The organism is Lysobacter fragariae, assembly GCF_054779775.1.
On the sequence record NZ_BAAGXP010000001.1, the window covers coordinates 398828 to 568240 of the forward strand.

At 66.4% G+C, this 169413-nt stretch carries 156 protein-coding genes, 2 tRNA genes, 1 rRNA gene, 1 other RNA gene and 1 pseudogene (1 of these 161 running past the window's edge); 66 read left to right on the forward strand and 95 right to left on the reverse strand.

What is annotated here, in order from left to right:
• The 4 genes from ribD to glyA form a co-directional block, all read right to left on the reverse strand.
• Positions 1 to 68, reverse strand: partial view of a bifunctional diaminohydroxyphosphoribosylaminopyrimidine deaminase/5-amino-6-(5-phosphoribosylamino)uracil reductase RibD gene (ribD, locus tag ACYVD7_RS01780; RefSeq protein WP_460758742.1) — the 5' portion only. It extends 997 nt beyond the left edge of the window; 68 of the gene's 1065 nt are visible here — the first part of the coding sequence; it begins with the start codon at positions 66 to 68; its stop codon lies off the left edge, out of view.
• Between the two features lie 28 nt (positions 69 to 96).
• The gene (locus tag ACYVD7_RS01785; protein WP_460758477.1) at positions 97 to 546 is read right to left on the reverse strand and encodes a hypothetical protein; all 450 of its coding nucleotides are present in this window, start codon (positions 544 to 546) and stop codon (positions 97 to 99) included.
• Positions 543 to 1064, reverse strand: coding sequence for a transcriptional regulator NrdR (gene nrdR / locus ACYVD7_RS01790; protein ID WP_460758480.1), 522 nt, complete (start codon positions 1062 to 1064; stop codon positions 543 to 545). The genes ACYVD7_RS01785 and nrdR overlap by 4 nt, the downstream gene beginning before the upstream one ends.
• A 216-nt stretch (positions 1065 to 1280) precedes the next feature.
• Positions 1281 to 2531, reverse strand: a complete 1251-nt coding sequence (gene glyA, locus ACYVD7_RS01795) for a serine hydroxymethyltransferase (protein WP_460758482.1) — start codon at positions 2529 to 2531, stop codon at positions 1281 to 1283.
• Between the two features lie 322 nt (positions 2532 to 2853).
• On the opposite strand from glyA, the gene ettA reads away from it, so the two are divergent.
• The 4 genes from ettA (at position 2854) to ACYVD7_RS01815 (ending at position 6316) form a co-directional block, all read left to right on the forward strand.
• Positions 2854 to 4521 (forward strand): energy-dependent translational throttle protein EttA, encoded by a 1668-nt coding sequence (ettA, locus tag ACYVD7_RS01800; protein ID WP_460758483.1) that lies wholly within the window; start codon positions 2854 to 2856, stop codon positions 4519 to 4521.
• A 3-nt stretch (positions 4522 to 4524) separates the two neighbouring features.
• Complete coding sequence (locus tag ACYVD7_RS01805) at positions 4525 to 5001, forward strand: cupin domain-containing protein (RefSeq protein WP_460758486.1); 477 nt, start codon at positions 4525 to 4527, stop codon at positions 4999 to 5001.
• A 32-nt stretch (positions 5002 to 5033) separates the two neighbouring features.
• Positions 5034 to 5861: an orotidine-5'-phosphate decarboxylase gene (gene pyrF / locus ACYVD7_RS01810; RefSeq protein ID WP_460758488.1), complete on the forward strand. Its 828-nt coding sequence runs from the start codon at positions 5034 to 5036 to the stop codon at positions 5859 to 5861.
• A 128-nt stretch (positions 5862 to 5989) separates the two neighbouring features.
• Complete coding sequence (locus tag ACYVD7_RS01815; protein ID WP_460758490.1) at positions 5990 to 6316, forward strand: hypothetical protein; 327 nt, start codon at positions 5990 to 5992, stop codon at positions 6314 to 6316.
• A gap of 58 nt (positions 6317 to 6374) precedes the next feature.
• Here the strand turns inward: ACYVD7_RS01815 and ACYVD7_RS01820 are convergent, their stop codons facing one another.
• From ACYVD7_RS01820 to gspE, 13 genes are all read right to left on the reverse strand, one after another.
• Positions 6375 to 7238: a glycosyltransferase family 2 protein gene (locus tag ACYVD7_RS01820; protein ID WP_460758491.1), complete on the reverse strand. Its 864-nt coding sequence runs from the start codon at positions 7236 to 7238 to the stop codon at positions 6375 to 6377.
• A 90-nt stretch (positions 7239 to 7328) separates the two neighbouring features.
• The gene (locus ACYVD7_RS01825; protein ID WP_460758492.1) at positions 7329 to 8162 is read right to left on the reverse strand and encodes a glycosyltransferase family 2 protein; all 834 of its coding nucleotides are present in this window, start codon (positions 8160 to 8162) and stop codon (positions 7329 to 7331) included.
• Between the two features lie 5 nt (positions 8163 to 8167).
• Complete coding sequence (gene gspD, locus ACYVD7_RS01830; protein WP_460758495.1) at positions 8168 to 10489, reverse strand: type II secretion system secretin GspD; 2322 nt, start codon at positions 10487 to 10489, stop codon at positions 8168 to 8170.
• 9 nt (positions 10490 to 10498) lie between these two features.
• Positions 10499 to 11284: a type II secretion system protein XpsN gene (locus ACYVD7_RS01835; RefSeq protein ID WP_460758497.1), complete on the reverse strand. Its 786-nt coding sequence runs from the start codon at positions 11282 to 11284 to the stop codon at positions 10499 to 10501.
• Positions 11274 to 11960, reverse strand: a complete 687-nt coding sequence (gene gspM / locus ACYVD7_RS01840; RefSeq protein ID WP_460758498.1) for a type II secretion system protein GspM — start codon at positions 11958 to 11960, stop codon at positions 11274 to 11276. Before gspM ends, ACYVD7_RS01835 begins: the two co-directional genes overlap by 11 nt.
• Positions 11905 to 12918, reverse strand: coding sequence for a PilN domain-containing protein (locus ACYVD7_RS01845; RefSeq protein WP_460758499.1), 1014 nt, complete (start codon positions 12916 to 12918; stop codon positions 11905 to 11907). The genes gspM and ACYVD7_RS01845 overlap by 56 nt, the downstream gene beginning before the upstream one ends.
• Before the next feature lie 203 nt (positions 12919 to 13121).
• A complete protein-coding gene (locus ACYVD7_RS01850; RefSeq protein ID WP_460758501.1) occupies positions 13122 to 14006 on the reverse strand; it encodes a type II secretion system minor pseudopilin in 885 nt (294 codons plus the stop codon).
• Complete coding sequence (locus ACYVD7_RS01855) at positions 14003 to 14701, reverse strand: prepilin-type N-terminal cleavage/methylation domain-containing protein (protein ID WP_460758744.1); 699 nt, start codon at positions 14699 to 14701, stop codon at positions 14003 to 14005. Before ACYVD7_RS01855 ends, ACYVD7_RS01850 begins: the two co-directional genes overlap by 4 nt.
• A 41-nt stretch (positions 14702 to 14742) precedes the next feature.
• Positions 14743 to 15261 (reverse strand): type II secretion system protein XpsI, encoded by a 519-nt coding sequence (xpsI, locus tag ACYVD7_RS01860; RefSeq protein ID WP_460758502.1) that lies wholly within the window; start codon positions 15259 to 15261, stop codon positions 14743 to 14745.
• Positions 15261 to 15716, reverse strand: a complete 456-nt coding sequence (xpsH, locus tag ACYVD7_RS01865) for a type II secretion system protein XpsH (protein WP_460758504.1) — start codon at positions 15714 to 15716, stop codon at positions 15261 to 15263. Before xpsH ends, xpsI begins: the two co-directional genes overlap by 1 nt.
• 87 nt (positions 15717 to 15803) lie before the next feature.
• Positions 15804 to 16238 (reverse strand): type II secretion system major pseudopilin GspG, encoded by a 435-nt coding sequence (gene gspG, locus ACYVD7_RS01870; RefSeq protein WP_460758505.1) that lies wholly within the window; start codon positions 16236 to 16238, stop codon positions 15804 to 15806.
• 2 nt (positions 16239 to 16240) lie between these two features.
• A complete protein-coding gene (xpsF, locus tag ACYVD7_RS01875) occupies positions 16241 to 17458 on the reverse strand; it encodes a type II secretion system protein XpsF (protein WP_460758508.1) in 1218 nt (405 codons plus the stop codon).
• A 4-nt stretch (positions 17459 to 17462) separates the two neighbouring features.
• Positions 17463 to 19181 (reverse strand): type II secretion system ATPase GspE, encoded by a 1719-nt coding sequence (gspE, locus tag ACYVD7_RS01880; protein ID WP_460758510.1) that lies wholly within the window; start codon positions 19179 to 19181, stop codon positions 17463 to 17465.
• A gap of 141 nt (positions 19182 to 19322) precedes the next feature.
• Between gspE and ACYVD7_RS01885 the strand changes: the two genes are divergently transcribed.
• From ACYVD7_RS01885 to ACYVD7_RS01895, 3 genes and pseudogenes are all read left to right on the forward strand, one after another.
• Complete coding sequence (locus tag ACYVD7_RS01885; protein ID WP_460758511.1) at positions 19323 to 19982, forward strand: helix-turn-helix transcriptional regulator; 660 nt, start codon at positions 19323 to 19325, stop codon at positions 19980 to 19982.
• Between the two features lie 108 nt (positions 19983 to 20090).
• Positions 20091 to 22796, forward strand: a pseudogene (locus ACYVD7_RS01890) (HYR domain-containing protein); the annotation flags it as partial.
• 187 nt (positions 22797 to 22983) lie between these two features.
• A complete protein-coding gene (locus ACYVD7_RS01895) occupies positions 22984 to 23763 on the forward strand; it encodes a PxKF domain-containing protein (protein ID WP_460758745.1) in 780 nt (259 codons plus the stop codon).
• Between the two features lie 75 nt (positions 23764 to 23838).
• Here ACYVD7_RS01895 and purL read toward each other — a convergent pair whose 3' ends face one another.
• From purL to xerD, 3 genes are all read right to left on the reverse strand, one after another.
• Entirely contained in the window at positions 23839 to 27846 is a 4008-nt protein-coding gene (gene purL, locus ACYVD7_RS01900) for a phosphoribosylformylglycinamidine synthase (RefSeq protein ID WP_460758514.1), read from the reverse strand.
• A 292-nt stretch (positions 27847 to 28138) separates the two neighbouring features.
• A complete protein-coding gene (locus ACYVD7_RS01905) occupies positions 28139 to 29005 on the reverse strand; it encodes a DsbC family protein (protein ID WP_460758516.1) in 867 nt (288 codons plus the stop codon).
• Positions 29006 to 29214: 209 nt separating this feature from the next.
• The gene (gene xerD / locus ACYVD7_RS01910; RefSeq protein WP_460758517.1) at positions 29215 to 30168 is read right to left on the reverse strand and encodes a site-specific tyrosine recombinase XerD; all 954 of its coding nucleotides are present in this window, start codon (positions 30166 to 30168) and stop codon (positions 29215 to 29217) included.
• Between the two features lie 24 nt (positions 30169 to 30192).
• Here xerD and ACYVD7_RS01915 point away from each other — a divergent pair, with 24 nt between their 5' ends.
• The gene (locus tag ACYVD7_RS01915) at positions 30193 to 30699 is read left to right on the forward strand and encodes an RDD family protein (protein ID WP_460758519.1); all 507 of its coding nucleotides are present in this window, start codon (positions 30193 to 30195) and stop codon (positions 30697 to 30699) included.
• A gap of 368 nt (positions 30700 to 31067) precedes the next feature.
• On the opposite strand, the gene lptG is transcribed toward ACYVD7_RS01915, so the two are convergent.
• Together lptG and lptF are read right to left on the reverse strand one after the other, a co-directional pair.
• The gene (lptG, locus tag ACYVD7_RS01920) at positions 31068 to 32219 is read right to left on the reverse strand and encodes an LPS export ABC transporter permease LptG (protein WP_460758521.1); all 1152 of its coding nucleotides are present in this window, start codon (positions 32217 to 32219) and stop codon (positions 31068 to 31070) included.
• On the reverse strand, positions 32182 to 33264 hold the full coding sequence (gene lptF, locus ACYVD7_RS01925; protein WP_460758522.1) for an LPS export ABC transporter permease LptF: 1083 nt from the start codon (positions 33262 to 33264) through the stop codon (positions 32182 to 32184). The genes lptG and lptF overlap by 38 nt, the downstream gene beginning before the upstream one ends.
• A 217-nt stretch (positions 33265 to 33481) precedes the next feature.
• On the opposite strand from lptF, the gene ACYVD7_RS01930 reads away from it, so the two are divergent.
• The 4 genes from ACYVD7_RS01930 to ACYVD7_RS01945 all read left to right on the forward strand — a co-directional run bounded on the left by ACYVD7_RS01930 (position 33482) and on the right by ACYVD7_RS01945 (position 38619).
• On the forward strand, positions 33482 to 34960 hold the full coding sequence (locus tag ACYVD7_RS01930; protein WP_460758524.1) for a leucyl aminopeptidase: 1479 nt from the start codon (positions 33482 to 33484) through the stop codon (positions 34958 to 34960).
• Between the two features lie 70 nt (positions 34961 to 35030).
• On the forward strand, positions 35031 to 35456 hold the full coding sequence (locus ACYVD7_RS01935) for a DNA polymerase III subunit chi (protein ID WP_460758747.1): 426 nt from the start codon (positions 35031 to 35033) through the stop codon (positions 35454 to 35456).
• Between the two features lie 7 nt (positions 35457 to 35463).
• A complete protein-coding gene (locus ACYVD7_RS01940; protein WP_460758525.1) occupies positions 35464 to 35745 on the forward strand; it encodes a TMEM165/GDT1 family protein in 282 nt (93 codons plus the stop codon).
• Positions 35746 to 35829: 84 nt separating this feature from the next.
• Positions 35830 to 38619 carry a valine--tRNA ligase gene (locus tag ACYVD7_RS01945; protein WP_460758527.1) on the forward strand — a complete coding sequence of 930 codons (2790 nt, stop codon included), beginning with the start codon at positions 35830 to 35832 and terminating at the stop codon, positions 38617 to 38619.
• A gap of 169 nt (positions 38620 to 38788) precedes the next feature.
• Here ACYVD7_RS01945 and rimI read toward each other — a convergent pair whose 3' ends face one another.
• Genes rimI through pssA form a run of 3 tightly spaced genes read right to left on the reverse strand, consistent with a single transcriptional unit; the run spans position 38789 to position 40412 of the window.
• On the reverse strand, positions 38789 to 39226 hold the full coding sequence (rimI, locus tag ACYVD7_RS01950) for a ribosomal protein S18-alanine N-acetyltransferase (protein WP_460758748.1): 438 nt from the start codon (positions 39224 to 39226) through the stop codon (positions 38789 to 38791).
• 44 nt (positions 39227 to 39270) lie between these two features.
• A complete protein-coding gene (locus tag ACYVD7_RS01955) occupies positions 39271 to 39645 on the reverse strand; it encodes a hypothetical protein (protein ID WP_460758528.1) in 375 nt (124 codons plus the stop codon).
• The gene (gene pssA, locus ACYVD7_RS01960) at positions 39642 to 40412 is read right to left on the reverse strand and encodes a CDP-diacylglycerol--serine O-phosphatidyltransferase (RefSeq protein WP_460758530.1); all 771 of its coding nucleotides are present in this window, start codon (positions 40410 to 40412) and stop codon (positions 39642 to 39644) included. Before pssA ends, ACYVD7_RS01955 begins: the two co-directional genes overlap by 4 nt.
• Positions 40413 to 40491: 79 nt before the next feature.
• On the opposite strand from pssA, the gene ACYVD7_RS01965 reads away from it, so the two are divergent.
• The 4 genes from ACYVD7_RS01965 to ACYVD7_RS01980 all read left to right on the forward strand — a co-directional run bounded on the left by ACYVD7_RS01965 (position 40492) and on the right by ACYVD7_RS01980 (position 43614).
• Complete coding sequence (locus tag ACYVD7_RS01965; protein WP_460758531.1) at positions 40492 to 40932, forward strand: DUF4124 domain-containing protein; 441 nt, start codon at positions 40492 to 40494, stop codon at positions 40930 to 40932.
• Between the two features lie 4 nt (positions 40933 to 40936).
• Complete coding sequence (locus ACYVD7_RS01970; RefSeq protein WP_460758533.1) at positions 40937 to 41239, forward strand: DUF4124 domain-containing protein; 303 nt, start codon at positions 40937 to 40939, stop codon at positions 41237 to 41239.
• A gap of 201 nt (positions 41240 to 41440) precedes the next feature.
• Positions 41441 to 43186, forward strand: a complete 1746-nt coding sequence (locus tag ACYVD7_RS01975) for a proline--tRNA ligase (protein WP_460758750.1) — start codon at positions 41441 to 41443, stop codon at positions 43184 to 43186.
• A 44-nt stretch (positions 43187 to 43230) separates the two neighbouring features.
• A complete protein-coding gene (locus ACYVD7_RS01980; RefSeq protein ID WP_460758534.1) occupies positions 43231 to 43614 on the forward strand; it encodes an H-NS histone family protein in 384 nt (127 codons plus the stop codon).
• Between the two features lie 123 nt (positions 43615 to 43737).
• On the opposite strand, the gene ACYVD7_RS01985 is transcribed toward ACYVD7_RS01980, so the two are convergent.
• A complete protein-coding gene (locus tag ACYVD7_RS01985; RefSeq protein ID WP_460758536.1) occupies positions 43738 to 45039 on the reverse strand; it encodes a threonine/serine exporter family protein in 1302 nt (433 codons plus the stop codon).
• Between the two features lie 207 nt (positions 45040 to 45246).
• Here ACYVD7_RS01985 and ACYVD7_RS01990 point away from each other — a divergent pair, with 207 nt between their 5' ends.
• From ACYVD7_RS01990 to ACYVD7_RS02005, 4 genes are read left to right on the forward strand one after another with little or no spacing between them, the layout of a single operon-like run.
• Positions 45247 to 46356: an ABC transporter permease gene (locus tag ACYVD7_RS01990; RefSeq protein WP_460758538.1), complete on the forward strand. Its 1110-nt coding sequence runs from the start codon at positions 45247 to 45249 to the stop codon at positions 46354 to 46356.
• A 10-nt stretch (positions 46357 to 46366) separates the two neighbouring features.
• On the forward strand, positions 46367 to 47158 hold the full coding sequence (locus ACYVD7_RS01995; protein WP_460758540.1) for an ABC transporter ATP-binding protein: 792 nt from the start codon (positions 46367 to 46369) through the stop codon (positions 47156 to 47158).
• Position 47159: 1 nt separating this feature from the next.
• On the forward strand, positions 47160 to 48086 hold the full coding sequence (locus ACYVD7_RS02000) for an MlaD family protein (protein WP_460758542.1): 927 nt from the start codon (positions 47160 to 47162) through the stop codon (positions 48084 to 48086).
• Between the two features lie 26 nt (positions 48087 to 48112).
• Entirely contained in the window at positions 48113 to 48802 is a 690-nt protein-coding gene (locus tag ACYVD7_RS02005) for an ABC-type transport auxiliary lipoprotein family protein (protein ID WP_460758751.1), read from the forward strand.
• 183 nt (positions 48803 to 48985) lie between these two features.
• Here ACYVD7_RS02005 and ACYVD7_RS02010 read toward each other — a convergent pair whose 3' ends face one another.
• Positions 48986 to 49576 carry an alpha-ketoglutarate-dependent dioxygenase AlkB family protein gene (locus tag ACYVD7_RS02010; protein ID WP_460758544.1) on the reverse strand — a complete coding sequence of 197 codons (591 nt, stop codon included), beginning with the start codon at positions 49574 to 49576 and terminating at the stop codon, positions 48986 to 48988.
• 115 nt (positions 49577 to 49691) lie between these two features.
• Here ACYVD7_RS02010 and ACYVD7_RS02015 point away from each other — a divergent pair, with 115 nt between their 5' ends.
• From ACYVD7_RS02015 to ACYVD7_RS02030, 4 genes are all read left to right on the forward strand, one after another.
• Entirely contained in the window at positions 49692 to 51350 is a 1659-nt protein-coding gene (locus ACYVD7_RS02015; RefSeq protein WP_460758546.1) for an electron transfer flavoprotein-ubiquinone oxidoreductase, read from the forward strand.
• 83 nt (positions 51351 to 51433) lie between these two features.
• Complete coding sequence (locus tag ACYVD7_RS02020) at positions 51434 to 52315, forward strand: WcbI family polysaccharide biosynthesis putative acetyltransferase (RefSeq protein WP_460758547.1); 882 nt, start codon at positions 51434 to 51436, stop codon at positions 52313 to 52315.
• Positions 52312 to 53370, forward strand: a complete 1059-nt coding sequence (locus tag ACYVD7_RS02025; protein ID WP_460758548.1) for a GSCFA domain-containing protein — start codon at positions 52312 to 52314, stop codon at positions 53368 to 53370. The genes ACYVD7_RS02020 and ACYVD7_RS02025 overlap by 4 nt, the downstream gene beginning before the upstream one ends.
• Before the next feature lie 372 nt (positions 53371 to 53742).
• Positions 53743 to 54753 (forward strand): hypothetical protein, encoded by a 1011-nt coding sequence (locus ACYVD7_RS02030; RefSeq protein WP_460758550.1) that lies wholly within the window; start codon positions 53743 to 53745, stop codon positions 54751 to 54753.
• 109 nt (positions 54754 to 54862) lie between these two features.
• On the opposite strand, the gene cysN is transcribed toward ACYVD7_RS02030, so the two are convergent.
• The 5 genes from cysN to ACYVD7_RS02055 form a co-directional block, all read right to left on the reverse strand.
• Complete coding sequence (cysN, locus tag ACYVD7_RS02035) at positions 54863 to 56764, reverse strand: sulfate adenylyltransferase subunit CysN (RefSeq protein WP_460758551.1); 1902 nt, start codon at positions 56762 to 56764, stop codon at positions 54863 to 54865.
• Positions 56764 to 57675, reverse strand: a complete 912-nt coding sequence (cysD, locus tag ACYVD7_RS02040; RefSeq protein ID WP_460758552.1) for a sulfate adenylyltransferase subunit CysD — start codon at positions 57673 to 57675, stop codon at positions 56764 to 56766. The genes cysN and cysD overlap by 1 nt, the downstream gene beginning before the upstream one ends.
• 155 nt (positions 57676 to 57830) lie before the next feature.
• The gene (locus ACYVD7_RS02045; protein WP_460758554.1) at positions 57831 to 58460 is read right to left on the reverse strand and encodes a CoA transferase subunit B; all 630 of its coding nucleotides are present in this window, start codon (positions 58458 to 58460) and stop codon (positions 57831 to 57833) included.
• A gap of 18 nt (positions 58461 to 58478) precedes the next feature.
• On the reverse strand, positions 58479 to 59228 hold the full coding sequence (locus ACYVD7_RS02050) for a CoA transferase subunit A (RefSeq protein ID WP_460758556.1): 750 nt from the start codon (positions 59226 to 59228) through the stop codon (positions 58479 to 58481).
• A gap of 121 nt (positions 59229 to 59349) precedes the next feature.
• Entirely contained in the window at positions 59350 to 60762 is a 1413-nt protein-coding gene (locus ACYVD7_RS02055; protein ID WP_460758558.1) for a mannose-1-phosphate guanylyltransferase/mannose-6-phosphate isomerase, read from the reverse strand.
• A gap of 143 nt (positions 60763 to 60905) precedes the next feature.
• Between ACYVD7_RS02055 and ACYVD7_RS02060 the strand changes: the two genes are divergently transcribed.
• From ACYVD7_RS02060 to ACYVD7_RS02070, 3 genes are all read left to right on the forward strand, one after another.
• Complete coding sequence (locus tag ACYVD7_RS02060; RefSeq protein WP_460758559.1) at positions 60906 to 61736, forward strand: D-hexose-6-phosphate mutarotase; 831 nt, start codon at positions 60906 to 60908, stop codon at positions 61734 to 61736.
• Between the two features lie 69 nt (positions 61737 to 61805).
• Positions 61806 to 62552: an electron transfer flavoprotein subunit beta/FixA family protein gene (locus ACYVD7_RS02065; RefSeq protein WP_460758561.1), complete on the forward strand. Its 747-nt coding sequence runs from the start codon at positions 61806 to 61808 to the stop codon at positions 62550 to 62552.
• Positions 62552 to 63490: an electron transfer flavoprotein subunit alpha/FixB family protein gene (locus tag ACYVD7_RS02070; protein ID WP_460758563.1), complete on the forward strand. Its 939-nt coding sequence runs from the start codon at positions 62552 to 62554 to the stop codon at positions 63488 to 63490. The genes ACYVD7_RS02065 and ACYVD7_RS02070 overlap by 1 nt, the downstream gene beginning before the upstream one ends.
• Positions 63491 to 63562: 72 nt before the next feature.
• Here ACYVD7_RS02070 and ACYVD7_RS02075 read toward each other — a convergent pair whose 3' ends face one another.
• Positions 63563 to 65959: a reprolysin-like metallopeptidase gene (locus ACYVD7_RS02075; protein ID WP_460758565.1), complete on the reverse strand. Its 2397-nt coding sequence runs from the start codon at positions 65957 to 65959 to the stop codon at positions 63563 to 63565.
• 274 nt (positions 65960 to 66233) lie between these two features.
• On the opposite strand from ACYVD7_RS02075, the gene ACYVD7_RS02080 reads away from it, so the two are divergent.
• From ACYVD7_RS02080 to rffA, 4 genes are all read left to right on the forward strand, one after another.
• The gene (locus ACYVD7_RS02080; protein ID WP_460758566.1) at positions 66234 to 67211 is read left to right on the forward strand and encodes a glycosyltransferase family 2 protein; all 978 of its coding nucleotides are present in this window, start codon (positions 66234 to 66236) and stop codon (positions 67209 to 67211) included.
• Positions 67208 to 68008 carry an LbetaH domain-containing protein gene (locus ACYVD7_RS02085; protein WP_460758568.1) on the forward strand — a complete coding sequence of 267 codons (801 nt, stop codon included), beginning with the start codon at positions 67208 to 67210 and terminating at the stop codon, positions 68006 to 68008. Before ACYVD7_RS02080 ends, ACYVD7_RS02085 begins: the two co-directional genes overlap by 4 nt.
• Before the next feature lie 32 nt (positions 68009 to 68040).
• Complete coding sequence (locus ACYVD7_RS02090) at positions 68041 to 68409, forward strand: EamA family transporter (protein WP_460758569.1); 369 nt, start codon at positions 68041 to 68043, stop codon at positions 68407 to 68409.
• Positions 68410 to 68533: 124 nt separating this feature from the next.
• Positions 68534 to 69670, forward strand: coding sequence for a dTDP-4-amino-4,6-dideoxygalactose transaminase (gene rffA / locus ACYVD7_RS02095; protein WP_460758571.1), 1137 nt, complete (start codon positions 68534 to 68536; stop codon positions 69668 to 69670).
• Between the two features lie 93 nt (positions 69671 to 69763).
• Here rffA and ACYVD7_RS02100 read toward each other — a convergent pair whose 3' ends face one another.
• Positions 69764 to 71515 carry a hypothetical protein gene (locus tag ACYVD7_RS02100; RefSeq protein ID WP_460758572.1) on the reverse strand — a complete coding sequence of 584 codons (1752 nt, stop codon included), beginning with the start codon at positions 71513 to 71515 and terminating at the stop codon, positions 69764 to 69766.
• Positions 71516 to 71822: 307 nt separating this feature from the next.
• Here ACYVD7_RS02100 and ACYVD7_RS02105 point away from each other — a divergent pair, with 307 nt between their 5' ends.
• The 3 genes from ACYVD7_RS02105 (at position 71823) to ACYVD7_RS02115 (ending at position 74269) form a co-directional block, all read left to right on the forward strand.
• A complete protein-coding gene (locus ACYVD7_RS02105) occupies positions 71823 to 72311 on the forward strand; it encodes a hypothetical protein (protein ID WP_460758573.1) in 489 nt (162 codons plus the stop codon).
• Positions 72312 to 72412: 101 nt separating this feature from the next.
• Positions 72413 to 73195 carry an ABC transporter permease gene (locus ACYVD7_RS02110; protein WP_460758575.1) on the forward strand — a complete coding sequence of 261 codons (783 nt, stop codon included), beginning with the start codon at positions 72413 to 72415 and terminating at the stop codon, positions 73193 to 73195.
• Positions 73196 to 73198: 3 nt separating this feature from the next.
• Positions 73199 to 74269 carry an ABC transporter ATP-binding protein gene (locus tag ACYVD7_RS02115; RefSeq protein WP_460758576.1) on the forward strand — a complete coding sequence of 357 codons (1071 nt, stop codon included), beginning with the start codon at positions 73199 to 73201 and terminating at the stop codon, positions 74267 to 74269.
• A 73-nt stretch (positions 74270 to 74342) separates the two neighbouring features.
• Here the strand turns inward: ACYVD7_RS02115 and ACYVD7_RS02120 are convergent, their stop codons facing one another.
• The 10 genes from ACYVD7_RS02120 to ACYVD7_RS02165 form a co-directional block, all read right to left on the reverse strand.
• Positions 74343 to 75272, reverse strand: coding sequence for an NAD-dependent epimerase/dehydratase family protein (locus ACYVD7_RS02120; RefSeq protein ID WP_460758578.1), 930 nt, complete (start codon positions 75270 to 75272; stop codon positions 74343 to 74345).
• Positions 75256 to 76290, reverse strand: coding sequence for a GDP-mannose 4,6-dehydratase (gene gmd / locus ACYVD7_RS02125; RefSeq protein WP_460758579.1), 1035 nt, complete (start codon positions 76288 to 76290; stop codon positions 75256 to 75258). The genes ACYVD7_RS02120 and gmd overlap by 17 nt, the downstream gene beginning before the upstream one ends.
• A 132-nt stretch (positions 76291 to 76422) precedes the next feature.
• A complete protein-coding gene (locus ACYVD7_RS02130; protein ID WP_460758580.1) occupies positions 76423 to 76848 on the reverse strand; it encodes a hypothetical protein in 426 nt (141 codons plus the stop codon).
• Positions 76849 to 77085: 237 nt separating this feature from the next.
• Positions 77086 to 77667 (reverse strand): hypothetical protein, encoded by a 582-nt coding sequence (locus ACYVD7_RS02135; RefSeq protein WP_460758582.1) that lies wholly within the window; start codon positions 77665 to 77667, stop codon positions 77086 to 77088.
• A gap of 199 nt (positions 77668 to 77866) precedes the next feature.
• Positions 77867 to 82720, reverse strand: coding sequence for a glycosyltransferase (locus ACYVD7_RS02140; protein ID WP_460758584.1), 4854 nt, complete (start codon positions 82718 to 82720; stop codon positions 77867 to 77869).
• 72 nt (positions 82721 to 82792) lie between these two features.
• The gene (locus ACYVD7_RS02145) at positions 82793 to 83782 is read right to left on the reverse strand and encodes a sulfotransferase family protein (RefSeq protein ID WP_460758585.1); all 990 of its coding nucleotides are present in this window, start codon (positions 83780 to 83782) and stop codon (positions 82793 to 82795) included.
• Entirely contained in the window at positions 83779 to 84948 is a 1170-nt protein-coding gene (locus ACYVD7_RS02150) for a cystathionine gamma-synthase (RefSeq protein ID WP_460758587.1), read from the reverse strand. The genes ACYVD7_RS02145 and ACYVD7_RS02150 overlap by 4 nt, the downstream gene beginning before the upstream one ends.
• Positions 84949 to 85023: 75 nt before the next feature.
• Positions 85024 to 86400 (reverse strand): pyridoxal-phosphate dependent enzyme, encoded by a 1377-nt coding sequence (locus ACYVD7_RS02155; protein ID WP_460758588.1) that lies wholly within the window; start codon positions 86398 to 86400, stop codon positions 85024 to 85026.
• A gap of 290 nt (positions 86401 to 86690) precedes the next feature.
• Entirely contained in the window at positions 86691 to 86909 is a 219-nt protein-coding gene (locus ACYVD7_RS02160) for a YdcH family protein (RefSeq protein ID WP_460758590.1), read from the reverse strand.
• A gap of 342 nt (positions 86910 to 87251) precedes the next feature.
• The gene (locus ACYVD7_RS02165) at positions 87252 to 88436 is read right to left on the reverse strand and encodes a DUF4398 domain-containing protein (protein WP_460758591.1); all 1185 of its coding nucleotides are present in this window, start codon (positions 88434 to 88436) and stop codon (positions 87252 to 87254) included.
• 148 nt (positions 88437 to 88584) lie between these two features.
• On the opposite strand from ACYVD7_RS02165, the gene ACYVD7_RS02170 reads away from it, so the two are divergent.
• Positions 88585 to 89703: a PilT/PilU family type 4a pilus ATPase gene (locus ACYVD7_RS02170; protein ID WP_460758593.1), complete on the forward strand. Its 1119-nt coding sequence runs from the start codon at positions 88585 to 88587 to the stop codon at positions 89701 to 89703.
• A gap of 173 nt (positions 89704 to 89876) precedes the next feature.
• Here ACYVD7_RS02170 and maiA read toward each other — a convergent pair whose 3' ends face one another.
• From maiA to rplM, 5 genes are all read right to left on the reverse strand, one after another.
• A complete protein-coding gene (maiA, locus tag ACYVD7_RS02175) occupies positions 89877 to 90536 on the reverse strand; it encodes a maleylacetoacetate isomerase (protein WP_460758753.1) in 660 nt (219 codons plus the stop codon).
• A 232-nt stretch (positions 90537 to 90768) separates the two neighbouring features.
• Entirely contained in the window at positions 90769 to 91749 is a 981-nt protein-coding gene (locus ACYVD7_RS02180) for a fumarylacetoacetate hydrolase family protein (RefSeq protein WP_460758594.1), read from the reverse strand.
• A gap of 331 nt (positions 91750 to 92080) precedes the next feature.
• A tRNA-Gln gene (locus ACYVD7_RS02185) sits at positions 92081 to 92155 on the reverse strand.
• A gap of 45 nt (positions 92156 to 92200) precedes the next feature.
• Positions 92201 to 92593: a 30S ribosomal protein S9 gene (gene rpsI, locus ACYVD7_RS02190; RefSeq protein ID WP_460758595.1), complete on the reverse strand. Its 393-nt coding sequence runs from the start codon at positions 92591 to 92593 to the stop codon at positions 92201 to 92203.
• A 12-nt stretch (positions 92594 to 92605) separates the two neighbouring features.
• A complete protein-coding gene (gene rplM, locus ACYVD7_RS02195) occupies positions 92606 to 93034 on the reverse strand; it encodes a 50S ribosomal protein L13 (protein WP_460758597.1) in 429 nt (142 codons plus the stop codon).
• A gap of 162 nt (positions 93035 to 93196) precedes the next feature.
• Here rplM and ACYVD7_RS02200 point away from each other — a divergent pair, with 162 nt between their 5' ends.
• Together ACYVD7_RS02200 and coq7 are read left to right on the forward strand one after the other, a co-directional pair.
• On the forward strand, positions 93197 to 94396 hold the full coding sequence (locus tag ACYVD7_RS02200) for a (Fe-S)-binding protein (RefSeq protein WP_460758599.1): 1200 nt from the start codon (positions 93197 to 93199) through the stop codon (positions 94394 to 94396).
• Between the two features lie 161 nt (positions 94397 to 94557).
• Positions 94558 to 95199 (forward strand): 2-polyprenyl-3-methyl-6-methoxy-1,4-benzoquinone monooxygenase, encoded by a 642-nt coding sequence (gene coq7, locus ACYVD7_RS02205; RefSeq protein WP_460758600.1) that lies wholly within the window; start codon positions 94558 to 94560, stop codon positions 95197 to 95199.
• A 168-nt stretch (positions 95200 to 95367) separates the two neighbouring features.
• Here coq7 and speD read toward each other — a convergent pair whose 3' ends face one another.
• Positions 95368 to 96159: an adenosylmethionine decarboxylase gene (gene speD, locus ACYVD7_RS02210; protein ID WP_460758602.1), complete on the reverse strand. Its 792-nt coding sequence runs from the start codon at positions 96157 to 96159 to the stop codon at positions 95368 to 95370.
• Between the two features lie 300 nt (positions 96160 to 96459).
• On the opposite strand from speD, the gene crp reads away from it, so the two are divergent.
• The 3 genes from crp to ACYVD7_RS02225 are packed head-to-tail and all read left to right on the forward strand — an operon-like array spanning position 96460 to position 97972.
• Complete coding sequence (crp, locus tag ACYVD7_RS02215; protein ID WP_460758754.1) at positions 96460 to 97092, forward strand: cAMP-activated global transcriptional regulator CRP; 633 nt, start codon at positions 96460 to 96462, stop codon at positions 97090 to 97092.
• 16 nt (positions 97093 to 97108) lie between these two features.
• Positions 97109 to 97570 (forward strand): GNAT family N-acetyltransferase, encoded by a 462-nt coding sequence (locus ACYVD7_RS02220; RefSeq protein WP_460758603.1) that lies wholly within the window; start codon positions 97109 to 97111, stop codon positions 97568 to 97570.
• A gap of 30 nt (positions 97571 to 97600) precedes the next feature.
• The gene (locus ACYVD7_RS02225) at positions 97601 to 97972 is read left to right on the forward strand and encodes a zf-TFIIB domain-containing protein (protein ID WP_460758605.1); all 372 of its coding nucleotides are present in this window, start codon (positions 97601 to 97603) and stop codon (positions 97970 to 97972) included.
• 154 nt (positions 97973 to 98126) lie between these two features.
• Here ACYVD7_RS02225 and ACYVD7_RS02230 read toward each other — a convergent pair whose 3' ends face one another.
• The 5 genes from ACYVD7_RS02230 to ACYVD7_RS02250 form a co-directional block, all read right to left on the reverse strand.
• On the reverse strand, positions 98127 to 98855 hold the full coding sequence (locus ACYVD7_RS02230) for a haloacid dehalogenase-like hydrolase (RefSeq protein ID WP_460758606.1): 729 nt from the start codon (positions 98853 to 98855) through the stop codon (positions 98127 to 98129).
• 170 nt (positions 98856 to 99025) lie between these two features.
• Positions 99026 to 99814, reverse strand: a complete 789-nt coding sequence (trpC, locus tag ACYVD7_RS02235) for an indole-3-glycerol phosphate synthase TrpC (protein WP_460758608.1) — start codon at positions 99812 to 99814, stop codon at positions 99026 to 99028.
• Between the two features lie 120 nt (positions 99815 to 99934).
• Entirely contained in the window at positions 99935 to 100276 is a 342-nt protein-coding gene (locus tag ACYVD7_RS02240) for an antibiotic biosynthesis monooxygenase family protein (protein ID WP_460758610.1), read from the reverse strand.
• A 189-nt stretch (positions 100277 to 100465) separates the two neighbouring features.
• A complete protein-coding gene (gene trpD, locus ACYVD7_RS02245; protein WP_460758611.1) occupies positions 100466 to 101500 on the reverse strand; it encodes an anthranilate phosphoribosyltransferase in 1035 nt (344 codons plus the stop codon).
• Positions 101501 to 101593: 93 nt separating this feature from the next.
• A complete protein-coding gene (locus ACYVD7_RS02250; protein ID WP_460758613.1) occupies positions 101594 to 102172 on the reverse strand; it encodes an anthranilate synthase component II in 579 nt (192 codons plus the stop codon).
• Positions 102173 to 102298: 126 nt separating this feature from the next.
• Here ACYVD7_RS02250 and ACYVD7_RS02255 point away from each other — a divergent pair, with 126 nt between their 5' ends.
• Positions 102299 to 103117, forward strand: a complete 819-nt coding sequence (locus ACYVD7_RS02255; protein WP_460758614.1) for an SDR family oxidoreductase — start codon at positions 102299 to 102301, stop codon at positions 103115 to 103117.
• A 130-nt stretch (positions 103118 to 103247) separates the two neighbouring features.
• Here the strand turns inward: ACYVD7_RS02255 and ACYVD7_RS02260 are convergent, their stop codons facing one another.
• The 4 genes from ACYVD7_RS02260 to ACYVD7_RS02275 form a co-directional block, all read right to left on the reverse strand.
• Positions 103248 to 103949: a hypothetical protein gene (locus tag ACYVD7_RS02260; RefSeq protein ID WP_460758616.1), complete on the reverse strand. Its 702-nt coding sequence runs from the start codon at positions 103947 to 103949 to the stop codon at positions 103248 to 103250.
• 334 nt (positions 103950 to 104283) lie between these two features.
• Entirely contained in the window at positions 104284 to 105762 is a 1479-nt protein-coding gene (trpE, locus tag ACYVD7_RS02265) for an anthranilate synthase component I (protein ID WP_460758618.1), read from the reverse strand.
• A 362-nt stretch (positions 105763 to 106124) separates the two neighbouring features.
• Positions 106125 to 106796 carry a ribulose-phosphate 3-epimerase gene (gene rpe / locus ACYVD7_RS02270; protein ID WP_460758620.1) on the reverse strand — a complete coding sequence of 224 codons (672 nt, stop codon included), beginning with the start codon at positions 106794 to 106796 and terminating at the stop codon, positions 106125 to 106127.
• A 176-nt stretch (positions 106797 to 106972) separates the two neighbouring features.
• A complete protein-coding gene (locus ACYVD7_RS02275; protein ID WP_460758621.1) occupies positions 106973 to 107305 on the reverse strand; it encodes a J domain-containing protein in 333 nt (110 codons plus the stop codon).
• A 152-nt stretch (positions 107306 to 107457) separates the two neighbouring features.
• Between ACYVD7_RS02275 and ACYVD7_RS02280 the strand changes: the two genes are divergently transcribed.
• From ACYVD7_RS02280 to ACYVD7_RS02295, 4 genes are all read left to right on the forward strand, one after another.
• Entirely contained in the window at positions 107458 to 108390 is a 933-nt protein-coding gene (locus ACYVD7_RS02280) for a phosphoribosylaminoimidazolesuccinocarboxamide synthase (RefSeq protein ID WP_460758623.1), read from the forward strand.
• Between the two features lie 76 nt (positions 108391 to 108466).
• Positions 108467 to 108685 carry a hypothetical protein gene (locus tag ACYVD7_RS02285; RefSeq protein WP_460758625.1) on the forward strand — a complete coding sequence of 73 codons (219 nt, stop codon included), beginning with the start codon at positions 108467 to 108469 and terminating at the stop codon, positions 108683 to 108685.
• Positions 108686 to 108745: 60 nt separating this feature from the next.
• The gene (locus ACYVD7_RS02290) at positions 108746 to 109243 is read left to right on the forward strand and encodes an Mpo1 family 2-hydroxy fatty acid dioxygenase (protein WP_460758626.1); all 498 of its coding nucleotides are present in this window, start codon (positions 108746 to 108748) and stop codon (positions 109241 to 109243) included.
• A gap of 152 nt (positions 109244 to 109395) precedes the next feature.
• Entirely contained in the window at positions 109396 to 110283 is an 888-nt protein-coding gene (locus ACYVD7_RS02295) for a DMT family transporter (protein ID WP_460758628.1), read from the forward strand.
• A gap of 319 nt (positions 110284 to 110602) precedes the next feature.
• Here ACYVD7_RS02295 and ACYVD7_RS02300 read toward each other — a convergent pair whose 3' ends face one another.
• From ACYVD7_RS02300 to ACYVD7_RS02325, 6 genes are all read right to left on the reverse strand, one after another.
• A complete protein-coding gene (locus tag ACYVD7_RS02300) occupies positions 110603 to 111484 on the reverse strand; it encodes a hypothetical protein (protein WP_460758630.1) in 882 nt (293 codons plus the stop codon).
• Between the two features lie 678 nt (positions 111485 to 112162).
• Entirely contained in the window at positions 112163 to 112858 is a 696-nt protein-coding gene (locus ACYVD7_RS02305) for a HEAT repeat domain-containing protein (RefSeq protein WP_460758756.1), read from the reverse strand.
• A gap of 52 nt (positions 112859 to 112910) precedes the next feature.
• Positions 112911 to 113789: an NAD-dependent epimerase/dehydratase family protein gene (locus ACYVD7_RS02310; protein WP_460758631.1), complete on the reverse strand. Its 879-nt coding sequence runs from the start codon at positions 113787 to 113789 to the stop codon at positions 112911 to 112913.
• Complete coding sequence (gene nhaA / locus ACYVD7_RS02315; RefSeq protein WP_460758633.1) at positions 113786 to 115024, reverse strand: Na+/H+ antiporter NhaA; 1239 nt, start codon at positions 115022 to 115024, stop codon at positions 113786 to 113788. The genes ACYVD7_RS02310 and nhaA overlap by 4 nt, the downstream gene beginning before the upstream one ends.
• A gap of 7 nt (positions 115025 to 115031) precedes the next feature.
• Positions 115032 to 116066 carry a sodium:calcium antiporter gene (locus ACYVD7_RS02320; protein ID WP_460758634.1) on the reverse strand — a complete coding sequence of 345 codons (1035 nt, stop codon included), beginning with the start codon at positions 116064 to 116066 and terminating at the stop codon, positions 115032 to 115034.
• A 342-nt stretch (positions 116067 to 116408) separates the two neighbouring features.
• A complete protein-coding gene (locus ACYVD7_RS02325; RefSeq protein ID WP_460758636.1) occupies positions 116409 to 117083 on the reverse strand; it encodes a hypothetical protein in 675 nt (224 codons plus the stop codon).
• Between the two features lie 88 nt (positions 117084 to 117171).
• On the opposite strand from ACYVD7_RS02325, the gene ACYVD7_RS02330 reads away from it, so the two are divergent.
• Entirely contained in the window at positions 117172 to 117768 is a 597-nt protein-coding gene (locus ACYVD7_RS02330; protein WP_460758637.1) for a hypothetical protein, read from the forward strand.
• 125 nt (positions 117769 to 117893) lie between these two features.
• Here ACYVD7_RS02330 and hmgA read toward each other — a convergent pair whose 3' ends face one another.
• Together hmgA and hppD are read right to left on the reverse strand one after the other, a co-directional pair.
• A complete protein-coding gene (gene hmgA, locus ACYVD7_RS02335) occupies positions 117894 to 119201 on the reverse strand; it encodes a homogentisate 1,2-dioxygenase (protein ID WP_460758639.1) in 1308 nt (435 codons plus the stop codon).
• A gap of 124 nt (positions 119202 to 119325) precedes the next feature.
• Entirely contained in the window at positions 119326 to 120435 is a 1110-nt protein-coding gene (gene hppD, locus ACYVD7_RS02340) for a 4-hydroxyphenylpyruvate dioxygenase (RefSeq protein WP_460758640.1), read from the reverse strand.
• Between the two features lie 78 nt (positions 120436 to 120513).
• Here hppD and ACYVD7_RS02345 point away from each other — a divergent pair, with 78 nt between their 5' ends.
• Positions 120514 to 121059: a MarR family winged helix-turn-helix transcriptional regulator gene (locus tag ACYVD7_RS02345; protein WP_460758642.1), complete on the forward strand. Its 546-nt coding sequence runs from the start codon at positions 120514 to 120516 to the stop codon at positions 121057 to 121059.
• A gap of 114 nt (positions 121060 to 121173) precedes the next feature.
• Here the strand turns inward: ACYVD7_RS02345 and ACYVD7_RS02350 are convergent, their stop codons facing one another.
• Both ACYVD7_RS02350 and ACYVD7_RS02355 read right to left on the reverse strand, forming a co-directional pair.
• Positions 121174 to 122706: a peptide MFS transporter gene (locus ACYVD7_RS02350; RefSeq protein WP_460758644.1), complete on the reverse strand. Its 1533-nt coding sequence runs from the start codon at positions 122704 to 122706 to the stop codon at positions 121174 to 121176.
• A gap of 455 nt (positions 122707 to 123161) precedes the next feature.
• Entirely contained in the window at positions 123162 to 124043 is an 882-nt protein-coding gene (locus tag ACYVD7_RS02355; protein WP_460758645.1) for a tryptophan 2,3-dioxygenase, read from the reverse strand.
• Positions 124044 to 124215: 172 nt separating this feature from the next.
• On the opposite strand from ACYVD7_RS02355, the gene ACYVD7_RS02360 reads away from it, so the two are divergent.
• From ACYVD7_RS02360 to ACYVD7_RS02380, 5 genes are all read left to right on the forward strand, one after another.
• Positions 124216 to 127491, forward strand: coding sequence for a lamin tail domain-containing protein (locus ACYVD7_RS02360; RefSeq protein ID WP_460758647.1), 3276 nt, complete (start codon positions 124216 to 124218; stop codon positions 127489 to 127491).
• Between the two features lie 198 nt (positions 127492 to 127689).
• Complete coding sequence (gene pdhA, locus ACYVD7_RS02365; RefSeq protein WP_460758648.1) at positions 127690 to 128760, forward strand: pyruvate dehydrogenase (acetyl-transferring) E1 component subunit alpha; 1071 nt, start codon at positions 127690 to 127692, stop codon at positions 128758 to 128760.
• Positions 128761 to 128804: 44 nt separating this feature from the next.
• Positions 128805 to 129791 carry an alpha-ketoacid dehydrogenase subunit beta gene (locus tag ACYVD7_RS02370; protein ID WP_460758757.1) on the forward strand — a complete coding sequence of 329 codons (987 nt, stop codon included), beginning with the start codon at positions 128805 to 128807 and terminating at the stop codon, positions 129789 to 129791.
• A 100-nt stretch (positions 129792 to 129891) separates the two neighbouring features.
• The gene (locus tag ACYVD7_RS02375) at positions 129892 to 131244 is read left to right on the forward strand and encodes a dihydrolipoamide acetyltransferase family protein (RefSeq protein WP_460758650.1); all 1353 of its coding nucleotides are present in this window, start codon (positions 129892 to 129894) and stop codon (positions 131242 to 131244) included.
• Positions 131245 to 131401: 157 nt separating this feature from the next.
• Complete coding sequence (locus tag ACYVD7_RS02380; RefSeq protein WP_460758651.1) at positions 131402 to 131788, forward strand: VOC family protein; 387 nt, start codon at positions 131402 to 131404, stop codon at positions 131786 to 131788.
• A gap of 21 nt (positions 131789 to 131809) precedes the next feature.
• On the opposite strand, the gene ACYVD7_RS02385 is transcribed toward ACYVD7_RS02380, so the two are convergent.
• Together ACYVD7_RS02385 and ACYVD7_RS02390 are read right to left on the reverse strand one after the other, a co-directional pair.
• Entirely contained in the window at positions 131810 to 132910 is a 1101-nt protein-coding gene (locus tag ACYVD7_RS02385) for a GGDEF domain-containing protein (RefSeq protein WP_460758653.1), read from the reverse strand.
• A 288-nt stretch (positions 132911 to 133198) separates the two neighbouring features.
• Positions 133199 to 134524 (reverse strand): tryptophan--tRNA ligase, encoded by a 1326-nt coding sequence (locus ACYVD7_RS02390; RefSeq protein ID WP_460758654.1) that lies wholly within the window; start codon positions 134522 to 134524, stop codon positions 133199 to 133201.
• Between the two features lie 143 nt (positions 134525 to 134667).
• Between ACYVD7_RS02390 and ACYVD7_RS02395 the strand changes: the two genes are divergently transcribed.
• Complete coding sequence (locus ACYVD7_RS02395; protein WP_460758656.1) at positions 134668 to 135480, forward strand: hypothetical protein; 813 nt, start codon at positions 134668 to 134670, stop codon at positions 135478 to 135480.
• A 221-nt stretch (positions 135481 to 135701) separates the two neighbouring features.
• On the opposite strand, the gene ACYVD7_RS02400 is transcribed toward ACYVD7_RS02395, so the two are convergent.
• The 7 genes from ACYVD7_RS02400 to birA form a co-directional block, all read right to left on the reverse strand.
• On the reverse strand, positions 135702 to 135902 hold the full coding sequence (locus tag ACYVD7_RS02400; RefSeq protein ID WP_460758658.1) for a CsbD family protein: 201 nt from the start codon (positions 135900 to 135902) through the stop codon (positions 135702 to 135704).
• A gap of 421 nt (positions 135903 to 136323) precedes the next feature.
• On the reverse strand, positions 136324 to 136458 hold the full coding sequence (locus ACYVD7_RS02405) for an entericidin A/B family lipoprotein (protein WP_460758659.1): 135 nt from the start codon (positions 136456 to 136458) through the stop codon (positions 136324 to 136326).
• 106 nt (positions 136459 to 136564) lie between these two features.
• Positions 136565 to 137488, reverse strand: a complete 924-nt coding sequence (gene rocF, locus ACYVD7_RS02410; protein ID WP_460758661.1) for an arginase — start codon at positions 137486 to 137488, stop codon at positions 136565 to 136567.
• A 34-nt stretch (positions 137489 to 137522) separates the two neighbouring features.
• Positions 137523 to 137595: transfer RNA gene (locus tag ACYVD7_RS02415), tRNA-Thr, on the reverse strand.
• 245 nt (positions 137596 to 137840) lie between these two features.
• Entirely contained in the window at positions 137841 to 138611 is a 771-nt protein-coding gene (locus tag ACYVD7_RS02420) for a hypothetical protein (protein WP_460758662.1), read from the reverse strand.
• A gap of 19 nt (positions 138612 to 138630) precedes the next feature.
• Positions 138631 to 139368 carry a type III pantothenate kinase gene (locus ACYVD7_RS02425; protein WP_460758664.1) on the reverse strand — a complete coding sequence of 246 codons (738 nt, stop codon included), beginning with the start codon at positions 139366 to 139368 and terminating at the stop codon, positions 138631 to 138633.
• Entirely contained in the window at positions 139365 to 140369 is a 1005-nt protein-coding gene (gene birA, locus ACYVD7_RS02430; protein ID WP_460758665.1) for a bifunctional biotin--[acetyl-CoA-carboxylase] ligase/biotin operon repressor BirA, read from the reverse strand. The genes ACYVD7_RS02425 and birA overlap by 4 nt, the downstream gene beginning before the upstream one ends.
• Before the next feature lie 153 nt (positions 140370 to 140522).
• Here birA and ACYVD7_RS02435 point away from each other — a divergent pair, with 153 nt between their 5' ends.
• The gene (locus ACYVD7_RS02435) at positions 140523 to 140798 is read left to right on the forward strand and encodes a hypothetical protein (RefSeq protein ID WP_460758667.1); all 276 of its coding nucleotides are present in this window, start codon (positions 140523 to 140525) and stop codon (positions 140796 to 140798) included.
• A 26-nt stretch (positions 140799 to 140824) separates the two neighbouring features.
• A complete protein-coding gene (locus ACYVD7_RS02440; RefSeq protein WP_460758668.1) occupies positions 140825 to 141571 on the forward strand; it encodes a M90 family metallopeptidase in 747 nt (248 codons plus the stop codon).
• Between the two features lie 108 nt (positions 141572 to 141679).
• Here the strand turns inward: ACYVD7_RS02440 and ACYVD7_RS02445 are convergent, their stop codons facing one another.
• The 5 genes from ACYVD7_RS02445 to dusA form a co-directional block, all read right to left on the reverse strand.
• A complete protein-coding gene (locus ACYVD7_RS02445) occupies positions 141680 to 143080 on the reverse strand; it encodes an ATP-binding protein (protein WP_460758670.1) in 1401 nt (466 codons plus the stop codon).
• Between the two features lie 168 nt (positions 143081 to 143248).
• Positions 143249 to 143932, reverse strand: coding sequence for a response regulator transcription factor (locus tag ACYVD7_RS02450; RefSeq protein ID WP_460758671.1), 684 nt, complete (start codon positions 143930 to 143932; stop codon positions 143249 to 143251).
• Between the two features lie 160 nt (positions 143933 to 144092).
• Complete coding sequence (locus tag ACYVD7_RS02455; protein WP_460758673.1) at positions 144093 to 144506, reverse strand: hypothetical protein; 414 nt, start codon at positions 144504 to 144506, stop codon at positions 144093 to 144095.
• Positions 144507 to 144691: 185 nt separating this feature from the next.
• Entirely contained in the window at positions 144692 to 145606 is a 915-nt protein-coding gene (locus tag ACYVD7_RS02460) for an arginine deiminase-related protein (protein ID WP_460758674.1), read from the reverse strand.
• 17 nt (positions 145607 to 145623) lie between these two features.
• Positions 145624 to 146649 (reverse strand): tRNA dihydrouridine(20/20a) synthase DusA, encoded by a 1026-nt coding sequence (gene dusA, locus ACYVD7_RS02465; RefSeq protein ID WP_460758676.1) that lies wholly within the window; start codon positions 146647 to 146649, stop codon positions 145624 to 145626.
• A 140-nt stretch (positions 146650 to 146789) separates the two neighbouring features.
• Here dusA and ACYVD7_RS02470 point away from each other — a divergent pair, with 140 nt between their 5' ends.
• Positions 146790 to 150488: a galactose oxidase-like domain-containing protein gene (locus ACYVD7_RS02470; RefSeq protein ID WP_460758677.1), complete on the forward strand. Its 3699-nt coding sequence runs from the start codon at positions 146790 to 146792 to the stop codon at positions 150486 to 150488.
• A gap of 30 nt (positions 150489 to 150518) precedes the next feature.
• Here ACYVD7_RS02470 and ACYVD7_RS02475 read toward each other — a convergent pair whose 3' ends face one another.
• The 8 genes from ACYVD7_RS02475 to ACYVD7_RS02510 form a co-directional block, all read right to left on the reverse strand.
• Complete coding sequence (locus tag ACYVD7_RS02475; RefSeq protein WP_460758679.1) at positions 150519 to 151022, reverse strand: GNAT family N-acetyltransferase; 504 nt, start codon at positions 151020 to 151022, stop codon at positions 150519 to 150521.
• A 50-nt stretch (positions 151023 to 151072) separates the two neighbouring features.
• On the reverse strand, positions 151073 to 151510 hold the full coding sequence (locus tag ACYVD7_RS02480; protein ID WP_460758680.1) for a GFA family protein: 438 nt from the start codon (positions 151508 to 151510) through the stop codon (positions 151073 to 151075).
• A 63-nt stretch (positions 151511 to 151573) separates the two neighbouring features.
• A complete protein-coding gene (locus ACYVD7_RS02485; protein WP_460758682.1) occupies positions 151574 to 152314 on the reverse strand; it encodes a hypothetical protein in 741 nt (246 codons plus the stop codon).
• A gap of 214 nt (positions 152315 to 152528) precedes the next feature.
• Complete coding sequence (locus ACYVD7_RS02490; RefSeq protein WP_460758684.1) at positions 152529 to 152969, reverse strand: hypothetical protein; 441 nt, start codon at positions 152967 to 152969, stop codon at positions 152529 to 152531.
• A gap of 218 nt (positions 152970 to 153187) precedes the next feature.
• Complete coding sequence (locus ACYVD7_RS02495) at positions 153188 to 153709, reverse strand: hypothetical protein (protein WP_460758685.1); 522 nt, start codon at positions 153707 to 153709, stop codon at positions 153188 to 153190.
• Between the two features lie 101 nt (positions 153710 to 153810).
• Positions 153811 to 154554, reverse strand: coding sequence for an HAD family hydrolase (locus ACYVD7_RS02500; protein WP_460758687.1), 744 nt, complete (start codon positions 154552 to 154554; stop codon positions 153811 to 153813).
• Positions 154555 to 154738: 184 nt separating this feature from the next.
• Entirely contained in the window at positions 154739 to 155155 is a 417-nt protein-coding gene (locus tag ACYVD7_RS02505) for an EF-hand domain-containing protein (RefSeq protein ID WP_460758688.1), read from the reverse strand.
• Between the two features lie 310 nt (positions 155156 to 155465).
• A complete protein-coding gene (locus ACYVD7_RS02510) occupies positions 155466 to 155654 on the reverse strand; it encodes a CPXCG motif-containing cysteine-rich protein (protein ID WP_460758690.1) in 189 nt (62 codons plus the stop codon).
• Positions 155655 to 155865: 211 nt separating this feature from the next.
• Between ACYVD7_RS02510 and ACYVD7_RS02515 the strand changes: the two genes are divergently transcribed.
• Complete coding sequence (locus tag ACYVD7_RS02515; protein WP_460758691.1) at positions 155866 to 156369, forward strand: hypothetical protein; 504 nt, start codon at positions 155866 to 155868, stop codon at positions 156367 to 156369.
• 126 nt (positions 156370 to 156495) lie between these two features.
• Here the strand turns inward: ACYVD7_RS02515 and ACYVD7_RS02520 are convergent, their stop codons facing one another.
• On the reverse strand, positions 156496 to 157281 hold the full coding sequence (locus ACYVD7_RS02520; RefSeq protein ID WP_460758759.1) for a lytic transglycosylase domain-containing protein: 786 nt from the start codon (positions 157279 to 157281) through the stop codon (positions 156496 to 156498).
• Positions 157282 to 157445: 164 nt separating this feature from the next.
• On the opposite strand from ACYVD7_RS02520, the gene ACYVD7_RS02525 reads away from it, so the two are divergent.
• Positions 157446 to 157895 (forward strand): nuclear transport factor 2 family protein, encoded by a 450-nt coding sequence (locus ACYVD7_RS02525; protein ID WP_460758693.1) that lies wholly within the window; start codon positions 157446 to 157448, stop codon positions 157893 to 157895.
• 113 nt (positions 157896 to 158008) lie between these two features.
• On the opposite strand, the gene ACYVD7_RS02530 is transcribed toward ACYVD7_RS02525, so the two are convergent.
• Together ACYVD7_RS02530 and ACYVD7_RS02535 are read right to left on the reverse strand one after the other, a co-directional pair.
• Positions 158009 to 159331, reverse strand: a complete 1323-nt coding sequence (locus ACYVD7_RS02530; RefSeq protein ID WP_460758694.1) for an aminopeptidase P N-terminal domain-containing protein — start codon at positions 159329 to 159331, stop codon at positions 158009 to 158011.
• A 212-nt stretch (positions 159332 to 159543) separates the two neighbouring features.
• Complete coding sequence (locus tag ACYVD7_RS02535) at positions 159544 to 160092, reverse strand: UPF0149 family protein (RefSeq protein ID WP_460758696.1); 549 nt, start codon at positions 160090 to 160092, stop codon at positions 159544 to 159546.
• A gap of 148 nt (positions 160093 to 160240) precedes the next feature.
• Here ACYVD7_RS02535 and ACYVD7_RS02540 point away from each other — a divergent pair, with 148 nt between their 5' ends.
• From ACYVD7_RS02540 to ACYVD7_RS02575, 8 genes are all read left to right on the forward strand, one after another.
• Positions 160241 to 164797: an EAL domain-containing protein gene (locus ACYVD7_RS02540; protein ID WP_460758697.1), complete on the forward strand. Its 4557-nt coding sequence runs from the start codon at positions 160241 to 160243 to the stop codon at positions 164795 to 164797.
• A gap of 137 nt (positions 164798 to 164934) precedes the next feature.
• Positions 164935 to 165156 carry a TIGR02449 family protein gene (locus tag ACYVD7_RS02545; protein WP_460758699.1) on the forward strand — a complete coding sequence of 74 codons (222 nt, stop codon included), beginning with the start codon at positions 164935 to 164937 and terminating at the stop codon, positions 165154 to 165156.
• The gene (locus tag ACYVD7_RS02550) at positions 165153 to 165458 is read left to right on the forward strand and encodes a cell division protein ZapA (protein WP_460758700.1); all 306 of its coding nucleotides are present in this window, start codon (positions 165153 to 165155) and stop codon (positions 165456 to 165458) included. Before ACYVD7_RS02545 ends, ACYVD7_RS02550 begins: the two co-directional genes overlap by 4 nt.
• A 241-nt stretch (positions 165459 to 165699) precedes the next feature.
• A non-coding RNA gene (gene ssrS, locus ACYVD7_RS02555) (6S RNA) lies at positions 165700 to 165885 on the forward strand.
• Positions 165886 to 166188: 303 nt separating this feature from the next.
• Positions 166189 to 166797: a 5-formyltetrahydrofolate cyclo-ligase gene (locus ACYVD7_RS02560; protein WP_460758702.1), complete on the forward strand. Its 609-nt coding sequence runs from the start codon at positions 166189 to 166191 to the stop codon at positions 166795 to 166797.
• Positions 166794 to 167261 carry an EVE domain-containing protein gene (locus tag ACYVD7_RS02565; protein WP_460758704.1) on the forward strand — a complete coding sequence of 156 codons (468 nt, stop codon included), beginning with the start codon at positions 166794 to 166796 and terminating at the stop codon, positions 167259 to 167261. The genes ACYVD7_RS02560 and ACYVD7_RS02565 overlap by 4 nt, the downstream gene beginning before the upstream one ends.
• A gap of 61 nt (positions 167262 to 167322) precedes the next feature.
• Entirely contained in the window at positions 167323 to 167970 is a 648-nt protein-coding gene (rpiA, locus tag ACYVD7_RS02570) for a ribose-5-phosphate isomerase RpiA (protein WP_460758706.1), read from the forward strand.
• 24 nt (positions 167971 to 167994) lie between these two features.
• Positions 167995 to 168723, forward strand: coding sequence for a 2OG-Fe dioxygenase family protein (locus tag ACYVD7_RS02575; protein WP_460758707.1), 729 nt, complete (start codon positions 167995 to 167997; stop codon positions 168721 to 168723).
• A 410-nt stretch (positions 168724 to 169133) separates the two neighbouring features.
• Here ACYVD7_RS02575 and rrf read toward each other — a convergent pair.
• Positions 169134 to 169246 (reverse strand): 5S ribosomal RNA (gene rrf / locus ACYVD7_RS02580).
• Positions 169247 to 169413 lie beyond the last annotated feature (167 nt).

A 169413-nucleotide genomic window follows, 5' to 3' on the forward strand; every position in this document is an offset into this window, starting at 1 on the left:
CCGACCATCGGATTGGGTCGCGTGGTGTACGCGCCGCGTTCGGCCAGGCGCAGCGCGCGCGCCATCATCAGGTGGTCGGTAGCGGTGAACGCAGTCTCACTCACGCACGTACCTCCCGCGTTCCTCGCCGCTTTCCCACGGCCACGCCGGGATCAGTTCCTGGCCATCGACACGCAACTGCATGCGCTTGAACTCCATCTGCTGGTAATCCGGTGGAGCGCGGAAGACATCAGGCACGAGCACGACGTTGTCCTTCTCGCGACTCCATTTGCCTTCCGAGATCAGGTCGAGCGCGCCATAGCTGAAATACCACTGGAACCGTCCGTCTTCGCGCAGCAGAAGCTCGGAGCCGGTTTCCATGATCCCTTCGAGGTAGTAGTGGCCGACCAGGGCAGTATCGACGGCCGGTGCGGCCGCGGTCTCGGCCGCAGGTGGCGTCGTGGCTGGCGCCGTGGCTGGCTTGGCGTGGCTGCCCGCCTGCAGCGGCGCGGCCACCAGCATCGCCAGCACCGATCCGACCACCAGCCGGCGCGCGAACCCGCTCATCGCTTGCGCCGCTTCTCGGCCTGGGCGACGTCCTCGTCGAGCAGCGGCAGCTGGCCTTCGGACGAACTGTCGTGCTCGAGGCGGTCGAGCACTTCGCGGAAGTCGGCGACGTCCTCGAAGGCGCGGTACACCGAGGCGAAACGCACGTAGGCGACATGGTCGAGCTTGCGCAGCTCCGTCATCACGAACTCGCCGACGCGGCGCGAATCCAGTTCGCGCTCCGCAGTCATGCGCAGGTGGTGGACCACGGCGCGCACGGCGGTTTCGATCTGCTCCTCCGAGACGGTGCGCTTCTGCAGCGCGCGGTCGAAACCGGAACGCAGCTTGCGGGCGTCGAAGGCCTCGCGGCGGCCGTCGCTCTTGATGATCATCGGCAGCTTCAGCTCGATCGTTTCGAGGGTGCTGAAGCGTTCGCCGCAGGCTTCGCAGACGCGGCGACGGCGGATGGTGGCGCCGTCATCGGAAACGCGCGAATCGATGACGCGGGTGTCGACATGCTGGCAGAAGGGACAATGCATCGCGGCGCCGGTCTGGGATCCTGGGGACGATTGTAGGGCGGGTCTCGACCCGCCGTCGCTAAGTCCGAGGTGATGAGGGCTTTGCGAGTCTGAGCGGCGGGTCGAGGCCCGCCCTACTGCCTCCTACAGAGCCCTGCCCCGCAGCGCGTGGTGCTCGGCCCCACGAAAGCCGGGGCCTGAAAGCAGACTCCCCGCTTTCGCGGGGAGTCGTGTGGTTCAACCGTAGACCGGGAACTGCCGGCACTGCTTCGTCACGTTCTCGCGCACCCCGGCGATGACGTTGTCATCGTTCGGGTTGTCGAGGACGTCGCAGATCCACTCGGCCAGCGCGACGCAATCGGGTTCCTTGTAGCCGCGCGTGGTGACGGCAGGGGTGCCGATGCGCAGGCCGGAGGTGACAAACGGCTTCTGCGGATCGTTCGGCACGGCGTTCTTGTTCACCGTGATGTGGGCCTTGCCGAGGGCTTCCTCGGCGGCCTTGCCGGTGATGCCCTTGCCGATCATGTCGACCAGCATCAGGTGGTTTTCGGTGCCGCCGGAGACGATCTTGTAGCCGCGCGCAATGATCGTCTTCGCCATCGCCTGCGCGTTCTTCACGACCTGCTGCTGGTAGGCGGTGAATTCCGGCTCCAGCGCTTCCTTGAAGGCGACGGCCTTGGCCGCGATCACGTGCATCAGCGGACCGCCCTGGATGCCGGGGAACACGATCGACTGCAGCTTCTTCTCGATCTCGGCATCGGCCTTGGCGACGATGATGCCGCCGCGCGGGCCGCGCAGGGTCTTGTGCGTGGTCGAGGTGACGACGTGCGCGTGCGGGACCGGGTTCGGGTACACGCCGGCGGCGATCAGGCCAGCAACGTGGGCCATGTCGACGAACAGGTAGGCGCCAACCTTGTCGGCGATGGCGCGGAAGCGCGCCCAGTCGATGACCTGCGAATACGCGGAGAAGCCGGCAACGACCATCTTCGGCTTGTGTTCGACGGCCAGGCGCTCGACTTCGTCGTAATCGATCAGGCCCTGGTCGTTGACGCCGTACTGGATGGCGTTGAGCAGCTTGCCGGAGATGTTGACCTTGGCGCCGTGGGTCAGGTGGCCACCGTGGGCCAGCGACATGCCCAGGATCGTGTCACCCGGATTCAGCAGCGCGAAGTACACCGCCTGGTTGGCCTGCGAGCCCGAATGCGGCTGCACGTTGGCGTAGTCGGCGCCGAAGAGCTGCTTCACGCGGTCGATCGCCAGCTGCTCGGCGATGTCGACGTATTCGCAGCCACCGTAGTAGCGCTTGCCCGGATAGCCTTCGGCGTATTTGTTGGTGAGCTTGCTGCCCTGCGCTTCCATCACGCGCGGGCTGGCGTAGTTCTCCGACGCGATCAGCTCGACGTGGTCTTCCTGGCGGCGGTTCTCGTTGGCGATGGCCTGGGCGAGTTCGGGGTCAAATCCTTCGATACGGGCGTCACGCGGAAACATCGGGGCTCCGGGAGGTGGGGGGACGGGGAGGAACGGCAAGTTTAGCTTGCGCAGGGCGGGCCTTGGCCTGCCAGGACGGATCGCCATAAGGCCCAGGTTGGCGCCTTGGTCCCACCGGAACGTTGGCTGCGCGTCTCGATGGCGGGCCAAGGCCCGCCACGCCGTGATCGAGAGGTTCCGGGGGCGGAAGGTGGCCCGGACCGCTATAATTCGCGGCTATCCCGATTCCCTTCGGCCCTGCCCCGCGCAGGTCGCCGGTGCCTGCCCCTGCGGCGCTCCGCCTTTGACCAGGCGCGGCGCGGCGTTCGACCTGGAAGCCCCAATGTCCTCGCAATACATCTACACCATGAACGGCGTCAGCAAGGTCGTGCCGCCGAAGCGCCAGATCATCAAGGACATCTCGCTGTCCTTCTTCCCGGGCGCGAAGATCGGCCTGCTCGGCCTCAACGGCGCCGGCAAGTCGACGGTGCTGAAGATCATGGCCGGCGTCGACACCGACTTCGTCGGCGAAGCCCGTCCGCAGAAGGGCATCAAGGTCGGTTACCTGGCGCAGGAACCGCAGCTCGACCCGACCCACACCGTGCGCCAGGCCGTGGAAGTGGGCCTGGGCGAGATCATCAACGCGCAGGCCGCGCTCGATGCCGTCTACGCTGCGTACGCCGAGGACGGCGCCGACTTCGACAAGCTCGCCGCCGAACAGCAGCGCCTGGAAGCCATCCTCGCCGCCGGCGACGCGCACACGCTGGAAAACCAGCTGGAAGTCGCCGCCGACGCGCTGCGCCTGCCGCCGTGGGAAGCCATCGTCGGCAACCTGTCGGGCGGCGAGAAGCGTCGCGTCGCGCTGTGCCAGCTGCTGCTGCAGAAGCCCGACATGCTGCTGCTCGACGAACCGACCAACCACCTGGACGCCGAGTCGGTCGAGTGGCTGGAACAGTTCCTCGCCCGCTACACCGGCACCGTGGTGGCCGTCACCCACGACCGCTACTTCCTCGACAACGCCGCCGAGTGGATCCTGGAACTCGACCGCGGCCGCGGCATTCCGTGGAAGGGCAATTACACCGATTGGCTGGTGCAGAAGGGCGATCGCCTGAAGCAGGAAGAGAACCAGGAAAAATCGCGCCAGAAGGCGATCCAGAAGGAACTCGAATGGGCCCGCAGCAATGCCAAGGGCGGCCGCAGCAAGGGCAAGGCGCGTCTGGCGCGCATCGAGGAACTGCAGGCGGTCGATTACCAGAAGCGCCAGGAAACCAACGAGATCTTCATTCCGCCGGGCGAGCGCCTGGGCAACAAGGTCATCGAGTTCAAGAACGTCAGCAAGAAGTTCGGTGACCGCCTGCTGATCGACGACCTCAGCTTCTCCGTGCCGGCTGGCGCGATCGTCGGCATCATCGGCCCCAACGGCGCCGGCAAGTCGACGCTGTTCAAGATGATCATCGGCAAGGAAAAGCCGGACTCCGGCACCATCGAAACCGGCCAGACCGTAAAGCTGGCCTACGTCGACCAGAGCCGCGACGCGCTGACCGGCAACCACAACGTGTTCCAGGAAGTTTCCGGCGGCCTCGACATCCTCAACATCAACGGCATCGAGATCCAGTCGCGCGCCTACATCGGCCGCTTCAACTTCAAGGGCCAGGATCAGCAGAAGATGGTCGGCACGCTGTCCGGTGGTGAGCGCGGCCGCCTGCACATGGCCAAGACCCTGCTGCAGGGCGGCAACGTGCTGCTGCTCGACGAACCGTCCAACGACCTCGACATCGAAACGCTGCGCGCGCTCGAAGACGCGCTGCTCGAGTTCCCGGGCAACACCTTCGTGATCTCGCATGATCGCTGGTTCCTGGACCGCATCGCCACGCACATCCTTGCCTTCGAAGGCGACTCGCACGTGGAGTTCTTCCAGGGCAACTACCGCGAGTACGAGGAAGACAAGAAGCGCCGCATGGGCGAGGAAGGCGCGAAGCCGCATCGCCTGCGTTTCAAGGCGCTGAAGTAAGGCATGAGCGACGCTGACAAGCCCGTCGCGCTGTTCGCCGGATCGGTGGCGCCGCGTATCGGCTCGAGCTATCCCGAGCCGTTCGCGTCGCGGGTCGGCGCGCGTGCCAAGCGCGTACTCGGCGATGCGTTCGGGCTGACCGCGTTCGGCGTCAACCTGAGCCGCCTGCCGCCGGGCACCTGCTCCGCCCTGCGCCACTCGCACTCGCACGAGGATGAGTTCGTCTACATCCTCGAAGGCACGCCGACGCTGGTGACCGATGCCGGCGAAACGCTGCTGCAGCCGGGTATGTGTGCCGGCTTCGCCGCCGGCACTGGCGATGCGCACCACCTGGTCAATCGCGGCGCGACCGATGTCGTCTATCTGGAAATCGGCAGCCGTCACGCTGGCGAAGAAGTGCAGTATCCGGATGACGACATGGCCGGGCGCACCGTCGATGGGCGCTGGCGCTTTTTCCACCTGGACGGGCAGCCGTACTGACGGCATCCGTGCGTTCTGAACGAGGATCGACGATGAGCTTCATGCAGTCACTGCGCACGCGCTGGGAACAGGCCAACTCGCTGGTGTGCGTGGGGCTCGATCCGGAACCTGCAAAGTTCCCGGCGCGGTTCGCGAACAATCCGGACGCGGTGTTCAACTTCTGCCGTGCGATCGTCGATGCTACGGCTGATTTCGCCTGCAGCTTCAAGCCGCAGATCGCGCATTTCGCGGCGCTGGGCGCGGAAGACGCGCTGGCGCGACTGATCGCGCACATCCATGCCGCGCATCCAGGCATCCCGGTGATCCTCGACAGCAAGCGCGGCGACATCGGCAGCACGGCGCAGCATTACGCCGCCGAAGCCTTCGACCGTTACGCCGCCGACGCGGTGACGGCCAATCCTTACCTGGGCCGCGACTCCGTGCAGCCGTTCCTCGATCGCGCCGATCGCGGTGTGGTGATCCTGTGCCGCACTTCGAATCCCGGTGCAGGCGACCTGCAGGATCTCGTCGTCCATGCCGACGGCGGCGTGGGCCGACCGCTGTACCAGCACGTCGCCGAGAAGATCGCGCGTGAGTGGAACGGCAATGGCAATTGCGCGCTCGTTGTCGGCGCCACGTGGCCGGCGCAACTGCGCGAGGTCCGCGCGATCGTCGGTGACGTGCCCTTCCTCGTGCCCGGCGTCGGCGCGCAGGGCGGCGATGTCGAGGCCGTCGTGACCAACGCGAAGACGGCCGATGGCACCGGACTGATCGTGAGTTCGTCGCGCGCGATCCTGTATGCGTCGCAGGGCGAGGATTTCGCCGAAGCCGCCGCGCAGGCCGCGAAGGCGCTGCGCGACGAGATCAATCGTTACCGCTGACCGGCGGGTTCGACGTGCGGGCTCGCGAGCACGCATGGTCGCCGCGGCCTTGCCTGCCCCGAAGCCATCGCGGATCATCCCGGGACCCCGCCTCGCGGGGCCCTCAAGGAACCACAAAGGAACTGTCAATGAAGCAAGGAACGTATTTGGCCCTGGTGGCCACGGCCATCGCTGCACTGTCCTGCAGCCCGGCATATGCGGCCGACGGCGCCATCTGTTACAGCCCCATCTTCAGCGAGACCGGCAGCTCCACCATTCCCAGTACAACCACCTACCCGCAACTGCTCAATGCGCACAAGTTCAACTGTGGCTGGGCGACGACATACACGATCAAGGAACTCTCGCAGCTGGGCTGGATCATCAGCTCCATCCAGCCCACCGTCTATTCGAGCAGCATCAACTCGGATGGGTCGTCAGTCACGCGCACCCGCTACATGCTGGTGATCCAGAAATAGAGCCGCTCTCTCGCAGCCGGCGCAGCCGGCTGCGAATTCTGCAGGCGCCGGCAAACTTTCAGGACCGCATCAGCGCGCGCATGGTGGCGATCGGAAAGCGCAGCCACACCAGAGCGAACACGGCAGCGCAAGTGAGAGCGCCTCGCTGTGGCGCTTCGAACTTGCGGAAATAGCGCCAGAGGCCGCGGTGCTTGTGCCATTCGACAAACACCGGCCGCGAACGCGACGAAACCCCGCGCACATGCAATACGCGCACGTCGTTGGCAACCGCGACACTCGCGCCGGCATCGCGCGCGCGCCGGCACAGATCCAGGTCTTCGGCGTGCAGGCGGTATTTCTCGTCGAATCCGCCCAGCACCCGGAAGAGCACGCGCGGTAGCAGCATCAACGCACCGGATACCGCGTCCACCTGCTGCACGTCCACCGCATCGTCGGGATCGACTCCCAACTGCCCCGCCGCCGACGAACCACGCAGGAATGCCTGCAGCATCGCCGCGAAATCCGGGTCGCGCCGGCGCGCGGCGGAGTCGCGGAGGCCATCGTCATCGACCAGGTCCGCGCCCAGCAGGATGGCGCCGCCGGCCGCGAGCGCGTGCTCGCGCAGACGCGCGAGCGTGTCGACTTCGACCAGGCAGTCGGGATTGACGAACGCAAGCCAGCGCAGGCCTGCGTCGTCGGGCAGTGCGGCTTCGCCCTGGTTGCAGGCAACGGAAAACCCCGGATTGTCTGGATTGGCAATGAAGCGCAGGCGCGGTTCGGCCAGCGCATGGCGCTGGATGATCTCCAGCGTGCCGTCGTCGGAATCGTTGTCGACCACGCGGATCGCGGCGATGCCGTCGGCCGCGCGCAGGCGCGCCAGGCAGTCGTCGATGGTCTCGGCGCTGCGGTGGGTGACGACGATGGCGGCGATGTCGGGTCTCATCGCACCAAGCTCCCCGCGTGCGCCATGCACATGGGCACGATACGGGCGCGGAAGGCGCGCGCCGCGTGAAGCCTTGGCTCCATCTTCCGATCAGGCAAACAGGTCACCCTGCGCCTCCGGCGGTCCGATGGTCTGCAGCAGGTGGGCCAACTGCTCGCGCTGGGCGCGCAGCGGATCCTCCATCAGGAAGTTGGCGACGCGCGCATGCCAGCCCGGCCAGCGCGCGGCGATGGCGTCGAGGTCGCCATCGAAGGGCACACCTTCGCTGCGGCGCGCGACGAACGCGGTATCGCAGAGCACGTTGCGCCAGCCCAGGCCTGAGAAGCGCAGCGACAGGTCGATCAACGCGGCGTACCAGGATCCATAGCTCGCCGTGTCCAGGCCACCCGCGCGTTGCCGGGCGACACCACGCAACAACACGGCATGGGTCACCGCGGAAGGGAGCTCCGGCGGAGTGCCGGGCATCGCCGCCGCGGCGCGCGACAGCCGCGCGGCGTCGTCAGGCTCGGGATTGATGTCACCCACGCGCGGCCAGGAGGCGATTTCCCCCACGTTGCACCACGGCGTCGCCGAGGCGATCGCACCATCGGCAGCGAAGCAGGCTCGCAACCGGTTGATCCAGCCGGGCAACGGTGCGGCATCGCAGGCAAGCACGGCGACGTCGGCGCTGCCGCAGGCCGTGAGGACTTCATCGAGATGGGCGACTTCGCCCACGCTGCGCTGGCGGCGCGTGTAGTGCGCCTGCAGCGGTGTCTGCGCGAGCCAGCGTTCGATGATGGCGTGGCCGCGTGGACCCACCTGGGCGTCGTCGGCCAACCAGACGCGGGTGCCCGCGGGCGTGCCGGCATCCAGTGCGGCGAGGCAGGCGTCGAGCGCTTCGTCGTCGACGCCTACCGGGATCACCACGATGGGCAGGTCAGGCATGCCCGTTATTTGCGGGTGTCGCGCGGCTTTTGCTGCAGTGGATCCATCGCGCGGAAGCGGCGACCGTACTCGTCGGTGAGGTCGCGCGCATCCTGCGCGTCGCGGATGACGGTCGGCGTGAGCAGGATCACTACTTCGCTGCGGTCGTTCTTGGTGCTCTTGGTGCCGAACAGGCCCCCGATGATCGGAAGTCGGCTAAGGCCAGGCAGGCCGGAGGTTCCCTTCGAGGTCCCATCGCTGATCAGGCCCGCGAGCATGACCGTGTCGCCGCTCTGCACGGCGGCCTCGGTCTTGAGCTTGCGCGTGTTGACCGGGGGATTGCATGGCGAGGTGTTGGTGGCGTTGGCATTCGTGCAGCGCGCCGGCAGCGCGCCGGGCGAACTCACTTCCTGCACGATGTCCAGGAACACCATGCCGTCCTTGCCCACGCGAGGACGCACCTTGAGGATCACGCCGGTATCCAGGTACTGGACCTGACCGTACGAGCTGCCGTTGCCGGCGCCCGGCGTGACCGTCACCGATTCGATCGGGATGCGCGTACCCACGTTCAAGGTGGCTTCGGCGTTGTTGCGCACCATCACCGATGGCGTCTGCAGCAGCTTGAGGTCGGTGATCGTATCCAGCGCGGTAATCACCGCCGCCGCGTTCCTGCCGAGGAAGGTCCAGGACAGCCCGCCGCCGTTCACGCTGCCCGCGATGTCGCCCCAGATGGAACGGCCCTGCGCGCTTGGCAAGCCGGCACCAACCCAGCCATCCACGCCTGCAGTCGGCTGCGCCACGGTCCGGTTCACTGCCTGCTCGAAGTACCAGTTGACGCCGTACTTGAGTTCGCCATTGAGCTGCACCTCGGCGATCTGCGCCTCGATATGCACCTGCAGCGGCATCACGTCGAGCTTGTCGATCACGTCGCGGATCGACTTCCATGCGGAAGGCGCACTGCGCACCAGCAGCGAATTGGTTTCCTCGACCGCCGATACCCCGACCTTGTCGCCGTTGACTTCCAGCGTCACCGCACCATTGCCACCGCTGCGGTTGCCCAAGGCCATTTCGCCGCCCGTGCTTCCGGATGAGCCCGCTCCGGTGTCACCGCTACCGCCCTTCATGTCGGCAGTGCTGCCAGAACCGTCGCCGCTCTCCTTGATCTCCACTGAATCCAGCCCCGGCATCAGCGACGGCGCGCCGCTGCTGCCGCTGGAACCGCCACGACTGCCGCCAAACACTTCCGACAGGCGATCGGCCAGGTCCTTCGCCTTGATGTACTTGAGTTCATACGAATACAGCTGGACGTCACCGCCGGCGCTGTCGATACGCTCGAGCCATTCCTGGATGTCGTCCAGGTAGGCTTCCTGCGGGGTGATCACCAGCACGGCGTTGGCGCCTTCCAGCGGCATGAAACGGAACATGCCCGCGACCGGCGACTTGCTCGCTTCGCCGAAGACCTTCTCAAGATCCGCGACGACCTTGTTCGCCTTGCCCGAGGTGAGCGGGAACACGCCCACCGACATGCCCGACAGCCAGTCGACGTCGAAGATCTCGATCGTGCGCAGGTAGTTCTCCAGCTCCGCGCGGGTGCCGGCGATGTTGATCACGTTGCGGGCGTTGTCGACGCTCACCACGGCATTGGGCCGTGCGTACGGCTTGAGGATCTTCTCCATCTCGGTCGCCGAGATGTAGCGCAGCGGCACGGTGCGGGCTTCGTAGCCGCGCGCCAGCGACGGCGCGCCGGTGCGCGGTGCGACCGCACCACTGGCCAGTGCCTGGTCGGCGGGCACGATGTTGTAGCGGCCGCCGGTGTAGAGAAGTCGGGCGTTGTTCCAGCCCAGCACCATCTCCAGCAGGTTGAGCGCTTCGGCCGGACTCACCGGCTTGGGCGTGCCCAGCGTCACCGTGCCCTGCACGCCCGGCGCGATCACGTAGTTCTGGCCGAGCATGTCGCCCAGGATCGCCTTGACCACGGCGTGCAGCGATTCGCCTTCGAAGTTGAAGGTCGCGCCGCCGCCGGTGGCTGGCAACGCCGGCGGTGCGGCCGAGGCGGCTTCGCGGTTGATCACGCGACCGGTGCCGCGACGGATCTGTGGGCGTGGGCCGGTTTCTTCCGGCGGTAGCGCTTCCTTGTTGACGCCGCCGCTGCCGCTGTCGATGACTGTTTCCGATACAGAAGACGTCCCCGCCTGCGTCTGCAGCGCGGCGGGATTGGCGTCACGGCGTACCTGCGGTACCGGCGCGGTGGCACATGCGGCGAGCGCGATGGTCACGCCCACCGCGATGACGCGCTGGACGAGGGGCCGTTGGCCGGGCAAGTACGAAGGGTTGTGCTCGAAATTCATGCGTTGAACCTACTTGACCGGTTTTTTCTGTTGCTGCTGTTCCAGCAGGGCTTCCTGCCGCAATTGCGCGCGGCGGGCCTCGATGCGCTTGCGGATGGCATCCATCTGCGCTTGTTCATTTACGGGCGGTGACGACTTCTGCGCCTGCGGCGGCTGCGCCGGCGGCGGAACGCCCGGCTGCGGCGGCACCTGGTTTGCATCCGCGACAGCGGGCGCCTGCGGCATGGTCGCTTCCATCGGCGCATTGGCCGTCGGCGCTGGCATCGCGGCGACCGTCGGTGCTTCGCCGCCGACGCCGTTGAACACCCGCAGCTCCAGCCGGCGTTCGCCTTCGGGCCCAATGAACACGGCAGAGCGCGGATCCACGCTCTGCAGCTGCCAGCCCGGCAGTGCGTCGTTGGCTTCGCCCAACTTCATCCGCAACGGCGCGGTGCTGTTGTCGGGCGCCTGGATAATCGCCATCTTGAAGGCCGGCGTGATCATCACGCTGGTCAGGATGTAGTCGAAGGTCTTCGCCTGCTGCTCACTGCCTTCGGGCTGCAACGAGAACGGATGCGGGCGGCGGTCGTCGGCAAATAGCGGGCGCGAGGCGATTTCAGCGTACTGGCCCATGACCTGCAGTCGTTCGGGCGCGGGCTTGGGCAGGCTGGGGATGGTCTTGAGCAGGCCGGTGTCGTCGGGCAGCTTGTCGATGCTGCGTCCCATCCCGACCAACGCCATCAGCAGCGCCAGGACGGACCACGCCGCGACGCCGCCGAGCAACCAGGTGCGTGGACTGGCACTGTCAAAGCGCATCGAAGTCCTCCACCCGGCGTGGCGCAGCGCGCGACGCGCTGGCCGAGGTCGCCGACGGCTGCAGGTAGCCGTAGAGGTCGAAGCTGATGTCCAGCCCGCCCTGCGCGCCGGAATCGCCCGGATTGAAGAACACGCGCTGGCCGAGCACGTTGAGGTTGCCCACGAACAGCCGCGGCGTACCGCCTTCCAACGCGTGCAGCACGCTGGCCAGTTCCGGGGTGCCGCAGCGCAGGCGAACCTGCACGGTCACCTTCGCATAAGCGTCGCGGGTGTTTTCCTGCAGCGGCGAACGGTTGCTGATCTCGCAACTGCGCTTGCCGGGGCTGGCCTGCGCGACGACGGTTTCCAGGCGCTGCACCAGCGAAGCGGTGGCGAGCTCGGCGCTGCGTTCGGGCAGGAAACCCGGCACGCGCGCGAGCTCCTGGCGGGCATGTTCCAGCTGCCGTTGCACCTGCGGCGACTGCTTGAGCTGCATGCGCAGGCGCAGTTCGCGCTCGCGCAGGGTCTGGATGCGCTCGTTGGTTTCCTGCATCGGCACCGTCCACCACGGGTGGACCAGGACGGCATAGGCCAGCGCCAGCGCCGCCACCAGCAGGCCCAGCGCCAGCCAGCGATCGCGTTTACTCACCGGCTGCTGCACGCGGCGTCTCCTTGTCGGGTGCGACCGGGCCGACATCGGCGGTCAGGGTGAAGCGGTCCTTGTGCGTGGTCGGATCGGTCTGCAACGCGCCGGCCAACGCGGGGGAACGCCACATCTTGGACCCGTCCAGGCGGCCGATCAGGGCCGGTGCTTCGTTGCTCAGGCCGATCAGGGTCAGGCGGTTTTCCTCGATCGCCAGCTTTTCCAGGAAAGTGCCGTCGGGAAGCCGCCGGCTGAGTTCGTCCATGATTTCCACCGCGGTCGGGTAGTCGGCGCGACGCTTCTGCAGGAATTTCTGTCCGTTGATCAGCGCGACAAGTTCCTGTTGCTGCACGGCGGCGCGTCGGGCGGGTTCGGACTGCTTCTTGATCTGTGCCTCGAACACCTCCGCAGCGTATTCGCGGTTGAGCAACAGCTGGTACAGCAGCAGTGCGGAACCGATGACGAAGACCGTGCCCAGGCCGAGGTTCCACAGCAGCCACGGATCGCGCGACTGTCGGCGTTGCGCGGGCGGCAGCAGGTTGATCTGCAGCGGCACGCCATCGGCGGCGGCGACATCGATGCCGGCAAGCAGGGGCGCCAGCGGGCCCAGCGCGGCCGTCTGCGGGTCCAGCGCAGCGCGCGGCACGGCGACCAGCTCGGCGTCGATCGGACCATCGCCCTCGCGCCGACCGACCACGCGTGCATCGTAGGCGACGGCGTCGGCGGTGAAGGGCGTCTGGCGTTCGATCTCGAAACCCACTACGTCGCGCAGGCGATCGGCGGCGGCGGCCGGCAACTGCAGGCGACGGCGCAGCGCGCTGCCCGCGGGCAGCAGCAGCCAGCGCGGAAGGTCGGAACCGCGGGTGCCCAGGAGGGGCGACAGCGGATCGCTGTCCGGCTCCAGGTCCGTGAGTACCGGGATGTTGCCCAAGTCCTGGAGCTCCTCGCCGCGCTGCAGGCGCAGGCGCAGGGATTCGCCTTCGACCTGGATGAGCAGGCGCCCACGATCCATTCCGAGCAACTGGCGAACGCGCGGCGGCATCCAGGCCGCGAGCGAACGCCCCCACCAGGAAAGAAAGCCGCCCGTTCCGGTCCGGAGCGTGGATCCGCTCAACCGTGCACTGAAGCGACCCAGACGGTCCTGCAACCGTCCGCCAGCAGGTGAACTTGTCGTGGCGATGCTCCTTCCTCCCAAAAGAACAGACGGCAGGCGGGTTAGTAACCCGCCTCCCAGCGCAACGGTGTGTAGGCCGATCCCGGCCCCGACGCTCCCGCGCGCACTACCACCCGCAGGACCGCCTCACGGCGATCGGCGAGCCGCGCTCGGCTCTCAATACTATACGTGCCGCTATTGCCGCCCACGAGCGAGCCCAGGTCCGGCAACGAGGGCGCGGGGGTTCCCGATGCCGGATTCCACTGCTGGCGCTGGCGGACCACGTCCTGGCCGTTCATGCCCATCGCATCGAGGACCTGAGCGGAAGCGAACGCGGGGTCCGGCCGGGCGCGACCACTGAACACGGTCAGGTGCGGCTCCAGCTTGGCGTACAGCGCGGGCGTGAAGCCCAGCACCTGCTCGAGTTCGGCGACGCTCTCGAACTCCGCGTCCTTGGCCCCGTAGGGCAGCCCGGCGCTCGCATAGTCGGCGTCCTCTGCGCCACCGACCGGCTGGCTCAGGTCGTCCGGGTCGCGCCAGTCCATGATCGCGGCAGCCAGCTGCTGCGCCTGCTGGTCTTCGACCTCGAAACGCTTCAACAGCTGCGTCAACAGGTTCATGTCGGCCTGGTTGAGGTCGACCTTGCCGTTCTCGTCGACGATCTTCACCGTCACCCGGGCGTCAGCGTAGCGCCAGCGGTGCGTGCGCCCATCCGGCAGCCAGACGCGGCGGGTGTCCTGATCGGCGACGCGGGTCATCGCATATTCGATGCCGGCGCGCGCGGCGTTTTCCGCGACCAGTCCACGCACCAGCACACGGCCCTGCAGGTACTCGGTGTGTGCGATCAGCGCGAAGGCACCCACCAGCGCGGCCAGCAGCGCGATCAACCACATCACCAGCAACAATGCGGCGCCGCGCGAGCGTTGGTGGGCACTGTGCGGACTCATCGCGCCACCGGAAGAGCGACGGTCGGCTGTGCCATCGGCAGTGCGACCACCATCGGCGGCCACTCGAAGCCGTTGGCATCGGTCAGGCTGACCTCGACCAGCATGGGCAGTCCGTCAGCGTTCTCCCAGCGATCCATCCAGTCGTCCAGGCCGCCATCGGGGGAAATGGTGCGATAGCGGAAATGCACGGACTTGAGGCCGTCGACGAGCACTTCCGGCGGCCGCGGCTGTGGTTCCTCGATGGTCTGGCCGGCAAGCACCATGTTCAGCGCGAGGGTGATGCGCACGCCGTCGCCGTCGTCTTCGACGGCCAGTTCGTGCAGGTAAGGGCCGCCGCGGCCGAGATAGTCGGGCAGGTCCGCGACGAACTTCACGCGATCGGGCTCACCTTCGAACCGCTGGGCAATGCCGCTGGTGGTGTCGTACTTGTAGGGAATCGGACGCGATGCGGAGAGGCGTCGACGCAGGAAGCCTTCGACCACGCGAAGGCGGTCGCTGTGCGCGGCCATTGCCTCGCCACGGCGGGTAACTTTCGTTGCCGCGCCGATGGTGGCGAAGGCAAGCGCCAGTCCAGCCGCGAGCAGCACGGTGGCGATCAGCACCTCGATCAGGGTGAAGCCACGCACGGCGCCGCGACCTCCGGCAGGGCGTCCGGCACCGACGGCAGCAGGCGAGTGCACGTCGCGTCCCTTCATGGCGCGGCCCCGCAGGCTCGATGCATTGGCGGCGCAGTTGCTCATGGCCCGATCCCGGCATCGGCCGGCACCAGCCGCAGCGTACGCAGCTGCAAGCGCCGGCGCGGCCCGCCGTCGCCCCACTCGATGTTCACCGCGACTTCCATCAGCTGCGGTGCGGCCAGGTCGGCCAGGCCGTTGCGGGGTTGCGTGGGATCGGTCCACGGCCGGACGACCAATTGCCAACGGTACGTTCCGCCTTCGAAATCGCCAGAATCCGAACCTGCCTTGAGCGCCTGCCCAACGCCCACGCCAGCCAAAAGCGATTGCGCGTGCAATGCAGCGCGGCCCGCATCCGCGGAGTTGCGCACCTGCCTGGCGGCACCCGATAGCGTGCCCAGCAGCAGCGTGAGGGCCGCGGCGAGCAGCGCGAAGGCGACGATGACCTCCAGCAATGTGTAACCACCCTGGGCGCGTCGGGTGCGCGACGACAGTCGCGGATCGTTCGCCGCGCCGGTGCACGCGCGCGGCGTCGGGAGTTGCGTGCGCCCACGCCTGCGCGCACGGCCCGTGCGGGACATCATCGCTGCACCTCGCCGCGGCGCAGCTTCACCTCGCCGGTGAGCCAGGCGACATCCACGTTCACGGCCGACTGCTTCGCGCTCAGCTGCACGCGACCACCGGTGGAAGCGCCATCGGGGAAGAACATGATCGCGCCCTCGCCACGGCGCGGCTGCACTTCGCGCGCGCCGATGAAGACAATGTGCAGTTGCTGCGGTATCTCGCCGTGGCGGCTGTTCGGCGCGGTCCAGGTGTGCGCCCGCGGATCGATGGTGAAGCGCTGCGGTTGCCCGGTCGCGATCGCCTGCGTCCGGGTGTAACGCAGCTGTGCAACCAGTCGCTTGGATTCGCCGCGCAGCTTCATGCCGGCAAAACCGCCGGTCACGACGCTGGCTGCGAGCGCCGACGCGACTGCGATCAACGCAATCACGACCAGCATCTCGAGCAACGAAAATCCTGCGTGCCTGCGCTTCATGGCCATTGGCTCCACCGTGGGCACCGGTCCGTGCGCCGCGCGTCAACGCGACTTCGCACGGACCTGGCGACGAGCGGTGGCTACGGACTATTCGTACCGGATGTCCGAATCGACGCTGCTACCGCCGGACTTGCCGTCCGCGCCATAGCTGACCAGGTCGAAGTCGGCATTCTCGCCAGGCGTGCGGTACTCGTACGCATGGCCCCACGGGTCCTTCAGGTCAACCGGGCGGGCATACGGGCCAAGCCAGCCATTGGCGTCGCCGGGCTGGGTAACGAGTTCCTCCAGCGATGCCGGCAGGCGTCCGGTATCGGTCTGGAACTGCTGGACCTTCTCGGCAAGCGTCTGCACGGTGCTTTCGGCGAGGTGGTGCTTGGCCTTGTCGCTGCCACCGAGGATGCGGCTCGCCGCGAACGCGACGATGCCGCCGATCAGTACCACCACGATGATGATCTCGATCAGGCTGAAACCGGATTGCGCCGAACGCTTCGGCACGGGCTGGAAGGAACGCTGCGCTTTCATGGTCAACCTATGGCATTGGTGAGGTCGTAAATCGGGGACAGCACGGCAATGATCACCATGCCAACGATGCCGGCCAGCAGCAGCGTTATCACCGGCACCAGCGCGGCGAGCATGCGATCCATGGCCTGCGCGGTCTCGGTGTCGAACGTATCGGCGGTCTTCAGCAGCATGGTGTCGAGGGCACCGGACTCCTCGCCCACCGAAATCATCTGCAGCGCCAGCCGCGGGAACCGCTTGCCCCGCGCCAGTGCGGTGGACAGCGCCACGCCGTTCTTCACTTCAGCCGCAGCAGTTTCGACATCGGCGGCCAGCACCCGGTTCCCCAGGACGTTGCGGCCGATGCCGAGTGCGGTCAGCAGCGGCACGCCGTTGCGTACCAGGGTGCCCAGGGTGCGGGTCAGGCGGGCAGTCTCGATCCGGGCGATCAGGCTGCCGGCGAACCGGCGCTCCAGCAACCACGCGTCGAGCTTCTCCCTGAACACGGGGTCGCGGCGCTTGCGGTCGAACCACCACAGTAGCAGCGCGGGTACGGCGAGCAGCACGATCCACCAGTCGCGCACCAGCGTGCCGACGCCCAGGATCACGCGGGTGAGCAACGGCAGCTCCGCGTCCAGGCTCTCGTACATCTGCGCGAACTGCGGGACCACGTAGCCGAGCAGGAACAGCAGGCTGGCGCCCACCATCAGCAGCAGGATCGCGGGGTAGATGAGCGCGTTGACGACGCGTCCCTGCAGCGCGCGCGAGCGCTCCAGGTAGTCGGCCAGCCGCGACAGCGTCTCGTGCATGCTGCCGCCGGCCTCGCCCGCGCGCACCATGTTCACGTAGAGGCGCGAGAACATACCGTGCTGCCGCTCCAGCGCGGTCGACAACGCACTGCCGCCACGCACCGCATCACGGATGTCGGAAATGGTGCGCCTGGCGGACTCGTCTTCCGGCAACTCCAGCAGGATCCCGAGCGCGCGATCCAGCGGCTGGCCGGCACCGAGCAGCGTCGCCAGTTGCTGGGTGAACTGCACCAGCCGCTCGCCGGCGAAGGGCCTTGGCTTGAACAGGTTCTTCCATAGCGACGCGCCGCGCGCCTCGCTCGCCAGTTTCGCCTCGACCGGCAGGTGACCCTGTTCCTGCAGGCGCGCGATCACCTCGGCGTTGCTGGCGGCTTCCATCTGGCCGTCGAGCAGTTCGCCGCGCGCATTCAGGGCCTGGTAGTGGAACAGCGCCATGTAATCAGGCGTCCTCGGTCACGCGCAGCACTTCCTCGATCGTGGTCTCACCCGCCAGCGCCTTGGCAATGCCGTCCTCGTACATGGTGCGCATGCCGGCCTGACGCGCGATCTGTTCGATCTCGCCCATGCCGGCATGGCGCATCACGGCGCGGCGCAGCTCGTCGTTCATGACCAGGAATTCCATGATCGTGGTGCGACCGAGATAACCGGTCGGCGCGAGCGCGGAGCCTCGTGGGCGATAGAGGAAAATCTCGCCCTGCGGCTGGTACTTGCGCAGGCCGAACTTTTCGATTTCCTCGGGCGAAGCCGGATAACGCTCGGCATGCGTCAATTCGAGGCGGCGCACCAGACGCTGCGCGAGGATGCCGTTGATCGTGGACGTGAGCAGGTAGTCCTCCACGCCCATGTCCAGCAGTCGGGTGATGCCGCCGGCCGCGTTGTTGGTATGCAGCGTCGACAGCACCAGGTGGCCGGTAAGCGCGGACTGGATCGCGATGCGCGCGGTTTCCAGGTCGCGCATTTCGCCGATCATGATGATGTCCGGGTCCTGGCGGACGATGGACCTGAGCGCATGGGCGAAGTCGAGGCCGATCTGCGGCTTGGCCTGGATCTGGTTGATGCCTTCGATCTGGTACTCGACCGGGTCTTCGACGGTGATGATCTTGACGTCGGGCGTGTTGAGCTTGCTCAGCGCGGTGTACAGCGTCGTCGTCTTGCCCGAACCGGTCGGGCCGGTGACCAGCAGGATGCCGTGCGGTTGTTCCAGCACGTGCTGGAACTGCGGCAGGAAGTTGTCGGTGAAGCCGAGTTTCTTGAAATCGAAGACGACGGTCTCGCGATCGAGCAGTCGCATCACCACCGATTCGCCGTGCGACGTCGGCATCGTCGATACACGCAGGTCGAGCTCCTTGCCCTGCACGCGCAGCATGATGCGACCGTCCTGCGGCAGCCGGCGCTCGGCAATGTTGAGCTTGGCCATGATCTTGACGCGCGAGATCACCGCGGCGGTCAGGTTGGCCGGCGGGCTTTCGCCATCGATCAGCACGCCGTCGATGCGGTAGCGCACCTTCAGGCGGCTTTCGAACGGTTCGATGTGGATGTCGGACGCGCGCATTTCGACCGCGCGCTGGATGATCAGGTTGACCAGCCGGATGACCGGCGCTTCGGACGCCAGGTCGCGCAGGTGCTCGACATCCTCGAACTCGCCACTGCCCTCGCCTTCCGCCGTCTCGACGATCGCGCCCATCGCACTGCGGCCCTGGCCGTGCCAGCGCTCGATCAGGTCATCGATCTCCGAACGCAGCGCCACCAGCGGGCGGACCTCGCGCTGGGTGGCCAGGCGCAGGGCATCGAGGGTGTAGGCATCGTGCGGATCGGCCATCAGCACGTCGACGCTGCGCTCGGTCTCGGCCAGCGGGCAGGCGTGGAACTGCTTCATGAACCGGACGGTGAGGCTGACGCCTTCCGGCGGGAGTTCAGGGGCGTCCTTGACGCTCACCAGCGGCAGCTCGAGTACCGACGCGACGGTCTCGGCATGGTCGCGTTCGGACACCAGGCCCAGCCGTGTCAGCAGCGACAGCAGGTTGCCGCCGGCTTCTTCCTGCAGGCGCCGGGCGCGACCGAGGTCGGCCTCCTTCAGGCGGCCTTTTTCCAGCAGCGCGGCGACGATGCGCTCGTCGGTGCCCGGGTCGATGTTCGTGTCGTTGGCGACTGCGTTCACGTTCGTCCAGGCCTCTCCGGCCCCTCTGAGAACGCCGACTTTAACAGTTGACGAGGTTGCGACGGGTTACGGCCCACGCGCGGTCGTCATTGTGCCGTGGGACGCGGTATGGTCCGGTCAGGGTCGCTTTGGGGGAGAGCGATGGACGAGGGGACCGTACTTCGCCGTGTCGAGCGCCGCGTGCGCCGCGAACGGCATCCGGACCAGCTGCGCTGGATTGCGCAGGCACGCAGCCTCGCCGCTGCGCTGGATCTGTTGCGGCAACCGGTCGTCTTGCTGCTACCAGGCGAACCGATCCGGGTATGGCATGCCAACACGGCCGCTCGTAACCGCTTCAGCAGCGATCCCGAGTTGCAGATGCGGGACGGCGTGCTGATCGCAACGCCCGCATGCGCGCACGCGCTGGCACAGGCGATCCACCATGCAGCGCGACTCGGCCCCGGTCATCCCCAGCAACTGGTCCTGCCTTCGCGCTCCGGGCCGGCGGCCGCAACCGTGCAGCTCCTGGAGTTTGGCGCCAGCGCCGACCTGCCGGTATCCATGATGGTGATGTTGGAACTACGCGAATCGGCATCACCGCAGCGCGGCGTCCAATGCCTGTGCGACGAATTCCAGCTGACCCGAAAGGAAGCCGAAGTCGCGCTCGGCCTGTACTCGATGGGCTCGATCGAAGCGCTGGCGCGATGCACCGGCAAGTCCGTCCACACCATTCGCACCCAGCTCAAGGCAGCCATGCAGAAGACAAGCACGCATACCCAGGCGGGCCTGGTCGCCCTGATCGCCAACCGGCTGACCCCTTGACCACGACCGTTCGCCGCCACATACCCCAAATGGGTGATGACGGCCACGCAGCCCCCGCCTAGCGTCCGCGACAGGGGGCACCTAAGCGCCCCCTCACAGGGGGAACACATGAAACGCCTTTGGACGCCCAGGCCCGGCGTGAGCCTGCGCATTTCCGTCGCCGTCGTACTGGCTCTGCTCGCTACTCCGGCACTGGCCGCCACTTGCCCGGAAGTGAAGTTCGGCGGCCCCGCGTCCCTGACCATTCCCGACTTCACCGCCGTCAGCGGCGGTTGGACGCCGACGACGGCCACCATCAACGGCCAACCCTCGTCGCCGAAGACGAACCAGGGCGGTGTTTATCAGTGGACGCAGATCAGCGGGCCTGCAGGCACGCTCACCAATGCCGCCACGCCGCAGGTGCAGTTCACGGCGCCAGACGTGGGTGCCGCTGGCGCCACCGTGATGCTGCGACTGACCGTCACCGGTTGCGGTGGCAGCGCGAGCGACACCTACACCGTCAACGTCACCGATGCGCATGACATCGTGGTGAACGCAGCACCGCATGCTGTTGCGAGTGCGACTCCCGCCGCGCCCAACGAAGGCGCGACGGTGACCCTCAACGGCAGCGCCTCGTCCGATCCGAATGGCGATCCTCTCAGCTACAGCTGGCTCCAGATCGGTGGGCCGACGGTGACGCTGGCGACGCCGAACCAGGCGACCACCACATTCACCGCACCCAACGTCACAGCGACGACAACACTCACCTTCCGGCTGACAGTGTCGGATGGCGCGCTCTCGAATTCGAACACCACCTTCGTCAGCGTGGTCTGGACGAATGACCCTCCCGTCGCGGCACTGAGCTGTCCGCTCGAAGTGGACGAAGGCCAGGAACTGACCCTGGATGGCAGTGCCTCCAGCGACAACGACGACGGCATCGCTTCCTACCAGTGGAAACAGCTGGTCGGTTTGCCTGCAGTCACCGGGATCGAAAGCTGGAACACGGCGACGAAGACCTTCCATGCACCGCAATTGGGCTTCCAGCAGTCCGGGATCGTGCCGTTCAAGCTGACGGTGACCGATAACAGCGGCGCCAAGAGCTCGGCGGACTGCTCGATCTTCATCCACGACATCACCCACCCGGTTATCACCGTTCCGACCGACATCGTCGCGGAAGCGACTTCGGCCAGCGGCGCCAACGTCGGTGCAGCCCAGGGATATGTGGTGTCCGCCTTCGACGCCGTCGACGGCAATCTGCCGGTGGTCAACCTCACCAGCTACTTCATCTGCGAACCGCCGCTGGGTGCGTTGTTCGCACTCGACGCCGCGACACCGGTGCTGTGCAGCGCACTCGACTCGGCCGGCAACGAAGCGACCGCGGGCTTCTCGGTCAATGTGGTCGATACCACCGCGCCCACCATCAACGTCCCCTTGTCGTTCGCCGTGGAAGCCACGGGGCCCGATGGCGCCACCGCCGACTACGTGGCGAAATCGACGGATGCGGTCGATGGCGAACACGACGCGGTGTGTGCTCCCACCTCCGGCTCCGTGTTCCCCATCAACGCGCCCGGCCCGGTCACCACCGTCACCTGCAACGCGACCGACGCGCACGCCAACGTGGCCGATGCCAAAACCTTCGAGGTTGCGGTGCATGACACCACGCCGCCGGTCTTCGACCCGGCAACGCTCGCGGACGTGACCGAGGAGGCCACCTCGCCTGCCGGCGCCACGGTCAACTTCGCGCTGCCTTCGGCCAGCGATCTCGTCGACCTCGGCAACGTCGTCGTCACCTGTACGCCGGCGTCGCCGCACGTGTTCCCGCTGGGGAAAACCAGCGTCAGTTGCGATGCGGTCGACACGCGCGGCAACGGCAGCACAGGGGCTTTCAACGTCAACGTGCTCGATCGCACGCCACCGACGCTGCATCTGCCCGCCGACATCGTCGCCGAAGCAACCAGTGCCAACGGCGCGGCAGTCACGTTCGACGCGTCGGCCACCGACCTCGTCGATGCGGACGTGGATTTCAGCTGCTCGGCGGACTCTGGCGATACCTTCGTGCTGGGCCAGACGACGGTGAACTGCTCCGGCACCGACGCCGCGGGTAACACTGCCACTGGCAGCTTCACGGTCACGGTGCAGGACACCACCGCGCCTACGCTGCAACTGCCGCCCGACATCACGAAGGAGGCCACGGGACCGGCCGGCGCGACAGCGAGCTTCACCGTCACGGCTACCGATCTCGTTGATACGGACGTGGCCGTGAGTTGCTTGCCCAATTCCGGCAGCACCTTCGCCCTGGGCACCACGACGGTGAACTGCACCGGCACGGACGACGCCGGCAACATCGCCAATGGCAGTTTCACGGTCACGGTGGAGGACACCACCGCGCCTACGCTGCAACTGCCGCCCGACATCACGAAGGAGGCCACGGGACCGGCCGGCGCGACAGCGAGCTTCACCGTCACGGCTACCGATCTCGTTGATACGGACGTGGCCGTGAGTTGCTTGCCCAATTCCGGCAGCACCTTCGCCCTGGGCACCACGACGGTGAACTGCACCGGCACGGACGACGCCGGCAACATCGCCAATGGCAGTTTCACGGTCACGGTGGAGGACACCACCGCGCCCACGCTGCAACTGCCACCCGATATCACGAAGGAGGCCACGGGACCGGCCGGCGCGACAGCAAGCTTCACCGTCACGGCTACCGATCTCGTTGATACGGACGTGGCCGTGAGTTGCTTGCCCAATTCCGGCAGCACCTTCGCCCTGGGCACCACGACGGTGAACTGCACCGGCACGGATGACGCCGGCAACAGCGCCAGCGGCAGCTTCACGGTCACGGTGCAGGACACCACCGCGCCTACGCTGCAACTGCCGCCCGACATCACGAAGGAGGCCACGGGACCGGCCGGCGCGACAGCGAGCTTCACCGTCACGGCTACCGATCTCGTTGATACGGACGTGACCGTGAGTTGCTTGCCCAATNACGACCGCACCGACCCTGCATCTGCCTTCGAACATCACCGCCGAAGCGACCGGACCTGGCGGCGCCGCAGTGACATTCAGCGCCTGGGCGTCCGACATCGTCGACACGAGCGTGACCCTGAACTGCTCGCCGAATTCCGGCAGCACCTTCGCGCTGGGCACCACGACGGTGAACTGCACCGGCACGGATGACGCTGGCAACATCGCCAGCGGCAGCTTCACGATCAAGGTGCAGGACACCACCGCGCCGGTGATTTCTGCCCACGGCAATGTCAGTGCAACGGCGACAGGCAACTCCACTGCCTCGGTCAACTACGACCTGCCTACCGCCAGCGATCTGGTCGACGGCACGGTGCCTGTGAACTGCACGCCGCCGCCGGGCACGTTCAATGTCGGTAGCACGACGGTGACCTGCACTGCGCAGGACAGCCACGGCAACCAGGCGTCGCGCACGTTCTCGGTCGTGGTGGGCTATGCGTTCACCGGCTTCTTCCAGCCCGTGGACAATTCGCCGACGCTCAATTCCGTCAAGGCTGGCAGTGCGATACCGGTGAAGTTCAGCCTGGGCGGCAACCAGGGCATGGGCATCTTCCTGTCCAATCCGGCGTCGGGCGTCATCGCCTGTGGCACGACGGAAGGCGATGCGATCGAGGAGACCTACACCGCCGGCAACAGCAGCCTGCAATTCGACCCGGGCAGCAACCAGTACATCTACGTGTGGAAGACCGAGAAGTCGTGGGTGGGCCAATGCCGGATCCTGCAGGTCAAACTGAAGGATGGCACCACCAGGACGGCTCTGTTCAAGTTCAAATAAGCGGCTCGGAAGTCGTCCAAAAAAGAAGCCTGGCCGCAAGGCCAGGCTTCTTCGTTTTGCGATGGCGTGCCCCGATCAGCCGACCCACGCCCGCGCGTTGCGGAACATCCGCTGCCACGGCGAATCGCCGGTCGCCTGCGCGCCGGCATCCCACTCACGTGGCGCCCAGCTGAAGTTGGCGTTGCGCAGCGTGCGCTCCGGATGCGGCATCAGGATCGTCACGCGACCGTCGTCGCTGCTCAGCCCGGCGATCGAATGTGCCGAACCGTTCGGGTTGGCCGGGTAGCCGGTGGCGTGGCTGCCGTCGCCATTGACGTAGCGCAGCGCGACCGCGACGCGCGAGGCATCGCCGGTGGCGTCGAACGACGCGCGGCCTTCGCCATGCGCCACCGCAACCGGAATGCGCGATCCCGCCATGCCCTGCAGGAACAGCGACGGCGACTGCGCCACTTCCAGCAACGCGACGCGACCTTCGTACTGCTCGCTGGCGTTGCGCAGGAACTGCGGGAAGTGTTCCGCACCCGGGATCAGGTCCTTGAGCTGCGACAGCATCTGGCAGCCGTTGCACACGCCCAGCGCGAAAGTGTCATTGCGATTGAAGAACGCGGTGAACGCCTCGCGCAGCGCGGAACGCTCCAGCACCGACGTCGCCCAGCCGCGACCGGCACCGAGCACGTCGCCGTAGCTGAAGCCACCACAGGCAACGAAGCCGGCGAAGTCGTCCAGCTTGAAGCGGCCGTTGATCAGGTCGCTCATGTGCACGTCATACGCCGCGAAACCGGCGCGATCGAACGCGTAGGCGGTCTCGATCTGGCTGTTGACGCCCTGCTCGCGCAGGATCGCGACCTTCGGACGCGAGGCGAGGTTGACCGCCGGCGCACTTGGCGCCGGCGATTTGATGAATGGCGCGGCGACGTCTTCGTTGGCGTCGAACGTGAGCTTCGGCTTGAGGCCTGGCGCGCTGAAGTCGCGCGCGGCATCACGCTCCTGGTCGGCCGACTCGGGGTTGTCGCGCAGCTTCTGCATGGCGTGCGTGACCGACCACCAGGCGTCGAACAGTTCTTCCCAGCGCCACTGCGCCAGCGTTTCGCCGTCCTGGCGCACGCGGATCGTCGCGGCAGTAGTCGGCCTGGCGATGCGCTGGGCGCAGTCGATCAGGCCGTGGCGGGCGACGAGGTCGGCGAACTCGGCACGGTCTTCCGTCGCGATCTGCACGACGGCACCCAGTTCCTCGTTGAACAGCGTGCGCAGCGGATCGCTGCCGCGGTCGTCGCCCCAACCGTCGAGGTCGATGTCGAGTCCCACGTGCGAGGCGAACGCCATTTCCGCCAGCGTGGCGAACGCGCCGCCGTCGCTGCGGTCGTGATAGGCGCGTAGCAGGCCATGCGTGCGTGCATCGCGGATGAGTTCGAAGAAGGCGCGCAGGCGCTGCGGATCGTCGAGATCCGGCACCGCCGGATCGTCGCGATCCTGCGAGCGGCCAGCGAACGCGGGCAGGTCGCCGGCGGCGCGCTTTTCGGCCGCATCGGGGAAGCACTGCGCCAGGATCGAGCCTCCCATGCGTTGCTTGCCGGCACCCAGGCCGATCAGCCACAGCTCGGAATCCTCATCGCGCGACAGCAGCGGCGTGAGTTGCTCGCGCACGTCGGTCACCGGGGCGAACGCACTGACGATCAGCGAGACCGGCGAGACGGATTTATGCCCTTGCCCATCGTTGTGCCACTGGGCCTGCATCGACAGCGAGTCCTTGCCGACGGGGATGCTGAGGTCGAGCTCCGGGCACAATTCCATGCCGACGGCCTTGACCGCGTCGAACAGCAACGCGTCCTCGCCGGGGTGGCCAGCGGCGGCCATCCAGTTGGCGGACAACTTGATGCGGTCGAGCGACTCCACCGGTGCAGCGACGAGGTTCGTGATCGCTTCGCCCACGGCCATGCGCGCGGCGGCGGCGGCATCGAGCAGCGCGAGCGGAGTGCGCTCACCAATCGCCATCGCCTCGCCGACAAAACCATCGAAGCCCGCGAGCGTGATCGCGCAGTCGGCCACCGGCATCTGCCACGGGCCGACCAGCTGGTCGCGCGCGGTCAGGCCACCGACGGTGCGATCACCAATCGTGACCAGGAACTGCTTGGACGCCACGGTCGGATGCGCGAGCACGCGCAGCGCGGCGTCGCGCAGGTCCAGTCCGTTCCAGTCGAGCGCCGGCCACGGTGCGGCAGGCGGCTGCTTCGTGTCGCGGTGCATCTTCGGCGGCTTGCCGAAGAGCACGTCCATCGGGAAATCGATCGGCCAGTCGCGGCCGGCTTCGCGCGCGTTCTCGACCGTGGCGCCATAGCCAACGACGAGATGCTCGTCCGCGGTGGCATAGCCGACCACGGCAAACGGACAGCGCTCGCGCTCGCACAGTGCGGCGAATTCCGCGATGCGGCCCGCGGGCAGGCCCAGCACGTAGCGTTCCTGCGATTCGTTGCACCACAGTTGCATCGGCGACAGCGACGGATCGTCCTTGGGCACCTTGTCCAGGTCGATCACGCCGCCGACGCTGGAGTCGTGCAGCAATTCGGGGATCGCGTTGGACAGGCCCCCGGCGCCGACGTCGTGTGCGCTGACGATCGGGTTGTCGTCGCCCATCGCGACGCAGCGATCCAGCACTTCCTGCGCGCGACGCTCCATTTCCGGGTTGTCGCGCTGCACGCTGGCGAAGTCGAGGTCTTCAGCACTTTCGCCCGAAGCCACCGAGCTCGCTGCGCCACCGCCCAGGCCGATCAGCATCGCCGGTCCGCCGAGCACGACCACCGCATCGCCCGGGCGCAGCGAGTGCTTCTGCACCTGGCTGCGATCCATCGCGCCGAGGCCGCCGGCGAGCATGATCGGCTTGTCGTAGGCGCGGGTGAGCGCGCCATTGGAACCGTTGCCTTCCGAAAGCTCGAAGCTGCGGAAGTAGCCGGTGAGATTGGGACGCCCGAATTCGTTGTTGAACGCGGCGCCGCCGAGCGGACCGTCGAGCATGATTTCCAGCGCCGGCGCCATGCGCGGATTCAGCGCGCGATCGGTTTCCCATGGCTGCGGCAGCGTCGGGATGCGCAGGTGCGACACGGAGAAACCGGACAGGCCGGCCTTCGGGCGACCGCCGCGACCGGTGGCGCCTTCGTCGCGGATCTCGCCGCCATTGCCGGTGCTGGCACCGGGGAACGGTGCGATGGCGGTGGGATGGTTGTGCGTCTCGACCTTGATGCAGAACGCGGACGGCAGCTCGGCTTCGCTCGCGTACTGCTGCGTCGTGGGCTGCGGACGGAAACGTCGCGCCGGGTAGCCTTCGACCACTGCGGCGTTGTCGCTGTAGGCCGACAACGTGTACTGAGGCGTGGTCGCGTGGGTGTTCTTGATCATCTTGAACAGCGACAGCGGCTGTTCGCGTCCTTCGATCGTCCACGACGCGTTGAAGATCTTGTGGCGGCAGTGCTCCGAGTTGGCCTGCGCGAACATCATCAGTTCGACGTCGGACGGCTTGCGGCCCAGCTCGGTGTAGCGCTCGCGCAGGTAGGCGATCTCGTCGTCGGCCAATGCCAGGCCGAGGCGCTTGTTGGCCTGGTCCAGGTCGGCCAGCGCGATGCGTTCGAGTTCGCCACGCGCCGGCGTGGTGAACAGCGCGGCGGCATCGTCGCGCGCGGCGAGCAGCGACTGCGTCATCGGATCGTGCAGCAGCTTGGCCAGCGCACCTTGCGTCGGGGCGTCGGCCGGCCAGCCGGCCAGGTCGTAGCGCAGACCGCGTTCGACGCGCTTGATGGGTTGCCCCGCGCCCTGCAGCAGTTCGGTGGCCTTGCTGGCCCACGGCGACAGCGTGCCCAGTCGCGGGGTGACGAAGCGCGAAACCGCGCCCGCGGCCTGTGGCGCCTGCGCGGCGGCACCCTGGAGGATGCGGCCGAGGATGGCAGCGTCGGGTGCGGCACTGGTCTGGGGGACGACCCAATAGGTCCACCACACGCCGAGCAGGCGGATGTCGGGATGGACGGCTTGGAGACGGGCTTGCAGGCGTTCGCGGCGGAACGAAGACAGGGCGGAAGCGCCCTCGAGGACGATCATGTCCGGGGAACCGTGGTGTACGGGCCGGCTATTGTAGCGGGAGCGGCGATTCCGGGGCGAAGCGTCGTGGGGCGGCGTAGGGCGGGGCTCGACCCGCCGCGAACGGCCGAAGTCCACCGCCCCCATGCTTGAGCGCCAGGCAAGCAGCCGGGCTCCTGACCCGATGCAGCAATGCTGGTGCCCGGTGGTCGCCGGCCCCGGGAGTGACGGGCGAGACCCGCCCACGCAACGCGGGTCCAAAACGCAGAACGGGGGCCGAAGCCCCCGTTCCATCACTGCACCACAACCTGCATCAGCCGCCGGTGGACGCGACCGGATCGGTGGCGCCGGCCGGCTCGGCCTTGCCGCCGCCGGCCAGGCGGTCGAGCGCCTCGCGCAGGCGCTTGGGTTCGAGGTAGCCGCCCAGGGTGCTGCCGTCCTCGGCAATGATCATCGGCGTGCCGGTCAGGCCGGCGCGCTGGCCGACGTCGTACTGCATCGACACCGTGTTCTTGCAGTCGCGCGGCTGGATGCCCTTGTCGTTCTTGGCGTCGGTCAGGGCCTTCTTGCGGTCTGGCGCGCACCACACTGAGATCATCTTCTTGTGATCCTCGCTGCCCAGGCCCATGCGCGGGAAGGCGAGGTACTGCACTTCGATGCCCTGCTTGTTGTACTCGGCAATGTCGCTGTGCAGCTTGCGGCAATAGCCGCATTCCACGTCGGTGAAGACCGCGACGGTGTACTTCGGGTTTGCCGGCGCGAAGACGATGCGTTCGCTCACCGGGATGGTCTTGAGCAGCTCCTTGCGGATCGTGTCCATCGACGCTTCGCTCAGGTTCTTCTTTTCCTTCGTGTCGAAGAGCGCGCCGCCGCTACCGGGGACGAACAGGTAGCGCCCGTCGTCGCTGACATAGATGACCTGGCCCTGGACGATGGCTTCGCGGAAGCCCGTGAGCGGCGCGGCGCCGACGTGCTCGACGACGACGCGCGGGTTCAGCGAGCGCACGGCCTCGATCGCGCGGCCGTCAGGAGTGTTGGCAGCGGCCTTCGGAGCCGCGGTGTTGACGACAGGTGCGCCCTTGGCGGTTGCCGCCTGGGCACCCGGGGCGGTGCCGCCCGGTGCCTGGGCGCAGGCGGAGAGGCTGATCGCGCCCAGCAGGGCGAAGAAAGTGCGCTTCATGAGAGTCCTAGCGAGGGTGACCGGTGTTGGAGCGCCGGGATGCGGAAAGGTTCTTGAGATTGTCGCATGGGCACGACGGACGGACGTGCCATTGGTACGGAAGGCGCGACCGCACAGGCCCCCACGCGGTGACGCAGGTCGCACTCGGCACGCTTGTATGGGCGCCGGGGGGACACGCGACCCGGCCTCGACGAGGCGCGGGTCGTCGTTCATCCGCGCGGATGATGACGTGCGTGCAGTTGCTTGAGCTGTTCGCGCGCGACCAGCGTGTAGATCTGCGTCGTCGACAACGAGCTGTGGCCGAGCAGCATCTGCAGGGCGCGCAGGTCCGCGCCGTGGTTCAACAGGTGGGTAGCAAAACTGTGGCGCAGGCCGTGCGGACTGATCTTCACCGGGTCGATGCCGGCGATCGCGGCGTAGCGCTTCACCAGCTGCCAGAACTGCTGGCGCGAGGGCGGCTCGCCGCTGGCCTCCAGGAAAAGCGTCGGCAACGCGCGCTTGCCCGCCAACTGCGGCCGGGCGGTGGCCAGGTAGCTTTCCAGCCAGTGCTGGGCCTCCTGGCCAAGCGGCACCAGGCGCTCCTTGCTGCCCTTGCCGGTAACGCGCAGCACGCCCTGGCGCAGGTTGACGGCGGTGGCCGGCAGGTTGACCAGCTCGCTGACGCGCAGTCCGCATGCGTACATCAGCTCCAGCATCGCGCGATCCCGCAAGCCGTGCGCCGTCGAAGTATCGGGCGCCGCCAGCAACGCCTCGATCTGGCTTTCGCCGAGCGCCTTGGGCAAGGATTGCGGCAGCTTGGGCGGATCCAGCAGCGCCGTCGGATCGTCCACGCGCGCGCCCGAACGTACCTGATGGGCGAAGAACGCCCGCAACGCCGACAGCAGGCGCGCATTGCTGCGCGGCGAGTAGCCATTGCGGCTGCGCCAGGCGAGGTAATCGAACAGCGTGGCCCGTTCCGCGTGGGCCAGTCCGCCGGCCCGGCCTTCGCCCCAGCGCGCGCAGACTTCGAGGTCGCGGCGGTAGCTGTCGAGGGTCTGCCGCGCCAATCCGCTTTCCGCCCAGATCGCGTCGAGGAAGGTGTTGATTGCAGTCGCATCGGCATCGGGCAACGGCGGCAACGCCATCGCCTGCATGCGCCGTTGCGCGGGTGAGTGCGGGCTCATGGCCCAAGCTTATATGCTGGCAGGATGACTTCATCCCAGACGCCTTCGACCGCTGCAACTTCGAGTGCAGCGACACCCACGAAACCCGCCGCACTGACCGGCTGGCGCCTGCTCGCGCTGTTCTACGACCTGTGGCCGGTAGTCGCGTTGTGGATGGTGGTGTCGGCCGCATTCACCCTGGGCTACACCTTCCTGGGTCACCACGACCCGCACCAGAACATCCCCCCGTTCTCACCGCTGGCATGGCTGTTGTGGTTGTGCTGCTGGGTAGTCGCTGGCCTCTACGCGACGGTCAGCTGGCGCCGCGGCGGCCAGACGCTGGGCATGCGCCCGTGGCGGCTGCGCGTGATGACGCGCGAAGGCGGCGCACCTTCGTGGTCGCAGTTGTGGAAACGCTACGCGATGGGATCGCTGTCGCTGCTGGTCGCGGGCATGGGGTTCTGGTGGGCGTGGATCGACCGTGAACGCCTGGCGTGGCATGACCGGGCCAGCGGCACGCATTTGATTCGTCTGCCCAAGCAGCAGCGGTAAAGCATCCGGGCGCGCTGCATCGCGTCGCATCCAGCTGCGCTAGCCGACGAGGCCCGCGACCCACGCTCCGGGTCAGCGAAGCCATGCTCGAGCCTCGGGACACCACCGTGCTTTTCGCTTGAGGGGCCTCGTAGCGTTGTCGAAAAATCCCGGGGCGATCGCGGACCCGGAGCAAGCTCCGGGCGCGCAGCTCGGGGTGCCCTTCTCTTTAGTTACTTTGACCGAAGGGAATCCAGTCGGACTCTTGAGCAAACAAGAGAAAGTGACCCGCCAAGGGCGGAAGCTGTTGCTGTGGCTCCGCTTCAGAAGCGCATGACCACAGTCGTGAATGGCACCCACAGCTCACGCCTTCGCGACGACCGACCGCCCTACCCCGACCTGCGCTTGAACAGGAAATACGACACCGCCAGCATCACCACCGTCGGCAGGAAATACGCCAACCGGTAGTCGAAGTGATACACCTGCGCCAACCGCACGCTCTGCTGCTGCAGCAGCCAGAAGCCGAGCGAGAAAACGATGCCGATGAAGATGCGCTTGCCCAGCCCGCCACTGCGCAGGCTGCCGAACGCGAACGGGATCGCCGCCAGGCACAGCGCCAGCACGTTGAGCGGATAGAACCAGCGCTCCCAATAGAACACCTCGAACTCCGAAGCATCCAGGTCGTTGCGCTTGCGGTAATCGATCGCACTGCGAAGATCGCTGCTGGCGAGGTAGCGCGGGCTGTCGCTGCCGGCATTCAGGGCCACCGCATCCAGCTTGGAGGCCCACCGCTCTTCGGGCACCTTCACCTGCGTCGCCGACTTGGCCTGGAAACTGGTGCGGGTCACATCGCGCAGCAGCCAGCCACCCGGGCGGTGCTCGGCGATCTTCACCAATGCCAGCGACTTCAGCCGCCCGTCCTCGGCGAATTCATACATGCGCACGTCGCGCAGCTCGAGCCAGCGGTCGGTGCCGTTGTCGCGCTCCTGGCCGCCGTTGGCATTGATGATGACGTCGCCTTCGCGCGCCCACAGGCCCGAGTACTGGGCGACGATCATGTCCTTGGACTTGGACGACGCCTTCAGCGCATTGGCGCGGCGCTCGCCCGTGGGACCGGCGGTTTCGCCGCTCACCACCATCAGCAGGGTCAGCACCGCCAGCGACCCCGCCACGGCGATGCTCAGGCGCCGGCGCGACAGGCCCACCGCCCGCAGCGCGGTCAATTCGGACGAAGCCGCCAGCTGGCCCAGCGACATCAGCGAGCCCACCACCGCCGCATACGGGAACAACTGGTACGCGCGGCGCGGAATGGTCAGCACCAGGTAGAACAGTGCCTGCGCGACCCCGTAATTGCCCTTGCCGACGTCGCCGAACTCGCCGACGAAGCTCAGCGTCAGGTCCAGGCCCAGCAGCACGCACCAGGTCAGCAATACCGTGCCGAAGACGACGCGGCCGACATACAGGTCATGGATCTTGGGAAAGGGTCTCATCGCTACTCCGGCCTCACGCGCGCGCCAGTCGGGCCCGGCGCATGCGGCCATCGGTGAAATACAGCCATAGACCGATCGCCAGCAGCGGCAACAGCAGCCACCACAGGCCCAGCGCCGCGGCGATCTTGCCGTCCTGCAGCCACTTGGTACCCATCAGCATCAGGTCCATGCCGATCATGTAGCCGAGGAAACCGATCACCGCCTGCCCCAGCCGGCCCTGTCGCGGCATGCTGCGCGCCAGCGGGATCGCCATCAGCGCGAAGGCGAGCGTCAGCAGCGGCGGTGCCAGGCGACGGTGCAGCTGCGCGTTGGCTTCGATGCGCGGATCGGCCAACAGGCGGGCGGTGGACAGCATTTCCGGCTGGTTGGGGTCGTACTTGGCCTCGCCGACCGGCATGGCGACGTCGTTGCGCTTGTAACTGAGCAGGCGGTAGTTCAGGCCGGCGTCGCGCGGGCCTTCGACCTCGAAACCGTCGTTGAGGGTCAGGTAGCGATCGCCCTTCTCATCGACGGTGACCTCGCCGTTATTGGACGTGGTCACGTCGACGCGGTCGTCCTTCTGTCGATACACGAACACGCGATTGAACTTGCTGCCATCGGGCGACATGCTGCCGACAAACACCACGCCACCGCCGGGAAGTTCGGTGAACGCGCCCGGCTCCAGTCCCGCCACGATCAGGTTGCGGCTGGACTTGTTGATCATTTCCTTGGACAGCCGCTCCGCCCACGGCCCCAGCCAGAGCGAGCACGCGGCGACCACCGCCACCATCGGCACCACCAGCATCAGCAGCGGCCGCAGCATCCGCCGCGGACCGACGCCGATCGAGGCGATCACCGGCATCTCCGAGTCCCGGTACATCCGGCCGGCGCCCAGCATCAGGCCCAGCATCAGCGCCAGCGGCAGGATCAGCGGCAGCCAGTTGAGCGTCACCAGGCCCAGCTGCGGGAGCAGCATCCCGACCGGTACCCGGCCATTGGCCATGTCGCGGAGGACGTCGGTGAACACCCCGCCGAACGCCACGATCATCAGCACGACGCTGGCGGCGAAGGTGGACTGGGCAAATTCGCCGAACAGGTAGCGATCGAGCTTGGGCATCAGGGGGCTTTGCTAGACTTGGGGTTTGGTCCGACCGGTCGTGCGCCCATCACGGGCGCGGCACAGCCGGCGGGATTGTACGTGTTCCGCCGTAAGGGGTTCCGTCGTGCGGGTTCCAGCGGGGAATGTTCCCAGCGGCGGAACCCTGGTACGTAAATCCCGCTACGCGTGACTTCCGACCGGACTTCATCCCCCACTGCTCCTGAGAATCTGTTCGATGTCCCTCGAATTCGACCTGAACCACGCTGCCCCGGCGACCGTCGCCACCGATTGCGTGGTCGTTGGCGCCTATGCCGACAAGACCCTGACCGCCTCCGGCCAGGCCCTGGACGATGCCAGCGGCGGCCGCCTGCGCACCCTGCTCGAGCGCGGCGACATCAGCGGCAAGACCGGCAAGACCGCGCTGCTCCACGACCTGCCGGGCGTCACAGCGCCGCGCGTACTGGTGGTGGGTCTGGGCGAAGCGGCCAAGTTCGCCGTGCCGCAGTACATCAAGGCGATCGGCGATGCCGCCCGCGCGCTGAAGACCGGTCCGGTCACCAACGCACTGCTGACGCTGAGCGAAGTCGACACCAAGGGCCGCGACCAGGCGTGGAACATCCGCCAGGCCGTGATCAACGCTGATCACGCCTGCTACCGCTACACCGCCACCCTCGGTGCCAAGAACAAGGCGCGCGAGGAAACCGGCCTGAAGCACTTGTCGATCCACGGCCAGGACACCGTTGCGCTCGGCCACGGCAAGGCGATTGCCGCCGGTGTCGCTTTCACCCGCGAACTGGGCAACCTGCCGCCGAACATCTGCAACCCGGCCTACCTCGCGCAGCAGGCGCAGGAATTCGCCGCGAAGTTCGACAAGGCGTCCTGCGAAGTGCTCGACCGTGCGCAGATGCAGGAACTGGGGATGGGCTCGCTGCTCGCCGTCGCGCGCGGCTCGGCCAACCCGCCCAAGCTCATCGTGATGAAGTGGAGCAATGGCGGCGATGCCAAGCCCTACGTGATGGTCGGCAAGGGCATCACCTTCGATACCGGCGGCATCAACCTGAAGACCCAGGGCGGCATCGAGGAAATGAAGTACGACATGTGCGGCGCTGCCAGCGTGATGGGCGCGTTCGTGTCGACGGTCGGCATGCAGTTGCCGATCAACCTCGTCGTCATCGTGCCGGCGGTGGAAAACATGCCCGACGCCGATGCCTACCGTCCGTCCGACGTGATCACCTCGATGTCGGGCAAAACCATTGAAGTCGGCAACACCGACGCCGAAGGCCGCCTGATCCTGTGCGACGCACTCACCTACGCACAGCGCTTCGAGCCGCAGGCGCTGCTCGACGTCGCCACCCTGACAGGCGCCTGCGTGGTCGCGCTGGGCAAGTACGCGACCGGCCTGATGAGCAAGCACGACGACCTGGCCAGCGAACTGGCCGAGGCCGGCGAAAATGTCTTCGACCGCGCCTGGCGCCTGCCGCTGTGGGACGAATACCAGTCGCTGCTGGAATCCACCTTCGCCGACGTCTACAACATCGGCGGCCGCTGGGCCGGTGCGATCACCGCGGGCTGCTTCCTGGCGCGCTTCACTGAAGGCCAGCGCTGGGCGCACCTCGACATCGCCGGCGTGTCCAACGACGAAGGCAAGCGCGGCATGGCAACCGGTCGTCCGGTGGGCATGCTGAGCCAGTGGTTGCTGGATCGCGTGGCGTGACGTCTTTCGACTTGCGCGTCGCGATCCGCACGGCGGTTCGTGAAATCGAAACGCACTTGCGTTGACCGCGATGCCCCGCGCCGACTTCTACCTGATCGCCAAGGACCGGTTCAAGACGGAACCATTGCGCCTGGTGTGCGAGCTCGCCCGCAAGGCGCATGACGCCGGCCTATGGACGCTTGTGCTCGCGCGCGACGCCGCGCAGGCGGAGCGGCTGGACGATCTGCTGTGGGACATGGGCGATGACGTCTACATCCCGCACCAGATCGCCGGCGCGGACATGGACGAGGAAGAAGCCGCCGTGCTGATCGCCGCGCCCGACGCCGACGCGCCGATGCGACCGCTGGTGATCAACCTGCGCGACGCCGCGGTGGAAGGCGCGTTCGACCGCGTGCTGGAAGTGGTTCCTGCCGATCCATCGGCGCGCGAACCGCTGCGCGCGCGCTGGAAGCAGTACCAGGCACGCGGCCTGGACGTCACCAAGCACGACATGTGAGTTGCCGATGAAAGCGCTGATCATGATCTTCGTCACCGTGTTCCTCGCCGAGATCGGCGACAAGACCCAGTTGGCAACGATGCTGTTCTCCGCCGAGGGCCGCGTCTCGCCGATGCAGGTGTTCCTGGCGTCGGCCGCGGCACTGGTACTGGCCTGTGCGATCGGCGTGGTCGCCGGACAGGCGCTGGCGAAGTTCATCAGCCCGACGACGTTGAAGATCGTGGCGGGCGTCGGCTTCCTCCTGATTGGTGCCTGGACGCTGTATGGCGGGTTGAAGCCCGCGCCGTAGGGCGGGCCTTGGCCCGCCGCTCCAGGCATCAGACGAAACACTCGGCGGGTTGAAACCCGCCCTACACAGGCATTCCCTCCTCCCATGACCACCCTCTCCTCCAGCTACGACCCCACCCAGTTCGAAACCCGCCTGTACCAGCAGTGGGAAAGTAGTGGCGCGTTCGCGCCGACCGGACAGGGCGAGCCCTACACCATCCTGCTGCCGCCGCCAAACGTCACCGGCACGCTGCACATGGGCCACGCGTTCCAGCACACGCTGATGGACTCGCTGATCCGCTACAAGCGCATGAGCGGTTTTGACGTGTTGTGGCAGATGGGCACCGACCATGCGGGCATCGCCACGGAGATGGTGGTGTCGCGCAACCTCGCGATCGAAGGCAAGGGCGAGACGCGCGATTCGCTCGGCCGCGACGGCTTCATCGCGAAAGTGTGGGAATGGAAGCAGCAGTCCGGCGACACCATCGAACGGCAGATGCGCCGCCTCGGCACCTCCGGCGACTGGACCCGCAGCACCTTCACCATGGACCCGATGGCCGCGGACGCTGTCATCGAGGCGTTCGTGAAGCTGCACGAACAAGGTCTGATCTATCGCGGCCAACGCCTGGTCAACTGGGATCCGGTGCTGAAGACCGCGATCTCGGACCTGGAAGTCGTCAACGAGGAAGAAGACGGCCACCTGTGGTCGATCAGCTATCCGCTGACCGACGGCAGCGGCACGCTCACCGTCGCCACCACGCGCCCGGAAACCATGCTCGGCGACACCGCGGTGATGGTGCATCCCGACGACGAGCGTTATGCGCACCTGATCGGCAAAACCGTCACGCTGCCGCTGACCGGCCGCGAGATTCCGGTCATCGCCGATGCCTACGTGGATCGCGAATTCGGCACCGGCGTGGTCAAGGTGACGCCCGCGCACGACTTCAACGACTACGCCGTCGGCCAGCGCCACAAGCTGCCGATGATCAACATCTTCACGCCCGAGGCGATGACCAACGACAACGTGCCGGAGAAGTATCGCGGCCTGGATCGTTACGTCGCGCGCAAGGCCGTGCTCGCCGATCTGGAAGCCGCGGAACTGCTGGTCGAGACCAAGCCGCACAAGCTTCAGGTGCCGCGCGGCGATCGCACCAACCAGGTGATCGAGCCGTACCTGACCGACCAGTGGTTCGTGCAGATGGATGGCTTCGCCAAGCGCGGCCTCGAACTGGTGGAAGGCGCCGATGGAAAGCCCGGCGACATCCAGTTCGTGCCGCCGAACTGGATCAGCACCTACCGACACTGGATGGAAAACATCCAGGACTGGTGCATCAGCCGCCAGCTGTGGTGGGGGCATCGCATTCCGGCGTGGTACGACGAAGCGGGCAACTTCTACGTCGGCCGCAGCGAAGCCGAAGTCCGCGCGAAGCATTCGCTCGACGCCGATGTCGCCCTGCGCCAGGACAACGACGTGCTGGAGACCTGGTTCTCCTCCGCTCTGTGGCCGTTCAGCACGATGGGCTGGCCGAACGAAGCGCTGATGTCCGAGCGTGGCTACGATCGCTATGTGCCGTCGTCGGTGCTTGTCACCGGCTTCGACATCATCTTCTTCTGGGTCGCGCGCATGATCTTCATGACCGACCACTTCACCGGTCGCGTGCCATTCAAGGACGTGTACATCACCGGCCTGGTGCGCGACGCGCATGGACAGAAGATGTCCAAGTCGAAGGGCAATGTCCTCGACCCGATCGACATCATCGATGGCATTTCGCTCGACGACCTCGTCGCCAAGCGCACCGGCGGCTTGATGCAGCCGAAGATGGCCGAGAAGATCGAGAAGGCGACGCGCAAGGAATTCCCGGAAGGCATCCCGGCATTCGGCGCCGACGCGCTGCGCTTCACCATCAGCGCGCTGGCCGGCCACGGCCGCGACATCAAGTTCGACCTCGGTCGCGCCGAAGGCTACAAAAACTTCTGCAACAAGCTGTGGAACGCGACGCGCTTCGTGCTGATGAACACCGACGGCGCCAGCTTCACCGGCGCGCCGCAGCCAAAGACCGATGCCGAACGCTGGATCCTGTCGCAGCTGGCGAAAACCGCCGCCGAAGCCGAGCAGCATTTCGCGTCCTATCGCTTCGACCTGCTGGCGCAGGCGCTGTACGAATTCGCCTGGAACAACTTCTGCGACTGGTTCGTGGAATTCGCCAAGCCGGCGCTCAACGGTGACGACGCAGATGCGGCCAACAGCACGCGCCACACCCTGCTGTACGTGCTGGAACGCCTGTTGTCGCTGCTGCACCCGCTGATTCCGTTCGTGACCGAGGAGCTGTGGCAGGCGGTCGCGCCGAAGCTGGGCATTGCGGAGCAGACGATCATGCTGCGTCCGTATCCGCAGGCGGGCGATTTCGCAGGCGCTGACTACACGACCGCCGAGGCCGACGTGGAATGGCTGAAGGCGATGGTTTCCGCACTGCGTCGCGTGCGCAGCGAGCTCAACGTCGCACCGTCCAGGCTGGTGCCGCTGCTGCTGGCCGAAGGCACCGATGCCGATCGCATTCGCGCCCAGCGCTTCGATTCGCAGCTGCGCTTCCTCACGCGACTGGAGCGCATCGACTTCATCGCCGACGCCAAGGATGCGCCTGCATCGGCACCGGCCGTGGTGGGTGAACTGCACCTGCTGGTGCCGCTGGAAGGCCTCGTCGACCTGTCGGCCGAGCGCACGCGCCTGGACAAGGAAATCGGCCGCGTCGCCGGCGAGAAGGAAAAGAGCGAGACCAAGCTCGCCAAGTTCACCGACAAGGTGCCGGCGGCGGTGGTGGAACAGGAACGTCAGCGTCTGGTCGACTGGACCACGCAGCTTGAAGGCCTGACCGCCCAGCGGGCTAAGCTGGGCTGAGCCGCCGGAAGTTGGTAGGGCGGGTCTCGACCCGCCGCCAGCGAGCCGAGACATCGCGAAGGCGGTTTCGACCCGTCATTGCAAACTGGGACGCTACGAAGGCGGGTCAAGACCCGCCCTACGAGGCTATCAGCCGCCCGCGCGGCTTCCACGATTCCGCGGCCTGGAGTCAGTCGAGGGCGGGCAACAACTCCATCGCCATCACCAGCGCGTCCTCGCGCCCGTCCTTCGCAGGGTAATAGCGCGGGCGACGTCCGATCTCGTTGAAGCCCTCGTCGTGGTACAGGGCGATGGCGTGCACGTTGGACGGCCGCACCTCCAGGAACACCCGCGCCGCGCCGCGACCGCGCGCGATCTGCATCAGCGCATGCAGCAGGCGGCGTCCGTAACCATGTCCCTGCATCTCCGGGGCGACGCACACGTTGAGCACGTGCGCCTCGCCTGCCGCGATCGACATGAGGAAGTAACCGATGATGCGGCCCTCGTCGTGCAGCACCCACGCCGGGTAGTCCGCGCGCAGGCAGTCGCGGAAGATGCCCACCGTCCACGGGAATTCATACGCACGCACCTCGATCAGGTGCACGGCGACCAGGTCGTCCTCGCGCATGGCCCGGAGCGACGCCGGTGATGTGGCTTCGATCGTGCGCGCGTTCACGAGCGCGCCACCTTGCGCAGGGCGCGCAATACGGGCCAGAGCGCCCGGCGCGCGCGCGGGTTGCCGCGCAACGTCGCCAGGTCGGGCAAGGCGGCACGCAATCCCTCGTCTTCCGGCTCCCGCTTCGCGGCATGTGCGAGCGCGCGCAGGAGTGCGTTTTCCAGTGCAATTGGAGTCGCCTGACGCTGCGGCGTCGAAGGCCGCGCCGTAGGAGCCCGTGTGCGCACATCAAGCCCGGCCTGCTCGGCTGGCGTCCCGTCCCGCGAAGGCGCAGCCACCACATCCGCGGCCGACCCCAGCACCATCACGTCGTGCCCGAGCTCGCGCAGCCACGCCTGCTGCTGCCCGCTCCACGGCGAAACACCGCTCACGCGGCCGACTCCGCGGGTAGCCGCCGCAACTTGCGCCAGAGCCAGTAGCCCGGACCGGAGAGCGCGTACAAGGTGGTGATCGCGAGCAGCACCGTCGGCGGATCAACGGCGATGGCTACCAGCACCGCAAGCACCACCACGATCGCCAGGAACGGCACGCGGTCGGTATGCGGACCACCGCCCTTGAAGCTGAAGTAGCGCATCCTGCTCACCATCAGCAAGGCCGCGACGACGGTCACGGCGAGCGCGACATAGCGCAGGTCCTCGCCGTCGAAACCGTTGTCGTTGCAGGTCCACACGAAGGCCGACACCAGCCCCGCCGCCGCCGGGCTGGCCAGCCCGATGAACCAGCGCTTGTCGACCACGCCCACCTGCGAGTTGAACCGTGCCAACCGCAGCGCCGCGCACGCGGCATACAGGAACGCCACGATCCAGCCGAGCTTGCCCGGCACCACGCCGTCCAGCCGCGTGGACGACAGCGCCCAGTGGTACATCACCAGCGACGGCGCCAGGCCGAAGCTGATCAGGTCGGCCAGCGAGTCGTACTGCATGCCGAACTCGCTCTGGGTATTGGTCAGCCGCGCGACCCGGCCATCGACGCCATCGAGGATCGCGGCAACGAAAATCGCGATGCAGGCGTTCTCGAAATGCCCCTGGGTCGCCGCGATGATCGCGTAGTAACCGGCGAACAGGCCGCCGGTCGTGAACAGGTTTGGCAGCAGGTAAATGCCGCGATTGCGCGGCCGCGGGGTAGGCAATGGGTCCATGTGGGCAGTTTAGCGCTTGCCTGCGGCGGGCACGGGTGCTGCAATCGGGGTCTGCCCGCTGCATGACCGGAGTTCCGACGTGACCAGCCGCATCCCCGCTACACCCGCACGAACCGCTCGAGCTGCCCACAGCAGCCGGATCGGCCCGACCCTGCTCCTGGGCCTGTGCACCCTCGCCTTCGCGTGCCCCGCCTTCGCCGGCAAGGTCTACCAGTGGAAGGACGCCAACGGCGTCTCCCACTATTCCGACTCCGCGCCGCCTGAGCAGGGCTACAAGAACCGGCAGATGAAAGACGGACCGGCAGCCCCGGTTGCCGATGCCAAACCCGCCGAGAACGCCGCCTGCACCAAGGCCCGCGGCAACAAGGCGAACCTCGACAGCGGCGTGGCTGTCGGCATCGATGCCAACAACGATGGCAAGGCCGACCGCGAACTCACCAAGGACGAACGCGCCCAGCAGGTCGCCTGGGCCGACGCCATGATCAAGACCTCCTGCACCCCGGCTGCCGCCAAGCCCTGAGCGCATGCGCCTGTTCTGGGCCATCGTCGCCGGCGGACTAATCGCCGGCCTTGTCGCGTGGTGGACCTCGCGCGACACGCCCGAGCAGGCCGCCGCCAAGCGCGAACGTGCCGAGAAAGCGGCCGCCGCGCAGGCCGAGGCCGCCCGACCCAAGCTCTATCGCTGGCGCGATGCCCAGGGCCGCCTGCAGGTGAGTACGGAGCCGCCCAAGGGCCACAAGTACGAAACCATCGACATGGCGCCGAAGGACGGCATCGAGGTCCACGGCGAGCGTTCGACCGAGCTTCCGGACAATCCACCGCAGTAGTTCCGCGTTGCCAGTCGGCGGTCAGCGCCTGTCGGATTGAGAACCCCCGCTCATGATGTCCCCACTCATCCTGAGCGCAGGTCCGCAGGCCCGAAGTCGAAGGACGAGGCGCCAAGGCCGGAATGCCCGCAACTACGCAGCCGGCCAACCCGCGCAGCGCATGGCAAAATGCCGGCCTCTCTACGCGTGAAGCCCCCACTGATGCGCCTGTCGCGGTTCCACCTCCACACCAGCAAGGAAACCCCCGCCGAAGCCGAAATCATCAGCCACAAGCTGATGCTCAAGGCCGGCATGATCCGCAAGCTCGCCGCTGGCCTGTACACGTGGAGTCCGCTGGGCCTGCGTGTGCTGCGCAAGGTTGAGAAGGCGGTGCGCGAGGAGATGGACGCCGCCGGCGCGATCGAACTGCTGATGCCGACGATCCAGCCGCAGGAACTGTGGGAGGAAACCGGTCGCTGGGAGAAGTTCGGCGGCCAGCTGCTCAAGATCAAGGACCGCAAGGAAGCCGGTTACTGCTACGGCCCCACCGCCGAGGAAGTCATCACCGACTTCGCCCGCAGCGAGCTGTCCAGCTACAAGCAGCTGCCGGTCAACTTCTACAACATCCAGACCAAGTTCCGCGACGAGATCCGCCCGCGCTTCGGCGTGATGCGCGCGCGCGAATTCCTGATGAAGGATGCGTACTCGTTCCACCTCACGCAGGACGACCTCGCCCGTGAGTACCGGAACATGTACGACGCCTACAGCCGCATCTTCCAGCGCCTGGGGCTGAAGTTCCGCGCGGTGTTCGCCGATACCGGCGCGATCGGCGGCAGTGCCTCGCACGAATTCCACGTGCTGGCCGATTCGGGTGAGGACGCTATCGCCTTCTCGAGCGGTTCGGACTACGCCGCGAACGTCGAACTGGCCGAAGCCGTATCGCCGGGCGCACGCCCCGCCGCAACCGAGGCGATGCGCAGGATCGACACGCCCATGCAGAAGACCTGCGAGGACGTCGCCGCGCTGATGGGCATCGCGTTGCAGCGCACGGTGAAGTCGGTGGCGCTGATGGGCGTCGACGGCGAAAACGCACCGCAGTTCGTGCTCGCGCTGGTCCGCGGCGATCACGTCGTCAACGAGATCAAGCTGGCCAAGCTTGCCGGCATGGGCGACTACCGCCTGGCAACCGAAGGCGAGATCGACGCGCACCTGGGCAGCGAACCGGGTTTCCTGGGACCGGTGCTCAGCGGCGGCGCCACGAGCGCCGCCGGGGCATCGAAGCAGCCGATCCGCGTCATCGCCGACCGCAGCGTCGCCGCGATGGCCGACTTCGTCGTCGGTGCCAACGAGAAGGGTTACCACCTCGCCGGCGTGAACTGGGGTCGCGACCTGCCCGAAGCGCATGAAGTCGCCGACATCCGCAACGTGGTCGAAGGCGACGCCTCGCCCGACGGCCACGGCACGCTGGGCATCGCGCGCGGCATCGAGGTCGGCCACGTGTTCCAGCTCGGCCGCAAGTACGCCGAAGCGATGGAGTGCACCGTACTGGACGAAACCGGCAAGGCCGCAATCCCGCTGATGGGCTGCTACGGCATCGGCGTGTCGCGCATTGTCGCCGCCGCGATCGAACAGAACTTCGACGCCAACGGCATCGTCTGGCCGGACGCGATGGCGCCGTGGCAGGTCGCCGTGTGCATGATCAATCCGAAGAATGACGCGACCGTCACCGAGGCCGCGGAAGCGCTGTACCGCGAACTCAACGCCGCCGGCATCGACACCGTGCTCGACGACCGCGGCCTGCGTCCGGGCGCGATGTTCGCCGACATCGAGCTGATCGGCATCCCGCATCGCGTGGTGGTATCCGAACGCGGCATCGCCGCCGGTTCGTTCGAATACCGCCACCGCCGCGCGAGCGAAGCCGAGAACCTGGACCACGCGGCGTTGCTGGCGCGGCTGGGCGCGGCATAATCGGGCCAGACACAATCCGCATTCCACCGTAACCCGGAGGTTTCATGTCGATCGACATCAACGGCCTGTCCGCGAAGGAACTGGACGCGCTGATCAACCAGGCGAAGAAGCGCAAGACGACGCTGATCAAGCGCAAGCCGATCGCCGCCGTCCGCAGCAAGCTGACCGCACTGGCGAAGGCCGAGGGCTACACGATCGCCGAGCTGTTCGGTGGCGCAACCGCAACCAGGCCTGCAGCGTCGAAACCGACCGCTGCTGCGTCGAAAGCGCGCAAGACGACCAAGGGTTACAAGCTGGGCAAGGTGGCGCCGAAGTATCGCAACCCGGCGAATACGGCCGAAACCTGGGCCGGGCGCGGCAAGCCGCCACGCTGGCTCTCGGTCTACCTGGACCAGGGACGCAAGCTGGATGATTTCCTGATCGGATAACCGTCGCACGCAACACAAAACGCCGGCCTTCGCGCCGGCGTTTTCATTTGCGGACAGGCCCTGATCTCGTCCAACCGCCAGGCCTGCAAACCCCGTGCCCGCGACCCTGTCGGCCAGCCCGGGTCAGAGGTTCCGCCCCGCCGGCAACAACAGGTTGCCAAACAGCAACCCTGCCAGCAGCGCCAGCAGGATGTTCACCACCGCAAGCAGTGCGTCCTGCCCGGCGATCATGTCCTGCTGCTGGATCATGTTCATCAGTCCGCGCAGCGTGGTGCTGCCGGGCACCAGCATGATGATGCCGGGCACGCGGACGATGGCGCCCGGGCGATTCCACCACCGTGCATAGGCATTGCCCGCCGCGGTCATCACCAGCGCGGCCAGGAAGATGCCGGCCAGGCTGCCGAAGGCTTCGCCGGCAAAGCGTGAGATCAGGTAACCCGATGCCGCGGCCACCATCACCCGCAGGTAGTCGCGGCGGCTGGCGCGGAACAGCACGGCGAAGGCGAAAGCCGCGGCGACCAGCGCGATGCCTTCCACCCAGCCCGGTTGCGGCCGCAGCGCGCGCACCTGCGGTTGCAGACCGATCAGGTCGGCAACGTACAGCGCAATCGCCGTACCCACGGTGAGCTTGAGCACCGTCGTCAATGCACCGGCGAACCGCGCCGTGCCGGAAACCAGATGCTGGCTGGTGAGCTCGTTCACCGCGTTGGTCAACGCAAGGCCCGGCAGCAGCACGATCAGCGAGGCGATGATCACGGTGTTCTGGTTGAGCGGCGTGGCGATGGCGACCAGCACGGTGGTGGTCGCGGCGAAGGTCGCGGCGACGGCTTCCAGCGCCTCCTTCAACCGCGGACGCATCGCGCTCAGTTCCACCAGCGCGCCGATCAGCAGGCCGTTGACACCGGCCACGGCGATGTCGAGCCACGGCAGTCGCAGCAGGCCGGCGATGGCCAGCGCGGCGAGCCCGAATGCCAGCACCTGCATCCGCCGCGAGCGCGAACTGTGCGGACGATCGAGTGCGCCCATGGCGTCATGGGCCTGCTCCAGATCCAGCCGGCCCGCCATCACGTCCTCGGCGATGCGGTCGGTCTCGGCCAGGCGATGCAGATCATTCTCACCGGGCGGCAGACGCACGACCCGGGTGATATCGCTGCCCTCCGGCCGCTGCGGATCGCTGAAGGTCAGGACCATCCCGGTCGGGTTGGACATCGGCTCACAGGCCACGTGCAGGCGCCGCGACACCGCGGTGATCGCGCCCTCCAAGCGCTGCGCGGTGGTGCCGTAGCTGTGGAGGCGACTGGCCAGCTCGACCAGGAAATCGACGCGGTCAACGAAGCTGGCGTCGCGCGATCCGACAGGGGTTTCTGCGGGGCGCGCTTCAGCATTGCGCGATTCAACAGGACGTGGCTCGACAGGTGCTTGCATGCCGCAAGGATCGCATGGCCGGACGCTCCGCGTGGTGTCGCCAGCGTGGCATCGCCCAATGTGGACTAGCCAGCATGAAGCCCGCTCCGCCGGCCGTCAGGTCCCCGGCGTGTTTCGCGTATCCCCAATTGCCCGGCGCGTGGCCGCCATCAGCACGTGCGGACCCGCTGGACCAACCGCCCACCCGCGCCTGTATCCTCCACCGCAATGGCCCCCGCTTCCCGACCCGACCTCACCGCCGAAGGCAGTCCGACGCGCCTGCGCCTGAGCGGGCAATGGACGCTGGAACACGCCGGCGGCATCAGCGAGGCCCTGGGTCGCGCGCCACGCGAGTTCGACGGCATCGACGCAACCGGCGTGCAGCGGCTGGATTCGCTCGGCGTGCTGCAGCTGCTGCGCTTCGCGCGGCGGCGCGATTTCGACTTCGACCTGATCGATTTCCACGACGACCACCGCAACCTGGTGAGCGCGATCGAGGACGTCGCCGACGACCGGCCGAAAAAGAAAAAGGAATACGGCATCGCCGCGGCACTGGCCCGCCTCGGCTTCGCGGTGCACGACAACTTCAGCGAGATCCGCGCGCTCGTCAGCTTCTTCGGCGAGACGCTGATCAAGCTGGTGCGCACGGTGAAGGAGCCCAGCCGGTTCCGCCCGACCGCCACCGTGCACCACATGGAACAGGTCGGCCTGGACGCGGTGCCGCTGGTGGCGCTGCTGTGCTTCCTGGTGGGCGCAGTGGTGGCGTTCCTGGGCGCCAACATCCTGCGCGACTTCGGTGCGGTCATCTACGTGGTGGAACTGGTGAGCATCGCGTTCCTGCGCGAGTTCGGCGTGCTGCTGACGGCGATCATCCTCGCCGGCCGCACCGCCAGCGCGTTCACCGCGCAGATCGGCGCGATGAAGGCCCGCGAGGAAGTTGACGCGATCCGCACGCTTGGCATGGATCCGATCGACCTGCTGGTGATCCCGCGCGTGCTGGCGCTGCTGGTAATGCTGCCGCTGCTGACCTTCGTCGCGATGATCTTCGGCCTGCTCGGCGGCCTCACCGTCGGCGCCTACGGCCTGGACATCCCGCCGATGCAGTACCTCTCGCGCATGCACGAGACGATGCAGCTCAAGCATTTCGTCGTCGGCATGGTGAAGGCGCCGTTCTTCGCGCTGATCATTTCGCTGATCGGGTGCCTGGAAGGACTGCAGGTCGAAGGCACCGCGGAGTCCGTCGGCGAACGCACTACGTCCAGCGTCGTGCAGACGATCTCGCTGGTGATCATCCTGGACGCGATGGCGGCGATCTGGTTCATGAAGATGGGCTACTGACATGGCCGCCGTGCAGCCGCTCCCCCACGACGAACCCATCATCCGCATCCGCGGCGTGTCCAACCGCTTCGACGAACAGGTCGTGCACGACGGCCTGGACCTGGACGTGCGGCGTGGCGAGATCATCGGCGTGGTCGGCGGTTCGGGTACCGGCAAATCGGTACTGATGCGATCGATCCTCGGGCTGCGCCGGCCCGATGCGGGTGCGATCGAAGTCCTCGGCGTTGACGCGCGCAGTGAGGACCCCGCCGATCGCCGCGCCATCGAACGCAACACCGGCGTGCTGTTCCAGGACGGCGCGTTGTTTTCCTCGCTCACCGTCGGCGAGAACGTGCAGGTGCCACTGAAGGAGTACCACCGCGACCTGCCCGATTCGCTGCTGTACGAATTGGCGCTGCTGAAGGTGAAGCTGGCCGGCCTGCCCGCCGATGCGATCAACAAGCTGCCGTCGCAACTATCCGGCGGCATGCGCAAGCGCGCGGGACTCGCGCGCGCGCTTGCGCTGGATCCGCCGCTGCTGTTCCTCGACGAACCCACCGCCGGGCTCGATCCGATCGGCGCCGCCGCGTTCGATCGCCTGATCCGCACGCTGCAGCAGGCGTTGGGCCTCACCGTATTCCTGATCACGCACGACCTCGACACGCTTTACGCGATCTGCGACCGCATTGCCGTGCTGGCCGACCGCAAGGTCGTGGCCTGCGCGCCGATCGAGCAGATCGAGACGTTTGACCATCCATGGGTCCAGGAATATTTCCACGGCCCCCGTGCGCGCGCGGCGCAGAAAACCCGCGAAGGGAACTGACATGGAAACCAAGGCCAATTACGTCCTGATCGGCGCCTTCACCCTGGTGGTGACGCTGTTCCTGTTGCTGTTCGCACTGTGGGCGGCGAAGTATTCGTCCGAGAAAGACTGGAGCCACTACGCGGTGATCTTCGATGAGCCGGTCACCGGCCTCACCGAGGGCAGCCCGGTGCTCTACAACGGCATCTCGGTCGGCACGATCGAGTCGCTTCGCCTCGCTCCCGACGACCCGCGCCGCGTGCTCGCCAACATCCGCATCCAGGCGCGCACGCCGGTCAAGAGCGATACGCGCGCCAAGATCTCCACCCCCAGCCTGACCGCGCCGCCGATCATCCAGCTCACCGGCGGCAGCCCGGGTGCACCGAGCCTGTCGGACGTGGACAAGCGCGAAGTGCCGGTGATCAAGACCGAGGCCTCCGCGTTGCAGAACATCGCCGACACCGCGAACAAGCTGGTGAGCCGACTGGACGTGCTGCTGAGCGATGAAAACGTCAAGCGCATCTCCGATTCGCTGGCCAACATCGACGCCGCTACCAGCGCGATCGGCGGCCAACGCGACGACCTGCGCCTGATGATCGTCAACGCCCGCAAATCCAGCGAGCAGCTGGAGAAGACGCTGGTGACCACCGACAAGGCGGTACAGGGGCTGGATCGCGAACTCGTGCAGAAGCTACCCGCGCTGGTGAACAAGCTCGACGGCACGCTCGCGCAGCTCGACTCGGCCGCAGGCGGCGTCAACGGCCTGGTCAGCGACAACCGCGCGGCGATCAACAACTTCGCCAATGACGGACTGGGCCAGCTTGGACCGACGCTGGGCGAACTGCGCGCATTGGTGCGCGACCTGCGCCACATCAGCGACCGCCTCGAAGGTGGGCCCGCGCAATACCTGCTGGGTCGCGACGCGCCCAAGGAGTTCGAGCCGAAATGAGCCGCCAGGACATCGACACGATGCACATGCGTACGAAGGGAGTTGCCGCAGTGGAATCGACCATCGCCGTGGGTTTTTCGCGCATTCGCCGGATCGCACCGCTCGGTGCCGTGTTGTGCCTGGCGATGCTGGGCGGGTGCGCTTCGCTGCTCGGTGGTGGCAACGATTCGCCGGTGACCGTCTATGCGCCCGTCGCCCGGGCGCCGGTTGCGTCCGAATGGCCGACCGTGCGCTGGCAACTGGCGCTTGGTCGTGCGCAAGGCGCGCGCACTGTCGACAGCCTGCGCATCAACGTGCGCCCGACGCCGAACGAGCTGCAGGTCTACAAGGGCGCACAGTGGTCCAAGCCGCCAGGCGAGATGCTCGAGGACACGCTGCTGCGCACGCTGGAGGATTCGGGCCACATCACCGCAGTCGCGCGCCAGGGCAGCGGCATCGGCTCGGACTACCGGTTGCTGATGGACGTGCGCCGCTTCGAATCCGACTACGCCGGCGGCGCCGTGCCTGCAGCCACGATCGAGGTGTCGGTCAAGCTGCTGCACGTGAAGAGCCAGCAGCTGGCGGGTTCGCGCACGTTCCTGCGCACGCGCGGCGCGGCGTCGACTGCGGTGCCTGATGTGGTCGAAGCCTTCAACCTGGTGCTGACCGACATGACGGGCGACCTGGCAGGGTGGACGCTGGCAACCGGTGAGCAGTACGAACACGCGCGGCGTTGATGGGCGTGTCGTTGACGGGATGCTGATCGCCATCGCGTCCCGCCTGTCTTCCTGATCGGAACGCGGCGTACCCGGCCAGGGGTTGTTGCTTGCCACTTGCCGTCGTCCCGAAGGCCGCAAGGGGCCTGCTTTTTCAGATGCGCAACAGCTGGCCCCTCGCTGCGCCCGGGATGACGATGTCGCTCACTGCCCCCGGATCCGCCGGAACGTCAGGTTGATCCGCTCGCCCACCGGGCGGGCCGTTCGCGGTAACGCATGCCGGTAGTTGGCCTGCGTCGCACCGCGCATCAGCAGCAGGCTACCCGGCGGCAGTTCGATCTCGAGTCGCCGCGCCAGCTCCGTGCGATGGCGCAGCAGGAAGCGCCGCGTAGCCCCCAGGCTGATCGAGGCGATCACCGGCGCCGGCCCCAGTTCGGGCTCGTTGTCGCTGTGCCAGCCCATGCTGTCCCGGCCGTCGCGATAGCGATTGGCCAGCACGCTGTTGAAGTCGATCCCCAGCTCCCCGCGCAATCTTTCGCGCAGAACCGCCAGCGCGTCCGGCCACGGGTGGGGCTCGAACAGCGTGCCCGAGTACCGGTAGCGGGCGTCGGCATCGCCGATCCAGCAGCTCAGGCGCGGCGAATCCACCTCCCGGCCGAACATCCGGATGCGGTGGATCTCCCACGCGATGCCCGCCCGGAGCGCCGCGAACAGCGCCTGCGCCTGCGCGCCGTCCAGCCAATGCGGGTCGAATGCCAGGTCGGCCCCTTCCAGCGGCAGCGCGCGCAATGTCATGCGGCGACGCTAGCACCCGCCCATGGCGCACGGCCATTTGCTCCGCCCGCCCCAAGCCGCGAAAATCGCGGGATTGCCCCACCCGTCCACGCCACGCAGCACCGCGGAGCCCCCGATGACCGACGCACCCCAGACCCATGAGCCGATCGAGCGCGATGTCATGGAGTACGACGTCGTCACCGTCGGCGCCGGTCCCTCGGGACTCGCCTTCGCGATCCGGCTCAAGCAGCTCAACCCGGAGATCTCGGTCTGCGTGATCGAGAAGGCGTCCACGATCGGCGCACACATCCTGTCCGGCGCGGTGATCGAGACCGGTCCGCTGGACGCGCTGCTGCCCAACTGGCGCGACAACCCGCCGCCGATCTGCGTGCCGGCGACCGAGGACGAATTCTGGCTGCTGTCGAAGACCGGCGGCCGCAAGCTGCCGGTACCGCCGGGCATGCACAACCACGGCAACGTGATCGTCAGTCTCGGCGCGATGTGCGCATGGCTGGCGCCGCAGGCCGAAGCACTGGGCGTGGAGATCTACCCCGGCTTCGCCGCCGCCGAGACCCTGCATGACGCGGACGGCAAGGTCACCGGTGTGCGCATCGGCGACATGGGCATCGCGAAGGACGGTTCGCACAAGCCGGGCTTCACGGCCGGCATCGATATTCGCGCCAAGGTCACCGTGCTGGCCGAAGGCGCGCGCGGCCACCTGACCAAGCGCCTGATCCAGCAGTTCAAGCTCGACGCCGACAGCGATCCGCAGGGCTATTCGATCGGCATCAAGGAACTGTGGCAGGTGCCGGAGGACCGCGTGCAGCCTGGCAAGATCGTGCACAGCTTCGGCTGGCCGGCAGACAGCAAAACGTACGGCGGCAGCTTCCTGTACCACCTGGACAAGGGCCGCATCGCGCTGGGCTACGTCAGTGGCCTCGATTACCACGATCCCGAATACAAGCCGTGGGAGGCCTTCCAACAGTGGAAGAACCACCCGATGGTGAAGCCGCTGCTCGACGGCGGCAACATCGTGTCCGCCGGCGCGCGCGCGATCGTCACCGGCGGCTGGCAATCGCTGCCGAAGGTGGAAATGCCCGGCGCCCTGCTGATCGGCGACACCGCCGGCCTGCTCAACGTGCCCAAGATCAAGGGCACGCACCAGGCGATCCGCTCGGGCATGCTCGCGGCCGAACATCTGGTCGCCTCACAGCTGGCGCCGGAGGGTTTCGACGCCAAGCTGCGCGCATCCGACGCGATGACGGAACTGAAGAAAGTCCGCAACATCAAGCCCGGCTTCAAGCGTGGCTTGTGGTTCGGCATGCTGAATGCGGCGTGGGAGACCATTACCGGCGGCCGCTCGCCGTGGACGCTGAAGAACAAGGCGGACTGGTCGTCGCTGGACAAGGTCGGCACCCACGAACAGCCCAAGCGCGCGGCTGTTGAACACAATTACCTCGACCGCACCCTCGCCCCGCGCGATCGCCTCGCCGGCGTGTACTACGCCGCAACCGAGCACGACGAAGACCAGCCGGTGCACCTGAAGGTCGCCGACACTTCGATCTGCATCACCCGTTGCGCGCAGGAGTACGACAATCCGTGCACGCGGTTCTGCCCGGCCGGCGTGTACGAGATCGTCGAGGAAGCACGCACGGATGGCGGCATCGACAAGCGCCTGCAGATCAATGCCGCCAACTGCGTGCACTGCAAGACCTGCGACATCAAGGATCCGTACCAGATCATCAACTGGGTCACGCCGGAAGGCGGCGCCGGGCCGAATTACCAGAACCTCTGATAGGTTGACCTCGATGGTGGCCATGGCACCGCCACTTGCAGGACCCATGCACCACGCCACAGTCGACCACCGCAAGGACTTCCGTGCATCACCAACAACACACGCAACAAGCGACACGCGTCGAGTCGTGGCTCCTCGTCTTCAATTGCCAGGTTTTCGGCTTGGCGAATTCGCTGAACCTGCTGAGCGACGAAATTCTCGTCGAATACTACGACCCGAGCAGCTTCAGGGAGACGTCCGGCGAGATCCTCTCCCGTTGGAGCAGCTTTGACCGGGTCCTGGTTGCACCCCAACTGGCGTCGCTCTTGCCCGACGAACTTCCGGACAGGGACAAGATCTGGACGATCCCGGTGATCGACTTCAACGCGTACCACCCCGACATCCTCTACCTGAGGCAGGGAAGCAGCACGTTCAAGGGGCCGATGGGCGACTACCATTCGGCCATCGCATACGCTTCCTTCCGCCGCGGCCTGTCCATAAGCGATACCGCAGCCCTGTTCAACGAAAATACCTACGAACAGTTGGGCTACTTCCAGTACTGGGATTACGAACGCATGCGCCTGCTGAAGAAATTCAAGCAGGCAGGCCTGGATCTCCAGTCCCAGTTCGTGAACTGGAGCCGCGACGGCGCCTTCATGTATTCCATGAACCACGTCGATGTGCGCTGCCTGCACGACGTGGCCAAGGAGATCCTTCGCGTGGCGGGCAAGCGTGCGATCTATTCCGATGTCCTGCCGCACGACAACCTGCTGAACGGCCCGGTGTATCCGATCTATCCTGAAATCGGCCAGCGCCTTGGAGTCACCGGGAGCTACCACTTCAAGCTTGGCGGCCAGTACCGGTTCATCCAGCTTGGCGAATTCCTTGCGAAGTGTTTCGACCTCTACTCCCGCAACCCCGACCTGGTGCCAGTGCCGTTTTCGCGGTTCGAACGGGCGATGGACCACATAGGAAATTCCCCATGAACAATCCCTACAAGCACTTGAACGACCACCAGTTCTGGCGCCGGGCCGTCGCGGGGGTGGAACGGTTCCGCTTCGACCCGGTGGTCCAGACGCGTTTCCGGATCGGTGCTTCCCAGTCGGTCGCCACGGCGGGCAGCTGCTTCGCGCAACACATCTCCAACCGGCTGTCGCGCATCGGCTTCAACTACCTGGTCACCGAGCGTGGCGACCACCTCGACGCGAGTTCTCGCAAGGAATTGAACTACGGGGTTTTCTCCGCCCGCTACGGCAACATCTATACGTCGCGCCAGTTACTGCAGCTGCTACAGGAATGCCAGGGCGAGCGCGCACCCGCCGAAGGCGCCTGGCTGCGGGACGACGGCCGCTACGTGGATGCACTACGCCCCCAGATCACTCCCGCCGGGTATGCCTCCGAGGAGGAGGTGAAGGCCGCGCGCGCCGAACACCTGGCAGCGGTGAGGGAAATGTTCGCGACCTGCGACATCTTCGTCTTCACGCTGGGCCTGACCGAAGCCTGGCGAAGCCGGATCGACGGAACCGTGTATCCGCTCGCCCCCGGGGTGGCCGGTGGAAGTTTCGACCCGGAACGACACGAATTCATCAACCTCGACGTCAATGACGTGCTTCAGGACATGCGGCAGTTCATGGCGGGGTTCAAGAAGATCAATCCGCGTTCGCGGATGATCCTGACGGTCTCGCCGGTTCCCCTGATCGCCACCTACGAGGACAGGCACGTACTGGTAGCCACCACCTACAGCAAATCGGTGTTGCGCGTTGTCGCGGAAACGCTGTACCGGAACAACCCGGCGTGGGTGGAGTACTTCCCTTCCTACGAGATCATCACGGGCAACTACAACAACTCCGCCTACTACGAAGCCGACTATCGCGGCATCAACTCGATTGGCGTAGACCATGCGATGCGCTGCTTCCTCGAGCACTACACCAACCAGGGGCAGAAGCCTGCCCTGGCTCCAAAAGCCACTGCCGTGGTCGCGCCTGCGCCCGATGCCGAAGTGGTGTGCGATGAAGAAGCCATCGACCAGGTGAAGGTATAGGCGCCAAGGGCACCCTCCGCGAATCCCGGACGCGAACACGCGACCCCGGCACTAATCAAGGGCTCGCAACTTCGCTAGCAGGGCCTGGATCAGCGCGCTGGCCTGACTGGTTGTCTTCCGGGGCCACATCGACCTGCCGGCACCTTCGCTGGTGCCGGGGGAAACCCCCATTGACCAGGGACCCACGAAGCCTAGGATGGACCTGCCCCGATCGGAGGCGGGCATACCCGTTTGGGGCAAACCGAAATACTGCTGTCTCTTTCGCAGGAAGCGAGTGGTCTCTGCACGGAGGCATTCCTGTTATTGATACCTCCTGTTGTGCCGTGACTGCCACGCAACCCGCATCATGTTTCTCAATATTGGGGAATTGACATGACTAGCTGGATTGCAAGACTGGCACTGATTTCGATCCTCGTCGTGGGCCTTTCGCTTGTCGCGAAGGCCGCTCCTCCCGGACACACCACAACCGGCCTGGCGCCGGAGGCGATGCGCTCGGAACTCGTCTACGACATCGTCAAGCGATGGGCCCTGGAAGGTGCCAAGCGCAAGGACGTTTCTCCCAGGGCATGGGCCACGCTCATGACGCCCCTCCTGCAACGAGCGAGCATCGCCAACCTGGAGAGAGCAGCCAGCGCGGTCACCTTCGGGAGCATGAATGCTGCCCTGCTGGGCAACAACGCAATGCCCAACAAGCTCCTGGGGGACGTCGACGCGGACCTGGTGTTCACGCCGGTCACGACATGCAGGCTCGTCGATACGCGCATCGTTGGAGGCCCGATCGCAAAGGGTGGCATCCGCTCATTCGTCGCGTTTACGCCCACTGACTTCCAGTCCCAGGGCGGTGCGGCCAGTAACTGCGGACTGCCAGCCGACGTAGCGGCCGTGACAGTCAAGATCACTACTGCGCTTCCGCCTACCTATGGTTACTTGACCGCGTATCCCTCCAACGAGGGCAGGCCGCTCGCGTCTTCACTGAACTACTTCGGCGACGCCCACACATCGAATGAGGCGGTCCTCCGCCTGTGCCGTCCGGGTTGCGCGAAGCAGTTCACGCTCTACACCACGCAGATGTCCGATGTGGTCGTCGACGTCGATGGGTATTTCCGCGAACCGGCCGCCACCCCGCTCGACTGCACCGTCGCCACGCAGACCGGAAACCTGGACCTGCTCGCCGGATTGCAGACGCGTTCGGTGAGTTGCCCCGCTGGCTACACCGCCACCGGCGGTGGCTGCGGTGGGCCGCTCGGGATCGGTGTATCGAACTCCCAGCCCCTGGTTGTCGGTGGCAAGCCAACGGGCTGGACGTGTGACCTGGTGGGATCCCTGCTGAGCGTCATCAGCTACCAGGTCAACGCTACCTGCTGTCGGACCCCGGGGCACTAATGCGCAGGCAAGAATCCACTGTGCGTTGGCGTTGGCGGTAACTGAAACGAAAGAACCCGGGCCAAGGCCCGGGTTCTTTCTGCTTCGATCTACAGGCGACCCGGCCGACTCACGCCAGCAGTTTCTTCACGACACGCTCCGCCAATGCGTCCGCCGTTTCGGCGACCGTGTCGAGCACGATTTCCGCCTGCTCGGGCGCTTCGTACGCCGAATCGATGCCGGTGAAGTTGGGAATCTGGCCCGCGCGCGCCTTCGCATAGAGGCCCTTCACGTCGCGGCGCTCCGCCACTTCGAGCGGCGTATCGACAAACACCTCCACGAACTCGCCCGGCTCAAACAATTCGCGCGCCATCCGCCGTTCGGCACGGAACGGCGAGATGAAGCTCACCAGCACGATCAGACCAGCATCGACCATCAGCCTGGCGACCTCGGCGACGCGACGGATGTTCTCCACGCGATCCTCGTCGGTGAAGCCCAGGTCCTTGTTCAGGCCGTGGCGCACGTTGTCGCCGTCGAGGATGTAGCAGTGGTGCCCCATCGCGTGCAGGCGCTTCTCCACCATGTTCGCCACCGTCGACTTGCCCGACCCGGACAGGCCGGTGAACCAAGCGCAGCGCGGCACCTGCGCCTTGCTGCGCGCGCGGGCGGCCTTGTCGACGTCGACGTGCTGCCAGTGGATGTTGCCCGCACGACGCAACGCGAAGTCGATCGTGCCCGCCCCCACGGTGGCGTTGCTCTGCCGGTCGATGAGGATGAACCCGCCCAGTTCGCGGTTGTCCGCGTAGGCCTCGAACGGGATCGCATGGTCGAGGTAGAGGTTGCAGTAGCCGACCTCGTTGAGCTCCAGGTGCTTGGCGGCCAACTGGTCCTGGTTGTTGACGTCGACCTTGTGCTTGATCTCGGTCACGTTGGCGCTGACTGTGTGCGCGCCGATCTTCAGCCAGTACGGCCGGCCCGGCAGCAGCGGCTGTTCGCCCATCCACAGCACGTGCGCGGCGAACTGGTCGGCCACCTGCGGCGGCTGCTGCGCCGAAGCGATCACGTCGCCGCGACTGATGTCGAGCTCATCCGCGAGCGTGACGGTGACCGCTTGCCCGGCCACCGCGACTGCGACATCGCCGCTCGCGCCGATCACGCGCGCGATCGTCGAACGTCGTCCCGACGGCAGCGCGACGATCTCGTCGCCCGGCTTCACGTTGCCCGCAGCGAGCGTGCCCGAAAAACCACGGAAATCCGCATTGGGGCGGTTGACCCACTGCACCGGCAGGCGCAACCCGAGGTCGCGGCCGTGCTGGCCGATGTCGACCGTTTCCAGATGTTCCAGCACGGTCGGGCCGCTGTACCACGGCGTGCGCGTGGATCGCTCGAGCAGGTTGTCGCCATTCAACGCGGACAACGGAATCGCGGTGACGTTGGCGATGCCAAGCTGCGCGGCCAGGTCGCGATAGGCGGCAACGATGGCGTCGAACACGGACTGGTCGTAGTCCACCAGGTCGAGTTTGTTCACCGCCAACAACACGTGGCGGATGCCCAGCAACGAAATGATGTAGCTGTGGCGGCGCGTCTGCGTCAGCAGGCCCTTGCGCGCGTCCACCAGCACCACCGCAACGTCCGCGGTGGACGCACCGGTGGCCATGTTGCGCGTGTATTGCTCGTGGCCGGGGCAATCGGCAACGATGAACTTGCGCTTGTCGGTGCTGAAGAAGCGGTAGGCGACGTCGATGGTGATGCCCTGCTCGCGCTCGGCCGAGAGGCCATCGAGGAGCAATGCGTAGTCGATGTTGTCGCCTTGCGTGCCGTGGCGGCGGCTGTCCTTGTCCAGCGCAGCCAGCTGGTCCTCGAACAGGCCCTTGCTTTCGTACAGCAGCCGGCCGATCAGCGTGCTCTTGCCGTCATCGACGCTGCCGCAGGTGATGAAGCGCAGCAGGCCCTTGGTCTCGTGCTGGTGCAGGTAGGCGGCAACGGCGGCGGCGGCATCGCTCTTGTCGGCGTGCTGGTTTGCGGCATCCATCAGAAATAGCCCTCCTGCTTCTTCTTCTCCATCGACGCCGAAGGGTCGTGATCGATCACCCGGCCCTGGCGTTCCGACGAAGTGGCGACAAGCATCTCCGCGATGATCTTCTCCAGCGTGTCGGCATCCGACTCGATCGCGCCGGTCAGCGGATAGCAGCCAAGCGTGCGGAAGCGCACCTGCTTCGTCATCGGCATTTCGCCTTCGCGCAACGGCAGGCGATCGTCATCCACCATGATCAGTGCGCCGTCGCGCTCGACGACCTGGCGCTCGGCCGCGAAGTACAGCGACGGCACCGGTATCTTCTCGCGGTAGATGTACAACCAGACGTCGAGCTCGGTCCAGTTGGAGATCGGGAACACGCGCACCGACTCGCCCTTGCGGATGCGGGTGTTGTAGAGGTTCCACAACTCCGGGCGCTGGTTCTTCGGATCCCAGCGGTGCTGTTCGCTGCGGAAGGAAAAGATGCGCTCCTTGGCGCGCGACTTTTCCTCGTCGCGTCGCGCGCCGCCGATGGCAGCGTCGAATCCGTACTGGTCCAGGGCCTGCTTCAGCCCTTGGGTCTTCATGACGTCGGTGTGCACAGTCGCGCCGTGGCTGATCGGGCCAATGCCCTGCGCCAGGCCTTCAGGATTGATGTGCACGCGCAGGTCGACGCCGGTCTGGGCCGCACGCAGATCGCGGAAGGCGATCATCTCGCGGAACTTCCAGCCGGTATCCACATGCAGCAACGGAATCGGCGGCCGGCCCGGCGCGAACGCCTTGCCCAGCAGGTGCAACAGCACCGAGCTGTCCTTACCGACCGAATACATCATCACCGGGTTGCGGAACTCGGCCGCGACCTCACGCAGGATGTGGATGCTCTCCGCTTCGAGGCGGTCGAGGTGCGAAAGCCGCGTGCTGTCGATCATTACCGGGGGATGTCTTCTTGCGGCCGGTGATTATAGGGCAAGGCCTGCCGGCAGCCATGGCGCCGGCCGGAATCGACATGACCCCCGCGCATGAGGATATCGCCAGTCATCCGTGGGGTCTTGCGGCGCGCATATCCGGTCGCCGCAGGCCCCGGTCAGGCGGCGAACGCCACGCCTGTCCGCTCGCGCAGCTCGGTCTCGGTCACGTCCGGGGCCATTTCCACCAGTTTCAGCCCCTGCGGCGTCACGTCCATCACTGCCAGTTCGGTGATGATGCGGTTGACTACGCCGACGCCGGTCAGCGGCAACGTGCACTCGGCGAGGATCTTGTGCTCGCCGTTCTTCGCCGAATGCTCCATCAGCACCACCACGCGCTTCACGCCGGCGACCAGATCCATCGCCCCACCCATGCCCTTGACCATCTTGCCCGGCACCATCCAGTTGGCGAGGTCGCCCTTGTCGGTCACCTGCATCGCACCGAGGATCGCCAGGTCGATGTGGCCGCCACGGATCATCGCGAAGGAATCGTGGCTGCCGAAATAACTCGCGCCGTCACGCGCGGTAACGGTCTGCTTGCCGGCATTGATGAGGTCGGCGTCGACCTCGGCTTCGGTCGGGAACGGACCGATGCCGAGCAGGCCGTTTTCGCTCTGCAGCCACACGTCCATTCCGTCCGGAATGAAGTTGGCGACAAGCGTCGGCAGACCGATGCCGAGGTTGACGTAGGCGCCGTCGGTGAGTTCCTGCGCGGCGCGTTGCGCCATCTGGTCGCGGGTCCAGGCCATGAGCTTTTTCCTTGAGAATTACGCGGCGCGCACGGTGCGCTGTTCGATGCGCTTTTCCGGCGCCGGGTTGTGGACGATGCGGTCCACGTAGATGCCAGGCAGGTGCACGTGATCGGGATCGATGGCGCCGACTTCGACGACCTCTTCAACCTCCGCCACGCACACTTTGCCGGCCATCGCACAGGCCGGATTGAAATTGCGCGCGGTCTTGCGGAACACGAGGTTACCCGCCTTGTCGGCCTTCCACGCCTTCACCAACGCCACGTCGGCCTTGAGCGCGGTTTCCATCACGTACCAGTGGCCGTCGTCGAACTGGCGCGTTTCCTTGCCGTCCGCGACGATGGTGCCGTAGCCGGTGCGCGTGTAGAACGCCGGGATGCCCGCACCGCCGGCGCGCAGGCGCTCGGCGAGCGTGCCCTGCGGATTGAATTCAAGTTCGAGTTCGCCGGACAGGTACTGGCGTTCGAATTCCTTGTTCTCGCCGACGTACGACGAAATCATCTTCCGGATCTGCCGCGTCGACAGCAGCAGGCCGAGGCCGAAGCCATCGACACCGGCATTGTTGGAAATCGCGGTCAGGCCCTTCACGCCCGAATCGCGGAGCGCTTCGATCAGCGCCTCGGGAATGCCGCACAGGCCGAAGCCACCCACGGCCAGTGTCTGCCCATCGGCCACGAGGCCCTTGAGCGCCTCGTTGGCGCTTGGGAATACTTTGTTGGACGCCGCCTTGTTGGAAGCAGTGGCGGCGCCAGCAGTGGCCTCGGCCATGGGGGAACTCCGGGTTCGGGACGGCGAAGTTTACCGCGACCGACCTTGGCGACACACCGTACTTCCGGGCATGGTCGCCACTCGAACCGCCGCGACAGTCACCCGTTGATGCGCGGACAGCTCAGGAACGGCCATACACGTCCTCCAGCCTGACGATGTCGTCCTCACCCAGGTAGCCGCCCGACTGCACTTCGATCAACTCCACCGGCGCGTCGCTGCGATTGCGCAGGCGATGCACGCTACCCAGCGGGATGTAGGTGCTTTCGTTCTCGCGCAGTTCGAACACCTTGTCATCGCAGGTGACCTCCGCGACGCCCGACACGACGATCCAGTGTTCCGCGCGCCGGTGGTGCTTCTGCAGGCTCAGTGCCGCGCCCGGCTTCACCACGATGCGCTTGACCTGGAAGCGCTCGCCCATGTCGACCGAGTCGTAGTTGCCCCAGGGGCGGTAGACCTTGCGATGGAACAGGTGCTCCTGGCGTCCATCGGCCTTCAGGCGGTCAACCACCAGCTTCACGTCCTGCACGCGGTCCTTCCGTGCGACGAGCGTGGCATCGGGCGTGTCGATGATGACCAGGTCCTCGACGCCGATCGTGGCGATCATGCGTCGGTCGGACGCACGCACCAGGCTGCCCTTGGTGTCCACCGAGATCACGTCGCCTTCGTGGCGGTTGCCGTCGTCATCGCGGTCGGCCACCGACCACAACGACGACCACGAGCCGATGTCGCTCCATCCGCAACTGACCGGCACCATGGCGGCGCGATCAGTCTTTTCCATCACGGCGTAGTCGATGGAATCGCTGGGGCTGGCCGCGAAGGCTTCGGCATCGACGCGGATGAAATCCAGGTCCGCCTTCGCGTGCGCGTAGGCGCTGCGTGCGGCACTGGCGATGCCTGGCGCGTGGCGCTCGAGTTCCTGCAGGTAGCGTCCGGCCTGGAACAGGAACATGCCCGAGTTCCAGGCGTAGGTGCCCTCGTCCACATAACGCTGCGCGACTTCGAGGTCGGGCTTTTCGACGAAACGCTCGACGCGGAACCCGGCCGCGTCCAGCGCCTCGCCGCGCAGGATGTAGCCGTAGCCGGTCTCGGCGTAGTCGGGGGTGATGCCGAACGTAACCAGCCATTCGCGCTGGGCCAGCTGGAAAGCGTGGATCACGGCGTCGCGGAAGGCGGCTTCGTTCTCGATCAGGTGGTCGGCCGGCATCACCAGCATCGTCGCGTCCGGGTCGGACGCGGTGACATGCAGCGCCGCCAGCGCGATCGCGGGCGCGGTGTTGCGCGCCATCGGTTCCAGCAGGATGCCGCCGTTGCCGACACTGATCTCCTGCAGCTGTTCACCGACCATGAAACGGTGGTCGTCGCTGCACACGGTCACCGGCAACTGCGCGTCGGGCAGGCGGCTCGCGCGGAGCACGGTTTCCTGGAACAGGGAACGATCGCCGATCAGTGACAGGAACTGCTTGGGCTGGTTCTGCCGGGAAAGCGGCCACAGCCGCGTGCCGCTGCCGCCACTGAGAATGATCGGATGAAGCATTTCGACTCCGCGCTAGGATTGCGGAGAAAAGGGTACCGGATCGGGCCGTTGCCCGCCTGCCCGACGCGCCAGGCCACAGGATTCGCCACGTCCGCATGAGCATGCAAACCCCTTCCGAACACGCATCCGAGCACGCGAACGACATGGCGCATCTGCAGCTTGGCGATGATGCCGCCACTGTCTGCCCGCACGGCGCGCAAGTGCTGTCCTGGCGGTGCGCCGGGCGGGATCGCCTCTATCTGAGCCCGCGGGCCACTTTCGCCGCGGGCCAGGCCATTCGCGGCGGCGTACCGGTGATCTTCCCGCAGTTTGCCGCCCATGGTCCTGGCCTGCGCCATGGATTCGCCCGGCTGCGCGAATGGGAGCGGCAACCCGGCCACGACACAGGCCACGTCCGCTTCCTGCTGCGCGAAGACCCCGACAGCCTGCGCGCCTGGCCCCATCCATTCGAGGCCGCGCTGACCGTGACGCTGCAAGATCGCCGCCTGCGCATGGCGTTGCGGATCACCAACACCGGCAACACTGGATTCACATTCACGGCCGCCCTGCATACATACCTGCGGACGGCGGCGAATCCGAGCCTGCGCGGCCTGGAAGGCAGGACATACGCCGATTCGACCGCGGGTGGCGCGACAGCCCGCCAGGACGAGGCGCCATTGCGGTTCACGCGCGAAATCGACCGGATCTATCCGGACGTGTTCTCCCCGGATGTACACCCGCTCCTGCTCGAAGACGACGCAAACCTGCCCCTGCGCATCGAACAACGGGGTTTCCGCGACGTCGTGGTGTGGAATCCGGGCGCGGACCTCGCCGCCCGGCTCGCCGACCTGGGAGCTGGCGAACACGCCAATTTCGTGTGCGTCGAGGCCGCCTGCGTCGCCCACCCCTTGCAGCTGCCCGCCGGCGCCAGCTGGGAAGGAAGCCAGGTCCTGACCGCCCTGGACACGGCAACGCGGGGCGCCCTGCTCGGCTAGAATTGCGGGTTCACGGCCCGCGTCGGCCGCGTTTCCCCAACGTGTCACCCCCACAGGAACTCCCGCACGATGAAGATCCTCGTCGGCTACAAGCGCGTGGTGGACTTCAATGTCCGCATCCAGGTCAAGCCGGATGGTTCCGGCGTGGTCACCGATGGCGTCAAGCTGTCGGCCAATCCCTTCGACGAAATCGCGCTGGAAGAGGCCCTGCGCCTGCGCGACAAGGGCATCGCGACGGAAGTCGTGGTCGCCACGATCGCCCCCGCCGACGCCCAGGCGCACCTGCGCAACGGCCTGGCCATGGGCGCCAACCGCGCGATCCACGTGGTCAGCGACCAGCCCATCCAGCCGCTGACCGCGGCCCGTACCCTGCTCAAGCTGATCGAGAAGGAACAGCCGGACCTGGTCATCCTGGGCAAGCAGGCGATCGACGACGACGCCAACCAGACCGGCCAGATGCTGGCCACGCTGTGGGGCCGTCCGCAGGCGACCTTCGCTTCCAAGCTTGACGTCGCGGACGGCAAGGCCACGGTCATCCGCGAAGTCGACGCCGGCCTGGAAACGCTGGAAGTGGACCTGCCTGCCGTCGTCACCACCGACCTGCGCCTGAACGAGCCGCGCTTCATCAAGCTGCCGGACATCATGAAGGCCAAGAGCAAGCCGATGGAGACGATCAACTTCGCCGATCTCGGCGTCGATGCCGGCGACACGCTCAAGACCACGCACTACGCCGCGCCGGCCAAGCGCAGCAAGGGCGTGATGGTGAAGGACGCGGCCGAACTGGTTGCCGCACTCAAGGCCAAGGGGTTGCTGTAATGAGCAAGGTTCTTATCGTCGCCGAACACCTGGACGGCAAGCTCAATGCGGCTACCGCCAAGTGCGTATCCGCCGCGCAGGCGCTGAAGCCCGATTCCATCGACGTTGTCGTGCTCGCCACCGATCCGGCCGACGTGGCCGCGCAGGCCGCACGGATCGCCGGCGTGTCGAAGGTGCTGACCGTCGCCAACGCCGCCAACGCCAACGCGATCGCGCAGGTGCTGGCACCGCAGGTCGCACAGGTCGCGAAGGGCTACACGCACGTGTTCGGACCGTCCACGACCTTCGGCAAGGACCTGATGCCGTGCGTCGCCGCGCTGCTGGGCGTCGCGCAGGTGTCCGACGTGATGGCGGTGGAAGCCAGCCACACGTTCAAGCGTCCGATCTACGCCGGCAACGCCATCATCACGGTGGAAGCGCCGACCGATCACGCCGTCGTCGCCACCGTGCGCACCGCGTCGTGGCCGGAAGCCGCGGGCGGTGGCAATGCCGCGATCGAGGCGGTCAGTGTCGAAGCCGCCCTGCCCTCGCACACGCGTTTCGTCGCGCTGGCTGCCGGCAAGTCCGATCGCCCTGACCTGCAAAGCGCGAAGCGCGTCGTCTCCGGCGGCCGCGGCGTAGGCTCGGCCGAGAACTTCAAGATCATCTTCGCCCTCGCCGACAAGCTCGGTGCCGGCGTGGGCGCCTCGCGCGCAGCGGTCGATGCGGGCTACGTCCCCAACGAGATGCAGGTCGGACAGACCGGCAAGATCATCGCGCCGGAGCTGTACATCGCGGTCGGCATCAGCGGCGCGATCCAGCACCTCACCGGCATCAAGGACGCCGGCACGATCGTCGCGATCAACAAGGACGGCGATGCGCCGATCTTCGAGATCGCCGATATCGGGCTGGTCGGCGATCTGTTCTCGCTGCTGCCGGAGCTGCAGGCGGCGCTGTAAATTGCATTGGCCTGAAAGCAAAGACGGCGCGGGATCAACCGCGCCGTCAGTACCCTGCAGGACGGGGCCTGCCTACGGCATGTCCATGACCTGCCAGCCCGCCTGCGGGATCTGCGCCACGTCGGCGACAGTGAAGGTGGTGCCCGCGCTGAGGAACAGCCGGATCGCGGTGGACCCGGGCATCCGCCACGCTAGGTCGCCCTTGCCGTTGTGGTCGAAATCGCCCTTGCCGACGAGCACGCTGCCGGCGGTGGAAGCCGTCGTGTTGAAGCTGATACGCGTCGTGCCGTTCATGTACCAGACGACCAGCCGGTTGAGGCTGGCGTTGAACAGGAGCACGTCCGATTTGCCATCGCCGTTGACGTCCTGCGCGCCCGGGAGCACGTAGCCCGCCTGGTAGGCCAGGCCGATGTAGGACGTGGTGAAGCTGGTCCCCGCGCTGAGGCTCATGTACACCTGGTTCTGCGCATTCGACCAGAGGATGTCCTGGCGCTTGTCGCCGTTGAAATCGCCGACACCGACGAAATTCAACGACGCGTCGATGGTGTGCGTGTTGTAAGCCACACGCGTGGTGCCGGACATGTACCAGACGATCACCCGACCCGTCGCTTTTTCCCGCAGCAGGATGTCCCCGGTACCGTTGCCGTTGATGTCGCCGGCGCCGAGCAGTTCGTACCCCGCCGGCACGCCATTGGCCAGCTGCGCCACGGTGAACTGGGTGCCGTTGCTCGTCCCGATGAACAGGTTGCCGAGGGTGTCGGCCAGCAGCAGGTCGCCCTTCTTGTCCGCATTGAAGTCCGCGGTGTCGGCGACGCTGTAGCCACCGCTGACCACGCTGGACGACGTCGCCACCTGGCTCGCGCCGTTCATGAACCACGTCGCGACGCGCCCGAGGCTGTGGCTGAAGAAGAACAGGTCGGAGTAGCCGTTGCCGTTGACATCGATCTGCTTGAGCAGCTTGCGTGTCGTTTGTGTGTCCACCGCGGCACGGAACGTGGCAATGATCGGCGACGTGTCGGTGATGCTGCGCGCGTTGTCCACCTGGTCGGTGATGCCGCAGGCATAACCGCCGCAACTGGTGATCCGCGGATTGGAGAACACGCGGTACAGCGTCTGGCCGCTGTCGCCGTAGGACATGACGGTGTAGAAGTTGCCGGCCCCGACCGTGGTCTTCTGTCCGAACGAGTACGTGTAACGGCCGTAGTCGGAGGCGTCGAGGACGCCGTCGGTACCCTTGGCCGTCTCGATGTCGTGCGCCGAACCCAGGTTGTGGCCGAATTCGTGCGCCAGGGTTTCGTCGCGGCAGTAGTACCCCCCGTCGTTGTAGAGGGTGCCGCTGGAGTCGCTGACCACCGACATCGCGCCGTCCGCGTCGTCGACGGTGATCGGCTGGCGACCCGCACCCAGGAGCCACGCGATGCCGCACCCACCGTTTTCCGGGTTGTTGTACACGCGCACCAGCGACACCAGGTCGGCACCGTACTGGTCGCGTGCCGCGATCAGCGGTTGCAGGGAGGCCGGCTGGCCGACCGGCGTGCAGCTCAGCCCGCCGCCGGTCTCCGTGCATTGGACGCCGCTCAGGTCATAGAGGGCGTCGTCGTTGAGGGTTGTGTCCGGGTAGTTGACCTGCATCGTGCGCACCAGGCGCACGCGCGTGGGAATCAGGCTGTTGGCGTATGCCTGGTTGGCGACGTCGACCATGAAGGTCAGGCGGGTATTCGCCTGCGACTGCCCACCCAGGCGCGTGGCGAAGGTGCTGGTGTAGCCGATCAGCGCGTCGATGGTGGTGGTGACGGCCGTGGCGCCCTGGGTCGTTGCCGACGCGGTGACCGGACCTGCGGCAGCGACGTCGTCGCCTCGCGTTGCCCGCAAGCCCTTGGGCAGCACCCGGTAGTCGGTGCCGCGCGGTCGCGTTCCCGTATTGTCGAGCGTGGCGAGCACTGCATTGTCCGTCTCGATCAGCCAGGCCCGGCCCGACGCGATGTTCAGGCGCAGCGGCGCGTGGCCTTCCCACGGAATGGTGCCGAAAACGGCTTTTTCGCCGAAGGTGATGATGGCTTCGATGCCTGCGCGCGCGCCCGACGGGCGTCCGATCCAGGTCCAGTTGCCATCCGGGTGTTCGACATGCCGCGCATAGCGCAGCCGGATGGGTTGGCCGTCCGGACCGGTGACCACCAGCTCCCGGCCAGCCGCCATCGCGTTCAGCGCATGCTGTTCGCTCAAATCCACCGGATGCAAGGTGTAGGCACCGGCGTGGAGCGTCTTTCGATGGCTGTCATAGGCCAGCAGGTCACCCCGGTCGGGAAGCGCGGCAAATCCGCGCTGCGCCCGCGTGCTGACCCGGGTCGCATCCGTCGTGGTCGAGGCGCCGGTTGCCTGCGCTGCCGCGGCGGCTGGCTGATGGGATGCCCGTTCCGAGCATCCGGCGAGGAGGCCGGCTGCGACGAGCGCCAGATATTGGATTCGCATGTTGTATTCCCGATTCACTACCGGGTGTTTTCCCGGCGGGCGACGACCCCTCATCGCCAGCCATCAATACCATATCCTCCGAGACGTATCCCGGCCCGACCGGGCAGTTCTTCGCCTGCACCGGCGCGTCTGTCGGAATGCGCGGCAAGCCAGCGCATTGCCATCCCCCGACGATGCATTCACATCGCGCCAGCGGCGCTTGTGGCACCCCCGCCCCGGCACGCGGCAGCGGCGGCTCTTGCTACCATGACGCCCCCCGCCCGACCTCGACTACATGGCCCGCGAACTTTCTCCTCCAGCCATCTCCGTCGTCTCCCCCGTGTACGGATGTCGGGGCTGCCTGGAAGAGCTGGTCGACCGGGTCCAGGCCGCGCTCCGCCCGATCACCGACGCCTTCGAGATCATCCTGGTGGACGACGCCAGCCCCGATGGCGCCTGGGAGCGCATCCGCGAGCTGTCCACGCAGCATCCGGCCGTCCGCGGCCTGAGGCTGTCGCGCAATTTCGGCCAGCACTACGCGATTGCGGCGGGCATCGAGAACGCCCGCGGTGATTGGGTGGTCGTCATGGATTGCGACCTGCAGGATGTTCCCGAGGAAATCCCCAAGCTGCTCGCCGCGCGGCAGGGCGACACCGAAGTGGTGTTCGCGCAGCGGGTCGATCGCCAGGACGGGCTGCTCAAGCGCCTGGGTTCGTGGGCGTTCTTCAAGTTGCTGTCGTGGATGACGGGCGTGCCGCAGGACCACACCACGGCGAATTTCGGCGTGTATTCACGCAAGGTGATCGACGCGGTCAACGCCATGCCCGAGCGCGAGCGCTGCTTCCCGTTGATGGTCAAGTGGACGGGCTTTCCATTCCGCACCGTGCCGGTCGACCACGCCAACCGCGTCGAAGGCAAGAGCACCTATAGCTTCAAGCGCCTGCGCCGACTCGCCACCGGGATCATCCTGTCGTATTCGGACAAGCCCCTGCGGCTCGTCGTCCGGGTCGGCCTGGTCTTCGCCATCGTCGCCTTCGCGATGGCCGCGCTCAGCGTGTTCCGTTACCTTCGCGGCGACATCGCGGTCGCTGGCTTCACCAGCATCGTCGCGTCGATCTGGCTCGTGGGCGGGATGGGCATCTTCTGCATCGGCGTGCTCGGCCTGTACCTGGGCCGCCTGTACGTGGACGCGAAGGCCCGCCCCTATTACCTCATCAACCAGCGCGCGGGAACGGCGGCAACGCCGTCGACGTCCGCGGGGGACACGCATTGAGCCAATACCCCAACATCCTTGCCGAGCACGTCCACGTCGGCAAAGGCGCGATCATCCATCCGCAGGCGCGCATCTCGGGGCCGGATGGCGGGCCGGCCAGGCGCATCGTCATCGGCGACCACAGCTACATCGGCGAAGGTGTGCAGGTCCGCTGCCCGGACTTCGCGCTCGGCGACTTCGGCAAGATCCACCACCAGACGAGCGTGCACGGCTACCTGCCCTGCCACATCGGGCACAACGCCTGGATCGGCCAGTTCTGCATCATCGATTCGATTGGCGGAACCACCATCGGCGACAACTGCGGCATCGGCGCGCACTCGCAGATATGGAGCCACATCAAGTTCGGCGACACGCTGGAGGGCTGCCGGTTCCTCTCCGAGAAACCCATGCAGATCGGCAAGGACGTCTGGTTCGTCGGCCATTGCATCGTGTCGCCCATCGTCGCCGAGGACCGCTCCATGGCCATGGTGGGCAGCGTCGTCACCAAGGACATGAAGTACAACACGATCTACGCCGGCAGCCCGGCGGCGGAGATTTCCTCGAAGATCGGCCCGCAGTTCACCGCTCCGACGGTGGCAGAAAAAATCGGGAAGATGCACGAGTACCTGCACGCCGTGGGCAATCCGGGCTCCATCCGGATCGTCGCCGATCGTTCCGAAGCACGCGATGACGGTCGCAGCTATTTCATCGTTTCCTCTCGCACCTACACCAAGCGCGGCTCCGACGAGGAGATCGCGTTCATGAAGTACCTGCTGCCCGCCCGCGCGAAGTTCACTCCCGAACCGGCCGCGCCGTGACCGACCAGAGCCCAAAGGACAACCACCCCCCGATGCTTGGCTATCTCTTCATCGCCATGACCGTGCTGCTGACGGTCTACGGCCAGCTGGTGCTCAAGTGGCAGGTGTCGCTCGGCGGCCCCCTGCCGGAAACCACGCCGGGCAAGCTGGTCTTCCTGTGGCACGCATTGCTCAATCCGTGGATCATCAGCGGGCTGGGGGCTGCGTTCGCCGCGTCGCTGTTCTGGATGCTCGCGCTGAAGAAGCTTCCGCTCAGCACCGCCTACCCCTTCACCGCCACCAGTTTCCTGCTGGTCCTGGTGTTTGCGGGGATGTTCCTGGGCGAAGCGATCACGACGGGCAAGGTGGTGGGGACGCTCCTGATCGTCTCGGGCATCGCCGTCATGGCCTTCCTTACCTGAGCGGAAGCGCCGCGCAGGCGCCACGGCAGTCCCGTGGCCATTGCGCCGACGACCTTGCCCCATACCGACCGTCGCGAGGATCGATGGACGTCCCCCATTCGCATGCAATCCTGGAGTGCACACGATGATTCCTTTCAACCGTCCGTACATGACGGGTCGGGAGCTGTGGCTGATCGCACAGGCCCACGCAAACGGCCATCTGTCCGGTGACGGCGTCTTCACCCGGCGTTGCCACGCCTGGCTGGAGTCGAACACCGGGGCCAGCAAGGCCCTGCTGACCCATAGCTGCACCGCGGCGCTGGAAATGAGCGCGCTGCTGCTGGACCTGGAACCCGGCGACGAGGTCATCATGCCCTCGTACACATTCGTCTCCACCGCCAATGCCTTCGTGCTGCGCGGCGCGGTGCCGGTGTTCGTCGATGTCCGCGAGGACACGCTCAATATCGACGAGCGCCTCATCGAAGCCGCGATCACGCCGAAGACGAAGGCGATCTGCGTCGTCCACTACGCCGGTGTTGGCTGCGAGATGGACGCGATCATGGATATCGCGCGCCGGCATGGCCTGAAGGTCGTCGAGGATGCCGCCCAGGCCATCATGTCCACCTACCGCGATCGCCCGCTGGGCACGATCGGCGACCTGGGTGCGCTGAGCTTCCACGAAACCAAGAACATCATCTCGGGCGAAGGCGGCGCGCTGCTGTGCCGCGAAGAAACCTTCGCCGAGCGCGCCGAGATCATCCGCGAGAAGGGCACCAATCGGAGCAAGTTCTTCCGCGGACAAGTCGACAAGTACACGTGGGTGGATGCGGGTTCCTCGTTCCTTCCCGGCGAAATCACCGCGGCCTTCCTCGCCGCGCAGATGGATGCCGCCACGGAGATCACGCAGCGCCGCCTGGCGATCTGGGACCGTTACCACGACTGGGCCGCATCCCACGAAAGAAGCGGCGTCCTGCGCCGCCCGGTCGTGCCTGCGCACTGCCGCCACAACGCACACATGTATTACCTGCTGCTGCCGAGCCTGGACGCGCGGACGACGTTCATCGGCGAACTCAAATCGCGCGGCGTCCAGACCGTGTTCCACTACATTCCGCTGCATTCCTCGCCCGCGGGCCTGCGTTGCAGCCGTGCGCACGGATCCTTGCCCGTGACCTCGGACATCAGCGACCGCCTGGTCCGCATGCCGCTGTGGCTGGGGCTGGAGGAGCAGATGGACACGGTGCTCGAAGCCGCCGACCAGGCGTTGGCCGCAACGACAGCCTGAACGGCGGGCGGCATGTGCTGCGCACCCGGTCCGGGTGCGCAGTAACGATGCGACATCGACATGCGCGACTTCGCGCGCCGACGCCGCGCCGGGTTATCGGACCTGGACGTCGAAGGACGTGACGCGCTTGCCCGCACAGATCACGTCGAACTGCAGAGGCCGACCAGCTGCCGCCGCCGCGACCTGGCGATCGTCGTGCAGGTAGGTGATGCGCCCCCCACGTCGCTTGATGTCCAGCCGCTGGCCCTCGAACTCGATGTCAAATCGCGGCGTTTCCGGCGCCACCATCAGCCAGAACGCCGAATGCCCGTCGGGCTGGGGGTAGAACGGACGTCCGGGCAGGATCCGCACCGGATCGCGCCGGAGGATGGCGACGTCGCAGCTTCCCCGGGGTGCCGCCGGCTTCGGCACCGCCGCCGCGCTTGCCTGCGGCAACGACAAGGCGACCAGATCATTGGCCCGGCGGAAGCGCGCCGAATAGATGTTCAGGCCGTGCGTGCGCAGCAGGGCGAACGTACGCTCGCGGGCATCCGCGGGCGCCGTGCAGATCGCAAGCAGGATGTTGGGGCACGACGGAGTCGGGTCGATTCCCGGGTGTCCACCGACCTCGGCCATCACCTTCGCGGCGTTCCGGGTGTAGTCGCGCACGAATTTCGCCCTGTGCCAGCCATCGGCCGTCAACGGCAGCTGCAGCACCAGCACGGCCGTCGCCAGCACCACCGACAACATTCGCGGCCATGCCTTCGGTTCCGCATCCAGGCGCGCCGACGGCGCCAGGAACATCAGCACCAGGGCGATCACGTTCAGCTGATATACCGCGGTGTAACGCGGTTGGTGGATGTAATCGATCCCGTGCTCGGTCACGCGCGACAGGACGATGCCGGCAATGCACGCGTAGAAGAACAGCATGCTGGCGACGGCCAGCACGAGCACCTTGTCGCGCGGCCGGTCGGCGCCGAACAGCGCGCGCCACCAGAAACACGCATGGAGTGCGACCAGGACCAGCGCGATCAGCACCTGCACCGCAACCATCGACGTCGGGAACCAGGCTTCAAGGTGCTCGCGATGCACCAACGAATCCGAAAGCGGCGCCACCAGCAACTTCCAGGCACCCGGGCTACGCAGCACATCGAGCAACTGGGAAACACTGGCGCCGGTCGCATCGGCGGCCGCGTTCGCCATCCTGTGGATGAACCAGCGGCCCGCGAACAATCCCACGCCGCCCGCCAGCACCAGCATCAGGGCGCTGCGTGGCCGCCGGACCCCGTCGCGCACCAGCAACGCCACGATCGCGGCGGCCAGCGTCGGGAACGCCAGCTCGTCCAGCACCGAGGCCATGGCAAACGTCGCGAGCGTCATCAGCACCAGGAATCGACGCTCACCGAACTGCTGCGCCGCGAGGATCCAGTAGCCCACGACCGCCAGCAACGAAATCCAGATCAGGCTGACCAGGGACCAGGTGTAGATGTTGGTCGCGTTGAGGGATAGCCCGACCGCGAAGATCACCGCCGCGCCGAGCCACGCGCGCTGCCGCTGCGACCCGTCCCCGCTCCCGGCGACCAGGCTGAAGGCCAGGATCGTGCAGGTGATCACGCCCAGTACGACGCCGATCAGCGCCTCCACGCGGAAGTCGAGGTCGGCCATGCCCATATGGGCCAGCAGCACAAGCCGGTGCAGCGGTTGGGAATGGTCGCTGGGCCCGCGCTGGGCGAAGAAGTCCGCCAGGTGCAGCTGGCCGCCCACCGCCTTGCGAACGAACGTATCGATGAAGTACCACGCATCGTCGGACGGCAGCGGGATCGCGGTGTGCGCCGTGAACATCAGGGCGTTGAGGGCAGCCAGCACGCAGAGTGCGGCGAACAAAGACCGGGGCAATCCTGTAGGTGAAGGCATTCCTGTCGACCGTGTGTGCTTGGAAGGTGGTTCGTCCCGCCCGGTGGCGCTGGCCGCGGGATCGCGACCGGACATGTCGGAGGGGACGGGGGAAGGCGTGCGTTGGAACACGCACTGGACCGGGAACAGGCGGGTACCCGGCAGGCCACCGGCGAACTACGCGAGCATCCGGGCCCTGCCTACCTGACCGTTTGAACAGATGTTACGATGCCGGCCCCGCGTGGTCCTGCTACTAATTTAATACTGGAAGATTGATTTCGTGAAGAACGCCGCTCTCCTAGTCCTCGCCTCCACCCTGGCCTTTGCCGGCTGCTCGCAGGAAGCGCCCGCACCGCAGGCGACGCCTCAGCAGGAAGCAACCCAGGCAGCCCCGGCTCCCGCACCCGTGCCGGAACCCGCCGCACCTGCAGCACCGCAGCCGCCGAAGCCGACTACGCCAGAACGCATGGCTGAAATCGAGGCCATGGGCCAGACCGGCATCTGGGCCACCATGACCGAAGTGTGCAAGAAGGAAGTGAAGCAGGGCCTTCGCACCACGCTGATGTGGAACGTCAAGGCCACCGGCGCCGAGCGCGTGATCCTGTACGTCGTCGACCCCAACGGCAGCGAGCGTAATTTCGCGCGCGGCCAGAGCGTCGGCGAACGGGAAACCGGCCCGTGGCTGCGTCCCGGCCTGACGTTCCGGATCCGCAACTATGACACCAAGGCTGACCTTGGCACCTTGGTCATCGGCGAGAAGTCCTGCTGATGCGCCTCACCTGCCACGCGAACCCGCGAGGCAGGTGACACTTTTCCCGGGGCGCGCGACGCGTCCCGGAGATGACTTCCCCCATTCGAATCCAGCACGCCATGCTGTCCTCCGCGGTTGCAGACTGGAAAAGCGCCCTCTCGATGTGGCGCCTGTGGATTGCGCTGGGTCACGAGGACATCGTCGATCGCTATCGCCGCTCGTTGCTGGGCGCGGCGTGGATCGTCCTTTCATTCACCTTGTTCGTCGTGGTGAAGATTTCGGTCTTCGGGCAGATGGCCAACGTACCGCCGGCAGAGTTCGGGCTGTTCGTCACCATCGGCTTCGGCGTGTGGTCGTTCATCAGCGCAGCGCTGCTGGATGGCTGCGCCGCCTTCATCCATTCGCGCCATTGGATCCTCGGGGCATCGACGCCGTACCCGGTCTTCATCCTGCAGGCGCTGTTCCGGAACCTCCTTATCTTCGCGGCAATGCTGGCGGTAGTGCTGGCCGCCGTCGTGTGGAAGGGGAATCCGTGGACGCTCGCGGCGCTTTCGGTGATCCCGGCGTTGCTGGTCTATGTCGTGACCACGCTGTGGCTGTCGGCCATCCTCGCGCCGCTGTGCGCGCGCTTCCGCGACGCGCACCACGCAATCCAGACCGGCATGCGCCTGATGTTCTTCGTGACCCCGATCCTGTGGATGCCCGCTGCCAGCCCTCAGCTGGAGATGATCGCCGCGCTCAATCCGGTGACCCACTTCATCGAGATCATGCGCGCGCCGCTGCTGTACGGACAGGTGCCACTGGAGAGCTGGCGCATGGTGGCGCTGATCAACCTGGCGGGACTACCTGCGGGCCTGCTGGTCTATGCCCGTACCCGATCGAACATCGTGTTCTGGGTCTAGTCGATGTTCCTGCGCGCGAACCAGGTCAGCCTGTACTTCCCGATCCACGGTGGTGGCGACAGCGTCTCTGCGCCCGCGCAAGGCCCGCGCGGCAGCCACCTGGGCGGAGTACAGCAGGTGTACAAGGGCCGCCTGTGCGTACGCGCCTTGGACGAAGTCAGTTTCGAGCTGAAGCAGGGCGACCGGCTCGCCGTGATCGGCCACAACGGCTCGGGCAAGTCGACACTGCTGCGCACGCTCGCCGGCATCTACCACCCGCAGTCCGGCAGTGTCGAGCGGGACCGACCGGCTTCGGGCATCTTCAACATGTCGATTGGCTTCCGCCAGGAAGCCAGCGGCTACCGCAACATCGTGCTCAAGGGCCTGATGGCGGGTCGCACACACAGCGAGATCAAGGCTGCCATTCCGCTGATCGAGGAGTTCACCGAGCTGGGCTCCTACCTGTCCATGCCGCTGAGCACCTACTCGCAGGGAATGGCACTGCGGCTGGCGTTCGCGATCACCACGACGTTCATCCACGACATCCTGATCATGGACGAGTGGATCGGCGCGGGCGATGCCTACTTCCAGGAGAAGGTGGTTGGCCGCATGAACAGCCTCATCGAGCGATCGCACATCTGCGTGATCGCCTCGCACAGCAATTCGCTGCTGCGCCGGATCACCGATCGTTGCCTGTGGCTGGAGGACGGCCGGGTAAAGGCGTTCGGCAACACGCCTGAACTGCTGGACGCGTACGAGCGCGAGATCAGCGCGCTTCGCATCGACCAGCAGAAGGAAATGGCCGCGGCACGCCAGCCGATCCCCGAGGACCATCGCGCCCTGTGGTTTCCGGAGGAAGCCAGCGAAGCCACCAGCGCCCCCAGGGCCGTGGACATTGCCTGGGACGTCGGCGATTTCGGCATTGGCCGGGTCAAGTTGACGGTGCGAAACCCGCGCAAGGACCAAGGCGAGAAGCTGGTATTCGCCGGAGGTCCCGTCGGCAATCGCAGGACCGGCGCATGGGTGGTGCCGGGGATGGAATTCCGCCTGCGCGATGAGCTGGACGACTTGCTGCTGGCGACGCTGGTGGCGTGAGCCGCAAAGTCGTCAACATGCCTGCCAGCCCTAGCGTGGCAGCCACCGGTTCGTACTCAGGCAACGTCGGAAATCAAGCCGAAACCGCCGCACCTTCGTGCGCTGAATACATCCACTCCAGCGTTGTGCGCAGGGGAATCGACGGCGCCTGTCCGGTCGCTGCCGACAGGCGTTCGCTGCTGCCGGCGAGGCGGATGACCTCGTTGGCGCGTACCAGCGCGGGATTGACCCGCACCTCGATCCGGTAACCGGCAATCTGGGCCATGGCCTCCAGCACCTCCTCCAGCGAATGCGGATTGCCAGAACAGATGTTGAAGACCTGGCCGGCTGGCGCAGTGGTCGCAAGCGCGGCGTAAGCCCGCGCGACGTCGCGAACGTCGCTGAAATCGCGCCAGACACGAATGTTGCCGAGCTCGATTTCGCGTTCGCCACGACGGAAGTGCTGCACGATCTTCGGAATCAGGAACTGCGCCGCCTGCCCGACACCGGTGTAGTTGAACGGCCGGGTCAGGATGATGGGCAACCGGTCCATCCATAGCCGCGCCATGTGCTCCATCGCCAGCTTACTGACGGCGTAGTCGTTGGCGGGCGCCGCCAGTGTGTCCTCGGTGATGGGTTCAACCGTGGCGTTGCCGTAAATGTTGGCGCTGCTGGCCAGTACCACCGCGCGTGGGCGATGCTCCGCCTGCACGAGGGCTTCGAGGAGATTTCGCGTTCCCATCACGTTCACGCGGTACAGCGCTTCGACATCACCATGAGCGACGAAGGCGATCGCCGCGAGGTGGATGACGACATCAGCCCGGGCCTGCGCCACCGCGGCTCGAAGTGCATCCCGGTCCAGCAGGTCGGCGCAGATGACGTCGTTCGTTGCCGCCGCGGAATGGGACAGCCCAATGACGCGATATCCAGCGGCCTCCATCTCCCGGGCGACATAACGCCCGGTGAAACCGTCGTGCCCCGTGATCAGGACCCTGGGGCGTGACTGCTCAGAAGGAGAAGCCATTCTCGTTCCGGCGGAGGTCGGCCTCGATCATCATCCTGCACAGCTGCTCAAGCGTCGTGGTGGCTTCCCAGCCCAGCTTCTCCTTCGCCTTGGCCGGATCGCCAATCAGCAATTCCACCTCAGCGGGGCGATAGAACTTCGGATTGATGCGGACCAGCACGCGTCCGGTGCGATCGCAGACACCGACTTCGTCGACGCCCGTACCACGCCATTCCAGCTGCGTGTCGATCGCCTTGAACGTCATGTCGACGAAATCGCGTACGGTCTCAGTGCGATTGGTGGCGAGCACGTAAGTATCCGGCTCGTCCGCCTGGAGCATCCGCCACATCCCTTCGACGTACTCCTTGGCGTAACCCCAATCGCGCTTGGCGTCCAGGTTGCCGAGCTCGATCACGTCCTGCTTGCCCAGCTTGATGCACGCGACGGCGTCGGTGATCTTGCGGGTTACGAATTCGCGGCCTCGCAGCGGCGACTCGTGGTTGAACAGGATGCCGCTGCTGCCGAAGATATCGTAGGACTCGCGGTAGTTGACCGTGATCCAGTGCGCGAACAGCTTCGCGACTCCGTAAGGGCTGCGTGGATGGAATGGCGTCGTTTCGATCTGCGGCACGGCTTGCACCTTGCCGAACATCTCCGACGTCGATGCCTGGTAGAAGCGGATCTTGGGGTCGACGATGCGGATCGCCTCGAGCAGCGTCAGCGCACCGACGCCCGTGATCTGTGCCGTCGTCACCGGCTGGTCGAACGAGACGCCGACAAAGCTCTGGGCAGCGAGGTTGTACACCTCGCTGGCACCGGCGTTCGCGAGCAGGCGGATGCTGGCACCGAGGTCGGTCAGATCGTGCTCGACCAGCTCGAGATTCGGATGGTTGCGGATTCCGAGTTCCTCGATGCGCCAGAAGTTGACCGAACTGGTGCGCCGATAGGTACCGAACACGCGGTAACCCTTTTCAAGCAGCAATTGAGCCAGGTATGCACCGTCCTGCCCAGAAATCCCCGTCACTACCGCTGTCTTCATCTACGATCCTTGAGCCTGGAATGCGACACGATGCCGCCTGCCTCGCCACGGGCCATCCCCGAGCGCCAATGTTACTACGCAATAAAAACGCCGGCATCGCTGCCGGCGTCGTGGCATCGCGTTTTCACGGCGTTACCAGGTATCGGGTACGGTCCGTTGCCGTTCGATCAGTCCGAGCTTGAAGCTCGCCGGCACGTTGCAGATGATGTTGATCGTGCTCCAGTTGACCGTGGACGTCATGGTCGGGAAGAACACGTAGCCGCTCGCGCCCGCCGCAAGCGTCAGGCTGACAGTGGCACCCTGGTCGATGTTGTTGACGCCATGGTGAAAGGAGCCCACCTGCGCGGTACAGGTGACGGTACCGCCCGTGGCGCCTGCAGCCCAGGCCATCTGCAGCACGGTGTTGACGTTGCCGTCCAGCCGGTTCCATTCCGGCAGCACGCAGGTCAGGTACTGGTTTGTCGAACCGTTGTTCCAGAGGTAGGTGTGGTTGTAGTAGAAGCTCGCCGCACCCGTCGAGTTGGTCGCGCGGCACGCGGCGGTTCCGTTGGTTGGCATGCTGACCGATGCCGCCTGCGCTTCACCGCTGCCCCCCAACGCGGCCGCGGCAAGGGCGATAGCAAGAACACTGGACCCGTTCAGTAATTTCATCGCTTTGATCCTTCAGATTGATGACGACGCCCGATGCCGGGCTTCCCCTCCTCCCGCAGTTGTTCGAGCGGAAGCAGTTCACGGGATTTAACGGGGAACGTCTGGCCCACCGGACAACAAGGCGGGCAGACCCCGCCATCACGGCTATCTCCTGGGCCGCGCCGCGTAGAGTTGTAGCTCATAGCCGCCATCGGGCTGTCGCACGTAGCCCGTGCTGTACGAAGGCAGCGCTGCGCCCAGTTCGAGCATCACACGCGTGGACCAGTCCGAACTGTCCGCGCCAAGTGGAAACGTCGCACGAATGAGGCACATGTTCGCCCGGCAACTGACGTTCTGCGACTTGGGGACGTCGAGCGCCTGCAGCACCTCATCGCTGCCGAACGCGGCGATGACTTGCTGCGGCGTGCTGTCGCTAGCCGGTGCTGGCGCCTGTGCGGCAAACGATCGTTGCAGTTCGCGCTGACGCGCCTGGCCAAGTGCTTCGGACTGCGCGGATCCGTTGAATGCCGAGCTGGCATCCTGTTCAGGCGACGGGCGCGATGGCGGCGTATTGACCTGTGCCATGCCCGGCATGGCAGGCGCAAGTAGCTCTGCGCGACCCGACGCCATCCTGGTCTCGAGAGCTTCGACCCGTTCGGCGAGTCTGCGCATGGCTTCGCGATCGGCGCCCGCGCTGTTCGACCGATGAAGCAGGACGCCAATGCCCAACACGCTGGCCAACGCCATCAGCCGGAAAATCCAGTCAAGCGGGGAACCACTCATAGTTCGCTAACACCAGGAATGCGGAGGGACACCAGCGATCAACGCAAACTCGCTACCTTGCAGGCCAGATTGTTCCCCGTCGCGATTCAGCGCACTCGTGATGGCGGATGACTGGACTGCCGATCCACCCCGAGCGTGTGTTCAACCCGCTCGGTGGCTGCGTTCAGGCCAGGCGAAGCATCTCGATGATCTCGCGCGCTCGCCGGCGGGCGCTCGCCTTCGACGTGATCTCGGCCGCGTACTTCAATCCCGCCGCCGACATTCTCAGCCACAGTTCGTCCTGGGACAGGATGTCGAGGACATGCGCGGCAAAGTCCTCAGCCGAGTCCGCCACCAGCACCTGGATGTCGTGTTCAAGCTGCATGCCCTCCGCACCAACGGCGGTAGTGACCACCGGCACGCCATTGGCGAGACTGACGGCGACCTTGCCCTTCGCGCCAGCGCCGAACCGGAGCGGCGCGATCGTTGCGCGGCGCCTTGCGAGGAACCCATCCAGGTCATCGATGAAACCCACGACCTCCACGTTCGGATGCGACGACAGCGCCTTGACCTGGTCCGTCATGCTGCTGCCGGCGATATACAACGTGTGGCGCGGATCACGTGCCATCACCAGCGGCCAGATCTCCTCCACGAACCAGGTGATGCCGTCGGCGTTGGGTGCGTGGCGATAGCCGCCAACGAAGCAGATGCCATCGCGGCCGGCCACGGGCGGGCAGTGTTCGATCGGATCGTGCACGAGCGGGAACAGCACGCACGGCGCACCCGGTACATCCCGGCGCAGCAGTTCCAGCTCCGCTTCCGAGTGCACCATGTTGACGTCGGCGCGACGGATCACGTCGGTCTCGCGGCGCTTGGTGTCCAGCGCTGCGTCGAGCGCCGCCTGGCTTCCAGAAAGCTCCGCTTCACGCATCTCGCGCAGGTAGTGCAGATCACAATTACTGAAAATGATCCGCGCCGAGGGATAGCGCTGGCGCAAGCGCTCGATGTGCGCTTCGCCGACACGGAACCGCACCAGCAGGATGACGTCGAACTCATCCGCGCACTGCGACAGGAAGCCATCGATCGAGGAATAGCTCGGATGGTAGATGGTCTCGATGCCGACCCGCTGCAGATCACGCGTGCTGGCGCCCATGTGGGCGAAGTTGTCTTCGGGAATGAACGTGATCTTGTAACCGTTGTCGCGGAAGGCGCTCATCATCTCCACCGCAACCAGCGAGCCGGCGTCTTCCTTCGGCGTCGGCGTTACCAGGTCGATGAAGAGCATGCGCCGGGCGACCTGGCGTTCCTTCTCCAGTTCCGGGTGGTCGGCATTGTCACGGTGTTGCTGCAGCACCTCGTGCCAGCGTTCGTGCAGCTTGCGCAGGTTCTCCACCTGGTAGGCCTTCGCACCTTGGCCGGTGTCGGTACCGGAGCTGATGCCCTCGAAGTGAAGCAGCTGCGAGAGCGGCTGCACCACCGTGCGCAGGCCACGAGCACGGATCCGGAACGCCAGGTCGACATCCTCGGCATAGGCAGGCACGAACAATTCGTCGAAGCCGTCCAATTCCCGCCACAGTTCCAGCGGCAGGGCGATCGATGCGCCGGAAACGTAGTCGGTATCGCGCATGTAGCAGAACTCGGGTCGACGCGGGTCCTGCAGGCGACCGAAATTCCACGCCGATCCGTCCTTCCAGACAATCCCACCGCACTCCTGAAGGCGTCCGTCGGGGAACACCAGCTTGGAGCCGGACATGCCGATGCCCGGATTGTCTTCCAGCGTCCCGATCATCTCGTCGAGCCAGCCCGGCAGCACCTGGGTGTCGTTGTTCAACATCACCACGTAACGGCCGCGCGCCAGCGCCGCGGTTGCGTTGCAGTTGCGGACGAAGCCCAGGTTGGTCCCGTGGCGGACATGGCGGACACCCTGGATCGGCGTTGCCAATGCCAGCGCGGTCGCATCGGTCGATGCGTCGTCGCCCACCAGGATCTCGAAGCGGTAGCGCGTCTCGTGCGCAACCAGCGCATCGATGCACGCAAGCGTGAACGGCAGCTGGTTGTAGACCGGAATGACGATGGAAACGTCGGGCTGCGCGTCGGCGTCGATGCGCTGCGACGCCTGTTGCGCGATGGCAGCCACCCAGCTGCGCGCCTCGTCCTCGGTGCAGGCGATCTTCGACGCTGCACGGACGTTGCCGGATTCGACCGGCAGTCGATAACGGTCGATCCGGAGCACCACGTCGTCGGCGGCCAACGATCCGAATTCGGCGGCGAGGAAACCGCGCAGGCTCGCATGGTCGCGCTGCTGGAACATCGGCTCCGACGCGGCTGCGTTGCCCAGGTCGGCGTCCGCCACGGCGGCATCCGCGACCACGGGCGACAGAGTGCTCGCCGCATCCATGCCCAGCGTGCGCGGCGACGACACTTCCGAACCCATCATGCGCCGCCCCAGTCGTCCCAGGCCGCGCAACGGCGCGGTCACCTTCCAGCTGCGGCTCGCCAGCATGGACTGGATTTCACGGCTCAGCCCTTCGCGTTCGGCCGCAGCGCGCGCGAGGGCGTCATTGAGTTCGCCCACCCGCCCCTGCAGTTGTGCGAGCTGCTGCCCCATGGTCTCGATGGTCGCCTGCTGCCTGTGTCCCTGCGCCTGCAGCTCCTGGCAATTGGCCTCGGTGCGATGAAGCTGCTCGACGGTGCCCGCGTGCAACCTGGCGAGTTCGCCGTGCGATTCGATCTCGGCGCGCAGGCGCTCCTGGTAGTCGGCCTCCACCCGGTGCAACTGATCCTCGATGCGCTGGTGCATGCGGATCAGGTCGTCCCGCTCGGACGTCAATGTTTCGCGCTGGTTCATCAATTCCCCTTGGACCACTTCCAGCCCGGCGCATTTCTGTTCCATGTGCCGGTAACTTGATTCCGTCTGGCGAAGCTGTTCCTCGGTGCTGCGCTGGGCGCGCAACACCTGGTCCCGCTCCACCTCCAACTCCGCGAAGCTCCGCTCGAGCTTCCGGTAACTCGTTTCGGTCTGCCGAAGCCGTTCCTCGGTACCCTGCTGCGCCCGCAGCGCCGCGTCGCGCTCGGATGCCAATGCGTCGCGCTGCCTCGTCAGTTCGCCACGTGCCGCCTGCAGCGCGGTGAAGTCCTGCTCCAGGTGCCCGTAACTCGCTTCGGTCTGGCGCAGCTGTTCTTCGGTAGCCTGGTGTGCCTTCAGCGCCGCGTCACGCTCGGATGCCAGTTCATCGCGCTGGCTCGCCAACTCGCCCTGCGCTGCTTCCAGCGCCGCGAGGTTCCGCTCGAGTTGCTGGTAGCTGGCCTCGGTCTGGCGAAGCTGCTCTTCGGTGACCTGCTGCATCCGAAGCGCCGCGTCACGCTCGGATGCCAGTTCATCGCGCTGGCTCGCCAACTTGCCCTGCGCTGCTTCCAGCGCCGCGAGGTTCCGCTCGAGTTGCTGGTAACTAGCCTCGGTCTGGCGAAGTTGGTCTTCGGTGGCCTGCTGCACCTGGATCGCGGCATCGCGCTGCGACGCCAGGGCGTCGCGCTGGCCGGCCAGCTCGCTTTGCGCCGCCTCCAGTTCCGCAACGCCGAGGTCCAGTTGCTGGTAGCTCGCTTCGGTCTGGCGCAGCTGTTCTTCGGTGCCCTGTTGCGCCTGCAGCGCGGCATCGCGCTCCAGCACCAGTGCATCGCGCTGGCCCGCCAGTTCGCCCTGCGCCGTTTCCAGCTCGGTGAACCTGCGTTCCAGCTGGTGATAGCTTTCCTCGGTGCTGTGCAGCTCTTGTTCCGTGCGCTGGTGGATGTCGGACAACGCATCGCGCTCCGCAATCGCCAGGTCGCGTTGGCTGGCCAGCTGCCCATGCAGTGTTGTCAACTCCGACCATCGCTGTTCCAGCGTCTGGTAGCTGGCTTGCGCGTCGCGCAGCTGCTCTTCGGTGTCTTGATGGATGCGCAAGGCCCGGTCGCGCTCGGATAGAGCGGTATCGCGCTGTTCCTTCAATGCCGCCAGGGATTGCTCCGCCTGTGCGCGCGACTGGGCGTTATGTTCCAGCGCTTCGCGCAAGCGCTCGTGCTCCTGCTCCCGCAGCTGGTAGGTCGCCTGCGTCTGCTGCAGCTGTTCGCCGGTCTGCCGGTGGAGGTCCAGCAGGTGGTCGCGCTCGGAAAGGGCGGTGTCGCGTTCGGACGCCGCCTGGCCCAGCGCGGCCTGCGCGTCGTCCAGCGACCGCTTCAGGTCGCGGATCTGCCGCGTTCGGTCCACGAGCAATGGCGCGAGCACGTCGCGGGCGCGCTCGAGTTCCGCGCGGACTTTCGCCAGCTGGGAATCCGGTGGATGGCCACCCGCCGCGGTGCGTTCGAACCAGTTCCAGACCCGCGTCGCCCACCCGGCGATGTCATCGGGCAACTGCGGCACTGCAAATTTCCGCTGCGGCGGGCTCAGGAACGCCTCGACATCGGCGTCCACCTGCGGATCGTTGCGCGGCCAGGCAACGCCCTGCTCGTGCGCAATGCGGTCGGTGCAGGACCGCCAGTCCGCGACGAGCTGGCTGTAGGTGACCACGCTCGCGCCAGCCTCGCGGGAGGCCGCGGCTTCCAGTCCGTAACCGACATAGAGCAGAACGGCGCTGGCCGCGTTCGTCATGTCGCGGCGGAGCAGCGAGTCCGCCACTTCCGCGTAGGGACGCATGATCACGACCGGGCACGGCAGGATGTCGAGCGAACGCAGGGCGTCCAGCCAGAAATCGAGGAGCAGCGTGCAACGCGGATCCTTCAGCACGAACAGATCCGAATTTCCGTACTCGGACTTCAGGATCCTGCGCGCCTCCTGCTTGAACCGTGCAGGAAACGTGTTCGCCGGCGGTAACTGGAACGCTGCGAACGGATCGTCCCAGGCGACGCCGAAGTGATCGAGGATGCGTTCGTTGAGGCCAACGACGACTTCAGGCTCCCAGTAACCGCTTTCGTTGCCGCGATTGGCCGGCATCACGTGTTCGGGCAGGTCCGCGCCGCGCAGAGACAGGATCCTCGCCAGTGCGGACGTGCCGGAGCGATGCATCCCCAGGACGAGCAGTGCCCTGCGCTTGCGCGCCGTTGCCTTTCCCGCCCGCATCTGCCGTGCCGCCACGTGTCAGACGAGCGAACGGTCGCGGCAATAGTCCATGAAGCGCTGTTTCAGCACTTCAACGGCCGCCGGATCGGGCTGCGCCGTACCGGGACGCGCCATCACCGTGCGGTAGGTAGCCTCCGCACGCCTGAACGTTTGGTTCTCACGCAGGAGCAACAGGTTCTTCTGGCGGTTGTCGTCGACTTCGGAGGAATTGAGCTTCCTGCGCAGTGGCAACAGGCAGTCGGTGGTGAACTCCTCTCCGAGGAAATCGCACACTTCCGCGAACAGCTTCTCCGGTTCGTCAGCAATGCGCTCGAACACAAGTCGGAAGACTCGGCGCGACCCCAACCCCCGCTCCGCATGCCAGGCATTCTCGGTATGGGCGATCCAGGTTTCCAGGCCCGCCTCGAGCGCCTGCGGCTCGGCACCGACGCGATCGAAGCCCTCGAGCGACGTCGCAACCTCATCGGGCCGGCGGATGTTGTGGATGAACAGCGCGTCCGGGAACAACGCGTTGAGCGCCCAGATGAAATAGGTATTCAGTGGCGTGCCATCAATCCAGCGGCGCTTCGGGTCCGATCCGCTGCGGCGGATCTGCAGCGGGTTCTCCAGCTGCTTGCCCTTCAATGTCCACCCGGGCTGTCGCGACTTCTCTCCGTAGAAATTGAGGCAACGCTGCGCGAACACATCATTGACGATGGCGTGGATCGACTCGGCGACGCGCGCCATGAACGGATCGAGCGGATGCTCCACGTTCGACAAGTGCGAGAACCGGCCGCGCTCTGAACCCTTCACGTGGGACAGGTAGGCGCCCACCGCCATGCTGGAGATCCATCCGGTCTCCGGCATCGGCTGGATGTTCGGATGCTGGCCGAGCACCCAGGTGGTGATCGACGTACCGGACCGCGGCGCGCCGATGATGAAGATGGGCCGGGGTCGATCGCCCACGACCAGCGCGCCCTGCAGTTCGAGGCCAGGCGCCACCGGTGCCACGCTGCCAATGGTGGTCATCGCAGCGCCTCCGCCAGTTCCGCCTGCAGGTCATCCACGTTCTCGACGCCCACGCTCAGGCGCACCAGGTTGTCCGCGATGCCCAGCTGCTGGCGACGCTCCGGCGGGATCGACGCGTGGGTCATGATCGCCGGATGGTTGACCAGGCTCTCCACGCCGCCCAGCGACTCGGCGATGGTGAACAGGTGGCAGCGTTCCATCATCCGGCGCGCGGCATCGAGGCCACCCTTCACGTAGATGCTGACCATGCCGCCGAAACCGTCCATCTGCCGTTTCGCCAGTTCGTGCTGCGGATGCGACTTCAGGCCCGGATAGATCACCTTCTCGATCGCGGGGTGGTGCTCGAGCCATTCCGCCAGCGCCTGCGCATTCTCGCAGTGCGCCTTCATCCGCAGGTGCAGGGTCTTCAGGCCACGCAGGGCGAGGAAGCTGTCGAACGGTCCCTGCACGCCGCCGATGGCGTTCTGCAGGAAGGTCATCTGTTCGGCGATCCGCGCGTCGTCGCCGACGACGATCATGCCGCCGACCATGTCCGAATGGCCGTTGAGGTACTTGGTCGCCGAGTGCATGACCAGGTGCGCGCCCTGCTCCAATGGCCGCTGCAGGATCGGCGAGCTGAAGGTGTTGTCGACCGCGACGATCAGGCCGTGCTTGCGCGCAACCTCCGCGATCGCGGCGATGTCGACCAGCTTGAGCAGCGGGTTGGTCGGTGTCTCGATCCAGACCAGTTTCGTGTTCGGGCGGATCGCGGCCTCGAAGGCGGCGATGTCGCTCAGGTCGACCCAGCTGAAATCCAGACCGGCCGAACGGCGACGCACGCGCTCGAACAGGCGGTAGGTGCCGCCGTACACGTCATCCATCGCGATGACGTGGCTACCGCTGTCCAGCATTTCCAGCACGGTCGACGTTGCCGCCAGCCCGGAGGCGAATGCGTAGCCGTTCGTGCCGCCTTCCAGCGATGCGACGCAGCGCTCGTAGGCGAAGCGGGTCGGGTTGTGGCTGCGCGAATACTCGAAACCCTGGTGGTCGCCGGGGCTGGACTGCGCGTAGGTGGAGGTCGCATAGATCGGCGGCATCACGGCGCCGGTGCTCGGGTCGGGCGATTGCCCGCCGTGGATCGCCAACGTGCCCAGGCCAGCTTTGCGATCCGTGTTCTTGTCAGTCATTTTCACTTCCACCTGGCGTCCGCGCAGCGGCGAATTCTAGCATTCCGGCTGCGCTTCAGCTTGTTTTTCAATGGGTTACTGCACGCGGCGGCGCAGGTAGTTCAGCAGGTCAATACGCGTAATCAGGCCAAGGAACTTCTCGCCGTCCATCACGATCGCCACGTGCCCGCGGTCGAACACCGGCAGCAGGGCCTCGATCGGCGACCGCACGTCCAGCTTGTCCAGCTTGCTGACCATCGCCGTCGACACGGGGTCGCGGAAGCGTGATTCGTCGCCGTAGACGTGCAGCAGCACATCGCTTTCGTCGACGATGCCGACGATGTTGTCGCCGTCCATCACCGGCAGCTGGCTCACGTCGTAGAGCTTCATGCGCTGCCATGCGGTGATGAGCAGGTCGGTGGGGGCCACGACAATCGTGTCGCGCCGGGAGAACGGACGCAGGATCAGGTCGCGCAGGTCGCCCGTGCTTTCGCGCTCGAGGAAGCCGTTGTCCAGCATCCAGTAGTCGTTGTACATCTTGGAGATGTACTTATTGCCGGTGTCGGGCACCAGCACGACCACTTTCTTCGGCGTGGCCTGTTCGCGACAGTACTTCAGCGCGGCGGCAAGCAGCGTGCCGGTGGAAGAACCACCGAGAATCCCCTCTTTTTCCAGCAGTTCGCGCGCGGTGAGGAAGCTTTCCTTGTCGCTGATCGCGTAGGCCTTCCTCACGCGGGTGAAATCGGAAATCGGCGGGAGGAAATCCTCGCCGATGCCCTCCACCATCCAGCTCGCCGACTTGTCGCTGAGCGTGCCGCGGTTGATGTATTCCTCGAGGATCGAACCCACCGGATCGGCGAGGACCAGCTCGGTGTGCGGCGACCGCGAAGCGAAGCAGCGCGACAGGCCGGTCATGGTGCCTGAGCTGCCACAGCCGAACACGATCGCGTCGATGCCGCCGACTTCCGCCATCTGATCGAGGATTTCCGGGCCGGTACCGAATTCGTGCGCGGCCGGGTTGTCGGGATTGCCGAACTGGTTGATGAAGTACGCGCCCGGGGTTTCGCGAGCGATGCGCTCGGCCATGTCCTGGTAGTAATCCGGATGGCCCTTGGCCACGTCAGAACGGGTCAGCACGACCTGCGCGCCCATGGCCTTGAGATTGAAGATCTTCTCGCGACTCATCTTGTCGGGCACGACGAGGAGCAGCTTGTAGCCCTTCTGCTGCGCCACCAGCGCCAGGCCGATGCCGGTGTTGCCGGCCGTGCCTTCGACCAGGGTGTCGCCCGGCTTGATCTTTCCGGCCTTCTCGGCGGCCTCGATCATCGACATGCCGATGCGGTCCTTGATCGAGCCGCCGGGGTTCTGCGATTCCAGCTTGAAATAGAGATCGCACACGCCGGCATCGAGGCGCTGGGCTTTGACGATCGGCGTGTTGCCGATCAGTTCGAGTACGGAGGCATGGATGGGCATGGGAATCCTGGAACCGCGACCACGCGGCAAGCCCCGGATTCTAGCGGCGCTCCGCATCGGAGCCCAGCTGTCGGGTGGGCGATCGGGCAGGTGGCTTACATCGGCCAGGCGCGATGACGGCAGACCCAGCGCGGGCGGCGGCGATCCCGACGAGGAAGGCGCCGCCGCCCGCGATGAAAAGACTATGGGTTGATTGGATGGGGGGAGCGGAGGGCTCCACCCTGGTCGGCCGGTCCTGCTGGGGCCGGCCGACCCGGAGGTCAGGTTGTCGGGCCAGGTGTCGGTTGGCGTCAGTGATGTTGCGAGTCGTACAACCTGATGAGGCGGTCCTTCGCAGCAAGCTTCTCGCGTTTCATCTGGCCGAGGGTGACGTCATCGATGGGAAGCACGCCCAACTCGGCGTCCATCACCTTCTTGTCCAGGTCGCGATGGCGCTGATACAGCTGCTTGAACTCCGGATTGGAGCGGATCATCGCGTCGACTTCCTGCTGCGGTTGTTCTTCGAACATGAGTGCCTCCATCAGCGATTGCGTTCAACGATTGCGGAGCACGACCCCCGGAAACAAAAACGCCCCGGCCGTGAGACCGAGGCGTTGTGACGGGGTTGGATTCGGAACCAGGTAATGCCGCGGGCCCGCGTTGCGCAGGCCCGCCGCGACCGAGCTTGCGGCGGCGGCTTCCTGCGAAACAGGCGTTTGGGTCATGGGCCGGTTCTCGACCGGGCGGTGTTGGGACCGCCTGGATAATCGACGCTACTCCTGAAATCCGGGTCCGGCAACCCCGTGCGGACAAGTGGTAACCCGGTCACAACCGGGTCGCCAGTCCACATCCAACCATTTGATTTAAATACGTTATTTTGACGACAAGGCAATCTCGACCCGGGCCTTGGACTTGGCGGCCGAGCCCACCGCGCCGCGGATCTGCTGCTTCCTGGCGCCAGCGGCCACCAGGGCGTCACGGACGGCCTCCACGCGCTGCTGGGCCAGCTCGGCCTTGGCGGCCACACCCTCGATGCGGACGGCCTGCTGGGTGCTTGCCGCCTGCAGGTAAGTCGCCAGGGTGCGGATGCTGGCCGCGCCACGATCGTTCAGGCTGGCCTTGCCCGAGGCGAAGGCATCGGCGCTGAGGGTGAACACTTCGCCGCGGCTGTCCCAGCGCGACGGCGGGAGCTTGCCGCCGGCCATCAGTTCGGCCTCTTCGTGGGCGAGCTTGGCTTCGCGTTCGCGGGCCGCCTTGAGCTTGGCCGCCTGGACATCGGTGACGCCGGCCAGGGCGGCCTCGACATCCTGCACGGCGGCGTCGCTCTGCGCGGCCTGTTCGCGCAGGCGCTGGGTTTCCTCGGCCTGGATCTGGGCCTGCACGCGCAGGCGCTCGGCTTCGGCGCGGGCGGCCTCGGCATCGCGGCGGCTGGCTTCGACCAGCAGGTCGCTGCGTTCGCGATCGAGCTGGTCGACGTCGCGGCGGCTGGATTCGGTCCGCGTCGCCAGCTCGGCGACTTCGACCCGGCGCTGCGCCAGGTACAGGGCGGCGTCGCGCTTGCGGCCGCGCGCCTTTGCCAGCGCGTCCACGGCCTGCTGCGCCTGCAGCCGCTCGAAGGCGCCGTGCGAGGCAAGTTGTGGGTCACCGGCCAACGCTTGCAGGCGAACGGCCAGGTCGGCCGACGGCGGCGCATCGGATTCGAGGGCGCTCGCGCGACCGCTCTCACCCTGGATCTGCAGGCGGCGCTGGAGCTCGGCGATCTCGCTGCGTCGCTGCCCCAGCTCCGCGCGGGTCTGCGCGGCGCGACTGCGCGCGTAGGCCAGGTCGGCATCGGCGGACGCATTCAGCGCAAGCGCCAGTGCGTCCTTGTATTTGTGCCGGGCGACGGCGTCCTGGGCCTGGGCGAGTTCACCGCGGGCGCTGGCCAGTTCCTGCGCGGCGTACTGGTCGCCGTCGGCGCTATCAGCGCGACTGACCGCCTGCTGTGCCGCGGTCAGTTCCGCGGTCGGGGGCTGGGCGGCCAGGACAGGCACGGACGAAGCGAGAACCAGTGCCATCGACAGGTTTCGGAATTGTGCGAAGCTTGGACGCATTGGGGGATGCCTGGACGATGGGGATGGGTGTAACGTCGTCGCGGTCATTGTCGGAAGCTCGCGGCGGCCTTGCAATGGCATGTCGCTTTGAAAAATCAAAGGGGATGCTCGCATGGACATCGGCTACTTTCTGAAGCTGATGACGGAGAAGAACGCGTCGGACATGTTCCTGACGACGGGCGCTCCGGTGTACATCAAGGTCGAGGGCAAACTCTACCCGCTCGGCAACACCGGCCTGCCTGCGGGCATGGTCAAGAAGATCGCCTACTCGCTCATGGACGAGGGGCAAGTTCCCATCTTCGAGCGTGACCTGGAACTGAACATGGCGCTGGCGCTGGCTGAAGCCGGCCGTTTCCGCGTCAACGTGTTCAAGCAGCGCGGCGAAGTCGGCATGGTGATCCGCGCCATCCGCAGCGTGATCCCGTCGATCGAGGAACTGCAGCTGCCGCAGGTGCTGAAGGACATCATCATGGCCCCGCGCGGCCTGGTGTTGATCGTCGGCTCCACCGGTTCGGGCAAGTCGACCACGCTCGCGGCGATGATCGACCACCGCAACACGAATACCTCGGGCCACATCCTCACCATCGAGGACCCGATCGAATACCTGCACAAGCACAAGAAGTCGATCGTCAACCAGCGCGAGGTCGGCCTGGACACCCACGCCTTCCACAACGCGCTGAAGAACGCGATGCGCGAAGCGCCGGACGTGATCCTGATCGGCGAAATCCTCGACGCCACCACGATGGAAGCGGCGATCGCCTTCGCCGAAACCGGCCACCTGTGCCTGGCGACGCTGCACTCCAACAACGCCGACCAGACGCTGGAGCGCATCCTCAACTTCTTCCACGAGTCGGCGCACAAGAACGTGCTGATGAACCTCGCGCTGAACCTGCGCGCGGTGATCTCGCAGCGCCTGGTCGTCGGCAAGGACGGCCGCCGCCTGCCGGCGACCGAAGTACTGATCAACACGCCGATGATCCGCGACCTCATGCGTCGCGGCCAGGTGCACGAGATCAAGCCGGCGATGGAAGGCTCGCTGCAGGAAGGCATGGAAAGTTTCGACCAGTGCCTGTTCCGCCTGTACAAGGAAGGCCGCATCGAGCGCGAGGAAGCGCTGAAGGCAGCCGACTCGCGCGACGGCCTGGACCTCAAGTTCCGCCTGTCCGAAGGCGGAACCGGCGAGCACGATCCTTACGCGGACGTGTTCGCGTCCAACGCGGCGCAGGGTTGACACAGGGCGCGGTTCGCCGCGCATCCTCAGCTGGCTGACGACATCCCCGCCCAGGCGGGGATGTTTGTTTGTGCCGGTTGCACCCGCCGCGGTCGCCGGCGCTTGAGCGTCCGCTGTCTGCGGCGCGGCGCTACGAACTCCGGGTCACGACATCGGTAAAGCAGGACTGGGCGTTACTCCGGTCTATCCGGCTGCCGCTCCGGTCGCGCCAGGTCGAACGCCGGCAATTCCAGGCATGCCTTCTCGATGCGCTCGATCGTCGGGTATTGCGCGATGTCCACGCCGAACCGGCGCGCGTTGTAGACCTGCGGCACCAGGCAGCAATCGGCGATGCTCGGGGCTTCGCCTTCGCAGAACTGGCCGGTGGAAAGGTGGTCGGTGAGCATGGCTTCGATGGCGTTGAAGCCTTCGCTGATCCAGTGCCGCACCCAGGCTTCGCGTTCGGGCTGCGGCACGTTCCATTCGTGCTCGAAGTACTGCAGGACGCGTAGGTTGTTGAGCGGGTGGACGTCGCACGCGATTGCCTGCGCCAGCGCACGCGCACGCTGGCGCGAGCGCGCGGTCGCCGGCAACAACGGCGGCTCGGGCCAGGTTTCGTCGAGGTATTCCAGGATCGCCAGCGACTGCCGCAGCTGCCGTCCACCGTGCTGCAGCACCGGCACCAGCCCCTGCGGGTTGGCCTTGCGGTACGCGTCGCTGTGCTGCTCCCCGCCGTCGCGCAGCAGGTGCACCGGCACGATCTCGTACGGCAGCCCTTTCAGGTTCAGCCCGATGCGTACGCGATACGCGGCGCTGGAACGCCAGTAGGAATACAGCCGCAATTGATCGCTCATGCGCGCGCGCCCGGTGTCCTGCATGTCCTGTCTTGCCGGCATCGCCGGCGTCCCCGTCACTACCGGGGCACCTTAGCATCGCCCCGCGGGCAGGAGCATGCTGCGGCGCCGGAAGGAGGCATTGGCCCGCCGTGCGGCGCGCGCGAGCCGACGTCGTATGTACTCCAGCGAGCACCCTGCCCGCTGGAATGCAGGAAGCGACGGCGAGATGCCGCCGTACCTTCGCGTCGCGTTACGCTTTCTCGATCCGCTGCTCGATGGCGCCGAAGATGTCGCTGCCGTCGCGCGCCTTCATCTCGATGCGCACGGTGTCGCCGAACGACATGAACGGCGTGATCGGCTTGCCGGTTTCCAGCGTTTCCACGGTGCGGCGTTCGGCGAAGCACGATGCACCCAGGCTGGTGTCCTTATTGGCCACCGTGCCCGAACCGACGATCGTTCCGGCCGACAGGGGCCGCGTCTTCGCCGCATGCGCGACCAGCTGGGCGAAGTTGAACTGCATGTCGACGCCCGCTTCGGGTGCGCCGAACCATTCGCCGTTGATGTGCGTCAGCAGCGGCAGGTGGACCTTGCTGTCGTTCCAGGCCTCGCCGAGCTCATCGGGCGTGACGAATACCGGACTCAGCGCCGAACGCGGCTTGGACTGCAGGAAACCGAAGCCCTTGCCCAGTTCCGCGGGGATCAGGTTGCGCAGCGAGACATCGTTGACCAGGCCGACGAGCTGGATGTGCGCCGCCGCCGCATCGGGCGTCACCGCCATCGGCACGTCGTCGGTGACGATCACGACTTCGGCTTCGAGGTCGATGCCGTAGTCCTCGCTGACCACGCGCACCGGATCGCGCGGGCCGTAGAAGCCGGCGCTCACTGCCTGGTACATCAGCGGATCGACGTAGAAACTTTCCGGCACCTCCGCGCCACGCGCACGGCGCACGCGTTCGACGTGCGGGAGGTAGGCGCTGCCGTCCACGAATTCATAGGCGCGCGGCAGCGGCGCGGCGAGGGCCTGCAGGTCGAGGTCGAACGCGCCGGCGGCCTTGCCTTCGTTCAACGCATCGGACAACGCGTTCAGCCGCGGCGCGGTGTTGGACCAGTCTTCCAGCGCGCGCTGCAGGGTGTCGGCGATGCCGGTGGCTTTCACGGCGCGCTTCAGGTCGCGGGAGACAACGATCAGCGTGCCGTCGCGGCCGCCTTCCTTGAGGGAACCAAGCTTCATCTGGAACTCCGGGGATCAACCACTGGTGTAATTGGTTGCAATTGTAACGAATTGGAGCGCGGTGCAGGTAAGTGTGGGCGCGAAGGGACGAACAGGAAACAGGGACGACGGCGATATCCGCGCGGTGCGAGAGCTCGTCGACTCGCTTGGTGTCGTGATGGTGACGCTCGCCATCGCGAAACGGCGGACGTCAGGACAACACGTCTGCCCGGCTCCTCGCGACGCTCGGGGCGACGCCCCCAACGGTCAACGTATCAATGCTGCGTGCCACCCACGCCCCGAATGGCGAGCAACAAAAAACCCGCCTTTCGGCGGGTTTCTTGTTTGGATCTGGCAGCCCCGGATGGATTCGAACCACCGAATGCCTGAGTCAGAGTCAGGTGCCTTACCGCTTGGCGACGGGGCTGTGGAAAACTTTCGAAGATCTGGTGTGAATCTACAGCCTCGAATATTAGCGCTTCGAGAACTGGGTGGCACGACGTGCCTTGTGCAGACCGACCTTCTTACGCTCGACTTCGCGGGCGTCGCGGGTCATGAAGCCAGCCTTGCGCAGCTCGTTCTTCAGGGTTTCGTCGTATTCGACCAGGGCACGCGAGATGCCCAGGCGGATCGCACCGGCCTGGCCGGTGATGCCGCCGCCGGCAACGGTGACGACGACGTCGAACTTGTCGGTCGACTTGGTCAGTTCGAGCGGCTGGCGCACGATCATGCGCGCCGTCTCGCGACCGAAGAACTCATCGATCGGACGCTGGTTGATGGTGATCTTGCCATCGCCCTTGCGCAGGAACACGCGGGCGGTGGAGGACTTGCGACGGCCGGTGCCGTAATTCTGCTGGAGTGCCATGTTCTGGATGCCTTAGAAGTCGAGCGGCTGCGGCTGCTGGGCGGCGTGCGGATGTTCGGTGCCCTTGTAGACCTTGAGCTTGCGGTACATCGCGCGGCCCAGCGGGTTCTTCGGCAGCATGCCCTTCACGGCGATCTCGATGACGCGCTCCGGGTGGCGCTCAAGCGCCTGGCCCAGGGTTTCGGACTTCAGGTTGCCGATGTAGCCGGTGAACCGGTAGTACATCTTGTCCTGCAGCTTGTTACCGGTCACGGCGATCTTCTCGGCGTTGATCACGACCAGGTAATCGCCGGTGTCGACGTGCGGGGTGTAGACGGGCTTGTGCTTGCCACGCAGACGGCGGGCGAGCTCGGAAGCGAGGCGGCCGAGGGTCTTGCCTTCGGCGTTGATCACGTACCAGTCGCGCTGGACGGTCTCATTCTTTGCGGTGAAAGTCTTCATGACTGCTCTGTTCAGGGGTACATGGTCGGGCTGGTTTCACGCGCGGGATCCAGAAGGATCGACCGGCGGAAACGTCGCCTCGCGTTTGGGGATGGAGCAAAAGAGGCGGAATGATAGCGGGCAGGCCGGGGCTGCGCAACCCGCCCAGCGCTCAGGAAGTCGGTGAAGGCCGGATTGTTACATTCAGCCGCGATGACCGCCCTTTCCCGCCTCCCTTCCACCGACCCGCTGGTGGCCCTGGCCGACCGCTGCGTCCAATGCGGACTGTGCCTGCCGGCCTGCCCGACCTACGGCCTCGGGCGGTTGGAACCCGAATCCCCGCGCGGCCGGATCGCCCTCGCCCGCGCCTTTGCGCTGGGGACGGTCGAACCCACCCCGGCCGGCGACGCGCACCTGGACCACTGCCTGGGCTGCGGCAATTGCGAAGCCGTCTGCCCCGCCGGCGTCCAGTACGGCGAACTGCTGGTCCAGGCGCGCCAGCGACAACGCCAGCGGCGCACACCCGGATGGCGGCAGCGCTTGGCCGAAGGGCTGATGGCGCGTCCGCGGCTGCTCGCCGTGGCCCTGTGGCTGTACCGGCCGGGCTACCCCGTGCTGCCTCGCGCGCTCCGCCTGCTTCCCCGCCCGCCGGGACGCGCGGCTCGGTCGCCGCGACAGAGCACAGAAACCATCTCCCTCGATACTGGCCCCCGCCGCTCCCGAAGCGTCGCGCTGTTTACCGGCTGCATCGCCCGCGCGTACGAGGCGCCGTTGCGCGATGCCTTTATCCGTCTCGGCGCTGCGATCGGCGTCGGCGTGAACACCCCGGTGGGCCAGGGCTGCTGCGGAACGGCCCATGCGCACGGTGGCGACACCGCAACACGCGATCGCATGGCCGGAACCAATCGCAGGGCCTTCGCCGACGCCGACACGGTGCTCACGCTCGCCAGCGGTTGCCACGAGGCCGTCGCCCAGGCGCTCGCCGGCAGCAACCGGACCCTGGACGCCATCGAGTGGCTGTCGACCCACGTCGACGCCCTGCACTTTCGCGAGTCAGGCGAGCGTGTTGCCCTGCACCTGCCCTGCACCCAGCGCAACATGGTGAAGTCCGTCGCGGCAGTGCGCGCGTTGCTGGCTCGGGTGCCGGGCCTGGTGGTGGTCGAACTGACCGCCGGCCACGGCTGCTGCGGTGCCGCCGGCACGCAGATGCTTACCAACCCGACGCGCGCGGCCGAATTCCGCGCACCGCTGCTGGCGCAACTGGAACGAAGCGGCGCCACGCGACTGCTCAGCGCCAACATCGGCTGCCGGCTGCACTTCGCCAACGCGACAGCGCTGCCGGTGCAGCATCCGCTGGAATTCCTCGCCGGCCAGCTCGCCTGAAGCCGCAACGGCCGACCGGGTCAGCGCCTGCCGAGCAGGTCACGTCAGTCCTTTTTCTGGTGCCCGCCGACTAAGGAAGAGTTGAAGAGGCGCATGTCGATACGTGACCGAACGATGACTCGGCATCGCATGCCCGCAGCACTCGTCCTAAACTGGACCGCATGACGCCCCGCGCCCTCACTCCGATCGACCGCCTGCTGGTCGACGTCCAGAACGCGCTCGACACGGTGTTCGGCGCCCCGCCGGCACAGCGCGCCAATCCATCGCTGGCCCAGGCCGACGTTGTGCTGGAAGACAGCGAACGCCGCCACGCCGCCGGCCTGATGCGCATCAACCATGTCGGCGAGGTCTGCGCGCAGGCGCTCTACGTCGGCCAGGCCGCCGTCGCCCGCGACGAAGCCACGCGCGCGCATCTGCTCGAAGCCGCACAGGAAGAAACCGACCACCTCGCGTGGTGCGCGCAACGCCTCGACGAACTCGACAGCCGTCCCAGCCTGCTCAACCCGCTGTGGTACGCCGGCAGCTACGCGATCGGCGCGCTCGCCGGCCTCCGCGGCGATGGCTGGAACCTGGGCTTCGTGGTCGAAACCGAGCGCCAGGTCGAAGCCCACCTCGACGAACACCTGCAGACCCTGCCCGTCGCCGACGCCCGCAGCCGCGCGATCCTGGAAACGATGAAGGCCGACGAAGCGCGTCACGCTGACAACGCGCAGGCGCAAGGCGCGCGCACGCTGCCGCAGCCGGTGCCGACGTTGATGGCGCTGGCGTCGAAGCTGATGAAGACAGTCGCCTACCGCGTGTAGGGCGGGTCTTGACCCGCCGTTCGCACCGACCAGGAGCGGCGGGGACCCATCATCCGCACCGACCGGAAGCGGCGCCACCAAGGAGTGGCGGGGCAAGACCAGCCTACGCGACCAACGCAAACAAAAAAGCCGGCAAATGCCGGCCTTTTTCGCGAAACGCAGACCCGGTCAATCGACCAGGTTGCGCCCGTGGTACAGCTCCTCGATTTCCCGCTTCAGGCGCGCTTCGATCTTCATGCGTTCCTTGAACGACAGGTTCTTGGCTTTCTCCTCGAACAGGTAGGTGTCGAGGTCGAATTCCTTCAGGTGCATCTTCGTGTGGAAGATGTTTTCCTGGTAGACGTTCACGTCGAGCATCTCGTAGCGCGACTTGATGTTCTTGGCCAGGTAGTCCTGGATCGAGTTGATCTTGTGGTCGATGAAGTGCTTCTTGCCCTTGATGTCGCGGGTGAAGCCACGGACGCGGTAATCCATCACCACGATGTCGGATTCCAGGCTCTCGATCAGATAGTTCAGGGCCTTCAGCGGCGAGATCACGCCGCAGGTCGCCACGTCGATGTCGGCGCGGAAGGTCGCGATGCCGTTGTCCGGATGGGTTTCCGGATAGGTGTGCACGGTGATGTGCGACTTGTCCATGTGCGCGACCACGGCTTCCGAGATCACGCCCTTGGCGTCGGCCTTGTCGATCACCGGCTGCTCGGAGATCAGGATCGTCACCGAGGCGCCCTGCGGGTCGTAGTCCTGGCGCGCGATGTTGAGGATGTTGGCGCCGATGATGTCCGCCACGTCCGTCAGGATCTGGGTCAGGCGGTCGGCGTTGTATGCCTCGTCGATGTACTCGATGTAGCGCTTGCGCTCCTCTTCCGACGCCGCGAAGCACACGTCGTAGATGTTGAACGAGAGCGCCTTGGTGAGGTTGTTGAAGCCTTGGAGCTTCAGGCGCGGCAGCGGCTTGACCAATGTAGTGTCCAGGTCGGGCGGCAGGGGGCCGCGCTTGCAAGGGCGCGATTATGCGGCAATCGGTTTGGCGGGGCCAACGCGTGCTCCCTGGCCCGAGCCCCCTGAGCCGAAAAATCCGGAGCTGGCGCACGGTTTGTGCCTGTCTGCCGGGGCGGCCTGACCTCCAGCGGCAATTTCCGGCACTATTTGCCCCTGTCGCGCCTTGGGCCTAAGCTCGGGGCTGACGGCTTGCCCTATTCCCTGATGACTTCCCCCCTGGTTGACCCCGTGATCGCACTGCGCAAAACCAACAGCCCGTTGATGCCCGACAGCGCGACGATCGATCGCTTCCTCGCGCATTGCCACCGCCGCCGCTACCCGTCGCGTACCGACGTGTTCCGTCCTGGCGACCCGGCCAACACCATCTACTACCTCATCTCCGGCTCGGTCAGCGTCATCACCGAGGAAGACGACGGCCGTGAGCTGGTGCTGGGCTACCTGGGCCCGGGCGAATTCATCGGCGAGCTGGGCCTGTTCGTCGAAAGCGACCACCGCGAAGTCGTCCTGCGCACCCGCACCCCGTGCGAACTGGCCGAAATCGGCCACGAGCGCTTCTACGACCTGCTGCTGACCCGCCTGGCCACCGACGCCCCGAAGCTGCTGTACCAGATCGGCGCGCAGATCTCCCGCCGCCTGCTGGACACCAGCCGCAAGGCCGGTCGCCTGGCCTTCCTCGACGTCACCGACCGTATCGTCCGCGCCCTGCACGATCTGGCCAAGGAACCCGAGGCCATGAGCCACCCGCAAGGCACGCAGATCCGCGTGTCGCGCCAGGAGCTTTCGCGCCTGGTGGGCTGCTCGCGCGAGATGGCCGGCCGCGTGCTGAAGAAGCTGCAGGCCGACAACAAGCTGCACGCGCGCGGCAAGACCGTCGTCCTCTACGGCACCCGCTGACCGGCCCGCCGCACCGATGCACGCATTGGGCGGCTCCGCCGACGCAACGCTGACGATCCGTCCTGCCCAGATCGGCGACGCAGCCGATGTCGCCGTCCTGCTCTCGGAGCTGGGCTATCCGTGCACGCGCGAAGAGGCCGCCGAACGCATCTCTCGCGTGTTGCACGAACCGCGCCTGTACCTGTTGCTGGCCGAATCGGCCGCCGACGTATGCGGCCTGGTTGCGCTCGACATCCGCTACTCCATCACCCGCGACGCCGACCAGGCCCGCATCACCGCGCTTGTCGTCGCACCCGAGGCGAACCGCCAGGGCGTCGGCCGGCGCCTGCTGCGCGAGGCTGAAGCCATCGCCCGCCAGGCCCGCGCGGTGCGGATGGAACTGACCACCAACGTGCGCCGCGAAGGCGCCCACGCCTTCTACCAGTCGTGTGGCTACGCCGAAGGTTCGCGCCACTTCATCAAGCTGCTCGGCGACTGAGCCGCGCACCGCCCCTGGAACCGATCGACCATGCAATGCCCGAAATGCCATAGCGCGATGGAGCGCGTCACCCACCTCGCCTTCCATGCGCAGCGCTGCACGTCCTGCCAGGGACTCTGGTTCGAAGCGCTTGATCACGAGCTGCTCAAGGACGCCGCGGACGAAATCGACACAGGCGATGCCGCCGTCGGCGCGCACCACAACCGCATCGACCGGATCAACTGCCCGGCCTGCGGCAACCTGCCGCTGATCCGCATGGTCGATCCGCAGCAGCCGCACATCTGGTTCGAGAGCTGCACCAACTGCCACGGCCGCTTCCTCGATGCGGGCGAGTTCCGCGATTACGCCGAGCACACGCTGGCGGAATATTTCGCCGACATGAGCGTGCCGGCGCGGGATTGAAGGCGCCGTCTTCAGGGAACGTAGGGCGGGTCTTGACCCGCCGATTCCTCGTACGGTGATGGCTGCTTTCGGCCTTCTCGTTTAACCCGCCGACTTCGACAGCAAACTTCGACGCGACTAACGACGCTGCCGGGATGGCAGGCTAAAGCCCGCCCTACGGCGTGTCGCCACCACGCTTGCCGCATCCCCAATTGAGGATCGGCGTAGCGGCGGGCAACTCGCGGCGGAATGTCTCGATGCTGCGACGCTGCGGATTTACCACCACCGGTTTGCGCGCAGCCTTGAGTAGCGGCAGGTCGGCGGTGCTGTCCGAATACGCCACGAGAACTTCGTCGACGAAGCCGGCCTCGCGCAGCATCGTCATCTTCATCGCATAGTGGCAATGCCGGCGCGCCGTGAGGCCGCCCAGGCGCGGCCCGAGTTCGGTGCCGACGACCGGCACGCCCTCGTGCGCGACAAAAGACAGGATCGCCTTGGCCAGTTCCGGCGGTGCGCCGGTTGCGATCACGACGCGATCGCCGGCTTCACGGTGGCTGTGCAGCACATCGATGCCGATCGGCAGCAGCCGCCGTCGGATCTGTTCGGCGTGCGTGGAAACATAGCGGTCGACAATCGCGTCGAGGTCGCGCGGACGATGCAGGCCCAGCGTACCGATCCAGACAAAGATGCCGACGCCACGCCGGCGCGTGGGCAGGTGCGCGATCATCGGCCCCGCCACCGGTGCCACCAGCAGCGCCAGCAGGCGCCGCCACCATGCCCGGCGGATCAGCCAGGCAATCAGGTGCGACCCGGAATCGCCGTCATACAACGTGTGGTCGAAGTCGAACACCACGAGCGGGGCGCCGGCCTGGGCTCTCGGATATTGGCGGCCCTTGATGCTCATGGATTCCGGTTCCCGTTGTTATCGTTGCGGTTCGCTGCGACGCGGCCGGCGCGACTTAGCGCGCGCAGCAGCGGCCTGCCATGATGAATCCGCGGGCACGTCGCGACAACAGCCCCTGTACGGGATTTCGAATCACCACTGCGGGTACTGCAGACCCCTCGCCACCTCGATCAGGCAAACAGGCGCCGCAATGCCGCGCCCGGATCGGGCTCGCGCATGAAGCTCTCGCCGACGAGGAAAGCATCCACGCCCGCACCCCGCATCTTCGTGACGTCGTCGCGCGTGGCGATGCCGCTTTCGGTGACGAGGATGCGATCGCGCGGCACCGCGTCCTTGAGCTCCAGCGTGGTGTCGAGCGAGACGTTGAACGTGCGCAGGTTGCGGTTGTTGACGCCGATGAGCTCGCAATCGGTCTGCAGCGCGCGTTCGAGTTCGTCGATGTCGTGGACTTCGACCAGTACGTCCATGCCCAGCTGGCCGGCCAGGTTGGCCAGCTCGATCATGCGATCGTCTTCCAACGCGGCGACGATCAGCAGGATGCAGTCGGCGCCGATCATGCGGGCCTCGTACACCTGGTACGGATCGACGATGAAATCCTTGCGGATCACCGGCAGCGAACAGGCGTTGCGCGCCTCGCCCAGGTACAGGTTGCTGCCCTGGAAGAAATCCACGTCGGTCAGCACTGACAGGCAGGCCGCGCCGCCCGCCTCGTAACTGCGCGCGATGTCCGCCGGGCGGAAATCAGGACGGATCACGCCCTTGGATGGGCTGGCCTTCTTCACTTCGGCGATCACGGCCGCGTCGCCAGCGGTGATCTTCTCGCGGATCGCGCGCACGAAGCCGCGCGGCGTCGACTGCCCCTGGGCGCGATCGCGCAGTTCCTGCAGCGATCGCACGCGGCTGCGTTGTTCGATTTCCTCCGCCTTGCGGGCGAGGATGGTGTTGAGGATGTCGCTCATGGCGTGAATTCTAGTCCTGGTGATGCTGGGGTTGCGTGGGGCGCGCAGACGCTGATGAGGAGCTTCGCGGTTTCCATCTCCGGCCGCCCGCGCGGCATTCCTCTACCCCGTTGCCCACCGCTAGCGGTGGGCGGGCTTTCCATAAGCGCGGGTGACCTTGGCCACCCGCAACTCGAAGTATTCGTACCAGTGCTTGCGACCGTGGGCGCGGGTGGCGGCGTGCTCGGCCTGGTGCTTCCACGCGCCGATCGCCGCTTCGCTCTCCCAATACGACACCGTGATGCCGAACCCGTCCGCGCCGCGCGTCGACTCGACACCCAGGAACCCCGGCTGCGTCGCAGCAAGTTCCACCATGCGTTGGGCGGCCGCCTCGTATCCGGCCTCGTCTTCGCCGTTGCGCTGCGAGGAGAAAATCACCGCGAAGTAAGGCGGCTCGGGCAATTTCGCGAACGCTGTGTCCATTGGTGTCCAGTGTCATTCGTGCGGTTGTTGTACTTCCCTCCCTTTCGCCGCAGGCGAAGGGGAGGGTTGGGAGGGGTGCTTTTGTTCTTGTCGCCTCGAATGCAAGAACAACAACAAGTGCACTCGCGCTACAGCGCTCGCCACCCCTCCCCGGCCCTCCCCTTCGCTACGCGAAAGGGAGGGAGAAACTCATGCGCCTGCCAGTTGCTGCGTAGCCGCCACGAACTGCTCCAGCTTGGCCCGCGCCGCTCCGGATGCGATCGCCTCGCGCGCACGTACGATGCCATCGGCGATCGAATCGGCGACGCCTGCGACATACAGCGCCGCACCGGCATTGAGTACGACGATCTCCAGCGCCTGCCCGGGCTTGTTGTCCAGCGCACCCAGCAGCATCGCCTTCGATTCGGTGGCATCGGCAACGCGCAGGTTGCGCGAGGCCGCCATGGAGATCCCGAAATCCTCCGGATGCACTTCGTATTCGTGCACCACGCCATCGCGCAGTTCGCCGACCAGCGTGCCGGCGCCGAGCGAAATCTCATCCATGCCGTCGCGCCCCCAGACCACCAGCGCGCGCTGCGCACCCAGCTCCTGCAACACGCGCACCTGGATGCCCACGAGGTCCGGATGGAACACGCCCATCAGGATGTTCGGCGCGCCGGCTGGATTGGTCAGCGGCCCCAGGATGTTGAAGATCGTGCGCACGCCCATCTCGCGGCGCACCGGCGCGACAGCCTTCATCGCGGGGTGGTGCACGGGCGCGAACATGAAGGCGATGCCGCAACGCTCGATGCATTGCGCGACCTGCGTCGGCTGCAGCTCGATGTTCGCGCCCAGCGCTTCAAGCACGTCGGCGCTGCCGGACTTCGACGAAACGCTGCGGTTGCCATGCTTGGCAACCTTCGCGCCGGCCGCTGCCACGACGAACATCGACGCGGTGGAGATGTTGAACGTGTGCGCGCCATCGCCGCCGGTGCCGACGATGTCGACCAGGTTGTCGCGATCGGCCACCTGCACGGGCAGCGCGAACTCACGCAACACCGTTGCCGCGCCGGCGATCTCGCCGACGGTTTCCTTCTTCACCCGCAGGCCGGAGAGGATCGCCGAGGTCATGGTCGGCGAGACTTCGCCGCGCATGATCTGTCGCATCAGATCGACCATTTCGTCATGGAAGATCTCGCGGTGATCGATGGTGCGCTGCAGGGCTTCTTGTGGGGTGATGGGCATTCCGGATTCCGTAGGGCGGGTCTCGACCCGCCGCCTGGCGTTGAGGGATTCCGAATGGCGGGTCAAGACCCGCCCTACGACTTATCGATCGAGTTATCGATCGAGGAAGTTTTTCAGCAACGCATGACCGTGTTCGGTCAGGATCGATTCGGGATGGAACTGCACGCCTTCGACCGGATATTCGCGGTGGCGCAGGCCCATGATCTCGTCGAACGATCCGTCCTCATTGTCCGTCCATGCGGTGATGTCCAGGCAGTCGGGCAGCGTTTCGCGGCGGACCACCAGCGAGTGGTAGCGCGTGGCCTCGTAGCTGTCGGGCAGTCCGGCGAAGACGCCGCGTCCTTCGTGGCGGATGCGCGAGGTCTTGCCGTGCATGATGGTCTTGGCGCGGATGACTTCGCCGCCGTAAACCTGCCCCAGCGCCTGGTGGCCCAGGCATACGCCGAACACCGGCGTATGCGGACCCAGTTCGCGGATCACGTCCAGCGAAACGCCGGCCTGGTCGGGTGTGCCGGGGCCGGGGGAAATCATGATGCGTTCCGGCGCCAGGGCGCGGATCTCTTCGACGGTCAGCGCGTCATTGCGCACAACCTTCACCTCGGCACCCAGCGTCTGCAGGTACTGCACGAGGTTGAAGGTGAAGCTGTCGTAGTTGTCGATCATCAACAACATGGGACTCCTTGCTCCATTTCCGCTCGGGGGCGCGGATGGGGCCGGCAGGATATCGTATGCGCCTGCCCTGCGCTGGCGCATGGTCTTATGAACATTTCGCCGGCCACTTGCTGACGGAGCCGCGCCATGTCCCAGACGATTTCTTTCTCCGATTCCCACGTCTTCGTGGCCGGCGGCACCAGTGGCATCAACCTGGGCGTGGCCGAGGCCTTCGCCCGCGCCGGCGCCCGGGTGAGCGTGCTCTCGCGCTCGCAGGACAAGGTGGATGCCGCGGTGGCACGGCTGCGCGCGCTGGGTTCGGAGGCGGCGGGTTTCGCGGCCGACGTACGCGATTACCCGGCGGTGGAAGCCGCCCTGCGCGCTGCATCCGAGGCCGGTGGCGGGATCGACGTGCTGGTGTCCGGGGCGGCGGGCAATTTCCCCGCGCCCGCATTGGGCATGTCGGCCAATGCCTTCCGCACCGTGGTCGACATCGACCTGCTGGGCACGTTCAACGTGCTGCGCGCGGCATTCGAATTCCTGCGCAAGCCCGGCGCCAGCGTGATCAACATCTCCGCACCGCAGGCCTTCCAGCCGATGGAACTGCAGATGCACGTGTGCGCGGCGAAGGCCGGCGTCGACATGATCACCCGCGTCGGTGCCATGGAGTGGGGACCGGCCGGCGTGCGGGTGAATTCGGTAGTGCCGGGGCCGATCGCGGATACCGAAGGCATGAAACGCCTCGCGCCGACGCCACAACTGGAGCAACTGGTCAGCGATAGCGTCCCGCTGCGGCGCTTCGGGCAGGCCAGCGAAGTCGCCGATGCCTGCCTGTGGCTGGCTTCACCGATGGCGGCGTATGTGACCGGCGCGGTGATTCCGGTCGACGGTGGCTGGTCACTGGGTGGCACCGCGGTGAGCGGGGACGCGTTGAATCGGGCGTTCAGCGCAATGGCGAAGGGGTGACTGTGTCGCTCCGGTGTTGGTAGTGCCGCCGGCACCGCCATTCCCGCGGCGGAGCCACAGCGTACCGAGGCGGCAACTGCGGCCGAGCGGCCGCCCTGCAGGCGCGGCCGCGGCGCACTGACCCGCGGACTCAACCCGCGCTGCTGCCGCGACGCAACGGCACCGGCGCCGTGGCGATGCGACCCTTCAGGTCGACCATGTCGCCGGGCGACACCACCAGGTACTGGATCAGTTGTTCGGCCAGGTCGATCAGGTGCTGGGCGGTGACCTTGTCGATCGCGGCTTCATCGTCGAAATGGCGGCCGAACGCACCATCGGAGGCCATCAGCTGGGCGATGTCCTGCAGCGGCCGGGACAGGTCGACGTCGTGCGACAGCGCGTCCAGCTGGCGGGGCAACGGTTGTTCGCGCTTGTCCGCCGGCAGCAGCCGCGCGGCGAGGCCTTCCAGCAGGTGCCGAACGGTCAGCGCGGCAGGGCCCCATTCGGCGTGGTTGTAGAGCTTCAGCGCGGAGTCGTAACTGCGCGCCAGCGGGCCGGACAGCACCTGCAGGTGCTCGATCCCGGCCATCGGCTTGCGGCCACCGGGCTGGGGATGGGTGTAGAGCGATCCGGGACGGCTGCCGCCGAACTCGTCCACCAGCTGCACCAGCAGTGCCTCGAACTCGCAGCGGGTGCAGGTCATTTCCGTGGCGACGATCTGGCGCCCGTGCTCCTGCCAGGGCCGCGCCTCGAACATCGATTTCTCATTGCAGTGCGGGCAGATCAGTTCGACTGATCGTGCGAATCCGTTCGCGAAGCGAGCTTTGATGCTGCTGTCCGGAATCAGATGCATGGCGCACTCCCTCGAGATCACGCGACTGGCATCGGTCGGTACTGCTGGCCGCAGTGAACCGCGCCTTCTGTGAATAAAACGTTGAGGGAGGACGACAACGGCCGCAACGGGGGGTTTCACCCAGTCGATCCGGCCCGTTCAGATAGAAGCTAGAACGGAATTTGCGGCAATAGACGGCAAATGATGGCCGCGAGTGGCTTCCATCAGCCACCGATTATCGCTTCGCTAGCCACCTAGCGCTTGATGCTCGCCGTCAACGGCTTGCCGTCAGCCGAATATTTCCTTGCCGGTAACGGCTTTCCGGTTGCTGATGACCATTTCCCCGACAAACGCCCTACAGCCCCCGCGCCGCCTCGGCCACCGCGCGGAACAGCGCGCGGCCCTTGTTCATCGTCTCCTCCCACTCTTTCTGCGGATCGGAGTCGTAGACGATGCCGGCGCCGGCCTGCACGTGCAGCTGGCCATCCTGGATGACGGCGGTGCGGATCGCGATGGCGGTATCGGCATCGCCGTGCCAGCCGATGTAGCCGACGGCGCCGGAATAGACGTTGCGGCGGATCGGTTCCAGCTCGCGGATCACTTCCAGCGCACGCACCTTGGGCGCGCCGCTGACCGTGCCGGCGGGGAAGGTCGCGCGCAGCACGTCGGCGTAGCTCATGCCGTCCTTCAGCTTGCCGGTGACTTCGCTGACGATGTGCATGACGTGGCTGTAGCGTTCGATCACGAACTGCTCGCCCACTTCCACCGTGCCAGGCCGTGCGACACGACCAACGTCGTTGCGACCCAGGTCGATCAGCATCAGGTGCTCGGCGCGTTCCTTCGGATCGGCGAGCAGTTCGGCTTCCAGCGCCAGGTCCTCCTCGACGGTGGCGCCGCGCGGGCGCGTGCCGGCGATCGGGCGCACGGTGATCTCGTCGCCCTGCTGGCGGACAAGAATCTCCGGCGACGAACCCACCACCTGCGTTCCGCCGACATCGAGGAAATACATGTACGGCGAAGGATTCAGTGCACGCAACGCCCGGTACACATCCACCGGCCGCGCGCGGTACGGCACGCTCAGGCGCTGGCTCAGCACGACCTGGAAGATGTCGCCGGCGCGGATCAGTTCCTTCGACTTCTCCACCGCGTTGATGAAGCCTTCGCGGGTGAAGCCGGAAACGAAATCGCCTTCCTCCAGGCCATTGGGATCACGTGTTTCCGGGTAACCCGGGCCACCCTGGCGCAGGCGATGGGTGAGTTCGTCCAGGCGTCGTTGCGCGCGCGCATACGCACGCGGCTCGCGCGGGTCGGCGTGGACGATCAGGTACAGGCGACCCTTGAGGTTGTCGAACACCGCCAGCTCTTCGCTGAGCATGAGCAGGATGTCGGGCGTGCCCAGTTCGTCGGGCTTGTCGCCACCAGCCAGGCGCGGCTCGATGTACTGCACGCATTCGAAACCGAACCAGCCGACCAGTCCGCCGGTGAAACCGGGCAGGCCTTCGATCTTGGGCACGCTGTGCGCGGCGCGCAGGCGTTCGACTTCGGCGAAGGGATCGGCGACCTCGCGGCTGGCGACCAGTTCGCCGTCCTCGGTCTCGAACAGCGTGTGGCCGGCGAAGGCATACACGCGTCGCGCCGGCAGGCCGATGATCGAGTAGCGACCGAAGCGTTCACCGCCTTCGACCGATTCGAACAAGTAGGTGTGCGGGCCGTCGGCGAGTTTCAGGTATACCGACAGCGGCGTGTCCAGGTCGGAGAAGACCTCGCGGACAACGGGAATGCGCGTGTGGCCGGCGTCGGCGAGCTGGCGGAACTGGTCGGCGTCGAGCTGCATGGCGGAAAGCGCTGGAGACGGCGGGGCAGTATGCCATCGCCCGCGCCGGGTTCCGGCCACGACGCGCTCCGGCAGCTCATGGCGATTCGTCACACGGATGTCATCGCGCGCCCGGAGTATGAGAGTCCATTCTCAAGGATGACGGGCGGAGGCGGGATTGCCTCCAATTTTCCAGGAAGCCGGTGTCGCGCAAGCGGCATCGGCTTTCTTTTTGGTCGCCGCGCATCGCCCTGCAAGGCGACTGCACTGAAGTAATACAGCCCGCACGTTGTCATGGGGCGGGTCTCGACCCGCCTGCAATGAGTCCGCACCTTGGGTGGCGGGTCAAGACCCGCCCTACGGGAAACAGCTCAACGCACGCCTCAACGCACGCCGGCCACCGCCGCCTTCATCCGACGGATCACATCCGCATAGTCCGGCGCATTGAAGATCGCCGAACCCGCAACGAAAGTGTCCGCACCCGCGGCAGCGATTTCCGCGATGTTGTCGGCCTTCACGCCGCCGTCGATTTCAAGGCGGATCGACTTGCCGCTGCGGTCGATCATTTCGCGCACGCGACGCAGCTTGGTCAGCGCGGACGGAATGAAGGACTGGCCGCCGAAGCCGGGATTCACCGACATCAGCAGCACCAGGTCCAGCTCATCGAGCACGTAGTCCAGCACTTCCACTGGCGTCGCCGGATTGAGCACCAGGCCCGCCTGGCAACCGAGCGATTTGATCAGCTGCACCGTGCGATGCACGTGCGCGCTGGCTTCGGGGTGGAAGCTGATCAGCGTGGCGCCCGCCTTCGCGAAATCGGGAACGATGCGATCCACCGGCTCCACCATCAGGTGCACGTCGATCGGCGCGGTCACGCCATGCTTGCGCAAGGCTTCGCACACCATCGGCCCGATGGTCAGGTTGGGGACGTAGTGGTTGTCCATCACGTCGAAGTGCACCCAGTCGGCGCCGGCCTGGAGGACGTTGTCGACTTCCTCGCCGAGCTTGGCGAAGTTGGCGGAAAGGATGGACGGGGCGATGACGGTGGATTGCATGGCAGGGCTCAATGAAGGCGAAGGGTGTACTTCTTCCTGGAGGCGCAGGGAGGGCTTGCTGTTTGCATCCGTCCAGGCGCTCGTTGTTTTGCTGCTTTCGGCCGCCGGTGCGGCTTCAACAGTTCCGTTGCGCTGTGTCGCCGGCCGATCCCTCGCCAAGCTCGCGAAGGCGATTCCTACTTCCGCCGCAACTGCCGGATCCGGTCGTAGGCTGAATTGATCTCGCGCGACTTGGCCTCGGCCTGGCGACGCAGCTCCACCGCCGCGCCGGCCATCCGGTCGGGGTGGTACTGCGAGATCAGCCTGCGGTAGGCCTGGTCGATGTCGGCGTCGCTGGCCTCGTCGGTCAGGCCGAACACGGCATAGGGGTTGTCGCGGCGCAGCGTGAACCAGTCCGAATCGAAGGCGTGGCCGACCAGCAGGCCGATCAACGCGCCCAGCAGCGGATTGGCGCGGAGCAGTTCTGCGCCGGCAATGAACCCCAGCAATTTGCCGTACCAGCGCTTCATCGGAAGGGGGCCATCGGTGCGGGAGACGGGTCGCGTGGCGAAGGAGCGCAGTTTACCTGCAAGGCCCGCCCGACCGGCGTACACTGCCCGGCCCTGTCGCGCCCGCGCGCGCGGTGCTGGCGACGGGGCCGAGTCCATCCGAGGGCCACACGTTGTCCACGACGCTGCTTCAATCCGATCTCCCCGGCCTGCACCTGCGCCATCGCGGCAAGGTCCGCGACGTCTTCGACCTGCCGACCGAGCGCCTGCCCAGCGGCGCGCCATCCTCGTCCGACGGCTACTTGCTGATGGTCGCCAGCGACCGTCTGAGCGCGTTCGACGTGGTGCTGCCCGACCCGTTCCCGGGCAAGGGCGAGATGCTGTGCCAGATCAGCAACTTCTGGTTCGGCGAGACCGAACACATCATCCGCAATCACCTCACCGGGATAGACGTGGCCGACGTGCTGCCAGCCGGCGTGGATCCTGCGGTGTACACGAAGCGTTCGGTCGTGACGAAGAGGCTCAAGCCCGTACCGGTCGAATGCATCGCCCGCGGTTACGTGATCGGCAGCGGCTGGAAGGATTACCAGCGCACCGGCCGCATCAGCGGCATCGCCCTGCCCTCCGGCCTGCGCCAGGCCGAACAGCTGGCCGAACCGATCTTCACCCCGTCGACCAAGGCCGCCGTGGGCGACCACGATGAGAACATCGACTTCGACACCGTGGTGAAGACCGTCGGCGCCGATCTCGCCGAACAGGTGCGCGACGCGACGCTGCGCCTGTACACCTTTGCCCGCGACTACGCGGCGCAGCGCGGCATCCTGCTGGCCGATACCAAGTTTGAGTTCGGCACCGACTCCGACGGCCGCCTGCATGTGATGGACGAGATGCTGACGCCGGATTCGTCGCGCTACTGGCCGGCGGACGAGTACCAGGTCGGCACCAGCCCGCCGAGCTACGACAAGCAGATCGTCCGCGATTACCTGGAGACGCTGGATTGGGACAAGTCCCCGCCCGGTCCGCGCCTGCCGCCGGAAGTGATCGAACGCACCCGCGCCCGTTACGCCGAGGCGCTGCAGAAGCTCGCGGGAATCAGCATCGACTGATGTGTTGCCATGGTCCCGGCGCTGCGCCGGGACCCGTGGTGCGAAGCAGCCCCTCATCACCGGGAGCATGCCGGGAATGTATGAACTGATTGCCGCGGGAGCCGGACTGGGCCTGGGCGCGTGGTTCGTGCTGGCGGCCGACGCGACCTATCGCGCCCGGATCGGCGTCGCCGCGTTGCTCATCCTCGCGATCACGCTGCGGTTCGCGTTCGGCCAACTGCTCGCAGCCAGCCTGCTGTTCGCTGCCATCGCACTGGGCGTTGCCTTTTTCCGCCGCTTCCATGGCGATCGCTGATGCGCCGCGCCCGTCGGGCATACTCTCCCGCATTGACGCATGCCCTTGCCGGAGATCCGCATGAGCGCTTCCGAACCCGCTTCCCATTCCCCCGAACGCCCCATCGACCGCTGGTTCGCCAGCTACTCCAGCGATCATCGCAACCCGACCAACCAGCTGATCCACGTGGTCTGCGTGCCCGCGATCCTGTGGAGCGTGGTCGCCCTGCTTTGGTGCCTGCCTTCGCCGGGCACCTGGTTCCGCCAGGGCCTGTGGGCGGCGCTGTCGATGTTTGCGGCCTGGATGTTCTATTACCGCGCTTCGCGCCCGCTCGGGTTGGGCATGCTGGCGCAGTTCGTGCTGATGGCCTTCCTCACCCGCTGGCTGCACGACCGGCTCGGCACTACGCAACTGTTCCAGCTCGCGATAGCGGTATTCGTGGTCGCGTGGATCGGGCAGTTCGTAGGGCACAAGATCGAAGGCCGCAAGCCGAGTTTCCTCACCGACCTCACCTACCTGCTGATCGGTCCAGCGTGGGTGGTGGCGAAGCTGTACCGGAAGATGGGCTGGCAGTACTGAGTGCAATCAGCCGCCGTTGACGCGCTGCGCGAGGCCCGAAGCCAGCGCATCCCACCTGCATCTTTTCGTCATCCGCATTCAAGCGATCACCGCACAGCGGGCCAGGCGTGAATGACGGCCGACATGAAGCATCACCACGAGCAACACAGCCCATGCCCGCACGCGACCTCGCCCTCGTCCTGCTGATCTGCGTCGCCTGGGCCGGCAACTTCCTCACCTCCGCGACGGCGCTGCGCGAGATCCCGCCCTTCCTGTTCACCGCGCTGCGTTTCGGGTTTCTTGCGCTGCCGCTGGTGTTCTTCATCAAGCGTCCGCCGGCCGGGCAATGGCCTCGGCTGCTTGCGGTGTGCCTGTGCGTGGGCGTGCTGCATTTCGGCCTGAGCTTCACCGCGCTCAAGCTTGCCGGCGACCTGTCGTCGCCCGCTATCGTGATGCAGAGCTACGTGCCGATGACGACGCTGCTGGCGTGGTGGGTGCTGGGCGAACGCTTCGCCTGGCGCACCGGACTGGCGATCGCGGTGAGCTTCGCCGGCGTGCTGGTGCTGGGCTTCGATCCGCTGGTACTGGACCGGCCGATGTCGCTGCTGCTGATGCTGGTGTCGGCGCTGTTCCTGGCCATCGGCACGGTGCTGATGAAGGGGCTGCGCGGGCTGGACGTGTTCAGCCAGCAAGGCTGGATGGCGCTGATCAGCGTGCTGCCGCTGTTCGCGATCAGCGCGTGGCTGGAACCCGGCGGAATCGCGAACCTGCCGTACGTCAGCGCCGTCGCATGGTTCGGCGCGATCTACGCGGCGTTCGTCGCGTCACTGCTTGGCCACGGCCTGTTCTACGTCCTGGTGCAGCGCCACCCGGTCGCGCAGGTCACCCCGTGGCTTCTGCTGGTGCCGGTGCTGGCGATTGCGTTGGGTATTGCCTTCTGGGGCGACCGACCGGGTCCACGCCTGTGGATTGGCGGCGCGATGGTGCTGGGCGGCGTGCTGATCATCGCCCTGCGTGCGATCGCGAAGGCCCGTACGCCGGCTGCTGCGGAGACGCTATAGGGCGGGCCTTGGCCCGCCGCATGGGTCGCCCGGATGGCGGGTCAAGACCCGCCCTACGTCCCCAGTTTGTCGAATGCCGGGTGGTGGGCCGAGACCCGCATTCGCCTCCACGTCGCCGTCGTCATCCCCGCGCGACTCGAACATCCGCGCTTCGGCATGAACCCGCGCGGCGCGTAATGGAACACGCTGCGCCGGCGTGGGATCGAACACCAGGTCGATGCGCGTGCGCACCATCGTGAATGGGCCATTCGCCACCGTAAGCTCGAAGGCCGCATGCCAAGTTGTTCCGCTGATCGGCCCGGAGGGCGATCTCCAAGCTTTACCTCGGGCTCGGCTGGGAGCACTGAAGCCCCCCCGGCGACGAGGTTCGCGCGATTCCGTCATCGCCCTGCGATTCCAACAAGCGCAATCGCTCCCTGAGCAAGTCGATGAACTGCCCGGGCTGGTCCAGCCCTAGCGCCAACTTGGACGCGGATCGTCCAAACACCGTCTGCACCGGGACATTCAGTTCCAGACCCACGTTTGGCGCGCCGAATCCAACGAGTTTGACCGGGTACTGGTGGGCATCAACGATGCTGGCGCTGGATACGCGCTCGATCTCTTTGAGCTGTATGACGAAACTGTGCATCACGCCGTAGCGCACGTGCACCGCCTCGTCGAGCACAGAGATGGGGCGCAGCTTGGTCGCTCGCCACTCGGCGAACAGCCAGAAGGCCGCATACATGGACAGGAAGAAGATCACCCAGCGCCAGAAATCACTGACGATGAAACCCAGGAAGAAGTGCGCGATCGGCAGCTCGATCAGCATCAGGAAGATGAAAATCTTCTGCATCTGCGCGTTGTCGCCCTGCGCTGCGTAGGAGAAGTTGACTCCCTCCCACTGGCCCGGGCGCGAGCGCTTCAGGCCATACAACCAGACCCGAACCTCGGTCATCAGTAGAGAACGCACCACACCTTCGGGGAGCCATCGTAGCTCCCCGGAAATGCGACGCTCACTCTCCTCCGCCGTTTCGCGGAACACCCAGCGGAATATCCACGCGACGACAGCCAGTTCAAAAAGCAGGAACCCTCCCATGGCTCCCCACTTGACCGTCTTCAGTACCCGGCTGACCAATGCATCCGGTGCGAAATAGGCCAAGGCGAACGTCGCCACGGACAGCCCAAGCAGGGCAAACCGCAATGTGGTCTTGCGCTTAGGCATGAGGCTCGGCGGGCTGCAGGTGTGCCGGCAAGGTTCGCGCCAGGGCGAGGGTCCTGTCCATATCCCCACGGTCGATCTGGAGGAGCTTGCGGATCGCCGTGCTACGGGTGCGCATGCAACGATGTTCCCGGGCTGTTTCACGAAGCAGGTCGATCATTTCGGCATTGTGGAACTTGCCGGCAACTTCGATGAACTTGACGCGAAGGTTGTCGATCGAGTCGACGAACCCTGTAATCAGCTCCCGCTTGACATCAAAGACATACTGCGGAATCAGAGGATTGTCCTTCCGATGCACCAATAGGTTCAGGGACACCGAAAAGGACTGGGGCGGCAGCTGGATGTGGATGTCCTTGCTGGGCCTGAAGAACATCACCTTGCTGCAGTCGAGCGTCGTCCTTTCCAGGAAAGTGAGGCCAACCTGCTCGCCGGGATATCCGGTTGTTGACTGCGCATCGTATTCGTAGATGACGGTTTCGTATCCTGGGCCGTGGTAACCCACGGTCAGGAACGGAAAGTTGTGGTCGTGCGCCAGCTGGTAGGACAGCAGAGCGGCTTCGTCCTCGCCGGCACGGCCGCTGGTGCGCACCGGGGCCCAGAAGTTGGCGCGCAACTTGAAGATTCCATCTTCGGTTTGGCCCAGCAGCGCGCTTTGCATGCTGTAGAACCCGTGACCAGAGCCTAGGACTTCCGCGCGCAGGTAGTCGTTGACGAAGTCGACGAGGAAGGTTCGATTATTGCTGAGCATCGCCAGCGCGTCGGCTGCTGCGACGATACTTTCGTCCGATTCCGGATCGACGTGGCGCGCGGCATGGTCCAGGAACTCTGACGGCCCCATGACGTCGGTGGTGCGGGGATAGAGACTGATCGCCATGGTTGGTTCACCGCCCGGTTGGCGGCGGCCCTGATGTGAGGATGCGGATCGTTGAGAAACGGCTCGAATGCCGCCAGCGCCAGCTCGGGTGCCAGTTCATTGAGGACCTGCAGCGCTTTCCAGCGGACGTGGTGGCTCTTGGCGCCCAAGAACCTTTCGACCGTCGACGCCACCTTGGCATCACCAAGGTTTCCGAGGGCATCCAGGGCCGTCATCAGCTGGTCATCGACCTGGTTGGCGCTGGAGATATTCCACGCCCTCAGGGTGGACCGATCGAATGACCACGTGAAGTCGCGCTTGACCGGCGACATGGCCTTCATCACCAGGCAGTCAGGCAGCGCCGAATGGAAGTCGTAAACGTCGGTGGCACCGTTGATGACCAGCGTCTGCCCCGGCTGGAGCATGCCGCTTCCAGTAGCCACGAGTTGCTTCGCAGGATCCAGTACGTCCAACCTGACGTCCTGCGGCATCGCAAAGCGATCGAACGCCACGCCTTCATCCATCGTCGCCACGACCGCGTCCTTGGCGATGGAACTGAGCGAGTGCGCAGATCCGCTACGCTTCGTCGTCCCCGCGCGACTCGAACATCCGCGCCGTCGGCATGAACCCGCGCGGCGCGTAACCGAAATCACGCTGCGCCGGCGCTGGATCGAACACCAGGTCTGTGCGCATGCGTACCACCGCCGCTTCGCCCAGGCCGGTGCCGCGACCGCTAAGCCGCGCCATCATCAGCGCCAGATTGAATAGCGGCGAAGGCAGTTCCACCAGCGTCGGTGGCGAAGGCTCCAGCACTGACAGCACGCGCCGCACCATGTCGCGATAGGCAATCGTCTCGCCGCCTGGCAATGCATAGGTCCGGCCATGCGTGGCTATGCTGTCGATCGCGGCGAATGCTGCCGCAGCCAGGTCGTCCACGTGCACCGGCTGGCGCAGGCCATTCGCGCCACGCGGGAGCGGGAAGCGTCCCCACTCCTGCGCCAGCTGCGCGATGCGCGTCAGCGTGGCGTCCCGCCCGGCACCGTAGACGAGTGTGGGTCGCAGCATCGTCACCGCGGCAGCGCGTGCGGCGGCGCTGGCGAACACGCCCTGCTCGCCTTCGCGCAGGCGCTGGGCAACGTCGCGTTCGTGCGGATCGGCGGAACCGCGCTTGACCTCGATGCTGGTGGAACCGAACGCCACCACGCGCTCGCATTCCAGCGACGACAGCGCATACCACTTCGCGAATTCATCCAGCGGCCCGCAGCTGAGGATCACATCGACCTGCTGCGGCAACGCCGGCATGTCGCCGAATTCGCCACGCAACCACGTCAGCCCCGAACGGTCGGTCCGCTCCTGCCGCGACAGCGCGGTGACGCGCCAGCCATCGCGCACCAGCCGTCCCAGCAAGGGACGTCCGATCTGACCGCTGCCGCCGAAGACCAGCGCGTGCTTCATGCCCGGTCGTCTGCCTGCCGCGCCGGCAACACGACGCGCAACCACGCGTAGCCGATCACCGCCGCGATCACCGAGGCGGCGAAGATGCCCAGCACCGATTCCTCGTAGCGCAGACGGTCGTGGTAGGCCAGCGACCCGATGAACAGACTCATCGTGAAACCAATGCCGCACAGCGCACCGAGCCCGAGCATCGCGCGCACGTCCATGCCCGCGGGGAAGCGCGCCCAGCCCAGCGCGCGCATCGCGAACGCCGCACCGAGAATGCCGATCGGCTTGCCGACCACCAAGCCGATCGCGATGCCCAGTGGCAGCGTCGCCAGCGCGTCTTCCATGCGCAGGCCGCCCAGCACCAGTCCCGCGTTGGCGAAGGCGAATACGGGCAGGATCAGGTACGCCACCCATGGATGCAGCGCGTGCTCCAGGGTTTCCAGCGGCGAGTGTTCGATCTCGTCTGGCACCGTGTTGTGTTTGTCGACGTGTGGAACGAGCAGACCCGTGGCCACGCCGGCGAGCGTCGCGTGCACCCCGGACTTGAGCACGCACACCCACAGCACCACACCGAGCATGAGGTACGGCCACAGCGCAGTGACCTTGAAGCGGTTGAGCGCCAACATCACCGCCAGCACCGCTACCGCCAGCCCCAACGCGATGAAATTCATGCCGTGCGAATAGAAGATGGCGATGATCAGGATCGCGATCAGGTCGTCGACGACCGCGATGGTGGAGAGCAGCAGCTTCATCCCCACCGGCACGCGGGAGCCGAGCAGCGCCAGCACGCCGAGCGCGAAGGCGATGTCGGTTGCCGTCGGCACCGCCCAGCCGCGCATCGCCGCGCCGTCGCCGTGGTTGAAACCCGTGAACAGCAGCGCCGGCACCACGACGCCCGCCATCGCGCACACCAGCGGCAGGATCAGCTGTTCGCGTCCGGCCAATTGCCCGCTGAGCGTCTCGCGCTTGATCTCCAGCGCGACCAGCAGGAAGAAGATCGCCATCAGGCCGTCGTTGATCCACAGCAGCAATGGCTTGACGAGCTTGAAGTCGCCCGCACCCACGGTCAGCGGCAGGTCGCGCAGGGCTTCGTAGCTGGCCAGCAACGGCGAGTTGGCGGCGATCAACGCCAGCACCGCCGCGCCGATCAGCATCACGCCGCCAGCCGCTTCCAGGCGGAAGAACTCGACCAGCGAGTGCAGCGCGCGCGGCAAGCGCCGCTTCGACGACAGCCGTGTTCCTGTCATGCGCTACTTACCGACCCATCATCATCAGTTCGAACGCCACCCAGGCGCCGAAGGCCAGCAGCAGGAAGCCGCCTTCGCGCTTGCCCACGCTCAGGTCGCCGCGCAGCATCGGGTACAGCATGCCGGCGAAGGCGATCGACGCGAGCAGTTCATAGCCGAGCGGCAGCGCGAATGGACCGGTCAGCGGCGGCAGGCTCATCGTCGTCATCGGCAGCGCGAGCGAACCCATCGCCGCCATGCCACCGACGATCACCAGGACGTTGAACACGCTGGCACCGATGACGTGACCCACCACCATGTCGCCCTGCCCGCGTCGTGCCGCGGCGATCGCGGCGGCGGCTTCCGGCAACGCGGTACCGATGGCGACCGGCAGCAGGCCGGTCAGCATGGGCGACAGGCCCAGGCCTTCGCCAATGCGTTGCGCACCGGCGCCGGAGAGATCCAGGCCGAACAGCGATGCGCCTTCACCACCGACCAGCAGCAGCGATCCGATCCACAGGAAAGCCGTGCCGAGAACGAAGCGCGACACGTTCAGACCCATGCCGGTTCGTGTGTTCGCGTAGTCGGCGATCTGCGCGAGCAACTCGGGCGATTCGGACTTGCTGCGCGCCAGGGCATACGCCACGACGGCGACGAAGGCGAGCAGCAGGCCAATGCCTTCGCCGCGCGAGAGCGTGCCATCGGCGCCCAGCACCAGCACCGCGATGGTGCCCAGCACCAGCACGAGCAGGAAGCTGCTGAGCGAACGCCAGCGCACCACCACCGGCGCGACGAATGCCGCTGCGCCCAGGGTCAGGCCGAAGTTGGCTACGTTGCTGCCGACCGCATTGCCGAGGGCGAGGTCCGCCTGCCCATGCAGGATCGCCTGCGCGTTGACGAACAGCTCCGGGATGGAGGTTGCGACGGACACCAGCACCAGTCCCGCCATGAAGGGCGGGACGCCCAGCCGCGTGGCCAGCCCCGACGCACCCTTGACGATCGAATCTCCGCCCAGCGCAAGCAGCACCAGGCCCAGCACGAACAAGCCGATTGCCAGCGACATCCGCGTCCCCTCTTGGTCAGGTCCGGGCGATCTTAACCGCTCCGGCATCGTTGCCAGCGCCAGGTGACTTCCGGGTGCTGGGAACGGGTCCTTCGATTTCGCTTCGCTACGCCCAGGACGAGCGGGGATATGCCCTGCATCGCTCGTCCTGAAAAAAGAATAAGGCCCGTCCACCCACCGCTCGTCCTGAGTAGCTAGCTAAGGAATGGCCCCTCCTCCGCACCGCTCGTCCTGAGCGTAGCGAAGCGAAGTCGCAGGACGTTCCAATGACCGAATCCAACGCTGCATTGGGCGCTTCCCCCTCGCGGGAACGACGAGCAAAGCAGGACTACCTGACCTTCGCTAACCGCAACCTTCCACGTAATCCACCTGCGGCGGCACACCCACGTGCCAGGCGGTGACCTTGCCCTCCGGCCCCACCTCGAACACCACCACGCTGCCGCTGGCGTCCCGGTGTCGCAGCGTCTTGCCGCCTTCGACGTACTTGTGCGGGTATTCGGCACTGCCGGGATACAGCTTGCGAATTTCTTCGATGGCCATGCCGACGGCACCGCCGCCGGGTGCCTGCTGGCCTTCGGCGTCGACATCGAGCCGGGCGAAGCGTGCGTTCTCGATCATGAAGGCGATGCGGGTGTCGGCCTTGGGCTGCGGGTACAGGTAGTAGCAGCCCGCGGGGTCGCCCGGCCCACCGACCATGGGCTCGCCCCACGCCGCGCGCACGTCATCGGCCGAGCCGCCGAAGCGTGCGGAACCGAAGCCGGCATAGCCCGGCGTACCGTGTTCCGGCGTACCACCTTGCGAACGAGGCGCATCGGCCACGGAAGTCGCTGGCGCGGTGGCGGGTGGCACGTCCTGGTCCGCATCATCGACTGGCGCAGCCGGCGCCTCCGTCGGCGCGTCCACTGCCGCCTGCTCGCGATCGCGACAACCCGCGACAGCGAACAGGACTGTCATCGCGAGCAGCCACGGCGCGTGCATCGCGAAATGGGATCGACGGGATTGCGGTGTCTTGCGCATCGTCAGTCTCCTTGTCGGCGTTGCCGGCTGTCGTGTCACGGCAGTTTCATCGGCCGCGCCTAGCCTACGCGCCCAGGGGGACACCGTCATGGCATTGAACAAGACCGAACGCGGCCGCGTCGCGCTGTTGGCACATTCCAACACGCGCCTGAGCCTGGCCGAGCGCCGCGCGCTGATCCTGTGCGACGGTCGCCGCACGCGCGAGGACATCGTCGCGCTGCTGGGCCCGAACGCGCTGTCGGCGCTGGAATACCTGTTGCATGAGGGCTATCTGGACCTGGACGCCGGGTCGAAGCCAGCACCGCGCCTCGCCACCGCAAACGGTGTGGCCATCGCACTGGATGCCGCGCACGTGGCGAAGACAACCACCGTGGAAGTCTCGCCAACACCGCGCCCGGCGTCACGGCGTTCGCTTGCCGCCAGCCGGATGTATCTGTTGGACATGCTGCAATTGCAACGCGATCCGGAGTCGGCGTCGCTGCGCGCGGAAATCCAGACCAGTCCCAGCGACGACGAAACCGTCTATCGCCTGCTGCGAGGACTGCGCCATCTGCAGGCGGTGGTCAGCGTGGGCTATGCGCAGCGCGTAGGTGAGCGCCTGGCCGAGTTGCTGCCGGAGGCGTACCTGCCGCGACTCGACCAGACCCGAACGCAGTGGTTGGAGCCGTCGGCGGAAGTCGCCTGATCGCAGCTGGTGAAACCACTCGTCCGTCGTTTCGCGCGCCAACCGGAACGCTGGCGCGGGCGAATGACACGGAACCCGCCGCGGCACAGACTTGCCGCGGTTGATCGCAGGACCGCAGCGTCGCCTTACGGCGCGACGAAATTCTTCTTCAGCCCCGCCCAGCACGCCTGGTAATCGCGCTGGCGATGAGCGGCCTCGATGGCCTGCTGCGTCGGGCGGATCACCGCACGCGTCTCGAACATGAAGGCCATCGTGTCCTTGATGACGTCCGGCTTCGACAGGTCGGCGGCGCTCGCCTTCTCGAACGTCGCCGCATCCGGTCCGTGCCCGGTCATCGAGTTGTGCAGCGAGCAGCCGCCCGGCGCGAAGCCCTCCGCCTTCGCATCGTAGGCACCGTGCACCAGCCCCATGAACTCGCTGGCGATGTTGCGGTGGAACCACGGCGGCCGGAACGTGTCCTGCGCCACCAGCCAGCGCGGCGGGAAGATCACGAAATCCATGTTGCTGGTTCCGGGCGTGTCGCTGGGCGAATGCAGCACCAGGAAGATCGACGGATCCGGGTGGTCGAAGCTGATCGAACCGATGGTGTTGAAGCGGCGCAGGTCGTACTTGTACGGCGCGTAGTTGCCGTGCCAGCCGACCACGTCGAGCGGCGAATGTCCGATCGGCGCGCGCCACAGGTGGCCCTGGAACTTCGCGATCAGTTCGAACGCACCTTCGTCTTCTTCGTATGCCGCATTGGGCGTGAGGAAGTCGCGCGGATTCGCCAGCCCGTTCGAGCCGATCGGACCCAGGTCCGGCAACTGCAGAAGCGCACCGAAGTTCTCGCAGACGTAGCCGCGTGCTTCACCGTCCGGCAGCTCGACGCGGAAGCGAACGCCGCGCGGGATCACCGCGATCTCCTGCGGCTCGACGTCCAGCACGCCCAACTCGGTCGCGATGTGCAGGCGGCCCTGCTGCGGCACGATCAGCAGCTCGCCGTCGGCGTCGTAGAAGAAGCGGCCCTGCATCGACTTGTTCGCCGCATACAGATGGATGCCGACGCCGTGCTGGCCGGCCGGCGAACCGTTGCCAGCCATCGTGAACAGGCCGTCGACGAAATCCACCGGCGCGGCACCACCGCTGGAAGCCGGCATCGGCAGCGGACTCCAGCGCAGCTGGTCCGGCGTAACCGGGGCATTGCCGAAGTCATTGTGGAAATACGAATGCAGGTACGGCACGAACGCGCCGTGCATCGCCGCCGGGCGGATGCGATACAGCCAGCTGCGGCGGTTGTGCGAACGCGGCGCGGTGAACGCGGTGCCACTGAGTTGTTCGGCATACAGGCCGTGCGCGACGCGCTGCGGCGAGTTGCGTCCCTCAGGCAGGGTACCGGCGACCGCTTCGGTCGCGAATTCGTTGCCGAAACCGGATTGATAGCCGTTCGATTTCATCGCCTGTCCGTAAGGCGGGTTTCAACCCGCCGGCTGTGGGTTCAACTCATCGCGAAGCGTAGGGCGGGTCTTGACCCGCCATCACCATCCGTCATGCATCCGGCGGACGAAACCCGTCCGACAATCAAAGCACGCCGCGCCGCATCTGGTCGCGCTCGATGCTCTCGAACAGCGCCTGGAAGTTGCCTTCGCCAAAGCCTTCGTTGCCCTTGCGCTGGATGATCTCGAAGAAGATCGGTCCGATCGCGTTCTGGGTGAAGATCTGCAGCAGTTTGCGCTGGTGCGTTTCCGGATCGGCGTCGATCAGGATCTTGTTCTTCGCCAGGCGCGGCACGTCTTCGCCGTGGTTCGGTACGCGCTGGTCGATCACGTCGAAATAGGTGTCGGGCGTGTCGAGGAAGGCGACGCCCTGCGCACGCATCGCTTCCACCGTCGAATAGATGTCATCGGTGAAGCAGGCGATGTGCTGGATGCCCTCGCCCTTGTAGGCATCGAGGTACTCGTTGATCTGCGACTTGGGATCGCTGGATTCATTGAGCGGGATGCGCACGATGCCGTCCGGCGCGGTCATCGCCTTCGAGACGAGGCCGGTCTTGGCGCCCTTGATGTCGAAGTAGCGGATCTCGCGGAAATTGAACAGGCGCTCGTAGTAATCCGACCACTTCGCCATGTTGCCGAAGTAGAGGTTGTGCGTGAGGTGGTCGATGAAGGTCAGGCCAAACCCCTTCGGGTTCTGGTCGGCGCCTTCGATGGCGACGTAGTCGGCGTCGTACATCGTGCCCTTGTCGCCGTAGCGGTCGACCAGGTACAGCATGCAATCGCCGATGCCCTTCACCACCGGCGCATCGACGGCCTTGGTGTCGGCCTTGTCGGTGATCGCTTCGCCGCCGTTGCCCACCACGGTGTCGAACACCAGCGATGCCGGCTTCTCGAAGCGGATCGCGAAGCCGCAGGCGCTCGGGCCGTGCTTGGCGGCGAAGTCCGCGGCGAAGCTGTCCGGGTCCTCGTTCACCAGGAAATTGACGCCGCCCTGGCGATACACCGTGATCGGGCGCGACCTGTGGCGCAGCACCGCGGTGAAACCCATGTTGCGGAAGTAGGCGTGCAGCAACTCACCCTGGCCTTTCGGCGCGGCGAATTCGACGAATTCGAAACCGTTGATTCCGAGCGGATTCTCGAACGTGGTGACCTGCATGCCGAGGTTCGGGGCGGTCGCGTTGGGCTGGGCGCTCATGGGCGGTACTCCTGTTAACGTGGCGCGCAAGGGATGGCCCGGAGTTCACGGGCTCGCGCATCGACACTATAGTTTCATATGAAACCAACAACAAGCCAGAATCCGACCACCGGTCAGCCCGGCGCCACGCCCGGCCAGGGCGACCATGCCCGTCGAGAGCACGCCCACTGGGAGCTGGACAACTTCCTGCCCTACCGGCTGAGCGTCCTGTCCAATCGTGTCAGCCAGACCATTGCCGGCGCGTATGCGCGGCGGTTTGGCCTGGGCGTGACCGAATGGCGCGTGATCGCTGTCCTGGGGCGCTATCCGGGTCTGTCGGCCAACGCGGTGGCCGCGCGCACGGCGATGGACAAGGTCGCGGTCAGCCGGACCGTCGCGCGACTGCTCGAGCGCGGCCTGCTGCAACGCGAAATCCATGACGACGACCGCCGCCGCTCCGTGCTGGCGCTCAGCGGCGACGGCTACGGCATCTATGACGAAGTCGTACCGGTCGCGCTGGAATACGAACAGCGCCTGCTCGCCCCACTGGACGCCGACGAACGCGTGCAGCTGGACGCGCTGCTGCGCAAGCTCAACGAAGGTGTGGCGTTGCTGGAGCCGGACGCGCCGCTTCCGTCGGACTGATTTCGGCAATCCGGCACCCGGCATCCCGGGAGGCCATCCAGAAAAGAAAAACGGCGGCCATCGGCCGCCGTTTTCTTGGGACAGGCGTTCGCGCAATGCGCGAACGCCAGTGCATCACTTCACGCCATGCATCAGGCGGTTGACCAGCGGTGCGACCAGGAACAGCAGCACGCCCGCGACGATCAGGATCCAGAATCCCTTGGTGTACGCATCGAGCGCACTCATCGTGGTCATGCCGCCTTCGCCGCTGGCTTCGCCGGCGAAGATACCCGCCAGGTTGTTGCCGATCGCGATGGACAGGAACCACGCACCCATCGCAAAGCCGGTCAGCTTGGGCGGTGCGAGCTTGGTGGTCATCGACAGGCCGATCGGCGACAGGCACAGCTCGCCCACCGACTGGATGACGTAGACCATGAACAGCGTCCAGAACGGGATCTTGCCGTCCGCCGAGATCAGGTGGGTGAGCGCGTACATCAGCAGCAGGAAGGCCAGGCCGTTGAAGATCAGGCCCAGGCTGAACTTGCGCGGGATGGTGGGGTTGGCGTGGCCCATGCGGATCCAGATCCACGCGATGATCGGCGCGAGCGCGATGATCGCCACCGAGTTCACCGACTGGAACCACGAGACCGGGAAGTTGGCCTCGCCGGCCAGCGCACTGAACAGCCCGTGCATGCCGATGTCGCGGTCGATGATCTTCTCGGCGAGGAAGTTGAACGAACTGCCCGCCTGCTCGAAGTAGCACCAGAAGAACACGTTGAACGCGAGGATGATCAGCATCGCGATCACCTTGTCGCGGGCGACGTGGCCTTCGCGGACGCCTTCGGCGAACAGCATGATCGCCGGGCCGACCAGCAGCGCCATCAGGATGACCTGCAGCACCTTGGCGTTGATCGTCAGCAGGAAGTAGAACGCGGGGATGCCCACGAACACGCCCAGGACGAGCACGACCAGCAGGTTGCGGAAGCCGGTCTGGTGGTCCTGCGGCATGCCGATGCCCTTGAGCTGGCTGCGGCCGAACCAGAACCAGATCAGGCTGAGGATCATGCCGATGCCGGCGGAGAAGAACACCACCTTGTAGGCCGGCATGTCGTTGATGCCGAAGACCTTCTTCGCCAGGTACTGGGTGATCAGCGGGGCCAGCAGCGCGCCCAGGTTGATGCCCATGTAGAAGATGGTGAAGCCGGAGTCGCGACGCTCATCGCCCTGCGTATACAGCTTGCCGACCAGGGTGGAGATGATCGGCTTGAACAGGCCGTTGCCGACGATGATCGTGGCCAAGCCCAGCTTGAACAGCGTCTCGCTGGGCAGCGTGAGCATGAACAGGCCGACGGCCATGATCGTGGCGCCCATAAGGATCGAGCGCTGGTGGCCGATCAGCTTGTCGGCGACATAGCCGCCGAAGATCGCACCGGCGTACACCAGGGCGAGGTAGGCGCCGTAAAGCTCGCTGGCGGGCTTTTCACCGGTGCCCTGGCCGCCATGGAACTGGGCCACGATGTACAACACCATCGCCCAGCGGATGCCGTAGAACGCGAAGCGCTCCCAGAACTCGGCCATGAAGAGCATCCACAGTGGACGCGGATGGCCCAACACCTGCTTGAATTCCGGAATCGCTCCCGGGTTGGTCGTGCTTTCGGCACCGCTCATGCGGCTTCCCCCGTCTGTTTTGTTCATAAATGCATCCCACGCGGCGCGCGGGACGGGCGAGGATCACCGACGGCAGCGGGGCACGTCAAACCGTTTTTCCCTGCTGCACCGCAGCAAATCCCTGTTCATGGGCGCTGATTCGAAGGCGTGCGCGCGCAGTCGCGCTTCTGCGGCCACGACGCGACAGCGCAATGCACGGCAGGCGCCAACGAAACCCGGCGCCGCCATACGGTGGCGTCGGCCAGGGAAGGTAGCTTTTGCTCGTCATTCCCGCGAAGTCGGAAGCGCCTTTCAACGGCGCAGCCGGTCAAGCGCTTCACAACAGCCGAAGGCTGGTATTCCAGAGCCTTTGCTTTCAATGGCTTGAAGTCGCTGGATCCCCGCCTTCGCGGGGATGACGGCAATTTATTCAGACCTTCCCTAGCAAGGCCCCCGCCCGCGGCGAGGGCATGCGATCACGTCGCCGGCGGCCCGTAGGACACGCCGGGCCCGATCGAGGTGCGCACCTCAAACAGTTCCGGGAAGAACGTCAGCTCCAGCGCCTGCTTGAGGAAGCCAACGCCCGACGACCCACCGGTGCCACGCTTGAAGCCGATGATGCGCAGCACCGTGCGCATGTGACGGAAGCGCCACAGCTGGAAGTGCGTTTCCAGGTCCACCAGGTCCTCGCACAGCGAGTACTCGCGCCAGTAGCGGTTGGTGTCCTCGTAGATGCGTTCGAACACCGGCACCAGCGCAGGATTGGACACGTGCGGGGCCGACCAGTCGCGTTCGCGCTGCACGGCCGGAATGTCGTGGCCCCAGCGCGCGAGATACAGCAGGAATTCGTCGTAAAGGCCCGGCGCTTCGAGCACGTCCTTGAGCGTCGCCTGCCCCGCCGCGTCGTGTGCGAACACCTTGAGCATCGCCGCATTCTTGTTGCCCAGCAGGAATTCGATGGTGCGGTACTGCAGCGACTGGAAACCCGACGACGGTCCGAGCACGTCGCGGAACTCCATGTATTCCGACGGCGTCAGCGTCTCGAGCACCGACCACATCTCGGTCAGCTGTCGCAGCACCTGCTTGCAGCGCGCCAGCACCTTGCGCGCCTGCCAGACCTGGTCGTCGCGCAGGTAGGCGATGGCCGCGCGCAACTCGTGGATCATCAGCTTCATCCACACCTCGGCCACCTGGTGCTGGACGATGAAGAGCATCTCGTCGTGGTGCGGCGGGTCCGACAACGGTTGCTGCGCGCTGAGCAACCGGTCCAGGCGCAGGTAACCGCCGTAGGTCGTGCGGCCGGCCAGGTCGGTGTGGATGCCGGTTTCAAGCTCGCGCTGGTTCTTTTCGACGCTCATTTCTCAAGCCTTTCTGCAGGCGCAAAGGGTACCCCATCGCGGCGAGCGGCTCCGCGCTGTCACGCCAACGAAATGCAAGTGTGGTCCTGTTGCGGGTACATTCGCCCCCGAACGGGGGAACCACAACGCGCCTGGCCGACCATGCCGGGCGTTTCAATTTTTTGGGGGATTCATGAGGAATCTGAGGAGCCGCCTGTTTCTGGCGGTAATGGCGGGCTTTGCATCGATGCACGCGGCGCAGGCGCAGGTAGTGATCAGCCAGGTGTACGGCGGAGGCGGCGCGACGTCGGGTTCGGCGTCGTACCGCAACGACTATGTCGAGCTCTACAACCGTGGCACCACGCCGGTCGCACTCGCGGGCCTCTCGCTGCAGTACGCCAGCGCGACGGGCACCGGCAGCTTCGGCAGCGTCACCGCGTTGCCGGCCGTGAACCTGCAGCCGGGCCAGTATTTCCTGGTGCAGATGAGCGGCGGCACGATCGGCGCCGCGCTGCCGGCACCCGACGCTACGGGCACCATCGCCATGTCGGCTTCCGCCGGCAAGGTCGTGCTGGCACGCACGACGACGTCGCTGGGCTGCAACGGCAGCAGCACGCCGTGTTCGGCTGCGCAGCTGGGCCTGATCGTCGACCTGGTCGGCTATGGCACCGCGAACTTCTTCGAAGGCTCCGGCGCTGCGCCGGGCCTGAGCAACACGTCGTCGGCGCTGCGCCAGGGCAACGGTGCGACCGACACCGACAACAACGCCGCCGACTTCCAGGCCGGCGCCCCGACGCCGCGCAACAGCGGCTCGATCGTGCTGCCGCCTGAACCGGTGCCCGCGCTCACCATCGCGCAGATCCAGGGCAACGGCCTGCGTTCGCCGCACGTCGGTGAAAAGGTCGTGACCGAAGGCATCGTCACCGCGCAGCGCTTCAACAACGGCTTCTTCCTGCAGGCGCAGAACGAGGACGGCGAGGCGACCACGTCCGACGCGGTGTTCGTCTTCACCGGGACGAATGCGATCCCCGCCAGCGCCGCCATCGGCAACCGCGTCCGCGTCACCGGCAAGGTCGAGGAATTCACTCCCGCCACCGCGCTCAACCAGCTCAGCGTCACCGAGCTGACCTCGCCGACGATCGAGCTGCTCGCCACCGGCGCGACGTTGCCAGCGGCGATCGAACTCACCGCCACCGATCTGAACACTACTGCCACCCCAGGCACGCTCGAACGCTATGAAGCCATGCGCGTCAGCGTGGCCAATTCGATCGTCGTCGGCGCCTCGCAGGGCCGCATCGACGAACCCACCGCTACCGCGAGCAGCGACGGCGTCTTCCACGTCACCCTGCCGACCACTCCCACGCCGTTCCGCGAACCCGGCATCGGCGCACTCGACGTCACCCCGATCCCGGCGGGCGTCAATCCGCCGCGCTTCGACACCAACCCCGAGCGCCTGATGGTCCGCAGCCGCGGCCAGGTGGGCGCACTGCCGATGTCGGTGGACAACGGCGCGCAGGTCGCAGGTCTCGTCGGCGTGCTCGACTACACCAGTGCCAACTGGGCGCTGCTGCCCGACGCCGCCACGCCACCAACTGCAACGGGCGGCCGTCCGCCGGAAGCGGTGCACGATGCCGCGTACGAAGCGGTCACCGTCGGCGGCTTCAACCTGCTGCGCTTCTTCGACGACGTCGCCGATGGCAATGGTGCGCCGACGCTGCAGCCGACCGCGCTGCAGCAGCGCCTGGCCAAGACCGGTGGCGCGATCTGCGACTACCTGAAGACGCCGGACATCCTGGGCGTGGTTGAAGTCGAGAACCTGCGCGTGCTCGGCATGCTGGCCGATCGCATCAACAGCACCTGCGCCAGTGCACCTGGCTACGTGCCGTACCTGGTGCAGGGCAACGACATCGGCGGCATCAACGTCGGCTTCCTGGTCAGCACACGCCCGGTGAGTGCCGGGGACAACGGCGCCGGCATCGCCCGCGTCGAAGTGCTCGAAGTCACCCAGCATGGCAAGGACACGCCGCTGCAGAACCCGGACGGCAGCACCAGCCTGCTCAACGACCGCCCGCCGCTGCTGCTGCGCGCGATCGTGCACCAGGACAACGGCGCGTCCTATCCGATCACCGTGATCGCCAACCACCTGCGCTCGCTCAACGGCAACGACTCCACCGCCGCCGGCTCGTTCGGCTGGAGCAGTGAAGGCGCGCGCGTGCGCGGCAAGCGCGGCGCGCAGGCGCTGTACCTGGCCAACCTGGTCGAACAGGAACAGCAGGCGCACCCGGGCGAGAAGCTCGTGCTGCTCGGCGACTTCAACGCGTTCGAGTTCAATGACGGCTACACCGACGTGATGGGCATCGTGCGCGGTGACGAAGCCGGCCCGGACCAGGTGCTGAATTACGTCGACAGCCCGGTTACCACACCGCTGGTCGATGGCTCGCAGCTGATCGCCGATCCCGCCCAGCGCTACTCGTACGTGTTCGACGGCAACGCGCAGACGCTGGACCACGTGCTGGTGAACCAGTCGGTGCTCGGCGACGCACTGTCGGTCGATGTCGACCACGCGCGCATCAACGCGGATTTCGGCGTCGACAACTTCGGCGACAACAGCATCCCGGTGCGCGTGTCCGACCACGATCCGGTGCGCGTCACCATAGCCGTGCCGTCGTTCCGCAGTGCCGACCTGTCGCTCACGGCGTCGGCGACGTCGGGCAGCGTCCATGTCGGCGACACCGTGCATGCGTCGGTCGACGTGGCCAGCACCGGACCTAACGCCGCGCAGTTCGCTGCGGTCGCGTTCGTGTTCGACGCGCAGGTGAACCCGTCGATCACCGCACCGGCCGACTGGTCGTGCGCCGCACCCGTGGTCGTCACCGTAACCACGACCGTCACCTGCACCACGACGAGCCTGGCCGCGAATGCCACGGCGCACTTCGACGTCGCGGCGGTCGCGCCGGATTCCGTCGGTGGCGGCGTGCTGCGCCTGGCGGCGGCAGTGAGCTCGATGACCGCGGACCGTCGCAACGGCGACAGCGATGCGGCGCTGTCGTTCGACGTCGCAGCCGATGCCGACCTCGCGGTGGGCATCAGCGGCCCGACCAAGAAGCTGCACTACAACCGCACCGAGACGTTCCGCGTGACCCTGGACAATGCAGGTCCCGATGCGGCGTGGCAGCCGGTGGTGGTACTGCACGGCGATGCGCCGGCCGGCAACGTCGCCATCGCGGCGCCGGCGGGCTGGACCTGCGACGTCGGCGACGCCTCGGGTGATTTCGAGGCCCGCTGCAACCTGGACGGCGCGTTCGCGGCCAATGCGCGCCAGCGCTTCGACTTCGACGTGCGCATCCCGGCGCGTTCGAACGCCACGCAGTTCCTGACCCTGACCGCGACGGCCACCGCCGCCACGCCCGAGTCGGCCAGTGCGGACAACCAGGCGCAGTACCGCAACCGCATCGTCGGCGTGCCTTGATCGGCGCGAGCTGATCAAGGCGCCCGAATGCGTCAAGTGCCAGACAGCCCGGCATCGATGCCGGGCCTGCAACAGGAGAAAGCGCGGCCTCGGCCGCGCTTTTTTCTTGCACCCCCGCGTATTGCCGCAATGCGCAACGCCGCCCCAACGCGCGACGGTTATGATCGGGCGGTTGACTGAAGATAGGACCGTCCGGGCATGACGATCGCGGCTAAGTACGAAATCGAATACCTGCAATACCTCGGCACCGACGGCAAGCCCGTCGCCGAACTCCCCCAGGCCTTCCGCGACCCGAAGGCGCTGCTGCCGCTGTTCAAGCAGATGCTATTCGTGCGCGTGTTCGACACCAAGGCGATCGCGCTGCAACGCACCGGCAAGCTGGGCACGTATGCGAGCTGCCTGGGCCACGAGGCCACGCACGTCGGCATCGGCGCGTCGATGAAGCCGGAAGACGTCTTCGCCCCCAGCTACCGCGAATACGGCGCGCAGTTCATGCGCGGCGTGCAACCGCGCGAAGTGCTGCTGTACTGGGGCGGCGACGAGCGCGGCAACGACTTCGCTGGTCCGAAGCACGATTACCCCTGGTGCGTGCCGATCTCCACGCAGTGCCTGATGGCGGCCGGTGCGGCGCTGTCGTTCAAGCTGCGCAAGCAGGACCGCATCGCGGTCGCGTGCTGCGGCGATGGCGGTTCGTCCAAGACCGACTTCTACGCCGCACTCAACTCCGCCGGCGCGTACACCTCGCCGCTGGTGCTGTGCGTGATCAACAACGGCTGGGCGATCTCCGTGCCGCGCTCGGCGCAGACCGGCGCCACGACGCTGGCGCAGAAGGGCCTGGCCGGCGGCCTGCATTGCCTGCAGGTCGACGGCAACGACATCATCGCGGTGATGGAAGGCATGCGCCGCGCCACATTGCGTGCGCGCAACGGCGAAGGCGGCAGCGTGATCGAGTTCCTCACCTATCGCCTGCACGACCACACCACCGCCGACGACGCCCGCCGCTACCGTGGCGAGGAAGAAGTGAAGGCCGCCTGGACCCGCGACCCGATTCCGCGCCTGCGTGCCTATCTCACCGCGCAGGGTGTCTGGAACGAAGCCGAAGAAGCCGCCTGGGCCGCCGAATGCGCGGCGAAGGTCGACGTCGAGATCAACGCCTACCTGGAAACGCCGGTGCAGCCGGTGGAAGCGATGTTCGACTACCTCTACGCCGACATGCCGCCAGACGTGGCCGCGCACCGCGCCGCCGCACTGGCGCTGGAGGGGCGCTGATGAACGCCGAGCAGTCCGCATCGAAGATCGAAGGCGCCGCCACCATGAACACGCCCACAGCCATCACCCTCATCGAAGCGATTACCCAGGCGCTCGCGTACGAGATGCGCCATGACGACGCGGTCGTCGTGCTCGGCGAGGACGTCGGCGTCAATGGCGGCGTGTTCCGCGCCACCGCCGGCCTACAGCAGACTTTCGGCAGCGAGCGCGTGCTCGACACGCCGCTGGACGAAACCACCATCGCCGGCTTGACCGTCGGCATGGCGTCGCAGGGCATGAAGCCCGTAGCCGAAGCGCAGTTCGACGGCTTCATGTACCCGATGGTCGACTTCATCGTCTGCCACGCCGCACGCATGCGCTATCGCACGCGCGGCCGCCTGCACTGCCCGATGGTGCTGCGCGTGCCGTGGGGCGGTGGCATCCGCGCACCGGAGCATCATTCGGAAGCGAACGAAGCCATCTTCACCAACGTTCCCGGCCTGCGCGTGGTGATGCCGTCCTCGCCCGCGCGCGCCTACGGCCTGCTGCTCGCCGCGATGCGCGATCCGGATCCGGTGATCTTCTTCGAACCCAAGCGCATCTACCGCCAGTACAAGGAAGTCGTGCCCGACGACGGCGAAGCGCTGCCGCTCGACGTCTGCTACGTGCTGCGCGACGGCACCGACGTGACCCTGGTGACCTGGGGCGCGCAGGTGAAGGAAACGCTGGAAGCCGCGGAGAAACTCGCGGGCGACGGCATCAGCGCCGAAGTCATCGACGTGGCGACGCTGCGTCCGCTCGACTTCGCCACCATCGCCGAATCGGTCAGCCGTACCGGCCGTTGCGTGATCGTGCATGAAGCGCCCAAGACGGCGGGCTTCGGCGCCGAGATCGCAGCGCGACTGGCCGAGGAATCAATGTACGACCTGGTCGCCCCGGTCGAGCGCGTCACCGGCTACGACACGCACATCCCGCTGTTCCGCCTGGAAATGAAGTACATGCCGAGCGTGGACCGGATCGTCGCTGCCGCCAAACGCGCGATGTCGGTGTAGGGCGGGTTTCAACCCGCCACCATCGCGCCACCTGCATCCGTCTTCGCAACCAATCCAGCTCACGCATGGCGGGTCGAGACCCGCCCTACGGAAACCAGACATGACCAACAAGACGTTCCACCTCCCCGACCTCGGCGAAGGCCTGCCTGATGCGACCATCGTCGAGTGGTACGTGAAGGTCGGCGACACGATCCGCCTGGACGACAACCTGGTGTCGATGGAAACCGCCAAGGCCGTCGTCGATGTGCCCTCGCCTGTGTCGGGCAAGGTGATCCGCCTCGCCGGCGGTGCGGGCGACGTGGTCGTCACCGGCAAGATGCTCGCCGAGTTCGAAGTCGACCCGTCGATGCCGCAGCGCGCGGAAGGCCAGGACACCGGCCACCACCATGGCGGCGGCCACGCCGAGCCCGCCAAGGCCGCACCGGAACCGGAAACGAAGACCGAAACGTTGCGCGAAGACAGCGGCACCGTGGTCGGTGCGATGCAGAGTTCCGACGCGGTGCGCACCGAGGCCGCCGTGGCCGTCGGTGGCGTCAAGGCGATGCCGGCGGTACGCGCGCAGGCGCGCAAGCTTGGCGTCGACATCGCGCGCGTGCGCCCCACTGGCGCCGATGGCGTGGTCACGATGGACGACGTGAAGCGCGCCGCCGCCGATGGCAGCGCCAAGCCCGGCGCGGCGCCGGCGACTCCCGCCGCGCAGATGCGTGCGCATTTCGAAGCCGCGCGCCCGGCAACCCCGGCACCGGAGGCCCAGCGCAGCACGCTGTCGCAGTCGGGCAAGCCGATGCGCACGCAGCCGCCGGGTGTCGCCGCCACTGGCCAGCCCGAGCAGCTCAAGGGCGTACGCCGCAACATGGCGCGCGTCATGGCCGACGCGCACAGCAAGGTCGTGCCGACCACGCTGGTCGATGACGCCGACCTGCACGCCTGGCTCGGCAAGCAGGACATCACCGCACGCCTTGTCCGCGCGATCGTGACTGCGTGCAAGACGGTGCCGGCGCTCAACGCCTGGTTCGATGGCGACAGCCTGACCCGCACGCTGCACCCGCACGTCGACATCGGCATCGCCGTAGACACCGACGATGGCCTGTTCGTGCCGGCGCTGCGCAATGCGGACATGCTCGACGGCAGTGGCGTCCGCACCGCGATCCAGCGGCTGCGCGCGCAGGTGGAGGACCGCACGATTCCTTCGAGCGAGCTCAGCGGCTATACGATTTCGCTGTCCAACTTCGGCATGTTCGCCGGCCGCTACGCGACGCCGGTCGTGGTGCCGCCGTGCGTGGCGATCGTCGGTGCGGGCAAGCTGTCGCACGACGTGGTGGCGGTCATCGGCGGCGTCGAGGTGCACCGTCGCATGCCGATCTCGCTGACCTTCGACCATCGCGCCTGCACGGGCGGCGAAGCGGCGCGGTTCCTGAAGGCGCTGCTGGACGACATGGCGCTGCCGCAGTGACCATGCTGCGCATGGCCACCCCAAAGTTTGCTGCGCAAACTTCGGGCCCCGCTATGCACTTCCATACCCCGATTCGCGCCATGGCGCGAATCGCCCCCTAACTAAGGGGGCTCTATTGCCCCGACATCGTCGCTGATTCTGAAGATCGGAGACCTCCATGGCCCATCGCAGCCGCCTTGCCGGTTTCATCGTCGATTGCCAGACCGGCGACCTCGACCCCGCCGCGACGTTCTGGAGCCAGGCGCTCGGCGTTACCGTCGCCGACGCCGATGCGGGCGATGTTCCCGGCACCTACCAGATGTTCGGGAACACACCGGGCGACCTGCACATCGAGGTGCAGAAGGTGGAACACGCGTCGCGCGTGCACCTGGACATCGAAGCCGACGACGTCGATGCCGAAGCGGCGCGGCTGGAGAAGCTCGGCGCGAAGAAGATCGCCTTCGTCAAACGCTGGTGGGTGATGGAAGCGCCCACCGGTCACCGGTTCTGCGTGGTGAAGATGCACCACCCCGAGCGCGGCACACCGCCAAACCACTGGGACTAGCCCGGCGTCCCGAAGGTTGCTTCAGCCGCCAAGCTGCTGGGTATCGTCGACCACCACGCGATCCCGTCCCGCTGCCTTGGCGCGATACAGCGCCTGGTCGGCGCGCTCGAACACCTGTTCGGCCTGCTCGCGCATTGGATCGCCCGCGGCGATGCCCACCGACACGGTCAACTTGAACGGCAGCGGCACCGTCGCAATCGCGTCGCGGATGCGCTGGGCGACTTCCGTCGCGCCCGACAACGGCGTGCCCGGCAGGTACACGACGATTTCCTCGCCGCCGTAGCGCACGGCCACGTCGCCTTTTCTGATGTTGCCGGTCACGGAACCGGCAACCGCACGCAATGCGTCGTCACCAACGCGATGTCCGTAGCGGTCATTGACCTGCTTGAAGTGATCGATGTCCAGCAGCAGCAGGCAATACGGCAGGCGCTCGGCCGCCGGCTGCTTGCGGACTTCGGCCAGCATCTGCTCCATCGCCGCGCGGTTGAGCAGGCCGGTGAGCGGATCCAGTTGCGCGCTCTCCTTCAGCTGCTCGTGGCGGCGTTCGAGTTCGGCGCGTTCGTTATGGGCACGCCTGGCCTCGGCTTCGCGCGCGAACAACAGCTGCTGTTGCTGCTGCACGTAGCGGCGAAGCTCCAGCAGATGCTGGGTCTGGCGCGCGAGCAGCTCCAACCCGACCACCTGCGCATTGCTGAGCTTGCGCGGTTCGACGTCGGCGACGCTGAGCGTGCCAAGCGCATGCCCGTCCGGACTCAGCAGCGGCACACCCGCGTAGAAACGCGGCGGCCGACCGTGGATGCGACGGCGACGCGCAGCGGGAATCGGATCGATCAGCAGGTCTTCGACAACGAGGGTGCGATCGGGCGCTTCGATGGCGTGGTTGCACAACGACATCTCGCGCGGCACCTGCGATTGATCCACGCCGATCTGCGCCTTGAACCAGACGCGGTCGCGGTCGATCAGCGAGATCGACGCCGCCGGCACATCGCACAACGTCACGGCGAGGTGGACGATATCGTCGAACGCCTGCTCCGGCGCGCTGTCGAGGATCGCATAGGCGTCCAATGCCGCCTGGCGGGCGGTTTCGTCGACGTCCGGCGTGGGAACGCGCGCGGTTGACATGGCGGCACGATCCCGCCGGGAGCGGGTGGAGTCAAGTGACGCAGCGGCCCGCTCGCGCAAGGCGCGAGCGGGCCGCTGCGTCATTCCCGCGAAGGCGGGAAGTGCTTCACAACGGCGNTCCAGTGACTTGCGGTTGCGGTTGCGGTTGCGGTTGCTGCTGCAGTTCCACAGGGAAAGGCGCTGGACCCCTGCCTTCGCGGGAATGACGAGCAAAAGCAACGACAACGAACAAGCGACGGGAAGAACGACCAGCAATCAACGACCAAGACCCGCTGGGAACGCGCGCCGTTAAGCCTCTTCGGCGAACTGCGCCAGCGCCTCGACCACTTCGGCCAGTTCCGCCGCGTCGTGCAGGTGTCCCACCAGCGTGTCGCCCAGGTGCACGGCGACGGCTTCGACGAGATGCAGCACCGAGCCGCCTTCCTGCTTGAGTCGCGCGATGAGCTGCCCGGCCTCCTTGGGCGACGCGAATCCCGCACTCTGCAGCAGCACGCGCTCGCCATCGGCGAGCTTGAAGTAGAACCGGCCGTCTGCCTCACGGTATTGCTTGAACACCGGGGGCGTCGCGGACTTGGCCTTCTTCGCTCCATCGGCCATCGCAACATGCGAGAGGTCGCGCAGCCCGACAGCGTTGCGCAGCTTCGCCATGAACGGCTTGCCGTGCAGCTCCCGCACGCGCAGCGCGCCCTCGCGCAGGATCGCTTCGAGCTCGGCGGGCTTCGCGATCAGCGTTTCGTACTTCTCGCGCATCGGTGCGATTTCCTGATCGATGCGTTCGAACACGCGCGACTTCGCCTCGCCCCAGCCGATGCCGCCAGCGAAGGCGTCGCGCATGGCCCCGGTTTCTTCCGCACTGGCGAAGGCCTGGTACAACTGGAACACGTGCGAGGAATCGGCGTCCTTGGCTTCGCCTGGCGCCTTCGAATCGGTGAGGATGCCGGCGATCAGCTTCTTCAACTGCTCGCGCGGCGCGAACAACGGGATCACGTTGTCGTAGCTCTTGCTCATCTTGCGGCCGTCGAGTCCGGGCAGTGTCGCCACGTGTTCCTCGATCGCCGCTTCGGGCAGGACGAAATGCTCGCCGTAGAGATGGTTGAAGCGCTGGGCAAAATCGCGCGCCATCTCGATGTGCTGGATCTGGTCGCGTCCCACCGGCACCTTGTGCGCGTTGAACACCAGGATGTCCGCCGACATCAGCACCGGGTACATGAACAGGCCCGCGGTGATCGCCGCATCGTCGTCCTCGCCGGACTCACGGTTCTTGTCGACGGCGGCCTTGTAGGCGTGCGCGCGGTTGAGGATGCCCTTGCCAGCGACGCAGGTCAGGAACCAGGTCAGTTCGGGGATCTCGAAGATCTCGCTCTGGCGATAGAACCACACGCTTGCCGGATCCAGCCCGCATGCCAGCCACGACGCGGCGATCTCCAGCGTCGAACGCTGCACCCGTGCCGGATCGGTGACCTTGATCAGCGCGTGCAGGTCGGCGAGGAAGTAGAAGCTCTCCACGTTCGGATCGCGGCTGGCGGCGACTGCCGGGCGGATCGCGCCGACGTAGTTGCCCAGGTGCGGCGTGCCGGAGGTGGTGATGCCGGTAAGGACGCGGGTGCGGGACATCGCGGGCTGCTGTGCGGGAAGGCCGTGCAGTTTAACCGCCCCACGCCGGCCCAAACGCCCGCTGAACCCGCCCGGCGGCGCAGAAAACCCCGGCCTGGGTTCCCGCACGTTTGCGGGAATTACCTTCCGCTGGAGTCCGCGCCATGTTCCGCCGCCTCGCCGCCCTTGCCACCCTCAGCGCCGCCCTGGCCGGATGCTCGCCGGCGCAGGCGCGCCCACTCGTCGACATCGACGTGATCGACCGCGATCGCGGCGACTGGCTTGAACAGATGCGCCATCGCGGCCAGGACTGGATCGCCGGCGAACCCGGCCATCGCTACAGCGTGCGCCTGACCAACACCACCGGCGAACGCGTGCTGGTGGTGCTCTCGATCGACGGCGTCAATGCCGTCACCGGGGAAACCGCACATCCGTCGCAGGCTGGCTACGTGCTCGCGCCATGGCAGAGCACGGAGGTCAACGGCTGGCGCAAGTCGCTCGACGACGTCGCCCAATTCGTCTTCACCGACCTGCCCGACAGCTACGCCGCCCGTACCGGACGCCCGGACAACGTGGGCGTGATCGGCATGGCGGTGTTCCAAGAAGAGCGTCCGATCTACTACCCCGAGCCGACGCCGATCTACCAGCCTCGCCGCGAGGCGAACGCACAGGGACGATCGGACGCGGCAGCTGGCGCGCCTGCCGCGTCGGCGATGGAGGAGAAATCGATGGCCCGCGACCAGGCGCGCCAAAGCATTGGCACCGGCCACGGCCAGCGCGAGTGGTCGCCGGTGTCGCGCACGGATTTCGTCCGCGCGTCACGCTCACCCGCGCAGGTCACGCAATTGCGCTACGACGACTACGACACGCTGGTCGCACGCGGCGTGTTGCCGCGACCATATCGCGACCATTGGCGCCACGATGACGAGCCGCGTGCGTTCCCGAACGGATTTGTCGCCGATCCGCCGCGGTGGTGAGGCCGCAGCGATGAGGCTGTCGAAGCGATCGCGCACTTATCACGCGAGCAATGCGACCCGGCTTCAGCAGGCATGACATTGGCAGGGATTGCTTGCACTCGCGTACACGACCGAACGGGCCGGCAATGCCGGCCCGTTCGTTTGCATTGACACCCTTGCCGCGGAGCCAATCAGCGCACCCCAATCAGCGCGCCAAACCAGCCACGCGACGTCGGCATGACTCAGTGAATGGTCTTTACGAAGTCATCGACTTCGCGTTCGGCACGTTCCCGATCCCAGCCATAGCGTTCCTGTAGTTTTCCGGCGAGATATTCGGCATTGCCTTCCTTCGTGGCGAACACATCCTCGGTCAGGTCGCCCCAGCGCGACTGGATCTGTCCCTTGAGCTGCGTCCACTTGCCCTGGATGATGTCTTTGTTCATGCGTATTCCTCTTTTTCCGTGGGGAAGGTTGCATCGAACTTCGATGCACGCGCAGCATGGACGCCGACATGTTCGCATCGAATCATCATTGCGTTATTCGCGCCTTGATCTGTTTGAATGCGCAACGGAATGAATGCGCGAAAGACCGGCTTCCACTAATCGCCTGTTGGTGATCGCTTCATAATGTGAGCTGCGCATGGAAGATGGATGCTCTTCATCGCCCGTGCGAGCGCGCGATTGACGATCGGCCATCAATCGGCCATCAGCAGGCAACGCGCGCCTCATTACGTGGAATCAGGGCGGCGCCAGTCGCGAGGATGCCGCATGCCTCTTGCGCTCCGCTGCACGATCCATCCAATCGACAGGCAAAAAGAAAGGCCGGGATTTCCCCGGCCTTTCTCACCTGTCGCTTCGATGCGAATCAATGACTCGCCTTGTCCTCGACTTTCTCGCCCAGCTTCTTCACGTCCTTACCCAGGCCTTCCATCGTGTTGCAGGCGGACAGGGTGCCCATAGTGAACAGGGCGAGCAGCAGTACGGCAATCAGGCGCTTCATGGAATTCTCCGGGATTCAATATCTGCGGTCCGCGACCGCGCGGGCGAATGGTGATCGTGGCGGGCGGCCCGGCGCAAGTGACGCCGGTCGCAACCGCCGCGCGCGTTCAGTCGCGCATCAGCGTCGACTTGCCGAACAGGCTCTCCACCAGGTCCACCGCGACTTCGGCGGTGACGTTGCGGGTGTCGATCACCGGGTTGAGCTCCATGATGTCGAGCGATGCCATCCGGCCGCTGTCGGCGATCATTTCCATCACCAGCTGCGCCTCGCGATAGTCGGGGCCGCCGGGCACGGTCGTGCCGACGCCGGGTGCGATCGCCGGATCGAGGAAGTCGACGTCGAAGCTCACATGCAGGTGCGTGTTGTCGTCGACGCCATCCAGTGCCTCTTCCATCGCGCGCTTGATGCCGACTTCGTCGATGTAGCGCATGTCGTAGACATCCAGACCGTGCTCCTTGACCAGGCGCTTCTCGCCTTCGTCGACCGAGCGGATGCCGATCTGGCGGATATCTCCGGGATCCATCGCCGGCGCGTCGCCGCCGAGGTGGGTGAGTTCGCGCGGACCCAAGCCGACCAGGCAGGCGACAGGCATGCCGTGGATGTTGCCCGACGGCGTGACCTGGCTGGTGTTGAAATCGGCGTGCGCGTCGAGCCACAGCACGCGCAGCTTCTTGCTGGTTTCGCGACAGAACTTCGCCACCGCGGTGATCGAACCCAGGCCCAGGCAATGATCGCCACCGAGCAGGATCGGCATGCGTCCGCCGCGCAGTTCGGCCAGCACGGCGTCCATCACCTTGCGGTTCCATTCGACCACTTCCGGCAGGTGCCGGTAGCCGTCGTGCGGCGGTTGCCACGGATTGCGCGGGCCATCCAGGTTGCCGCGATCGGCCACGTCGACGCCGCGCGCGGCGAGCGCCTGCGCCAGACCAGCGATGCGCAGCGCTTCCGGCCCCAGGCGTGCGCCCTGGTGGCCAGCACCGATGTCAGTGGGTGCGCCGATCAGTGACACGGGGGGATGGCGTCGGCTCATGCTGGATCCTGGCGTGGCGCGCGATGCGCCTGCATGCCGGCTGTCGGAATCGAACCGACGACCTACCGCTTACAAGGCGGTTGCTCTACCAACTGAGCTAAGCCGGCGTGGAAAAGGGCGGCCGCGACGGGCCGCGTCAGCAGGCATTCTAGGGCCTGCTAACACTTATGACACATGCCGCGCCGGGCCTGAGGACGTGGGGAGCAAGGAAGAGAGAGAGCGTATGTCGATACGCGACCGAGCGATGACGCCGCGCCGCGCGTCCTCAGGTCCGGCCCTACGGGCTGCCCGTCCGGGCAACGCGGCATGTGTCATAAGCGTTAGCAGGCCCTGGTGCGAGTCGGCCGGGCCGTCAGCGCAGGGCCGCGCAGTCGAGCTTGCGGTGCTGCGCGGCGGCAATGCTGGCCTGCGCCTTGCGCGGATCGAAGGCTTCGTCGGTGACGACTTCCAGCCAGATCGTGGTTGTCTCCGCGGCGCCCGGTGCGTCCAGCGCCTCGAGCTGCGCGGGGAAACCGGCGGCGGTCAGCGCCTGCACGCGGGAGCGCGCGCCTTCCTCGTTGCGGTAGCGGCCGAGCGCGATGGAGTTGGCGCCGGCGCCTTCGCGCACCACGATCAAGTCAGTGAAACCGGCGGCGGTGATGCGCTGCGCGGTGGCCTGGGCTTCCTCCAGCGACGGCTGCGGCGGCAGGAACACGCGCCAGCCGCGTGTCGCGGCAGCTGCAATCGTGCCCTGCTCGTGCGCTTTCAGTTTCTGCACCAGCGGTCGCAGTTTGGTCGTTGCGGCATCAGCCGCGGCCTTGGATGCAAAAGGACCGAAGCCGAAGCAATGCTGGGTGACGGGCACGGCGAAGAAGTCGTTGGCGGCATCGGCAGGCGTTGCAGGCGTTGTGGCTGCGGTTGCATCAGCTCCGGATGCTGCCGCCCCGGAAGCCGGTGCGGCCGACGTCGCAGCCAGCACCGACGTTACCGGCGCCTTGGCGCCCTCGCCCACCAGTTGCAGTCGCATTACGCCTGCGGGCGTCTGGATCGGCGCGGGCGGGGGTGGCGGATCGTGTGCGATCCACCACGCGGCCACACCCAGGTTGAGGACCAGCAGGAGGACGATGAGTGCGCGAACTAGCATGGGTCGATTCTAGGGTGCTTCAGGTCGTCGATTCGACGGCGGCCCAGATGGCGAGCCCATCCAGTACCGGGGACGCGACCTGCGTCGCATCGGCGAGCCGGTCGGCCAGTGCCGGCGCGCCGCCGCCGTGCAGCAGCAACCGCGGCCGCACGCCCAGTCTCGCGTGGGCGGCATCGAGGCTGCGTTCGATCAACGCCAGCGCCGCACCATCGCACCCGGAGGCCAGGGCATCCTCGGTGTCGGCCGCGAAATCGGCATACGCGCCGCCCGCCACCGGCAGCTGCGGTGCGCGTTCGTGCAACACCTGCCGCATCAGCGTCGGCGATGGCGCGATGCGGCCACCGCGGTGCTGGCCCGCGGCATCGACCAGGTCGATCGTGAGCGCGGTGCCGACGCCGCAGACGAGCACGGCTTCGCGCCATTGCACGTGGGCCGCGAGCATCGCCAGGAAGCGGTCCACGCCGAGCTTGTGCGGCTGCGCATAGGCAATGCGCAGGCCCGCCAGCGCCGGTTGCGTGCGCGCCAGCGAGACGCGCCGGCAGCGCGCGACCAGCGCCTCCAGCACGGCGACGCGCAGGCTGTCGTTGGCGACGCTGGCGAGATAGGCGACGTCGAATCGTTCGGGCAGCACAGCCGCGAGCGCCTGGGCCACATCGGCCTCACCGTGCGGGACGGCGATTGCGGGGCCCGGCCGGCCGTCAATCAATGGCGCGCATTTGAGTCGGGTATTGCCCAGGTCGAACAACCACTTCGTCATCTCGTCTCCGCGCGCCGCACGCTGGCTTCGCCGGCGTGTACGTGTTGTTCGCGACCATCGTCCAGTCGCAGGCGCAGCGCGCCGTCTTCGGCGATGCCAAGCGCGATGCCGGTTTGCCGGGAATCGGCGTTGTGCAGGACGACATCCTTGCCGGCCAGTGCATCCAGCGCGGCGTACCGCGGCAGGAACGGCGCGAGCCCCTGCGCGTCAAAGGTGTCCAGCGCCGGCAACAGCCGGGCCAGCACTGCGGCGACGACGGTGTTGCGCTGCGGCGACGCTGCGTCGTGTTCGGCCGCGAGCCCTGCCAGGTCGCACCAGGGCTGGTCGATGAGCGCGGCGCTCGTGGCGGGCATGCGGACGTTGAGGCCGATCCCGATCACCGCGCGCGCCGGTCCGGCATATTCGCCGCCGCCTTCGACCAGCAATCCGCCCAACTTGCGCAGCCCACTGGTGTCGGCGACGACCAGGTCGTTGGGCCATTTGAGGCCCACCGTGGCGAAGCCCAGCGCATGCAGGGCTTCGGCGACGGCGACGCCGGCCACCAGGCTCAACCCGCCCAATCGTGCCAGCCCGCCAGCGAAGCCGCGCGCCACCGACAGGTACAGGTGCGCCGCCAGCGGCGAGGCCCACGTCCGCCCACGGCGACCGCGGCCACCGGTCTGGCGTTCGGCCAATAGCACGCGGGCGACGGCGCCGTCGTCCTGGGGTCGGCGCAGCAGTTCTGAGTTGGTCGAATCCAGGCTCCAGGCGACTTCGACCCCGGCGAGGCGGGCCCGTGCGCCTGCCGGCAATGCCGCGACTATCGCGTCCGGGTCCAGCAGGTCCAGGGGCTGCGCCAGCGCGTAGCCGCGACCAGGCTGGGCGGCGATGTCCACCCCGGCTTCGCGCAGCGCCTGGATCCGCTTCCAGACCGCGGCCCGTGTCTGCCCGGCCTCACGGGCCAGGTCGTCGCCGGTGGCGGGGCCTCGGATCAGGTGCTGGAGCAGGGCGCGATCGTCCATGGGGCGGCATTATGCGGGGTCGGAATCTGCGGCCGGGCGGGCACGCCGGTCGGTGCTGCAACGCATCACATGACAGCAAGAAAAATGAACTCCCGCGTTTCGCATTTGGGATATAGTCCGGCCGATACCCGGACCGCCGGGTGAGGATTCCCCATGCGCCGCACCCTCCTCTGCCTGCTGATCGCTTTCGCCAGCACCGGCGTGCTGGCCCGCGAATCCAAGCTCAGTGATGCCAACGGTGGTGGTTGCCCGAGCCAGGCGGCCCACCAGGTACAAAATCGCGCCGCTGGCCGCGATGCCGCCCCGACGCAGGCCCCCACGGTGAAGAAGGCCAAGGTCTCGGCGCAGGGTGGCGGTGACTCCGACGATGCCGGTGTGCGCATGGCCTCGCCGCGCTGGCACCGTTTCCTGCCGGGCATGTTCCGCTGATCGCCTGACGGACCCGATCCACGGATTTGTTCCGCTGGCTGCGCTTCGGGCGAACCCCGGACCCCATCGACCCACAACTCTGGCGCGACATCCGCGCGGCCTTGCCGTGGGCGGCTGCGCTGGATTCCGCGCGCGACGCGCGCCTGGCTTCGTTGAGCGCGCGCTTCCTGCACGAAAAGACGATCACGCCGGTCTCTGGGCTGGCGCTTGATGACATGCAGCGCGGCGTGCTCGCCGCGGCGTGCTGCCTGCCACTGTTGGAATTCGGCGAAGCCGGCCTGCGTGGCTGGTCGCAGCTCATCGTCTATCCCGACGCCTTCCGCGTGAACCGCAGCCATGTCGATGCTGCAGGCGTCCTGCACGAGGGCGACGACGAACTGATCGGCGAGGCATGGGATTCGGGGCCGCTGATCCTGTCCTGGGCCGATGTCGTCGCCGATTGCGAGGACCCACGTGCAGGCTTCTGCGTGGCGGTGCATGAGATGGCGCACAAGATCGACGCGCTCGACGGCGAACTCGACGGCACGCCGCCGTTGCCGGGCCCGTGGCAGCGTGGCTGGGCGCGCGATTTCCAGGCCGCCTTCGACGCGCTGTGCAACGACGTGGATGCCGACCGCGAAACGATGATCGATCCCTACGCTGCGGAAGCGCCGGAAGAATTCTTCGCCGTCGCCAGCGAATACCACTTCAGCGATCCGCAGTTGCTTCGCGATGCGATGCCGAAGGTCGCCGCGCACCTGGAACGGTTCTACGGGCCTTCGCCGTTTGCGTGATTGCGTCGGTGCTTCGCAGCGACGACCAACGAGAGCGGCGGAGTACCGTCATCCCCGCGCGGGAACGAACGACGAACAAGCTGCGCTGTTGATATGCCCTAAACCGCCTTACAACCCCGGCGGCAACTTCACCTCGAACCGCGCTCCACCCAGCTCCTGCGATGCGGTCACGTCGAGCGTGCCGCGATAACCCCGCACTAGGTCCTGCACGATCGCCAGCCCGATGCCGTGGCCCTGGACGCGTTCGTCACCGCGCACGCCACGCTGCAGGATCAACGCGACTTTCTCTGGCGGGATGCCCGGACCGTCGTCATCCACCGCCAGCAGCAGGCCCGGGCGACGATTGGCAACGCGCTCGTCGGCGCGCGCGGTGAACAACACGCGTGAGCGCGCCCACTTGAACGCGTTCTCCAGCAGGTTGCCGAGCAGCTCCTGCAGGTCGCCGGGCTCGCCATGGAACTGCACGCCCGGCTCGATCTCGAATTCGCACAACACGCCCTTGCTGGCGTAGACCTTCTCCAGCCCGGTGACGATTTCCTCGGCGTGCTGCTCGATGCCCACCGGCGCGGCAAACAGGTGGTGGCCAGACCGCGCGGCGCGCGCCAGCTGGTAGGACACCAGGTCGCTCATGCGCCGAAGTTGCGTGCGCACTTCCCCGCGCAGTTCCGCGTCATCGTCGGTGTGGTCCAGGCGCGCGTTGAGCACCGCCAGCGGGGTCTTCAGGCTGTGCGCCAGGTCCGCCAGCGTGTTGCGCTGGCGATCCAGGTTCTCGCGTTCGCTTTCGATGAAGGCGTTGATGCTTTCGGTCAGGGGCTCCAGCTCGCGTGGATGGCGTTCGCTCATGCGCGAAGCCAACCCGCGCTGCACGCGCTTGAGTTCATGGATCACGTAACGCAGCGGACGCAGGCTCCAGCGCAGGATCACGACCTGCAGCAGCAGCAGGATCAGGCCGGCGCCGCCGAGGTAGCGCCACAGCGCCGCGCGGAACACCGACACCTGCATCCGCAGTGCGGTGGTGTCTTCGAGAATGTAGATCGTGTACGGGAATTCCGCCTTGGCGTTGCCCTCCACGCTCCAGACGAACCCGCGACCATAGCGGTACGCCAGTCCGCGCGTGCCCTTGATCTGGGTCACCGGCAATGGGCCTTCGAATCGCTCCTCGTTGGGCCGCAGCATCACCGAATTGCCCGGCAGCAGCGGCCCCTGCGCCGAGCGCGAATCGAAGTGCGAATTGGGCAGCACGATCTCGGCATACAGGCCGCTGCCGGGACGCTCGAAGCGCGGCTCGATCGGTTCGTAGGGCGGGATAAATTCGCCATTGCGGGCGAAGTCGCTCTTGTCCGCATACGCCAGCGCGTAGTTCTCCAGGCGCTGGCGCAGGTTGCTTTCCGCGGTCTGCAGGAACGCGCGATCCAGCGCATAACCGGCCAGCGCGAGGAAGCCGACCAGGCCCAGGCTCGCCGCCAACAGCTGGCGTGCCTGCAGCGAACGCGGCTGGCCCCAGCTCATGGCGCGGCAATGACGGAAGTGGAAGGCATCGGCGACAGGTTACAGGGGCGCGGCTGGGTCACGCCAAGCGAGCCGCACCTGCGGCAGCAATGGGAAACGCAAAGGGAGTGAAGCGTGACGACCGCCACGACATGCGCGCCGGGCCACGTCGGCCCGGCGCGCATCCGGTCAGTCGGCGGTACGCGGGATCGCGAAGCGATAACCGCGGCCGCGCACGGTTTCGATCGGCTTGAGCGAACCGTCGGGATCGAGCTTCTTGCGCAGTCGGCCGATGAAGACTTCCAGCACGTTGGAATCGCGATCGAAGTCCTGCTGGTAGATGTGTTCGGTGAGGTCGGCCTTCGAGACCAGTTCGCCGGCATGCATCATCAGGTACTCGAGCACCTTGTACTCGTAGCTGGTCAGGTCGACGTTGCCGCCACTGACGCTGACCGTCTGCGCGGCGAGATCGAGCACGACCGGGCCGCATTCCAGCGAGGGCTTGCTCCAGCCGGCGGCGCGACGCACCAGCGCGTTGATGCGCGCCAGCAGTTCCTCGACGTGGAAGGGCTTGACCAGGTAGTCGTCGGCGCCCTGCTTCAGGCCCTCGACCTTGTCCTGCCAGCTCGAACGCGCGGTCAGGATCAGCACCGGGAATTTCTTGCCTTCCTCGCGCAGGGCCTTGATCAGGTCCATGCCGGACATCTTCGGCAGGCCCAGGTCGATGATGCCGAGATCGAACGGAACCTCGCGGCCCATGTACAGGCCTTCTTCGCCGTCCTGCGCCGCGTCCACGGCAAAACCTTCCCGCTTGAGGCGGGCGGCCAGCGTTTCGCGGAGGGGGGCTTCGTCTTCGACCAGAAGAATGCGCATGGGGGCTCCTTTCAGCAGAGGGCGGCCGTCTTGGCCGAGTGCATTCAGGTTAGACGCGCAAATTGTCGTCTGCGTGTGCAGGGATGTTCGTGGGGACGCTTTTGTTCAGGTTCGTGAAGCGAACTGAACGGCTGATGCGCTACCGGTGGAACCCGGCGGCTCAGTCGTTGTCGCGGCCGTGCAGGCGCACTGGCGGCTGCGGCCGGTCCCGCTGCTCCATCGGCGCCGGCCGGCGCGGCGACTGCCCCTGCGGCTGCGGGTCGTCCATGTAGACGCGCACGCGGCCCCTGGAGTCGACGACCTTGACGCGGTTGACCTCGTGCCCGTCGAAGGGGACACGCTCGGCGCTCAGGACTTCGCCGCCGCCGCTGCGATCGACCGCACGCCTGACCGCATCGGGCAAGCCGCGGTGGTCTGCGCTGCTGTCGTGCTCCCGCCGACCGTGCTCACGCTGACCACCGCGCTGCCCCTGACCGTTGCCATTCCCATTCCCCTGGGCCTGCGCGCTGACGTCACCGGCCGCGAGGGCGGCAAGCAGCAACGGCAAGGCAAGGAGGGCAAGGGGACGGCGCATGAGGTCGTTTGGGTGCCTGAAGTAGTGACGGAGCAGGACCGTGGTCCGGCGAATGGGTGCATTCTTGGAACGCAGCGGTGAATCCGGTCTGAACTTTTCCTTCACGGCACGGTCGCGGTTCAGTCCGGCGGGCTACTCGAGCACTGCGGTCGAGCCAACTCCCGGGTTGGATCACATCGGGCGAATCAATAGATCTCGCCGACGCAGCAGCGCAACGAGCCACCACCCGCCTCGATCGCGTCCAGCTCCACGGTGCGCACCTGGAATCCCGCGCCGGCGAGGATGTCGCGACTTTCCCGGGAGAGGTTGCGGCCGGCATTGGCACTCATCCACACCGTGTCCGGCGACAGCGAAATCGCGTTGCCGACAAACGCCGCGTGCTCCTGCCGCGAGCACAGCACCGTGTGCTGCGGCGAGTAGAACGTGCGCAGGGCCTCCACCACGGCCGCATCGGCGAATCCATCCGGGCACACGATCGCGGCGCGGCCGGCCAGCACCGCCAGCACGACGTTGGTGTGGTACTCGCCGGGCGCGAGGTCGAACATCAGCGTCGCGCGCAGCCCGAAAGCCTCGTGCATCAGCCGCGCGCCTTCCTCGTCGCAGCGCTCGGACAGGCCGCACCAGCCCAGCCCGCGCGCGCGGTCGATCACGAGCGCGCCGGTGAGCTCGCAGGGGTGTGGCTGCACGGACAGGTCGATCTCCGCGTAGTCGAGCACGCCGGCGAAGAAACCGCGGATGTCGTCGCGCGCGGCCTCGCGCTGGCGGACTTCATGGCGCATGCGACCGACGACATAGCGCCCCGCCGCAGTCCCGAACACGTTGTTGGGAAACAGCGCGTCGGGCGTGTCCGCATTGCCGGCGAAGCACACCGTCGGCAGCACCGTGGCGAACGCACGATGCAGGTCGCGATGCTGGGCACTGGCGCGCGCGGCGTCGAAGCCCGCGGCGTCGGCCATGTAACGGTTGTCCTGCGCGGACTGCTCGGCGAGGGTGAAACCGTCAGGTGCGACCAGGAACGCCGCGCGCGCCGTGGCAGGCCCGAAGTCCGGCGTGCAGGTGCGGGCGAAATCGAGGAATGCGCTGGTGTCGCGAGTGAGCATGGGGTCCTTCACCTGGGTCAATGGGTTGGTTCGTGTTGCTGGAAACTTTCGGTGAGCGCGATCGCCTGTTCGACCAGCGACCAGTCGGCGCCCGGCTTGTGCGCGCCTTCGCTCAGCACCTGGCGGAACGCACGACCGCCGCGTTCGCCCGCGAACAGTCCGAGGATGTGGCGGGTGATGTGCTTGAGGGGCACGCCGCGCGCGAGCTGCGCTTCGACGTACGGCTGGTACGCGCGCAGAAGCTGTGCGCGCGTGCGCAGCTCGCCGCCGAACCAGGCGACGTCGAGGCGGTGCAGCACGTAGGGATCGTGGTACGCGGCGCGGCCGAGCATCGCGCCGTCGGCGTGGTCGAGATGCTGGGTGGCCTCTTCCTGCGTGGCGATGCCGCCATTGACGACGATCTGCAGCTGCGGCCGTTCGCGCTTGAGCTGGTAGGCCCAGTCGTAGCGCAGCGGCGGCACTTCGCGGTTTTCCTTCGGCGACAGTCCCTGCAGCCAGGCATTGCGCGCATGGACCACGAACATGCGGCAACCGGCTTCCGCCACGGTGTCGATGAAGTGGACGAAGCGATCCCAGTCATGGTCGTCGTCCACACCGAGGCGGCATTTCACCGTCACCGGCACGAGGCGATCACGCAGATCAGCCACCGCCGCGTTCATCGCCGCCACGCCTTGCGCGACCAGCGCCGGCTCGCGCATCAGGCACGCGCCGAAGCGCCCCGCCTGCACGCGGTCGGACGGGCAGCCACAGTTGAGGTTGATCTCGTCGAAGCCGTGCTCGGCACCAATGCGCGCGGCCTGCGCCAGCAGTTCGGGCTCGCTGCCACCCAACTGCAGGGCTACCGGGTGCTCGCGCGGGTCCAGTGCCAGCAGCTTGTCGCGATCGCCATGGATCACCGCGTTGGCGTGGACCATTTCGGTGTACAGCCGCGCATTGCGCGACAGCACGCGGTGGAAGCTGCGGCAATGGGAGTCCGTCCAATCCATCATCGGCGCGACGGAGAGGCGCAACTGCGGCGTCGGAATAGTGGGCGAGGCGGTCATCGCCCGGCAATTGTACGTTGCGGGCCAAATCCGACCGGCGGTCAGCACAGGTGGCCTGCGCGGGACCCGCGATGCGTTGGCCCCATTGGGGGAATTGAGTAGGCAGCAGCAGCGCGTTCCCTGCACCGAGGCAACCGTAGATGAGCGACCTCCCCCGCGTGCGTCATGGCATGGCCATCGGAGCCACCCTGCTCCTGGTCGTAGTCGCCGCTTGGGCCGTGATTTTCGCGAGCGGCGGGCTCTCAGTGGACGATTCCGCCACGGTCGAAAGGAAGCGGGACTGGTCGCAGGCGGTGGCGGCAGCCAGCGGCGACCCGGCGATCCTGGCGGCGATCCAGACCCGGGCGAACGCAAACCGCGTCATGGCTGGCGACGCTGATGCGCTGGTGACGTTCCGCACGGCGCGCCCGAGCGGTGCCCTGACCGCGCTACCCGCGCTGGGCGATCCGGTGCGGGGCAGCTACTCGCCCGTCGTGGCCTGGCCGCTGGTCGGCATCCATGCGGTCCTGACCTTCGATGGCCGCGTGCTCAGCTACGGCACCACCACCACCGGCGTCCGCACCGGTTACTACGTCTACGATGTCTGGGATCCGCTGCTGGGCCTGGGCAGCGAATCGCACACCGTCCTGCCCAATTCCACCGCGGTCGACATCTTCTGCAATGCCCAACTCCTGCTGCCCGACGGCAACATCGAGATGTGGGGTGGCGACGTCATCAACCTGGAAAAGGGCCGGGCATCGCTGCAGCCCAACGACGACTCCAACCTGTTCACACCGCTCGACAACAACCTTGTCCGGACCGGCAAGATGTTCCGCAAGCGCTGGTACGCAACGGCCACGACCCTGCCCGACGGCGAGGTGTACATCCAGGGCGGCACCGGCGGTGAGGATTTTCCCGAAGTGCGCACCGCCACGGGTACCTTCCGCCTGTTGAACGGTGCGTCGACGACCTATCTGGGCGCGCTCTACCCACGCAACTTCGTGGCGCCGGACGGGAACATCTTCGGCACGCGCTACGAGGAGATGTATCGCGTCGATCCCAATGGTGCGGGCGAACTCAAGCGCGCGGGCAAGTTTCCGGGCAGCAACATGGGGGCAAGCTCGACGGCGGTGATGTTCCGGCCGGGCAAGGTCCTGCAGCTCGGCGGCGGATACGACCTGTCCTTCGCCAGCCCGCTCGCGCACGTGATCGACATCAACCCGGCCACGCCGGTGGTGCAACAGGTGGCATCGCCGCTCTACCGCCGCCACTGGGCCACCAGCACGGTGCTGCCGGACGGCCGCGTGTTCGTGTCCGGCGGCAGCGTCGCGGACAACGATCCGGTCAACGGCGTCGACTACACCGGCGAGATCTACGATCCGGTGACCAACACGTGGTCGGAAGCCGCCACCGCACAGCAGATGCGGCTCTACCACTCCACCGCGCTGCTGCTGCCCGATGCGACGGTGCTGACGCTGGGTGGAGGCGCCAACGGTCCGCAGCTCAACCTCAATGCCGAGGTCTACTACCCGCCGTACCTGTTCAACGCCGATGGCACGCCGGCTTCGCGGCCAATCATCACCGCGACGCCGATGACCGCCGATCCGGGCCAGGCGATCGCGATCGCGACGCCCGATCCCGCCGCGATCACGCGGGTGACACTGCTCAAGACGGGTTCGGTGACGCACTCGTTCGACATGGACCAGCGCTTCCTCGAACTGCCTTTCACCGTGGTCGGCAACCAATTGCAGGCGAACCTGCCGCCCAACACCTTCGAAACGCCACCCGGCTACTACATGGTGTTCGTGTTCAACGGCCTGGGCGTTCCGTCCGAAGCCGCGATGCTGCGCATCAACGTGCAGGTGCCCGCGCGACTGACGGTCAACAAAGTCGTGGTCAACGACCACGGTGGCAACAAGCTCGCCTCCGACTTCAGTTTCTCGGTCAACGGAGCGGCGCCGGTGAAGTTCGATGCCGACGGCAGCAACGTGGTCAACCTGGCGGCCGGCACCTACACCGTCACCGAGCCCGCCACGCCGGGTTATGCCACCACCAGCCTCGCCAACTGCAGCGGCATCGTGCTCGCCGCGGGCGACACCGCCACCTGCACCATCACCAACAACGACATCGCCGGCGGGTTCACCGCGACCACGGGCAGCAGCAAGCCGGTGTATGTGCCCGGCGAAACGGTCACGTTGACGGCGCGCGTGCTCAACATCGGTCTTCCGGTCAGCGGCGCCCGGGTGAATTTCGATGCATTGAAGCCGAACGGGATCAACCACGTCACGCTCGCGGCGACTACCGACAGCAACGGCAATGCGAGTGCGTCGTTCGTGTCGGGCATCGGTTCGAGTTCGATCGGCACCTACCAGCTGACCACCACCGCCACCAGCGGCGGCCTCACGGCCCAGGCCTTCGCAACCTTCGCGGTGCTGAAGCCCCAGGTACTCCCGGCCACGTTGACCGTGCGCAAGGTGATGGTCAACGAGAACGGAGGAAGCAAGTCCGCTTCCGACTTCAGCTTCTCGGTCAATGGCGCGGCGCCAGTGCGTTTCGAAGCCGACGGCAGCAACGTACTCAGCCTGTCGGCCGGCACCTACACCGTCACCGAGATGCCCTCGGCCGACTACACACCCAGCCTGGCCAACTGCACCGGGATCGTGCTCGCGGCCGGCGACAGCGCGACGTGCACGATCACCAATACCGATACGCCCACGTTCGTGGCGACCGCGGGCACCAGCAAACCCAACTATGCCCCGGGTGAAACGGTGACGATGATGGCGCACGTGCTCAACGGCGGCGTTCCCGTCGCTGGCGCGCAGGTGAATTTCGACGCATTGAAGCCGAACGGGATCAACCACGTCGTGCTCGCCGCCACTACCAATGGCAATGGCGATGCAAGCGTTTCGTTCGTATCGGGCACCGGATCCAGCTCGATCGGCACCTACCAGCTGACCGCCACCGCGACCAGCGGCGGCTTCACCGCGAAGGGATTCGCAAGCTTCACGGTGCTAAAGCCGCCAGCCATGCTGACGATCAACAAGATCGTCGTGAATGACGATGGCGGCAGCAAGGTCGCGTCCGACTTCAGCTTCTCGGTCAATGGCGCGGCGCCGGTGGCGTTCGAAGCCGACGGCAGCAACGTGCTCAGCGTGCCGGCCGGGGCCTACACCGTCACCGAACCCGCCACGGCCGGCTATGCGGCCAGCCTGTCCAACTGCAGCGGCATCGTGCTGGCCGCGGGTGGCAGCGCGACGTGCACGATCACCAACAACGACCAGGCGCCGGCATCGGCGACGCTGATCGTCAACAAGGTCGTGGTGAACGACGACGGCGGCAGCAAGGTCGCGGCGGACTTCGGCTTCTCGGTGAATGGCGCGGCGACGGTGGCGTTCGAAACCGACGGCAGCAACGCGCTCACCGTACCGGCGGGCACTTACACCATTACCGAGCCGGCCGTGGCCGGTTACACCGCCAGCTTCGCCAACTGCAGCGACATCGCGCTCGCCGCCGGGGGCAGCGCAACCTGCACCATCACCAACAACGACGCGCCACCGACATTTACCGCAACGACGGGCACCAGCAAGGCGGTCTACATCCGCGGCGAAACGGTGACGATGACCGCCAACGTGCTCCGCAATGGCCTGCCCGTTGCGGGCGCAAGGGTCAACTTCGACGCGCTCAAGCCGAACCTCGTCAACCATGTCCTGCTCAGCGCGACCACCGACAGCAATGGCAATGCCAGCGTCTCGTTCGTGTCGGGCACCGGTCCGAGTTCGATTGGCACCTATCAGCTGACCGCCACCGCGACCAGCGGCAGCCTCACCACGCAGGCCCACGCCACCTTCGTGGTCCAGTAGGCAGCCCGACGTCCGCCGGGCCGCAACGCATCACGACGTGCGGCCCGGCTCCCAGACCATGTACACGTCGGCGCGGGCGTAATGCGATCCGGGACGCGGCGCGGGGTAATGGCGGAAACCCACGCTTTCGTACAAGGCGAGCGCGGGTCCGAGTTTTCGGCTGGACTCGAGGAACAGTTCGCGTCCCTGCAGCGAACGGAACGCATCCAGTGCGCCTTCCATCAGGTGGCGGCCGATGCCGGCGCCACGATGGCCTTCCTCCACCGCCATCTTGGTCAGTTCGAACACCCCCGCGCCTTCGTGCCGGAGCGCGACGGTGCCCACCACGCGTTCGCCGCCGTCTTCGCCGCGCAAAATGGCGAACAGCACGCAGCCACCATCGGCGAGGATGTGGGCTTCCGGATCGCCCAGCACTTCGCGATCCACCGGCTCGACCACGAACCAGCGTTCCAGCCATTCCACGTTGAGCCGGGCGAAGTCGTCGCGCCAGCGTGGTTCGAAGTCGACGATACGGATGCGGGGTGCGTCAGGCATGCGTCGATCATAGCGACGCAACCACGGTGGCCGCGTCGCCACCTGCAACGTTACGTTGCGTCCGGCGCGACCGAGAGATGCGCGATCGCTGCGGTCGCGGCGTCGCGGTCGTTGTCGTCGAAGGGCGTGACCGTCATCGCGTCCACCGTGCCGTCGTCGAGGCAGCGCGCGTTGATGTCGAAGCCATCGGGGTGGCTGCGCGGCACGTAGAAGCTCTTGACCCCGCAATGCCGGCAGAACAGGTGGCGTGCGGCGCCGGTATTGAAGGTGTATTCGGCCAGGTCATCGGCGCCGGACAGCAGGCGGAAGTGCGCGGCGGGCACGATCAGGTGCAGGAAGCCGGTCATCCGGCAAACCGAACAATTGCAGTCCAGCACTTCGATCCGCGCGGGCGCATCGACTTCAAAACGCACACGGCGGCAATGGCAGCCGCCGTGGTGGGTTACGTATCGGGCTTGGGCGGACGGGTTATTGGCAGGTATTTCCATCCGCCAAGTTTACGGGTCGCCCGCGTGCATGGCGGGGCGCCACCCGCTGCCGCGACTGTGCGATCAGCCCTTGCCGTGGCCCTTGCCGCCGCCCTTCTTCTGGCCGCTCTTGCCACCGCCTTGACCACTGCCTTGACCGTGATCACCGCCACCGTGGCCCTTCGTCGAGCCGCCACCGTGGTTGCCTCCCTTGCTCCCGTGGCCGGATGCGGCGCCACCACCCTTGTTGCCCTTGGCGGACTTGCCCGATTTGCCATGGTCGGACTTGCCGGCATTGCCGTGCTGCGGACGGTTCGGGTAGACGCGGTGCAGTTCGTCATCCAGGTCGATCGGACGCGCCCAGCGGTCATAGGTGGGGACGAACCCGGCCTTGAGGCGATGGAACTCGGCCGAACCCGGCTTGATGCCCATGCGCTTGGCGATCACGCCCCAACCCTGGCCGCGATCGCGGTCCCATTCGTCGACGACGTAGCGACACGGGCGGCCGATGATCGAGGCGATCGAACACGCCAGGTAGATGTCCCCCGGCGCCATGCGGCGATCGAGCAGCTCCACCACCAGCGGCCGCGGCGCGCTGTGGTAGCGGACCATCTCGTCGATGAAGGGATCGCGGTAGCGCGAACCGTAGCGGTTCATGTCGCCGGCCCAGGTGTCGACCCATACGTCGCCGCTGCGCGGATTCCAGCCGACGGTGAGATCCTGCGCCGCCGCACCGCCACTCAGCGTGGCCAACGCCAACGCCAGCGACAGCGCGCCGGCCCTGCCGTGCGACTTGATCGTGCTCAACATGGGAATGTTCAACATGGGAACTCCTCGTCGGATCGCGGCATGGCCGCGGCAGTACAAGCGGATGCTGGTTGGGCCCGGATGAACGGGCTCTGAGCCGTCGGACCACGACTCATCGGTTCGCGTTCAACGAAGTCCGGGGCCGATGAACGCCGTCGTAGCGCCGCGGAACGCCCACAGCACCGCCCACTGCTTGGTCGGCTGCCCATCTCAAAGCGGCCCACCGCGGGCCTCAGCGAGCGGAAATCACGAACTTGCCGAAGGCTACACCGAGGTCGAAGCCCTCGCCGCGTCCCGCGATGGCCAGCGACACGCTGCCCTTGGTCATCGCCGTCGCCTTGGCGGAGCGCCCGGCGCCCGCGTGGGCCTCGGCATTGGCGTAGGTGCCCAGCACGTCATTGATGTTGAAGACGCCGGAAAACTCGCCGCTGCCGTCGGTGATCTTCGACTTGCCGAAGGTCAGTCCGCCGCCCTTGGCGCGGATCGCAACACCGAGGCTCTGGCCGTTGCTGCACGTCACCGTGCCATCGCCGGATGCGGTCTTGTAGAACAACGACCATCCCGAGAGGTTGAAGTGCAGCTTGCAGGTGATGGGGCCGCCGGCGGACGCGGTCGGTGCGAAGGTCAGCGCCATGAGGCCGGCGCAGGCGACGGGAAGGAAGCGACGCAGCATCTGTTGTTTCTCCCTGGAGAGCGATGCCGCAAAGGCTAGCACCGCGGTGGCGAAGTGTCCGTCTTCGCCCATTGCGCCGGGCGATGCGTGCCCGGCCGCATGAGCGGCGCTGCAAAAGGAGACGGCACTGCCAGGCAGTGCCGTCATGCGGCGGTCGACCTCTCAACCAGTCTTCCTGATCGACCGCCGCAGAGTTGCCGGGCGTGGCTCAACCCGGATCAATCGTCGTCGCGGTCGCGCCAGCGACGATGATCGCGATCATCGTCGTAATGGCGGTCGCGGCGATCGTAGCTGTAGTAGCGGTTGTCGTAGCGACCGTATCCGTCGCCGTAGCGATCGTCCCGGCGCGGGTCGTAGTAGCGGGTAACGCAACGGCCATGACGATCGCAGACCACCCGCGTGCGCAGTGCGGCCTGATGGTTGCGCCGGTAGCCGTACGCATGGCCATATGGCGGTCCCATGCGATAGCTGTCGTCGTAGCTGTAGCGCGGCACCTGGCGGTAGTACACCGGGCGACCGTAACGGTCGCGCGACACGATCAGGCGATCGTTGTAACCGTAGTCGCCGTACCCGTAGCGGTAGTACGGCTGGCCGCCGTGGTAGATCACGTCGGCGACATCGACGATCACGCGGACCAGGTCGTCACTGCTCTGTGCGCGGACGGGGGCCGGTGCCAGCGCCACCGTACCAAAGCCGACGGCCAGTACGGCAGGTGCGATCCAGCGGGACAGGATGGCCATGTGGAATCTCCTCTCACCCGCCACCACGGCGGGTACGGAGCCGACGATGCAATCGCCCGCGTGAACGGTTTCGTAATTTTTCCGCCCCCGCCCGTGGGCGCTCAGCGCGCGTTGGGCATCGCCTGCACGGCCAGCGAGCGCACCGCGGCGGGGAGCTCGTCCGGCGCGGCCACGCGACGCAGGCGCGGCGCGTCGTCGGCGACCTCGGCTTCGTTCTCATGCGCCCAGGTCACGTGGTAGGGCATGTACACGCCCCACCCGCCCAACTGCAGCACCGGTGCGATATCCGACCGCAAGGAGTTGCCGATCATCGCGAAGCGCGACGCCGGAAGGTCGAATTCGCCCAGCACGCGCGAATAGGTCGTTGCATCCTTCTCGCTGACGATCTCGATGCGGTGGAACAGATCCGCCAGGCCCGACTGCTTCACCTTGTTTTCCTGGTGGAACAGGTCGCCCTTGGTGATCAGCACGACCTCGTGTTCGGCGGCAATGGCCTCGACGGCCTCCCGGATGCCGGGCAGCAGTTCCACCGGATGCTGCAGGAGTGCCTTGCCCAGTTCGACGATGCGGTGCACGTCGCGCGCACTGATGCGCGCATCGGTGATCTCCACCGCGGCCTCGACCATCGATAGCGTCATGCTTTTCACGCCGTAGCCGAACAGCGCAAGGTTGCGCATCTCCACGGCATACAGGCGCTCGTGCGTGCGTGCGTCGTGCAGGTCGACGTACGCATTGAGGATGGCTTCGAAATCCTGCTGGGTGGCGTGGAAGTAGTCCTCGCTGCGCCACAGGGTGTCGTCGCCGTCGAAACCGACCAGCGCAATTGCATTGTTCGCGGGAATCATGCGCGCAGTATGCCAGCGCGACGCCAAGGCGCCGCAAGACAAGTTCAGCATGCTCAGTCAGCCAACAAAAGACGGGGCGCGGACGGATCCGCGCCCCGCCCAATGCCAGCGGTCAGGTGCTGGCAAAAGCAAAAGCGATCACACACCGGGCGACCAGGCTCTGATCGCCCGTTTACAGCACGACTTACTTCTTGTCTTCGGCCGGCTTGTCACCGCCCTGCGCCTTGGCGACATACGCCTTGTACTCGTCGGCGGTCAGCGTGCCGTCGGCATCGGCATCGGCCTGGTCGAACACCTGGCCCAGTGCCGGAACGGCGGCGGCTTCGGTCTTGCTCAGCTTGCCGTCCTTGTCACCGTCGACGTCGTTCCAGCTTTTCTTCGCCGGGTCGCCCGCGGTCGCTGCAGCGCTGGCGTCATTGGACGTGGTCGACTGGTACTGCGCATCGGCCGTCGTGGCCGAAGAAGCGTCCGTCGCCGATGTCGACTGCTGTGCCGGATCGCTTGCGGTGGACGATTCGGACTGCGCGAAGGCCAGCGGTGCGGACAGCGAGGCAACCAGGGCCAGCGCGCCGATCAGGGAGTTGCGGGGCACACTCTTCATCTATGTTTCTCCTTAAGGGGAAGCGCGCGGCGACAGTCAATGCAACGGGGAATTGCCGCACGCAACGCACCATGCCGATCGTCGGATGAACCAAAGCACCCCTGGAAAGCGCGGCGTCGACGCGGCGTTAACCACAGCGGCGTCGATCCGGTTTATGCCGCGTGCTGAATGCGCGCGTTTGCGTGACGCAACCCGCATCGCGCGAAGCGTCATCACTGAACGCAACACAACACTTACAAATCCGGGCCACGACACCACCCGATTGCACCGTGCGAAGCCAATTGGGGCGGCGATGCAAAGTTGCGCGGGATCAGGCCTCGTTGTCGCGCATCGCGCTCACCAGCAACTCGCCCGCGCCATCGATCGCCACGCTCACTTCGATCGGGCGGCAACACACCGGGCAATCCTCGACATAACGTTGCAGGTCGTCCGCGGCATCGATCATCAACTCAACCGGTTCGCCGCAGTACGGGCAGTGCACGGTGATGGTTGGCAGCATGGCGGCGACTCCTTCGAAGCCGTGCCAGCGTACGCCACTGTCCTGAGCTGGACGCGTGACGCCCGTCGCACGCAATCGACCGGCGATGACAACGGTCGGAAACCATCACGCGCCGATAACCTTTGCGGAGCAAAGCTGGCTCCAGGCGCCGAGGGGCCGCGTGGCGCCTTTCCATAACGTCCGTCTGCGGCCGTGCATGCAGGAGCGCGCGATGAAGAACCGACGCGTTTTCAGTACCCCCGATCTGATCTGCGCCCGCGCCGCCATGCAGGCCGCGCGCGAAGCCGGCATCCACGACGACGACATCTCGCTGGTGGCGCGATCGGACATCGAGGTGGGCCACATCCCCAACCGTCGCAAGGAAGCCGACAGCGACTTCATCCCGGCTGCACTACGCGGCATGGCAATCGGCGGGGTCGCCGGCCTGGTCGCCGGCGCGATCGCGGTGGTGCTGATGCCCTCGGTGGGAATCAGCTGGACCGGCGCGGTCCTGGTCGGCGTGGCCTGCGCGCTGATCGGCGGGTTTGCATCGGCATTGGTGGGATCGTCACTTCCCGATCCCGTCCGGCAGAAGTTCGACAGCGAAATCAAGGCGGGACGCATCCTGGTGCTGGTCGATGGCGCGTCAGAACTGCTCCCGGCGGTGGAAGTGGCGGTCACCCGTACCGGCGCCGCCGTGCTGCCTTTCGATACGCCGATCGCACTGATCCGCTGAACATCCCGGCACGCGCGCAATGCGCGAAACTGCATCGTGCGTGTGCACGCATGCTCGCGAAGCGACATTGCGCGATTTGTCGGTGGCGAACCTGATCGAAGTCGCCGATCTGGATATCGTCCCTGGCTACGGTGCAGCGCGTTCCCTGCGGGCCACGCCTTTCCGGTGCCCCAGCGCGAGGCTGTAGGCCTGGTAGAGCGCCTGCACCTTGGCGATGTATTCCTGGGTTTCCCGGTACGGCGGCACGCCACCGTAGCGCGTGACCGTGCCAACGCCGGCGTTGTAAGCGGCGGCCACCAGGGTGAAGTCGCCCTTGTAGCGCCTGGACAGCGTGCGCAGGTGGCGTGCGCCGGCATCGATGGATTGCGCGGAGGAAAACGCGTCGACGACGCCGTACTCGCGCGCGGTGTCGGGCATCAGCTGCATCACGCCCTGCGCACCCTTGGGCGATACCGCCTTGTCGTCGAAGCCACTTTCCGCGTGCGCGATCGCGCGCAGCCATGCGTCTTCCACGCCGGTCTTCTTCGCGGCCGCACGGAACTGCGTGGCGAAGCGATCCAGCCGCGGCTTGCCCACGTTGCCCAGGCCAGCATGGGCGGGTTCGCCGGGCGGCGTTTCGACGGTGAACGACAGCACCTTCACCGAACCGGGCAGGTTGCGCGTGGAATAGACGGTGCGGCCATCCTGCTGGCGCTCGTACAGCGACCCGGTGACAACGCCGAGCGAACCCCACAGGTTCGGCACCTTCACCGCATCGTCGTCGACATGCATGGCGGTGCAGCGTGAGCCTGGTTCAGGCGCGGTCGCCAGGCTCACCGTACCGTGGCGAACGCACCGATACACGGTGCGCGCCTGCACGGACGTCGCCGCGACCAGCAGCACGGCCAGCAGGAACCACGGGGCGCGACGCAGGAACATGCGGGCAAGTCTAGGGTTCGGTCGTATCGCGCGGATGTGCGAAAGGTTTACCAGCCTTGCGCATTCAGCCTCGCGCCGGGAACCGTGTCCGAAAACGGCCAGCGCAGGCCCCGGGAGGACGCCACGATGCCCTGAACCACACGCCCACGAGGCCTCGAATGCACCGCCCCCTCCACAATGCCGCCCTACTCTGCGGACTCGTCGTATCCGCGCTCGCCCAGGCCGCTCCCGTCGACGACCGTGCCACCGTCGCCGCGCTGGACACCACCTACCAGGCCGCGGTCAAGGCCAACGACGTCGCCACGATGGACCGCATCCTGGCCGACGACTTCGTCCTTGTGCTCGGCAACGGCACCACGTTCGACAAGTCCGCATTGTTGAAAGATGCGCGTGAACAATCGCGCAGCTACGAACAACAGGACGAACTCGAACAGATCGTGCGCGTGTGGGGCGATACCGCGGTGGTGACGGCGAAGCTGTGGCTGAAAGGCAGCAATCGCGACGGCAGCCGCTTCGACTACAAACTGTGGTTCAGCGACACCTACGTACGCACGCCGGAAGGTTGGCGTTACGTGCTGGGGCAGGTGTCGCTGCGCCTGCCGGAGTGATGCCGCGGCACGCGTCGATCCCGCACTGCCCTGCCCCGCGACAGGGCGCCGACACGACCGCGACGCCGAAACCACTGCAGGCGGAATGAGTATCGCGACGCGATCCGGCGGCCTCAGGCCGCCATGAATGCCTCAATCTCGTCGGCACTGCGCGCGAGCGCGTGGGTCAGCACCTGCGGCGCGTCCTGGGTCACCAGCACGTCGTCCTCGATGCGGATGCCGATGCCACGCCATTTCGCGTCCACGCTGGTGTCGTCCGGCGCGATGTAGAGGCCGGGCTCGATGGTGAAGACCATGCCCGGCTCGAGCAGCCGGGATTCACCATCGAAGCGGTACTCGCCCACGTCGTGCACGTCCAGGCCAAGCCAGTGGCCAGTCTTGTGGCGATAGAAGCGCCTGTAGCTGCCATCGCTGAGGTTCTTCTCGAGTTTGCCCTTCAGCAGGCCCACGCGCAGCAACCCTTCGGTGAGCGTTTCGACCGCGGCATTGTGGCCGGCTTCGTAGGCAACGCCGGGGCACGCCTGCGCCAGCGCTGCGGCCTGCGCGGCGCCGACCAAGTCGTGCAGCACGCGTTGCTCCTTGCTGAAACGGCCCGTGACCGGGAACGTCCGGGTGATGTCGGCGGCGTAACCGCGGTACTCCGCGCCGGCGTCGACCAGGACCAGTTCGCCATCCTTCGCCTGCGCGTTGTTGGCGCGGTAGTGCAGCACGCAGGCGTTGTGCCCGGCACCGACGATGCTGCCGTAGGCGGGCTGTGCGTCGTGCTGGCGGAACACGCGTTCGATCTCCGCCTGCAATTCGTACTCGTGCATGCCACCACGCACGGCACGCATCGCCGACTGGTGCGCCAGTACGCTGATGTCCGCGGCGCGCTGCATCAGGCGCATTTCGTCGCGATCCTTGAACAGGCGCATCTCGTCGAGCAGATGGCCCAGCTCGAGGAATTCGTGCGGCGGCTGCGCGCCCTGGCGCACCATGGCGCGCACGCGGTTGAGCCAGCCGATCAGCTTGAGGTCGAATTCCTGGTCACGACCGAAGTGGTAGTAGACGCGCGTGCGGCCTTCAAGCAGGCCCGGCAGGATGTCGTCGAGATCGGTGATCGGGTACGCATCGTCCATGCCGAACGCTTCCACGGCGCCTTCGGGACCTGCGCGCGGACCGTCCCAGCTTTCGCGTTCGGCATCGCGTTCGCGGCAGAACAGCAGCGTCTCGCCGTGCTTGCGGCCCGGCACCAGCACGAGCACCGCGTCGGGCTCGGGGAATCCGGTGAGGTACCAGAAATCCGAATCCTGCCGGTACGGATAGTGGGTGTCGCGACTGCGCACTACTTCTCGCGCGGCGGGAAGGATGGCGATGGCCTGGTCGCCGGCCATGCGCATGAGCTGCTTGCGGCGGCGGACGTAATTGCGGGCAGGCGTGGAAATCGGTTTATGCATCGTGGCGGGATCTGCTCGTCATTCCCGTGCAGGCGGGAGGGCGCTTGGCAACAGGGTGCTTCGAAACCGGCCAGTCGCGGCAGTCGCCATCACGACCGCCATTGCGTCGTCATCCGCTGACCGTGCCACAACCAGGCCGCATCCGGGAATCCGTCGGGGTGCTGCATCCAGGTGACGGCGGAAATTGAGGGTATTCGCGTCGCGCTGGGCCGTCAGTTGAATTTCTGCCGATGCTGCACGGCCAGCACGCAGTCGCCGTGCAGCAACAGCACTGCGACGCGCACGAATTCCTCGATCTCGACCAGCGCTTCTTCGTCCTCCTCGTCGCCGTCATCCTGCGGCTGGGCCGCGGCCAGGCGGGCAAGGTCGGCCAGGGCCTCGCTGCTGTCTTCGGACATCGGTGCACTGGCGCCTGCGGACAGGCCGAAGCCACCGATGAAGCCGCGGCACCAGTCGAACAGCGCGCCGCTGCGCTCGGATAGCGAGGTGTCTGCATCGGGCAGCATCAATTCGAAATCGAAGCTGCGATCGGCCAACTGCGCTGCACTGGCCAAGCGCAGCTGGTCGAGCGGACTGCCATCGGCCACGGGCTGCACCGCCGGATCGGCCATCACCTGGGCCAGCCATTCGCGATTGGACGCCCCGCCGCCCGCCAGCCAGCCGCACAGCCCCCCGTGGAGTTCCGCTACGGACAACGCCAGGTTCAGGCGACGGATCTCGGTTTCTATGGCGGATGCGGCGGGCAGGTCGGATTCGGACACGGATATCGGGCCAGGCGGGGACCACGCCAGTTTAGGGCCTGCCAACACCCATGGGGTGGTCGAACGGGCGACCGGTCCCGCCGGGAGGCGCCTTCCACGATCGCCGGGGTACCGTACACTCGTGAACACGCTCAACGGATTGGGGTCCGTGCGTCCGCTTTCGTCCTCCTTGCGCTGCTTCCTGGGCCTGGCTGCCTTGCTGGTGTCGATCGCCGTTGGCAATACGGCGATGGCGACGACGCGTGAGTTCTACTTCGAACGGATCGGCAGCGAGCGCGGGCTGGCGCAGAACACCGTCAATGCGCTGGTGCAGGATCCGCAGGGTTTCGTGTGGGTCGCCACGCAGGGCGGACTGCATCGTTACGACGGCCAGCGCTACCGGCTCTTCCGCCACGATCCGCGCGATCCGGGCAGCCTGCCCGACAGTTACGTCACGTCGCTGGCGCTGGATGGCGAACATTCGTTGTGGATCGGCACGTATTCGCAATACGTGGCGCGGCTGGACCTGCGCGATGGCAGCATCCACCGATTCCAGGTGCCGTCGGACAGCCAGTCGCAGCAGCAGGTCACCGCCCTGTTGCCGCAGGCCGGTCGCGTCTGGATAGCCACCCTGGCCGGCCTGGACCGGCTGGACCCGCGGACCGGCACCCGCGACCGGGTGATCACGCTCGATCCGCAGGTGCTGCGCACCGGTTCCGGGCAGGCATTGCTCGCCGGCCCCGACGGCGAGGTCTGGTACGGCAACCCCGGCGGCCTCTATCGCATCGGCGCGCGTGGCGGCATCGACCGGCTGTCCCAGTCGCTGGCCGTGCGCAGCCTGGCCTTCGACCACAACGGCCAGCTCTGGGTGGGCGCATCGAACGGCCTGTATCGACTGGCCAGTGATGGCCACACCCTGCTGCACGCCTGGCCGGCGCAGGGCGAATCCGCGGGCGAGATCCGCGCGATCGTGGAGTCGCCGGACCATCACCTGTGGCTGTCGGTGTTCGGACAGGGCCTGTTGCAACTCGATCCCGCCAGCGGGCGCTCGGTCGCGGTGCGCGAACAACAGGGCTTGGTCGCCGGGCTGCCCGAGGACGGCATCAATGCCCTGATGATCGACAGTGGTGGCACGCTCTGGGTGGGCGGGCAGTTCCGCGGCGTTGTCGTCACCGATCCACGCGGCACGCGCTTCACCTACGTGCTCGATCTCAACAGCGGCCCCAGCCACAACCCGGCGACCGACGACAGCGTGCGCTCGATCGCCCAGGACGCCACCGGCGCCCTATGGCTGGCCACGGATGACGCCCGCCTGCTGCGCTATGACCTGGCACGCGACCAGTTCGATGACGTCTCGGCGCGCCTGCCGCCGATGCCGCCCGGCAAGCCGCCACGCCGCGTCCTCGCGATGGCCCGCGGCGGCGACGGACGCATCTGGTTGGCGACGGCGCGGGGCCTGCTCCGCATGGATCCGGCGACGCGCCAGGTCGACCCGGTAGACATCGGGGAATATTCGGCCAGCTCGCTTCGCAGCCTGATGTTCGACCGCCACGGTGACCTGTGGATTGGCATGTCCGCAGCGGGCGCGCTGCACTACCGGATGGCGGACCATTCGATCGTCCACTATGGGCATCGCGATGGCGATGACAGCCAACTCTCGCATCCGACCGTGCACGCCCTGCTGGAAGACAACCGCGGGCGCGTCTGGTTCGGCACCGGCGACGGCCTGGACATGCTCGATCCGCGGGACGGCCGGCTGCACCACTTCCGCCATGCCACCGATGCCGCCGACAGCCTGCCGGGCAACCTGGTGCGCGCGTTGTGGCAGGGCAGCGACGGCACGCTCTGGGTGGGCACGCACGCGGGGCTGAGCCGCGTCCTGGAAACCGGCGGTCACATCGGTTTCGCGCACCCGTTGGCCGCCGCGCTGGGCGCGATGCCGGTGCCCGTGGTGTTCTCGATCGCGCCGTCGCCCGACGGCATGCTCTGGCTGGGCACGGACAACGGCATCGTCCGCTTCGATCCGCGCGACGACCGCTCGCGTTTCTTCGGTCTGGCCGACGGCCTGCAGGATCTCGAATTCAATGGCGCCGCCGCAGCGGTCCTCGCCGACGGCCAGCTGGCCTTTGGCGGCGTCCGCGGGCTCAACGTGTTCCGCCCCCGCGACATCGCCGATTCGCGCTACGTGCCGCCGCTGCGCCTGCTGTCCGCGCAGGCCGGCGCGGATGCGCCCGGACAGGAAGGCGCGCTGTGGCAATCGCAGGTGCTGGAAGTACCCGACGGCGCCGAGCTGCTGCGCCTGCGCATTGGCGCACTGGATTACGCGCCCGGCGCCGACATCCAGTACCGCTACCGACTGGAAGGTTTCGACCTGGGCTGGATCGACAACGGCCGCAACCAGGACATCACCTACACCCGCGTGCCGCCCGGCGATTACACCTTCCACGCGCAAGCCACCAATCGCGATGGAGTCTGGAGCGCGAAGGAACTGGTCGTGCGCCTGCGCGTCCTGCCGCCGTGGTGGCAGCATCCCTATGCCATCGCGCTGGAGATCCTCGTGCTGGTCGGGCTGCTGGGTTTCATCGGTTGGCGACGGCATCAGCGGGTGATGGTCGATGATGGTTTCAACCAGGCCATCCGCGAGCGCGAGCAACGCCTGAAGCTGGCGCTGTGGGGCTCCGGCGAACTTTACTGGGACTACGACTTCCGCACCGCGCGCATGCACGCGATGCGCATCGACGAACAGGGCATGCAGGACGCGGAGAGCCGCGTGCACATGGAAATCGTGAACCAGCACGACGTCCATCCCGATGACGTACCGCGGGTAAAGGACCTGCTGCGCCAGCACCTGCGCGGCGAATCCAGCCAATTCCTCTCCGAGCACCGCGTGCGGCTGCCGGATGGCCATTGGGCGTGGATGCTCGCGCGCGGTCGCGTGGTCGAACGCGACGCCAGCGGCCGCGCCCTGCGCATCGCCGGCACCGCACGCGACGTCACCGCCACTCGCAACGCCGACCGTGAGCGCCGCATCGCCAGCGAAGTCCTGCGCAGCATGGGCGAAGCCGTATGCGTGTTCGACCGCGACTTCGCCTTCATTTCGGTCAATCCCGCCTTCACCCGCATGACCGGGTACAGCGATGTCGAGGTGCTCGGCCGCGACACCGGCCTGCTCAACAGCCCGCAGCACGACGCGGAGTTCTACCGGCAGATGCGGGTGCATCTGGAGCGCGACGGACACTGGTCCGGCGAGCTCTGGCAGCGACGCAAGGACGGACAGGAATTCCTCTGCTCGGTGCAGGCGAGCGCGGTGCTGGATGCCACCGGCCAGCGCAGCCATTACGTGGGCGTGCTTGGCGACATCACCGACCAGAAGCGCGCCGAACAGGAACTGCGCTACCTCGCCAACTACGACACGTTGACCAGCCTGCCCAACCGCACGCTGCTGTCGGAACGGCTGTCGCGCGCGATCGTGCGGGCACGCCGGCAAGGCAAGCGCATCGCGGTGCTGTTCCTCGACCTGGACCGGTTCAAGGACATCAACGACTCGCTCGGCCACGCCGCCGGCGACCGCATCCTGCGCGCCACCGCAGCGCGGCTGCAGCAGACGGTCGGTCCGCAGCACACCGTGGCACGGCTGGGCGGCGACGAATTCACCGTGGTGCTGGAAGACGTCGACGTCCCCGAGCAGGCCGAGCAGGTCGCGCGCGACCTCATCGCTGCGTTCGAGGAACCCCTGGACCTGGACGAGCGCCACGACGTGTCGATCTCGCCCTCGATCGGCATCAGCCTGTATCCCGACCACGCGCAGATCCCCACCGACCTGCTCAAGCACGCCGACACCGCGATGTACCAGGCGAAGGCGGCAGGACGACGCACCTACATGCGCTACACCGATGCGATGGACGTGGAAATCCGCCAGCGCGCCAACCTGTCCGCGGCGTTGCGCAAGGTGCTCGATCGCGACGAGCTGCAACTGGTGTTCCAGCCGCGCCTGTCGCTCACCCAGCACCGGATCACGGGTGTGGAAGCGCTGCTGCGCTGGCACAGCATCGAATACGGCCTGATTTCGCCGGACGTGTTCATCCCGTTGGCGGAGGAAAGCGGCCTGATCCTCGAAATCGGCGAATGGGCGATGCGCGAAGCCTGCGCGACGCTGCAGGCATGGCGGGCTGGTGGACTCACCGACGTATCGATGGCGGTGAATGTCTCGGCGTTGCAACTGTTGCGCGGCCACCTGCCCGACGTGGTCACCCGGTCCTTGGCGGGCCGCGGCATTCCCGCCGACCGGCTGGAACTGGAGCTCACCGAAAGCGTGGTCATGGCGAACGCCGAGCAGACCGCATCCACGCTGCTGGCGATCCGCGAACTGGGCGTGGGCCTGGCCGTGGATGACTTCGGCACCGGTTATTCGTCGCTGGCCTACCTCAAGCGACTGCCGATCACCGCACTGAAGATCGACAAGGAATTCATCGGCGACCTCACCCGCGACGCCGACGACGAAGCCATCACCAGCGCGGTCATCGCCATGGCGCACTCGCTCGACCTCACCGTCGTCGCCGAAGGCGTGGAAACGCTGGCGCAGGTGCAGTTCCTGCGCCAACACGGCTGCGACGAGATCCAGGGCTTCTGGCTCGCGCAGCCGATGGAGGCCGACCAGTGCCAGGCATTCCTGCGCAACTGGCAGGCCCGGGCTGCAGGCGCGGATCGTTCGGCGGCGCCGGTGTGAACCCGTTGGTGACGGCCTCCAGTGAGCCCTCCGACGCCGGCCGGCAGCGCCAACATCGCAATCCGAAGCCGGATCACGCCCGCCCCGGTCCCTGACGCGCCTTGACCCCACCCCGCCCGGCTCCCCATCATCCGCCCATGGACCGCAACCAACTCATCGCCGAACTGCAGTCCCTGTCCGCCCGCCTGGACGAACTGGGCGCGCAGGCACGCAAACTCAGCGACGAAAACCGCAGCCTGCGCTCGCAACAGGAACAGCTCGTCAATGAGCGTTCCTCCCTGCTGGCGAAGAACGAACAGGCGCGCACGCGCGTGGAAGCGATGATCGCGCGGCTGAAGTCGCTGGAGCAGCACACGTGAGCAAGGCCAGCGAACCGGTCAGCATCCGTCTGCTCGACCGCGAGTACACCGTCGGCTGCGAGCCCGACGAGCGCGCCAGCCTGATGGCTGCGGCCAAGCTGCTCGACGGCAAGATGCGTGAGATCCGCGGCAACAACCGCATGGCGGCACTCGATCGCGTCGCGGTGCTGGCGGCGCTGAACCTCGCGCACGAGCTGCAGTTGTTGCGTGATGAAGGTGAAGGCCGCGATCGCGAACTCACCCGCGCACTCGACGACATCCATCGCAAACTCGACGGACTGTTCGAATCGCCGGCACGCTGAACTGAACGCGCGTCGCGGATTCACGCAGGCGGGTTCAAGCAGACGGATTCAATAGGCAGATTTAGCAGGCTGATTCAATAGCCAGGCTCAACGAGCGGGTTGCAGCAAACCGGTTCACGCGCGCAGATATCTCCACGCGATCTCACGACATCGATCACGTGATGTCGAATCCGGATGCTGGTCGCATTCCGTGCCGACGAGCGGGCATACCCGTCATCGACACCGCGCTATACTTCGCCCACGTCCTCTGCTGTGCGCGACAGCGTACGCAAACATTCGCCTTGTCCCTTATGACGACACCGGGGGCGCAACGGAGGCCCGGAGTGCATGTCCGCCTTGCAGCGGAAAGCCCGAAGGCTTCCAAGCGTTCCCACTTGAACCCCGGGTTCAAGGTCGTTTCGTACGCATCGCACACGGCGGAGGACTTTCTTTTGATGTCGCCCGTGCTGCGCTGGAGCACGGACTCTGGCGACGCCGTTCAAACGGCAGCCCCGGAAAACACCGCAATGACGAATCGTTCGGACGTGATTCCATCTGGAATCCTCACCGACAGCGTCCGTGCGCGCGGACTGGAACGATGACGCCCATGTCTGTGCCTCAAACGCCGGGCCTGTTTGGCGACATTACCGCAACGCATTGGCACACCCTGACCGGTTCCGCCAATGCGGCTTGCCATGGCAGGAAGTGCTAGCGTGTCGCCCGGTTTCCACTCCTTCACATCCGTCACCGCATGAGTGCCGACGTCACCACGCCGCGAAACCAGCTGCGCAGACACCTTCGCGAACAGCGCCGCGCCCTGCCCGCGACGCAACGCATCGCCGCCGCGGACGCGCTGGCGACGCAGTTGCTCGCATTGCCCTTCGCGCCGACCTCCGGGTATGTCGCCGGCTACTGGGCCATGGACGGCGAGATCGCCCTTCATGCCTGGCAGCTGCGCCTGCCCCGCGATTGCGTGTATTGCCTGCCGGTACTGGGCGACGACCAGCGCCTGCGCTTCGCGCCCTGGCGACCGGGCGACGCACTGGTGAGCAACCGCTACGGCATCCCGGAACCGGACCTCGCCGCTTCTTCCTTGCTGGAAGGCGATGCGCTGTCCCTCGTCGTACTGCCGCTGGTTGGGTTCGACGCCAACGGGAGCCGCCTGGGCATGGGCGGCGGCTGGTACGATCGCACCTTCGCATTCCGACACGAAAACGCCGCGCCGCCGTACTTGGTTGGCGCCGCGTTTTCCCTGCAACAGGTCGACACCTTCCAGAACGAACACTGGGACGTGCGCCTCGACGCAGCGTGTACCGAAAGCGCCACGCATGACTTCACCACCGCGACCGCCCGAACATGACCGCCCGCCGCCGCTACTGGCTGATGAAATCCGAGCCCGACGCGTTTTCGATCGACGACCTCAAACGCGTCGGTACCGAACCGTGGAGCGGCGTGCGCAACTACCAGGCGCGCAACCACATGCGCGCCATGCAGGTCGGCGACGGCGTGCTTTTCTATCATTCCAGCTGTGACGTCCCGGGCATCGTCGGTACCGCAACCGTGGCGACCACGCCGTACCCGGACCCCACGCAATTCGATCGCAAGTCCGACTATTTCGACCCCAAGGCCACGCAGGAACAGCCGCGCTGGGACCTCGTGGACGTCACGTTCGACCGCAAGCTGCAGCGGACGATCGCACTCGAGGAAATTCGCCAGCATGCGGACGCTCTGGGTGAAGGCTTCGCGCTGATCCAGCGCGGCTCCCGGTTGTCCGTGCTGCCGGTTACGGCCGCACAGTGGAAGCTGCTGCTTTCCCTCGAATGAAACGACCGGTCAAAACCCGGTGCTCCTGACCAGACATTCCGTATTGCGAGTCGAACCGAACATGAGTGAAGCCAAGCGCCTGGCTGGCGAAAAAGCCATCGAATACGTCGAAGACGGCATGATCGTGGGCGTCGGTACGGGCTCCACTGTCGCGTATTTCATCGACGCGCTGGCGAGGATCAAGGACCGCATCGCCGGGACCGTCTCAAGCTCGGAGCAGAGCACGCAGCGCCTGCGTGCGCACGGCATCGAGGTTTTCGACCTCAACAGCGCCGGTCCGTTGGCGCTGTACGTCGATGGCGCGGACGAGTGCGACGCGCACAAGCGCCTGATCAAGGGCGGTGGCGCCGCGCTGACGCGCGAGAAGATCATCGCCGAGGCCAGCGGGAAGTTCGTGTGCATCATCGATCCGGCCAAGCGCGTCGATGTGCTGGGCAGGTTCCCGCTGCCGGTCGAGGTGATCCCGATGGCGCGGAGCCTGGTGGCGCGCGAGATCCTCGCGAAGACCGGTGGTCAACCGGTATGGCGCGACGGCGTGGTCACCGACAACGGCAACGTTGTCCTGGACGTACACGGACTTTCGATCGTCGATCCGGTCGCGATGGAAACGATGCTGAACCAGATCCCCGGCGTCGTTTCGGTGGGGCTGTTCGCGCGGCGAGCGGCTGACGTGGTGATCATCGGCGGCGAACCGCCGCTGGTGATCTGATTTCGCACGGCTCCACGGAATTCCATGCAGGTTGTGTCCGCAGAACCCAACATCGCCGAATCGCTGAGCGCGGGCGGCTTTGCCTTCGTCGCTTCGCAGGACATGCGGCGGATGCTGGAGCGGCACGGCCCCCTGACGGATTGGGCCGCATTCGCCGCCAGTTGGAACGAACTCGCGCCCGACGCCTATCTGGCTCGGGTGGGCCGCCACCGACGTCGCCGCTACGGCGTGTTCACTGCCGCAGCGGGTGAAGCGGCGATGCGCGAGTCGCACCAGCCGCACTTCCAGACGACGGACTACAACGCCCTGCAGGGCGATATCGAGCGATGGTTTGAACCAATCGCGGCCGAAGTTGGCGATGGCACGTCGATGCGCACCATCCTGGATTTCTGCAACGGATTCTTTTCGTCGTTAGCGCCCGGCGTCCGGCACTGGCACATCGAGGTACACCAGTTTCGCATCGAAGCCAAACCCGGGGAGCCCGGGGAGCCCACGCCCGAAGGCGTGCATCGTGATGGCGTCGACTACGTGCTTGTCCTCATGGTCGACCGGAAGAACATCGCTAGCGGGACCACCACGATCCACACGGGCGATGGTGCCCTGTTGGGCAGCTTCACCCTGACCCAGGCATTGGATGCGGCGCTGGTGGATGACGCACGCGTGTTCCATGGCGTTACGCCGGTCGAGCCTTTGGATCCTGCGTTGGTCGCGCATCGGGACGTTCTGGTAGTGACGTTCCGCCGTCAGGGTTGATTGTGACTTCCGGGTGCGGGCTTTCGAGCGCGGCCGTCGTGCTGACTTGGTAGCTGACGCGCGGTCCGATAACTGATTTCCGCCGCTGCACGGGGTCCTGGACATGGGGGCCGGTCTTTGGACCCGCCCTCTGGCTCCGGCGGCCCTAGGCCTGCACCCGTCGACCATGCGTGACTTCTCTGCGTGCAGTGGCGATTCCGTAGCGGGCCGTGTCAACGGACCGGCCAGGGATTTCTCGCGAAAACCACCGGGGTAACTCGACCGTCGTAGCGGCGCCACCCAGCATTAACCCAATGAGTAAGTCATGTATTGACAAAGGATTAAGTCAGTCGGCGGCGGGTGGTGTTTGTGGGTTTTTCTTTGACACAAAAAGAAGCCCCGGTCTTTTGGACCGGGGCTTCGGGGTAAATGCTCAGCGATGACCTACTCTTGCATGCGGATGCACACTACCATCGGCGCGGTTGCGTTTCACTTCCGTGTTCGGGATGGGAACGGGTGGTGCCACAACGCTATTGTCACTGAGCAAGCTGGTGAAGCGGCGCTGGTGCGCCTGCTTGCGTCTTGTGCACGACCGGGATGTCCCGATCGGGCGTAAGAATGTGGGAATTGTAGCAAGTTGGTCCTGGAAGGTCACGACGTCGTCGTAAGCCTAAGGCCACTTGAGGTTATATGGTCAAGCCACACGGATCA

Excerpts from the sequence above, each read along its gene's own strand:
- ACYVD7_RS02055 (WP_460758558.1), bottom strand. The coding sequence starts at position 60,762 with ATGCTTCATCCGATCATTCTCAGTGGCGGCAGCGGCACGCGGCTGTGG.
- ACYVD7_RS02025 (WP_460758548.1), top strand. The coding sequence starts at position 52,312 with ATGAACAATCCCTACAAGCACTTGAACGACCACCAGTTCTGGCGCCGG.
- cysN (WP_460758551.1), bottom strand. The coding sequence starts at position 56,764 with ATGGATGCCGCAAACCAGCACGCCGACAAGAGCGATGCCGCCGCCGCC.
- ACYVD7_RS02515 (WP_460758691.1), top strand. The coding sequence starts at position 155,866 with ATGAAGAACCGACGCGTTTTCAGTACCCCCGATCTGATCTGCGCCCGC.
- birA (WP_460758665.1), bottom strand. The coding sequence starts at position 140,369 with ATGGACGATCGCGCCCTGCTCCAGCACCTGATCCGAGGCCCCGCCACC.
- ACYVD7_RS01985 (WP_460758536.1), bottom strand. The coding sequence starts at position 45,039 with ATGCAAGCACCTGTCGAGCCACGTCCTGTTGAATCGCGCAATGCTGAA.
- ACYVD7_RS02165 (WP_460758591.1), bottom strand. The coding sequence starts at position 88,436 with ATGGCACTGGTTCTCGCTTCGTCCGTGCCTGTCCTGGCCGCCCAGCCC.
- ACYVD7_RS02560 (WP_460758702.1), top strand. The coding sequence starts at position 166,189 with ATGAGTGCCGACGTCACCACGCCGCGAAACCAGCTGCGCAGACACCTT.
- coq7 (WP_460758600.1), top strand. The coding sequence starts at position 94,558 with ATGACGCCCCGCGCCCTCACTCCGATCGACCGCCTGCTGGTCGACGTC.
- xerD (WP_460758517.1), bottom strand. The coding sequence starts at position 30,168 with ATGAGCCCGCACTCACCCGCGCAACGGCGCATGCAGGCGATGGCGTTG.
- ACYVD7_RS02325 (WP_460758636.1), bottom strand. The coding sequence starts at position 117,083 with ATGCGCAAGACACCGCAATCCCGTCGATCCCATTTCGCGATGCACGCG.
- ACYVD7_RS02530 (WP_460758694.1), bottom strand. The coding sequence starts at position 159,331 with ATGCATAAACCGATTTCCACGCCTGCCCGCAATTACGTCCGCCGCCGC.
- ACYVD7_RS02505 (WP_460758688.1), bottom strand. The coding sequence starts at position 155,155 with ATGAAGAGTGTGCCCCGCAACTCCCTGATCGGCGCGCTGGCCCTGGTT.
- ACYVD7_RS02050 (WP_460758556.1), bottom strand. The coding sequence starts at position 59,228 with ATGGCCGAGGCCACTGCTGGCGCCGCCACTGCTTCCAACAAGGCGGCG.
- ACYVD7_RS02565 (WP_460758704.1), top strand. The coding sequence starts at position 166,794 with ATGACCGCCCGCCGCCGCTACTGGCTGATGAAATCCGAGCCCGACGCG.
- hppD (WP_460758640.1), bottom strand. The coding sequence starts at position 120,435 with ATGAGCGCCCAGCCCAACGCGACCGCCCCGAACCTCGGCATGCAGGTC.
- ACYVD7_RS02010 (WP_460758544.1), bottom strand. The coding sequence starts at position 49,576 with ATGACATTGCGCGCGCTGCCGCTGGAAGGGGCCGACCTGGCATTCGAC.
- glyA (WP_460758482.1), bottom strand. The coding sequence starts at position 2,531 with ATGTTTCCGCGTGACGCCCGTATCGAAGGATTTGACCCCGAACTCGCC.
- ACYVD7_RS01990 (WP_460758538.1), top strand. The coding sequence starts at position 45,247 with ATGGCCCCCGCTTCCCGACCCGACCTCACCGCCGAAGGCAGTCCGACG.
- ACYVD7_RS02015 (WP_460758546.1), top strand. The coding sequence starts at position 49,692 with ATGACCGACGCACCCCAGACCCATGAGCCGATCGAGCGCGATGTCATG.
- ACYVD7_RS02400 (WP_460758658.1), bottom strand. The coding sequence starts at position 135,902 with ATGAACAAAGACATCATCCAGGGCAAGTGGACGCAGCTCAAGGGACAG.
- xpsI (WP_460758502.1), bottom strand. The coding sequence starts at position 15,261 with ATGTCCCGCACGGGCCGTGCGCGCAGGCGTGGGCGCACGCAACTCCCG.
- ACYVD7_RS02420 (WP_460758662.1), bottom strand. The coding sequence starts at position 138,611 with ATGCTAGTTCGCGCACTCATCGTCCTCCTGCTGGTCCTCAACCTGGGT.
- xpsF (WP_460758508.1), bottom strand. The coding sequence starts at position 17,458 with ATGGCGCTGTTCCACTACCAGGCCCTGAATGCGCGCGGCGAACTGCTC.
- ACYVD7_RS02180 (WP_460758594.1), bottom strand. The coding sequence starts at position 91,749 with ATGAAGCTTGGTTCCCTCAAGGAAGGCGGCCGCGACGGCACGCTGATC.
- ACYVD7_RS02220 (WP_460758603.1), top strand. The coding sequence starts at position 97,109 with ATGCACGCATTGGGCGGCTCCGCCGACGCAACGCTGACGATCCGTCCT.
- ACYVD7_RS01805 (WP_460758486.1), top strand. The coding sequence starts at position 4,525 with ATGAGCGACGCTGACAAGCCCGTCGCGCTGTTCGCCGGATCGGTGGCG.
- rffA (WP_460758571.1), top strand. The coding sequence starts at position 68,534 with ATGATTCCTTTCAACCGTCCGTACATGACGGGTCGGGAGCTGTGGCTG.
- pdhA (WP_460758648.1), top strand. The coding sequence starts at position 127,690 with ATGACGATCGCGGCTAAGTACGAAATCGAATACCTGCAATACCTCGGC.
- rimI (WP_460758748.1), bottom strand. The coding sequence starts at position 39,226 with ATGCGCGAGGACGACCTGGTCGCCGTGCACCTGATCGAGGTGCGTGCG.
- ACYVD7_RS01820 (WP_460758491.1), bottom strand. The coding sequence starts at position 7,238 with ATGAGACCCGACATCGCCGCCATCGTCGTCACCCACCGCAGCGCCGAG.
- ACYVD7_RS01945 (WP_460758527.1), top strand. The coding sequence starts at position 35,830 with ATGACCACCCTCTCCTCCAGCTACGACCCCACCCAGTTCGAAACCCGC.
- ACYVD7_RS01815 (WP_460758490.1), top strand. The coding sequence starts at position 5,990 with ATGAAGCAAGGAACGTATTTGGCCCTGGTGGCCACGGCCATCGCTGCA.
- ACYVD7_RS01845 (WP_460758499.1), bottom strand. The coding sequence starts at position 12,918 with ATGGATCGTGGGCGCCTGCTCATCCAGGTCGAAGGCGAATCCCTGCGC.
- ACYVD7_RS02110 (WP_460758575.1), top strand. The coding sequence starts at position 72,413 with ATGCTGTCCTCCGCGGTTGCAGACTGGAAAAGCGCCCTCTCGATGTGG.
- ACYVD7_RS02225 (WP_460758605.1), top strand. The coding sequence starts at position 97,601 with ATGCAATGCCCGAAATGCCATAGCGCGATGGAGCGCGTCACCCACCTC.
- ACYVD7_RS01975 (WP_460758750.1), top strand. The coding sequence starts at position 41,441 with ATGCGCCTGTCGCGGTTCCACCTCCACACCAGCAAGGAAACCCCCGCC.
- trpE (WP_460758618.1), bottom strand. The coding sequence starts at position 105,762 with ATGCAGCTCGACGCCGACCAGTTCCGCCAGCTCGCCGACGCCGGCCAC.
- ACYVD7_RS02115 (WP_460758576.1), top strand. The coding sequence starts at position 73,199 with ATGTTCCTGCGCGCGAACCAGGTCAGCCTGTACTTCCCGATCCACGGT.
- ACYVD7_RS01930 (WP_460758524.1), top strand. The coding sequence starts at position 33,482 with ATGTCCCTCGAATTCGACCTGAACCACGCTGCCCCGGCGACCGTCGCC.
- ACYVD7_RS02380 (WP_460758651.1), top strand. The coding sequence starts at position 131,402 with ATGGCCCATCGCAGCCGCCTTGCCGGTTTCATCGTCGATTGCCAGACC.
- ACYVD7_RS02150 (WP_460758587.1), bottom strand. The coding sequence starts at position 84,948 with ATGACTGACAAGAACACGGATCGCAAAGCTGGCCTGGGCACGTTGGCG.
- trpD (WP_460758611.1), bottom strand. The coding sequence starts at position 101,500 with ATGCCCATCACCCCACAAGAAGCCCTGCAGCGCACCATCGATCACCGC.
- ACYVD7_RS02345 (WP_460758642.1), top strand. The coding sequence starts at position 120,514 with ATGAAACCAACAACAAGCCAGAATCCGACCACCGGTCAGCCCGGCGCC.
- rpiA (WP_460758706.1), top strand. The coding sequence starts at position 167,323 with ATGAGTGAAGCCAAGCGCCTGGCTGGCGAAAAAGCCATCGAATACGTC.
- ACYVD7_RS02460 (WP_460758674.1), bottom strand. The coding sequence starts at position 145,606 with ATGCTCACTCGCGACACCAGCGCATTCCTCGATTTCGCCCGCACCTGC.
- ACYVD7_RS02435 (WP_460758667.1), top strand. The coding sequence starts at position 140,523 with ATGCGCCGCACCCTCCTCTGCCTGCTGATCGCTTTCGCCAGCACCGGC.
- ACYVD7_RS02170 (WP_460758593.1), top strand. The coding sequence starts at position 88,585 with ATGGACATCGGCTACTTTCTGAAGCTGATGACGGAGAAGAACGCGTCG.
- pssA (WP_460758530.1), bottom strand. The coding sequence starts at position 40,412 with ATGGACCCATTGCCTACCCCGCGGCCGCGCAATCGCGGCATTTACCTG.
- lptG (WP_460758521.1), bottom strand. The coding sequence starts at position 32,219 with ATGGCCGCATGCGCCGGGCCCGACTGGCGCGCGCGTGAGGCCGGAGTA.
- ACYVD7_RS02305 (WP_460758756.1), bottom strand. The coding sequence starts at position 112,858 with ATGGATGAAGGCGTGGCGTTCGATCGCTTTGCGATGCCGCAGGACGTC.
- lptF (WP_460758522.1), bottom strand. The coding sequence starts at position 33,264 with ATGCCCAAGCTCGATCGCTACCTGTTCGGCGAATTTGCCCAGTCCACC.
- ACYVD7_RS02130 (WP_460758580.1), bottom strand. The coding sequence starts at position 76,848 with ATGCCAACCAACGGAACCGCCGCGTGCCGCGCGACCAACTCGACGGGT.
- ACYVD7_RS02355 (WP_460758645.1), bottom strand. The coding sequence starts at position 124,043 with ATGAGCGTCGAAAAGAACCAGCGCGAGCTTGAAACCGGCATCCACACC.
- ACYVD7_RS01970 (WP_460758533.1), top strand. The coding sequence starts at position 40,937 with ATGCGCCTGTTCTGGGCCATCGTCGCCGGCGGACTAATCGCCGGCCTT.
- ACYVD7_RS01915 (WP_460758519.1), top strand. The coding sequence starts at position 30,193 with ATGACTTCATCCCAGACGCCTTCGACCGCTGCAACTTCGAGTGCAGCG.
- ACYVD7_RS02300 (WP_460758630.1), bottom strand. The coding sequence starts at position 111,484 with ATGCCTAAGCGCAAGACCACATTGCGGTTTGCCCTGCTTGGGCTGTCC.
- ACYVD7_RS02145 (WP_460758585.1), bottom strand. The coding sequence starts at position 83,782 with ATGACCACCATTGGCAGCGTGGCACCGGTGGCGCCTGGCCTCGAACTG.
- ACYVD7_RS02005 (WP_460758751.1), top strand. The coding sequence starts at position 48,113 with ATGCGTACGAAGGGAGTTGCCGCAGTGGAATCGACCATCGCCGTGGGT.
- ACYVD7_RS02155 (WP_460758588.1), bottom strand. The coding sequence starts at position 86,400 with ATGCCCATCCATGCCTCCGTACTCGAACTGATCGGCAACACGCCGATC.
- ACYVD7_RS01905 (WP_460758516.1), bottom strand. The coding sequence starts at position 29,005 with ATGAAGCGCACTTTCTTCGCCCTGCTGGGCGCGATCAGCCTCTCCGCC.
- ACYVD7_RS02510 (WP_460758690.1), bottom strand. The coding sequence starts at position 155,654 with ATGCTGCCAACCATCACCGTGCACTGCCCGTACTGCGGCGAACCGGTT.
- ACYVD7_RS02405 (WP_460758659.1), bottom strand. The coding sequence starts at position 136,458 with ATGAAGCGCCTGATTGCCGTACTGCTGCTCGCCCTGTTCACTATGGGC.
- ACYVD7_RS02490 (WP_460758684.1), bottom strand. The coding sequence starts at position 152,969 with ATGCTGCGTCGCTTCCTTCCCGTCGCCTGCGCCGGCCTCATGGCGCTG.
- ACYVD7_RS02350 (WP_460758644.1), bottom strand. The coding sequence starts at position 122,706 with ATGAGCGGTGCCGAAAGCACGACCAACCCGGGAGCGATTCCGGAATTC.
- ACYVD7_RS02090 (WP_460758569.1), top strand. The coding sequence starts at position 68,041 with ATGCTTGGCTATCTCTTCATCGCCATGACCGTGCTGCTGACGGTCTAC.
- ACYVD7_RS02310 (WP_460758631.1), bottom strand. The coding sequence starts at position 113,789 with ATGAAGCACGCGCTGGTCTTCGGCGGCAGCGGTCAGATCGGACGTCCC.
- ACYVD7_RS02140 (WP_460758584.1), bottom strand. The coding sequence starts at position 82,720 with ATGCATCGCTCCGGCACGTCCGCACTGGCGAGGATCCTGTCTCTGCGC.
- hmgA (WP_460758639.1), bottom strand. The coding sequence starts at position 119,201 with ATGAAATCGAACGGCTATCAATCCGGTTTCGGCAACGAATTCGCGACC.
- ACYVD7_RS02260 (WP_460758616.1), bottom strand. The coding sequence starts at position 103,949 with ATGCATCTGATTCCGGACAGCAGCATCAAAGCTCGCTTCGCGAACGGA.
- ACYVD7_RS01980 (WP_460758534.1), top strand. The coding sequence starts at position 43,231 with ATGTCGATCGACATCAACGGCCTGTCCGCGAAGGAACTGGACGCGCTG.
- ACYVD7_RS02295 (WP_460758628.1), top strand. The coding sequence starts at position 109,396 with ATGCCCGCACGCGACCTCGCCCTCGTCCTGCTGATCTGCGTCGCCTGG.
- ACYVD7_RS01885 (WP_460758511.1), top strand. The coding sequence starts at position 19,323 with ATGGACGAGGGGACCGTACTTCGCCGTGTCGAGCGCCGCGTGCGCCGC.
- ACYVD7_RS01935 (WP_460758747.1), top strand. The coding sequence starts at position 35,031 with ATGCCCCGCGCCGACTTCTACCTGATCGCCAAGGACCGGTTCAAGACG.
- ACYVD7_RS02070 (WP_460758563.1), top strand. The coding sequence starts at position 62,552 with ATGAGCAAGGTTCTTATCGTCGCCGAACACCTGGACGGCAAGCTCAAT.
- ACYVD7_RS02120 (WP_460758578.1), bottom strand. The coding sequence starts at position 75,272 with ATGGCTTCTCCTTCTGAGCAGTCACGCCCCAGGGTCCTGATCACGGGG.
- ACYVD7_RS01825 (WP_460758492.1), bottom strand. The coding sequence starts at position 8,162 with ATGCCTGACCTGCCCATCGTGGTGATCCCGGTAGGCGTCGACGACGAA.
- ACYVD7_RS02320 (WP_460758634.1), bottom strand. The coding sequence starts at position 116,066 with ATGTCGCTGGCAATCGGCTTGTTCGTGCTGGGCCTGGTGCTGCTTGCG.
- nhaA (WP_460758633.1), bottom strand. The coding sequence starts at position 115,024 with ATGACAGGAACACGGCTGTCGTCGAAGCGGCGCTTGCCGCGCGCGCTG.
- ACYVD7_RS01835 (WP_460758497.1), bottom strand. The coding sequence starts at position 11,284 with ATGCGCTTTGACAGTGCCAGTCCACGCACCTGGTTGCTCGGCGGCGTC.
- ACYVD7_RS02455 (WP_460758673.1), bottom strand. The coding sequence starts at position 144,506 with ATGCGCCGTCCCCTTGCCCTCCTTGCCTTGCCGTTGCTGCTTGCCGCC.
- ACYVD7_RS02500 (WP_460758687.1), bottom strand. The coding sequence starts at position 154,554 with ATGATTCCCGCGAACAATGCAATTGCGCTGGTCGGTTTCGACGGCGAC.
- ACYVD7_RS01785 (WP_460758477.1), bottom strand. The coding sequence starts at position 546 with ATGAGCGGGTTCGCGCGCCGGCTGGTGGTCGGATCGGTGCTGGCGATG.
- ACYVD7_RS02445 (WP_460758670.1), bottom strand. The coding sequence starts at position 143,080 with ATGAGCTGGGGCCAGCCGCGTTCGCTGCAGGCACGCCAGCTGTTGGCG.
- gspD (WP_460758495.1), bottom strand. The coding sequence starts at position 10,489 with ATGAATTTCGAGCACAACCCTTCGTACTTGCCCGGCCAACGGCCCCTC.
- ACYVD7_RS02290 (WP_460758626.1), top strand. The coding sequence starts at position 108,746 with ATGAGCGCTTCCGAACCCGCTTCCCATTCCCCCGAACGCCCCATCGAC.
- ACYVD7_RS02470 (WP_460758677.1), top strand. The coding sequence starts at position 146,790 with ATGAGCGACCTCCCCCGCGTGCGTCATGGCATGGCCATCGGAGCCACC.
- maiA (WP_460758753.1), bottom strand. The coding sequence starts at position 90,536 with ATGAGCGATCAATTGCGGCTGTATTCCTACTGGCGTTCCAGCGCCGCG.
- ACYVD7_RS02330 (WP_460758637.1), top strand. The coding sequence starts at position 117,172 with ATGGCATTGAACAAGACCGAACGCGGCCGCGTCGCGCTGTTGGCACAT.
- ACYVD7_RS02425 (WP_460758664.1), bottom strand. The coding sequence starts at position 139,368 with ATGACGAAGTGGTTGTTCGACCTGGGCAATACCCGACTCAAATGCGCG.
- ACYVD7_RS02575 (WP_460758707.1), top strand. The coding sequence starts at position 167,995 with ATGCAGGTTGTGTCCGCAGAACCCAACATCGCCGAATCGCTGAGCGCG.
- ACYVD7_RS02000 (WP_460758542.1), top strand. The coding sequence starts at position 47,160 with ATGGAAACCAAGGCCAATTACGTCCTGATCGGCGCCTTCACCCTGGTG.
- ACYVD7_RS02450 (WP_460758671.1), bottom strand. The coding sequence starts at position 143,932 with ATGCGCATTCTTCTGGTCGAAGACGAAGCCCCCCTCCGCGAAACGCTG.
- ACYVD7_RS02525 (WP_460758693.1), top strand. The coding sequence starts at position 157,446 with ATGCACCGCCCCCTCCACAATGCCGCCCTACTCTGCGGACTCGTCGTA.
- ACYVD7_RS02360 (WP_460758647.1), top strand. The coding sequence starts at position 124,216 with ATGAGGAATCTGAGGAGCCGCCTGTTTCTGGCGGTAATGGCGGGCTTT.
- ACYVD7_RS02285 (WP_460758625.1), top strand. The coding sequence starts at position 108,467 with ATGTATGAACTGATTGCCGCGGGAGCCGGACTGGGCCTGGGCGCGTGG.
- ACYVD7_RS02375 (WP_460758650.1), top strand. The coding sequence starts at position 129,892 with ATGACCAACAAGACGTTCCACCTCCCCGACCTCGGCGAAGGCCTGCCT.
- ACYVD7_RS02240 (WP_460758610.1), bottom strand. The coding sequence starts at position 100,276 with ATGGACACAGCGTTCGCGAAATTGCCCGAGCCGCCTTACTTCGCGGTG.
- xpsH (WP_460758504.1), bottom strand. The coding sequence starts at position 15,716 with ATGAAGCGCAGGCACGCAGGATTTTCGTTGCTCGAGATGCTGGTCGTG.
- ACYVD7_RS02480 (WP_460758680.1), bottom strand. The coding sequence starts at position 151,510 with ATGGAAATACCTGCCAATAACCCGTCCGCCCAAGCCCGATACGTAACC.
- ACYVD7_RS02545 (WP_460758699.1), top strand. The coding sequence starts at position 164,935 with ATGGACCGCAACCAACTCATCGCCGAACTGCAGTCCCTGTCCGCCCGC.
- nrdR (WP_460758480.1), bottom strand. The coding sequence starts at position 1,064 with ATGCATTGTCCCTTCTGCCAGCATGTCGACACCCGCGTCATCGATTCG.
- ACYVD7_RS02370 (WP_460758757.1), top strand. The coding sequence starts at position 128,805 with ATGAACACGCCCACAGCCATCACCCTCATCGAAGCGATTACCCAGGCG.
- ACYVD7_RS02060 (WP_460758559.1), top strand. The coding sequence starts at position 60,906 with ATGGCGCATCTGCAGCTTGGCGATGATGCCGCCACTGTCTGCCCGCAC.
- gspM (WP_460758498.1), bottom strand. The coding sequence starts at position 11,960 with ATGTCGGCCCGGTCGCACCCGACAAGGAGACGCCGCGTGCAGCAGCCG.
- ACYVD7_RS01850 (WP_460758501.1), bottom strand. The coding sequence starts at position 14,006 with ATGAGTCCGCACAGTGCCCACCAACGCTCGCGCGGCGCCGCATTGTTG.
- gmd (WP_460758579.1), bottom strand. The coding sequence starts at position 76,290 with ATGAAGACAGCGGTAGTGACGGGGATTTCTGGGCAGGACGGTGCATAC.
- ACYVD7_RS02075 (WP_460758565.1), bottom strand. The coding sequence starts at position 65,959 with ATGCGAATCCAATATCTGGCGCTCGTCGCAGCCGGCCTCCTCGCCGGA.
- ettA (WP_460758483.1), top strand. The coding sequence starts at position 2,854 with ATGTCCTCGCAATACATCTACACCATGAACGGCGTCAGCAAGGTCGTG.
- ACYVD7_RS02495 (WP_460758685.1), bottom strand. The coding sequence starts at position 153,709 with ATGGCCATCCTGTCCCGCTGGATCGCACCTGCCGTACTGGCCGTCGGC.
- trpC (WP_460758608.1), bottom strand. The coding sequence starts at position 99,814 with ATGAGCGACATCCTCAACACCATCCTCGCCCGCAAGGCGGAGGAAATC.
- ACYVD7_RS02485 (WP_460758682.1), bottom strand. The coding sequence starts at position 152,314 with ATGTTGAACATTCCCATGTTGAGCACGATCAAGTCGCACGGCAGGGCC.
- rplM (WP_460758597.1), bottom strand. The coding sequence starts at position 93,034 with ATGAAGACTTTCACCGCAAAGAATGAGACCGTCCAGCGCGACTGGTAC.
- ACYVD7_RS02080 (WP_460758566.1), top strand. The coding sequence starts at position 66,234 with ATGGCCCGCGAACTTTCTCCTCCAGCCATCTCCGTCGTCTCCCCCGTG.
- pyrF (WP_460758488.1), top strand. The coding sequence starts at position 5,034 with ATGAGCTTCATGCAGTCACTGCGCACGCGCTGGGAACAGGCCAACTCG.
- ACYVD7_RS02230 (WP_460758606.1), bottom strand. The coding sequence starts at position 98,855 with ATGAGCATCAAGGGCCGCCAATATCCGAGAGCCCAGGCCGGCGCCCCG.
- gspG (WP_460758505.1), bottom strand. The coding sequence starts at position 16,238 with ATGAAAGCGCAGCGTTCCTTCCAGCCCGTGCCGAAGCGTTCGGCGCAA.
- ACYVD7_RS01855 (WP_460758744.1), bottom strand. The coding sequence starts at position 14,701 with ATGAAGGGACGCGACGTGCACTCGCCTGCTGCCGTCGGTGCCGGACGC.
- rocF (WP_460758661.1), bottom strand. The coding sequence starts at position 137,488 with ATGAGCCGACGCCATCCCCCCGTGTCACTGATCGGCGCACCCACTGAC.
- ACYVD7_RS02065 (WP_460758561.1), top strand. The coding sequence starts at position 61,806 with ATGAAGATCCTCGTCGGCTACAAGCGCGTGGTGGACTTCAATGTCCGC.
- ACYVD7_RS02475 (WP_460758679.1), bottom strand. The coding sequence starts at position 151,022 with ATGCCTGACGCACCCCGCATCCGTATCGTCGACTTCGAACCACGCTGG.
- purL (WP_460758514.1), bottom strand. The coding sequence starts at position 27,846 with ATGATCGTCCTCGAGGGCGCTTCCGCCCTGTCTTCGTTCCGCCGCGAA.
- ACYVD7_RS02395 (WP_460758656.1), top strand. The coding sequence starts at position 134,668 with ATGTTCCGCCGCCTCGCCGCCCTTGCCACCCTCAGCGCCGCCCTGGCC.
- ACYVD7_RS02390 (WP_460758654.1), bottom strand. The coding sequence starts at position 134,524 with ATGTCCCGCACCCGCGTCCTTACCGGCATCACCACCTCCGGCACGCCG.
- crp (WP_460758754.1), top strand. The coding sequence starts at position 96,460 with ATGCCCGACAGCGCGACGATCGATCGCTTCCTCGCGCATTGCCACCGC.
- ACYVD7_RS02135 (WP_460758582.1), bottom strand. The coding sequence starts at position 77,667 with ATGGCGTTGGCCAGCGTGTTGGGCATTGGCGTCCTGCTTCATCGGTCG.
- ACYVD7_RS02250 (WP_460758613.1), bottom strand. The coding sequence starts at position 102,172 with ATGTTGTTGATGATCGACAACTACGACAGCTTCACCTTCAACCTCGTG.
- ACYVD7_RS02255 (WP_460758614.1), top strand. The coding sequence starts at position 102,299 with ATGTCCCAGACGATTTCTTTCTCCGATTCCCACGTCTTCGTGGCCGGC.
- ACYVD7_RS02030 (WP_460758550.1), top strand. The coding sequence starts at position 53,743 with ATGACTAGCTGGATTGCAAGACTGGCACTGATTTCGATCCTCGTCGTG.
- rpsI (WP_460758595.1), bottom strand. The coding sequence starts at position 92,593 with ATGGCACTCCAGCAGAATTACGGCACCGGCCGTCGCAAGTCCTCCACC.
- ACYVD7_RS02160 (WP_460758590.1), bottom strand. The coding sequence starts at position 86,909 with ATGTTCGAAGAACAACCGCAGCAGGAAGTCGACGCGATGATCCGCTCC.
- ACYVD7_RS02045 (WP_460758554.1), bottom strand. The coding sequence starts at position 58,460 with ATGGCCTGGACCCGCGACCAGATGGCGCAACGCGCCGCGCAGGAACTC.
- ACYVD7_RS01940 (WP_460758525.1), top strand. The coding sequence starts at position 35,464 with ATGAAAGCGCTGATCATGATCTTCGTCACCGTGTTCCTCGCCGAGATC.
- rpe (WP_460758620.1), bottom strand. The coding sequence starts at position 106,796 with ATGCAATCCACCGTCATCGCCCCGTCCATCCTTTCCGCCAACTTCGCC.
- dusA (WP_460758676.1), bottom strand. The coding sequence starts at position 146,649 with ATGACCGCCTCGCCCACTATTCCGACGCCGCAGTTGCGCCTCTCCGTC.
- ACYVD7_RS02275 (WP_460758621.1), bottom strand. The coding sequence starts at position 107,305 with ATGAAGCGCTGGTACGGCAAATTGCTGGGGTTCATTGCCGGCGCAGAA.
- cysD (WP_460758552.1), bottom strand. The coding sequence starts at position 57,675 with ATGATCGACAGCACGCGGCTTTCGCACCTCGACCGCCTCGAAGCGGAG.
- ACYVD7_RS02385 (WP_460758653.1), bottom strand. The coding sequence starts at position 132,910 with ATGTCAACCGCGCGCGTTCCCACGCCGGACGTCGACGAAACCGCCCGC.